The 230,686-nt window shown below is 73.2% G+C and carries 188 protein-coding genes and 6 pseudogenes (1 of these 194 cut by a window edge); 88 read left to right on the forward strand and 106 right to left on the reverse strand.

What is annotated here, in order from left to right:
- Positions 1–136 precede the first annotated feature (136 nt).
- Both ACFYNX_RS10530 and ACFYNX_RS10535 read left to right on the forward strand, forming a co-directional pair.
- Positions 137–2,668, forward strand: a complete 2,532-nt coding sequence (locus ACFYNX_RS10530; protein ID WP_388659822.1) for a Helicase associated domain protein — start codon at positions 137–139, stop codon at positions 2,666–2,668.
- Positions 2,669–2,873: 205 nt separating this feature from the next.
- Positions 2,874–3,185, forward strand: coding sequence for a hypothetical protein (locus ACFYNX_RS10535; RefSeq protein WP_388659825.1), 312 nt, complete (start codon positions 2,874–2,876; stop codon positions 3,183–3,185).
- Between the two features lie 614 nt (positions 3,186–3,799).
- Here the strand turns inward: ACFYNX_RS10535 and ACFYNX_RS10540 are convergent.
- Both ACFYNX_RS10540 and ACFYNX_RS10545 read right to left on the reverse strand, forming a co-directional pair.
- Entirely contained in the window at positions 3,800–3,994 is a 195-nt protein-coding gene (locus ACFYNX_RS10540) for a hypothetical protein (RefSeq protein ID WP_388659828.1), read from the reverse strand.
- A gap of 75 nt (positions 3,995–4,069) precedes the next feature.
- Positions 4,070–10,351, reverse strand: a complete 6,282-nt coding sequence (locus ACFYNX_RS10545) for a DNRLRE domain-containing protein (protein ID WP_388659830.1) — start codon at positions 10,349–10,351, stop codon at positions 4,070–4,072.
- 769 nt (positions 10,352–11,120) lie between these two features.
- On the opposite strand from ACFYNX_RS10545, the gene ACFYNX_RS10550 reads away from it, so the two are divergent.
- The 3 genes from ACFYNX_RS10550 (at position 11,121) to ACFYNX_RS10560 (ending at position 13,024) form a co-directional block, all read left to right on the forward strand.
- Complete coding sequence (locus ACFYNX_RS10550) at positions 11,121–11,438, forward strand: hypothetical protein (RefSeq protein ID WP_388659833.1); 318 nt, start codon at positions 11,121–11,123, stop codon at positions 11,436–11,438.
- A gap of 164 nt (positions 11,439–11,602) precedes the next feature.
- On the forward strand, positions 11,603–12,232 hold the full coding sequence (locus tag ACFYNX_RS10555) for a competence protein CoiA family protein (protein WP_388659836.1): 630 nt from the start codon (positions 11,603–11,605) through the stop codon (positions 12,230–12,232).
- Between the two features lie 147 nt (positions 12,233–12,379).
- On the forward strand, positions 12,380–13,024 hold the full coding sequence (locus ACFYNX_RS10560) for a hypothetical protein (RefSeq protein ID WP_388659838.1): 645 nt from the start codon (positions 12,380–12,382) through the stop codon (positions 13,022–13,024).
- 461 nt (positions 13,025–13,485) lie between these two features.
- Here the strand turns inward: ACFYNX_RS10560 and ACFYNX_RS10565 are convergent, their stop codons facing one another.
- Positions 13,486–13,881, reverse strand: a complete 396-nt coding sequence (locus ACFYNX_RS10565) for a hypothetical protein (protein WP_388659841.1) — start codon at positions 13,879–13,881, stop codon at positions 13,486–13,488.
- Positions 13,882–14,031: 150 nt separating this feature from the next.
- Entirely contained in the window at positions 14,032–14,274 is a 243-nt protein-coding gene (locus ACFYNX_RS10570) for a hypothetical protein (protein ID WP_388659843.1), read from the reverse strand.
- Positions 14,275–14,396: 122 nt separating this feature from the next.
- Between ACFYNX_RS10570 and ACFYNX_RS10575 the strand changes: the two genes are divergently transcribed.
- Positions 14,397–16,091 (forward strand): helix-turn-helix domain-containing protein, encoded by a 1,695-nt coding sequence (locus tag ACFYNX_RS10575; RefSeq protein ID WP_388659846.1) that lies wholly within the window; start codon positions 14,397–14,399, stop codon positions 16,089–16,091.
- A 237-nt stretch (positions 16,092–16,328) separates the two neighbouring features.
- Here ACFYNX_RS10575 and ACFYNX_RS10580 read toward each other — a convergent pair.
- The 3 genes and pseudogenes from ACFYNX_RS10580 to ACFYNX_RS10590 all read right to left on the reverse strand — a co-directional run.
- A pseudogene (locus ACFYNX_RS10580) lies at positions 16,329–16,676 on the reverse strand (IS5 family transposase); the annotation flags it as partial.
- A 41-nt stretch (positions 16,677–16,717) separates the two neighbouring features.
- A protein-coding gene (locus ACFYNX_RS10585; protein WP_388659849.1) for an IS5 family transposase occupies positions 16,718–17,583 on the reverse strand; the annotation gives its coding sequence in 2 pieces (ribosomal slippage) (positions 16,718–17,232 and positions 17,232–17,583; 867 coding nt in all).
- Positions 17,584–17,614: 31 nt separating this feature from the next.
- On the reverse strand, positions 17,615–18,124 hold the full coding sequence (locus tag ACFYNX_RS10590; protein ID WP_388659852.1) for a DUF6924 domain-containing protein: 510 nt from the start codon (positions 18,122–18,124) through the stop codon (positions 17,615–17,617).
- 255 nt (positions 18,125–18,379) lie between these two features.
- Between ACFYNX_RS10590 and ACFYNX_RS10595 the strand changes: the two genes are divergently transcribed.
- The 5 genes from ACFYNX_RS10595 to ACFYNX_RS10615 all read left to right on the forward strand — a co-directional run bounded on the left by ACFYNX_RS10595 (position 18,380) and on the right by ACFYNX_RS10615 (position 21,777).
- Positions 18,380–18,766 carry a hypothetical protein gene (locus ACFYNX_RS10595; protein WP_388659854.1) on the forward strand — a complete coding sequence of 129 codons (387 nt, stop codon included), beginning with the start codon at positions 18,380–18,382 and terminating at the stop codon, positions 18,764–18,766.
- Positions 18,763–19,725 carry a SpoIIE family protein phosphatase gene (locus tag ACFYNX_RS10600; RefSeq protein WP_388659857.1) on the forward strand — a complete coding sequence of 321 codons (963 nt, stop codon included), beginning with the start codon at positions 18,763–18,765 and terminating at the stop codon, positions 19,723–19,725. The genes ACFYNX_RS10595 and ACFYNX_RS10600 overlap by 4 nt, the downstream gene beginning before the upstream one ends.
- Before the next feature lie 43 nt (positions 19,726–19,768).
- Positions 19,769–20,116, forward strand: coding sequence for an STAS domain-containing protein (locus ACFYNX_RS10605; RefSeq protein ID WP_388659860.1), 348 nt, complete (start codon positions 19,769–19,771; stop codon positions 20,114–20,116).
- Positions 20,117–20,372: 256 nt separating this feature from the next.
- Complete coding sequence (locus ACFYNX_RS10610; protein ID WP_388659862.1) at positions 20,373–21,191, forward strand: hypothetical protein; 819 nt, start codon at positions 20,373–20,375, stop codon at positions 21,189–21,191.
- A gap of 217 nt (positions 21,192–21,408) precedes the next feature.
- Complete coding sequence (locus ACFYNX_RS10615; RefSeq protein ID WP_388659865.1) at positions 21,409–21,777, forward strand: STAS domain-containing protein; 369 nt, start codon at positions 21,409–21,411, stop codon at positions 21,775–21,777.
- A 183-nt stretch (positions 21,778–21,960) separates the two neighbouring features.
- Here ACFYNX_RS10615 and ACFYNX_RS10620 read toward each other — a convergent pair whose 3' ends face one another.
- The 4 genes and pseudogenes from ACFYNX_RS10620 to ACFYNX_RS10635 form a co-directional block, all read right to left on the reverse strand.
- Entirely contained in the window at positions 21,961–23,112 is a 1,152-nt protein-coding gene (locus ACFYNX_RS10620; protein ID WP_388659868.1) for a hypothetical protein, read from the reverse strand.
- 322 nt (positions 23,113–23,434) lie between these two features.
- Complete coding sequence (locus tag ACFYNX_RS10625) at positions 23,435–23,743, reverse strand: hypothetical protein (protein ID WP_388659871.1); 309 nt, start codon at positions 23,741–23,743, stop codon at positions 23,435–23,437.
- A 383-nt stretch (positions 23,744–24,126) separates the two neighbouring features.
- Positions 24,127–24,437 (reverse strand): annotated as a pseudogene (locus ACFYNX_RS10630) (hypothetical protein).
- A gap of 262 nt (positions 24,438–24,699) precedes the next feature.
- Entirely contained in the window at positions 24,700–25,965 is a 1,266-nt protein-coding gene (locus ACFYNX_RS10635; RefSeq protein WP_388659874.1) for a replication-relaxation family protein, read from the reverse strand.
- 484 nt (positions 25,966–26,449) lie between these two features.
- Between ACFYNX_RS10635 and ACFYNX_RS10640 the strand changes: the two genes are divergently transcribed.
- Entirely contained in the window at positions 26,450–26,800 is a 351-nt protein-coding gene (locus ACFYNX_RS10640; protein WP_388659877.1) for a hypothetical protein, read from the forward strand.
- Between the two features lie 74 nt (positions 26,801–26,874).
- On the opposite strand, the gene ACFYNX_RS10645 is transcribed toward ACFYNX_RS10640, so the two are convergent.
- Positions 26,875–27,825: a DUF5996 family protein gene (locus tag ACFYNX_RS10645; RefSeq protein WP_388659880.1), complete on the reverse strand. Its 951-nt coding sequence runs from the start codon at positions 27,823–27,825 to the stop codon at positions 26,875–26,877.
- Between the two features lie 185 nt (positions 27,826–28,010).
- Between ACFYNX_RS10645 and ACFYNX_RS10650 the strand changes: the two genes are divergently transcribed.
- Together ACFYNX_RS10650 and ACFYNX_RS10655 are read left to right on the forward strand one after the other, a co-directional pair.
- The gene (locus ACFYNX_RS10650) at positions 28,011–28,733 is read left to right on the forward strand and encodes a flavodoxin family protein (protein ID WP_388659883.1); all 723 of its coding nucleotides are present in this window, start codon (positions 28,011–28,013) and stop codon (positions 28,731–28,733) included.
- Between the two features lie 163 nt (positions 28,734–28,896).
- Complete coding sequence (locus ACFYNX_RS10655; RefSeq protein WP_388659886.1) at positions 28,897–29,256, forward strand: UBP-type zinc finger domain-containing protein; 360 nt, start codon at positions 28,897–28,899, stop codon at positions 29,254–29,256.
- Between the two features lie 387 nt (positions 29,257–29,643).
- Here ACFYNX_RS10655 and ACFYNX_RS10660 read toward each other — a convergent pair whose 3' ends face one another.
- The 5 genes and pseudogenes from ACFYNX_RS10660 to ACFYNX_RS10680 form a co-directional block, all read right to left on the reverse strand.
- Entirely contained in the window at positions 29,644–30,117 is a 474-nt protein-coding gene (locus ACFYNX_RS10660; RefSeq protein WP_388659889.1) for a hypothetical protein, read from the reverse strand.
- 128 nt (positions 30,118–30,245) lie between these two features.
- Positions 30,246–30,833 (reverse strand): annotated as a pseudogene (locus ACFYNX_RS10665) (transposase); the annotation flags it as partial.
- 249 nt (positions 30,834–31,082) lie between these two features.
- Entirely contained in the window at positions 31,083–32,036 is a 954-nt protein-coding gene (locus ACFYNX_RS10670) for a nitrilase-related carbon-nitrogen hydrolase (protein WP_388659892.1), read from the reverse strand.
- A 195-nt stretch (positions 32,037–32,231) separates the two neighbouring features.
- On the reverse strand, positions 32,232–33,167 hold the full coding sequence (locus ACFYNX_RS10675; RefSeq protein WP_388659895.1) for a cupin domain-containing protein: 936 nt from the start codon (positions 33,165–33,167) through the stop codon (positions 32,232–32,234).
- Positions 33,168–33,169: 2 nt separating this feature from the next.
- Positions 33,170–34,021 (reverse strand): adenosylhomocysteinase, encoded by an 852-nt coding sequence (locus ACFYNX_RS10680; RefSeq protein ID WP_388659897.1) that lies wholly within the window; start codon positions 34,019–34,021, stop codon positions 33,170–33,172.
- A gap of 164 nt (positions 34,022–34,185) precedes the next feature.
- On the opposite strand from ACFYNX_RS10680, the gene ACFYNX_RS10685 reads away from it, so the two are divergent.
- Positions 34,186–35,196: a flavin monoamine oxidase family protein gene (locus tag ACFYNX_RS10685; protein ID WP_388659900.1), complete on the forward strand. Its 1,011-nt coding sequence runs from the start codon at positions 34,186–34,188 to the stop codon at positions 35,194–35,196.
- A gap of 8 nt (positions 35,197–35,204) precedes the next feature.
- Positions 35,205–36,497 (forward strand): amidohydrolase family protein, encoded by a 1,293-nt coding sequence (locus ACFYNX_RS10690; protein WP_388659903.1) that lies wholly within the window; start codon positions 35,205–35,207, stop codon positions 36,495–36,497.
- A 95-nt stretch (positions 36,498–36,592) separates the two neighbouring features.
- On the opposite strand, the gene ACFYNX_RS10695 is transcribed toward ACFYNX_RS10690, so the two are convergent.
- Positions 36,593–36,844 carry a hypothetical protein gene (locus tag ACFYNX_RS10695; RefSeq protein WP_388659906.1) on the reverse strand — a complete coding sequence of 84 codons (252 nt, stop codon included), beginning with the start codon at positions 36,842–36,844 and terminating at the stop codon, positions 36,593–36,595.
- Positions 36,845–37,093: 249 nt separating this feature from the next.
- Between ACFYNX_RS10695 and ACFYNX_RS10700 the strand changes: the two genes are divergently transcribed.
- Complete coding sequence (locus ACFYNX_RS10700; protein ID WP_365541996.1) at positions 37,094–37,363, forward strand: GlsB/YeaQ/YmgE family stress response membrane protein; 270 nt, start codon at positions 37,094–37,096, stop codon at positions 37,361–37,363.
- Between the two features lie 394 nt (positions 37,364–37,757).
- A complete protein-coding gene (locus tag ACFYNX_RS10705) occupies positions 37,758–37,931 on the forward strand; it encodes a CsbD family protein (RefSeq protein ID WP_388659908.1) in 174 nt (57 codons plus the stop codon).
- A gap of 160 nt (positions 37,932–38,091) precedes the next feature.
- Here the strand turns inward: ACFYNX_RS10705 and ACFYNX_RS10710 are convergent, their stop codons facing one another.
- Positions 38,092–38,556 carry an ATP-binding protein gene (locus ACFYNX_RS10710; protein ID WP_388659911.1) on the reverse strand — a complete coding sequence of 155 codons (465 nt, stop codon included), beginning with the start codon at positions 38,554–38,556 and terminating at the stop codon, positions 38,092–38,094.
- Positions 38,557–38,725: 169 nt separating this feature from the next.
- Here ACFYNX_RS10710 and ACFYNX_RS10715 point away from each other — a divergent pair, with 169 nt between their 5' ends.
- Positions 38,726–39,094 carry an STAS domain-containing protein gene (locus tag ACFYNX_RS10715; RefSeq protein ID WP_388659914.1) on the forward strand — a complete coding sequence of 123 codons (369 nt, stop codon included), beginning with the start codon at positions 38,726–38,728 and terminating at the stop codon, positions 39,092–39,094.
- A 315-nt stretch (positions 39,095–39,409) separates the two neighbouring features.
- Here ACFYNX_RS10715 and ACFYNX_RS10720 read toward each other — a convergent pair whose 3' ends face one another.
- Both ACFYNX_RS10720 and ACFYNX_RS10725 read right to left on the reverse strand, forming a co-directional pair.
- On the reverse strand, positions 39,410–39,820 hold the full coding sequence (locus tag ACFYNX_RS10720; RefSeq protein ID WP_388659916.1) for a nucleoside 2-deoxyribosyltransferase domain-containing protein: 411 nt from the start codon (positions 39,818–39,820) through the stop codon (positions 39,410–39,412).
- Positions 39,817–40,290, reverse strand: coding sequence for an HIT family protein (locus tag ACFYNX_RS10725; RefSeq protein ID WP_388659919.1), 474 nt, complete (start codon positions 40,288–40,290; stop codon positions 39,817–39,819). Before ACFYNX_RS10725 ends, ACFYNX_RS10720 begins: the two co-directional genes overlap by 4 nt.
- 1,707 nt (positions 40,291–41,997) lie before the next feature.
- On the opposite strand from ACFYNX_RS10725, the gene ACFYNX_RS10730 reads away from it, so the two are divergent.
- From ACFYNX_RS10730 to ACFYNX_RS10740, 3 genes are all read left to right on the forward strand, one after another.
- Positions 41,998–42,645, forward strand: a complete 648-nt coding sequence (locus ACFYNX_RS10730) for a hypothetical protein (protein WP_388659922.1) — start codon at positions 41,998–42,000, stop codon at positions 42,643–42,645.
- A 450-nt stretch (positions 42,646–43,095) separates the two neighbouring features.
- A complete protein-coding gene (locus ACFYNX_RS10735; protein WP_388659925.1) occupies positions 43,096–43,320 on the forward strand; it encodes a hypothetical protein in 225 nt (74 codons plus the stop codon).
- 465 nt (positions 43,321–43,785) lie between these two features.
- Complete coding sequence (locus ACFYNX_RS10740; protein WP_388659928.1) at positions 43,786–44,364, forward strand: hypothetical protein; 579 nt, start codon at positions 43,786–43,788, stop codon at positions 44,362–44,364.
- A gap of 516 nt (positions 44,365–44,880) precedes the next feature.
- Here the strand turns inward: ACFYNX_RS10740 and ACFYNX_RS10745 are convergent.
- The 3 genes from ACFYNX_RS10745 to ACFYNX_RS10755 form a co-directional block, all read right to left on the reverse strand.
- On the reverse strand, positions 44,881–45,846 hold the full coding sequence (locus ACFYNX_RS10745) for a polyprenyl synthetase family protein (protein ID WP_388659930.1): 966 nt from the start codon (positions 45,844–45,846) through the stop codon (positions 44,881–44,883).
- 146 nt (positions 45,847–45,992) lie between these two features.
- The gene (locus ACFYNX_RS10750; RefSeq protein WP_388659933.1) at positions 45,993–47,144 is read right to left on the reverse strand and encodes a tetratricopeptide repeat protein; all 1,152 of its coding nucleotides are present in this window, start codon (positions 47,142–47,144) and stop codon (positions 45,993–45,995) included.
- A 301-nt stretch (positions 47,145–47,445) separates the two neighbouring features.
- A complete protein-coding gene (locus ACFYNX_RS10755) occupies positions 47,446–47,817 on the reverse strand; it encodes a winged helix-turn-helix transcriptional regulator (RefSeq protein ID WP_388659936.1) in 372 nt (123 codons plus the stop codon).
- A 75-nt stretch (positions 47,818–47,892) separates the two neighbouring features.
- On the opposite strand from ACFYNX_RS10755, the gene ACFYNX_RS10760 reads away from it, so the two are divergent.
- Positions 47,893–48,303: a Rid family hydrolase gene (locus ACFYNX_RS10760; RefSeq protein ID WP_365542012.1), complete on the forward strand. Its 411-nt coding sequence runs from the start codon at positions 47,893–47,895 to the stop codon at positions 48,301–48,303.
- A 75-nt stretch (positions 48,304–48,378) separates the two neighbouring features.
- Here ACFYNX_RS10760 and ACFYNX_RS10765 read toward each other — a convergent pair whose 3' ends face one another.
- Together ACFYNX_RS10765 and ACFYNX_RS10770 are read right to left on the reverse strand one after the other, a co-directional pair.
- Positions 48,379–48,975, reverse strand: a complete 597-nt coding sequence (locus ACFYNX_RS10765; RefSeq protein ID WP_388659939.1) for an NADPH-dependent F420 reductase — start codon at positions 48,973–48,975, stop codon at positions 48,379–48,381.
- A gap of 69 nt (positions 48,976–49,044) precedes the next feature.
- Entirely contained in the window at positions 49,045–49,905 is an 861-nt protein-coding gene (locus ACFYNX_RS10770) for an inositol monophosphatase family protein (RefSeq protein ID WP_388659942.1), read from the reverse strand.
- Positions 49,906–50,051: 146 nt separating this feature from the next.
- Between ACFYNX_RS10770 and ACFYNX_RS10775 the strand changes: the two genes are divergently transcribed.
- Positions 50,052–50,951 carry a LysR family transcriptional regulator gene (locus ACFYNX_RS10775; protein WP_388659945.1) on the forward strand — a complete coding sequence of 300 codons (900 nt, stop codon included), beginning with the start codon at positions 50,052–50,054 and terminating at the stop codon, positions 50,949–50,951.
- Between the two features lie 97 nt (positions 50,952–51,048).
- Here the strand turns inward: ACFYNX_RS10775 and ACFYNX_RS10780 are convergent, their stop codons facing one another.
- Positions 51,049–52,044 (reverse strand): NADP-dependent oxidoreductase, encoded by a 996-nt coding sequence (locus ACFYNX_RS10780; RefSeq protein ID WP_388661508.1) that lies wholly within the window; start codon positions 52,042–52,044, stop codon positions 51,049–51,051.
- A gap of 126 nt (positions 52,045–52,170) precedes the next feature.
- Here ACFYNX_RS10780 and ACFYNX_RS10785 point away from each other — a divergent pair, with 126 nt between their 5' ends.
- On the forward strand, positions 52,171–52,749 hold the full coding sequence (locus tag ACFYNX_RS10785; RefSeq protein ID WP_388659948.1) for a TetR/AcrR family transcriptional regulator: 579 nt from the start codon (positions 52,171–52,173) through the stop codon (positions 52,747–52,749).
- A 325-nt stretch (positions 52,750–53,074) separates the two neighbouring features.
- The gene (locus ACFYNX_RS10790) at positions 53,075–53,407 is read left to right on the forward strand and encodes a hypothetical protein (protein WP_365542021.1); all 333 of its coding nucleotides are present in this window, start codon (positions 53,075–53,077) and stop codon (positions 53,405–53,407) included.
- Between the two features lie 187 nt (positions 53,408–53,594).
- Here the strand turns inward: ACFYNX_RS10790 and ACFYNX_RS10795 are convergent, their stop codons facing one another.
- On the reverse strand, positions 53,595–54,260 hold the full coding sequence (locus ACFYNX_RS10795; protein WP_388659951.1) for an NAD(P)H oxidoreductase: 666 nt from the start codon (positions 54,258–54,260) through the stop codon (positions 53,595–53,597).
- 104 nt (positions 54,261–54,364) lie between these two features.
- Here ACFYNX_RS10795 and ACFYNX_RS10800 point away from each other — a divergent pair, with 104 nt between their 5' ends.
- Complete coding sequence (locus ACFYNX_RS10800; protein ID WP_388659955.1) at positions 54,365–55,303, forward strand: AraC family transcriptional regulator; 939 nt, start codon at positions 54,365–54,367, stop codon at positions 55,301–55,303.
- A gap of 856 nt (positions 55,304–56,159) precedes the next feature.
- On the opposite strand, the gene ACFYNX_RS10805 is transcribed toward ACFYNX_RS10800, so the two are convergent.
- Positions 56,160–56,798 carry a maleylpyruvate isomerase family mycothiol-dependent enzyme gene (locus ACFYNX_RS10805; RefSeq protein WP_388659958.1) on the reverse strand — a complete coding sequence of 213 codons (639 nt, stop codon included), beginning with the start codon at positions 56,796–56,798 and terminating at the stop codon, positions 56,160–56,162.
- 283 nt (positions 56,799–57,081) lie between these two features.
- Here ACFYNX_RS10805 and ACFYNX_RS10810 point away from each other — a divergent pair, with 283 nt between their 5' ends.
- The 5 genes from ACFYNX_RS10810 (at position 57,082) to ACFYNX_RS10830 (ending at position 62,989) form a co-directional block, all read left to right on the forward strand.
- A complete protein-coding gene (locus ACFYNX_RS10810; protein ID WP_388661511.1) occupies positions 57,082–57,924 on the forward strand; it encodes an RNA polymerase sigma factor SigF in 843 nt (280 codons plus the stop codon).
- Between the two features lie 95 nt (positions 57,925–58,019).
- Positions 58,020–58,433 carry a hypothetical protein gene (locus tag ACFYNX_RS10815; protein ID WP_388659961.1) on the forward strand — a complete coding sequence of 138 codons (414 nt, stop codon included), beginning with the start codon at positions 58,020–58,022 and terminating at the stop codon, positions 58,431–58,433.
- A 110-nt stretch (positions 58,434–58,543) separates the two neighbouring features.
- Complete coding sequence (locus ACFYNX_RS10820; RefSeq protein WP_388659964.1) at positions 58,544–59,275, forward strand: hypothetical protein; 732 nt, start codon at positions 58,544–58,546, stop codon at positions 59,273–59,275.
- A gap of 547 nt (positions 59,276–59,822) precedes the next feature.
- On the forward strand, positions 59,823–60,656 hold the full coding sequence (locus tag ACFYNX_RS10825) for a hypothetical protein (RefSeq protein WP_388659967.1): 834 nt from the start codon (positions 59,823–59,825) through the stop codon (positions 60,654–60,656).
- A gap of 218 nt (positions 60,657–60,874) precedes the next feature.
- On the forward strand, positions 60,875–62,989 hold the full coding sequence (locus ACFYNX_RS10830; RefSeq protein WP_388659970.1) for a serine/threonine-protein kinase: 2,115 nt from the start codon (positions 60,875–60,877) through the stop codon (positions 62,987–62,989).
- Positions 62,990–63,049: 60 nt separating this feature from the next.
- Here the strand turns inward: ACFYNX_RS10830 and ACFYNX_RS10835 are convergent, their stop codons facing one another.
- The 6 genes from ACFYNX_RS10835 to ACFYNX_RS10860 form a co-directional block, all read right to left on the reverse strand.
- Entirely contained in the window at positions 63,050–64,834 is a 1,785-nt protein-coding gene (locus ACFYNX_RS10835) for a SpoIIE family protein phosphatase (RefSeq protein WP_388659973.1), read from the reverse strand.
- Between the two features lie 234 nt (positions 64,835–65,068).
- The gene (locus ACFYNX_RS10840; RefSeq protein ID WP_388659976.1) at positions 65,069–65,497 is read right to left on the reverse strand and encodes a hypothetical protein; all 429 of its coding nucleotides are present in this window, start codon (positions 65,495–65,497) and stop codon (positions 65,069–65,071) included.
- A 617-nt stretch (positions 65,498–66,114) separates the two neighbouring features.
- Positions 66,115–66,723, reverse strand: coding sequence for a hypothetical protein (locus ACFYNX_RS10845; RefSeq protein WP_388659979.1), 609 nt, complete (start codon positions 66,721–66,723; stop codon positions 66,115–66,117).
- Positions 66,724–66,891: 168 nt separating this feature from the next.
- A complete protein-coding gene (locus tag ACFYNX_RS10850) occupies positions 66,892–67,677 on the reverse strand; it encodes a TIGR04222 domain-containing membrane protein (protein WP_388659982.1) in 786 nt (261 codons plus the stop codon).
- A 699-nt stretch (positions 67,678–68,376) separates the two neighbouring features.
- The gene (locus ACFYNX_RS10855) at positions 68,377–70,041 is read right to left on the reverse strand and encodes an amidohydrolase (protein ID WP_388659985.1); all 1,665 of its coding nucleotides are present in this window, start codon (positions 70,039–70,041) and stop codon (positions 68,377–68,379) included.
- 74 nt (positions 70,042–70,115) lie between these two features.
- Positions 70,116–71,600 carry an APC family permease gene (locus tag ACFYNX_RS10860; protein ID WP_388659987.1) on the reverse strand — a complete coding sequence of 495 codons (1,485 nt, stop codon included), beginning with the start codon at positions 71,598–71,600 and terminating at the stop codon, positions 70,116–70,118.
- Between the two features lie 135 nt (positions 71,601–71,735).
- Here ACFYNX_RS10860 and ACFYNX_RS10865 point away from each other — a divergent pair, with 135 nt between their 5' ends.
- Entirely contained in the window at positions 71,736–72,479 is a 744-nt protein-coding gene (locus ACFYNX_RS10865; RefSeq protein WP_388659990.1) for a TetR family transcriptional regulator, read from the forward strand.
- 152 nt (positions 72,480–72,631) lie between these two features.
- Positions 72,632–74,641, forward strand: coding sequence for an ATP-binding protein (locus ACFYNX_RS10870; RefSeq protein WP_388659993.1), 2,010 nt, complete (start codon positions 72,632–72,634; stop codon positions 74,639–74,641).
- A 698-nt stretch (positions 74,642–75,339) separates the two neighbouring features.
- Here ACFYNX_RS10870 and ACFYNX_RS10875 read toward each other — a convergent pair.
- A complete protein-coding gene (locus ACFYNX_RS10875) occupies positions 75,340–76,626 on the reverse strand; it encodes a phytase (protein WP_388659995.1) in 1,287 nt (428 codons plus the stop codon).
- Positions 76,627–76,837: 211 nt separating this feature from the next.
- Positions 76,838–79,009 (reverse strand): M4 family metallopeptidase, encoded by a 2,172-nt coding sequence (locus ACFYNX_RS10880; protein ID WP_388661512.1) that lies wholly within the window; start codon positions 79,007–79,009, stop codon positions 76,838–76,840.
- A 178-nt stretch (positions 79,010–79,187) separates the two neighbouring features.
- On the opposite strand from ACFYNX_RS10880, the gene ACFYNX_RS10885 reads away from it, so the two are divergent.
- Together ACFYNX_RS10885 and ACFYNX_RS10890 are read left to right on the forward strand one after the other, a co-directional pair.
- Positions 79,188–81,947, forward strand: a complete 2,760-nt coding sequence (locus ACFYNX_RS10885) for a LuxR C-terminal-related transcriptional regulator (RefSeq protein WP_388659998.1) — start codon at positions 79,188–79,190, stop codon at positions 81,945–81,947.
- A 332-nt stretch (positions 81,948–82,279) separates the two neighbouring features.
- Entirely contained in the window at positions 82,280–82,876 is a 597-nt protein-coding gene (locus ACFYNX_RS10890) for a DUF1349 domain-containing protein (RefSeq protein ID WP_365542055.1), read from the forward strand.
- A gap of 50 nt (positions 82,877–82,926) precedes the next feature.
- Here ACFYNX_RS10890 and ACFYNX_RS10895 read toward each other — a convergent pair whose 3' ends face one another.
- Both ACFYNX_RS10895 and ACFYNX_RS10900 read right to left on the reverse strand, forming a co-directional pair.
- Entirely contained in the window at positions 82,927–83,790 is an 864-nt protein-coding gene (locus ACFYNX_RS10895; RefSeq protein WP_388660001.1) for an SDR family oxidoreductase, read from the reverse strand.
- 272 nt (positions 83,791–84,062) lie between these two features.
- Complete coding sequence (locus tag ACFYNX_RS10900) at positions 84,063–85,019, reverse strand: LysR family transcriptional regulator (protein ID WP_388660004.1); 957 nt, start codon at positions 85,017–85,019, stop codon at positions 84,063–84,065.
- A gap of 710 nt (positions 85,020–85,729) precedes the next feature.
- Here ACFYNX_RS10900 and ACFYNX_RS10905 point away from each other — a divergent pair.
- Positions 85,730–86,527 (forward strand): serine/threonine protein kinase, encoded by a 798-nt coding sequence (locus ACFYNX_RS10905; RefSeq protein WP_388660007.1) that lies wholly within the window; start codon positions 85,730–85,732, stop codon positions 86,525–86,527.
- Positions 86,524–88,044 (forward strand): serine/threonine-protein kinase, encoded by a 1,521-nt coding sequence (locus ACFYNX_RS10910; protein ID WP_388660010.1) that lies wholly within the window; start codon positions 86,524–86,526, stop codon positions 88,042–88,044. The genes ACFYNX_RS10905 and ACFYNX_RS10910 overlap by 4 nt, the downstream gene beginning before the upstream one ends.
- A gap of 5 nt (positions 88,045–88,049) precedes the next feature.
- On the opposite strand, the gene ACFYNX_RS10915 is transcribed toward ACFYNX_RS10910, so the two are convergent.
- The 8 genes from ACFYNX_RS10915 to ACFYNX_RS10950 all read right to left on the reverse strand — a co-directional run bounded on the left by ACFYNX_RS10915 (position 88,050) and on the right by ACFYNX_RS10950 (position 96,028).
- Positions 88,050–88,979 (reverse strand): M23 family metallopeptidase, encoded by a 930-nt coding sequence (locus ACFYNX_RS10915; RefSeq protein ID WP_388660013.1) that lies wholly within the window; start codon positions 88,977–88,979, stop codon positions 88,050–88,052.
- Positions 88,980–89,064: 85 nt separating this feature from the next.
- Positions 89,065–90,213: an SH3 domain-containing protein gene (locus tag ACFYNX_RS10920; RefSeq protein WP_388660016.1), complete on the reverse strand. Its 1,149-nt coding sequence runs from the start codon at positions 90,211–90,213 to the stop codon at positions 89,065–89,067.
- A gap of 263 nt (positions 90,214–90,476) precedes the next feature.
- On the reverse strand, positions 90,477–90,896 hold the full coding sequence (locus ACFYNX_RS10925) for a peptidase inhibitor family I36 protein (protein ID WP_365542068.1): 420 nt from the start codon (positions 90,894–90,896) through the stop codon (positions 90,477–90,479).
- 115 nt (positions 90,897–91,011) lie between these two features.
- Positions 91,012–91,959 carry a hypothetical protein gene (locus ACFYNX_RS10930; RefSeq protein WP_388660019.1) on the reverse strand — a complete coding sequence of 316 codons (948 nt, stop codon included), beginning with the start codon at positions 91,957–91,959 and terminating at the stop codon, positions 91,012–91,014.
- Between the two features lie 203 nt (positions 91,960–92,162).
- A complete protein-coding gene (locus tag ACFYNX_RS10935) occupies positions 92,163–92,963 on the reverse strand; it encodes a peptidoglycan DD-metalloendopeptidase family protein (protein WP_388660022.1) in 801 nt (266 codons plus the stop codon).
- 633 nt (positions 92,964–93,596) lie between these two features.
- Complete coding sequence (locus ACFYNX_RS10940; RefSeq protein ID WP_388660025.1) at positions 93,597–94,625, reverse strand: adenylate cyclase regulatory domain-containing protein; 1,029 nt, start codon at positions 94,623–94,625, stop codon at positions 93,597–93,599.
- 74 nt (positions 94,626–94,699) lie between these two features.
- Positions 94,700–95,149, reverse strand: coding sequence for a universal stress protein (locus tag ACFYNX_RS10945; RefSeq protein ID WP_388660028.1), 450 nt, complete (start codon positions 95,147–95,149; stop codon positions 94,700–94,702).
- Between the two features lie 273 nt (positions 95,150–95,422).
- Positions 95,423–96,028, reverse strand: coding sequence for a dihydrofolate reductase family protein (locus ACFYNX_RS10950; RefSeq protein ID WP_388660031.1), 606 nt, complete (start codon positions 96,026–96,028; stop codon positions 95,423–95,425).
- A 770-nt stretch (positions 96,029–96,798) separates the two neighbouring features.
- Here ACFYNX_RS10950 and ACFYNX_RS10955 point away from each other — a divergent pair.
- The gene (locus ACFYNX_RS10955; RefSeq protein ID WP_388660034.1) at positions 96,799–98,592 is read left to right on the forward strand and encodes a choice-of-anchor P family protein; all 1,794 of its coding nucleotides are present in this window, start codon (positions 96,799–96,801) and stop codon (positions 98,590–98,592) included.
- A 220-nt stretch (positions 98,593–98,812) separates the two neighbouring features.
- Here the strand turns inward: ACFYNX_RS10955 and ACFYNX_RS10960 are convergent.
- A pseudogene (locus ACFYNX_RS10960) lies at positions 98,813–99,109 on the reverse strand (DUF6357 family protein); the annotation flags it as partial.
- A 109-nt stretch (positions 99,110–99,218) separates the two neighbouring features.
- Entirely contained in the window at positions 99,219–99,659 is a 441-nt protein-coding gene (locus ACFYNX_RS10965) for a VOC family protein (protein ID WP_388660037.1), read from the reverse strand.
- A gap of 396 nt (positions 99,660–100,055) precedes the next feature.
- On the opposite strand from ACFYNX_RS10965, the gene ACFYNX_RS10970 reads away from it, so the two are divergent.
- Positions 100,056–100,418, forward strand: coding sequence for an STAS domain-containing protein (locus ACFYNX_RS10970; RefSeq protein ID WP_388660040.1), 363 nt, complete (start codon positions 100,056–100,058; stop codon positions 100,416–100,418).
- Positions 100,419–100,651: 233 nt separating this feature from the next.
- Here the strand turns inward: ACFYNX_RS10970 and ACFYNX_RS10975 are convergent, their stop codons facing one another.
- The 6 genes from ACFYNX_RS10975 to ACFYNX_RS11000 form a co-directional block, all read right to left on the reverse strand.
- The gene (locus ACFYNX_RS10975; protein WP_388660043.1) at positions 100,652–101,194 is read right to left on the reverse strand and encodes a DapH/DapD/GlmU-related protein; all 543 of its coding nucleotides are present in this window, start codon (positions 101,192–101,194) and stop codon (positions 100,652–100,654) included.
- A 235-nt stretch (positions 101,195–101,429) separates the two neighbouring features.
- Complete coding sequence (locus ACFYNX_RS10980) at positions 101,430–102,329, reverse strand: GNAT family N-acetyltransferase (protein WP_388660047.1); 900 nt, start codon at positions 102,327–102,329, stop codon at positions 101,430–101,432.
- A gap of 596 nt (positions 102,330–102,925) precedes the next feature.
- Complete coding sequence (locus tag ACFYNX_RS10985) at positions 102,926–103,273, reverse strand: STAS domain-containing protein (RefSeq protein WP_388660050.1); 348 nt, start codon at positions 103,271–103,273, stop codon at positions 102,926–102,928.
- A gap of 302 nt (positions 103,274–103,575) precedes the next feature.
- Positions 103,576–104,124 carry a PP2C family protein-serine/threonine phosphatase gene (locus ACFYNX_RS10990; protein ID WP_388660052.1) on the reverse strand — a complete coding sequence of 183 codons (549 nt, stop codon included), beginning with the start codon at positions 104,122–104,124 and terminating at the stop codon, positions 103,576–103,578.
- Positions 104,108–104,248, reverse strand: a complete 141-nt coding sequence (locus ACFYNX_RS10995) for a hypothetical protein (protein ID WP_388660055.1) — start codon at positions 104,246–104,248, stop codon at positions 104,108–104,110. Before ACFYNX_RS10995 ends, ACFYNX_RS10990 begins: the two co-directional genes overlap by 17 nt.
- Positions 104,249–104,618: 370 nt before the next feature.
- Positions 104,619–106,346: a protein kinase gene (locus ACFYNX_RS11000; protein WP_388660057.1), complete on the reverse strand. Its 1,728-nt coding sequence runs from the start codon at positions 106,344–106,346 to the stop codon at positions 104,619–104,621.
- 330 nt (positions 106,347–106,676) lie between these two features.
- Here ACFYNX_RS11000 and ACFYNX_RS11005 point away from each other — a divergent pair, with 330 nt between their 5' ends.
- The 4 genes from ACFYNX_RS11005 (at position 106,677) to ACFYNX_RS11020 (ending at position 108,871) form a co-directional block, all read left to right on the forward strand.
- Complete coding sequence (locus ACFYNX_RS11005) at positions 106,677–107,363, forward strand: deoxynucleoside kinase (protein WP_388660060.1); 687 nt, start codon at positions 106,677–106,679, stop codon at positions 107,361–107,363.
- Positions 107,364–107,446: 83 nt separating this feature from the next.
- Entirely contained in the window at positions 107,447–107,821 is a 375-nt protein-coding gene (locus tag ACFYNX_RS11010) for a hypothetical protein (RefSeq protein WP_388660063.1), read from the forward strand.
- Between the two features lie 194 nt (positions 107,822–108,015).
- A complete protein-coding gene (locus ACFYNX_RS11015) occupies positions 108,016–108,303 on the forward strand; it encodes a hypothetical protein (protein WP_365542102.1) in 288 nt (95 codons plus the stop codon).
- A 196-nt stretch (positions 108,304–108,499) separates the two neighbouring features.
- Complete coding sequence (locus ACFYNX_RS11020; protein WP_388660066.1) at positions 108,500–108,871, forward strand: ClpX C4-type zinc finger protein; 372 nt, start codon at positions 108,500–108,502, stop codon at positions 108,869–108,871.
- Between the two features lie 412 nt (positions 108,872–109,283).
- Here ACFYNX_RS11020 and ACFYNX_RS11025 read toward each other — a convergent pair whose 3' ends face one another.
- Positions 109,284–109,589, reverse strand: coding sequence for a hypothetical protein (locus ACFYNX_RS11025; RefSeq protein WP_388660069.1), 306 nt, complete (start codon positions 109,587–109,589; stop codon positions 109,284–109,286).
- A gap of 113 nt (positions 109,590–109,702) precedes the next feature.
- Here ACFYNX_RS11025 and ACFYNX_RS11030 point away from each other — a divergent pair, with 113 nt between their 5' ends.
- From ACFYNX_RS11030 to ACFYNX_RS11040, 3 genes are all read left to right on the forward strand, one after another.
- The gene (locus ACFYNX_RS11030; protein WP_388660072.1) at positions 109,703–110,344 is read left to right on the forward strand and encodes a glyoxalase; all 642 of its coding nucleotides are present in this window, start codon (positions 109,703–109,705) and stop codon (positions 110,342–110,344) included.
- A 53-nt stretch (positions 110,345–110,397) separates the two neighbouring features.
- Complete coding sequence (locus tag ACFYNX_RS11035) at positions 110,398–110,778, forward strand: thiol-disulfide oxidoreductase DCC family protein (protein WP_388660075.1); 381 nt, start codon at positions 110,398–110,400, stop codon at positions 110,776–110,778.
- A 156-nt stretch (positions 110,779–110,934) separates the two neighbouring features.
- Positions 110,935–112,266 carry a PP2C family protein-serine/threonine phosphatase gene (locus ACFYNX_RS11040; protein WP_388660078.1) on the forward strand — a complete coding sequence of 444 codons (1,332 nt, stop codon included), beginning with the start codon at positions 110,935–110,937 and terminating at the stop codon, positions 112,264–112,266.
- 60 nt (positions 112,267–112,326) lie between these two features.
- On the opposite strand, the gene ACFYNX_RS11045 is transcribed toward ACFYNX_RS11040, so the two are convergent.
- Positions 112,327–112,785: an ATP-binding protein gene (locus ACFYNX_RS11045; RefSeq protein ID WP_388660081.1), complete on the reverse strand. Its 459-nt coding sequence runs from the start codon at positions 112,783–112,785 to the stop codon at positions 112,327–112,329.
- Positions 112,786–112,957: 172 nt separating this feature from the next.
- On the opposite strand from ACFYNX_RS11045, the gene ACFYNX_RS11050 reads away from it, so the two are divergent.
- Positions 112,958–113,326, forward strand: coding sequence for an STAS domain-containing protein (locus ACFYNX_RS11050; RefSeq protein ID WP_388660084.1), 369 nt, complete (start codon positions 112,958–112,960; stop codon positions 113,324–113,326).
- A gap of 185 nt (positions 113,327–113,511) precedes the next feature.
- Here ACFYNX_RS11050 and ACFYNX_RS11055 read toward each other — a convergent pair whose 3' ends face one another.
- Positions 113,512–114,684, reverse strand: a complete 1,173-nt coding sequence (locus tag ACFYNX_RS11055; protein WP_365542114.1) for a PP2C family protein-serine/threonine phosphatase — start codon at positions 114,682–114,684, stop codon at positions 113,512–113,514.
- Between the two features lie 111 nt (positions 114,685–114,795).
- On the opposite strand from ACFYNX_RS11055, the gene ACFYNX_RS11060 reads away from it, so the two are divergent.
- Positions 114,796–115,242 (forward strand): MarR family transcriptional regulator, encoded by a 447-nt coding sequence (locus ACFYNX_RS11060; protein WP_365542115.1) that lies wholly within the window; start codon positions 114,796–114,798, stop codon positions 115,240–115,242.
- A 207-nt stretch (positions 115,243–115,449) separates the two neighbouring features.
- Here ACFYNX_RS11060 and ACFYNX_RS11065 read toward each other — a convergent pair whose 3' ends face one another.
- A complete protein-coding gene (locus ACFYNX_RS11065; protein ID WP_388660088.1) occupies positions 115,450–115,902 on the reverse strand; it encodes a MarR family transcriptional regulator in 453 nt (150 codons plus the stop codon).
- Between the two features lie 244 nt (positions 115,903–116,146).
- Here ACFYNX_RS11065 and ACFYNX_RS11070 point away from each other — a divergent pair, with 244 nt between their 5' ends.
- Positions 116,147–117,895: a PP2C family protein-serine/threonine phosphatase gene (locus ACFYNX_RS11070; RefSeq protein WP_388660091.1), complete on the forward strand. Its 1,749-nt coding sequence runs from the start codon at positions 116,147–116,149 to the stop codon at positions 117,893–117,895.
- Positions 117,896–117,979: 84 nt separating this feature from the next.
- Here ACFYNX_RS11070 and ACFYNX_RS11075 read toward each other — a convergent pair whose 3' ends face one another.
- From ACFYNX_RS11075 to ACFYNX_RS11095, 5 genes are all read right to left on the reverse strand, one after another.
- Positions 117,980–118,531 carry a hypothetical protein gene (locus ACFYNX_RS11075; RefSeq protein ID WP_388660094.1) on the reverse strand — a complete coding sequence of 184 codons (552 nt, stop codon included), beginning with the start codon at positions 118,529–118,531 and terminating at the stop codon, positions 117,980–117,982.
- Positions 118,532–118,716: 185 nt separating this feature from the next.
- Positions 118,717–121,185 (reverse strand): excinuclease ABC subunit UvrA, encoded by a 2,469-nt coding sequence (gene uvrA / locus ACFYNX_RS11080; protein ID WP_388660097.1) that lies wholly within the window; start codon positions 121,183–121,185, stop codon positions 118,717–118,719.
- A 74-nt stretch (positions 121,186–121,259) separates the two neighbouring features.
- Positions 121,260–121,817 carry a telomere-protecting terminal protein Tpg gene (gene tpg / locus ACFYNX_RS11085; RefSeq protein ID WP_388660100.1) on the reverse strand — a complete coding sequence of 186 codons (558 nt, stop codon included), beginning with the start codon at positions 121,815–121,817 and terminating at the stop codon, positions 121,260–121,262.
- Positions 121,818–121,829: 12 nt separating this feature from the next.
- Positions 121,830–124,010 carry a telomere-associated protein Tap gene (gene tap / locus ACFYNX_RS11090; RefSeq protein ID WP_388660103.1) on the reverse strand — a complete coding sequence of 727 codons (2,181 nt, stop codon included), beginning with the start codon at positions 124,008–124,010 and terminating at the stop codon, positions 121,830–121,832.
- A gap of 252 nt (positions 124,011–124,262) precedes the next feature.
- A complete protein-coding gene (locus ACFYNX_RS11095; protein ID WP_388660106.1) occupies positions 124,263–125,006 on the reverse strand; it encodes an SDR family oxidoreductase in 744 nt (247 codons plus the stop codon).
- A 104-nt stretch (positions 125,007–125,110) separates the two neighbouring features.
- Here ACFYNX_RS11095 and ACFYNX_RS11100 point away from each other — a divergent pair, with 104 nt between their 5' ends.
- A complete protein-coding gene (locus ACFYNX_RS11100) occupies positions 125,111–125,959 on the forward strand; it encodes a LysR family transcriptional regulator (RefSeq protein WP_388660109.1) in 849 nt (282 codons plus the stop codon).
- A 65-nt stretch (positions 125,960–126,024) separates the two neighbouring features.
- On the opposite strand, the gene ACFYNX_RS11105 is transcribed toward ACFYNX_RS11100, so the two are convergent.
- The 3 genes from ACFYNX_RS11105 to uppS all read right to left on the reverse strand — a co-directional run bounded on the left by ACFYNX_RS11105 (position 126,025) and on the right by uppS (position 129,214).
- Positions 126,025–126,672, reverse strand: a complete 648-nt coding sequence (locus ACFYNX_RS11105; RefSeq protein WP_388660112.1) for a TMEM175 family protein — start codon at positions 126,670–126,672, stop codon at positions 126,025–126,027.
- A 329-nt stretch (positions 126,673–127,001) separates the two neighbouring features.
- Entirely contained in the window at positions 127,002–128,504 is a 1,503-nt protein-coding gene (locus tag ACFYNX_RS11110) for an oxygenase MpaB family protein (protein WP_388660115.1), read from the reverse strand.
- On the reverse strand, positions 128,501–129,214 hold the full coding sequence (gene uppS / locus ACFYNX_RS11115) for a polyprenyl diphosphate synthase (protein ID WP_365542133.1): 714 nt from the start codon (positions 129,212–129,214) through the stop codon (positions 128,501–128,503). Before uppS ends, ACFYNX_RS11110 begins: the two co-directional genes overlap by 4 nt.
- Positions 129,215–129,603: 389 nt before the next feature.
- On the opposite strand from uppS, the gene lanKC reads away from it, so the two are divergent.
- The gene (gene lanKC / locus ACFYNX_RS11120; protein WP_388660119.1) at positions 129,604–132,204 is read left to right on the forward strand and encodes a class III lanthionine synthetase LanKC; all 2,601 of its coding nucleotides are present in this window, start codon (positions 129,604–129,606) and stop codon (positions 132,202–132,204) included.
- A 315-nt stretch (positions 132,205–132,519) separates the two neighbouring features.
- On the opposite strand, the gene ACFYNX_RS11125 is transcribed toward lanKC, so the two are convergent.
- On the reverse strand, positions 132,520–132,708 hold the full coding sequence (locus ACFYNX_RS11125; protein WP_388660122.1) for a CBS domain-containing protein: 189 nt from the start codon (positions 132,706–132,708) through the stop codon (positions 132,520–132,522).
- Positions 132,709–132,971: 263 nt separating this feature from the next.
- Positions 132,972–133,907 (reverse strand): ion transporter, encoded by a 936-nt coding sequence (locus tag ACFYNX_RS11130; RefSeq protein WP_388660125.1) that lies wholly within the window; start codon positions 133,905–133,907, stop codon positions 132,972–132,974.
- Positions 133,908–134,205: 298 nt separating this feature from the next.
- On the opposite strand from ACFYNX_RS11130, the gene ACFYNX_RS11135 reads away from it, so the two are divergent.
- Complete coding sequence (locus tag ACFYNX_RS11135; RefSeq protein WP_388660128.1) at positions 134,206–134,697, forward strand: GNAT family N-acetyltransferase; 492 nt, start codon at positions 134,206–134,208, stop codon at positions 134,695–134,697.
- 54 nt (positions 134,698–134,751) lie between these two features.
- Here ACFYNX_RS11135 and ACFYNX_RS11140 read toward each other — a convergent pair whose 3' ends face one another.
- Both ACFYNX_RS11140 and ACFYNX_RS11145 read right to left on the reverse strand, forming a co-directional pair.
- Positions 134,752–135,930: a GDSL-type esterase/lipase family protein gene (locus ACFYNX_RS11140; RefSeq protein ID WP_388661515.1), complete on the reverse strand. Its 1,179-nt coding sequence runs from the start codon at positions 135,928–135,930 to the stop codon at positions 134,752–134,754.
- A gap of 72 nt (positions 135,931–136,002) precedes the next feature.
- Positions 136,003–136,572, reverse strand: a complete 570-nt coding sequence (locus ACFYNX_RS11145) for a TetR/AcrR family transcriptional regulator (protein WP_388660131.1) — start codon at positions 136,570–136,572, stop codon at positions 136,003–136,005.
- A gap of 165 nt (positions 136,573–136,737) precedes the next feature.
- On the opposite strand from ACFYNX_RS11145, the gene ACFYNX_RS11150 reads away from it, so the two are divergent.
- Complete coding sequence (locus ACFYNX_RS11150) at positions 136,738–137,169, forward strand: DUF6003 family protein (protein WP_388660134.1); 432 nt, start codon at positions 136,738–136,740, stop codon at positions 137,167–137,169.
- A gap of 102 nt (positions 137,170–137,271) precedes the next feature.
- Complete coding sequence (locus ACFYNX_RS11155; RefSeq protein ID WP_388660137.1) at positions 137,272–137,754, forward strand: DUF427 domain-containing protein; 483 nt, start codon at positions 137,272–137,274, stop codon at positions 137,752–137,754.
- Positions 137,755–137,819: 65 nt separating this feature from the next.
- Here ACFYNX_RS11155 and xdhC read toward each other — a convergent pair whose 3' ends face one another.
- The 5 genes from xdhC to ACFYNX_RS11180 all read right to left on the reverse strand — a co-directional run bounded on the left by xdhC (position 137,820) and on the right by ACFYNX_RS11180 (position 143,417).
- Positions 137,820–138,629, reverse strand: coding sequence for a xanthine dehydrogenase accessory protein XdhC (xdhC, locus tag ACFYNX_RS11160; RefSeq protein ID WP_388660140.1), 810 nt, complete (start codon positions 138,627–138,629; stop codon positions 137,820–137,822).
- A 1-nt stretch (position 138,630) separates the two neighbouring features.
- The gene (gene xdhB, locus ACFYNX_RS11165; RefSeq protein ID WP_388660143.1) at positions 138,631–141,006 is read right to left on the reverse strand and encodes a xanthine dehydrogenase molybdopterin binding subunit; all 2,376 of its coding nucleotides are present in this window, start codon (positions 141,004–141,006) and stop codon (positions 138,631–138,633) included.
- Positions 141,003–142,466 carry a xanthine dehydrogenase small subunit gene (locus ACFYNX_RS11170; protein WP_388661518.1) on the reverse strand — a complete coding sequence of 488 codons (1,464 nt, stop codon included), beginning with the start codon at positions 142,464–142,466 and terminating at the stop codon, positions 141,003–141,005. The genes xdhB and ACFYNX_RS11170 overlap by 4 nt, the downstream gene beginning before the upstream one ends.
- A 445-nt stretch (positions 142,467–142,911) precedes the next feature.
- On the reverse strand, positions 142,912–143,181 hold the full coding sequence (locus ACFYNX_RS11175; RefSeq protein ID WP_388660146.1) for a hypothetical protein: 270 nt from the start codon (positions 143,179–143,181) through the stop codon (positions 142,912–142,914).
- The gene (locus ACFYNX_RS11180) at positions 143,181–143,417 is read right to left on the reverse strand and encodes a hypothetical protein (RefSeq protein ID WP_388660149.1); all 237 of its coding nucleotides are present in this window, start codon (positions 143,415–143,417) and stop codon (positions 143,181–143,183) included. Before ACFYNX_RS11180 ends, ACFYNX_RS11175 begins: the two co-directional genes overlap by 1 nt.
- Positions 143,418–143,729: 312 nt before the next feature.
- On the opposite strand from ACFYNX_RS11180, the gene ACFYNX_RS11185 reads away from it, so the two are divergent.
- The 4 genes from ACFYNX_RS11185 to ACFYNX_RS11200 all read left to right on the forward strand — a co-directional run bounded on the left by ACFYNX_RS11185 (position 143,730) and on the right by ACFYNX_RS11200 (position 146,617).
- Positions 143,730–144,464, forward strand: a complete 735-nt coding sequence (locus ACFYNX_RS11185) for an alpha/beta hydrolase (protein WP_365542153.1) — start codon at positions 143,730–143,732, stop codon at positions 144,462–144,464.
- 210 nt (positions 144,465–144,674) lie between these two features.
- On the forward strand, positions 144,675–144,989 hold the full coding sequence (locus tag ACFYNX_RS11190) for a hypothetical protein (protein ID WP_388660153.1): 315 nt from the start codon (positions 144,675–144,677) through the stop codon (positions 144,987–144,989).
- Positions 144,990–145,307: 318 nt separating this feature from the next.
- Positions 145,308–145,484, forward strand: a complete 177-nt coding sequence (locus ACFYNX_RS11195) for a hypothetical protein (RefSeq protein WP_365542157.1) — start codon at positions 145,308–145,310, stop codon at positions 145,482–145,484.
- A gap of 374 nt (positions 145,485–145,858) precedes the next feature.
- Entirely contained in the window at positions 145,859–146,617 is a 759-nt protein-coding gene (locus ACFYNX_RS11200; protein WP_388660156.1) for a BTAD domain-containing putative transcriptional regulator, read from the forward strand.
- A gap of 31 nt (positions 146,618–146,648) precedes the next feature.
- Here ACFYNX_RS11200 and ACFYNX_RS11205 read toward each other — a convergent pair whose 3' ends face one another.
- Genes ACFYNX_RS11205 through ACFYNX_RS11235 form a run of 7 tightly spaced genes read right to left on the reverse strand, consistent with a single transcriptional unit; the run spans position 146,649 to position 154,475 of the window.
- Positions 146,649–147,857 carry an endonuclease/exonuclease/phosphatase family protein gene (locus ACFYNX_RS11205; protein WP_365542159.1) on the reverse strand — a complete coding sequence of 403 codons (1,209 nt, stop codon included), beginning with the start codon at positions 147,855–147,857 and terminating at the stop codon, positions 146,649–146,651.
- Complete coding sequence (locus tag ACFYNX_RS11210) at positions 147,854–148,864, reverse strand: glycosyltransferase family 2 protein (protein ID WP_388660159.1); 1,011 nt, start codon at positions 148,862–148,864, stop codon at positions 147,854–147,856. Before ACFYNX_RS11210 ends, ACFYNX_RS11205 begins: the two co-directional genes overlap by 4 nt.
- 54 nt (positions 148,865–148,918) lie before the next feature.
- Positions 148,919–149,956: a UbiA prenyltransferase family protein gene (locus ACFYNX_RS11215; RefSeq protein ID WP_388660162.1), complete on the reverse strand. Its 1,038-nt coding sequence runs from the start codon at positions 149,954–149,956 to the stop codon at positions 148,919–148,921.
- A gap of 11 nt (positions 149,957–149,967) precedes the next feature.
- Complete coding sequence (locus ACFYNX_RS11220) at positions 149,968–150,990, reverse strand: NAD-dependent epimerase/dehydratase family protein (RefSeq protein ID WP_388660165.1); 1,023 nt, start codon at positions 150,988–150,990, stop codon at positions 149,968–149,970.
- Positions 150,984–152,384: an aminotransferase class III-fold pyridoxal phosphate-dependent enzyme gene (locus tag ACFYNX_RS11225; protein WP_365542167.1), complete on the reverse strand. Its 1,401-nt coding sequence runs from the start codon at positions 152,382–152,384 to the stop codon at positions 150,984–150,986. The genes ACFYNX_RS11220 and ACFYNX_RS11225 overlap by 7 nt, the downstream gene beginning before the upstream one ends.
- A complete protein-coding gene (locus ACFYNX_RS11230; RefSeq protein WP_388660168.1) occupies positions 152,371–153,411 on the reverse strand; it encodes a lysylphosphatidylglycerol synthase domain-containing protein in 1,041 nt (346 codons plus the stop codon). Before ACFYNX_RS11230 ends, ACFYNX_RS11225 begins: the two co-directional genes overlap by 14 nt.
- Positions 153,408–154,475, reverse strand: a complete 1,068-nt coding sequence (locus ACFYNX_RS11235; RefSeq protein ID WP_388660171.1) for a glycosyltransferase family 2 protein — start codon at positions 154,473–154,475, stop codon at positions 153,408–153,410. Before ACFYNX_RS11235 ends, ACFYNX_RS11230 begins: the two co-directional genes overlap by 4 nt.
- A gap of 150 nt (positions 154,476–154,625) precedes the next feature.
- Between ACFYNX_RS11235 and ACFYNX_RS11240 the strand changes: the two genes are divergently transcribed.
- Positions 154,626–155,681 carry an endonuclease/exonuclease/phosphatase family protein gene (locus tag ACFYNX_RS11240; RefSeq protein ID WP_388660174.1) on the forward strand — a complete coding sequence of 352 codons (1,056 nt, stop codon included), beginning with the start codon at positions 154,626–154,628 and terminating at the stop codon, positions 155,679–155,681.
- Positions 155,682–155,684: 3 nt separating this feature from the next.
- Here the strand turns inward: ACFYNX_RS11240 and ACFYNX_RS11245 are convergent, their stop codons facing one another.
- A complete protein-coding gene (locus ACFYNX_RS11245) occupies positions 155,685–156,611 on the reverse strand; it encodes an aldo/keto reductase (protein ID WP_388660177.1) in 927 nt (308 codons plus the stop codon).
- 233 nt (positions 156,612–156,844) lie between these two features.
- Between ACFYNX_RS11245 and ACFYNX_RS11250 the strand changes: the two genes are divergently transcribed.
- Positions 156,845–157,828 (forward strand): helix-turn-helix transcriptional regulator, encoded by a 984-nt coding sequence (locus tag ACFYNX_RS11250; RefSeq protein ID WP_365542175.1) that lies wholly within the window; start codon positions 156,845–156,847, stop codon positions 157,826–157,828.
- A 67-nt stretch (positions 157,829–157,895) separates the two neighbouring features.
- On the opposite strand, the gene ACFYNX_RS11255 is transcribed toward ACFYNX_RS11250, so the two are convergent.
- The 5 genes from ACFYNX_RS11255 to ACFYNX_RS11275 all read right to left on the reverse strand — a co-directional run bounded on the left by ACFYNX_RS11255 (position 157,896) and on the right by ACFYNX_RS11275 (position 162,464).
- A complete protein-coding gene (locus ACFYNX_RS11255) occupies positions 157,896–158,213 on the reverse strand; it encodes a hypothetical protein (protein WP_388660181.1) in 318 nt (105 codons plus the stop codon).
- Positions 158,203–158,835, reverse strand: coding sequence for an RNA polymerase sigma factor (locus tag ACFYNX_RS11260; RefSeq protein WP_388660184.1), 633 nt, complete (start codon positions 158,833–158,835; stop codon positions 158,203–158,205). The genes ACFYNX_RS11255 and ACFYNX_RS11260 overlap by 11 nt, the downstream gene beginning before the upstream one ends.
- Before the next feature lie 223 nt (positions 158,836–159,058).
- Complete coding sequence (locus ACFYNX_RS11265; RefSeq protein ID WP_365542181.1) at positions 159,059–159,631, reverse strand: antibiotic biosynthesis monooxygenase; 573 nt, start codon at positions 159,629–159,631, stop codon at positions 159,059–159,061.
- Positions 159,632–159,786: 155 nt separating this feature from the next.
- Entirely contained in the window at positions 159,787–160,668 is an 882-nt protein-coding gene (locus ACFYNX_RS11270; protein ID WP_365542183.1) for a YegS/Rv2252/BmrU family lipid kinase, read from the reverse strand.
- Between the two features lie 200 nt (positions 160,669–160,868).
- Complete coding sequence (locus ACFYNX_RS11275) at positions 160,869–162,464, reverse strand: FAD-binding oxidoreductase (RefSeq protein ID WP_388660187.1); 1,596 nt, start codon at positions 162,462–162,464, stop codon at positions 160,869–160,871.
- A gap of 74 nt (positions 162,465–162,538) precedes the next feature.
- On the opposite strand from ACFYNX_RS11275, the gene ACFYNX_RS11280 reads away from it, so the two are divergent.
- The 3 genes from ACFYNX_RS11280 (at position 162,539) to ACFYNX_RS11290 (ending at position 165,555) form a co-directional block, all read left to right on the forward strand.
- A complete protein-coding gene (locus ACFYNX_RS11280) occupies positions 162,539–163,177 on the forward strand; it encodes a TetR/AcrR family transcriptional regulator (RefSeq protein ID WP_125666928.1) in 639 nt (212 codons plus the stop codon).
- Positions 163,174–164,751 (forward strand): glycerol-3-phosphate dehydrogenase/oxidase, encoded by a 1,578-nt coding sequence (locus ACFYNX_RS11285; RefSeq protein ID WP_388660190.1) that lies wholly within the window; start codon positions 163,174–163,176, stop codon positions 164,749–164,751. Before ACFYNX_RS11280 ends, ACFYNX_RS11285 begins: the two co-directional genes overlap by 4 nt.
- A gap of 75 nt (positions 164,752–164,826) precedes the next feature.
- Positions 164,827–165,555 carry a hypothetical protein gene (locus ACFYNX_RS11290; protein ID WP_388660193.1) on the forward strand — a complete coding sequence of 243 codons (729 nt, stop codon included), beginning with the start codon at positions 164,827–164,829 and terminating at the stop codon, positions 165,553–165,555.
- Between the two features lie 28 nt (positions 165,556–165,583).
- On the opposite strand, the pseudogene ACFYNX_RS11295 reads toward ACFYNX_RS11290, so the two are convergent.
- The 3 genes and pseudogenes from ACFYNX_RS11295 to mscL all read right to left on the reverse strand — a co-directional run bounded on the left by ACFYNX_RS11295 (position 165,584) and on the right by mscL (position 167,566).
- Positions 165,584–166,427: pseudogene (locus ACFYNX_RS11295) on the reverse strand (alpha/beta fold hydrolase).
- A 4-nt stretch (positions 166,428–166,431) separates the two neighbouring features.
- Positions 166,432–167,049, reverse strand: coding sequence for a dihydrofolate reductase family protein (locus ACFYNX_RS11300; RefSeq protein ID WP_365542191.1), 618 nt, complete (start codon positions 167,047–167,049; stop codon positions 166,432–166,434).
- Positions 167,050–167,122: 73 nt separating this feature from the next.
- On the reverse strand, positions 167,123–167,566 hold the full coding sequence (mscL, locus tag ACFYNX_RS11305; RefSeq protein WP_365542192.1) for a large conductance mechanosensitive channel protein MscL: 444 nt from the start codon (positions 167,564–167,566) through the stop codon (positions 167,123–167,125).
- Positions 167,567–167,754: 188 nt separating this feature from the next.
- Here mscL and ACFYNX_RS11310 point away from each other — a divergent pair, with 188 nt between their 5' ends.
- Positions 167,755–168,504: a ZIP family metal transporter gene (locus tag ACFYNX_RS11310; protein WP_388660198.1), complete on the forward strand. Its 750-nt coding sequence runs from the start codon at positions 167,755–167,757 to the stop codon at positions 168,502–168,504.
- Positions 168,505–168,553: 49 nt separating this feature from the next.
- Here ACFYNX_RS11310 and ACFYNX_RS11315 read toward each other — a convergent pair whose 3' ends face one another.
- Together ACFYNX_RS11315 and ACFYNX_RS11320 are read right to left on the reverse strand one after the other, a co-directional pair.
- Entirely contained in the window at positions 168,554–169,456 is a 903-nt protein-coding gene (locus ACFYNX_RS11315) for a serine hydrolase (protein WP_388660201.1), read from the reverse strand.
- Positions 169,438–170,427 (reverse strand): LysR family transcriptional regulator, encoded by a 990-nt coding sequence (locus tag ACFYNX_RS11320; protein ID WP_388660204.1) that lies wholly within the window; start codon positions 170,425–170,427, stop codon positions 169,438–169,440. The genes ACFYNX_RS11315 and ACFYNX_RS11320 overlap by 19 nt, the downstream gene beginning before the upstream one ends.
- Positions 170,428–170,609: 182 nt before the next feature.
- Between ACFYNX_RS11320 and bla the strand changes: the two genes are divergently transcribed.
- Positions 170,610–171,533 (forward strand): class A beta-lactamase, encoded by a 924-nt coding sequence (gene bla / locus ACFYNX_RS11325; protein WP_388660207.1) that lies wholly within the window; start codon positions 170,610–170,612, stop codon positions 171,531–171,533.
- Between the two features lie 39 nt (positions 171,534–171,572).
- Here bla and ACFYNX_RS11330 read toward each other — a convergent pair whose 3' ends face one another.
- On the reverse strand, positions 171,573–171,968 hold the full coding sequence (locus ACFYNX_RS11330) for a VOC family protein (RefSeq protein WP_365542201.1): 396 nt from the start codon (positions 171,966–171,968) through the stop codon (positions 171,573–171,575).
- Between the two features lie 96 nt (positions 171,969–172,064).
- Here ACFYNX_RS11330 and ACFYNX_RS11335 point away from each other — a divergent pair, with 96 nt between their 5' ends.
- A complete protein-coding gene (locus ACFYNX_RS11335) occupies positions 172,065–172,448 on the forward strand; it encodes a winged helix-turn-helix transcriptional regulator (protein WP_388660210.1) in 384 nt (127 codons plus the stop codon).
- A 7-nt stretch (positions 172,449–172,455) separates the two neighbouring features.
- Here the strand turns inward: ACFYNX_RS11335 and ACFYNX_RS11340 are convergent, their stop codons facing one another.
- From ACFYNX_RS11340 to ACFYNX_RS11350, 3 genes are all read right to left on the reverse strand, one after another.
- Entirely contained in the window at positions 172,456–172,956 is a 501-nt protein-coding gene (locus ACFYNX_RS11340) for a cupin domain-containing protein (protein WP_388660213.1), read from the reverse strand.
- Positions 172,957–173,168: 212 nt separating this feature from the next.
- Positions 173,169–174,932, reverse strand: a complete 1,764-nt coding sequence (locus ACFYNX_RS11345; RefSeq protein WP_388660216.1) for a ThuA domain-containing protein — start codon at positions 174,930–174,932, stop codon at positions 173,169–173,171.
- A gap of 59 nt (positions 174,933–174,991) precedes the next feature.
- Complete coding sequence (locus ACFYNX_RS11350) at positions 174,992–177,850, reverse strand: PQQ-dependent sugar dehydrogenase (RefSeq protein WP_388660219.1); 2,859 nt, start codon at positions 177,848–177,850, stop codon at positions 174,992–174,994.
- Between the two features lie 561 nt (positions 177,851–178,411).
- Here ACFYNX_RS11350 and ACFYNX_RS11355 point away from each other — a divergent pair.
- The 15 genes and pseudogenes from ACFYNX_RS11355 to ACFYNX_RS11425 all read left to right on the forward strand — a co-directional run bounded on the left by ACFYNX_RS11355 (position 178,412) and on the right by ACFYNX_RS11425 (position 196,538).
- The gene (locus ACFYNX_RS11355; RefSeq protein ID WP_388660222.1) at positions 178,412–180,742 is read left to right on the forward strand and encodes a ricin-type beta-trefoil lectin domain protein; all 2,331 of its coding nucleotides are present in this window, start codon (positions 178,412–178,414) and stop codon (positions 180,740–180,742) included.
- Between the two features lie 205 nt (positions 180,743–180,947).
- Positions 180,948–182,129, forward strand: a complete 1,182-nt coding sequence (locus ACFYNX_RS11360) for an ROK family protein (protein ID WP_388661521.1) — start codon at positions 180,948–180,950, stop codon at positions 182,127–182,129.
- Positions 182,130–182,498: 369 nt separating this feature from the next.
- Positions 182,499–184,022: a sugar ABC transporter ATP-binding protein gene (locus tag ACFYNX_RS11365; RefSeq protein ID WP_388660225.1), complete on the forward strand. Its 1,524-nt coding sequence runs from the start codon at positions 182,499–182,501 to the stop codon at positions 184,020–184,022.
- Positions 184,019–185,050 (forward strand): ABC transporter permease, encoded by a 1,032-nt coding sequence (locus ACFYNX_RS11370; RefSeq protein WP_388660228.1) that lies wholly within the window; start codon positions 184,019–184,021, stop codon positions 185,048–185,050. Before ACFYNX_RS11365 ends, ACFYNX_RS11370 begins: the two co-directional genes overlap by 4 nt.
- A gap of 42 nt (positions 185,051–185,092) precedes the next feature.
- Positions 185,093–186,130, forward strand: coding sequence for a substrate-binding domain-containing protein (locus ACFYNX_RS11375; RefSeq protein ID WP_388660230.1), 1,038 nt, complete (start codon positions 185,093–185,095; stop codon positions 186,128–186,130).
- Between the two features lie 135 nt (positions 186,131–186,265).
- Entirely contained in the window at positions 186,266–187,516 is a 1,251-nt protein-coding gene (locus ACFYNX_RS11380; RefSeq protein ID WP_388660233.1) for a Gfo/Idh/MocA family protein, read from the forward strand.
- 12 nt (positions 187,517–187,528) lie between these two features.
- The gene (locus tag ACFYNX_RS11385) at positions 187,529–188,530 is read left to right on the forward strand and encodes a sugar phosphate isomerase/epimerase family protein (protein WP_365542218.1); all 1,002 of its coding nucleotides are present in this window, start codon (positions 187,529–187,531) and stop codon (positions 188,528–188,530) included.
- A 189-nt stretch (positions 188,531–188,719) separates the two neighbouring features.
- A complete protein-coding gene (locus ACFYNX_RS11390; RefSeq protein WP_388660236.1) occupies positions 188,720–189,868 on the forward strand; it encodes an inositol-3-phosphate synthase in 1,149 nt (382 codons plus the stop codon).
- Positions 189,865–190,914 carry an SCO3242 family prenyltransferase gene (locus ACFYNX_RS11395; RefSeq protein ID WP_388660239.1) on the forward strand — a complete coding sequence of 350 codons (1,050 nt, stop codon included), beginning with the start codon at positions 189,865–189,867 and terminating at the stop codon, positions 190,912–190,914. Before ACFYNX_RS11390 ends, ACFYNX_RS11395 begins: the two co-directional genes overlap by 4 nt.
- Positions 190,911–191,834 carry a sugar phosphate isomerase/epimerase family protein gene (locus ACFYNX_RS11400; RefSeq protein WP_388660242.1) on the forward strand — a complete coding sequence of 308 codons (924 nt, stop codon included), beginning with the start codon at positions 190,911–190,913 and terminating at the stop codon, positions 191,832–191,834. Before ACFYNX_RS11395 ends, ACFYNX_RS11400 begins: the two co-directional genes overlap by 4 nt.
- Positions 191,831–192,478, forward strand: coding sequence for an EboA domain-containing protein (locus tag ACFYNX_RS11405; protein ID WP_388660245.1), 648 nt, complete (start codon positions 191,831–191,833; stop codon positions 192,476–192,478). The genes ACFYNX_RS11400 and ACFYNX_RS11405 overlap by 4 nt, the downstream gene beginning before the upstream one ends.
- An 84-nt stretch (positions 192,479–192,562) precedes the next feature.
- Positions 192,563–193,411: a TatD family hydrolase gene (locus ACFYNX_RS11410; RefSeq protein WP_365542227.1), complete on the forward strand. Its 849-nt coding sequence runs from the start codon at positions 192,563–192,565 to the stop codon at positions 193,409–193,411.
- An 8-nt stretch (positions 193,412–193,419) separates the two neighbouring features.
- Positions 193,420–194,575 (forward strand): annotated as a pseudogene (eboE, locus tag ACFYNX_RS11415) (metabolite traffic protein EboE).
- Positions 194,572–196,014, forward strand: coding sequence for an alkaline phosphatase family protein (locus ACFYNX_RS11420; RefSeq protein ID WP_388660249.1), 1,443 nt, complete (start codon positions 194,572–194,574; stop codon positions 196,012–196,014). The pseudogene eboE and the gene ACFYNX_RS11420 overlap by 4 nt, the downstream one beginning before the upstream one ends.
- A 161-nt stretch (positions 196,015–196,175) precedes the next feature.
- Positions 196,176–196,538 carry an STAS domain-containing protein gene (locus tag ACFYNX_RS11425; protein ID WP_125662071.1) on the forward strand — a complete coding sequence of 121 codons (363 nt, stop codon included), beginning with the start codon at positions 196,176–196,178 and terminating at the stop codon, positions 196,536–196,538.
- Positions 196,539–196,578: 40 nt separating this feature from the next.
- Here ACFYNX_RS11425 and ACFYNX_RS11430 read toward each other — a convergent pair whose 3' ends face one another.
- Positions 196,579–197,043, reverse strand: coding sequence for an ATP-binding protein (locus ACFYNX_RS11430; protein WP_388660253.1), 465 nt, complete (start codon positions 197,041–197,043; stop codon positions 196,579–196,581).
- 221 nt (positions 197,044–197,264) lie between these two features.
- Here ACFYNX_RS11430 and ACFYNX_RS11435 point away from each other — a divergent pair, with 221 nt between their 5' ends.
- The 5 genes from ACFYNX_RS11435 (at position 197,265) to ACFYNX_RS11455 (ending at position 218,124) form a co-directional block, all read left to right on the forward strand.
- Positions 197,265–205,151: an amino acid adenylation domain-containing protein gene (locus ACFYNX_RS11435; protein ID WP_388660256.1), complete on the forward strand. Its 7,887-nt coding sequence runs from the start codon at positions 197,265–197,267 to the stop codon at positions 205,149–205,151.
- The gene (locus ACFYNX_RS11440; protein ID WP_388660259.1) at positions 205,148–215,689 is read left to right on the forward strand and encodes an amino acid adenylation domain-containing protein; all 10,542 of its coding nucleotides are present in this window, start codon (positions 205,148–205,150) and stop codon (positions 215,687–215,689) included. The genes ACFYNX_RS11435 and ACFYNX_RS11440 overlap by 4 nt, the downstream gene beginning before the upstream one ends.
- Positions 215,690–216,132: 443 nt before the next feature.
- A complete protein-coding gene (locus ACFYNX_RS11445) occupies positions 216,133–216,333 on the forward strand; it encodes an MbtH family protein (RefSeq protein WP_388660262.1) in 201 nt (66 codons plus the stop codon).
- 96 nt (positions 216,334–216,429) lie between these two features.
- Positions 216,430–217,749, forward strand: coding sequence for an MFS transporter (locus ACFYNX_RS11450; protein WP_388660264.1), 1,320 nt, complete (start codon positions 216,430–216,432; stop codon positions 217,747–217,749).
- Positions 217,750–217,887: 138 nt separating this feature from the next.
- A complete protein-coding gene (locus ACFYNX_RS11455; RefSeq protein ID WP_365542241.1) occupies positions 217,888–218,124 on the forward strand; it encodes a hypothetical protein in 237 nt (78 codons plus the stop codon).
- Between the two features lie 105 nt (positions 218,125–218,229).
- Here the strand turns inward: ACFYNX_RS11455 and ACFYNX_RS11460 are convergent, their stop codons facing one another.
- Entirely contained in the window at positions 218,230–218,643 is a 414-nt protein-coding gene (locus tag ACFYNX_RS11460; RefSeq protein ID WP_388660267.1) for a hypothetical protein, read from the reverse strand.
- A gap of 333 nt (positions 218,644–218,976) precedes the next feature.
- Positions 218,977–220,050, reverse strand: coding sequence for a LuxR C-terminal-related transcriptional regulator (locus ACFYNX_RS11465; protein ID WP_388660270.1), 1,074 nt, complete (start codon positions 220,048–220,050; stop codon positions 218,977–218,979).
- A gap of 275 nt (positions 220,051–220,325) precedes the next feature.
- Between ACFYNX_RS11465 and ACFYNX_RS11470 the strand changes: the two genes are divergently transcribed.
- Positions 220,326–220,550, forward strand: a complete 225-nt coding sequence (locus tag ACFYNX_RS11470; RefSeq protein ID WP_388660273.1) for a response regulator transcription factor — start codon at positions 220,326–220,328, stop codon at positions 220,548–220,550.
- On the opposite strand, the gene ACFYNX_RS11475 is transcribed toward ACFYNX_RS11470, so the two are convergent.
- The 5 genes in view from ACFYNX_RS11475 to ACFYNX_RS11495 are tightly spaced (at most 53 nt apart) and all read right to left on the reverse strand, a layout consistent with a single transcriptional unit that may run on beyond the window.
- Positions 220,544–221,887, reverse strand: coding sequence for an MFS transporter (locus ACFYNX_RS11475; protein WP_388660276.1), 1,344 nt, complete (start codon positions 221,885–221,887; stop codon positions 220,544–220,546). The two genes, ACFYNX_RS11470 and ACFYNX_RS11475, sit on opposite strands and share 7 nt — an antisense overlap.
- 53 nt (positions 221,888–221,940) lie before the next feature.
- Positions 221,941–223,539: an amino acid adenylation domain-containing protein gene (locus tag ACFYNX_RS11480; RefSeq protein ID WP_388660279.1), complete on the reverse strand. Its 1,599-nt coding sequence runs from the start codon at positions 223,537–223,539 to the stop codon at positions 221,941–221,943.
- Positions 223,540–223,576: 37 nt separating this feature from the next.
- On the reverse strand, positions 223,577–226,849 hold the full coding sequence (locus ACFYNX_RS11485; protein WP_388660282.1) for an amino acid adenylation domain-containing protein: 3,273 nt from the start codon (positions 226,847–226,849) through the stop codon (positions 223,577–223,579).
- Positions 226,850–226,894: 45 nt separating this feature from the next.
- Positions 226,895–230,086, reverse strand: coding sequence for an amino acid adenylation domain-containing protein (locus ACFYNX_RS11490; protein WP_388660285.1), 3,192 nt, complete (start codon positions 230,084–230,086; stop codon positions 226,895–226,897).
- Positions 230,083–230,686: the final stretch of a condensation domain-containing protein gene (locus ACFYNX_RS11495; protein WP_388660288.1), read on the reverse strand. 1,256 nt of this gene lie beyond the right edge of the window; only the last 604 of its 1,860 coding nucleotides appear in the window; its start codon lies off the right edge, out of view — the gene reads right to left on this strand; the stop codon is at positions 230,083–230,085. The genes ACFYNX_RS11490 and ACFYNX_RS11495 overlap by 4 nt, the downstream gene beginning before the upstream one ends.

Genomic DNA, 230,686 nt, shown 5'->3' on the forward strand with positions numbered 1-230,686 from the left:
AGGCTCTCTCCTCGGTGTGGGGCTTCGCCGAGTCCGGGTTGCATCACAGTAGCTGGCCTCGTGCCGTTGACGTGGGACTTTCCGATGAAAGCATGCCTACGGCAGCCCCAGCAGGTCTGAAGGAGAGGGCATCTGTATGACGGCTAGGGAACTTCGTCCTCATCAGCGAGAGGCCGTGGAGGCGGTACAACGTGCCCTTGAATTGTCTGCACGCTCGACCGTGCCGGAGCGGGGACTCCGCACGCAGGTGATCATGGCGACCGGGTCAGGCAAGACCCTCGTAGCCGCCCGCAGCGCGGCTGAGCTCCACGCGGGCCGGGTGCTTGTACTCGTGCCTTCGCTCGACCTGCTCGCGCAGACCGAGGCCGCCTGGCACGCGGCCGGGCGCCGGGGCCCGATGATCGGAGTCTCGTCGCTGCGGGGCGAGGAGGCGAGCTTCCCCAACACCACCAGCGTGAACGAACTCGTCGACTGGGTAAGGCCGTTGGAGAAGGTGACCGTGTTCGCCACGTACGCCTCACTCGGGATGGGCATCCTGGAGCGCGCGCACGCCGCGGGCCTTCCGGGGTGGAGCCTGATCGTGGTGGACGAGGCCCACCGGGTTTCGGGCCGGATCGGGAAGCCCTGGGCCGTCGTCCACGACAACGCCCGCATTCCGTCCCTGCGGCGTCTCTACATGACCGCCACGCCCCGTCTGTGGCAGCTCGGCGACGACGAGGCCGGCGCACCCGGCGAGCTCGTCGCGAGCATGGACGACCACCCGGACTCGCCCTTCGGCAGCAGGGCGTTCACACTGACGCTCTCGGAGGCGATCGATCGGGGAATCTGTGCCCCCTACCAGGTGGTGTGCGTGGACGTCACCGACACGCAGCTCCAGGCCGCCCAGCTCCTCGGGGCCCAGGCGCGGTCCGAAGAGGTGCGCGGAGCCCGGCTCGCCGCGCTCCAGACCGCGCTGATGAAGGCCTCGTCCGAGGAGAACCTGAAGCGCACGCTCGTGTTCCACGGGGTCATCAAGGAGGCCGAGGCGTTCGCCGCCGGTCTCCCCGGCATCGCCGGGCAGCTCCACGACGCCGACCCCGAGCTCTACCCGAAGACGATCTGGGCCGACTGGCTGTGCGGGGACCACAGGCCTCTCTACCGGCGCCGGGTGCTCGGGGAGTTCGAGGACGGCGTCGACGAGAACGGCACCGTGGTGGAGAAGGCGTTCCTCTCGTCGGTGAAGGTCCTCGGCGAAGGCATCGACACCCGCCGGTGCGACTCCGTGTACTGGGCCGACGTACGCGGCTCCATGCCCGACCTCGTCCAGGCCGTCGGCCGCGCCCTGCGGATGCAGCCCGGCGAGGGGAAGGTCGCCTCGCTCGTGGTGCCGGTGCTCCTGGGGCCCGGGGAGACGGCGGACAACATGCTGGCCTCCCGGGCGTTCGGCGGGCTCGCCAAGCTCCTGGAGGCCCTGCGCGCGCACGACGCGCGGGTGGTGGAGCAGTTGGCGGAGCAGCAGCGGCCGAGCCGCTACACGCCCGTCAGCAAAGACGAGACCGGGTCGGGCACGCGTAGGAGCGGGAAGGACTCCGGGGACGTCAGCGCCCCCGCCAAGGCGCTGCTGAAGTTCTCCACGCCCCGCGACCCGGCGCAGTTGGCGGCGTTTATCCGGCTGCGGGTGATCAACCCCGAGCACGAACACTGGCGGCGCGGCATCGAGGCCGCGTCCCTCTACCAGCGGCTCCACGGGGACCTGCGTGTGCCGTTCACCTTCCGGGTCCCGGCCAGGGAGGAGGGCCGGGAGGTGCAGGGTGAGGGGTGGCCGGCGGCGCTCGCGGGCTTTCCGCTGGGGCAGTGGATCGCCGACGCCCGGCGCTTCTACGCCCGCGGGGACATGGACCCGGATCGGGCCCGGGGGCTGGAGAAGCTCGGCATGGTCTGGTCCCACCACGACGTAGCCTGGGAAGAGGGCCTGACGGCGGCACGCGGGTGGGCCGCCGAGAACGGGCACCTCTTGGCCCCGCTCAATACCGTCTACCAGGGCGCGGCGGTGGGAATCTGGCTGAAGAACGCGCGGGCCGCCGCCCGGCGCGCGGCCGAGCTGGAACAGCGCCAGGCCGAAGGGCTCCCCGTGGCGTCGTGGGCCGGGGCGCTGTCGGAGGCGCGGCGCGAGCAGTTGGAGGAGATCGACCCGTCGTGGTGCCCGAGCTGGTCGGTGGAGTGGCAGAGGGCGTTCCACCTCGTCCGTCAGCACCTGGACGAGGGCGGGGCGCTGTCGGTGGCGGCTGGGGAGGTCGTGCGGCAGGGCGAGGATCTGGGGCGGTGGGTGCGGGCGCAGCGGCTCGGGTTCGACAAGCTCACAAGCGTGCAGCAGTGGATGTGCGAACACGTCCTCGGCATCACCCCCGCCACCCAGGAGGAGAAGCCGAAGGCCCGGGTGAGCCAGGCGAAGAAGTGGGCGATGCACTACGCCGCCGCCCGTCAGTTCTTCGAGCGCGAGGGCCATCTGACCGTGCCCAGGAAGCACGTCGAGACCCTCGTCCTCGCCGGAGCCGAGGACGAAGGCCGGGAACGGCGGGAGGTGACGCTCAAGCTCGGCACGTGGATCGGCAACCAACGCACCCGGGCCACATCGCTCTCCCCCGAGCGGATCGAACAACTCTCCCGAATCGGGATGAGATGGGCCTGACGGGCGTGAGGAACTGCGTCAGCGATTGAAGATCATGAACAGGATGACGGTCGCCGCTACGCTGATGAGCAGAGACCCTAGGCAGCCGACCCGGTTGCTGAAGAAGAACATGCCGCCCTCCTACCCGGGAGCTTCTTAATCACATCGAGCTTCGGATTATGGACCTTCGTTCCGGGGCTTGTGGACGGGCGGTACAGTCCGCGTCGTGGACATACCCGATTGGTTGGTCTGGGTCGCGCTGGGCATGATCGTCCTGCAGCTCCTGGGCCTCGTGCCTGTCACCCGTCGTATGCGTGCGCCCGATCCTGCGGTGCGTTCCAAGGGATACCTCGACCTGCTGGAGACTATCGGCTGCCTCCTGCTCTTCATCGGCTTGATGCTGAGCTTTGTGGTGGCGGGGTCCTGGTTCTGGATCACGCCCATCGGCTTCGTACTCATGACCGCCGCCTACGTACTGAAGGGCATCCGTCGGCTCCGTGCCCACCATTCCGCGCCTCGTCCGGAACACACCCCGTAGACGGCCGACCAGTCCCGGCTCACCAGGCCGCAGGTGCTCGGCGGCCAGGGTCGTCAGGCCGTCGTGATCCTGACCCGTCTCCCCACCGCGCCGCGCGCGAGCCGGCAGACCGCACGGGCCCCGGCCGTGAAGACGCCCCCGCAGGTGCCGGTGGCCGTGCCCATACGCGACCCGAAGTGGGCCGCACGGCGGGCCCGAGACGACGAAGGAGGAACGGCATGAGCACGAGGTCATACGCCGCGGCCGCCTACGGGTGGGAGCTGGCGCGGATCCACCTGCACCAGGACGAGGTGATGAACGCCCGTCTGGAGGTGTTCCGAGCCCTGGCAGCCACCAGGGCCTGGCCGAGCGCGCGGACGAACTCGTCGCGGCGCTGGAGGCCGGGGCGGTCGCCGGGGCACACACCTGGATCGCGGAGAGCGGCGCCCCCGACGAGGTCGAGGAGCGGATCGAGGACGGCTGGGACGCGGGCACACGGACAGTCGCTACAGACGTGCTGCGGCTGACCAACCAGGCCACCGCCCAGCGCCGCCGCCCACCAGCACTCCCCCGCCCAGCATCCCGGCGCCCCGGCCGGGGCGGGGCACGGGGCCGCTGTCCGGGCCCGCGCGTCGTCAGCGGCCGGAACCTTGGGAGCCGCCGGGCCGGCCCGTCCGCTTGCGGACGGCCACGGCGAGAACGGTGCCCGCGGCGGCTCCGGCGAGGGCCCAGGGAATGCTGGGGTGTCCGTCGTTCAGGTTGTAGCCGATGGCACAGCAGAGCAGGAACAGGGCGAAGCCGTACACGAGGGCCAGCTGCCTGTGGTTCATGGTGGTCCTTCCGGGGTCAGATGTGCCGAGAGGGCCGGACGACGGGTGTCGTCCGGCCCCGTCAGGGTGCGTTGGTTACCGCTTGAAGCGGAATCCGCAGTGCTTGTTGGTGCAACGTACGTTCCAGACCGCGGTGTTGCGGGCGGGAGCGTAACCGAACCATGCGGAGGTGTAGTAGTCCATCTGCATCTCGAAGCGCTCCTGGAAGCCACAGACCGGGAGGATCTTCAGCATGCACACCTGGCCCTTGCCGTTGGCCTTCCACTGGTGCCAGGCGTAGCGGTTTACACTGCGGTAGGCGCTGTGGAGGGACAGGTCCCAGCCGATCTTCGAGGCGGCGCCGCCCTCGTCGCCCCAGCTGGAACCGCTGGACCAGGTGATGCCGGCGTTCTTGGTACAGACTTCGACCCGCATGCCGACAGTGCCGATCTGGACCGGGACGCCGCCCTCGAAAACCTTGTAGCTGCGGGTGTAGGTGCGGCAGGCGGTACCGGTGGTGTCGCTCTTGTTGACCGGGTCGCCGCAGGAGTAGTCGTAGCCGTTGCAGCTGCCGCCGGGGACGGAGTCCTGGCTCAGGAAGCGGCCGGTGGCGGGCGAGTACAGGCGGGCGCCCATCAGGACGGTGCCGTCGGCGGTCTCGGTGGAGCGCTGACGGGAGCCGAGCCAGCCGTAGCGGGCCGTCTCGCCGGTGGCGTTGCCGTACTCGTCAGTGGACAGGACCCGTGGGGCGATCGCCGTGTCCAGCGGGTACTGCACGGCCACGTCACCGTGGAGGTCCGTCAGCTGCAGGGCGGTGCCGCCGCCGGCGATCGCGGCGAGGACGCCCTCACTGCTCTTGATGAAGCGGCTGGTCTGGCGGGGCGCGGCGCTCTCCAGGATCCAGTCGGGGCTGTCGGCCTCGGAGCCGTAGTGGTTGGTCCGGGTCGCGGTGGTCTCCCAGGCGCCTTCGGGAGACTTGGACTCGGCGGTCCAGGAACCGAGGCGGCCTGCGGCGTCCAGGCTCCAGTTCTGCCGGCGGTCGCCGGTGGTCTGGGAGCGGACCATGTCGTTGGCGAAGTAGGAGTAGTCGGTGCCCGCGGCCTTGGTGGTGCGGCCGAAGGCGTCGTATTCGGTGCCGGCGGCGATCAGCCGGTCGGCGCTGTCGTAGGAGTACGAGGTGGTGTTGCCCGCTCCGTCGGCGCACGGGGCGCCCTCGGTGCCGGTGGTGACGTTGAGGGAGGTGCGGTTGGCGTTGGCGTCGAAGCCGTAGGAGCGGCGGGTGCAGATCTCGTCCGACGAGGTGTCGTCGGTCCGGACGAGGGCTCCAGCTCCGTCGTAGGCGTAGCGGCGTTCCTGGGTACCGCCGCTGGTGCGGTCGCTGCGCAGCAGCTGGCCGTGGACGCTGAATTCTGCGGTCTCGGAGAGGATCACGGTGCCGTCGGAGTTCCGGCGGTAGGTGCGGGTGATCGGGTCGCCGGTCTGGTCGCGGGTGACGGTGAGCGTGATGTCACCGGGGAGCTGCTCCTGGGTGAGGTTGCCTTCCAGGTCGTAGGTGGGGGTGAAGGTGCCCGCGTCGGAGTCGGTGGTGGCGGTGGGCAGGCCGCCGGGCAGGGCGGTGTCGTATCGGTAGGTGCGGGTGGACGGGGCGGAGTCGGTCACCTTGACGGACCGGTCGGCGGTGTCGTACTCGGTGACGGTGGTGTTGCCCGCGCCGTCGCCGTAGGAGGTGAGGCGGCCGAGCTTGTCGTAGGCGCGGGTAACGGTGGCGTCGCCGGTGGTGGTGGTCAGCGGGTTCCCGGACTCGGGGCTGTAGGTGACCGTGGTGTCGGCGACGGTGCCGGCGGCTCCTCCGGTGACGGTGGCCTTCAGGGTGCGGCCCGCCGGGTCGGCGGTCACGGTGGTGGTGCGGGTCTGGCCGTTGGCGGTCTCGGTGAGGCGGGCGATGCCGCCCCAGCGGTCGTATTCCGTGGTCTTGACGGGGAGGGCCGTGGGGTTGTCACCGCCGCCCGTGATGGCTCCCGCGGGGCCGGTGCTGCAGGGCAGGCCCGCCCATTCGGGGTGGCCCTGGCAGGTTCCGGTGCCGCCGGCGTTCCAGTAGGTGGTGATCTCCGTGCCTGCGTCGGATCCGCCGGACTTGGGGGCGGTGCTCTTGGTAAGGCGTCCCTGGGCGTCGTACTCGGTCAGGCGGGTGATCTTGCGTCCGTCGGCGTCCTGGACGGTCTTGGTGCGCAGTCCGCTCTTCCAGTCGTAGCCGCTGGTGGTGGTGCGCCGGTCGGCGTCCTGCGGGTAGCCCTCGATCCAGGCACCGGTGGTGATGGTGGTGGGGCGGTCGGAGACGGGGCTGTCGGTGGGACGGCCTTCGTCGTAGACGGTGCGGGTGTGCTCGCGGGCGGCGACAACGGATCCTGCGGGCAGGGCGGGCAGGGGCCCGGCCGCGGCGACGGGCTCGACGAGCGTGACCCGGTGCAGCGGGCGGTGCAGGTCGGTCTCGCGGAGGCCGTCGGTGCTGTAGGTGGTGGTGGTGGAGAGGAGCTGGGCGCGGTCGGCGGTGGAGCGGTCGGCGATGCCGAGGGCGTCGAGTTCCGCCTGACGGGCGGGGGTGGCGCCGAGGGCGAGTTCGCGGTTGTTGGGCGACAGCTCGCGCACGGGGTTGCCGTGCCGGTCGTATTCGACGGTGCTCAGGCCACCGCCCGGCAGACCCTTGTTGACCTCACGGCCGGAGGGGTCGATGTAGCTGACGGTCGCGCGGGTGTAGGCATCGCCGGTGAGGGCGGCACCGTCGTGGCCGGCGGGTTCCGTGCCGGTGGGGAAGACCGCGGTGGCGTCGGAGGGCAGGCCGGTCTGGCCCCAGGCGGCGGCGTTCTGCGCGCCGAGGGCGTGCGGCGCCTTGTTGCCGGTCAGGGGAACGTCGTACACGATGCTGCTGGTCGTCTGTCCCTCGGTCTCGGAGGCTTCGCCCTGCTTGAGGGCGGGGCGGGAGACCTTCAGGAGCATGCCTTCACCAGCGGTGGCGGCGTTGCCGGCCTTGCCGTAGTGGAAGGTCCAGGGCAGTTCTCCGGCGGGGGTGAGCGTCGCGACGCGGCCCGCGGAGTCGTAGGTGTAGCTGGTCTTGAGAGCGGGGGTGATGCGCGGGTCCCATCCCTCGCGGAGGCGGCCCTGCTCGTCGTAGGCGTAGCGCGCCACGGCGGAGGGGGTGGAGGCGTTCTCGCCGGGTCCGGTCACCCAGATTCGGATCTCCTTCACCCGGCCGGTGTGGTCGCCGAAGGTGCCCGCGGTGGCGGTGGTCGCGTCGGCGTACACGTACTCCAGGACGCGACAGCCCGCAGTCGCCGGGGCGGCCTGGCAGGTGGCGACGGAGACCGCCGGGGTCGGGTTGACAACCCACTTGGGGCGGGCGAGGACCTTGCCGTCGACCGTGACCTTCTCGGCGATCACCTTGGTGGTGGAGTCATCGGTGGGCAAGGCGGTAGCGGAGACGTTCCAGACATCCAGGGTCGGGTCGACCTTGGTGAAAGTGGTGGTGATGCCGTCGGTGTTGCGCAGGGTGAAGGTGCTGGTCAGGGAGCCGGTGAGGGTGAACTGTTCGGATCCCGGCTCGGGGCGCCAGCTGCCGCCCGCGGCTGCCGTGAAGCCGACCTTGCCGCCGTCGACGTCCATGACGGCCACCGAGGTCGCGGAGGTCTTGCGCAGGTGCGTCCAGTCGGACTTGGTGAGTTCGGCGACGACGCCGGCGTTCCACTGCGGGCCGAAGATGGGTGCCTGGCCCTCCTGCTCGGCCGTGCTCCCGGCGCGGGAGGAGGCGGAGCGGGTGACGGTCAGGCCGAGGATGTTGGCGTCCGTGGAGGACAGGCTGTAGTCGCCGGTGAGGAGGTTGACGGAGCCAGGGCCCACGCCGGTGCTGGGTGCGGAGCCCGCGCGGCGGTCCACCGTGATGGTGTTGTGGGGAGAGGCGTCCGTGGCCGTGCCGTCGGTGAAGACGGCGCGAACGTCGACGGGACCGTCCTCGGCGAGGGTGTCCGTGATGTTCCAGACGAGCCCGGCGGGCGAGCCGCCGGTCACGGCGGTGGGCCAGGTGACGGTTCCCCCGGGGTTGGACGCGGGCCGCACGTCGGCGACCGGGATGTCGCGCCAGGAGTCCAGCTCGCCACGGCGGTACTGGTAGCGAACTCCGGTGTCGCTGTCCTTGCCCTGAGCGTTCAGGGTCAGTCGGCGGGCCGGACGGTCACCCTGCGTCGGGCTCAGCAACGCGGCTCCCGCGCCGGCGCTGAAGACGTGGGTGCGTTCGGCGGACAGGTTGCCCGCGGCGTCCTTGGTGCGAACTCCTACCGTGTGCTTGCCGGCTCGGAACGTGAGATTCCGGGAAACGGCGGAGCCCGTGGTGGCCACGGCGGTCCAGGCCCCGGCGTCGAGCCGGTACTCGATGGCCGCGACGTCGGTGGTGGGCGGAGTGAAGGTGAAGGACCCGGTGAAGTTGCCGGAGGCGTCCGGGGTTCCGCTCCACTGACCCGCCGGGAACTGCCCGGAGGAGACGGTGGGAACGGCGGGTGCCACGGTGTCCACGGTGAAGTTCTGCCAGGCCGACCAGGTGCCGTTCCAGATGGAGCCGTCGTAGACGGCGGCCCGCCACTTGTACGCGCCCGGGGCCAAGGCGGTGGTCGGGGTCCACGAGGCGTTCGTACCGGAGGTCACGAAGGCGGACTTGCCGGTCTGGACGGCCGCCGTTCCATTGGAGGCCCAGATCTCGAAGTTGAGCTGGACAGTGTTGCCGTCGGCGTCGCTCGCCTTGCCCGTCAGCGTGGGCGTCGAGTCGGAGGTGACGACACCGGAGAGCAGGGCGACCGCGGTGGCCGCGCCGGGCTTGGTGTTGTACGTGACCGACAGGTAAGGGGTGTTGGAGGTGGCGTTGCCGGAGTTGAAGCGCTTCCAGCCGTATTCGTCGGCCTCGTCCGTGGCCCGGATGCCGAGGGTATTGCTGCCGTTGCCGTTGGCGGCCCAGGCCGCTGCCAGGGTGGTGACATCAGCGTTGACCCAGCCGTCGGCGCAGCCGGTGCCGAAACCCTTGGTCTGTGTGGAAGAGGACCACTTCTTGTTCCAGCCGGGCTGCGCGGTCCAGCGCGAGGCGGTGGAGGCGGAGGCGGTGTCCCAGACCTCCCAGGACTTGGCGGTGCAGGACCAGGAGTGGAAGTTCCACAGGCTGAGCTTGGCGGCCTGGATCTGCTTCCCGGCAATCTTCGCCATGGGGAACTGCAAGAAGGACCGGGCAACCTGGCCGGAGCCGTTGTTGCCGAGCTTCAGCTCGGTGGCCGAGGACTGGTCGGTGCCGTAGCCCTGCTGCACGAAGGTGTCGAACCCGGCGCCGATGTTCACTGCGGGGTCGACGGTCACGGGGAAGGCCGTCTTCGGATCCGCGAGGAAGGCCGCGTCCGGGGTGAGGGTGAGGTCGATCCGGGCCCCCTTCTGGGAGACCTTCAGCCCGACCTTGGCCTTGCGGGTGTGTTCGCCGGTCCGCGGGTCGACGGTGGCGTCCCACATCACGGGGGCGGGCAGGACGCCCTGCTGGCGGCCCGTGCGAAGGTTCAGGAAGGAGACCGAACCATCGGCGTTCGCCCGGACCTTGAGCCCCTTGGCGGTCATGCTCAAGGTCACCGAACCGTTGGCCGCGACCGCCGAGCGGTCCTTGAGCTCTAGGAACTGTTCGAAACCGGTACGGGTCGCCTCGATGATCAGGTCGGTGGCGGGCAGCGCGTCCGCGTAGCGGGCGGTGTGGCCCTTCAGGCTGGGCTCGGGGAGAACGCCTCGCCATCCCAGGGTCACCGCGGTGCCCTTACCGTCGTCGAGGAGGGCCAGCGGGACCGAGGAGGTCTCCGGGCGGCCGGCCTTCGCGGCCTGCGCCTTGAAGGACTTGGCGTCGGTGCCCTTGGTGCGGCCCGCGAGCCGGAGCCCGAGCGGGTGCGCCTGCGCGGCCACCGACCCGTCGGCCCGGCGGATCAGGTCGGCGTCCACGGAACGCCATCGTCCCGCGGAGTCCTTGAAACGGACCGGCCCGGACGCGGCTTCCAGGGTGGTGGAACCGTTCGGGTTGACCCAGGTGGTGGCGGTCTCGGTGCGCTCGGACAGAACTTCGATCCGGCGGTTCTGCAGCCGGGCCATGAGCGCGGCCGAAGCGGCGTCGGCCGCTTCGGCGGGGCCGAGAGCCTCGGGCCGGTCGGTCCCCGCGGCCGGGGTCAGCGCCACCGCGGGCAGGGCCATCGCGCTGAGCGCGACGGTTTCGATGGCGAGTGCCATCACGACGAGCGCGGACACGCCCTTGTTCCGCCGCGCGCCCGAGGGCGTGCTCTGGTCCGCGGGCATGGCGGACCGCCTGAATGATCTGGACATCGTTGGCTTCCTCTTCGGGCCCGGTCACCGAGCCTGGGTCGGTTCGCGAGGAGTAGACCAACAAGATCAACTTTTTGTAAGAGGAGTTGAGGAGAATCTGAGCGAACGACAAAGAAGTAGGAGGCTGCATTCCGAATAAGGCCGAGAGAACCGATCCCGACGTTCAAACCCGCCCCCTGACCTGGACCGGAGCGGTGTCGCAGCGTGACACGCGCTCTGGCTGCTGCTGGGATCCCACCCAAACGCGCGGACGAGTCGGTCGCGACGATGAGCATCGAGTAAGTACGGACCGAGAGGCTGGTCCTGAGGACTGGCGCAAGTACTGAGAAACACAGCGCGTGGGCATCCGTGTGAGGCAGACTGAGTTCGCACAGCTCGTTCATTGATCAGCCCCGGGGATCTTCCGCCACTCCGGTGAGGCGCTGGACGAGGCCGCCACTGGTGACCCGCGTGCCCGGGACCACCAGGTCGCACCACAGTCTCACGACAAGCCGCACGCTGTGCTGTCTCCGAGGAGGTGGCAGACACGGCAGGGCACGCTCGCCATCCGTCCGCGCCACATATGACCACCCACCAAACACCCAGGGCAGTGAACGAGCCGACGGACGCTACTCTGGAAACGCCACCCTGGGCCCGGGCTCACGCCCTTCAGGGACGCTCTCAGGCAGAGAGCCGAAGGACCGCCTACCGCGAGGCATCCCCTACTCACGCGGACGACACCCCACAGGTGTCCGTTGTCCTCCCGCTTTCTGCCCGAAGGAGCAGCATCATGACCCGGGACAACGTTCCCGCCCCCGCACAGCCGTCCAGCCTGGCGCCCGTCCAGCCGTCGTCCGGCATCGTTCCCGCCGATCCGCCGAACACCGCGGGCGCCGAAGCGTCCGGTGCCGTACCGGTCCAACCCACGGGACCCGCGCCCGTCGTGCAGCAGGCGGCCAGCGGCACTGACGTGCCCGCCGCGATAGTCCAGGGTGCCGCTCAGGGTATGGCGAAGGCGTTCATGACCCGTCTGACGGAAAAGTTCCTGGCTGATCCGCCCGACTGGATCAGAGCCCTGGGGAGCGTCTTTAAGGGGCTGCGAGAGTAACCGTCGAGGCCGGGCAGGTTGATCCTGTCCGGCCTCCTTGGTGTGTGAGGACGTCGAGGTGCTGCCGGAGCAGGATGCCTGGAGAGCCGTTGTCAGTGGCCTCTGCATATCTGGTGCTGTGCCGGATTTACTGTCCCCATGCCGGACTGCCAGGAGATGCGCTCATGCCCTTCACCGCACTGCATCCTGACCTCGGCCGTCTCGACGCCACCCTCCCCGACCTGGGGCGCGGCATGGCCTGGGGCCAGGTACACAAGGTCCGTCCTCGTGTCCCGCTCGTCTGCCCCGAGTGCGCCTGGGGTGTGCACCCGAAGGTCTCGGGGTCCGGTGTGCGGTTCTTCTGCCACGATCCGAACCGGCCGGCGTCGTGCGAGCTGTCGAACGAGTCGTGGGAGCACCACATGCTCAAGCTGGAGATGGCGGGCGCGATCCGGGCGGCCGGGTGGTTCGCGGCCCTGGAGGTGCCGGCCGAGGACGGTTCCTGGCGCGCGGATGTGATGGCGTCGTCTTCGGACGGTGCGATGCGGATGGCGTGGGAGGCGCAGTTGTCGCCGATCACCCTGGAGGACATTGAGGCGCGCACCGGCCGGTACGCCGAGGAGGACATCCGGGTGTGCTGGGTGTATCCGGGGGTGCGGCCGCCGCGGTGGATCAGCGCGGTGCCAGCGATCCGGGTCCACCCTCCACAGGATCGGGAGGCGTCGTGGGTGGTGGACGACGGGCTCGCCGGGTTCGGGTACCGGGCCGGCCGGTGGGAGTTCCGCGAGGAGCCGCTGGAGCGGTTCGTGCGGTGAGCGCTGGAGGGCCAGGTCGTGTCTGCCGAGGTGTTGCCGAGGTACTGGAGGGTGTACCGGGTGGTGGACGGTGAGCAGCGGCGGTTCACGCGGGACCGGTGGTGGACGTCGCAGAGGTCGGTTGCCGATCAGGACAGGCACGAGGCGATGAGGCAGGGGCAGGAGGCCGCGCGGGCGGAGCGGGAGGTCCGTCGGCAGGAGCAGGAGGAAGCTGCGGCGCGGCGCCGGGAGGAACTGGCGGAGCAGGAGAGGGGGCGCAGGGCCGCGGAGGACGAGCGCCGCAGGGTTGAGCAGGAGGAGAAGCACCGCGTGCTCATGGAGCAGTTGAAGGCGCGCTGGGCGGAGCAGGACGCGCGACTGGATCGGGAACGGGTGGAGCATGAGGCGCGCCTTGCCCAGGAACGGGCCGAGAAGGAGGAGCGGGAGCGGCTGGCGTTGGAGACGGCTCGTGCGTGGTGGGGGCGGCTGTCGTCGAAGCAGCAGACCGAGTTGCTCCCGGCCGTCGCCGAGTACGCGTGGCGGACATCGAGCCTGCGGCTGGAGATCCTGGAAGAGCTGAAGATCTGGCCGCAGTACGCCTACGGGGTCCCGCTCTTCGAGAAAGGCCGCCGGCGAAACCTGTACGGGATCGTGCTTCCCTGCCCCGACCTCGCCGCTTCCTGCCCGGCCCTCAAGGGGGAGCTGATCCTGGCCCGCAGCGCCTCGGAAGAACGCGAACTCGCCCAGGTCCTTCCCGAGAACCGGATCGTGCACCTCGACCTGCCCGAGCACGAGCAGCTCACCATGATCTGAAGGTCTGAAGTCCTGCGCCCATCGCGGCCTCTCCAGCCGGCCTTCACCGACCCAGGGGGCGGTCACCCGCGAGTTCTGGGTGGCCGCCTCTTCTTGGTCTCCGGTCAGGTGATGCGGGCGATCAGGGCGGTGGCGTTGTCGGCGTACGGGTCCCGCCGTGCACGGGCGCGGCGTACGGCGTCGTCGACCAGGAGCTCGGCGGCCTCGCGCGGATCGCCGGACAAGTAGTCGCCCAGGTCGTGGTCGATGTCCTCGTGGGGTTCGTAGGCGCCGTCGGAGACCAGCAGCAGCCGTCCGGGGCGGGCCGGTCCGGACAGGGACTCGATCGCCGGGTGTCCCCAGTGTTGTTCGGTCTCCTCGTCGTCGCGGGTCCCGCCGAGGCAGGTGGTGATCAGGTTGCGGTCACCGAGACCATCGTAGGCGCGGCGGGCGTTGTGGTCCTCGGTGAGCTGTCGCAGGGGTCAGGGTCCGTCGAGGAGGTAGGCGCGGGCGTCGCCCGACCAGGCGACGGAGAACAGCCCGCCGGGGACGTGGACGGCGACGACGGCCGCGGCGGCGGGCAGGTCGTGGTCGGGGATGTGGCGGGCGGGGTCGGCGGCGTAGCGGTCGTACTCGGCGCGCAGGCCGGCTGCCGCGTCGCCGTGTCCGGCAGCCGCGCGGGCCAGACGGCGAGCGGCGGTGCGGGTCCAGGCGCGGACCGCGCGGGTGTCGCCGACGCCGTCGAGGAGGGCATGGGCGCGGGTCCCGCCCGGCACCCGGCACACCGCCGTCGCATCGCACTGGAACATCCGGTCCCCGGGCCGCCGGGCAACGGCGTGCGGCTTGACGACCAGGTCCTCGCCGGCGTCCTCACTCATGACAGAAGCCTTCCAGAACGCGAGTCGTCCCGGAGCGCTTCGCCAGGTCGCCGGAGCGCCCGGACAGGTGAATCCGCGCTCGCGTACGCGAGCGCGGCCTTAGCGGAGTACGCCCAACTCGCTCTGTACGGGTCGGGGGCTCGGCAGTGCTCACCACTGTGTGCCGATGAGTTGTTGGAAGAGGCCCAGAGCGCCGCCGGTCGCGGCGCCGCCGGCCAGTACGGCGTCCGGCCACGGGTGGCCGGCCATGCGCCAGAGGATTGTGGCCGCGATTCCGCACAGTGCGGACAGCAGCAGTACCAGTGCGGTGCGGCCGCGCAGCAACTCCGGTCCCGAGGGCGGCTGCTGTTCCGGTGAGTTGTCATGGTGATGGGGCGGGGTGGACCGGGACATGGTCTGCTCCTCGGTGGTCGAAGGGGATGCTTCAACCACCGTGCTCTACATGCCCGTTCGACCGTAATAGGGGGAGGTAAAGCCGAAGAAGGCCGTATCCCGGCTCGAACGACGCAGGTACGATGCCGAACGAAACCGAACGCCGAAGACACGGCAGGGGCGGGGGCATCGTGGAGGCTGAATCGGCACCGGATCCGGGGGCGGTCCGTACGAGGGAAGAGCTGGGCAGGGCTCTTGCCGCGCTGCAGACGCGCTCTGGCCTCTCCCAGGCCGCAGCGGCCAGGAACGCGGAAATCGGCGGGGCGACGGTCTCCGGCTGGCTCAAAGGGACGACGATCCCGCACGAGACGAATTTGACGAAATACCTCAAGGTGTTGGGGGTGCAAAAGGGACCGTGGCTCGGGGCGCGCGCGAGGGTCGTGGCGGCACGTTCCGTCCGATCTCCCGCAGGAGACCCGGCGCGTGCTGCCGGCAATCACCAGCGCGTGTCCATCGGGCTGGAGCCGTGGGTGAAGTACTACGACCAGGGCACGAATGCCGAGAAGATACTCGCCGGCACCCTGCCCTTGTCTCCGCCCGCGGGTCAGGAGCACATCGGCGGTCTGTTCGCGCTCGCCCGCGCCATTGTGGATCTGGTGGAGCAGGGCGCGATCGTCGAGGTTGTGACCTGTTACAAGAAGCTCGCCGTCCGGGTCGGGTCGGCGGAGGAGTTCTGGGCCCTGGTCTCGGCCGACTCCGTTCTGCGCGACGAGAAGGAACACTTCCCTTCCCGCAAGTGGCTGATCCAGGAGACGGAGAAGGCCGTCCGGGCCCGCGACGAGGCACGGCTTGAACGGGTCGGACGGGCCTGGCGTGCTGTCTTTCACCTGCTGCGCCGGGTCAGGAAACTGGAGCGGAGTGACTGGCCGCCGCGCGTTCTCGTCGAAGACATCGGCCGCAGGCTGAAGGGGTTCCTGCGTGCCCAAAGGGTCATGCGGTGGCTGTTGGAGGTGTTCGCCGACGACGCCGTGGCCAGCGAAGCCCTGGAGCAGGCCATGGACCGGTATGTCGCCGGCAGGTTCCCCGACTGGCGAAGAGCAGGGCAACGGTTCGACCCGCCTCTGGTCACCGTCGATGGAAGCGGCCTGTGCGGCTACTCCTTCCAGGCCATGCGGCTGCCCCTGACGGCCGCCGACATGGCGGCCTTATGGGCCCAGCGCGTCACAACCGGTGCCTCCGTGCTCGACCACCCCCCTTACGTCCTTGGCGCACACCGCGACGAACGCGGCGAGGCTCTCACGGACTTCCTGCGCAAACTGCTCGACCACTGCCGTGACATCACGGAAGCCGGCTCCGGCCATGGTTGGACCTGGGCCCTTCCCACCGCTCCCGAGTGGCTGGAGATGTCGGGATGCACCACCGACGAGCACCCCTACCCCTGGGGCGCAGAAGCCCCCACGCCCCGGCGCGCCAACCTCCGGTACAGAAACGAGCCACAGGAACTGCAGTCCTCGGGCATCCACACGAGCGGGAGATCACCTTCTGGCGCACTGGACTGCTGCGGGCACGTCCACGAGATCGTGATCTGGCGCTCGGGCGGCCTCACACGCGAAGCACACGGGAAACTCACGTCCGCTGACCTGCGCCTGGCGGGCGGCAGCTTCCGCAGCCGCGCCGAACACAGCTCCTGCCGTAAATTTCGCCCCCTGCGCCCCGCCCCGGGATCCTCCCGGCACAACGTCGGACTCCGCCTCATCAAGCACCGGACCGAAGACACCAGCCTGCGCCAGACAGCACTCCAGCAGTTCCACGCAAACCCGCACCACAACGGCGGGTGACCCGTCACCTGACACCACCCCTTGTGCCACCAGACCACCCGCATCCCAGACCACCGCAGGGCTACGGGCGGAAGAACCCGGCCGGCCTCATCTCCGCGAACACACTGCCCAGCCCCGAACAGGCCGCCGCCCGCCTGCGGATAAAAAGGGTGGAGCTCGACCAGAGGGACAAGCTGAAGTGGACCCGGGGTGCAGAGCGGGTCGAGGTGCAGTACGGCACCTCGCGGGCCGGGGCGGTCCAGGTCCCGCTCTGCCGCACCGCTGACGATGGGCCCGGTTGATCGTGGAGTCGACCGACACCGTCCACTCCACCACCCCAACCGAGTCGTCCCGGACCGGGACCTCCTCAAGCAGGCGGGCCCAGGTCCCGTTTGTCTCCCAGCGGGCGAACCGCTCATAGACCATCTGCCACGGCCCGTAACGTTCCGGCAGGTCACGCCACGGAGCACCGGTCCGCAACCGCCACAACACCCCGTTGATCACCTGCCTGTGATCCCGCCATGGCCGACCCCGCCCGTCAACACCCGGCAGCAGAGGCGCTATCCGCTCCCACGCCGCATCCGTCAGCTCACCACGACCCACCACAAGATCAATTATCAGACACGGCCTAGGCGGTTTCTTCTGGATCACCGCGCTGACCAGATGAAGATGCCTGCGAGGTGGAGGGCGGCGAGGTAGATGGTGGCGGTCTTGTCGTAGCGGGTGGCCAGACCGCGCCATTGCTTGATCTTGTTGATGCACCGTTCGACAGTGTTCCGCTGTTTGTATGCTTCGCGCTCGAAAGCTGGAGGGCGCCCGCCACGACGGCCGAGCCGTTTGCGGTTCGCTGTCTGATCGATGGGCTGGGGGATCACCGCCCGGATCCCACGACGCCGCAGGCAGGTGCGGATCGCGCGGGAGGAGTACGCCTTGTCCGCGAGGACCACATGAGGCGTCGTCCGTGGCCTGCCGACCAGACGGGGCACTCGGACCTTCGCCATCACCTCGGGGAATGCAGGGGCGTCACCAGCCTGGCCGGGCGTGATGACGAAGGCCAGAGGACGGCATCTGCTGTCTGCCGCCAGGTGGATCTTCGTCGTCAGCCCGCCGCGAGAACGCCCAAGCGCATGATGGTCCGACTCGCCGGCCAGCGCCCCCTTTTGCGGGCTCCGGCCGAGTGCTGGTGGGCCCGAACGACGGTGGAGTCGACCGCGACGACCCAGTCGAGATCGCCCTCGGCGTCGGCCTGGGCGAGCAACGCGGTGAAGACTCTCTTCCAGGTGCCGTCGACCGCCCATTTTCGCAGCCTGTTGTGGATGCCCTTCCACGAACCGAAGTGCTCGGGCAGGTCCGTCCAGGGGATCCCGGTGCGGTACTTGAACACGATCGCGTCGATCACCTGCCGGTGATCCCTCCAGCGCCCGCCCCACCTCGGCGTCCGATCCGGCAACAACGGCTCGATCCGCGCCCACTGCGCATTACTCAACGACACGCCCCGACGAACGACCCGCACCTTCCAAGGCAACGGCTGCCTGCCGCACCCGTCAGACAGGTCGCAGGACCCGATCAGGCTCTGCGGAAGCGGTCGTGGCGAACTCGGCGAAGCCCATGTTGCCGAGCGTCACGTTCACATGGACCGAGTGCACCGCGGCGGGCACGGTTCGGAACTCCCGGGGCTCCGGCGACTCGACGAGTTCCTGGTAGAAGACGGGATCAAGGTCGCCTTCGTCCTCCCAGACCGTCGACAGAGCCAGCAGCGACCGCGTCGGCGACTGCATCGTGTGGCGGTCGGCGAGGAAGGCGACGCTCAGGTCTTCGTCTTCGTCCACCGCGGCAAGAACCTCATCAGCTGTCGCTCCCGACCAAGCGGGGGCGTCGACCACGTGCACCCGTGCGAGAAACTCGCCATCCGGCCCCCACGGCCGGCGAAGCTCCCCGACCACCGCAGCCCACGACTCGTCGTCGCTGAAGTCGCTCCTGATGACGAGAGCGTCGAACATGTCGCGTCCGACGATCTCAGGCAGCACTCGCTCAAGGCCTTCCGGCATCGTCATGCCCAGGACTCTCCCACGCCGTACCGACAACCACCTTCCTCGGGAGTGATCCAGAGGAAACGGCCTAGTGGGGTCGAGCGTCTCCTGTGAAGGCGGCTGCCGGCATGCAGGGCGGTTGTAGGGTGAGCCGCCGGGCCCGGGCCGGTAGGGGCCGCATCGCTGTGGAGGAGCTGGTGGGGCGGCGTCTGGAGTATCCGGTGTGCTTCGCTTGTTGGTACGGATACCTCGGCGCATAGGGAAGGGACGGCTGGACAGGTGGCGAGCATGGATTTCCCCGGTGGGCTGCGGGCGGACGGCCTGCCGGCCGCGCTGTCGGATCCCGCGCGCCTGGCCGCGGTGCAGGCCACCGCTCTGCTGGACACCGGGTTCGAGGAGGTCTTCGAGGACTTGGCCGCGCTGGCGGCGAGGATCACCGGATCGGGGCGGGCGTTTGTGACCCTGGTCGACGATGAGCGTTCCTTCTGGAAGGCGTGCGTCGGCGTGGACGCCGTCGATCTGGCCGACCGGCAGAATCCGGTGGAGCAGAGCTTCTGCTACTTCCTGGTCGGACTGGACGGTGAGCCGTTCATCGTCGACGACGCCGCCACCGACCCGAGCACCGAGCACCGAGCACCGAGCACCATCCTTCGGTGGGTCCGATGAGCATCGGCGCCTGGGCCGGCTACCCCCTGCTCGACCCCGACGGACGGGTCCTGGGCAGTTTCTGCGTGATCGACGACTCCTCGCGCGCCTGGTCCCGGGCTGACCTGGCGACGCTGGAGACCCTGACCCGGTCGGTGGCGGCGGAGATACACCTGCGTCAGATCTTGAGCGCGGCGCGGGCCGCCCAGCAGCGCTCGGCCGATCTCGCCCACAGCCTGCAGGCAGGCCTCCTGCCCCCGCATCTGAGCAAGATCTCCGGTGTGGAGGCCGCGGCCTCCTACCTGCCGGCCTCCAACCGCTACTACTCCGACATCGAGGTCGGCGGCGACTTCTACGACCTGTTCCACACCCACGGCCAGAACTACGCCGCCGTCCTGGGGGATGTGTGCGGCAAGGGCGTGCAGGCCGCGCAGGTCAGCTCGATGACCCGCTACACCGTGCGCGCGGACGCCGGTGAGACCGGCTCGCCGGCCGAGCTGCTCGACCGCCTCAACACCGCCCTGCTCGCGCAGAACACCTCCCGCTTCCTCACCGCCGTCTACACCGCCTTCCACCTCACCGCCTGCGGCCTGTCCGGGACCATCGCCCTGGCCGGACACGCACCGGCCCTGATCCGCCGCGCGGGCGGAACCGTCGAATCCCTCGGCACCAAGGGCACCCTGCTGGGCGTCATGGACACCGTCCACCTGACCGACGTGCCCTTCCACCTCGCCCCGGGCGACCTGCTCCTGCTCTACACCGACGGCGCCACCGAAGCCCGCCCCCGCCCCGGCACCGCTCCCGAGGAAGCCCGGGCGATCTTCGACGAGGCCGACCTCGCCACCGCCCTGGCCGCCAGCCACACCATGGACGCCGCCGGAACCATCACCCACCTCACCGGCATCCTCGACGCCCACCACGGCGGGTGGGCCAGCGACGACACCGCCCTGCTCGCCCTGCGCGTCCCCCCGCCGCCCTGAGCCCGCCCGCTCCGACGAGGCGAAAGCCTGAGAGGCTGGTGCGATGGACGACCCGGCAGGACCCTCATCCCGTGACCTGCGCATCGTCCACCCCGCCCATCCCGGCGCCCATGTCCTGGCGCTGCACGGTAGGGCCGACGCCTCCACCACCGACGGCCTGGAGGACGACTTCCTCTACGCGACCGCGTACGGACCGCGCCTCGTCGTCGACCTCTCCGGCCTGCTCTACGGCGACGAGACACTCCTGGGCCTGCTCGTCCAGGCTCAGAAATTCCACGACGTCGAACTCGTCGGCCCTCTCGCCCCCAGCTTCCAGCGCCGCCTGGACATCACCGGCGTCGCCGCCTGGTTCACTGTCCACCCCACCCTCACCGCCGCCCTCAACCACTGATCGCGACAGAAGGACGCCAAAGCTCCCGGACCGCATCTCAAGACCGAACAGCCAGGGCGGTCCTTCGCCGTGGACGAGCGGCCGGTCAGAAGCCACCAGGGATGCCGCGGCCAGGCAGGAACGGGCAACCGCAGCATGCTCTTTTGTGGTTTTCTACTGATCGTCACCTCTCACCCCTAGGGTGGGGTTTCGGTTTCCTTCCCGGCGCTGTCGAGGGGTCTCGGCGGGCGCCGTGGCGCCGTCACAGAAAGACGACATGATGGACGAGCTGCGCTTCGAGCCGCCGGTCGGAGCCATCCCCGTCAGCCACCGGGCCGAAAGCCTGGCGCTCCTCAAAGGCCTCGGTGCGCACGCGCTGCGCCTGGAGCTGGAGGTACGCCTCCCGGCCGTCGCCGAGGCGGGCCGGGTCCTGACCCTGGAGAGCGACCTGTACGCCCCCACCGGCACCGGTTCACTGCTGTGGCTGGGATCGGCGGCCGTGACCGTGCCCTTCGAACCGGGCGCCGTCGAGCAGCCACGCCTGCAGTACGTCCTTCCCAACACCCTCGTCAGGGCCCTGGAGGAACGCCGCCGCGGCAGTCTGCACCTGGAACTGCACATACGGGCCGTACTGCCCCAGGCATCCGTCCACCCCGGCTGCCCCGACCTACGGCTGCGCCTCGACGTCGCCGAGGGCCACTGGCTCGAGCAGCTCGAAGGGCTGGGCCGCTCCCTCGGCGTGGAGATGCTCCTTCCCTTCCCCGCCCCCGGCCGGCCCGGACACAAAGCGGCCGATCACCTGCTGGAAGCACAACGCCGACTACGGCAGGACGACATCGACGGCGCCCTGTCCCACGCCCGCCACGCCCTGGACCACATCGACCGCAACAGCGGCTGGGGACGGCCGGGGAAGAAACCCAAACGCGAACGCGACGTGAGCGAGCGCTGGAGCGTGATCCGCAAAGCGATCCAGGAACAGACCACCGTCCTCGGTCCACAGCGCGAGAGTGCGGACGAAGCCTTCACCCACACCCGCGCGGACGTCGAGACGGTCATCACCCTGACCGCCGCCCTGGCACATCTGATCGGCCACTAGCCCCTCACCACAGACGGGCCAGGCGAGATACATGGTGTTGCGCTGGGTCCGTCCTCCTTCACGTTCACGCGGCGCGGCTACCCGCCCGGCTGGCCCTTACCCGGCTCGGCCGGGTTTGTCCGTGCGGCCATCCGGGTGGGTCGGGTCTGGCCGGGTGGGGCACAATCACCCGGGTACGCCCCGGTAGGGGTAAGGCGGAACGCAGCCGAGGAGATGCATGACCAGCAACGAGAAAATGGGCCACGCCGAACGGCTGTCCGTAGCGCACCGCGTGGTCGACGGCATCCGGGTCGTGACCCTGCGAGGCGAGATCGACCACACCGCCAAGGACACCCTGGCCCGCGTTCTGACACCCCAGGACGACACGGCGTCGCCTCCGCGGGTCGTGGCGGACCTGGAGAGTGTGAGCTTCATGGACTCCAGCGGCATCAACGCCTTCCTCCTCGCCCACCAGCACCTGACCGCCCAGCAGGGCTGGCTGCGGATCGCCGGCGCCCAGGAAGCCGTCCAGCGCGTCCTGCACCTGATCGGCGTCGACACCGTCGTCGACTGCCACCCCACCGTCGAACAAGCCCTCAACGCTTGACACAGCAGCACACCGCGAAGAAACCAGACAGGGGCGGTCACCCGGGACATCGGGGCGGCCGCCCCTCTTGGTACGCCGTATGGGCCAGATGGGCCGAAGAAGATCAAAGCCCGGGCACCGCCCATATCGGTCGCCGACCCGCCCCGATGGTCCTCGTCCAAGATCCCCGACAGCGTCGGGTGCTCAGCGCCAGTCGATGATGAACGCCTGCTTGCCCAGGGTGGCGAACTCACCGGTCTCATCAGCCATGCGGGGCGTGGAGCCGGGCGTGGTGGCGCTGACGTAGTAGTGGGAGAGGGAGCCGTTTATGGAGAGGAATACGAAGCTGCGGCCGTCGGGGGCGACGACCATCGGTTGGTTGTTGTGGTCGTTGTCGGGGAGGAGTGAGGGTCCGGGTGTCGACTTGGGTGCGGTGCCAGCAGTGGTGATCGGGCTAGATCCGGTGGTGCTGCCGCACAGGACGGTCTCGTTGGTGGCCCAGAGGAGGGGTTCTTCCTCACAGGCCCGCCGGTGTGGTTCCCCGGTCTTGTCAGCATCGATCACGGAGGCGTCAGCGGGCACGTCGAGGAAGCGCCCGTCGGCGATCAGGTGCTTCCCGTCGGGCGAGAGAGCCGCACTGCGGGCGAGAACTACCACGCCGGGTGCCTTTCCGGCAGTGATCACGTGCTGTTCATTGTCACCATCGGTCCTCAGCCGCTCGACGGGCCGGTGATCTCCGCTCAGGGAGCGGCTGACGAGGGACGTACCGGTTTTGTTCGTGCGCAGGAACCACAGTGTTTGGCCGTCGCGGGACAGGGAGGCGGTGTGCTCGTGGGGCGTGTTGCCGAAGCCCTCGTCGCCGGTGAGATCGGTGAACTTTCCCGTACGGTCGACATAGCCGACGTGGGTGGCCTGGGTCTCGCGGTCGAGGGTGGTGACGGCGATCTTCGTGAAGTCCTGGTCGAACAGGGAACGGATCGCGGCAACGTCGACGGCGCTGACCTCATCCGGGTCATCGGGTTCGAGGTCGCACAGCGTGGTCAGCCCCGAGCCGTCTGAGGCGTCCTCGAAGCGTATGGCCGTGGCCGCGGGGAGTGGGAACTGGACACGGGCGAGGTGTTTCCAGCTCTTGGGGTCCCACCCGTCCACCTGGACCGTGCCCCCGCCCGAGGAAGAGGGCGTGCACACCACCGACACAAGCGCGTCGCGGGCGGGGAAGTCCGCGTCCGGAGCCTTCGCCGCCGAAGACCGGCTGCCGCGGGACGCCGGATCGGCAGGAGATCCCCAGCCGCATCCAGCCAGCCCTCCTGCCAGCACTATGGACACTGCCGCCACCGCCGTAACCCTGCGGATCATCCCCGCTCCCCCTGCCCGGCCCGGACACCGCCCTGGCCTTCGACATCTGACACGTGCCGCGGCAAATTACCGTGCCCGCCTGTACACGGCCAGGGACCACCCGGCCAAAGTCCCGAGACCGTCATGCGCCCACGCCCCGGACTGGCCTGGTGCAAGTGTGAGAACGCATGTCAGTGCTCTCATGCCGACCGAACCCTGATCGTTCTCGCCTGGCACCGCTGTACCGGGTCCAGGGGCCGTCCCTCATCCGTACCCTGCCCCCGGGGCGAGGAACTCCCGCACGACAAGCCACGGATGAGGGACCCGTTCATGGGCAGAGTTCTCAGCAGACCGCGGTGCGGTCATATCGCCCGCCGAGGGTACGGAAGTACGCGCTGTGCCTGTTCGGGATCGTCTTACAGGACGTGTCCCGCCAGGACTTGACCACGACCTTGACACGCATGGACTTGCCGCACTTGTTGTACAGCCACGCCTGCATGCCGCCGTCGGGGTTGTTGACCACTTGGCGCTCGATGCAGGCGGGCGCGGTGCCCCCCGCGGCCTGCGCCGGACCCGCCCCTGCCGCGAGACTCATCGTCATGGCCACGGCAGTGGTACCAATCATGATCGCGCGGTTGCTCTTCAGCATCATCCGTCCCTTCCTGCCCCGCGCCTCGTGCGCGGGATCCGTCTCGCGCCGAAGCTACGGATGTTCCGGCCCGCAGGCATCAACCCTGGGTTTGCCTTCCGCTGTAAACCGGGGCTGTAGGGCGCTACGACGCCGGTTGCAGTTGGGGAGGCTGTCACGAGCCGGGACTGTGCTTCAGTGCAGGCGAAGCCGTCGTCACCCCGGCCGGTCAGCGGATGTTCCGGCGGCCGGAATCAAGGTAGGGGCCGTCTGCGAAGAGGCCGAGGGCGCCGTCATGACGGACGCCGATTGAGGAGATGACAGCGGTAACCAGGCCGCGCCCAGGCATGTGTGGTCCGCATGTCCCCTTCCCTCAACACCCCGGGAGCGTCGTCCGGTACGGGCGCTCAGGGGGTGTCGCCGGTGTAGAGAAGCGGCAGGCGACACCCGGGCCCGGCTTACGCGCCTCACCGGGGCGCGGGGCGTACAGGGCGCGGCCGCCGGGCCACCGGACGAGCTCGGTGATCAGGGCGACCCCGTCGTCAACCTCTACGGTCCGCCACTCATGGATATCCACCAGCAGGCCGTCCAGCAGGCCGTCCAGCGGGCCGCCGACGAGTTCGGCATAGGTCCGGCCCGGCTTCGGTCCCGGGTCGGGGTCATCGTGCTCCGCGCCGTAGACCCGGCCGCGCAGCAACTGCTCGTCACCCTCGTTCATCCGACTAGCCTCCCAGCCGCCGCCGAGAGCGGAAGGCCGACGGCGGCCGATTGTTCGGCCTCTCCCGCCTCGCGGGAGGGCACTCGATGACGGTCATGGTGACGTGTCCTTTCCGTCCGGCCGCGCCGGTCTCCCGGGTGGAGACGCGGTCGCAGGACCGAGCAGGCGGGAACGTAGAGCACCGACCGCATTAGCGTCGCGGCGCCCGGGCGGGGGCAAGCACGACGTGGGGTAAGGCCGGACCCGCGCACACCCTGCCGCGCTACCGGCGCCGCCCGAACAGGCCGCGGCCCTTCTTCACCTCCGCTTCGGCCGCCTCCCGCTCTGCGGCTTCCTCCGCCTCACGGCGCGCGGCACGCTCGGCCTCGAGCCGTGCGAAGTGCTCGTCCCGGCACGGCCCGCACAGCTCGTCGGTGCGGTCGCCCCAGGACCTTCCCCGCCCGAGCAGGTACTCCCAGCGCTCGTCGGTGAACTTCGCCCCGCACCGCGTACACACCGGCCGCCGCGCCTCCCGCTCGGCGGCCTCGCGCTCCTCCCGCCGGCGCTTGGCCTCCCTCCACTGCGTGAGGTACAGCCGGTCACCGTCCGGGTTGTCCAGAGCCTCGGCAAGCGTCTGCCACTCCTCACGCCCGAGCCGCCGCCACACCTTCCCCGCAGCCCCGGCCGGGTCGGCGGTGATGCGCTCCAGCTCGGTGACGACCACGGGCACCGCCTGGTTGTAGTCGACGGCCGTAATCCCCTCGCCCTGGCCCGGATACGGCTCCCCGGCGAAGTAGCGGCGGCCGACCTGCTCCAAGCGCCGCATGCGGCTCTCACGCTGTTCGGCGGTCTTCCCGGTGAACACGAAGACCACCGGTACGTAGCCCTCCCGGTTGGATGCCGGATAGAGGCGCGGCCACAGCCTGAATTGCTGCACCTTCGAACCCAGTTGCTCATAGCGGGCCGCCATCTCCTTGTTCGGGTCGGCCTTCGGCGCCAGGAGCTCGAACCAGTCGTTGTAGCGGCGCAGCTTGTCCACCAGGTCGTCGACGGGCTCGTTGACGCGGTCGACCTCCAGGAGCATCGCGGGCACCCCGGCGCCGGGGGCGCGCATCGTCAGGTCGGCGTACTGGGTGTACCCGTAGGGGAGCTTGTGGGCGATCCCCGTCTGCCAGGACAGCGGGGTGCCGTACCCGGCCCCGGTGAGCACAGCGGCGGTCGAGGTGACGGCGGCGGCGTGCTCGTCGTAGCCCTGTCCCGGAACTGGTCTGCCCTTGGTGTCGTACTTCTGCTTGCACAGCGCGGAGATCCGCACGTTCCTCGGCAGCAGCCCCTTGGCTCCCCTATGGCCCTGCTCGGTGAGCACCCACAACTGGTGTCCCGACTTCAGCCGCCTCTCCACCCGGACCAGGCCCGTCTCCTTCAACGCGTTCAGGGTGTCCCTGGTACACCGGTCGTGCCGGTCTCCGGGCCGCAGCATCCGCCACAGGTGTTCAGCAGTAGCCCGCTGGAAGATCCCCAGAGCCCTCAGCACTCCCCTGCGCCGCACCCCGGTCGGCTTCCAGACCTGTGTCGACCCAGGAGGGTTTTCGAACGCATCAGCGGACCTTGAAGTCCCGGTCTGGCCTGCGGAGATAAGCCCGGCGGGTGAAGCGGCCGTGGAGGGGCCTGCAAGACCTGGTCGACGTCCTCGGAAGGCCCGCAGTCGCGGGCGGCGTGGTGGTCGTGGGCGGGCACGGTGTCCTCGGCTTCTCCGGCCTGCGAGCCGGGTCGGCAATCGTCCGGCCCATACGCGGATGTGCGTACGGGCCGGGGCTACCAGGACGGCAGCAGACCTGAACAAGGGGATGACGACTGGACATGCCGCCGAGTCGATCTAGGCAGCCGAAGGAACGTTTTAGCCCTTGCTGACCTGTTCACCCCACTGTAGTGGGTGGAAAGAAATCTCCGGCCACTGTCCACAGGCCCACGATTTGAGACTCGTTCTGAGGCCGCCACGATCAGCGGGGCGGCCCGGAACCGAGGAGCCATACGTGCCCGAGAACACCACCACGCCACTCGCCCCGATGACCCCGGACGCGGTGATGGACGCCTTCAACCACCTGCGGGCGGTCAGCGTCGACAACACCCAGTACGCCGGCGAGCTCGCGGCCGCCGAACCACGGATGCCCGAGCTGATCGTGGACGCCGTCGAGCAGATCGTCGTCCCCGTCACCATGGTCGGCGAACGCGTGCCGGAACTGTGCGATGACTCCTTCGCCCTCGACGCCCTCGCCAGCGTCTTCGTGACCACCCTGCGCACCTGGGCCCAGGCCGGCCCGCACACCGCCGAACCCCTCGCCCGCGCAGCCCTGCACCTCATCACGCGTCATCTTGCACCGTAGGAGGGCACGCACGGCTGAGGAGGTCACTGAGGGCGGATCCCTCGAGCGTCGGTCGGGCCGACGCCGATGTCCGCTCACAGAGCCTTAGAGGTGTCTCGGACCTGGGGGTCGGTCACTCCATCCGGGCAAAGGCGGTCGGTGGGCCATCCCGCCAGGTGCGCACCGGCTGCGTATGCACTGTCGTAGAACCGTAGAATCTCGGCCCGGGCGTCCGGTGCGGTGCGCACGTCGTCGTAGGGCAGCAGGGCGAGGTGCGAGCCGTTGTTCGGCATCCACCGCGCGGCAGCCGGTTCCAGCAGGCGCTGTGCCAGCCCTTCGGGCTCCGGCGCCGTGTACGAGTAGAAGGCGGGTTCGGGGTAGGAGCGCTCGTCGCCGAACCAGAAGCCGCTGCTGATCACCTCGCGCGAGTACGCCTCACGGGTGACCGGGTCGATGGAAGATCCCTGTGTCACGTGGCGGTCGGAGAAGCGGGTCACGGCGATGTCGAAGGTGTGCCAGAAATGGTGGACGGGGCTGGTCTTCCCGGAGTACCCGGCCGCGTACTTCTCCAGAACCAGCATGACCTGGGTCAGGATCCTCCAGTAACGGTTCACGGCGGCCGGGTCGTACGTGGCGTGCTCCTCGTCCTCGGCGAACGGCCTGGCGGCGTCGGGCAGGTCGAAGGGATAGGGGTGTTCCGGAAGGATGCCGATGCCCAGGTGGGCCAGAGCGGCGGTGAACTTGTGGTAGAAACCGGCGACCGAGAGGCCCGTCAGGGGGAACGACACCCGACGTCCGTCGAGCACGAGGACCTGGAGGCGGTGGGTGGTGAAGTCGAAGTCGACGGTGAAGACGATCCCATCGGCGATCGGGCCGGTGGGTCGGGTGGTGATGCCGCTCCCAGTCAGATGGAAAGGAACGTTCCACCAGTGGTTGCGCCGGACGCTGGCCGCCAGCCGCACCTTGCCGACGATCTGGAGGAACCGGTGCAGCGTCTCCTTCGTCGCCGCCCAGGACTCCCTAGGCAGTGCGGGGAACAAGTCCATCAGGGATCCCTCCCACAAGCCCGCCCCAGCCCTGCCGACCGGGGACACCTGGCTTCACTCTCGTCCCCGGCACGCACGGCCGCATCCACAGAGCTGACGGGTACCACGTTCGCCGCGCCCGCGGTGCCGTCCTGGCCCTGGTGTTCCAGGCTTGCGGCATCGACCGCCGCGAAGGGAACCCGGCCATGCCCTCCAGCAACCCGCCCCGCTACGACGGCCTTGGCGCCCTCTACCTCAACTGCACCCTGAAGGCGTCGCCGGAGACCAGCAATACCGAGGGGCTGATCGACCGCAGCGCTGCGGTGATGCGCACGGCAGGTGTGCGCACAGAGGTAGTCCGCCCTGTCGACTGGGATCTCGCGATCGGTGTTCAGCCCGACATGACCGAGCACGGCGCCGCCACCGACGCCTGGCCCGAGCTGTACGCCAAGGTGATGGCCGCCGACATCCTGGTGCTCTGCGGCCCGATCTGGCTCGGCGACAACAGCTCCGTGATGAAGCACGTCATCGAACGGCTCTACTCCAACTCGGCCGACCTCAACGACGAGGGCCAGTCCGCCTACTACGGGCGGGTCGGCGGCTGCCTGATCACCGGCAACGAGGACGGCCTCAAGCACTGCGCCATGAACGTTCTCTACAGCCTCCAGCACATCGGCTTCGCCATCCCCCCGCAGGCGGACGCGGGCTGGATCGGCGAGGCCGGTCCGGGCCCCAGCTACCTCGACCCCGGTTCCGGCGGCCCCGAGAACGACTTCACCAACCGGAACACGACCTTCGCCGCCTGGAACCTCATGCACCTCGCCGCTCTCCTCAAACGAGCCGGAGGCATTCCCGCGTACGGCAACCGGCGCCCCCAGTGGGACGCCGGCTGTCGCTTCGACGCGCCCAACCCGGAACACCGCAGCTGACGCGCGGCCCCTACCAGGAACGGGGCGGCGTTCCGCTCGGGAGCCGGCCGGGCCACCGCTCTTCCTCCCCGCTGGCAGCTCTCGCCGGTCGAGGGCAGTCTGGTGAGGGGCTGCCCACTTCTGTGCCGTGCGGCCCTGCCCCGATCGAGCAAGGAGTGCACCGATGGCTGACCGACCAGTTCACGGCATCGACCCTCAGGCCGCCCCGAGCGGCCCGGGCTGCGCAGACTGCCAGGCGGGGGACGGTCCCGGCTGGTGGTTCCACCTGCGCCGCTGCGCCGCCTGCGGCCACATCGGCTGCTGCGACTCCTCGCCCTCCCAGCACGCCACCAAGCACTTCCGGATGGCCGGCCATCCCTTCATCACCAGTTACGAGCCGGGCGAGGACTGGTTCTACAACAACGAGACCCAGCAGTTCTATGAGGGCCCACAGCTCGCCCCGCCCACCTCCCACCCGGCCGACCAGCCCGTACCGGGCCCGGCGGGAGCAGTACCCGAGGACTGGGAACAGAAGCTGAACTAAGCGTATGACGGAGCCGGTTGGCCCCGCGCCGGCAGACTCTCGTCCCGTTCCCCCTTCCAGCACCTGCCAGCCCCGGGGGCGGCAAGCGCCCGGACAGCGGAGAACCCGCTCCAGCGGTTCCCACCACCAGCACACCGGCGACGGGAACGAGCATGGTGACGGGAGGCGGGGCCACCGAAGACACCCCGGTCGTCTCCAGGGCCCGTCCGATGCCCGCCGCGTTCGGAAGTCCTCCGCCTCGGCGACGCAAAGGACATGCCGGATTCCAGGACCCCATCAGCCATCGGGTAAGGGCGTGTCCCGGACGGGCACGCGCTGGACGGCCAGGAGGTAGCACCCGTTCCGGCAGTACTGTCGTCGCGCGGTCTACGCTCCGTCCTGGGATCGTTACGCCGGCGCCGAAAGGGCAAGGGCCCCGTAGACCGTCCCGGATGCCAGTAGCGTCAGTGCTCCCAGCCGCACCCGCCGGTCGGGGACGAAGAGGGCTGCGGCGAGAGTGTACGGCGCTCCTGTCAGAGCGATCCGTGTATTGGTGCTTCCCAGGCTAATGCCCTGGCTGTAGACGGCCAGTCCCGCCAGTACCCCGATGGTGCCGAGGATGAAGACGAGCGCCGCCCAGCCCAACCGTTGCGGTAAGGAGCCGCACATCGGCACTATGGTCCGTACCGGAAGGGCTGTGATGGCCAGCAGGCCCAACATCACAGGAACTCCCACGGCGAAGACGGGAACGGTCGCACCGAGCCCGCCGCCCCAGCTGCTCGCCAGCAATGCGAAACCGAAGAACGGCGTCAAACCCGCAGTCGTCGCCCAGACCAGTAAGAGGTGCAGGGCCGTCAGCGTTCCTCTGTCACCCGTCATCATGGTCCCGCAGCGTGCCAGCGTATGTTCCGGTCTGCATGAGTACGCGTACTCATGCTCTCAGATGCCATGGCGCTGAACGCCATCGTTTTTGGGCCGCGTCCGATCCCGCTGATTCCTAATGTCGCCTGTCAAGCCGCGAGAGTCGTCGGTGGCGTGAGCTGGTAGCACCGTCCGTCGCGGAGGGCCCAGAGGACGTTGACCCGGCGGCGGGCGAGGGCAAGGACGGCTTGGGTGTGGCGCTTGCCTTCGGCTCGTTTGCGATCGTAGAACCGACGTGACTCGTCGCTCCGTCGAATGCTGAACAGCGCGGAGGTGTAGAGGACGCGTTGGAGCCGTCGGTTGTAGCGTTGCGGGCGTCGCAGGTTGCCGCTGATCTTTCCGGAGTCGCGGGGGACCGGTGCGACGCCGCCGAAGCCGGCAAGGCGGTCGGGGGTCCCGAAGGCGGACATGTCGCCGCCGGTGGCGGCTAGGAACTCGGCGCCGAGGATGATGCCGAGGCCGGGCATGCTGGTGATCACCTCGAAGTGCCGGTGGTCGCGAAACCGGGCCTCGATGAGCTTGTCCAACTCGGTGACCTGCTCGCTGAGGGCCAGCACTTCCTTCGCAAGCGTGTGCACCATCTGCGCGGTCAGCTTCTCACCGGGCAGGCTGGTGTGCTGGCGTTCAGCCGCCTCTGCCGCAGCCTGGGCGAGCTGGTCGGCCCGGAGGACCTTGCGGTGGAGACGCCCACTCTGTTGTACGAGCCGATGCCGGCGTCCAGGTACATGAGGGCCTGGGCGCGCAGCTCCCATGGGTGGGTGCCGGTTCCGCTGGTCAGGAACATCCGCTGGGGTACGAGCGGGCTGGGTTCGAAGGCGGTCGTGAACGTCTCCTGAGCGTGTTCGGCTGCGGGGCGCGGCCAGTGGCGTACCGGGATCTTCAGGTGATGCGAAGTTTTCTCTGCGTGTTTCTGTGCCGTGGGGCGTTCACGAATTGTCGGTGAGACGCAGGTAGGGGTGGAGGGAGAGACGGTTGTCCCGGAGGTGGTCTCCTTCCGGGCTGAAGGGGGTGGCTGTTCCGGGCAGACAGTCGGCGATGATTAGGCAGTCGTGGTTCTGTTCGGCGGGGGTGGCGGTGACCAGTGCGTGTCCGCCGGGTGCCCAGATGCCTGAGTTGGCGCGGTAGAGACGCGAAGGCCCGGGATCGGGGTGTTCCCAGCCTCGACGGTTGGCGTAGGCGATGAACAGGCGCCAGATGGATGCCATGGCGGGGATGATGTGGAGGGTGGCGTCCGGGTACGGGATGATGGAAAGTCGTCCGTCCGGCATGCGGTAGTGGTGTTCGGCGGCGGTCGGGCCGATGATCACCTGTGCGCCCCGTTCCGCGAGGTACTGGTACAGGGACGGAAATTCGCATTCGTAGCAGTTGAGCAAACCGATGCGGATGCCGTTCAGTTCTACAAGCGGAGGGAGTTCTGTTCCTACGCTAAAATTGCTCCGCTCGGCCGCCCCGTACAAGTGGGTCTTGCGGTAATTCGCCAGCGGGGTTCCGTCCGGCGCGACGACGGTGATGCTGTCGTAGATTTTTTCTCCGTCGCGTTCGATGTAGGGAAGGACCACGGCTGTGGCGTGCTCGCGGGCCGATCGGGCGGCCCGGGCGAGGATTGGATCGTCCTGGTGTTGGGCCAGTTCTCGGATCAGGGAGCTTCCCAGGGCGTAGCCGGTGGGGTAGCACTCGGGGAAGACGCACACCTGGGCGCCGTGATCGGAGGCCAGTGTTACCGCTTCGTCGAGTCGTTCCATGTTGGCTTCGACTGCCTCTCGGCTGCCCGCCGGTCCTTCTCCCTGGTAGAGAGCGACGCGTAGTCCCTGGCCGGCCTTGGGAGGGGTGGGCTGCAACCCGCCGGCGAGGATGTGGAGGGGGGTAGCGGCCGGAGTCATAGGAGCTTCCTTCGTCCAGGGCACGTCCGACGAAGGACATCATCACCGGTATGAATCATCTTGGCGATGCTTTATTCAGTCTTTCTGATTTTTCTTGAAGAATTGTCAGGTGCGGTGCGCAGGGGGGCGTGAGGTGCTGCCGTGATTTCCACTGCTCGAGTTACGGTTGAGGCTGTACTTGTCTCGCCTCTGTTCTCAGGTTTCTTTCGTCTGTCGGCCGGTAGGTTCTGTGGAGCTTTCGAGGGCGTGGAGTCCGGGATGGAAGATGTCGTTTTCGAACATGGCGCGCTCGGCATCTCCGTCGCCCTCCGTGGGGTGGAAGCGGGCCGACCAGTGGACTTCGCAGCGGTCGGGGCCAAGGGCTTGTACTTCGATGCGTGCCCGGTAGTCGGTGACGGGGAAGGGGTGGTGGACGAAGGTGTACTCCTGCACCTTCTGGTGACGGTCGCTGAGCAGGAGTTCCTCGGTGATGTCCTGGCCGTCGGCGGTGAGGAGCTTTCTTGTGCGTGGCCCGGTGGGGCCGGGGGCGCTGTGGGTGATGGCGGGGTGCCAGGAGGCGATGGCGGTGAAGGCTTCGATGTCCTCCCACACCGCTTCAGCGGGGCGGTTGACAATGCGGTGGACGCGGGCTTCCACGTGAGCCGCTCCGGGGCGCAGGAGGGTGTAGTCGCGGGTGTCGAATCCGGGAGCGACCACGCACAGGAACAGGGCGTAGGCCGAGGAGAGCAGACGAGTGCTCTGCCAGAGGCCGGCGGGCACGAGATGGTGCGTGTCCTGTCGGGAAGGCGGAATGCCGGCACCGTCCTCCGACGGGTCCGGGGGGCCGAGCAGGTGGGCGGTGGGGCGGTGGTCGGGCGCGTCGGGTGGGAAGGGGGCGGTCAGCAGGTGGGCCGGTCCGCCGTTCTGCCAGATCCACAGTTCGTCGGAACCGACTTGGTGCCATTCGGCTTTCTCACCGGGTTCCAGCAGGTACTGGATGGCGGTGGCGGCCGGGCGGGCGGAGCGTCCGTCGAGGGGGGTCACGGACTGTTCGGATGTCCAGATCTGCCGGAACCGGCCTCCTTCGGGATGGGGTTCCATGGGCTCCCGCAGAGGGCCGGGGGCACGGTGTGCGGGTTCGGAGGCGTCCATGTCTACTCCTGGGAGGCGTCGAGGGCGGCGAGTTCGGGTTCGCCGGTGAGGTAGTCGCTGTAGACGGCGTGCCCGGGGGACGGTGGGTCCAGTGGTACGCCTCTTGCGGCGAGGGCCAGTCGGGCCACTTCCTGCTGGATCTCCGTGCTGAGTTCGTGCAGGCCGGGCCCGGGCCGTCGGGTGACGAGGCTGGTGACGGCGAGGGCCTGGGCGGCGAAGGACAGGTCCATGGCCGCCGCGGCGTGGCCGGAGCCGCCGGCGGTGTTGACCGGGTTGCCGCCGGCCAGCAGGAGGATGCGGCGTCCGGATGCGGTGATGTGCTCCTCGACCCCTGGCAGGACGCGTCGACGCTCGTCACTCGCCGCGGCAAGGGCGGGGAGGTCGATCTCCGCAGTACCGTGTCCGGCGTTGGCGAGGACGGCGCCGTCGGGCAGCAGGGCGAGGTGCTCGGCGCGGACGACCCGGCGGCTTCCGGTGGCGGTGATCAGCATGGTCGCCTCCCGGGCCGCTTCGGTGAGGGACAGCACGCGGTAGCCGAGTGCGTGGGCTTCGAGCGCGCGGAGCGGGTCGACCTCCGTCACCAGCACCTGGGCTCCAAGTCCCCTGGCCCGTTCGGCGATTCCGCGCCCCACGTGGCCGAATCCCGTCACCACCAGTACCGATCCGGCGATGGACACGTTGGTCAGGCCGACCACCGCGTCCAGGGCGCTGGCGCCGGTGCCGTGCCGGTTGTCGAACGTGCTCTTCAGCTCGGAGCCGTCGACCACCATGACCGGCAGTGTCAGGCCGCGGCGCCGGTGGAAGCTGCGCAGTCGCTTCACGCCGGCGAGCGTGTGGACACACGCACCCGTCAACTCGGATAGTTGCCAGGAGCGTTGGAGAGATCGTCCACCGTCTGGAGCCGTGGACCTTCCGCCGGTTCCTCACCGATCCCGAAGGGGCCGGTCTGACCGGTGACCAGGCGCGGCTGCTGGGCACCGCCGGCATCGGCCCCGCCGCCTGGGACTGCTTCTGGGGCATGGGGGTGGTGGAGCTGCTGCGTCTGCTCCTGGCGGCGGAGGGCGCGGAGTTCCGCCAGCCGCAGGAGGGCATCAGCGCCCTCGCGGAGGGGTTCTGGTCCCGGCGCGTCACCGGACCGGACGGACGCGAAACGAGCCTGGAGGAGGTCAACGCCGGTGTGCTGCGGCCGGCGGTCACCGCGCTCGAGGTGTCCGACGATCCGCAGAACGGAGTGACGGTCCACAGTGCCGACGGACATCGCGAGACCTTCGCCGCGGTGATCTTCACCCCTCAGCTCCAGCTCCTCGAGACGTCCGTCCGCCTGCTCCCCGCCCGTACGGGCGGACCGAGTCCCCTGGGCCCGCGGCTGTGGCGCGCCGTGCGCGGCATCACGTACTGGTCCTCCGCGAAGACCGCGCTGGTAGTGCCCGAGCCGTTCTGGAAGGGCACGAGCCTGGACGGCGTCACCCTCACCGACCGGCTGCCCCGGGCGACGTACACCGCCGACTACGGCCCGCCCCGCGCGCCGGGGGGACGGACGGCGGTGCTGGAGCTGAGCTTCACCTGGTCCTTCGACGCCCTGAAGGTCTCCGCCTCCTCCCTGTCCGAGCGGGTCGACGCCTTCGTCCGGGAGCTCGCCGCCATCCACCCGCAGGCCGCCCCCCTGCTGTACGAGGCGGCGGCCCATGCCCCGGCGGCGACCGTCTCCTGGGGCAACGAACCGAACTTCCGCGGCATCGCCCGCCTCTCACAGCCCGGCGAGTACGACTACCAGTACGACCTCTTCCACCAGAGCCTCAAGGACCGGCACGGCCGGTCACGGGTGCCCGGGGAGCCGGCCGGCGCCCTCTTCCTGGCGGGAGACGACACCTCCTTCTCCCCCGGCTGGCTCGAACACGCCCTGGCCTCCGGGATCAACGCTGCCTGGGGCGTGATGACCCTGCTCGGCGGCAGCAGCGAACCGGACAACCCCGGCCCCGGCGACGTCCTGTCCGACCCCGACTACCGCCCCCTGCCTCCCCCGGCCTGAGGAACCCCATGCCCGAACACCGCCCACACCGCACGGTACTGCGCCCCGAACGCCTGTGGACCGGCCTGCACGACCGTCCTCACCACGGGGGCCAGGTGGTCGTCGAGAACGGCCGGATCGTCTCCGTCGACACCACGACGACCGACCCCTCCGACACGGACGCCGTCGTCGACCTGCCCGGCTGCACGCTCCTGCCGGGCCTGATCGACTGCCACGTCCACCTCGCCGACGAGAACGCCGACGGCGACTCCGCCCCTTACCAGGTCCTCACCGCCCTGCCCGCCATGCGCGCCCTCCTGGACAACGGCTTCACCACCGTGCGCGACCTGGGCAGCGCCCACCAGCCCCTCAACGTCGCCCTGCGCAACGCCGTGGAAGAGGGACTGATCACGGGTCCCCGAATCGTGGCCGCGCCGAACATCATCTCGCCGCGCGGGGGACACGAGGACAAGGCACCGGGTCTCGCCCAGCGCTACGGCGCCCAGATCGGCACGGTGGCGGACGGACCGGACGAGATCCGCCGGGCGGTTCGCCGCCAGGCCAGGGACGGCGCCGACTGGATCAAGTACGCCGGAAGCGGCGGTTTCTCCTCCCCCGCCGACAGTCCCGATAGCGTCTCCTACGCGCAGGAAGAAGTCGACGTCCTCGTCGCCACCGCCCGCGACCTGCGTCTTTCCTGCGCCGTGCACGCCTTCGCCGACGAAGCCGTGCGACGCGCGGTACGGGCGGGGGTGCGGAGCGTCGAGCACGGAACGTTCGCCACCCCCGCCACGTACGCAATGATGAAGCGCGAAGGTGTCTTCCTGGTGCCCACCCAGTACTGCCAGCGCCTCTTCCTCGACCACCTCGACGACGAGGACTTCTGGCGGGACAAGCCTGCCCACCTGCCGCGCTCCTACCGGTCCTTCGCAGGCCTCCTGCGCGAAGGACTGCACCAGCAGGCCACCGCTGACGTACGCATCGCCTTCGGCACGGACGCCGGCATGTTCCCCCACCGCGACAACTGGCGCGAGTTCCTCACCCTGGTCGACCACGGCCTTACCCCGCTGCGCGCCCTGCGGGCCGCCACCATCACCGCGGCCGCCCTCCTCGACCGCCCCGACCTGGGGCAGATCACCCCGGAAGCAGTCGCCGACCTGGTGGCGGTGGAAGGCAACCCCCTGACAGACATCGAAGCCATGGGACGGGTGCGGCTCGTCATGAGCGGCGGCCACGCAGTCGCAAATCCCGGACACTTCGCGACCGATCACCACACGCACCACCGGCAACTCCCGTCAGAGGTCCTCGACCGACAGGCCTGACCCATCGTTTCAGGATGAGGTTCAAAGCCATCTCGAACAGATGAGGCCTGGGCGAGCTGGAACAGGCCGAGGCGGAGACCAGGACGAGGGCAACCTCAATAGCGCACCCCACCTTCACCCGCTGACTTCCGACCGGAACGCACGAAGCATCGGCCCCATAGGGCCGGGGGCCGGATCAGACCAAAAGGGCTGTTACGCGGACTGAAGGCGGCGCCCAGAGCGATGCGGGCAGCGATGCGTTTGCTGACCAGTTCCTGCTCGCCGAACAGCTCCTCGGTGACGGCCCTGACAATCTCCATGCCGTGCCGCCCGACCCGGCCCGGATCGGCGGCCCGGATCGCGGGCACGGTGGGATCGTTGTCCTACGCCGCAACGTCCATGGCCTCGGCAGTGAGACGCAGCTCCATCAGCACCGGGCCGGCTGGAACCGGCGCACCGGAATGGACGGAGGGTTCACTTCGCCACGAACCGGCTCGTGTCCCTTGATGTCTACGAGCGCGGTCCGTTCATGCGGAGGGCGGGAGGGTTTGAAGATGGCCGAAGTGCGTATACGCCGTGTTGACGCAGGCTTTATATCAGCAGGTTGGAGACGCATCATGGGCATCATCGCGTGGATTCTCATCGGCCTCATCGCCGGTTTCATCGCCAAGGCGATCATGCCGGGCAAGGACCCGGGCGGTGTCATCATCACCATTCTGATCGGCATCGCCGGCGGCCTGCTGGGCGGCTTCCTCGGCAAGGTGATCTTCGGCGTCGACTCCGTCGACGGCTTCTTCGAGATCTCCACCTGGATCGCGGCCATCATCGGCTCCGTCATCCTCCTGGCCCTCTACCGCCTCGTCACCGGCAACCGGCGACACGCCTGAGCACGCCCCTTCCCGGTACGTACCGCGCGAACGGCCCCGTCCTTTTCGAAGGGCGGGGCCGTTCGCCGTACCCCAGCCTCCTTCCCCTCCGAGCATGAGAGGGACCGGATCACCACCTCGGGCAGCACTCCGGACGTGACTCGCGAAGAAGCGGTGGCCGCCCCGCCTGCGGGCCATCGCCCCGTCGAGCGCGACCCGTGCCGGTGGTGTCGGCTTTTGCCTGTTCCCCTGTCTTGGCGGGTCGGCACCGCGAACGTCTGCTGGAGCAGGGAAGGCGCCGGCCTCCACTCGTACAGGTGGTGCGGTCGCCGTTGCACCCCGGGGGTTTGCCGGAGGCGTGGGCGGTAAGGCGGGGTGGCGGGAAGAGGATTTCGCGAAGCGAAGGGTGGTTGTCATGGCCGGGGACGAGAAGGTTCAGGCGAAGGCCGAGCAGGCCAAGGGCAAGGTCGAGGAGGCGGCGGGCAGGGCGGTCGGCAACGAGCGGCTGACCGCGGAGGGCCGTGCCGACCAGGCCAAGGGCGATGCCCGCGATGCCAAGGAGAAGATCAAGGACGTGCTCACCGACTGAGCGCTACGCAAGACCGGGCCCCCACCCTCTCCCCGGGTGGGGGCCTTTCGCATGCCTGGTGAGACCTGCACCGGAACCGTTCCGCGCCGCACCGCACGTACCCAACGGCCCCGCGCCGGAGTCGTAGAACACCAATCGCGCGGGGCCGGCTTCTACGCCGCTATGCCGCGCCGGGGGCGTCGGTCAGGGCGAGGCGGGCGGTGACGCGTTTGCCGACCGGCTCCCGCTCGACGGACAGCTTCTCGGCGACCTTCTTGATGATCTCCAGACCGTGATGGCCCGCTCTGCCAGGATCCGCGGCACGCGCCACCGGAACGGCCGGGTCGCTGTCCCACACCACGACGTCCACACCACTGGCGCCGATGCGCAGCTGCATCAGGACCGGCCCCACAGCGTACTTGTGGGCGTTGGTGACCAGTTCGCTGACGACCAGCTCGGTCGACTCCCGCAGCCGCCGCGAGATCGGCAGACCGTACTCGGTGCGGATCTTCTCCAGAAAAGCCACGGCGTGGCGACGAGCGGCCGCGATGCGGCTGCCGCCACCCTCCAGCGTGTAATCGGACCGCGCCAGATGGCCTTCCGGCCAAGGCTGGGCACCGCTGTCATAACCGGCATCGAGTTCCACGTGATCCGTCCTCCCTCTCGCTCACGCAGCGCGGCTACCCGACCGAATGATCCTTAAATCGGCGCAGAGCGATCATGCCCCGTCCGGGTGTATTCCGTGTTGGCCGGTAGGGCAGAATCGCCCGTGCACGCCCGGATTCGGGCAAGCCGGAGCGCAGTCGAGGAGATACATGACCAGCAACGACAAGACGGGCCAGGTCGAACGGCTGTCCGTAGCGCACCGCGTGGTCGACGGCATCCGGGTCGTGACCCTGCGAGGAGAGATCGACCACACCGCCAAGGACACCCTGGCCCGCGTCCTGACACCCCAGGACGATACGGCGGTGTCACCCCGGGTCGTGGCGGACCTGACAGGCGTGAGCTTCATGGACTCCAGCGGCATCAATGCCTTCATCCTCGCCCACCAGCACCTGACCGCCCAGCAGGGCTGGCTGCGGATCGCCGGCGCCCAGGAAGCCGTCCGGCGCGTCCTGCACCTGATCGGCGTCGACACCGTCATCGACTGCCACCCCACCGTCGAACAAGCCCTGCATGCCTGACACAGCAGCACACCGTGAAACACCAGGTAGGGGCGGCCACCCGGGGGCATCCCGGTAGCCGCCCCTGCTGGATGCGCCAGGCAGATCAAACAAGAGCGGAGCAGGTCAGAACCTGGCGGCCGATGAGATGGTGCTCGATGTCGACACCGTACGCCCCGTCCCACGCCTCCCAGACGAGCCGGCCGACAGTCTCGGCCGCCGCGACACTCCTTTACGGGACTACCAGGGCGCCTCAGCGACGGTGGCCAGGGCGAGGGCTTCCGCGACGGTGTCGGCCGGGGTGGTGCGCACCGGGACGCCGAAGCGGCCCGCCACTTAGATCAGGTATCGGTTGCGCTCCGGGCTGGGGCAGTCGTCCGGCGCTCCGAGGACGGCCCGGCCACTGGGGGCGTCGAGGCCGGACTCGACGTTGGTGGTGAAGCCCGGCAGAACCTTCACGTCGCGGGGGATCCAGAACAGGATCGCGCTCGCACCCTCGCGGGCCCTGGTCTCCCAGTCGACCTGGTGCTCGTAGCGCTCGGCGCGCTCACCGTGCCGGGATTCGGGGCTCAGGGCGGTCAGCAGCTTCGGCCCGGTCCGCTGCCCGGTCAGGAGCCGGACGGCCTCGGGCCGCCAGGACGGTACCGGTGTCCGCTTGTCGAGGGTGGGCCCGGCGAGGAACACCGACGGGCCGCCCGCGGGAAGGGGTTCGCGGGCCATGACGAGGGTGACGGCACTGGTGTTCATGCGGTGGCTCCGTTCCGCGCGGTAGCGCGGGCAGCGTGCTGCGGGGTCCAAGGCAGGGGCAGACCGTCGCCCTCGGCGCGGGGCACGATGTGGACGTGGAGGTGGAAGACGCTCTGCGTCGCCTCGGTGCCCTTGGAGGTGATCAGGTTCGCGGCGCCGTGCTCGGCCATCAGCTCGGCGGCCCGGCGCATCACCACAACGGTCACCTCCGGGTCGGTGCCGGCGTCCTCGACGTGGACGCGGGGCAGGACGAAGACGTGCCCGCTGTTCACGCCGCCGCTGCGCGGCCGGACCGCGAGCGCGTCCGGCCACTCGCGGACGACGAGCGCCGGGGCCCGCCCGGCGGCGATGGCACAGAAAATGCAGCGCTCGACGAGATCGCCGAGGGCGGGAGCGTCGTGACGGACATCGGCCGAGTAGGGACGAGTGGCGGCGACGGGGTCAGCCCCGTTCAGGAGTGTGGTCTGCATGTCTCCACCCTCCCGGCCCGATGAAGGTCTGGAAAGGAGTTGCCCGTTGCCTCCGAGAACACGCAACAGGAAACGAGACGCGGCGTATCAGGGTGTGCGCGCGGGAGGCGGGTCAGCCGTGGGCGGGGCCGACCGGGCCAACGGGATCCTGGCTCCAGTCCAGTCCTCACCCCCTTCAGGTCCGGTCGTCGTTCTCGCCGCGGTCGGCGGGTGAGCGGGGCGCGGCCAGTGCGGGTGGCTTCGGGACGGGTAGGAGAGGCGGCTTTCGTCCCGCCTCCGCGAGCAGGGCAAGGACGGCGGCAAAGCAGGCGGTTCGCCACCTGGCCCGCGCTTCCTTCGACAGATCCGGCGGGACGAGCAGGCGGCACAGAAGCCGCCTGGACGCCAGGCCCCGGGCGTCGGCCCGGCGAAACGCGTCAGGGCGTGGGCGCTGTCCTCCGTCGGATGGCGGCGACGGCCAGTACGGCACCGGCGATGCCCCACGCCACGCTGGGGTGCGAGTCGTTCAGCTTGTATCCCACCGCACTGAAGAGCAGGAACAGCGATAACCCGTAGACCGAGGCAAATCTTCTGGCCCTCATGAGAGCAACCCCCGAAGTTCTCGTCGTGGTATGGGGGCGGGGGCCGGACAGCCTGTGACCGCCCGGCAGGGTGAAGAAAGCGGCCCGGCGGTACTGCGTCCCGGAAAGTGCCCCGGGCGCCGGGCCTGACCCGTGCACGCCATATCGGCACGGGCTGACACGGACCCCCATGTGCCCCAGACCTCAGCCATGGTTCCGGAACCCGGGACCGGAACATGCCGAACGGCCCGCACCACCCCCCAATGATGCAAGCCGCCCGACAACCCGAGAACCTGCCCGCAGGGGGTACAGGCAGGCCCCTCTCTTCACAGCGCTCCCGTACGCTCCACCCCCGCATGCCCCTGAACCCGCATCCCACACCCCGGGCTCCCCGGGGAAGTCGCTCAAGGCGTGTCGCCGGTGGGGTAGAAGCGGCAGGCGACACCCGGACCGGGCCTGCAGGCCTCGCTGGGGCGCGGGGCGTACAGCGCGCGACCGACAGCTCGGCCCTTTCCGCCTCGCGGAGGGACGCGGAGGCGCCCTCCCGCGAGGCGGGCATAAGGCGCAGGGCAGACGATCGGAGACGGGCCAGTCGATGTGCACCCTCCGGCGGATCAGCGCGGTGATGCTGTCGACCCGGCACGTAAGCGGCTGTTCTCGAGTGAGGTGGCGCAGCGCCCGGTACACGCCGTCGCGCAGTCGGCCGTCGGTCATCGCGGTCGCCGGCTCCTGCAGTTCGTCGAGAAGCTGCCCAGCGCTGGACAGCGCGGCGTCGGCGAGCGGTCCTTCGGCGAAGCCGTCGCGGACGTACGGGCCAGGTTCGATGAAGGTCGTGGTGACGGTCTTCTCCGCCCGGCCTCGCCGGTCTCCCGGGTGGAGACGCGGTCGCGGGACCGAGCGGGCGGGAACACGGGGCACCGACCTCGTTAGCGTCGCGGCGCAGCGGCCGAGCGGGGACAGACGCGGCGTGGATCGAGCCGAATCATCGTCATGGTCCGGCCCCATGGGGTCTGGCCCTGCGTGAAGCGGAGTCTCCGGTCCATGGTCGGGGCACCGTGCGTGTTCCGATCAATGGCACGCCCCCCTCTAGGCTGTGCTCCGGTCGGGCCCGGGTGCGGGGCCCCGGGGGGTGGAGAACAGGGTGTCCGTGGAACGTCACATAGCGGGGGTACTCCAGCAGATCGCCCGTCAGCAGGGCATCGTTGAGATCGCCCCTCAGGGCTCCGCGCCGAAGGCGGCCGCTCTGGCGCATGTGGCGGAGCAGTACGGCTACATGTACGGCACGGCGTACAGGACCGGGTTCAAGAACTCACTGGTCCAGGTCAGGATGTACCGGGACCCGCGGCCCGACGCGCGCGTCCGTGAGGCGGCAACCATCACTGCCCATCCGCGGGCGGGCAACGGCGGGACAGTGCCGGGGCTGAAGCAGGGCTCGTTGAAGCCGCTGCCCGAAGCGGCCGGTGACGTGGCGGTGCTGAGGGATCTCATCACTTTCGACGTCATGGCCCTGTACGTCGCCGACCGGAGCCAGAAGCTCCTGGTCTACCTCGCCTGCGCGGTCCTGGCCGTCCTGATGTTCATCGACAACAGGTCGCCGGTCGAAGCGGTCGCCTCCGGCGGGGCGGTCGCACTGCTGTGCACCGTGGCGTTCAAAGTGGGCACGGTCCGCCGCAGGATGATCGCACGGCGGCTGACGGACGCCGGGTTCCTCACGGTGCGCGACGAACAGGGCAGCCGGCGGTTCCTGCGCTCGGAGCAGCAGTTGCCCGACCACACCGACCGGTTCACCACCTGAAGGCCCCGCCCCCCGTCATCGCGAAGTTGCCTGCGCTCTCCACCGTGCCCGAGCAGGCACTCCGCGCGCGGGTGATCACGGCGATCGGGTCGGGCGAAACCCTCGCGGCCGCCCGCAGCGCAGAGGAGCTCCACGCGAACCGGATGCTCGTGCTCGGACTCTGGCGCGGGGTCCGTCACGAAATGGCTCAGCCGGTAGGTGGTCGGATCCGCCAGGCGCCCGCACGCGTGTCCATCCGGATCATCGCCCCGCTGACTCCGGCCTCCCGGAGACGGTCCCACCTCGTACGCGTCTTCGCCGGTCCGAAGTCTCAACGACCGCTTTCCACTGTCCCGCCTCCGAGGACGGTCGGTGACGGTCCGTCTGGACGGAAGGCACGCTACTGGGCTTGATCCGCTTTGACGGGCATCAGTCATCAGGGGCTTCGGTCCCGGAAGGATGATGTCCGTCATGGGGAGCATGAGGAAGAAGCCCCGCCCTCGCCGCTCGTTCGCGTCGGAGTTCAAGGCCGAGACAGTCGAGCTGTGCCGACGCGGGGACCGCTCGGTCGGTCAGGTCGCCGAGGACTTCGACCCGACCGAGACCGCGGTGCGGGACCGGGTGAAGCGGGCCGAGGTCGACGCGGGCGAACGCGACGGCCTGACCGGTGGCGAACGCGAGGAACTGGCCGCGTAGCGGCGGGAGAACCTCAGGCTGAGAGGTCGTTTGCGCAGGGGCAGGTGTTCTGCTCCCCTGCGCCGGGAAGGCAGGCTTGCACCGGCTGTCCGACCTCGGTGCACAGCCCGCACCAGTCCTCGTTCCTCCGCACGCCGCCCGTCACCGCGCGCCACAGCGCATCGGCTGTGGTCGCCAGGCTCTCGGCCCGCTGCGTGAAGCAGCGCGCGGGCCAGTGTGCGTATGCGTCCGGCGGGCATCCCGGGGCTGCGTCGTGCCCGCGTCAGGAGAGCTGCGACGCGGGGCGACACGCAGGGGTCGTCGAGGATGCGCACGTCCATGCGCCGGCGGGCCGGCTCGGCCGTCACGCCGACTGCCGGTCATCTCGTCCTCTCACGGCTCACTCCGACGAAACCCGCCGAGCCCGCCTAGTAGTTGGCGTGAGGGGCCAGGGGTGTTGTCAGTGGCGGCCGGTACGTTGCGTCCATGGGTGTCTATCTGGTGAGTGTCACCGCACAGGACTGGTCGCAGCCCGGGGAGGACGGGTACGGGGACGTCGCCGCCGCGCTGAACACCGAGCTACAGCGGCACGGGCTGCCCCCTTACGAGCTGCCGCACGCCGCGCAAGGAGTGCCGGGCCAGTTCGAGGAGAAGGTCGGTCCGTCCATGGACGGCTTCGTGGCACTGTGCGGAACACTGCTGACCGAGGCGGAGCTGTCGGCCCTCCTCGACTGGAGCGTGCTGGTACCCCTCGCGCTGGAAGAGACAATCGTCCTGCCCGTCGGTACCGCGTGCTCCGGTGAGGAGACCGTGGTCACTGGAGCTCAGCGGGTGCTCGCCCTGGCCGAGCGGCTCGCCGGCGCCGTCGAACTGCCCGTGGGCGCACTGCCGTCGGGCAAGGTCCTCGCGCTGAGCCGGTGGTTCATGGACGGCGGGGCGGAACGAACCGCCCGGACACAGCCGGGACCGTGGGCCGAGGACCGGGACGCAGCCTTCTACGTAGCGCTCTACCTGCGCGCCGCGCAACACTCCGTCCGACACGGCTGCCCCATGACCTACTCCTGAGTACCGATGCTCATCCTCTTCACCGAATCGCAGGGTGCGGAGGGCTGATGGCATGCCGGTTCTGTCGCCCGGGGCGGGAGGTCATCGTGGCCACTTCATCGCCGGGCATGCCACGACCGGGCAGCTCGTCTCCACCGTCCTGCGCCGTGCGCTTGCCGAGTCCGGAGGCGTGGGTCGAGGAAGTGCTGCGGCGCGAGCCGCCCGTCGTCTCGTGGCGCCGGGTCACCGCACGCCCGCCGGAGCTGGGCGGCGGTGTGGAACTCCCCGCCGGTGTCGAGCTGCTGCTGATGCTCGTGGGCAGCGGTTCGGCTCCGGTCGTCTTCGACTCCTCCTGGGCAGATGGTTCCCAGCCGCGCGAACCTTCTCCACCGCCTCGCCTTCGCCGTGGGCAGCCCGCCGCCTGCCCGTCCGGCTCGGGCCCTATGCGGCGGTGGCGCCCGCGCTCGGTCCGCTGTCCTTCCGCGCTCCACTGCGGGCCCCGTCGTCGACGAGGTGATCACAAAGGCGGAACGTCGATCACTCGGTCCGGTCGAGCACGTACGTGAACAGCCCGTCCAATTGCTGTACGGCGGTGTGCGTGAGGGACGCGTCGTGCAGCGCGCGGCGGGCGGTGTCCAGGTGCCGGCGCGCTTCGTCACGGGTCGCGGTCCGCCCGCCCAGCTCCTCCACGAGTGCCGCGACGTGTGCGGCGGCCTCGTGGTCGAGCATCCGGGGAGGGTCGAGCAGCGCCGCCAGTTCGTGCGCGGCCCTGCCTCCGCCGGCCAGTGCGGCGAGCATCGGGAAGGTCTTCTTGCCCCTGCGCAGGTCGGCGTGGACGGGTTTGCCGGTCACGGCGGGGTCGCCCCAGATGCCGAGGATGTCGTCCACCGCCTGGAAGGCGAGGCCGAGATGGCGGCCCGCCCGTTCGAGCGCGGTCGCGGTCCGGTCGGGGGCGCCGCCGAGGATCGCGCCGAGCGCGACGGCGCAGCCCAGCAGGGCGCCCGTCTTGTGTTCGGCCATCGACCGGTACTGCTCCGGTCCGACCGCGCCGGGGCCGTACCACGGACGGTGTTCGAAGCGCAGGTCCTGCGCCTGGCCGGACACCAGCGTGTTCAGGGTCCGGCAGAGGCAGCGGACCGCAGCCGCCGCGTGCCGGCCCGGGGCCTCGGCCAGGGTGGTCACGGCCTGGGCGAGAAGCGCGTCGCCGGCGAGGACGGCCGGGCCGGTCCCGTACGCCTTCCACACGGCGGGCCGCCGCCGGCGCAGGGCGTCGCCGTCCATGATGTCGTCGTGGAGGAGCGAGAAGGTGTGCACGAGTTCGACGGCCACGGCGCCGGGGACGGCCTCCGCGCCATCGGCCCCGACCGCCTCCGCCCCGAGTACGACGAGCGCCTGGCGCACTCCCTTGCCCTCGGATCCCCCGGCATCCGGAGTACCGGTCGTGTCGGACCAGCCCAGCGCGTACGCCGCCATCTCACCGGTCCACGGATGGAGGCTGCCCACCGCCTCCACCAGCGCAGGCCGGACGAGTGCACGACAGCGCTCCAGGACACGAGCCGGCTCTGCGTCGTGATCACGAGAGGAAGGCACCGTGGCCACGACTGCAGCGCCCGGCGAGTACAGGGGCGAGAGCCGTGTCGGGACGGCGCTCACCGCAGGCCCTCCACATCGGCGGCCCGGAGCGCCTCGGCCCCGGCCGTTGGCAACACGGGCCTCGCGGCGCCCCGCTCGTGGCCGCCGGGGTCCGGCAGCGGCCCGACCTCCAGTTCGGCCGCTGCCTTGTCCACCATGTCCCGGGCGTGCCGCAGCCCGATGCGGTCCAGTGTCGAGCGCAGTTCGGCCAGGTCCGCGGCAGTGTGCGCGGCGTCGCGGCCCAGATGGGCGGAGGCCTTGACCAGCCCCAGTCGTGACAGCGCCGTCCCGCGAGGCTCGTCCATCTCCTGGAACTCCTCGAGGGCCAGCGCGTACATCTCACGGGCCTGCTCGTAGCGGCCCGCCCGGTACAGCACGTTGCCGCGCATCTTGTGGTTGTAGGCGAGCGCGCTGGACAGCCGCATCTCCCGGCAGGCCTCCTCCGCTCGGGACAGCAGCGACAGGGCGCGTTCCACGTCGGCGTCGCGCACGGACACCACGTCCGCGATGCCGCGCAGCGCCCATGCCCACCCGCGCCGGTCCTCGGCTCGGGACGCCGTGTCGGCCGCCTCCTCGAACAAGGCGAGGGCCTCGTCGTATTCGCCGGTGTTGCGGTGCATCTGCGCGATGCCCTCCAGCGCCCACACCGTGTGCCGAGCCTCGCCCCGGCGGCGGGCCTCGGCAAGGAGTTGCTCGTGCAGCCTCCTCACCGCCGCGTAATCGCCCTGGATGCGCCCGGTCTCGGCGAGCCCCGCCAGCGAGTAGCCGCGTACGACGACGTCACCGCCCCGCTCGCCCGTCTCGGCGGCCAGCCTCAGCAACCGGTACGCCAGCCTGAACGCACCCCGCTGTCGGGCCAGCGTGCCGCCGCTCCACAGGGCCCACGCCATGGCCCCCTCGTGGCCGGCCGAACGCGCCGCCCGGTAGCTCGCCTTCCACGCCCGGTCGGCCTCCTCTATGCGCCCGAGCCTGCGGCAGGCCTCCGCCACGGCCAGCCCGCAGCGCGCCTCCTCCCGGCGGTCCCCGGCCTGTTCCGCCGCCCGCAGCTCCTCCATGCCCCGGGCCAGTACCTCGGGCAGTGAGGCGTTCACCGACAACGATTCGAGAGCCCCCTGGTACTCCGGCGCCGATGCCTTCGCCCGCCTCGTCTCGCGCACCTGACCTGCCATCACGCTCCTCCTCGTGTCGACCCGACGATCAAGCCGACGCGAGAACCAAGACGGCGACCGCGGGCCGGGGTTCCCTCTCGGTCGAGAAGTCCGCCTCCGTACGGACGCGGGGTCGTCCTCAAGTGCTACGCGGCTGTCGGCGACTCGTCAGCGAGACGTACGCCGAGGCCCCCGGGCCAGTCGGTTTCGCCTGCTCCTCCATGCGCCTTCGGGTGCCGGGCTCACCACCGATGTCGGCCTGCAGACCCTGCGCCGTGCCCGGTTGCTGCCTGCTGTCGCTCCGGCAGGAGACAGCAGGGCATCAGGGCCGGGCTTCGTCGCGGTCGTCGAAGTCTTCGCGGGCGCGCTGGATGGCGGGCATGTTCCGAGAGGTCCAGGCCAGCAGTACGTCGATGGGATGCCGGAGGGTCTTGCCGAGGGGCGTGATGCGGTACCTGACTGCCACGGGGCGGGTGGAGACGACCTCGCGGTCGATCACGCCATTGCGTTCGAGGCGTCGTAGCGTCGCGGTCAGCGACTTCTGGGTGACCCGGGGAATGGCTCGGCGCAGTTCGTTGAAGCGGCACGGCCGCTCGCAGAGCTCGCTGAGGACGGCGAGCGACCACTTGTCGAGGATCTGGTCGAGCAGCTCGCGGTGCGGGGCATCGATGCGGACTTCGTCGGCGGTATCCATGGCGAAACCTGGTCTCGTTGAAGTGTCTTTCTGACATTAGGTAGCTTCGCGATACCCAGCACGGAAGAGGGACCCATGGCTGTTCACCACTTCACTCCGCACGGCATGCTCCGGCAGGTTCCTTATCACCACGTCGCCGTGGGCACCGGAACCAAGCACGTACACGTCAGCGGCCAGATCGCGCGCCGGCCCGACGGCACCCCTGTCGCACCCGGTGATCTGGCCGGGCAGGTCGCTCAGGCACTGCGCAATACCGCCATCGGGTTGGCCGGCGCGGACGCGACCTTCTCGGACGTACTGCGTCTGACGTTCTACGTGACCCGATGGGCTCCGGAGAAGATCGGCGAGTTCATGGCCGGCGTGGAGGCCGTAGCCGCCGAGATCGGTCTCCCCACGCCCTTGCCTCCGGCTTCGCTCATCGGCGTCGACCACCTCTTCGAGCCGGATGTGCTCGTCGAGGTCGAGGCGACCGCACTCCTGGACTGACATCTTGTGTCGGCCTGCTCGGCCCGCGACGACCGTCCCGGGCGGTCAGCCCGGCGGGGGTGTGCCGTGTGCCGATCAGCGGGCGATCGATATCGCGAAGGGGACGAACCCGGTGGCCCGCATCACGTGCGGTACGAACAGGATCGCGGCCTCGGTGGCGCGGGCGGTCTCGATCCCGCCGAGGTCCGTGATCCATTCCCGCTGCCAGCCGAGGTCGCCGAGCAGTCGGCTCACCGTCTGCTTGGCCTCCGCGTCTTCGCCGGAGAGGAAGGCGGTCGGTGCCTGGCCGAGTGCGGCGGGTGCGGTCATCACCGTGTAGAGCATGGTGTTGAGCGTCTTGACGACGTGGGTACGAGGGAGGGCGTCCTGGAGCCGCTCGGCGAGGCTGGAGCCGGGGTGGATCAGGGCGGTCGGCAGTCCGTCCGGCCCGTCGACGGTGGCATTGGAGACGTCCACGAGGATGCGGCCCTCCAGCTCCTGGCGCAGCGCGGTGAGCCGTTCGAGCGATCCGGCGCCCGGGGTGGCGTTGATGACGATCTCCGCTGCCTGTGCGGCGGCGGATGCGGCGCCCGGCGCGCGGTCCGCCACGGTCACCTCGTGGCCGGCCTGGGTGAGGGCCTTCGCGAGGCTGCCGCCGACGCGGCCGTTTCCGAGAACGGCGATCCTGGTCATGGTGATGTGGTCCTTCCGGTGGGTGCAACGGCCCTGAGGATTGGTGCTGGTACTGCTGGGAGGTGGGGGTCAGCGGGAGAGCGTGGTGACGGCCTGGGCGTGCACGCCGGGCGCCGCGGCCAGGAAGCTCTCGCTCTCCGGGGTCCAGGGACGCCCCTCGGTGTCGGAGACGCGTCCTCCGGCCTCGCTGACGAGCAGCGCCCCGGGGAGCAGGTCCGCGCGGGCGCCGGAGAACTGCCAGAAGGCGTCGATCCGGCCGGCGGCCACGTTCAGCAGGTGCAGGGTGGCGGGCACGGAGGTCCGCACCACGAGCGCGTCGAACAGCATCGCGGTGATGGAGGAGCCGGTGCGCCGTACGACCTCGTCGGCCTCGTCCGGCCTGGCCTGGCTCGTGGCCACCAGGCTGAGACCGAGGTCGTCGGCTCCGGACACGCGCAGCGGGCGGCCGTCGAGTTCGGCGCCGGCCCCGGCGAGAGCGGTGTAGGTCTCACCGGTCGACGGCACGTGCACCGCGGTGAACACCGGCTGGTTGTCGCGCACGAGCGTGGCGGTCACCGCCCACTCCGGCAGGGCGTGCAGATGATTGACGTTGCCCTCGGCCGGATCCAGGACCCACCACTCGCCCGGCGGCAGAGCCCCGCCCGCGAGTTCGTCCTCCACGAAGCGGGCGTCCGGACGCAGGAGGGTGAGGCGGGGGCGCAGAACGCCGAGAGCCGCCTCGTCGTTGACGGCCAGCGCCCGCATCAGTTCCTCGCGGGTCCGGTGGGGGACCACGTCGCCGAACCGCTCCCGCAGAACTGCGGCGGCGGCGCGTACGGCGTCCACGGTCCCGGCGAGCAACTCGGCGTCGGACACGGAACCGGCGGCGGTCCCGGCCGCGGTGAGGGTTTTGTTGGTGGCGGTCCCGGCGGTCTGCGTCGATTCGGGCATGGCGATTCTCCTATACGAGAGGGCACAGGGGGAGGTGGCCGGGCGAGAGCGGCGTATCGCCCTTCGCGGCCGTGTTCGGTACCTCGACGATAGGAAGGCGGACGATTAACGACAAGTGCATGTCAGGAACGTCTAGCATGACTCCCATGCAATTGGATTTGAATCTGCTCGCCGCACTCGACGCGCTCCTGGAGGAGGGCAGTGTGGCCGGGGCCGCCGAGCGTCTGCACGTCACCGCCCCCGCGATGAGCCGGAGCCTCGGCCGGATCCGGCGCGCGACGGGAGATCAGATCCTGGTGCGCACCGGGCGCACGATGACACCGACGCCGTACGCCGTCGCCGTCCGGGCGCAGGTGCACGAGTTGCACCAGCAGGTCCGGGGCGTCCTGGCGCCGAGCCGCGAACTCGACCTCGCGACACTCGATCGCACCTTCACGCTCCGCTGGCACGACGGACTCGTCGCCCTCGGCGGCCCCGCCCTCCTCGCGGCCGTCCGCGAGGAGGCGCCGGGCGTGCGGCTGCGGTTCGTCGCGGAATCGAGCGGTGACACACCCGAGTTGCGTCGCGGAGAGGTCGACCTGGAGGCGAACGCGAACCGACCGGCCGCACCCGGGATCCGCGCCGAACGGGTGGCGGAGACGCGGCACGTCGTCGTCGTGCGGAAGGGGCACCCGCTCGCCCTGGCCGAGACCGTCACCGCCGCGCGGTATGCCGAGGCCGAGCACATCACCGTCTCGCGGCGCGGAAACCTCGGCAACGCCCTCGACGACGCCCTGGCGCGGCTGGGCCTCACCCGCCGGGTCGTGGCGACCGTGCCCACGGAAGCGACGGCCTTCGAGTTCGTGCGCGGTTCCGACCTCCTCGTCACCGCCCCCGCCTCGACATCACGCGCGACGGCCGGGGCGCTCGGCCTGACCCTGCTTCCACTGCCCCTCGAACTGCCCCCGGCCGCCGTGTACGTGTCGTGGCATCAGCGCTACGACACCGACCCCGCGCACACCTGGCTGCGCGGTCTGGCCCGGACCGCCCTGGCGTCCTCGGTGTGACCCGAAGCCTTCGCGGCACCGAGGGGGCGACGCGGCCGCCTCCATGGCGCCCGTGCGCCCCGGAGACTCGGCGGCAGGGCGGTCGCTCCCGACCCGTTCAGGCGATCGTCAGGACGATCTTGCCCTGGAGGTGCCCCTCGGCGGCCCGTTCGTGCGCCGCGCGGGCCTGCGCGAGCGGGTGGACGCTGTCCACGGCCACGCGAAGAACGCCGGTGTCCACCAGGGCGGCCAGTTCCGCCAGTTGGGCCCCGTTGGCCCGCACCTGGGTCCCGGTGACGGTGATGCCGAGCCGTGCGTTCTCCTCCTCGTCGAACTCCCCGACGTACACCGGGAACAGTGACCCGCCGCGCTTGAGGGTGGGGAGGAGGCGGCGGCTCGTGGGCCCTCCGACCGCGTCCAGCACCACGTCCACGTCCCGGACGACGTCCTCGGGACGCCGCTTGGTGTAGTCGATGTACACGTCGGCCCCCAGGTCGCGCAGGAACCGCTCGTGGACGCCGGAGGCGACGGCGATGGTGCGGGCTCCCTTCCAGGCGGCCAGTTGCAGGGCGAGGTGGCCGACTCCGCCGCCGGCGCCGTTGACGAGCACGGTCGTGCCGTCGAGGCCTACGGGCCGGTGCCCGGCGTCCTGGAACGGGGACGGGTGGTCGTGACCGACGTCGATCAGGTACTGCCAGGCCGTCAGGCCCGACATCGGCAGTGCGGCGGCGTGGACGTGGTCCACGCCGGCCGGCTTGAGCGCGAGGTCGCCGGCCGGTGCGGTGACGTACTCGGCGTACGTGCCGCTCTGCATCAGGTCGGGGAAGCGCAGCAGGCCCATCACCTCGTCCCCGGGCGCGAACGCCCGGACGCCGTCGGCGACGGCTTCCACGACTCCCGAGACGTCCGTCCCCGGGATCAGCGGCAGGTCGAAGGAGGGTCTGAACGCGTCGGGAACGCCGGGCATGCCCTCGCGCACGTACCAGTCGGGCGGGTTGAGGCCCGCCGCCGCCACGCGTACCAGCACCTCGCCCGGTGCCGGTACGGGGACGGGGACCTCCTCGTACCGCAGCACATGCGGGCCACCGAACGCATGCAGCCGGATCGCATTCATCCTGGTGGGAGTCATCGTCGTCCTCCGCTCACAGCGCGGTTACGCTTATCCGGATCACTGAACCAGGTAAGTGGTTCAGTGATCCGAATATATGGATCACTGAATCGTTCGGCAAGGAGGGGTGCGGTGCGTGCCGACGCCCGGAGGAATCGGGATCACCTGCTCACCGTCGCGCGTCCCGCCGTCGTCGAGCACGGCATCGACGTGTCGATGCGGGACGTCGCACGCAGGGCCGGGGTCGGTCTGGCGACGTTGCTCCGGCACTTCCCCACGCGCGAGGCCCTCATGGAGGCGCTGCTGCGCGAGAGCTTCGAGGAGCTGACCGCCCGCGCACACGATTCAGCGGCGTCCCGGGCACCCGCCGACGCGCTCGTGACATGGGTGCGCGAGTGCGTCGCGTGGACGACCGAGTACCGGGGTGTGACCGTGTTGATGGCGGCCGCCATCGAGGACCCCGACTCCGCGCTGCACACCTCGTGCGTCGCCCTGCGCGCGGCCGGGGCCGGGCTTCTCCTCCGCGCGCAGGAGGCGGGAGCGGCCCGTGACGACCTCGACGGCGAGGACCTCTTCGCCCTGATCGCCATGTTGGCGTGGACCGGTGACCAGCCCGCGCTCGCGTCCCGCGCCGATCGTCTGCTCCACGTCGTCGTGCGGTCCCTGCTGACGGACCGGGGCGTTCTTCCCGGTATCGGCGAACCGGCGTAGACGACCGGCGGCAGGCCCCTCGGGCGCCGAGGTGGCCGCGTTCGCCGCCGGCGTTCGGGATGACCAGTGCCTCGGCGGGGCCACGATCGCAGCGGATGGCGTGAGAGGTCGTCGCCGAGAGGTAAGCCGTCCGGTCCGTTTCGATCCGGATGACGCGTTCGCCGGGGTCGCCGGTCCCCTCTTCCTCGGCGCCCTGGTCACGGCCCTGCTCCACCGAACCCGCAGCACTCCGCCGATGACGATCGCGAAGCACCGACGGCCACTTCGGCGAGGCCGATGCGACGTCTGGCCGACACCGGCCTCTTCGCCGGGCTAGGTTGAGGCGATGAGCACTTACCTCGTCACCATCCCGGTCGGTTTCGAAGAGGAGCCGGACAGCAACTTCATCAGCGACCTCAGCGAGGCCCTCGGGAAGTACGCCCCGGCCGGCAGTACGTTCGCCCCGCAGGTGGGACAGTTCGAGTTCTACCGGCGCGGCACCGACGGAATCCACACCTTCAACCTCCTCGTCGAAGCAGACGATCAGGCCGGCGCGGTGAACGAGGGCCGCAAGGTCCTCAACTCCGCTCTTCTCGACATCGGTCAGACGGTGGAGACCGCTCGGGTGGACACGCGCACCCTCCATGCCGAGCCCTGGAACGCCGCGACCGGCGACTGACCGGCTCCCTGGCGAGTCGAGAAGCCCCTCCGCACCGAGGGGCTTCTGCCGTGCCCGGCCGAACGGCTCGGCAGCCCGCACGCGTCGGATCTCGGCCGACTACGGCCGCGTCAAAGGAGGAACGACGTGCGGAGGGCCGAAGGGCACGCCGTCAGGATCCCGCCGACAACGGGTGTCGGTGGCGGAATCACCGTGAGGTGATCGATGTGAGGAACTCCTGGGCACGCCGGTCGAGATCGGCGTACTGCGCCTCACGATCGGCGCCCGCGACCGCTTCGCCGACCAGGAGGTTGCCCTCGGCGTCGACGCTCTGCGGGCGCTCCTCCGCGTCGGTGAGCAGGCCGACGGTGGAGTGGGAGAAGCCGCAGTAGTAGGCGATGCCTTCGTTCAGACTGTTCTCGAGGACGGTCCGCATCCCCTTCACCAGGGGATCGTCACTGGTCGCGCCGGCCAGGCCCAGCCAGAGGATGCGCTTGCCGGCGAGACGGGGCTCGCTGCGGCCGTAGGCGAACCCGTAGTTCCACACGCGGTCGATCCAGCCCTTGAGGATGGCGGGCACGCTCTGCCAGTACACCGGGAAGACGGCGACGACGACGTCGGCGTCGAGGAGGCGCCGCATGTGGGCGCGCACCTCGTCCGAGTACGGCTTGTCCCTGTTGCCCCAGTCCGGCTGGTCCGAGCTGTTCATCCGGGGGTCGAAGCCCTCGGCGTGCAGGTCGAGCACGTCGATGCGGTATCCGGCGGCTTCGAGCCGGGTGGCGGCACGGCGGGCCGTGTGCGCGGTGAGGGAGTCGGCACGGTGGTGTGCGACGACCACGAGGGCTGTCCTGGTACGGCTGTCCTGCTGCGGCACGGTGTCTCCCGGCTGGTCTCGGTCGATTCGGTGAGTCCAGTACAGCCGTGGCGGTGTGGATGATCCATGGGAGGAACGCTCCGGAACATAGGAGATCGTCTACGGTGTCCTGTGTGGATCCTTTGAGTTCGCTGCTGAGCGGCATCCGGGCCGAGGGCTCGGCCGTCAGCCACGCCGTACTGACGGCGCCCTGGGCCATCCGCTTCGCCGACGACGCTCCGCTCACCATGATCAGCGTGCTGCGCGGCGGGGGCACCCTGGTGCTGTCCGACGGCGCCGAGCGGGTGATCGGCGCGGGCGACACGGCCGTCGTGAGCGGGACCGCGCCGTTCCACCTCGCGGACCGTCCCGCCACCGTCCACGGCCCCCACGCCGCGTACGAGATCGCCTGCTTCGGCACGGACGCCGAGTGCTCCGGCCAGGACCTCGGCGGTATCCACTGGGGTGCCGACTCGGCGGAGGCGACCGCGTTGGTCGTGGGTGCCTACCGCGCCTCGGGCCACCGCCACGAGCGGCTCCTGCATTCCCTGCCGCCCGTCCTGGTCGTCCGGGAGGACGCCGAGGTCTGTGCCTGGCTGGAGACGGCCGCCGCCGACGCCGCCCGTCTCCCGGCGGGTTCGCAGGCGCTGATGGACCGGCTCCTGGACTGGGCGCTGGTGTGCACGCTGCGCAGTTGGTTCGACCGGGCCGGGGACGGCGCCCCCGGCTGGTACCGGGGGCTGGCCGACCCGGTCCTCTCCCCCGCCCTCCGGGCCTTCCACGACCGACCCGCCGAAACGTGGACGGTGGCGTCACTGGCCGCCCGGGCCGGTGTGTCCAGGGCTCTGTTCGCCAAGCGTTTCACCACGCTGATGGGCCAGCCACCCCTCGCCTACCTCACCCGGTGCCGCATGGACGAGGCCGAGGCGCTCCTGACCGGCACCGACCTCAGCATCGCCCAGGTCGGAAGGTCGGTCGGCTACGCCGACGCCTTCGGGTTCAGCGCCGCGTTCAAACGCCACAGAGGCGTGAGTCCCCGCGCGTTCCGCGCCGCGGCGGCCTGAGCTCCGGGTCCGGCGTCAGGCCTCCCCCTCTGCCGGGTGCGCGGAACCGGTGGCGTGTCCGTCGGCGTCGCGCCCCCGGGCAGTTCGAGCACGGGACCGACGAGGACGGCGCAGTGGCGGGAAAGGTGTTCCCGGCGTCGGTGAAGGCGTCGGGCGAAGGGGTCGACACCTGTCGGCGCGACTCCGCGTACCGGGCCGACGTAGACGGCTCACTGCCCGGCCCCGTCCAAGCCGAGGAGCGCGGGCTGCGGACGCAGCCCGGTGGGGAGGGGAGGAAGTTCACCCGCGGGGGCGCGGGACGGAGCAGCGCGGACAGTCGGAGCGGGCAGCCGGAGAAGGCCGGGCCCTCCGGGTGCCCGGTGCGGCCCGTCACCTGACAGCGGGCGTTCCACTTCGTCCGCCGGCACCGGGCGAAAGCGGGAGACTGCGCGACCGGGGGCGCGCATCCGGAGCGCGGTCTCGCCACCGAGGTGGGCGAGCAGGCCGTGCGGGCGGGCGGCCCGGACCCGACGAGCACCTGGTCACCGGCCGGCGTCGTCCCGTACGTCCCCCGTGATGTACGGCATCGCTGCCCGTCCTCGTCCGGCACGCGGCATCGACCGCGTCCCGGCTCACGCGCCCATGGTGGAGCCGCCCGAAGCGGCGGACCATGCCCGTGCGGGGGGGCGCGTGGACGCACAAAAGGAGCACGACCGGCGCGTCCGGGCCTCGGGAGTGCCCCGGCTCTCTTCCGAGGGGGCCCGTGCGCGGGGCCGTCCTCGGGGTCGGACGTGATCACCGGTGTCCCGTCGCGGGCCGTGACGGCCCGGGGGCAGATGCCGACCGTCCCGTTTTGTTTCCGCCGGGTCGGTCGGCTTCAGGCCAGGGCCCGCAGTCCGGGGCCGGTGAGGTCGGCCAGGGCGGTTCGGCGGCCGCTGACGGCCAGGAGCAGACGGAGCGCGGGGCCCGTCACGGCCGGGCCGGTGCCGGCCGTGAATCCGGTGTCCGTCGCGGTGAGCCGCACCCCGGTCAGCAGCTCCCGGGCGCCGCCGAACGCGGCGGGGGTACGGGCCTGGAGCCGGAGCGCCCGCACGACGGCCTCGTGCGGGTAGGCGCGGGCGAGCCCCAGCGGCCCGCGGATGTCCTCGCCGTGGACGATCTCCTCCACCAGACGGCTGTCGAGGGGGCCGGGCGGGCCCGAGGTGCGCGACGCCGCCCGCTCCAGACGGCGCAGCGTCTCTTCCGGGGTCGTCCCGCGCCCGCGTTCGACGCCCGCCGCGTTGTGGCGGTCGAAGTCGAACCCCGCCCGCGCGAGATCCTTCAGGAAGCCCAGGCGGGTCGTCCTGGCGTTGTCGACGAGGTGGGCGGCCACGTCGTGGACCGTCCATCCCTCGCAGAGGGACGCCGTCCGCCACTGCGCGTCGCCGAGGACTGCGAGATCGTCGATCAGCGCGGCGCGTTCGGCATGGACCATCGCCCAGACGTACCTCTTCGGGATCTTCCTCTTCATGTTCATGGTCTTCTCTCGTTCCGCCGGCCACGGGTGGCTGGGAGAAGAGACTCCGCGACCGTCCCGGACTCATCGCCGGGTACGGGCTCGGGACGGTGAAGGCGCGCCGTACACCGTCCCGACCGGGTTCGTGCGCGGCAGGGGCCGATGTGGAGTCCAGTCCTCAGGAATCGCTCGTCCGCTCATGGAGTGCGCGCTTCATGTGCATGCTCGGCGCTGTCCGGGGTAAGCGGGGCTCGTCGCCCCCGAGGGCGAGGGTCGGCGAGTTCGGCAGGGGGCGGAGAGCATGATGACGGTGGCGGAGACCGGCACGAGGGTTCGGGACGTCGAGCTGCCGGTGGTGCCCGATCCGGCGAAGGTGGCGCCGAAGGACGCGCGCTCGCTGTCGAAGCGGTTCCTGGAGCGGCTGGCGGTGCTGGAAGAGGGCACGCCCGAGCACCAGTACGCGCGGAACACGTTGATCGAGATGAACGCTTCTCTCGTCCGTTACGCGGCAGGCCGGTTCCGCAGCCGTGGGGCCGACGAGATGGAGGACATCGTCCAGGTCGGCACGATCGGTCTGATCAAGGCGATCGACCGCTTCGAGCTGTCGCGCGAGGTGGAGTTCACGACCTTCGCGATTCCGTACATCGTCGGTGAGATCAAGCGGTTCTTCCGTGACACCTCCTGGGCCGTGCACGTGCCGCGTCGTCTCCAGGAAGCCCGCATCGAGCTGGCCCGCGCCACGGAGGAGCTGCGCTCCCGCCTGGACCGCAGTCCGACGGTCGGGGAACTCGCCGAGCTGATGAACCTGTCCGAGGAGGAGGTCATCGAAGCGAGGATCGCCTCCAACGGCTACCACTCCGCCTCGCTGGACGCCACCCTCTCCGGCGACGAGGACGGCGAGGCGGTCCTGGCGGACTTCATCGGCGCGCAGGACCCCGCCATGGAACTGGTCGAGGACTTCCACGCCCTGGCGCCCCTCATCGCGGAACTGGACGAGCGGTCGCGGCAGATCATCCACTGGCGGTTCGTCGACGAACTCACCCAGGCCCAGATCGGAGAGCGGCTGGGCCGCTCGCAGATGCAGGTCTCACGGCTGCTGGCGCGCACCTTGAACCGTCTGCGCGAAGGCATGCTCACCGCCGACTGAAGGCCCCGCCCACGCACCGGCGAGGCCCGAGCACCAAGGGCCCGAAGACCCGTCGACCGCTGTGCGACACCGCATGCGGCAAGCAAGGAGAATCCGTGTTGACCGAACACCGGCACCAGCCCGTCGACGAGACGCCCGTCCCCGCGGTCGACACGCACCTGGAGATCCTGCTCCGCATGGTCGAAGCACAGCCCGCGGCCAGGATGGCGATCTGCCTGACCACACGGGGCGGTGTCGTCGCCGGCCATCTGGTGGCCGCGCAGACATGGGCGGAACGCTGGGAAGAGACTGTGCGCCAGGCCGACGAACAGCGACAGACCGAGGTGATCGCGCATCTGCCGCAGATGATCCAGTCGACACAACGGCACGGCGAGGCCTCCGAGAACGGCCTGCACCCGTTCCTGCACCTGGTGGACGTCACTTTCATGTCCGTTCCCGGTCCCCTCACCTCCCCGGTATGGCGCGGACGAGTCAGCGATGTCTGCGGATGGTCGCTCGGCACCGTCTGACCGGGCGTCCGTCGGCAGGCCGAGCAGTACGTGGTCGCTCGTCGCTGTCGAGACCCAGGACAGGCGTTTAATCGGATGTGCGTACGACGCGGAGTTGTTAGGTTCGCCGTGTGCCGAAGCTGAATCAGATCATCGCAGTCGAAAAGGGCGTCAAGTCCAAGGCTCTTCAAGAGCTCACCCAGGCCCACCAGGACGTGCAGAAGCCCGCCCTGCTGGCCGGGATCTCCCGGACCTACCAGCCCAAGGACGAGGAGGGCGAGCAGTTGCCGCCCGAGTCGACGCGGGTGCAGGTCAAGGCCGAGGACGTTCTGCGGGCGACCGCCGGGACACTGACGCGGCTCTTCGACGTGACCGCGACGAAGGACTGGGCGAACCGGTCCGCGGTCGCGGACGTGGCGGTCGACGGGACGGTGCTGCTGCCCCAGGTGCCCGTGCCGTACCTGTTGTTCCTGGAGAAGCAGCTCACCGACCTGCACACCTTCGTGCGCAAGCTGCCGGTGCTCGACGCCTCCGAGTCGTGGAACCTGGACCCCTCGACGGACTCATGGAAGACGGACCCGGTGCGGACCATCCGCACGAAGAAGGTTCCGCGCAACCACGTGAAGGCCGAGGCCACGGAGAAGCACCCGGCGCAGGTCGAGGTGTACTACGAGGACGTTCCGGTCGGTTACTGGACCACGGTGAAGTTCTCCGGCGCGCTGCCCGCCCGGCGGGTCAACGAGCTCCTCGACCGCGTCGAGAAGCTCCAGCAGGCCGTCAAGTTCGCCCGTGAGGAGGCGAACAGCACCGAGGTCACCGACCAGCGGGTCGGCGACGCGGTGTTCGGCTACCTCTTCCGGTAGCCCCCACACACGCCCTCCGTCGCGAGCGGAGGGTGCGCGATGAGCGCAAGCTGAAACTGATGTCGAAGCTGATGGAGGGGTGTCAGTCGGGGGTTCGAATCCCTCCCCCCGCACCACGTGCGGGGGTGGCCCAAGCCTGGCAGAGGCGGCCCCGTGAAACTCAGATTCTCGCTCCAGTCTCAGTATTCGCCGCCGAACACCGGATCGACCGAACGTGGGCGAACATCGACGGATGGGGGTTCAAGTCCCCTCGGCGCCTCTTCCGTGGCGCTGTAGTTCAAAGGCAGAACACGCCGATCTCAACGTGACCCGCGGTTCTTAAACGCCGCCGGTGTGCGCAAATGGGTGGCAAGCTGGAGCCCGGGAGCTGGACATGCTCCCGGGCTCCGTCACGTTCCGGCGGCCGGGACGCCGGGGGTGGGGTGCGGGATCCTGCGGTGACCGACCGCCCCGTCCGACAGGGCGAGTGATGTGCGGTCGGCTCGTCATTCCCTCGCCGTGGCGGGGCCGGCGCATGAGGGCTCGGCCGAACGGGAATCATGGCCGGATGAGAAACAGGGGGTACGGCACCGGTTGGTACCGCGGGCGGCTGCCCTACTGGTTACGGGGGCTGCTCGTCCTCGCGGTCGGATGGGGGGCCTTCCTGTGCGGTCAGCAGGTCGCCGAAGGCTACGGCGCGACCATGGAATACCGGGACGCACCGGTGTGCCGGGGCGGGGCCCGGAGCGGAGACGGGGACGGCGAGGGGCCGTGCGTGCGGCGCGAGGCGGGCACGGTGCTCGACCGGCGGACGGGTGAGCACTGCACGTCCAACGGCACGAGCGGCGGCACGACAGGGGGCATCACCACCGGAGGCGTCACGGCCGGAGGCGGTATGAACACCGCCGGTGGCAGCATGGGCGGCGTGACGGCCGGTGGGGTGACCACCGCAGGCGGCGGGGGCGGCGGTACGACCTGTACGACGTACTACGACCTGAGGGTGCAGTGGCCAGGGGGTGCAGCCTGGCTGGGCGTCGGGTCGGAGACGTACGACGACGCCGGGAAGGGTGACCGCGCCGAGGTCCGGCTGTGGCAGGGGGACGCCGTGGAGCTGAGGGTTCGCGGCCACGTCGATTCCTACGCGCCGTCTTCGCAGCACGCGGTCCTCCCGTGGTTCGCGCTGGGCTGTCTGCTCCTGGCGGGCGGTGCGTGGGCGTTGCTGAGCGGGCGGCTCTCCGGCCTCTTCGCCTTCCCCAACTTCGGCTTGCTCTTCGTGGCCTTCGGGGTGAGCTGGCTCGGCACCATGGCGCTGTTCGGCGGCCACCCCGCGGTCTGGGCGTTCGCCGTCCTGTGGACGGGCTTCGCGGTCTTCTGGACCGTGGGTGCCTGGCGGGACGGGTAGCAGACCGTTCGAGCCGCCGGCGGCGGGCGTTGCAGCGGGTCGGCCGGCCGGAGACCGTCCTTCTGCGGGTGGCGGCGCCCCGTAGTCGCTCACTGCGGAGGGTCTCGCGCTTCATGGAGCGGCAGAAGGGGCGGCACGGTTCACCCTCTCTCGCCCGCGCTTCCGGCCACCACCGTGCGGAGTCCGTTGTTCGCCGGCGCCGTGCCTCATCGTGCTGTGTGCGGTTCGGACCGAGCATCTACTGTGGTTCGAATCCAGGTTTCGAGGGGGGGCTCATGCAAGGCGAAGACAGGGCTGAAACGGGTGGTGGCTCCGACGGTCCATGGGCGGACGGCACAGCTCGGCAAGCGGGCCCCGGGGCGACTCAGCAGTGGCCCGCTGCCTCGTCCCAGGGAGCCTCGTCAACGCCTGATCACCCGCAGATGGTCATCGAGGGCCGCTACGCGCTGCTGGAACCGATCGGCAGCGGCGGCATGGGCGAGGTGTGGAAGGCCTACGACCAGCGGCTGCGCCGGTTCGTCGCCATAAAAGGCCTGCTCGACCGCAACGCGGTGGCCGCCGGCTCGCAGGCTGCGGCCATGCGGCGGGCGCGCCGGGAGGCGGAGGCCCTGGCCAAGATCGAGCACCCGAACGTGGTGACGGTCCACGACCAGGTCGAGACCGATGACCAGGTCTGGATCGTGATGAAGCTGCTCGACGGCAGGTCCTTGGCGGATCTGCTGCGCGAGCGGAGGAGGCTCGCGGTACCGAAAGCGGCGGACATCAGCCGTCAGGTTCTCCAGGGGTTGCGAGCGGTGCACGCCGCATCGGTCCTCCACCGCGATGTGAAGCCGGGCAATGTGCTGGTCCGGGAGGACGGGCACGTCATCCTGGTGGACTTCGGGATCGCGACGTTCGAGGGAGCAACCCCGCTGACCCGGTCCGGAAGCATCATCGGCACGCCTCCGTACCAGGCGCCCGAGCTCTTCTCCCGCGGTCCCAGCCCTGCCTCGGACCTGTGGGCCCTGGGGGTCACGCTGTACGAGATGGTCGAGGGCGGTCTTCCCTTCGAAGGCAGGGAGCCCTGGGAGGTCCAGGCGAGCATCCAGCGGTCTCCGCACCCGGCTCCGCGGCACGCGGGGCTCCTCGCTCCGGTGATCCAGGGGCTCCTGCGCGCGAACCCCGACGAACGCCTGGACACGTCCACGGCGGACGGCATGTTGCGCGGGGTGCTGAGCACTCCGTCGAACGCCGTTCCCACCGGGGACGCGATGCGGCCGCCGGGGAACCGGCCGGAGCTCGCGTCCGAGTACGCGTCGCAGCACGCGCCCGCTCCGGCTCTCGCGGGAGTCCCCGCTCCCCCGCCCGCACCGGAGAAGAACTCCGGACCCCGGTCCTGGAAGGGCGTGAAGAGGGCGATGGCGGCGGCTCTCGCCGTGGCGTTGCTGACCACCGTCGGCTGGTTGGTGGCGAACCACGTCGGCTCGGGTCCTGAATCGGGCGAGAAGGACGAGGCCGGTAACACCGTCGGCCCGGACGGCCGGAGCGGCGACGCCGGGGAACAGGCGTGGACGGAGTGGAAGAAGAACCATTCCCATCTGAAGATCGGCGTCAAGGCCGATCAGCCGGGGCTGAGCCAGAGGAAGGGAAAGGACGCCGAAGGGAACTACACCTACGCGGGCCTCGACGTCGACATGGCCTACGCGGTCGCCCGGAAGCTGGGATACGAGGACAGGGACGTCGAGTTCGTCGAGGTCACATCAGGAAACCGGGAAAGCCACCTGGAAAGGAAGGCCGTGGATCTCGTCATCGCCTCCTACACCATGCGGGAAAGCACCACGTTGGATTTCGTCGGCCCTTACTACACCGCGGGCCGAGGGTTCCTGGTGCGCAAGAACTCGGTGAGACACGGCGAGATCAAGGACTCCAGTTATCTGAGGGCGAAGAAGGTCGAGGTGTGCACCGCCAAGGGTTCGACCTATGCGAAGGACCTGCCCTCGCTCGGTTTCACCCTGATGAAGTCCCTGCCGGCCACGTACCAGTACTGCCTGGAACAGTTGCTGAGCAACGAGACGAACGTCTACGCCGTGGCCTCCGACGATGCCGTTCTCGCGGGCTACGCCCAGTCGGACAAGGTCCGGATGCTGGATCCGATCGAGGGCACGGAGGAATACGGGGTGGCCATGCTCTCCGGGACGCCGCCTCTGAAGAAGAAGGTGTGCTCGGCGGTGGCGGAGATCCTCAAGGACACGTCGGGGTGGGATTCCATGTACCAGAGGAATCTGGCCCTCCTGCTCAAGAAGCCCACGCCCGGCGTGCCCGACCTGGACCCGGAGGCGTGCCCGGAGGACTGAACGGGTCCGGCTCCGGCGAATCCATCGCGACGGGTGACCGCCGGCCCCCTGCGGGGGAGGTCACGGTCCGGTCGAATCGTTCTCGTCCAGTTCGAACCAGACGGTCTTGCCGTCCGGTTCGGGGCGGACGTTCCAGCGGTGAGCCAGCAGATCGAGCAGGACGAGGCCACGGCCGGACGAGGACAGTTCGCCGGGGGCTCGGCGATGCGGGACTTCGTCGCTGCGGTCGGTGACCTCGATGCGCAGGTGACGCCGTTCCTCGACACCGCTGATGTGGGCTCGCAGGACAGCCGAATGCTCGGTATGGATCAAGACGTTTCCCAGAAGCTCGGAAGCGAGGAGCAGCGCGGTGTCCACGTGCTCGGAGTACGCCCAGTCGTGGAGCAGCCCCCGGAGCTCGATCCGCGCATCGGCGAGCCCGTGGGCCTGGTCTTGTTCCAGGGTCAGCCGAAGGCTGCGTCCCGCGGGGTCCACGGAGGAGCCCGCCGGATCGCGTCGTAGAAGGAGCAGGGCGATGTCGTCCTCCGTGAAGGAGGACGGTCCGCTGCCGTCCTGTGGGGGATGCGGGGCGACGACGGCGTTCATGAGCCGGTCCGCCAAGCCGTCGATGTCACCGGCGGTGCCCGGTTCCAGGGCGCCGCGGACACGGAGCCAGCCGGAGTACATGTCATGACCACCGGACTCGATCAATCCGTCGGTGCACAGCATGAGGATCTCGTTCTCGCGCAGGGTCATGACGCTGACCGGATAGTCGTCCTCGCCGAGTTCGAGTCCGAGGGGCAGACCGCCGCGCACGTGCTTGAGCAGGCAGGTTCCGTCCGGGAGGCGCAGCACTGGGTGCGGGTGGCCGGCGCGGGCGATGCGCAGCGTGCCGCTCGCGGGATCGGCTTCGAGGTAGATGCAGGTGGCGAAGCGGTTCTCGCCCAGCGATGCCAGGAAGCGGGACGCACGGGCCAGTACGGCATCGGGCCCGTGTCCCTCGGCGGCGTAGGCGTGAATGGCGGTGCGCAACTGGGACATCAGGCCGGCGGCTTGGACGTCATGGCCTTGGACGTCTCCGATCACCACTCCCAGGCGTCCGCTGGGCAGGACGATGCTGTCGAACCAGTCGCCGCCGACCATGAGCCCTCCGCCGGTGGGCACGTACCGCGCCGCGACGGTCAATCCCGGGAGCCCGGGACCGACGCGGTCCATGCTGCTCCGCAGGCCCTGTGACAGCGCGTGGTCCGCCTGGCCGTCGTAGGCGCGCTCGATGCTCTGGCCGAGCAGGCGGGCCACGGTCATCAAGAACGCGCCCACGTCGTTGATCCTCGGGAGGGGGGCGTCGAACACGGCGAGCCAGACGCCGGTCAGTCGGCCGTACGTCACCAGAGGGAGAAAGGCCCAGGCCTCGGTGCCCGGCCGGTCGGCGAGCGCCCAGGCGGACGGGAATCGTTCCCTGTACTCCTGCGGGGAGGTCAGGAGCACGGGGCGGCCGGTCCGGATCACCTGGATGGCGGGGTGGTCGCCGTCCAGTGGCAGACGGAACGCTTCGCCCTCGTTGTCGCACAGTCCGATCTGGCAGACGCAGTGCAGGAACTCGCGATCGGTCCGGAACATCGCCTGCCCGCACAGGGGCAGCTCGCCGTCCGCCAGCCGGGAGATCAGGACGAGGGCTTCACCGAGAGATTCCGTCCGCGCCAGCTCGTGTCCCACGACGAGCAGATCGGCTTCCTTGCGGGTACCATGCCTCACCGCCTCGCCGGAGCTGTAGGCGGGCACGCTTGCCAGCCGGTTGAGTGCGTCGACCTGGCGTATCTCGGCATCCTGGTCCTCGAAGCCGCTGTGCTCGTCTCCACCGGCCACCCGCGGCACTCCCCTCTGCTCGGATCGTTCCGTGCCACACCGCCTGGTCCCCATACTCCGGCAACCGGCCGCGCCTCGCCTGCTCGGCGGGTACGACGCGTCCGTGGCCACGGCCTGGACGGGTCCGGTGCCCTGCGGCAGCAGCGGCTCGGCCCGGGCCCAGGCGGTTCGCCGGATCCCCCGTACCGCGAGACGCGATCCCGAGCGGAGGGGACCTGCTTCTGCAACGGGTTCTCAGCCCTGCGCCGGATCCGGTCGACCCGGTCCTCGAAGGCGGTTCCCGGAGCGCTGTCCACGGATGTGACGCGCGTACGAGACCGTCACCGCCACCGGAAGGCCGGCCAGGAAGAGGGAGAGTCCCACGGGGAGCACTCCCGCCCCCACCGAGGGTGAGACGTATGCGGTTCCGGAGGCTCCGTCCACCAGCCGCGCGCGAACCGGCGGCGAGCCGGTGTCGCCCTCGACGAGGACCCCGGACGGCGAACCGCCGCCGTCCGGGGCGAAGGTGCCCCGGCAGGACTCCGATGTTCCCGCGTTGGCCGCGGTGGCGTCGTACGTCCGGCAGTCGATCTCGCTCACGGTGCCCGGCGCGCCCCACAGGGCCGCCCGCAGCTCCCCCGTGAAGTTCGCCAGCACGGCACACGCCAGTACGAGTCCGACCACGCAGGCCAGGGCAAGCCACGGCGCCGGCCCCACCCGCTCCTGTCGCCCGTCCAGAACGCCCCCTCGTTCGACCCTTACCCGCAGCCCCCGGCGGTCCTCCATCGTGACCGATCCGGAACCCCCCGGGAAGAGGTCCCGGCGACCGTCGTGCGGGTGTGTGCGACGTGCCCGCCGAACTCGCCGCGCCGGCCGCCGCCGAGTGGCACCGGAGCGACCGGCCAGGTGCGTTCCCCGACGAGACGCTACGGCGGGGCGGCCCGTGCTCCCCGCGCGAGGGGGATCCCGGTGCGGGCGGGGAACCCGCCCCTTTCGAGGGCGGCGACGGCGCTCGTACGCAGGAGGCCGGTCGCATCCGGCCCAAGGCAGGCCCACCACCGTGTCCGTCCCGAACGGGCGGGGCAGCACCCCGCCCCGGTCCGCCGGGGCGACACGTCGGTGTCCCCGGGAGGGACCGTCCGCGGTCGGAGCACCGGCAGGTGTCGTGCGGAGGGCACGGGTGCGGGTGCCGGGAGGGCGGTCCGCACTTCACGCCCCTTCCGGGCACTGCTCCCTGGTGGTCGTCGAGGACCTCCGACGCACGGGACGGTTACCGGACAGCGCCCCGGTTCACCGCCGGGTCAGACCCTGCCCTCGGGTTCTGACAGGTGTGCCCGTAGCCGCGCCTCGGCCTGATCGGCCTCCAGGTGCGGGGTGATGGTGACGTACACCTCGGTGGGGTCGGGTGTGGTCACCGCCGCCCACAGCAACACGCCCCAGAGCAGCACCGCGGCGCCGTCCTGGCGCCGGATCCCGATCCCGACCGGAACGGCGGCACCGATCCTCGACGGCGGTGCGGTTCCGAAGTCCGGCGGCGCGTAGGAGGCCGGGCCCTCGCCGGCCAGGACCACCGGATCGGCCAGTACCTTCAGCCACTCCACGGTGACACCCGGCACGATCCGTCGCAGGGCCGCCTCCGTCCAGGTGCGTACGGTGGCGGGCGGGTCGTCGAACATGTGCAACGGGCAGTTCGGGGCAGCGAGCCGCTCGAAGTCGTCCCTCGGCGTGCCGTAGCGCGGGTTGTCGAAGGTCTCGCCCGTCTTGCGGCCCCGGTGGTCCACCTTCCAGCCCCGGCGGATCGTCTCGTTGGGGGTCCAGCCGTCGTCGCCGGCGTACTCCCCGGAGATCTCGTAGATCCAACTGCCGTCGCCGACCTCCGGCCTGCGCCTGCGTAATCCGAACAACCCCATCCGTGTTCCCGCCCCTCGTGGTTTCGATACGCCCCGCCCCGGGTCGGCGCTCCGGCCGCCCGATGCTTCCGGATCCTGCCCATTCCCCCGGCCCGGCAGTCGTGAACGCCCGCCCTTCGGACCGCGTCCTGGGTGACGAGCCGGACGGGGTGTCGAACGGGGCGACCTCTAGAAGCCCGCTCCGCCGAGGCCCGGCGGGTCGTTGTTCTCCGCGTACGACGGCTCGGGGCGCCGCAGGGCACGGCGGAGATCCTCCGGCACGGCCGTTCCGGTGCCCCCGGTGGCGACGTCGTACAGGGCCCGGTCGGTGCCGGACGCACCGGTCGGGAGGTTCCTCACGAGGCGGTCACCCGCTTCGGTGAGGCGCTCGGGACGGAAGCGGGCGAGGCGGCGCGACAGCAGGGAGAACAGCCCGAAGGCCGGTGACACGGACGCCACCCAGCCGGCGTCGGGATGGCCTCCTGACGCCCACGCCGCCAGAGCCGTCAGACAGAGCGGAACGGTCGCGAAGCCCGCCGATGCCGCCGCCACCTCCCAGCCCTCCCGCCGGGCAGCCCGCCCCGGGTGGGCGAGCAGGCCCTCCTCCGCCAGGGAGGCTCCGAGTCGGCGTACGGCCCGGCTCCTCGCCACGCGGTCCTCCGTCCTCGGCCCGGGGGCGCCGCGACCGGGTCGGCACGAGGCCCGGGCGGCGGCCTCGACGGGATCGAGCGCGCGGCCGCCGCCACCGTGGTCGACGGACGGCACGGGCACGTCCACGCGGACGATCCGGTTCCCCACCGCAGTGATCAGGCCCGCTCGGTGCAGTGCCGTCAGCGTCGTCAGCGCCGTGCGCCCGGGTCCCCCGGTGAGATACGCGTACGCGTACGGCCCCGGGGCGTCGCCGTCCCGTACGGGCCGTGACGGACGATGGGCACGGACCAGGTGGTGGCACACCAGGAAGCCGAGTGTCGTCACACCCGTCGCCGCCCACACGACCGCGCCCGCCCACATCCACATGAGTCCGCCCCCCGACGCCCTCGACGCTCCGGATTCCGCAGGAGCTCCGAACACATTGTCCGCGAGCCGGAGGTTCCTGAACAGAACGCCTTTGCACGGCGGTCCGGTCGCCGCCACCCGGCGGTTCCCCGCGGCTCCGGCCGCGAAGTCCCGGCTCGGGGCGTGACGGGTTCGTCGCGGACGGCGACCTCCTCCCGGAAGGCGTTTCCCGTGAGGTCCCGGGCACGTCCCGTGCCACGGGCACGTGTCCGGTCCGCGCCCGGGGCGCCCTGGTGGGGAAGGGGACGAGCCGGGCCCGCGACCAAGGAGCACCTCGCTTCCACCCGCGCGGAAGGCTCCCACCGGGTGCCCGGACGGCCGGTCCGGATCCCGGCCCGCCTCCGTCTGCGCGGGGCCCTCCGGTCCTCCTCCGGACGACCCGTGCGCCGGGCCGTCCCAGGACCGGGGTGTGTTCACCGACGTCTCCTCGTGGACCGTGACGGCCCGAGAGGGCGGATGCCGGCCACCCTGCTCTCTTTCGGCCGGGTCGACCGGGTCGGTCGGCTTCGGGCCGGGGCTTGCAGTCCAGGGCCGGTGAGGCCGGCCAGGACGGTCCGGCGGCCGCTGACGGTCGAGACGCGTCGGAAGAAGCCGCCGCCGGTCGTCCCCGCGGTCCGTTCAGTGCGCGTCCGCGTCGTGGACCCGCACGCCGCCCACGTACGTCTGGACCGCGCGGACCGCGTGGAGGTCGGTGGGGGCCACGGTGAACGGGTCGCGGTCCAGGACCGCGAGGTCGGCGAGACGGCCGAGCGCGATCACACCGGCGTCGTCCTGATGGTTGACCCACGCGGAACCGGCCGTGTACGCGGCGAGGGCGTCGGCGAGAGCCAGGCGCTGTTCGGGCAGGAACGGGGGGCGCAGGTCCGGTTCGCCCAGCTCCTCCGCCCACACCTGACGGTTGACGGCGACGTGGATGCCGTGCCAGGGGTCGGGGCTGGAGACGAACCAGTCGCTGCCCGCCGCGAGGACGGCACCGGCCGCGTGCAGGGCCCCGAAGGGGTACTGGCGCCGTCCGCGTTCCTCGCCGAGGAAGGGCAGCGTCAGTTCGTCCATCGCCGGTTCGTGCGCGGCCCACAGCGGCTGCATGTTCGCGGCGGCGCGCAGGGTGCGGAACCGCGGGATGTCGTCGGGGTGCACCACCTGGAGGTGGGCGAGGTGGTGGCGCAGGCCGGTGTGGCCGTGCGCGGCCACGGCCGCTTCGAGCGAGTTCAGCGCCTCGCGGACCGCCCGGTCGCCCAGGGCGTGGAAGTGGATCTGGAACCCGTGGCCGTCGAGGGCGATCACGGCGTCGCGGAGCACGGCCGGGTCGACCATGGAGATCCCGGCGTTGTCGCCCGGACAGCCGCAGGGGTCCAGGTAGGGCTCCAGCATGGCGGCGGAGAAGTTCTCCACGACCCCGTCCTGCATGATCTTGACGCTGCCGGCGGTGAAGCGCCGGCCTCCAGCCGCCCGTTCGCGGCGGGCGAGCAGCGAGTCGATCTGTCCGAGGTCCTGGTCGCGCTCCCACCAGAGCGCTCCCCGCACCCTCGCGGTCAACGAGCCGTCGGCGTCGCAGGCGAGGTAGGTGTCGAGGGGATCGGGGAAGCCCGCGTACGTGCCGACGAGGGCGTCCTGCCAGCCGGTGATCCCGAGCGAGTGCAGCAGTTCCTGGGCGGCGAGGAGCCCGGCTCGGGCCTCGGTCGCCGAGGCGGGGGGCACGAGGGCGCCGACGAGGGTCATGGCGCCCTCGTGCAGCACGCCGGTGGGTTCGCCCGTGGCGTCGCGCTCGACGCGGCCGTCCGCGGGGTCGGGCGTGTGCCGGTCGATCCCGGCCAGGGCGAGGGCCCGGGAGTTCACCCATGCCGAGTGTCCGTCGCGGACGGGGAGGTAGGCGGGTCGGTCGGGGAGGATGTCGTCGAGCTGGTCGCGGTGGGGCAGGCCCCCCGGAAAGGCGTCGAAGGACCAGCCGCTGCCCCGGATCCAGGCGGCCCTCGGGTGGGCGGCGGCGTGGGCGGCGATCGTGGCCCGGTAGTCGCGTGCGGTGCGGTCCGCGCTCAGGTCGCATCCGAGCATGCCGATCCCGGCGATCACCGGGTGGACGTGGGCGTCGGTGAAGCCGGGTTGTACGAACCGGCCGCCGAGGTCGGTCACCTCGGTGCGCGGCCCGACGTGTTCGCGGACTTCCCGGTCGGTGCCGAGGGCGGTGATCCGACCGCCGGTGACGGCCAGCGCCGATGTCCGGTGGCGTACGGGGGACGCCGTCCAGATGGTGCCGTTGAGGAGGACGAGGTCTGCGTGGCGCATGTGTGGGCTCCGTTGGGTGGGAGGGTGGGAGAACGGCCGGAGCGGGCGTGCCGGCGCCCGCGTCCGGGCCGTGGTCAGCCCCCGGCGGCCGGGGTCGGCGCGAGGGGGGTCGGCGGCTGGGTGAAGTAGGCGGCCCTGCGCCGGTAACGGGTCCACAGGGCGGCGGGCACGCCGAGGGCGATGACGGTGAGCGGCAGGACCGTGAGGAAGCGCCCGTTCTCGGCGTCGAAGGCCAGGTGGTCCGCCGAGTTCCACTGCTGGTGGGCCACGAGGCCGCCGAGCAGCAGGAGCGCGATGCCGCCGAGCAGCGGCAGCAGGGCCGCGACGAGCGCGTCCCGTGCCCGACCCCTCAGTTCGTGGCGGAAGGTGACGGCGCAGGCGATGCCGCCGATCCCGTACATCAGCGAGACCAGGATGCCGACGGAGTTGACGACGGCGACGACCACCTCGGACAGCGACCCGGCGGCCAGCCCCGCGAGCGACACCCCGACGGCGAGGGCCGCGATGCGCACGGTGGAGGTGACGGGCGTGCCCCAGGCGGGATGCAGCCGGGTCCAGCTCGGGCCGAGGACCCCGTCCCGGCCCATGGCGAGCGTGAGCCGGGCCCCCGCGATGACGCTCGACTGCATGCAGGCGACGGTGGCGAAGAGCATCGCGGCGAGGGCTGCGGTCGCACCCGCGGTGCCGTAGAAGGTGCGGGCCAGTTCGGTGATGCCGGACAGCGGGTCCGCGAGCTGTCCGGGCGTGAGGGCGTGCAGGAAGCCGGTGGCCGAGAAGAGGAAGAACCCGGTCGTGACGAGGATCGCGATGATTCCGGCCCGGCCCGGCGAGCGGACCGAGGTCGACTCCTCGACCACGGAGAAGGCGCTCTCCCAGCCCCAGAACATGTACGCAGCCATCACGGTCGCTCCGAGCAGCGTGAGCGTGTCGGGGAAGGCGAACGGCGAGAACCACGAGGCGGAGACGGGGGCCGCGTCGCCCCGGACGAAGGCGGTGGCCACGAGGACGGTGACCACGACCGCGGAGAAGCCGAGCAGCACGCTCTGCACCGCGGTGGCGCCCCGCACCCCCCGCAGCGCGCTCACGACGATCAGGCCGCTCCACACCAGGCCGGTGACGGTGACCGTGGGGGCGTCGTCCGGGGAGAGCGCCGTCACGCCCGCCTCCGCGAGCAGCCCGAGGGTGAACTGGCCGGCGAGCTGTCCCGCGTACGACAGGAACAGGATGTTGGTGGCCACCGAGGTCCATCCGGTGAGGTAACCGGTCCAGGGACCCAGCGCCCGGCGCACCCAGACGTACGCCGTCCCGCAGTTGGGATCGCGGGCGGCGAGCCGGGCGTAGCCCCCGGAGACGGCCAGGATCGGCAGGGCCGCCAGCAGGAAGGCCGCGGGCATCGCGGTGCCGGCGAGCGCGGCGAGGAAGGCGAGGCCGATGCCGACGCTGACGGTGGGGCTGATGTTGGCCAGCGCGATGACCACGCCGTGCCGGGTGCCGAGGGTCTTGCGGAACGTGGCGGCGGGTGGCGGCGCCTCGCCGGAAACGGGGCTTGCGTGGTCCATGAGCAGCGCTCCTCGGTTCGGGGTGCCCCGCAGACAACCGCTCGCCGCACTATTTTGTCAACGGTGTGGGTAAAAAGATTTCGCACCGTGCGACGGGGCTTGCGGAGGCCATGCCCGGCCTGGTCTGATCACCCCATGGCAGTACGAGGCAGAGGCCGTCCCCCCAAGGTCGAGCTGGACCTGCGGATCATCGTGGACGCCGCACTCGCGCTGACCGACGACGAGGGCGCGGCGGCCCTCAGCGTGCGGCGGCTGGCCGCGAGACTGGGCGTCGACCCTTCCGCCCTGTACCGGCACGTCCGGGACAAGGACGAACTCCACCTGGCCCTGGCGGACCGCTTGTTCGAGGAGACGCTGGCCGGATTCGAGCCTTCGGAGGGCTGGCGCGACACACTGCGCGACCTCGCGCTGCGCACGCGCGCAACGGCTCTGCGCCACCCCGGCGCGGCGGTCGTGGCCACCTACCGCACCACTCGGCGGCCGGCCGAGATGCGGATCGTGGAGCACATCCTGGCGGCCTTCGGCCGGGCCGGCTGCTCCCCCGCGCTGGCCGCCGTGCTGCATCGGGTCTACGGGGACTTCTCCCTGGCCTGGGCGGGCATGGACGCGGCGTTCGAGACGCTCGACGGGGCGGCCCGTGCGGGCGACGAACAGGCATGGACCCGCGACTACCCCGCGGCCGACCCGGTGGCCTTCCCCGCGATCGCGCGGAGCGTGGCCCACATGGCGCGGCTGGACGGGACCACGGTGTTCCTCGCCGCGCTGGACACCCTCCTGGACGGGCTCGCGGTGCGGATCGCGGCGGAGGCCGCGAGTCGGCGCCCGGACGCGCCCGGCGAACCGGCGGATCGGACGCCGGCCGCACAGCCGCCCCCGTGACCGGCACCGGGGCGTCCCGGCGGGCGACGGTGTCGCCCCGTGCGCCGTCCTGAACGCCCGCGGCCCTGCATCGGGCGGTGGGGAACGGCGGGACGATCACGCTTCGCCGGACCGGTGCATCCGGATCCCCTCCCTGTCGGAGAATGCAGGGAATGGAGAGCTGGAAGCCAACGCAGAGCGGTCCGTTCGTCGGACGGGCCGAGGAAGTCGGGGAGCTCGCCTCCCTGGTGGGCGAGCAGCGGCTCGTCACGCTGGTGGGAACAGGTGGGACGGGGAAGTCCCGGCTCGCGTCACGCGTCGCCGAAGACCGCGGGCCCGAGGCCTTCACGAGCGTCCACTGGGCTCCCCTGTGGTCGTTGACCAACGCCGCCCTGCTGGTACCCCTGGTCGCCGACGCCTGCGGACTGTCGGACCATTCGCCCGGCGAACCCGTCGGCGCGCTGGCCGACTGGATCGGCGGGCGCCGCGTCCTCCTGGTCCTGGACTCCTGCGAACACCTCGTGACCGCGTGCGCGGCGTTGGTGGCGGATCTCCTCGCGCGCTGTCCACGGCTCGTCGTGCTGGCGACCAGTCGCGAACCACTGGGTACGGAAACCGAGTTCCTGTTCCCCGTCGGCCCCCTGCCGGTCGACTCCGATGCGATGGAACTGTTCGCCGAACGGGCCGGCGCCGTCGGTGTCCGCTGGACGCGGCCCGAGGACTTCGTCGTCGCCGCCGAGGTGTGTCGCCGGCTGGAAGGCCTGCCCCTGGCACTGGAACTCGCCGCCGCGCAACTGCGGGAAAGACCGTTGTCCGCGATGGCACGGCTCCTGCGCGACGGGCTGTCCCTCGCCGGTGCCCCCGGAAGCCGGATCCAGCCGTCGCGCCACCGGGCGCTGCGCACCACGATCGGGTGGAGCCACGAGCTGTGCGAACCGCACGAGCGGCTGGTGTGGGCCCGCCTGTCGGTGTTCCGTTCGACCGTCACGGTGGCCGACGCGGTACGGGTGTGCCGCGGCGGGCCCTTGACCGAAGACGCCGTGGAGCGGGCCCTCGAGGGACTGGTCCGCAAGAGCGTCGTGACCCTGTCGGACGGGCGTCTGCGCCTCTACGACTCCGTGCGCGAGTACGGCGCGCTGTGGCTCGCGGAACTCGGCGAGACCCGGACGACGGCCGACAGGCACGCGCGGCGCTTCCACGAGGTGGCGCTCGCCGCCGAGGACTCCTGGTGGGGGCCCGGGCAGGTGGCGTCCTCTGCGCGGCTGACCGCCTGCCACGGCGACCTGTGTGCCGCGCTGGAGCACCTGCTGGCCACCGATCCCGCAGCGGCCGCCGAGTTGACGGGGGCGCTCGGCTTCTTCTGGGCGTGTTCCGGGCGTCTGCACGAGGCCGCCCACTACCTGGAGGAGTGCGCACGGTCGGTCTCCGGGCCCGGGGCCGTCGTGGGGAAGCTGGCCTGGGGGCTCGGGGTGGTGCGCTGTCTGCGGGGCGACCACGACACCGCGGCGGAGCTGGCGGACCGCGCCGAGAAGTGCGCGGTGCGGGTGCGGGACGCGACGCTGCTTGCCGACGTCGGCTACCTGCGCGGCCTGGTGATGCTGCTGCGCGGCGACCCACCGGGCGCACTGGCCGTCGCGGAGCGCGCTCTGGCGGCGGACGAGGGCGCGGCCATGCCCGCGGTGGCGCGGTGCCGACTGGTGAGGGTCTTCGCGTTGACGGCGTCCGGTCTCCTCGAGGAGGCCCGGGTCGGGGCCGAGGAGCTGCGGCTCGACTCGATGTCGGCGGGCGAACAGTGGACCCGGTCCTACGCCGAGTACCAGCTCGCGGTGATGGCGCTGCGGGAGCGGCGACCGGCCGACGCCGCCGACCACGCCCGGGCCATGCTGCGGGGCAAGCGCCTGATGGGCGACGTCTTCGGCCTCGGCCTGGGGCTCGACCTGCTCGTGGTGGCCCTGTCGGCGCTGGCCAGGGGCGAGGAGGCGGCATCGGCGTACGGGACCAGCCAGGTGTTCTGGCAGATGGTCGGGCATCCGCAACGGGGCACTCCCGAGCTGCAGCCGCTGCGGCGGAGCGCGGAGCTCTCGGCCCGGAAGCAGATCGGGGACGACGCGTACGACCGTGCGTACCGCCTGGCCACGCTGACGGATCCGTTCGCCGCGCTGATGGACATCCTGGCGGAGTGAAGGCGAGAGCCCGCCTGGAGGAGAAGGCGCCCCACGTGCCGGTGGCAGCGGCCGGTTGCGCCGTCGTCGCGGCCGCCGCCCTCCCGGTGGTCGAGGCGGACGGCGAGTGGGTGCGCCTTCGGGCGGGCGACGAGCCGGGCTCGGTGACCACGACGACGTGGGGGTGCCGCCCGCGGCCTCCCGGTCCCGCCGCACCGCCTCGCGACCGGCCTCCCGGCGGCGAGCACGGCACGGGCGTGCGGCGGCAGGGCCGTGCCGACACCGGTGAGGGAGACGCCCTGGCGGTCGCGGTCGAAGAGGGGTGCGCCGAGTCGGCGCTCCAGGGACCGTATCTGTTCGCCCGGGACACGAGGCTGTCCCGACCTGCCGACCCTCTCGGACGTGCTCGCCCCCGGGCGGGTCGCCGGTGACAGATCGGGAGGGCCGGTCACCGGTCGAGGCGCGTCCGGCGATCCGCCGGAACCGGCGTCCGGTCGGTGCGCGGACCGGGTGTCGCGAAAACCGGGACGTCCGGAGCCGCCTTCGTCCCGATGCCGTTCGGCAGGCCGGGACGCCGACGGGCCCGTCCCTGCGCCCGAGGGAGCATCCGTCGTGCGCCTCCGTCCACGACGCCCGCACGGGACCGCCTCCGCGTGCACGGGTCCGACGGCCACGACGGGCGCAGGGTGTGGTCACCGTGCGCCCGTGGCGTTCGCCGATCAGTCGACGGCGTCGAGGACCTTGCCGAGGTCGACGAACTTGAAGCCGGTGGCCTCGCGGTCGCCGTCGCCGGGGGTCTCCTCGCCGTCCTGGACGACGAGCAGGCCGTTGGGGTAACGCCTGCCGAGCGGGGCGTTGAGGGCCGCGGCGCCGTCGCAGACCTCGGAGCCGTCGAGGCGGGCGGAGGCCGCGGTGACGCGGAAGGCGTTCTCGTACTCGTTGTCCTCGTCGCGCTCGCGGTCGTAGGCGACGAAGGTGTCGTCGCCCTGGCTGGAGGCGAGCAGGTAGCCGTCGCCGTCCGGTTCGGTGACCAGGGTCAGGCCCTCGACGTCGGCCGTCAGGTGCTTGCCGCCGAAGCCGGGGTCGGCGCCGGGCGTGCACTCCTCGGTCCGCTCGTCGTACGCGCCCGGCACGCCGTACTCGCGGACCTTGTCGATCAGGGTCGGCGTGCCGGTCAGTCCGGCGTCGATGCGCCAGATGCCGACGTCCTCCTGTCCCGCGTACAGGGTGCCGTCCGCGGGGTCGACGACCATGCCCTCGACCTGCGGCAGTTCGTCCGGCTCGGCGCACGGAGTCCAGGAGGTGCCGTCGGGCAGGCGGAAGGAGGAGGGCAGGTCCAGGGTGCGGACCTGCCGGTAGTCGACGGTGCCGGCCGGGGTGGCGATCAGTTCCAGCAGGGCGATCCGGGTGCGGTTGCGCCGGCTGACCAGGGCGTAGGAGCGGCCGGTGGTGCGGTCGGTCCAGGTGGCGAGGCCGTATGCGGTCTTCTGCTCGTCGATCTCGGCCTGGTCGGCGGAGAACACGGGCCGCGCCGCCGGGTCGGTGACGTCGGTGAGCGGGCCGCCGGGCTTGTTCCGGTCGATGCGGTAGATCCGCAGCCGGTCGTTGCCGCGGTCGCTGACCACCGCGACGTCCGCACGCGCACCGCCCAGGCGCAGGCCCTGCACCAGGTCGACGTTGTTGAAGCGGCCGGGCTTGTCGTCGGCGTCCGGGCCGGCCGGAGCGGGGATCGACTGCACCTGGCGCGCGTCCAGGTCATAGACCCGCAGACCACCCTGCTTGGCGGTCGCGATCACCAGGCTGCGGTCCGGGTCGGCCGCGTCGCGCCAGATCGCCGGATCGTCCGCGTTGGCGTTGCCACCGGCCTCGTCATCGAACAGGGGCGCGGTCTCGGCCTTCGGGAGGACGCCGTCGATCCCGGCGGCCTGCGCCGGGAGGGCGAGCGAGGCCGCCAGTGTCGTGCAGAGAACGAGCGCGGAGACGCGAACGGCCAGACGTATCGTCATGTTTCTTCCTTGTATGAGGGTTTTCTCCCTGTCGGCAAGACCTTCGCGATCACGTCCATCATGTACACGACAGGAATGTGGACGGCAGTTGAACACACTGCGAAACCGCGGAGTGAGAACCGGGCCCGCCCCGTGCGTGCGCCGGCTCCCGTGGCCGGAGCATCCCGAAGGGGGCTCCGGCCACAGGAGTGCCGGTGACGAGCGGGTTCGGTCAGCCGATGGCGATGCCGTCGAGGAGGAAGACGGTCGACAGGTAGGTGTCTTCGGTGCCGGCGAAGTCCAGCTTCACCGTCCGGCCCTTGTAGGCGGAGAGGTCGACGGTCTTCTGGACGTACCCGGAGCCGGCGTTGGCGTTGGAGTAGGTGGCCAGTGTGGTGCCGTTGACGTTGACCTTGAGGGTGTCGTAGGCGGTGGAGCCGGATTCCTGGGTGGAGACCTTCAGCCAGAAGGTGAGCTTGGGGGTGCCGGTGGAGGGCACCGCGACGCTCGACTGGGACAGGGACTCCACGGCGTCGGCGCCGTAGCCCATCATCCAGGCGTACCAGGACCCGTCACGGGCGGTCTGCAGGGACGAGTTGGTGATGATGCTGTCGCTCTGGGTCCAGCCGCTGGTGCCCTGCTCGAAGCCGCCGTTGGCCAGTGCGTTCCCGCCGGGAGGCGTGGTCGGGGAGGGGGTGGGGGCGGTCGGCGAGGGGGTGGGGGTGCCGGTGCCGGGGTCGGGCAGTGCGGTGCCGACACTGACGGCGGCCCAGGCCTTTGAGACGAGGTACCGCTCCTGGGAGTCGGTGCCGTACAGGTCGGCGGCGGCCTGCAGGGTGGCGGTGCGGGCGCCCGCGTAGTTGGTGGTGGAGGTCATGTAGGTGGACAGCGCGCGGTACCAGACGGCGGCGGCCTTGTCCTTGCCGATGCCGGTGAAGGTGTCGTTGTTGCAGGTGGTGCCGGTGTGCGAGCGTCCGCCGATGGTCTTCGCGCCGGTTCCCTCGGCGGCCAGGTAGAAGAAGTGGTTGCCTATGCCGGAGGAGTAGTGGACGTCCGCCGAACCGGCGCCGGAGTTCCAGCAGGACAACGAGCTGCCGTCGGCGGCGGGGTTGTCCATCCGGCGCATGTAGCCGCCCGACATGTTGAGCTTCTCGCCGATGTAATAGTCGCCCGGGTCGCCGGTGTTGCCGGCGGAGAACTCGACCATGGTGCCGAAAATGTCGCTGGTGGCCTCGTTCAGGCCGCCGGACTCGCCCGAGTAGGTGAGGTTCGCGGTGGCGGCGGTGACGCCGTGGCTCATCTCGTGACCGGCCACGTCGAGCGCGGTGACCGGGGTGTTGCCGTTCTGCGAGGAGCCGTCGCCGAAGAACATGCAGAAGCAGTCGTCGTCGTAGAAGGCGTTGAGCAGGCCGGTGTCCACGTGCACGTACGCCGGGGCGCCGCGGCCGTCGTTGCGGATGCCGGAGCGGTTGAAGGAGTTCTTGTAGTAGTCCCAGGTCTTCGCCAGGCCGTAGGAGGCGTCCACCGCGGCACTCTCCCGGCTGGAGTTGGTGCCGTTGCCCCAGGAGTTGGTGGTCCTGGAGAAGGTCCGGGCGTTCTGCTTCGGGTTCGACTGGGGGCTGTTGTACGAGTCGTAGACGACCGTGCTGCCGTGCGCGGCGTCGGTGAGGGTGTAGCCGCTGCCGGCCTGGGCGGTCTCGATGGAGACCTGGCCGACGGTGACGCCGTTGCCGGTGCCCGTGGCGCTCTGGTGCAGCTCGTACTGGTCCAGCGGCACGCCGCTGGTCGCGTCGACGATCACCGCCTGACGGGAGGCCGGGCCGGTCTCGCCCTCGCCGGTGACGGTCGAGCGGTAGGCGAGGACGGGAATCTTGCCGACCGCGTACACCACCAGGGCGCTGTCCTTGCTGTCGGCCTTCGCCTTCTTCACGTGCCTGGCGTGCTTCACGGCCCTGGCCGAGGCGTCGGCCGCCGTCAGCTTCGGGATGGTGACGGCGATCCGGATCGCGCCCTGGTGCGCCAGGTCCGAGCCGGTGATCCCGCCGTCCCCGGCGAGGTGCACCACCAGGTCACCGCCGATCACCGGCAGGCCTCTGTAGGTACGGTTGTAGCGCACGTGCCGGGAGCCGTCGGCATCGATCAGCACGTCCTTGACCACCAGGCGCTCGTCGGGGCCCAGACCGAGCGCACGGGCGGTCGCGGCCGCGTTCCGGCCGGCCGTGCGTATCGCCTCACTGCGCACGTCGGCCGACATCGCCCGGAACCCGGCACCGGGTCGGGCGACGGAGGTACCGGCGGTCGCGGCGGGCCGGGGGGCGGCGGCGGACTGGGTGGCCACCATGCTCACGGCGCCCAGGGCGAGGGTTGCCGCGACACCGGTAGCCAAAGCGTTCTTGCGGTTCATCATGGTCCTTCCGCCGGGCCTCGTCGGGGATACGCCGCAGAACGTCATCTGGGGTGCGGGGGTGTTCGGCAGCGGTTGGCCCGGCTGTGGCCATGAGGCTAGGGACGCGGGGGACGGCCGACATCAGGGCGACCCCTTGACCTGGACCGGGGGGACCCGCAAGGCGCACCATGATCCGATGCCAGACTCTGCGATGTGGGTGAGCACGTCGTCCGAGGGCGCTCCCGTGCTGCCGGTGCTGCCGGTGCTGCCGGAAGACGTGCACGGCGCCCGTCGGGTGGTCCTGTTCGGGCCGCCCGGAAGCGGCAAGACCACGGCGGCCGGGGTCCTGGGGCAGCGGTGGGGCCTGCCCGTCCTGCGACTGGCCCCGGGCCCGCAGGACGCCGGGGTCCCGTATGCCGGCCTGCTCGAACTCGCCCTGGCACTCCCGGCGCTCCCCGCCGCACGGGAGCTGGCGGCGAGCCTGGACGAGGCCGCCGACCGGCAGGGTTCCCCGGAAGACGCCGGTCGGGCCCTGCGGCTGCGCCGGCAGACCGCCGCTCTGCTGCGGGACGCACCACCCATGACGTTGGTGGCGGACAACGCCCAGTGGCTGGACCCGGCCAGCGCGGCCGTCCTGGGCTGGGCGCTGCGTCTGACCCCGGACCTTCCCGTCATCGCGGCCGAACGCACCTGGCGCCCGGGGGCCGCAGGGCACTGGTGCGGGGAGGAAGCGTACGCGGTGCGCATCCCGCACCTGACCGCTCCTCAGGTCGGAACTCTGCTGTCCCCGCACCGGCTCGTTCCCCATGAGGTCATGCGCATCCACGCCCACAGCGGAGGGAACCCGGCCCTGGCACTGGCCCTCGCCCAGGTCCGCGCCCACACCGCCGCCGTACCGATCGACGCGGACGCAGAGGACGACCCGGCCCTCCCGTCCACGGCCCGCAGGTTGGTGAGCGAATGGCTGGGCACCGTATCGGGAGAGGTCCAGGAACTACTGACGTGCGCCGCACTCGACGACCGGCCCCGCCCGGACCTGTTGAGCGCCCTCGCCGGCCCGGCGGCCGAAACCCTCCTGGCCGAGGCCGAGGCAGCCGGACTCGTCCACCTCGGACAGCCCGACGGGACGATCCGGTTCACCGCCTCCGCGATCGGCGCCGAACTCGTGGCCCGGCTGCCGGGCCACGCGCGCAGACGCCTGCACGCCCGCCTGGCCGAGGCCGGCCGTGACGACGTCCGTCGCGACCGGCACGCGGCGCTGGCGGCCGATCCCGCCGACCCTCGGTCGGCCCTCCACGCCGCCCGCGCTGCCGCACGCGCCCGGCAGCGCGGCGAACACGCGCTCGCGGCCGAACTCTCCCTCCTCGCCGCCCGGCGCACCCCGTACGAGGACGGCGACCTGCTCACCGAGCGGGCCCTGACCGCCGTACGCGACGCCGCCCACTACGGCGACCTCCCCCGCGGTCGGGTCGCCGCACGCCTGCTCCTGGACCACGACACCACCCCCGCTCAACGCGTCGACGCCCTCATCGCCCTGATCGACGCGAGCGGCCAGCACCTGCACAGCGCGGACGAACTGTTCGCCGACGCACTCCACTCGGCAGCCGGACGCCCCGACCTCACCGCTCAGATCCTCATACGCCAGTCCGTCTGGGCCAACGTCAACGAAGGCGACCCCCATCGGGCGTGTGCCCTGGCCGGCCGGGCCGCCGACCTCGCCGAGGCCGGCGGCGACATCGCCACCACCGTCATGGCCCTCACGATGCAGGCCCGCATCCGACGCGTCCTCGGCCGCCCCGACGCCGAGACCACGCTCGGCCGCGCCGTGTCCCTGCCGCGCGCCGCCTCCGTCCCGGTCAACGGCACGCCCCAGCACCTCGCCGCCCGGCACGCCCTCTTCGACGACCGCCCCGAGGAGGCCCGTACCGCGCTGCTCCCCCTGCTGGTCGAAGCCGAACGGACGGGAGACGCCGAGGCGACCGTGGACATCCGGCGCAGCCTCGCCGAGGCCGAACTCCGTGCCGGCCGGTGCGCCAGGGCGCTCGACCACGCCCACCGCTCCCAGGCGTTGACCGACGAGACCTCCCTGTCACCCGCACCGGCGTGCTACACCTCCGCCCTCGTCGAAGGCACCGCCGGACGCACCGACCTCGCCCTCGTCCACGCGCGCCGCGGAGTCGACGCCGCCCGGCACGAGGGCAACAAGGTCTTCCTCTCCCGCAACCTCTTCGCCCTCGGACACCTCCTCCTGACCACAGGCCGTCCCGAAGAGGCACTGGACGCACTGGAGGAAGTCCGCGACCTGGAAGGACTCCAACAGGTCCGCGACCCCTCCGTCCTGCGCTGGCACCCCGAGCTCGCCGAGGCCCTCGTCGCCCTCGGCCGTCTCGACCGGGCGCAGAGCCTGCTGGACGACACGTGCCGCACCGCGACCGACCTGGGCAGGGACAGCGTCCTGCCCTCCCTCGAACGCTCCCGGGCCCTTCTGGACGCCACCCGCGGCGACTACGACACCGCGGCCCGGCGCCTCACCGGCGCAGCCGACCGCCTCCGCCACCTCCCCCTCGAACGCGGCAGGACCCTGCTGGCGCTCAGCCACACCGAACGGCGCGGACGCCGACGCGCCAGCGCCCGCACCGCCGCGCGAAGCGCCGCCGACCTCTTCACCGCCCACCAGGCACACCCCTGGATCCGCGTCGCCACGCACGCCCTCGACCGACTGGGGACCGTCCCCGCGGGCGACAGCGCCCACCCCCGCCTCACCTCCGCCGAACAGCGCTGCGCCGAACTCGCCGCCGCCGGGGCGAGCAACCGCGACATCGCCATCGCCCTCACCGTCAGCGTCAAGACGGTCGAGGCGACCCTCACCCGCGTCTACCGGAAACTCGGTCTGCACTCGCGCTTCCAGCTCGCACGCACCGTCACACCGGCACGCGAGGGGGGCTTCCCCACCTGATGGCGCCGACCGCGCGGGACGAACGGCCGCTGTCCGTCACGACGCGACCGGACCGGGGCCCGTCGGGTCCCGGTGCTCGGTTCGGGCGGAACGGGAGCGGACGACCGGCCCAGGCCGGTGGTCGAGACCGCGGAAGAGCAACCGGACCACAGGACCGGTGCCCGGTGCGACCGGAACGACGCCCCCCACGTGTCGGTCCGCCGCCTCCGCCGCCTGCCGTTGCTCCCGCACCGGACGGACGCGCGTTCCCGGCGCTTGGACTCTCCGACGACTCCTTGGATTCCCGGGGGTCTCCCCTGGCCACCGGGCCGTCCGCTTGCGAAGGTGACCGCATGACCGCCTCTCCCCCGCCCTTCCCCGGCGCCGTCTGGGCCGTGGCGCCCGCTTCCTGGTCGGTGGCCGACGACACCCTGACCGTCGTGGCCGCGGCCCGTACCGACGTCTTCACCGATCCGCTGACCGGTGTCTCGACCCGTGACGCCGCCCGCGCCCTCGCCGTTCCGCCGGTCGGCGACTGGCAGTTCTCGGCCCGGGTGCGGGTCGCCTTCCGGGCGAGCTGGGACGCCGGCGCGCTGATCGTCTGGTCCGACGACGACCACTGGGCGAAGCTCAACCTCGAGCGGGCGCCGAACGGCACGCCGACCGTGTTCTCCGTCGTCACCCGCGGCCGCTCGGACGACGCCGTCGGCGTCCCCGTGGACTCCGCCGCCCTCTGGTTGCGGATCAGCCGACTCGACGGCGGCTTCGCCTTCCACACCTCGGTCGACGGTGTCACGTGGTGCCTGGTACGGCAGTTCGCCCTGGACTCGCCGTCGGCTCCGCGGGTCGGCGTGGAGGTCCAATCGCCCGTGGGCGAGGGGTGCCGGGTCACCTTCGACGCCCTCCGCCTGACTCCCACGCGCCTCGGTCACCTCTCCGACGGCACGTGACCCCGCGCCCGGCCGGGTGGCAACGGTTCGACGGGGGTCCTGCGCGGGTGTCACGCCGGGTCGCGGGTGACGCCCTCCAACGCCGGGGACGGCGCCGCGTCCGTGAGGAGGCGGGCTGCGGCCAGTTCGTCACGGGCCGCCCGTTCCACGGCCTCCAGGTAGAGGAAGGCGTCCTCGCCGACCGGGACCCGCAGCGGCGTGGCGTCCGGTGAGGCGACGAGGGCCAGGACCCGGGCCGCGAAGTCCTCCGGGCGGCCCATCGCCGCGTCGTCGGCCATGCCGCGCAGTCCGTCCAGCATCCCGGCGGTCGCCGCGGCGTACTCGGGCATCCGCCGCGCGGAGCGGGCGAGCGAGGTTCCGTAGCGTGTGGCGAAGCCGCCCGGTTCGACCACGGTGACCCGGATGCCGAGGGCGGCGACCTCGGCGGCGAGCACCTGGCTCATGCCCTCCAGCGCGAACTTTCCGGCGACGTAGGCGCCGAGGCCGGGGAAGGCCATGCGGCCGGCGAGCGAGGAGACGTTGACGATGTGGCCGTGGCCCTGGGCGCGCATGCCCGGCAGGACGAGACGGACCAGCCGCCAGGGGCCGATCAGCAGGGTCTCCATCTGATCGCGGATCTCGGCGTCGGAGACCTCCTCGGCGGCACCGAACAGCCCGGATCCGGCGTTGTTGACCAGGACGTCGATCCCGCCGAGCCGTGCGGCGGCGTGACGGACGGCCTCCTCGCACTGGGCCGCGTCGCGCAGCTCCAGCGGGATCGGCACGATCCGCCCCGGATGACGGGCGGCCGTCTCCTCCAGCGCCGCGGTGTTCCGGGCGGTGACCGCGACCCGGTGTCCGGAGGCGGCCGCCGCCTCCGCCAGCGCCCGGCCCAGACCCGACGAGCACCCCGTCACCAGCCAGCGTCGTCCCATGCGTCCCCCCGTGATGTGCGGCGTCTCCGCCCGTCCTCGTCCGGCACCCGGCATCGACCGCGTCCCGGCCCACGCGCCCATGGTGGAGCCGCCCGAAGCGGCGGACCATGCCCGTGCGGGGGCGCGCGGACGCACAAAAGGAGCACGCCCGGCGCGTCCGGGCGACAGGGGACGTACCTGGTGTCCCACGTGTTCCTCGTCCCCCTCCGATCCCCCGGCCCAGTCGCTCGGCCGCCCGCGACGCCCCGGCGGTGCCGGGGAGGGCGGCCCGCTCATCGGGAGGACGGGCGCGGGCCCCGGTCTCCCTCCTGGCGGTCTCGGAGGACCGTTCGGGCCGCCTCTCGTACGGCGCCGACGGTCGGCTCGTCGCGCCTCTCTGCGAGCCAGGCCAGGGCGGCGGTGCAGGGAGTGAGGTCGATGACGTCGACGTAGCGGATGCCGGGGCGGGGAAACAGGTCACGTGCGGCCGCCGGGAGGAAGCACATCGCCTCTCCACCCGCCACGGCGTGCAGCAGGGACTCCATGTCGGTGACGACCGGCCCGTACCGGACGGGACTGCCGTCGGGGCGCGGGTTGACCGTCCAGAAGTCCCACCACACCCGCGGCACCTTCTCGGGCACGGCGACCACGGGCCGGTCGGCGAGCTGCGCCAGGGTGACGGCGGGCAGGGCGGCCAGCGGGTCGTCGGCGGAAAGACAGGCCAGGCGGGGCTCGGTGGCGAGATGGCACACCTCCACGCCGGCGGGGACGGGAGGCCTCAGGAACATCACGTCGACCTCCTGCCGGACGAGGGCGGTGAGGTGGTCGGCGATGTTGAGACTGACCACCTGCAGCACCATCCGCGGGTGCCGGTCCGTCAGCGCGCGCAGGACGGCGCGGGTGTGCGGCATGGCGGCCTCGGCCCCGACGCTGCCCACGACGAGCCGGCCCGACACCTGACGTGCCTGGGCACCGGCGATCCTCCGCATCCTGGCCACGGCGTCGACGGCCGCTCGCGCCTCGGGGAGCAGGGCACGTCCGGCGGCGGTGGGGGCGACCGTACGGCTGGTGCGCTCGAAGAGCCTCACTCCCAGGCGTCGTTCCAGGTCCCGGATCTGCTGGCTCAGCGCCGACTGCGTGATGAACAGGCGTGCGGCGGCGCGGCTGAAGTGGAGTTCCTCGCCCAGCACGACGAACAGACGCAATTGGTGAAGGCTCGGTACCGGTCCCTCGGCTCCGCCGCCGACCATGGCAGTCGCCCGCTTTCCTCGTGGATGAGGATCACCTTATCGATCCGTTGGGGTTCCGCACGCCCGTATCCCATGACAACGACGGCACCGTTGTGTGAGTGTTCTGAGCGCCGCCCCGGCCGCCGGACCGACCCTCCGGCTCGGGGCCGGGCGTCGTCACGCTCGCGCGTGGCGGGGAACCGGACGGGGGACGACTTTGACCGTGAACAGGACACCGCCGCCGGAACACGGCCGGTCCGCAGGCCCGATTCCCGCTTGCGAGGGTGTGCGGCGCACCCCCCGGGCGGGCGCGGTCTGAAGGGCCGTCCCGCTGCGCGTCGCGCTTCCGGTCCGGTGCCCGCTTCCGGCGCGGAAGCGCGGCGCGCAGCGGGACCGTCCGGGCGGAACCCGTCGTTCCCGTGGCCGGCGCGGCACGCCCGCGCCCGCTCGCGGAGCGCGTCGGCGGCACCTCGGCGACGACCCCCGGAGGAGGCGGTTCACTCCTTCGAGGCGATTCGACGGACGGCATCCGCGGTCGGGAACCGTTGCCGCTGCCGCCACCTCTTCCATGGGGAGCGGGCCGAACGCCCTCGGCCGTCGCGGAACTCCGGACGACCGGGCGCCTCGCCCCCACCCAGCCCCGTATCCCCTGACCCGACCCCGTGGCTCCGGAGCGCTGCGTCCCGGCGGAGCCGACGGGCACCAGGATCTCGATGATGGAGAAGGAGACCATGAGCGGTGTACTGGTTCACCTGTCGTCGGACGGGAGGACGGACACCACGTCCGCCCCGGAGCCGGTGAGCCTTCGGCTCGGCCCGGGGGACGTGGCCCGTTTCGGGCGCGGTTCCGCGTCCGTCCCCGTCGACCTGCCGTTGGCGAACCCGGCGGTTTCCCGGCTCGCGGGCGAGATCCGGGTGACGGAGGACCACTGGCAGCTGAGCAACCTCAGCGCGACCCAGACCTATCTGGTGGAGAACCCGGAAGGGGCGGGAGAGTACTTCAGGGTCCCGCCCCGCAGGGCCGGGGCGCCCGTGCCCTTCGAGTTCGCCCGCGTCATCCTGCCGACCCGGGGATCCGCCGTGGGTTTCCAGGTGTTCGCCCCCGACCACGTGTACCTCGGGGCGACCGGCACGACGGGCCTGGCGGGCACCGGAACGCTCGCCGGCTTCTCCCTGGACGAGACCTCCACCTACTTCCTCGTCCTGGTGGCGCTGTGCGAGCCGCGCCTGCGCGACGAGTCCACGGTGGCGGTGGCGACCACCCCCCGGATCGTCGAGCGGCTGCGGAGCCGGCCGGGCTGTGAGCGGCTGACCGCCCGGGCGGTCAACTCCCACATCGACTACCTGGCGGACGAGAAGCTGCGGATCGCCACCCCGGCGACCGGGCCGGGCCGGGCCGCGAGGCACGACGGCAAGCGGGAGGCGGTGGCCGGCCTCGCCCTGCGTTTCGGACTCGTGCGCGAGGAGCATCTGGGTCTCCTGCCGCCGAGGGCGACCGCCCTTCACCGGGCGGGGGTGGCGGGAGGATGAGCGGCGGATCCCTGGAAGTGCTCCCGTCGGGTTACCGGGTCGGCGCATGGGAGGTCACCGGTCTGATCGGGGCCGGCGGATGGGGGACGGTGTACGCGGCCAGGCGCGCCGACGCCCCGGACGGCGACGGAGGCGCGTACGGGAACGCGGCGGGGCCGAGCGCCGACGGGGAGGGGGCTCCGGCGGAGGTCGCCCTCAAGTTCCTGCCCACGGCCGGGCTCTCCCCACGCCAGGCGCGGAGCCTCGTGGAGACCGCGCGGCGCGAGACCGAACTCAGTCGGCGCGTCCGGCACCCGCGGCTGATCAGGCTGTTCGACTCCCTCACGCTCGACGAGTCCGCCGGTCCGGCCTTCGACGGGACCGTGGTGCTCGTGATGGAGCGGGCCGAACGGAGTCTGCGCGAACGGCTGGTGGCGCCGCCTCCCCCCGGCCGGGACCCCGCTCCGTCGTCCGGTGCGCGCTCCTCCGCCCCGGCCGGAGGGGAACCGCTGGCGGTGGACGAGGGGGCACGGTTGCTCACCGAGGTCTGCGAAGGGATGGCGCACCTGCACGGGCTCGGCTGGGTGCACGGGGACCTCAAACCCGACAACGTCCTGATCATGGCGGACGGGTCGGTACGGCTGGCGGACTTCGGCCTTTCGGTGGAGCTGACCGGCACCCACGCCTACGCCCCTCCCCTCGGCACCCCCGACTACCTGCCGCCGGAACGCTGGCGGGCGCCGCTGGGCGAACAGGGCGTACAGGTGCGGCAGAGCGCCGACGTCTGGGCATGGGGCGTGATGATCCACCAGGTCTTCACCAGGGGCGCCTCGCCGTTCCCCGGAGCCACGCCGGCGGCCCGTGCGGCCGCCGCCCAGGAGTACGCCGACGGCCGCGCGCCGTTGCGGATGGACCTGCGCGTTCCGCCCTTCTGGCGCGACCTGGCGGCCGACTGCCTCGGCCCGACCCACGACGACCGTGCCGTCCACACGGCGGAGAGCCTGTTGGACCGTGTCCGGGCGGAGCAGGAGCGGCCCCGGCCGTGCTCGGCAGGACGGCGCGGGCGCACGGTCGTGGCGGTCGCCGCGCTGGCGGTGGCGGTGGGCGGAGCGGGGGCCGCCGGGTGGCTCCAGTCCGGTGACGGTCGGCCACCGGGCGGCGGCGTGCCCCGGACGGGCGGGGCGTCCGCGGCCACCGTGCCGCACGCGCGCATCGAGGTGTACAACGCCGAGCGGTCGTGCCACGGGCTCGGCGCGCGGGACAACCTGTGCAGCCTCGGACTCGCCGTCGACCCCTCGTTGCCGTACGACATCGACAACGTCGTGCGGACCAGGGTGTGGGACGGCGACGTGCTGACCGCCGACTGCCGGTTCCCCCAGGGAATGCCGGTCGCCGACGAGGCGGGCACGCGCTCGGTGCAGTGGTACAGGGTGCGTCTCGGGGCGGAGAAGGGCCGGACCACGGCCTGGCTGCCGGCCGTGCGGACGAAGGACCGGCCCGCGCTCGCGGAGTGTCCGGCCCGGCCCTCTCCGGACTGACCCGGTCAGCACGACCGGATGTCGCGTCCCTCGTTGTCCTTCGCCTCGTCGTTCCCCCAGCGCTGGAGGAAGTACGCGGAGACGTACGCGCGTCCCGAGCCGCCCGGTGACACCTCGTCGAGGTCGGTGAGCAGCCACCAGTGGTTGGAGGAGCTCCCCACGCGCACCTCGTCGCCCCACTTCTTGCACAGGACGTAGTTGGTGCCCTTGAACAGCTTCCCCTGGACCGCGCAGCGGGGGGTGGCGTCGCCGACGCAGTCGACCGCCGCGTAGCCGGGGGCGTCGGCGAAGGTGTCCACCCAGAACCGCTCCGTAGGTGTGCCCCCGCCACAGGCGTTGGTGCTGGTGACTCGGGGGAACGGCCCGGAGGGCGAGAGCCGGTGTTCGGTGCCCTGGATCACCGGGTGCACCATCTCGTCCGTCTCACCGTCGTTGTCGCCGTTGGTGTCGTAGAGCTGCTCGTAGTGCAGGTGCGCCGAGGTGGTGCCGACCAGTCCGAGCCTGCCGAGCGGCGTGCCCGAGGGGACCTGCTGCCCCAGGCGCACGTCGATGCGGTCCATGTGCAGGTAGACCGAGAACCAGCCGCCTCCGTGGTTGATCTCCAGGCCGCCGGGCTCGAAGAACTCGGTGACGGTGCCGGCGGCCGAGGCGACGACCGAAGCGCCGAGGGTGGGCCCGCCGACGCGGTACATGTCGAGCTTCTTGTCGTCGGGCGCGTGTCCCGCGTAGGTCTGCAACTGCCAGGTCTCGCCGCAGGCGAAGGGCAGGCGGAAGTCGGGCCGGGCACCTGTGGGCGCCCGTGTCGGCGCGGCGGCCGCCGGCACCGTGCCGGAGACCGCCCACAGGCCGAACACCGCGAGGACGGCCACGAGGACGAGGACGAACGGTTCGGGCAGCAGCGATCCGGAGGCGCGCCTGCCGCGGGATGTGTGCATGGGGATCCTCCCTGCCCGGTCGGTACCGGGCGGTCTTCTCGTACGGTGTCGCGGGACGGACCGGTCCGCCCCGCGGGACCCGGGGTCAGCACTGCCGTGTGACGCCGCCGGTCGCGTCTCCCTTGAGGTAGATGCCGCTGACGTAGCCGACTCCGCCGGCTTTGAGGGGCAGTTGGACCCACTTGTCGCTCGTGTATCCCTCGGCCGTGACCTTCTGGCCGATCGTCCAGCAGTTCGCCGGGTAGGACTCGCCGGCGCGGACCGTGCTGGCCCTGTCGCATTCGGTCGACGCGCAGGAGCGCACGTTCGCGTCCGCCCAGGCCGTCACCGTGGTCCGCCCTCCACCGTCGTCCTCGGGCTGGAAGGTGACGTCCACCCAGTCGTTGCCGGTCATGCCCAGGCCGTCCCAGAAGGTCCCGTCGGCGACGTCGATGCCCGCGGGATTGGCGACCCTGCGACCGAACTCGTCCAGGCCGCCGTTGTAGCCGTTCTGGAAGGCGGCCTGTGCCTCGGGCCGGCCCTGGGGCAGGTCGCGCCACGTCTCGCGCTGGGCGGGCGGGTTCCAGTAGTCGTCCCTGGTGTTCCACGGACCGACGTCCCACACCGGTGCCGTCTCGCAACGGCCCTTGTAGCACAGCCGCACGCGGTACTCCCGGCCGCCGTCGCTCGCCAGCATGCGGCGCGAGGGCAGGGCGACGAAGTGGTCGCGTTCCCGGATGACGTGACCGTTGGCCGTGGTGCCGCCCACCAGCCCCTCACGCGTGGCGAACAAGCGGTAGGTGGGGCCCGACGCCGCCGCGACGCCGGCTTGGGGCGACGGGGCCGGCTGCCGGGGGGCGGCCCGGACCACGAGGTCCGACACCGTGGGGGCGCCGCCGCCCGGGGTTCCCAGGAAGGTCAGACGGACCTGGACGACCGAGACCTCGCGGGACAGCCGCACCGCGTCCGCGCCCTTCGCCTCGCGCCATTCGGTCCAGGTGTCCGGATGGTCGCTGCCGCGCAGTTCGACCAGGAGACGCGACCCCGCGGGAATCCGGGCCACCGCCCGTACGGTGAACGAGCTCAGCGGGCGTCCGAGGCGTACGACCGGGGCGGTGTAGACGGCGAACGACCGGCCGTCGGCGGAGGGGGTGCGCAGCGCGGGGTCCTCGACCGTGACCGTCCCGCCGGAACCGTGCGCGACGTTGCGCTGGTCGCCGTGGGTGCTGGTCAGGTCGACGTGCCAGTCGCTCACCGGCCGTGTCCCGGCGGCTGCCGGAGAGGGGGCGACGAGCGTGCAGGCCAGGAGGGCCAGGAGGAACGGCAGGGCTGCTCGGCGTTGTCCGGGGAGGCCGCGGGGCCGGATCGTCGTTGCGCCGGGCCACCGGCGGACGGGGGACGGGTGCACGTGTTCTTCTCCGGAGGACGAGGACGGAAGGGGACGGGAAGGACGACGTGGGCGCGGGGCCCGGTGCGCGCCGGCCGGGGCCGGCGCGCACCACGGCGTCCGTCGGCGGATCAGCAGCCGTTGACCCAGCGGTTGGCCTCGCCCTGGTCGTTGGCGACGCTGTCCCAGGTGTTGCCCCAGCCCTTGTCGAGGCAGAAGGACCGCCCTCCGTACCCGTTGTCGTGGTAGACGACCACGGAGCTGTACGAGGTGCCGGTGCCGTTGTTGTACCAGGAGGAGTCCTCGTGGGCGATGTAGGCGTTGGCGGTGTCCGACCAGATGGGGTTGTCGTACTTGAACCGGGCGATGCCCACGCCCGCCTGGTCGTAGTTGATGCCCTTGTACACGCACAGGTAGCCGGAGTCGCAGTTCCCCGGGTTCCGGGTGGAGTAGGTGGGGTTGGTGCCGTCCGCGTGCGCGGTTGCTGCGGCGAGGGGAAGCATCACGGAAGCGAGGGCCAGGCCCAGGGTGACGCGTGTCGACTTGCGCATGGTGTCCGATCCTTGTCTGCGGGGTGCCGGCCTCCGGGGTGCCGGAGGCTCCGTGCGGGACCGTGCCGCGGTCGCGGCACGGGGTCTGTGGAGGGCGAGGCCGCCGGAGCGGGCCTCACCGGTGTCGGGTCAGGGCTCGCGCCTCGGCCAGCGCGGCGGTGACCGCGTCGGTGAAGTGCTGTGCCTGCCGGGCGAAACGGGTCTTCGCGGCGGCACGGATCCGTTCGCCCTGCAGACGGGCGCCGGTCCGGGCGAGTCCGGCGTCACGGTTGCACTCGGCGTCGGCGACGGCCGTGCGCCTCTCGCGCTCGCGTACGGTCCCCGCGGGTCCGGCGCGCTCGCGGGTGGCGACGTCGCCGATGGCCTCGGAGGAGTCGGCGTAGGCGAACCCCTTGTCGGCCATGCAGGTGCGCCAGGATTCCAGGGCCGCCGTGTACTCCGGGGCGGAGACCACCTGCTCCCAGGTGAGGTAGCCGAGGTTGACGACGACCGCCTTGGCCTCGGTCCACGCCCGCAGGTCTCCGTACAGCCTGCGGCGGGCGTCGGCCTGGCATCCGTCGGCGCTGGTGAAGACCTGGCCGCGTCCCGGAACCTCCACGGTGATCGCCGCCCGGTCCGTGCCGTCCAGCGCCCGGCCGAAGGCGCGTCTGCGTTCGGGCGTGAGGGAGGCGAGGTAGCGCTCCTGCGTGCTCACCCGGGCGACGGCCCTGCCGTCGTCCCTCGGCCCGCCGGTGTCGAGTCCGTACCCGTGACGGCGCGCCCAGTCGACGTCGTCGAGACCGAAGGGGCGGTCGGGCGCCCGGTCGGGGTCCTCGGGCAGGACGTCGACCGTGTAGGCGAAACCCCTCTCCTTCATGCATCCGGTGATCAGGCGTCGCTCGGCGTCCGCGAGGAGGGCGTTCTCCGGTTCGGACAGCTCGGTGCGCACGCCCGTGGCCGGGGCCGGCGCGTCGGGCGTGGTGGCCCGGGCCGGCGCGTCGGGCGTGGTGGCCGGGGCCGAGCAGGCCGCGACGAACACCAGGAGCAGTGTGGCGAGGGCGGGCCGCGGGTCCTTCCCGGGCATGGGGACTCCCTTGCTGTGAAAACGATGTGACGGGCCGGCGGATCGGCGGAGCGGAGCGGACGGGGGATCCGTCCGGCGGCCGGACGCCGGCCAGCCGGTGGCGTCGGTGACGCCGCAGGCCGTGCCCGCCCGGGCCGCCGTCGGACGAGCCGGGACGAACACGCGGTCCCCGGTGTCAGAGGAGAAGCGGAACGCGGCCTGCCCTAGCAGGCGTTGGGCACGTTGCCCTTGTCGTCGCCCTTGAGGTAGATGGCGCTGACGTAGCCCACGCCGCCCGCGTTGAGGCGCAGTTGGACCCAGTTGTCGTTGCGGTAGCCCTCGGCCTCGACGAGCTGGCCCTTGACCCAGCAGTTCGCCGGATAGCTCTGGCCGGCGTAGACGTCACTGATGTCCTCACACGTGGTGGAGGCGCACTTGCGGACGTTGGCGTCGGCCCAGGCGGTGACGGTGGAGCCGCCTCCTCCCCCGCCGCCCGGTGTGCAGGGCAGGCCGATCCCCCGGTCGCGCAGGTAGGGAACGGGGTCGATGCCCCGGACGCCGGTGGAGGTGCCGACACGGATCCGCAGGTGCAGGTGGTTGCCCGTGGAGTCGCCTTCGCTTCCCATGAGCGCGATGCGCTGGCCGGCCACGACGGTGTCCCCCACGGCGACGTCACGTTGGTACATGTGGCCGTATTCGCTGACGGTCCCGTCGGGGTGCTCGATGCGGATCCACTGACCGTAGCCCTGCGCCGGGCCCGAGTTGATCACCCGGCCGGGACCCACCGCGTGGATCGGGGTACCGCGGTCGTTGGCGATGTCCACGCCGTCGTGGCCCGAGTGGTACCACTGCGAGACGACGCCCGCGGCCGGGCACGCCCCGGAGTAGGCCGTCGGCGAGGCGGCCGACGCGGGGGCCGTCACAGGGGCGGCGTTGCCGGGAGCCGCCGCCGCGAGCAGCAAGAACGCCGTGGAGGCGAGAGGAAGGCCGCCGCGCAGGACGCGGCCGAGCGGGCGTGGGCGCACAGGTGTTCCCCCTGGATGTTCCGAGCGCGTTCGCGCCCCGTGAGGTCGTCGGCACCGGTCCCTCGTCGTCGCGACCGGACCGGTGCCTGAAAGGTATTCGCGGGAACGCGGAGGGCGGCACCTGGAAGATTCCGGAGTGACGCCGGCCCGGGGGCGGGGCGCCCGACGGAAGAGCACCGGTCGGGTCGGAGGCCTCCGGAGTTCCTCTCCGGCGCGCCGCCAGGAGGAACCGGCCGCGCCGCCGACCGCGGATCCCGCGTCCGGGCCGCACTCCCACGGTCCGGACGGGCCCGGGTCCTGGCACCGACGCCGGTGCCGGCACCGGCGATGGCCGGCGGAACCCGACCTGCCGATCGAGCTCACCGGAAGTCGCGGACCGACGACTGCCAGGACCTGTCCGGCTTCGAGGTGGCACTGGGCTTCCGGGTGGAGTCCGTCGACGCCGGCCGGGTCGTCGCGGCACCGAGCACCCTTCGGCAGGACGCACGAGAGAGCGGCACGATCCGGTGTCGGCTCGATTCTTCCGCCGGCGGGCCCTCACGTGCCGTCGATGGGGGAACAGGCCGACCCGAGCCCCCTCCCCCGCCCCGTGCCGGTCCCGCGACCCGCGATCCCAGGTGGGGGAAGGCTCGTTCACCGCATCGGTTCTCTCTTCGTCCTCCCCCCTTCCTGAGGGTGAGGACGCTTCGCTGCCGGCGGTTCGCCGGGGCGCGCCGGCCGTAGCAGGACGGGACGCAGGCGGCTGTACCCCCTCACCGACACCGGGCGCAGCACTTTCAGGTCGTACGTCGTCGTGCCCGCCAGCTCGCCGGCGAACGCCGTGTCGACCAGGACGGTGTCGGGACGCGCCACCGCGGTGAGTCGTGCCGCGATGTTGACCGCCGCCCCGTACACGTCACCGTAGCGGATGAGAACCGGACCGTGAGCGAGCCCCGTCCGCAACTGCGGCAGTCTCCGGTCGTGCGCGGCTCGGGCGGTCAGTTCCCACGCGATGCCGGCCGCCGCGGACGCCGACTCGCCCACGAAGAGCACCTCGTCACCGATGGTCTTCACCACCCGGCCCCCTCCTTCGGCGACCGCGCCACCGACCAGGCTCTCGAACCGGTCGAGGACGCGGGAGAGTTCGGCGCTGTCCAGTCCTCGGGTCATCCGCGTGTAGGCGACCATGTCGGTGAAGCCGACCGCCAGGTGACGGATGTCGGCACCGTCGTGGAACGGTTCCGGTTCTCCGTCGGCGGCAAGCATCCGTCCGGCATGGGCGGCCAGGTGCCTGCGCCACACATGTCTCTGCAGTAGCTCCATCTCCGGCAACAGCCGGGCGACGTGCTCCACCGGTGCCGTTCCGTCTCGGCCGCCGTCTTCGCCGAGGGCACGGCCGAGCCAGCTCCACAGCGTCTGCACCTGCCACTCGGCGAGCCGGGAAAGATGGTGCCCCAGGGCGCGCGCCATGGCCACCTCGCTCTCCTCGGTGATGATCCCGGCCTCGATGAGCCGTTCGCCCGACCGCAGCGCCTCGACATCGGCTTCGGTGAACACCCTCGCGCGGTCGTCGGCCACCGGGAACCCGAGTGCTCGCCATATCCGCGCCGAGCGCTCCGGTTCCACCCCGGACCGCTCGGCGACGTCCTTCCTGGTCCAAAGACGGTCGCCGTCGAGCAGCATCTCCTCGATGGCCCGGTGCGGTTCATCGTTCCGCGTCGGGCCGTCCGCCGCCTTCCGTCCGGGCTCCGCCACGCTCACGTGGTGTGCACGATCAGCACGTCGAGCCCGGCTTTCCTTGCGATGCCGGCGGGGACCGAGCCGAGGATGCGCCCGGCGAGCGAACGTAATCCCCGGTTTCCGACGACGATCAGATCCGCCGCGTGTTCCCGCGCGATCCGTTCCAGGGCCGCGACGGGTTTGTCCTCCAGCGCGACCGATCGGACGTCTTTCACGCCCTCGTTCCGGGCTCTGTCCCTGGCGATGCGCAGGGTGTCCTCGGCCGGCGCCGAGCCCACCACCTGGTACGCCTCGGCCCCCAACCGGTCCTTCGCCACATCCAGGTCGGGCCCGCGCATCGGAGAGTAGGCGCAGGCGATCACGAGCCTGGCTCCACAGGCGACAGCGAGGCGTGCCGCACTCGTGACCGCCGCGAACGACGACTCGGAACCGTCTGTGCCGACCAGCACGGTCTGATAGGCGTTCAAGGTCAACCTCCTTGCACCACAATGAACTTACTTGCAAGTAAGGTAGAGCGTGGTCATTGCGGCAGACAAGGTGTCGCGAAGCGGCGACCCCTCCGTCACCCCGAGAACGCGGGCCCGGCCGCGAGCAGGACGAGCGACACCCGCGCCTGCCGAGGCCCTGGGCACGACCGAGAAGGCCGCTGCTCACCTCCTGTGCCGCGAGTACCCCAACGGCTCACCGGCCGGTGAGGGCGTCCGGCCCGGCGGCCTGTCCGACCGGCTGAGAGGGCGATGTCACGCAGGGGCGCCGAGTGGCGGGTGCTCGAGCACGCGGGGCTTGTACTCGACCATCTGGATGCGGCCGTCGAAGGTGCGGTGTTCGGTCATCTCGAGGGCGACGTCCGGGTAGCCGTCGTAGATGCGCTCTTCGCCCGTGGCTCCGGTGATCACCGGGAACATCACGACCCGGAAGCGGTCGACGAGCCCCGCGCGCAGCAGGGACCGGCACAGGCTGAGGCTGCCGATCGTGCTCAGGAGCCCCGCGCCGCTCGCCTTCATGGTGCGGACCGTCCCGACGGCGTCGTCGCGGACGAGCGTGGAGTTGGCCCACGTCAGCGGTTCCTCGATCGAGGAGGAGAACACCACTTTGGAGGCTTGCGTGAGCTCGTCGACGGACGCCTCTTCCTCGGGCCTGAACTCGTCCTGGCCCTTCGGGACCTCGCCTGCGGCGAAGCCCGACATCAGACGGTAGGTGTTCGCTCCCATCAGGTAGGTGGGCTCGGGCTGCTTGCCGAGCCACGCGAGGTACTCCGGGCCCTCCAGGCCCCAGAAACCGGGCCATCCCTCTCCCGACGCGTAGCCGTCGAGGGAGGTGATGAAGTCGACGAGAAGCTCCGACATGGCGGTGTCCTTTCCGAGGTGTCACGAGCTTGGACCGGCGGGGGGCCACGAACTCATCGGCCGCGCCGTGGAACGACGAGAAAACCCGTGTCGCCGCGGAGCACGGACGAACGGCAGGTCGGCCACGAGGCCGAGCCACGCCTACCGGCCATCGGGGCCGGCGCCGAACCCGGGCAGGGGCGGAGACGTCGTCCACAGCAACGTCGGGGAAGGCCTCCGGGGAGTCGCCGGCGCTCCTGCCGGCCTTGCCGAAGGCCCGGGTGGTACGGCGGTTCAGAAGCTGTGGTGCGGGAGGATGGCGGGAGTGCCGGGGACCGGGCGGGATACTTCGCTCGAGGCCGGTGCGCGGGTCGGCGGCCGGCGGCCCGAGCGGCGTCACTGACGCCGGAGCGGATCGAACGGCTCTCCGGGACCGGGGTGGGGTGGGCGTGGTCGTCGCCGTGGTCGCGACGTTCGCGGCCGGTTGTCTCCTCGGCCGGGTCCGTCCGTGTCTCGAACGCCGAGGAGTGCCGTCGATACGCCGGTGGCGCCCCCTCGGCGCGGCCGGAGAGGATCGGACGGCGCATGCGCCCGGCGTGCGCCGCCCTGCCCTCCTGCGTGCGCCGCTGCCGGGTCCGGGCGCGACGGCCAGACTGGTCAGCGTTTCGCGGCCGGGCACCGCCCGTCGGGTCCGGACGCGGCCGTCGGGCTGCCCGCGCCGCCCGACGACGGGCCTTCCGCAGGCCGCAGTCACGGTCACGGTCTGCGGGACGAGTCGAGGAGGGGAAGACGTGCACAGACACTTACCGGGTCGGCCGCGCCGGACCGTACCGTTCCTGCGCGCCGCCGCAGCATCCGGTCTGGCGTGCGCGGCGGCACTGACCGCCGTGCTGCCCGCGGCCGCCGCACCGGGCGCTCCCGCGCCCGCCGGAACCACCACCGTGTCCGCACTCGCGCCAGGCGTCGGAGCGCGGTGGGCCGTGGCGGTCGCCGCGCCGGTACCCCGCGCGGCGACCGTGCTCTTCGAGGAGGGGTTCGAGAACGCCCCCGGAGCTCCCCGCCTGCTGACCTCGTACACCGGGGCTCCGCCGCTCTCCGAGACGTACACCGCCGACCCGGCCTGGCTGACCGCCTGCAACGGCTGGCTGGTCTCGGCGGCCGACCCCGCCACCGCCCCGTCCGGCAGCGGCTGCGGGACGTCCTGGCCCTCTCAGCAGGCCATGGCGTCGGCGCTGGCCGAATGGGCCGGCGGCGACCCGGCCGCCAACCACGCCGTCACCGCGTACACCGCGGGAAACCCGGGAGCCGGAAAGACGCAGTTGGAGACGGTGCAGCCGGTGCCGGTGGCGGCGACCGACCGCTTCCTGACCTTCTCGGTGGACGCGGCGGCCGTCAACTGCTTCGCCGCGCACCCGCTCCTGGAGTTCTCCCTGCTCGACGGAGAGCGGGCCGTCCCGGCGTTCACCGACCCCATCGACACGTGCGCCGACGCCGATGAGGTCACCGCGAACGGCACGTACGTCGGCACCTACGCGGGCGACGACGCCGTGCTCTTCTCCGGCCCCTCGGCCGGTGTCCGCATGGTCAACGCGCAGGCCAGCGGGACCGGCAACGACGGCGCGATCGACAACCTCCGGATCCTGGACGCCACCCCGCAGCTCAGTACGGCCTTCGCCCCCGACCCGGTGGGCGTCGGCGACCCGACCACGCTGACCTTCACCGTCACCAACACCACCGAGAAGGCGGCGAAGCGCGGCTGGTCCTTCACCGAGCAGCTACCGCCCGGGCTCGTCGCCGACCCCGGCTCCGCCACCACCGACTGTCCTTCCGGCACGGTCACCGTCGACCCCGGTGGGCACGGTCTCACCTCCGGCGGCGACCTCGCCGCCGGGCAGGAGTCCTGCACGATCACGATCCGGGTGACCTCGGCCCGCAGCGGCACGTACACCCTGTGCGCCGCGGCGACCACCGCCCGGCGCGGCATCGACCCGCCCGGCTGCACCTCGGTGACGTTCGTGGCCCTGCTCATGGACGCGCACGCCCAGGCCGTCACGGCCGCCCCGGCCCCGCCACTGGCCCCTTCGGACGTCACCTGCACCGAGGACCCGGCCACCGACGACGCCCGACTCGGCAACACCCACGTCGGCTCCTCCACCGGCTCGTTCAGCTCCGCCACGACCCACGCGGCGGGCACCGCGGGCGCCGGCAGTGCCCGTACGGCCACCTCGACCGCCACCGTCAACGGACTGCATCTCCTCGGTGGCCTGGTCAGCGCGGGCACGGCGACCGCCACGGCCACCGCGACCGCACCCACGGCACTGGGCACGGTCACCGTCACCGGTGCGACCACCCTGACCGGGGCCCGGGTGGGCAACACCACGCTCGCCGCCCACCCGGCGCCGAACACCGTCATCACCCTCCCGCAGCTCGGCTCGGTCACCCTCAACGAGCAGCGGGCCTACGGCGACGGGCGCGGTCTCGTCGTCAACGCCCTGCACGTCCGGCTGTCCGACGGCACCGACATCGTCGTCGGCGGCACCCGCGCCTCCCTCACCCGGACCCCGGGTCCCTGCCCCTCGCCCTGACGCCGGATCCCCCGGACCGGCTCCCGCCGGATCCGGCGATTCCGGGCACCGATCCCGGGCCTCCGGCCCGCGCGGCCCCCTCCCGAACGCGCCGACGGGCAGGGGGTCGCGCCGTGACCGGCCCATGCCCGGCCGCGCACCCCGATTCCCGATCGAGGACGCGGTCGGGGCGGAGAAGGGGCCCGTCGGCGTCGGCGGACTCCTTCTCCGCCCCGACATCGTCGACGTCCGCGGGCGGGGAGAGGAGGACCGGGTCCAGGAGTGCGACGGCGGCGTTCTCGTCGAGCCGTCCCGCGGTTCCGGCGGCGTCGCAGAGGGGGAGGACCGCGCTCCACAGCAGCAGGTGTCCGGGCAGGTCCCGCCGGATCACCGCGAGGTGGGCCTCCTCCACGGGGAAGGTGAACGTGCGGGGCTCGTGGTTGGCGTCGGCCCCCGCGGCGAGCATCAGCCTCAGTTCGCCGTCCTCGCTGATCACGCTCGGGATCCATCCGCCGCGGGTGAACACGATGTCCCTCATGGGCTCAGAACCCCTCCGGAACGGCACCGGCCGGGCGCGGGACGAACAGCACGGGGATGCCTCGGAATCCCGGCGGTCCCGTCCGGCCGCCCGTTCCGGCCTTCCCTCCTCAGCACAGTCGCTCGGCCAGGCCGACGATGATGCCCTCCGGACCGCGGAGGTAGCAGAGCAGGAAGCTGTCCTCGAACCGGGCGATTCCGCCCACGAGTCCGGCGCCGTGGGGACGCAGGCGGGCGACGGTGTCCTCGATGTCGTCGACGGCGAACATGACCCGGTGCGTGCCCAGAATGTTGTGCGGCCGGTCACGGGGTCCGGCGCCGATCGCCGCGGGACTGTGGTATTTCGCCAGTTCGAGCCGACTGTGGCCGTCCGGGGTACGGAGCATGGCGATGGTGCAGCGGACGCCGTCGAGTCCGGTGCACCGGTCGGCGAAGGGGCCCTCGACCTCCCCCCTGCCCTCCAGCTCCATGCCGAGTTCGACGAAGAACGCGACGGCGGCGTCCATGTCCTCGACGACGATGCCGACGTTGTCCATCCGCTGGATCGTCATGCCGGTCCCTCCTTCTCGTCCGTACGGCCGGTGGCGGCCGTCGATGCCCCTGGGACGGAGCCGACGGTACGGTCTCGACATCCGCGGATCCTCGAAGCGGCGGACGTTCCGTCTCCCGCCCGGCGCCGGCCCCGGCTCGCCGCGTTGCGGCTGCTCGACGAGGGCCTCGGAGCCGACCGGGTGCGTGACCGTCGCGCATCGGGAACGCCCGGAGAGGGCTGCGCACCGACCTCGTTTCCGTTCCCGTGCGCACGATGCGACTGTCCGCCGGTCCGATCCTCATGCGGCACAGGCCACCCCGCACCGAAGGGCGAGTGCCTCTGGCATAGTCAGACGGGACAGGATCATCCGCGCACGCTCCCCACCAAAGGGAGCCGAAGTGTCCTCGAGGAGACCATGACTAGCAAGGACGAAGCCGACCGGACCGCTCGGCTGTCCGCGTCGCATCGCGTGGTCGACGGCGTTCGGATCGCCACCCTGCACGGCGAGATCGACCACGAAGAAGGGGACGTCCTGCGCGGGGCGCTGCTGCCCGAGAGCGAACCGGTGCTGCCGGTCGTGGCCGACATGAGCGGCGTGACCTTCCTCGACTCCAGCGGCATCAACGTCCTGATCGCCATCCACCAGCGGGTGAGCGACGCCCGGGGGCGGCTCCGCATCGCCGCTCCCACGGACGGCGTGCGGCGCGTCCTGGCCCTGGTCGGCATCGATGCCGTCATCCCGTGTCACTCCACCGTCGAGGACGCCTTGAACGCCTGACGCGGAGACCACGGCGGAGGAGGGGCGCCCGGGGAGGCGCGTTCCCCTCCTCTGCCAGGATTCCGGTCGGGACCACGACGAGGGACCGCGAGGGAGAGGTCAGTGCCGCCCGGCCGCACCGGTCGTACGCCACGGCGTCAAGATCTGCGGCGAGCCGAAGGCGGTCGTCGCCGGCCGGGTCGAGCCCGGCACGGCCGCCTGTGCGGAGGTGCGGCGTGGAACGGACGGGGTCGTCACCATGTCCGGTGCACGGTCGCCTTGCCGCCGGTCACCAGACTCGCCGGCGGGACGTCATCGGCCACGACCGCGCCGGCCGCGATCACGGCGTCACGGCCGATGCTGACGCCGGGCAGGATCGTCGCACCGGCTCCGATCCACACGTTCTCCGCCACGTCGATAGGGGCGCCGGTGAGGTACAGCCGCCGCTCCTCGGGGTCGACCGGGTGGCCGCTGGTGATGAACGTGACCTTCGGTCCGATCATCACGCGTTCGCCGATGCGGATGCCGGCGTAGTCCAGGAACGTGCAGTTCTGGTTAACGAAGACGCGTTCGGCGAGGTCGAGGTTCAGGCCGTGGTCCGTGTAGAAGGGCGGATAGATCGTGACTCTGGACGGCAGCGGCCTGCCGAGGATCCGCTCGAACAGTTCCGCCTTTCCCTTCTCGTCCGCGAAGGGCAGGACGTTCAGACGGGAGGTGAGCTCGGTGACTTCCAGGACCCTCTCGGCCATGGCCCGGAACTCGGCACTGTGGATCTTCATGAGACGGTCGCCGGTCATGCCTCGATTCTTTCCGCGTACCGGTGGCCGGGCAAGACCGGACGGACGGTCGAAGCCCGGAGGCGCCGGTGCCGGGGTCGGCGTTCCGGTCGGCGCGGCGCGCCCCGTACGACCGCACACGGACCACCGGGACGGCGTCGTCGGTGGCCGCGTCGAAGGACAGCGGTCCGGCCGGACGCGAGCGGTCCGGGCCTGCCCGGACCGGACCGGACCGCTCGCCCCGTGCCGCTCCTCGTCAGGCCGCCGTGCCCGTCGGGTGGAAGTTCAGGCGCTCACGGACGACGGGGAAGCCGGCCTTGGCGAAGTTCGCCGCCATGGGGAAGTTGGCCTGGTCCGTGGCTCCTCCGATGAACTCCGCGCCCTGCTCGACGAGGAAATGGGTGCACTCCGCCAGGAGGTCGTAGGCATAGCCGCGACCGCGCTGCTCGGGGACGACTCCGACGAAGCCGATGGTCGGGCCGGAGGGGTTGTGGGCCGGAATGTGGATGCCGGCCAGGTCGCCCTCCGGTGTGCGCGCGACCTGCCACCATTCCCGTGGGGAGGGACACCACCGGAAGAAGTCGAGTTCCTGCTGGGCGGCCCGGTCGGGGCCGCCCTCCTCCACGGCCTGGAGCGCGTGGGCGTCCAGGGTGACGGAGTGGATGCGGCGCAACGCGTCGAAGAACACGCCGTCGTCGGGTTCGGCGCCGAAGCGCAGGCGTCCGGGGCGTTCGGGCAGGCCTCGCTCCGGGGTCCAGCGGTACAGGAAGCGTTCCACCAGGAGTTCGTACCCCGCGGCCCGTGCGGCGGCGAAGCGCGCTTCGGCGGCGGCGCGCAGGCCGGGATCGTCCCGCCAGCCTCCCGGCAGGTTGATCTCCAGTTCGACCTGCCAGGGAGCGGAGCGCAGGAGTTCGGCCCCGGCCTCCTCCTGGCCCTCGGCCACGTCGAACCAGTTGATGTTGACGGGCTCGGGGTCGTCGGGGCCGCCCCACCACGCGCCGCGTGCGACGACCTCGCCGTCGCGCAGGGCGACACGCTTCCAGTCGGGGCGGTAGCGGGTGAGCCGATGTGCTTCACGGGCTCCCAGGGGGTCGGGGAGCGCGAGGAAGAGAGGGGCGTCGCTCGTGGAGAGCGCGCGGATGACCGGATCGGTCACGGGTTCCTCCGGAATACGGGCTGTTGGGGCGCTCCCGGTCAGAACCCGCGCAACACGCCGGGACAGCGGGAGAGGGAGCGCTGGAAAGGTCTGAACCGCACGGCACTCGCCTCCTTCCGTTCGTCCCAGGGCGTGAAGTCGGACGGTAGGCGATCCGCCACGGGTCCGTCCACGGATTTTCGCGTCTCCCGGAGAAGGATCTTCCCGGTGATGCCCGGACAGCTTGTCGGCGAGGTGCGGTCGACGGGAAACCGCCGTCGGCTCCCGGGACGGGCCCGGTGGGAGCCGCAAGAACGCCCGGCCCACGCCGCCTCACCGGCCCGGACGCCGAAGCGGCCCGCACCTCACGGTGCGGGCCGCTTCACCACCCGAACTGCCGGAGGGGGAATCCGGCAGGCCTTTCCTGTCCGGAGCGAATCCCTTCGCTCAGACCCCCGCATGCCCCTGATCCCGCCATCCACACACCTGGTCTTCCGGGAATCGGCTGGGATCGGCCGGGATCGTTGCGGCAGGAGACGTACGCAGAGGACGAAGTGGCGGTCGGTGCGCCACGGACACGGGCCGTCCTGACGCGGAGGTGCCGGTTCCGGAACGGCTCAGAGCCTGCGAGCCACAAGGCCGGCGGGAGTGTCGGGAATCAGCCGGAAGACGTCGTAGGCCGCGGGGAACAGGTCGGCGGCAAGGAGCAGGAGTTGCAGGGGCTGCTCGTGCAGACCTGTCACCGTCACCCTGCGGTACGGGTCGCCCTGCGGGGCGGGACCGAAGAACAGACGCAGGCCGGCGACGTCGGTGAAGGAGAGGTGCTCCAGGTCCCACAGCAGGCCGTCGACGTGTGCCGGCAGCCGTTCCACGGCCATGCGCAACGGGGACAGGGTGTGGAAGTCGATCTCCCCGTACGGGGTGATGCGGGCGGTCGTGCCGACGATCGTGGTGGTGATGTCCATGCTGGGCGCGCCCCCTTCCGGGGGGTTGATGAGCCCACAGACGAGACGCCCCCGATCCGAGGAAGAGGGGGCGGACGACGATGGCGGGATCCGAGTGCCCGGAGTGGGGGCAACTCCCGCATCCCAAAGGCCGCAGTCCATCGCGGCGGCCGGTCTCACGTTCCTTCAGCGTCCCACACCCACGCTCGAACGCGAAACAGGGCAAGTCACACGGACGCCGGCCAGGAGCGGCGCTCTCCCGCTCGTCCGCCCCGCCGCCCCGAGGACCGCGGCGGCGTCCCCTACGCCTCCCCCGCCCCCAATCACCCGGCCGGGGGGAGCCGTTCGACGGCGACCAGGGCCGCGTCGTCGCCCAGGCGGTCTCCCGCGTGCGCGTGGAGATCGTCCTGCAGGAGGTCGAGCAGGGCCTGCGGACCGGCTCCGGCCCACGCGGTGAGCCGCTCGGTCAGTGGGTGGAAGGGGCGTGAACGGTCGCGGGCCTCGAGGACACCGTCCGTGTGGAGAAGGAGGACGTCGCCGGTTTCGAAGGCGAAGCTGTCCGCCGTCACCTCCGGAGACAGCACGTCCGACAGCTCCAGGGGCGGATACGCATTGTCCGCGCCGAGGGGAACGACTCGTCCCCGGCTCAGGAGCAGCGGTGGCGGGTATCCGCAGTTCACGAGGCGTACGACGGGTTCGTGATCGGGAACGTCGAGCACCAGCGCGGTGACGAAGGCCTCGTGCGTCTCGTCGGAGGCCTCCTCGCTCTCCGCTCCGGCTTCCTCCGCCTGCTCGGGCTCCTCCGCCGAGCCCACCGCCGCCTCCAGGTGCCCGACGAGTCCGGGCAGCTCCTGTTCACGGCCGGACGGCAACCGCGCCCACGAGGGCCGTCACGCGCGGTCCCGCGAACGACGCCGTCACCGCGGGCGCGGCGATCAGGAAGGGCCCCAGATGGACCTCGGGCGGCAGGAGGACGTCCGCGACGGTGACCGCCACGATCAACGCGAAAGGGACGGCGAGCAGCGACCGCCTACCGCGCCGGGCGGAAAGGGAGGTGAATGCTCGCCAGCGGAGGCCCATGCCCCGGGCATACCGCAGACGAGTGGACGTGTCCTGCCACCGGCCGGGGCACATGCCCGTACCGCCGGTCTTGGAGCGCGCGCGTCGGCGTACGTTCCGAGACCGGCCGGGAGGAACCGCGCCGGGTCGGGGGGCCGACGCCGACCGCTCCGTGCCCCGGCCGATGGACCGTACGCGTCTCGGCCGCGAAGACGCCGACACCGGCGCTCGACGACCTGCTCGGGCAGGACCGCCGGCTCTCCCCGCCGTCCGGTCGCAGCGCTGTCCGGACCGCGGGAGCGGCCGGTCAGCGCGGTGCGGTCTCGCGCAGGTCCCACCACCGGTCGTCCCACCGCCACCACCCGGCGGAGTCGCGCATGGCCCAGGTGTGCACCAGCCGGCCCTCGTCGTCGCCGAGGACGAGTTCGATGTGTCCGTTCCAGCGCGAGGTGCCGTCGAGCCGGGTGTACCGGCCCGGCGGCGGCACGGGGAAGGGGCCGGAGGCCAGGCCGCCGGGGTGGAGGACGCAGTGGCCGCCGCCGAGGACGACCAGGGCCTCGTCGGGCAGCGGCACCGCGGCGCTCACCGGGGCGTGTTCGTCGTCCAGGACGCGGCGCCAGCGGCCGGCGGCGGGGCCCGGGCTGTACAGGAGGGTGCCCGACCGGTCGACGGCCGCGAGGGTGCCGCAGGCCACCCCGGGGCGTACGGACACCAGGCCGGCGGGGGCGCCGGGCAGCGGCGACCAGGACGTCCACCGTCCGTCGTCCTCCTGGCCGCGCTGCCAGCCGCCGCCGTCCCGGTCGACGGCGTACAGCCGGTGCGGGGTCCACGGGGCTCCGGTGGCGGCGACGTCGGTCAGCGGGGCCGTGCCGGGCGTCGGCCCGTCGTCCTCCCATCCCGACCAGTCCCCGATCGGCACGCAGGTCTTCGGGTCCACGGTCAGGGTCCGTCGCCACAGTCGCCCGTCGTGGCCCAGGAGCCACAGGTGCTGCCGGTACGGCACGGGGGATCCCGCCGCCAGGGCGCGGGCGGGAGCGGGGGCGTTCAGGCCGTGCCAGCCGCTCCAGCCGTCGCCCACGTTCCAGCCGTGGCACAGGCCCCGGGGATCGGCGGCGAAGACCTCCAGGTGCGGATCGCCGTAGGAGGCCACCGCGAACGTCGCGTGCGGAAGCGGGAGGGTGGGGGCGAGCGGTTCCGCCGTCGCCAGGTCACGCAGCCGCCGCGCGGCCTGCCGGGCGGTCGGCCGGCTCCCGGGATCGGGTGACAGCAACTCCCCCACGAGGGAAGCCGTCACCGGGTCGGCGCCGGTGGCCGCGAGCGCTTCCACGACCTCGCCCGCCAGCCGCAGCGCCCCCTCCTCGCTCGGTACGGCGAGACGCGAGGGAAGCCTTCCGAGGACGCACTGTCCGAGGACCACGCCGAGGGACCACATGTCGTCGGCGGGCCGCACCTCACGCGGTCCCGAGCCGGGTGCACGGAGACGCTGGGGCGACATGTAGGAGGGCGTGCCGCCCAGGTCCCACGCCACGGTCTCCCGCAGGGCCGTGGCCACGTTGAAGTCGGCGATCTTCCACAGACCGCGACAGCGCACGATGTTGCCCGGCTTCAGGTCCGCGTGCACCAGTCCCCGGCCGTGCACGTGTTCCAGGGCCTCGGCCACACCGGCGAGAACCGCGGCGGCCTCGTGCGGCGGCAGCGGACCGGCCGCGTCCAGGTGGTCACCGAGCGCGCGGTCGCCCAGCTCCATCACCTGCACCAGACAGCCGGCGAACGGCCCCTCCGGCGCGAGGAAGGCGTCGACGTACGCCACCGCGTGCGGGCATCCCATCAGCCGTTCCTGGATCCGGATCTCCTCCAGCGCGCGCCGGCGCTGCTCCGCGTCTCCCCGGACGTGGTAGATCTTCACCGCCCGGTGCTCGACGTGCCCGTCCAGACCCGGCCGCACCCGCCGAGCGGGAAGCACCCGCGCGAACTGTCCGCTTCCCAGCGGAGCGGCCTCGTCGACCAGCCATTCCCCCACCCGAGTCTCGCTCACGGCGGGACAGTACACCCGGGAAAGGCCGACGGGGTTCCTTCGAGCGGCACCAAGGCGCGGTCGGGCCGCCGCCGGCCGATGGCGGCGAGCCGGACCGGGCCGCGCGCCACGCGCTCGACGGCGCCGCCGTCACGCCGGGGGCGGCCGAAGGGGCCGGCCCGGTCGCGTCATCGTCCGGACCCTTGCCCGGATGACGTCCCGGATGCTCCACCCACCCCCACATCTGGGGTGGCGAGAGTATCGCCTGCCCAGATGTAGTGTTGGCGAGGCCGGTGATGTACCGGCCGCTCGTGCGCCCGCGGGGTGCGGGAGGCCAGGGAGAAGTGAGGAATGGCAGTGATCTGCGTCGGCGGCATGATCGGTATCGGCAAGACGAGCGTCGCCGAGCTGCTCGCCAGGGAACTGGGGAGCGAGGTCTTCTACGAGAGCGTGGACGACAACCCGATCCTCCCGCTCTTCTACACGGCGACGCCCGAGGAGATCCGGGCGAAGCGCTACCCGTTCCTGCTCCAGCTCTACTTCCTGCAGACGCGGTTCGCCTCGATCAAGCAGGCGTACAAGCAGGGGAACAACGTCCTGGACCGCTCGATCTACGAGGACTGGTACTTCGCCAAGGTCAACCACGACCTCGGCCGCATCAGCGCCCTGGAGATGCGGGTGTACGAGGGGCTGCTCGACGAGATGATGCGCGAGATCGACGGCCTGCCCTACCGCAAGGCGCCCGACCTGATGGTCTACCTCCGGGCCGACTTCGAGACGGTGCTGCGCCGCATCGGGCTCAGGGGCCGCGACTTCGAGCAGGACGCGGGCCTCGTCGAGTACTACCGGACGCTGTGGTCCGGCTACGACGACTGGGTCCACCTCCACTACTCGGCCAGTGACGTCCTCGTCGTCGACATGAACCGTACGGACGTGGTGAACGACCCCGCGGACGCGGCCCGCGTCGTACGCGAGGTGAAGGACGCCCTGGCGGCGGCCGGCCACCACCGGGTCGAAGCCGGCCTGGAACCTGCCTGAAGCCACCTCGCGGGGAATCAAAGGGAGTTGGGGCGGGGCGGACGGTCCGGGAGATGCCGGCCCGCCGCGAGACGGTCGCTGCCATGTCCTTTGCATGCGGTCGCCCTTCACCCTCCGGTTCCCGCCTCCGGCCGCGTACGGGTACGCCGGGTCGCCGTCGGCCCGGCGGCCCCGCCCGGGTCCTCGCCGCGCTGCTCACCGTCGTCGGACTGCTCGTCGCCGCGCCCGCGCCCCGGGCGACCGCCGCGCCCGTCGAGCCGGTCGTCAACGGGCCCGTCTTCAACGACCCGCTCGGCTCCCCCGCCCGGCAGAAGGCGGTCTTCACCCAGCTCGTCGACCTCGTCAACGCGACGCCCGCCGGGCAGACGATCCGCGGCTCGATGCTCGAGTTCGCCCACCGCGGCCACTTCTTCCCGCGCGGCGACTCCTCCAAGATCCGGTCCGCCTGCGGCGGCTGACCCCGGCCGACGGCCGGGGCCCCGGCAGCGGCCTGGGAACTTCGGTGATCGTCAAACCACCGGCGCCCCGAAAATCATATGAGCGGCGTCTGAGCTGCGGTCATGCGGGTAGGCAGGGAGAATCGCCGCCCTTTCCACGCACGGGTGCGAGGACCCATGGTCTCGCACCCGTACCGTACGAGGAGATGCCCGTCATGAGCTCCACCACGGTCCTGCCCCTCCCCCACCGGCCGGTGCGCACGGTCACCCCCGCTCCCGCCGCTCTTCCGTCTTCGGCGTTCGACGCGATGCTGGACGCCACCTACGAGACGCACCGCAGGTTCCAGCACGGCGCTTTCGCCGAGCCCTGCCCGACGTGCCACGTCTCGGCGGGCGAGTTCTGTCTGACGCGTCGCAGCGTGCACGCCGCCCGCCGACTGGCACACCGCGTTCGAGGGGCGCAGACCGATCCGTTCTCCCGTATGGCCAGGAAGGCCTGCTGAGCGCACGGACCGGTGGCGTCGGAGAACCCGGAAGCGGTTTCACCGATCCGACAGTGCCGAGTTCAACGGTGAGGAGACCGGGAAGGGGCGGTTCGGCTCGACGGCAACGACCCTTCCTTGTCAGGCTGCCCCTGACACTCCTACCCTGCGTGTCAGGATCGGCCTGACGGACGGGCCGCCAGTGAGGGAGTGCGCGATGCTCGCCGAAACGACGGACCGCGACGGCCGGGCGTGCTCGTTCTGCGCCAGGCCCGAGGCCGAGGTGACCAAGCTGGTCGCCGGCCCCGGGGTGAACATCTGCACCGACTGCGTGGACCTGGCCGCCTCGATCGTCGCCGAGTACCGCCCGGGCCCGACCGAGCTGCGGATGCCGATGTGGGGCGAGCTGACCGACGCCGAGATGCTGGAGCGGCTGCCCCGCGTCGCGGCACTGGCCGACCAGGTCGAGGACGATCTGCGCATGTGGGTCACGGAGCTCCGGCGCCGCGGCGTGACCTGGGCCAGGGTCGGACAGGCGCTGGGCATCACCCGCCAGTCGGCCTGGGAGCGCTTCTCCGGGGAAGAGTGACCGGAAGGGATCCCTCGGAGGGTTCACCGGGTCACCGGCGGGGCTGAGGGGCTGGACCACGCCTTGCGCCGCCTCGGTCAAACGGGCGCCGCGTTCCACTTCCGTGGGAAGAGGACGTGGGAACCGCGAACGGTCGGGGCTCTTCTCCGGTCGAGTCCTTCCGCCCGCTCCCACCGGCTCCGTCTGCCACGCGGCCTCCGGTTCGTCACGAACAGGGGCCGCGGCCGTTCTGATCGTCCGCGCCCTTGACGGCCCTCACGTCGGCGCACTCCTCGGCCAGGCACTCCACCCTGTCGAGCACCTCCGCCCGGGCCACCGTGACCTTTCCGCCGAGCTCACCGCGCCGGTCGCCGGGGAGTCACGGAGCCGCCTACGGGGCGCGTCCGCCGGCGAGAGGGCCGTGGCCGGACCGTCAGTGACGTGTGTCGTCCTCCGTGCCACCGGAGGGCACGCCGGCCGGATGTACGCGCCTCGTTCCTTCGCCGGGACGATCGTCGGCGGCGGGCTCCACCGTTCGGCGGTTCCCGCGTGTGCGTGAGGACAGGCCCTGTGTCATCTCGGCGAACCACCAGGTGCCCGCCACCACGCACGCCATCAGGAACCCGCTCACCACGGATGTGCGCCAGGGCGCCTGTTCCACCCGCCATTCCACGAAAGTCAGCGCCACCCATCCGACCAGCAGCACGCACGCGACCCGTACACGTCGATGTTTGAACATGTCCACCCGCTACCCGAGACGGTGCCGATCACACCGGTGGCCCCTCCCGCCGGGCCGGGATCGGTCAGGAACGGAGAAGCCCCGGCGAGCACGCCGGGCCTGGCGTGGGCGGCATGACCTCCCTCACATCCGTCACCCTCGAGGTGGCCGACCCCGCGACCGCCGCCCGGTTCTACGACGACGCCTTCGGACTCGGCCCCGCCGCACTGCGCCTGCGGGCCTGCGAGACCCCGACCGAGGGTTTCCGCGGGTTCACCCTGGCCCTGACCGTCTCCCGGCCGGCCGACGTCGACAGCCTCGTCGAGTCCGCGCTCGCCGCGGGGGCCACCGCGCTCAAGCCCGCCGACAGGTCCCTGTGGGGCTACGGCGGCGTCCTGCGGGCCCCGGACGGGACCATCTGGAAGATCGCCACCTCCGCCAGGAAGGACGACGGGCCCGCCACCCGGAGGATCGACGAGACCGTGCTCCTCCTGGGCGTCGAGGACGTGAAGGCGAGCAAGCGGTTCTACGTCGAGAGGGGCCTGGGCGTGGGCAGGAGCTTCGGCGGCAAGTACGCCGAGTTCACCGCCGACGCCTCCAGCCCCGTCAAGCTCGCCCTCTACAAGCGGCGCGGTCTGGCCCGGGACCTCGGCGTCCCCGCCGACGGCTCCGGTTCGCACCGCGTGGTCCTCGGCGGCGCCACCGGCCCCTTCACCGACCCCGACGGCTTCTCCTGGGAGACCGCGGTCCCCGTCACCGCGTCCACCGGCATCTGATCCCGTCCGCTTCCGGCTTCGGCCGGCGGGGCACGGCGCGGGATGATGGGGGCATGCGTTCTCGGCCTGTGCTCGTCTATGACGGAGACTGCGGCTTCTGTACGACGGCGGCGCGTTTCACCGAACGGCGCGTACGACCTCGCTGCGACGTCGTCCCGTGGCAGTTCGCGGACCTCGACGCCCTGGGCGTCACCCGGGAGCGTGCCGCGTACGAGGTGGTGTGGGTGACGCCGGCGGGAGAGGTGGACGGTGGCTCGCGAGCCGTCGCGAAGGCGCTCGTGAGCGCGGGGGGAATCTGGGCGCTGTCGGGGCGGACGCTCTTGTTGCCCGGTGTGCGGTGGGTCGCCCGGCGGATCTACCGGGTCGTGGCGGCCCATCGCCACCGGCTGCCGGGTGGGACGCCGACCTGCGCCGTGCCTCGCCGGCCCCGGTGATCCTGAGCGGAAGCCCGCCGCCTTCCCTCCGCTCCCTCGCTCCCTCCGGGGTTTCCGGGCGGTTGTGGAGGATCGGTGGGGCGGGTCAGGAGTATCCGGTGTGCTTCGCTTGTTGGTACGGATGCCCCGGTGCGCGAGGAAAGGACGGCTGGACGGATGGCGAGCATGGACTTCCCCGGTGGGCTGCGGGCGGACGGCCTGCCGGCCGCGCTGTCGGATCCCGCGCGCCTGGCCGCGGTGGAGGCCACCGCCCTGCTGGACACCGGGCCCGAGGAGGTCTTCGAGGACCTCGCCTCGCTCGCGTCCCGGATCACCGGGTCCGGGCGGGTGTTCGTGACCCTGGTCGACGCGGAGCGCTCGTTCTGGAAGGCGTGCGTCGGTGTGGACGCCGACGCGCTCGAGGACCGGCAGAACCCGGTGGAGCAGAGCTTCTGCTACTTCCTGGTGGGTCTGGAGGGGCAGCCGTTCATCGTCGACGACGCCGCCGCCGACCCGCGCACGGAAGGTCACCCCTCGGTGGGCTCGATGAGCATCGGCGCCTGGGCCGGTTACCCCCTGCTCGACCCCAAGGGGCACGTGCTGGGCAGCTTCTGCGTGATCGACGACTCCCCGCGTGCCTGGTCCGCGGCCGACCTGGCGACGCTGGAGACCCTGGCCCGGTCGGTCGCGGCGGAGATACACCTGCGCCAGAGCCTGACCTCGGCGCGGGCCGCCCACCAGCGCTCGGCCGACCTCGCCCACAGCCTGCAGGCCGCGCTGCTTCCTCCGCGACTGCGGGAGGTTCCCGGTGTGGAGGCCGCGGCCTCCTACCTTCCGGCCTCGAACCGGCACCGCACCGACATCGAGGTCGGCGGTGACTTCTACGACCTCTTCCACACCCGTGGTACGCGCTACGCCGCCGTCCTGGGCGACGTGTGCGGCAAGGGCGTCCAGGCCGCGCAGGTCAGCTCCATGGCCCGCTACACCGTACGCGCGGACGCGGGCGAGGCGGACTCGCCGGCCGATCTGCTGGGCCGTCTCAACACCGCCCTGCTCGCCCAGAGCGCCTCCCGCTTCCTCACCGCCGTCTGCACCGTCTTCCAGCCCTTCCCCGGCGGGCTGTCGGGCGTCATCGCGCTGGCCGGACATCCGCCGGCGCTGGTCCGCCGCGCCGACGGGCGCGTCGAGCCCCTCGGCACGCCGGGCACCCTGCTGGGCGTGATGGACACGGTCCGCCTGACCGATGTGCCCTTCGAGCTCGCTCCCGGTGACCTGCTGCTGCTCTACACCGACGGCGCCACCGAAGCCCGCTCCCGCCCCGGCACCGCTCCCGAGGAAGCCCGGGCGATCTTCGACGAGGCCGACCTCGCCACCGCCCTGGCCGCCAGCCACGCCCTGGACGCCGCCGCGACCATCACCCACCTCACCACCGTTCTCGACGCCCACCACGGCGGCTGGGCCAGCGACGACACCGCCCTGCTCGCCCTGCGCGTTCCCCCACCGTCCTGACCGCGTCGATTCCGAAGGGGCCGGGGTTCGAGAGGGCGGGGTCCGGCCCGGAGCGGCGTTCTACGCCGGGCTGAGGGTGTCGGCCAGAGCGATACGGGCGGTGATGCGCTTGCCGGCCGCCTCCTGCTCGATGAACAGCTCCTCGGCGACCGCCTTGATGATCTCCAGACCGTGCTGGCCCACCCGTCCCGGATCCGCGGTACGGACCGCGGGGATGCCGCGTTCGCCGTCCCGTATGACCACGTCCACCATGTCGGCGGTGACGCGCAGCTCCATCAGGACCGGCCCCGGGGCGTATTTGACGGCGTTGGTGACGAGCTCGCTGACGACCAGCTCGGTCAGGTCCCTGGCGCGTGCGGAGACGGGCAGGTGGTGCTCGGTGCGGGCCGTTTCCAGGAAGGCGGTGGCGTGGCGCCGGGCCTCGGCGATGCAGGAGCCGTCGCCGTCCAGAGTGAAGCCCACGCGCATCAGAAACGCCTCGGTTCCGTTGTCGGCGTGATCATCGGCATGGGCTTCCACTGTCGTCGTCCTCGTTCCCGTTCACGCGGCGCGGCTACCCGCCCGGATGATCCTTACCCGGCCGGGGCGGGCCGGGTCACCGCCCGGGGCACCCGGTCCCGGACGAGTGGGGCACAATCGTTCGCACCTGCCCCCGTCCCGGGGGGTAAGCGTAGACGCAGGCGAGGAGACGATGAGCGGCAACAAGGAAGTGGACCAGCCCGGCCGGCTGTCCGCGACGGTCCGCACGGTCGACGGGGTCCGCGTCGTCACCCTGCGGGGCGAGATCGACCACACCGCCCGGGAAGTTCTCGGCCGGGCCCTGGCCCCCGAAGGAACGGCACCGGCACCACGGGTCGTGGCCGACCTCACGGGGGTGAGCTTCATGGACTCCAGCGGCATCAACGTCTTCATCACCGCCCACCGCCGGATCGGGGAGAGCGGCGGTCGGCTGCGTCTCGCCGGCGCCGGCGAGGCCGTCCGGCGCGTTCTGGCCCTCGTCGGCGTCGACACCGTCATCCCGTGCCACCCCACCCTCGAACAGGCCCTTCTGGACGCCTGACCCCCGGCGCACCACGAAGGACGGGAAGGGGCGGGCATCCGGTTCCCGCCTCCCCATCCGGGGACGGAGGGGAACGGTGCCCCTTTCCCCGCCGGGTGACGAGCGGGCGGGGCGGGCAGCGTCCACCGTTCCCGACGTCCCGGGCGTGGCCGTGTCGCGCGGGCCGCCCGCCCGTCTCCCGGCCCTCAGTCCGACGGCCGTCCGCGCCAGTCGAGGCAGACGACCATGGCGTCGTCGTCGGGGTCGATCACACCGCGGTGACCGGCGAGCTCCTGGAGGACGGCGCGGGGGACCTGAGAGGCGGGCAGGAGCCGGGTGCTGGTCAGGGCCCGGGCCAGGGCCCGTTCGCTGTACCGTTCCCCCGACGGGGAGGCGACGTCGTAGACGCCGTCGCTGACGAAGACGAGGCGGTCGCCCGGTTCGGTCCGGAAGTGTTCGGCCGTGTAGACGGTGTCCTCGAACATGCCCAGGGGAAGCTGGGCGTTCAGCTCGATCTGCTCGACCTTGCCGCGCCTCACGCGCCACATCTTCGGTGATCCGGCGTCCACGATCTCCGTCGCCCCGGTGGCGAGGTCGAAGCGCAGCAACAGGACCGCCAGGTGCTGGGCCCCCCGGTGCTGGCCGTAGACCGCCTGGTCGGCGAGGTAGGCCTGGTCGGCCAGGGACAGGCCGGCCCGCCGGGCGTTGCGCAGGGCGTTGACCGCGAGGTTGGTCAGCAGGGCCGCGTCGATGCCCTCGCCCATTCCGTTGGTCACGGTCAGGGTGAGGTCGTGGGTCGACGTCGACCAGTCGAAGTTGTCCCCGTAGATCGCGTAGGCGGGTTCGAGCTGCGCACCGATGTCGTACTCCGGGCGGGCGCACGAACGCCCGGGAAGGAGCTGCCACTGCATCTCGGCGGCGAGGGTGAGGCGGTCGGCCCGCCGGGCCTGGAGGTAGAGGTCGGTGTCGCGTTCGCCGACGACGATCTCGTGTCCGAGCACCTCGGCGATCTCCGTCAGCTCCCGGGCGGTGCCGGAGCCCTCCTGCCAGTCGGGCAGGCGCAGGCTCAGGACCCCGATGCGGTCTCCGCGCACGCTCACCGGCAGGTGCACGGTGACCGGGCCGTCTCCCCCGGCGCCCTCGACGTGGGGCGACTGCCAGTTGAAGGCCCGGCCCGGGGCGCTGTCGTGGACGGGGACGGGTTCCCTCGTATAGGGGAGAGCCGTGACCGGTTGCAGTATGGTCGTCGCGTAGTCGGCCATGAGCAGGGTGACGTCCGTGGCGCCGTAATGGGCCACCAGCCCTTCCTCCAGGGATCGGAGGAGGGCGTCGGGCGTGGCGGCGCGCAGGGCGCGCTCGACCGCGATGAATCTGTCCATTGTCCGGTTACCGCCTAGTCTCAGAACGCATGCGAAAGGGGGGCTCTCCTCATGTCTCGGCGACCGGAGGAAGCATCGCGGCGGAACGGTGCGGAGGTCTCCGCCGCCGGCGTGGCGCTCGAGGTCCTGGAACTGCTCGAAGTGCTGTGGTCCCAGGGGGAGACGGTGTCGACGGCTCCGCTGTCCTCCTCCCAGGTGCGCGTGCTGTACGTGCTGGAGCGCGAGGGAGTGGTGAACCTGCGCACCCTGGCCGAGAAGCTGGACTCCATGCCGTCGTCGGTCAGCCGGATGTGCGACCGCCTGCAGGCGGTGGGCTTCATCGATCGCGGCCACAACCCGTCCGACCGCCGCGAGCTGGAGCTGCGTCTGTCACGCAGGGGCGCGAGCTACCTCAGTGCGTTCCGTGCCCGTCGCGAGCAGGTCCTGCGCGAATTGCTGGGGAAGATGACCCCGACCGAGCAGACCATGCTCGTGCGGGGACTGTCCGGGATCCGGACCGTCGCCGGTGCCGGGTCGCCCCGCGAGGAGACGGACGCCAGCGTCACGGAATCGGCCTGAGGCCGGCGACTGCGCCGATCGGTGCACGGTTCCTCCCTTCCGAGGAAATGCCGGAGGCCGTCTGCGCGCCTCGTGATGCTGCGACAGATTCGTTCCTCGGGCAGATACTTGTCAAATGACAAGTATTGCGGCCGTGTAACCCGCGCCGGGCCGGTGGGCGTGCGGCGAGGGGGCCGCGGGGAGGGTGGAAGCCCGGCTCCTACGGGGTCAGCGGTCCCCGTCGCGGTCGCGCAGCGAACTCTGCAGGGCGGCGAGCAGGCCGACGAGTCCGGCCCGTACGGCTTCGTCCTCGGCATGGTCCGGCAGGAGGAGGGACGGCTCGGTCAGCCGTTCGGCCCGCATCTCGGCGAGCAACCGCCGACCGGCACGTGTGGCGGTGACGATCCTGCCCCGTCCGTCGCCCGGCGTCGGAGCGCTGGCCACCAGCCCGGTCTGTGCGAGCTTGGCGGTCACGCGGCTCAGCGAAGTGGTCGGCACGGAGAGCAGGTGCGCCAGCCTCCCGGGGGTCAGCCGTCCGAAGTGGTCCAGCAGGACCAGTATCCGGTACGCGAGGCCCGCGGGCTCCCGGCGCCGTTCCAGGTCCTCCCACAGTTCCAGCATCGCGGCGGCCGCCTCTTCGTCGGCCGAAGGGGAAGAGGCCTGGTCCGGGTCGTCATTCATAGGCAGGTGCGGGATCGAGGACGATTCCCCTCCGCTTTCCCCGTGCGGCCCCCTTCATGCCTGCCGGGAACCACCTCGCTCGCCGCGGCCCCCGCGCGGCCGGTTCCGGTCACGAAGGACGGTGCGGATCCGGGGAAGCGGACGAACACCCCCCTTTTCCGCCCCACTTCGCTCCGCACCGTGAAATACTTGTCGCACGACAACTATTGCTCGGCGGTCCGCGGGCCAGAAGAGGGGCGAAAGCGTGACGACGGCAGTGCCGGGAGCCGAGGACGGCCGTGCGGACGCTTCTGAGGACGGGCCCACCGACGGCCTCCTGGCCGGGGCGTTCGAGCTCCTGCCGGACGCCGTCTCGATCTCGGTGGCGGTACGGGACGCCGACGGCCGGGCCGTCGACCTCTGTCTCGAGTACGCGAACGCGGCCGCCCGCTCCGGCCGCACGGCCGGAGCGGCGCCCGCCGGGGGCCCGCGCGGCGATCTGTGGTCCCGGACGGCCGACGACGGTGTCCTCGCGGCCTGCCTGGACGTACTGAACACGGACCGGCCGGAGGGGCACGGAGTGTTCACCCCGGCCGGGGAAGGAGCCCACCGCACGGCGGATCGCGAGTACCGGGCCTTCCGGCTGGGAAAGGACCGCCTGCTGCTCGTGCTGTGCGCCGACCGGCGGACACGGGCCGAGGAGCGCACGGGGGCGCGGCCCGGCGGAGACGCGAGCAGCGGCGGGGACGACCGGGAGCGGCTCCGGATCCTGGCGGACGCGGGTGCCGTGCTGGGGAGCTCGCTCGACCGCGGGGCGACCATGGACGCGGTCGCGGACTCCGTCGTACCGGATGTCGCCGACGGCTGTCTCCTCTACCTCGTCGACGACACCGGCCTGCCGGCCCTGGCCGCCCTGGCCCACCGCGACCCGCTCCGGCGGCGGGAACTGCGCGACCTGGCCGAGGCGTCTCCCCCGCACCCGGACTCCGAGGGCGGAGTCGGCGCCGTCATCCGCACCGGACGCCACGAACGGGGTGCCGACGTCGCCCGCGCCCTGGTCCCGTCCCCGCACGCCGGCGAGGACCGCCGGGTGCCGCACCGCCCGGCACCCGCGGATTCCTGGCTGGCCGTCCCCGTGGGCCGGTCCGGCACCGTGATCGGGGCCATGGTCCTGGTGAGGGCCGCTTCCGGGTCCTCCCCCTTCACCGAGGAGGACGTCGCCCTCGCCCGGGAGCTCTCCCACCGCGCGGCCCCGGCGATCCGGAACGCCCACCGCCACGCCGAGCAGGCGGAGGTGGCGCGCAGGCTCCAGGAGAGCCTGCTGCCCCGCGCCCTGCCCGACGTGCCGGGCCTCGAACTGTCCGCCCGTCACCGTCCCGGCGAGAAGGGCACCCTGATGGGCGGGGACTTCTACGACGTGTTCCCCAGCGGTCCCCGGGACTGGACGGTGACCGTCGGCGACGTCGCCGGCAAGGGGCCGGGGGCCGCGGCGCTCACCGGCCTCGTACGTCACACCGTCCGCGCGGTGGGGCGGAGCGCCGCCGACCCCGCCGACCTCCTGCGCGCCGTCAACACCGCCCTCCTCGACGAGCCGGCGCCCGCTCGCCGCTTCTGCACGACGGCCTGCGCGACCCTGCGCCCGGACGGCTCCGGTATGCGCCTCGCCCTGGCCCTGGGGGGCCATCCGCACCCGCTGTTGCGCCGGAGCGACGGCACCGTCGTCCCGGTCGGCCACCCGGGCACCCTCCTCGGAGTGGTGGACGAGCCCCGCCTGCGGACCGTCCACCACACGCTGGGCCCCGGCGACCTGCTGCTCTTCTACACCGACGGCGTCACCGAGCACCGCTCGGACGACGGCGTCATGCTCGGCGAGGCGGGCTTGCACGCGGTCCTCACGCGCACCGCGGGCGCCTCGGCCGAGGCGACCGTACGCCTCCTGGAGGAGGAGATCGCCGCGCACGACCCCAGGGCGCCCACCGACGACTTCGCCGTCCTCGCCGTCCTCGTGCGCTGACACCGGATCACGCGCCCCCGAAGTCGGGCCTGCCGCTCGTACGGCCGACCCGGTCGGTCTCGGATCCGTCCCTGCGGGGGCGCGTCAGCCCTGACGGGGCCGGCGGTGCGGCTTGCGCGGGCGCCGGATCGTGTCCGCGCCCGCCCCGGCGGCGCCGGCGGAGGAGAACAGGCTGGGCACGCTCGGGCGCGGAAGCGTCCGGGCCTGGGCGGCCGGCTTGGCGGCGGTACGGCCGGTGGGGGCCGCGGCGCGGGCCAGGATCCGGGCGTGGGGGATGTGGGGCGCGCACATCGCGCAGACCTCCTCGACGATCCACACCTGGCCGACGACCGGGTCGTGGCGCAGGATCATCACCACCTCGCCCGCGCACGGCGTCTTGTCTCCGGGGTGCGCCTCGCAGCGCCCGGCGCGGCAGTGGCAGGCGGCGTCGGGACGGACGGTGGCCACCCTGGCGTGGGCGGCGGCGTGCCGGGCGGCGAAGGCGCGCAGGGAGGCCAGGTCGCGGGAGCGGGCGGGCATCGTGCACGACGAGGTGCAGGTGACGCTCGCGGTGCGGTCGCTGTGGCCGGTGAGGCGGACGGTCCAAGCCCGTCCGGGCACGCGCGTGGTCGGGGATTCGAGGGGAGCGGTCGTCACGCGAGGAGGTCCGTTCGATAGGGAGTCGATCACGGGCCGGGTCCGCTGTGCGATGTCCGCGGGCTGCCCGGGGCCACGGTTTTCCTTCCCCCGTGACGCGCTTCGTAAGCAGGGTGGTCCTCTCCCGCCACGGCGACCTGCGGCAGCCGGACCGGCCGTCCGGTCCTCGGCCTCTCGTCCCGTCGTCAGGAGCGCGCGAGCCGGGCCGCGAGGTAGGGCGCGGTGACGCTGCGGCGGGCTTTCGCCACCTCGGCCGGCGGGCCCGCCGCGATCACCCGTCCGCCCGCTTCGCCGCCGCCCGGCCCGAGGTCGACGACCCAGTCGGCGGTGGCGATCGTGTCCAGGTCGTGCTCGACGAGGACGACCGTGTTGCCGGCGTCGACGAGCCGGTGCAGTTGTCGCAGCAGCAGGGCGATGTCCGAGGGGTGCAGGCCGGCCGTCGGCTCGTCGAGCAGGTAGAGCGCGTGCCCGCGGCGGGCCCGCTGCAGTTCGGTCGCCAGTTTGATGCGCTGCGCCTCACCGCCGCTGAGTTCCGTCGCGGGCTGGCCGAGGCGCAGGTATCCCAGTCCCACCTCGCGCAACGTCTCCAGGCTGCGGGAGGCGGCCGGGACGGCGGACAGGAACTCGGCGGCCGCGTCGACGGACAGCGCCAGGACGTCCGCGATGTTCTTGCCCCGGTAGGTGACTTCCAGCGTTTCGGGGTTGTACCGGGCGCCCCGGCAGGCCGGGCACGGCGCGTAGGTGCCGGGGAGGAACAGCAGTTCCACCGTGACGAAGCCTTCGCCCCGGCAGGTTTCGCACCGCCCTTCGGGCACGTTGAAGGAGAACCGCCCGGCCGTGTAGCCGCGCTTCCCGGCCTCGTCCGTCGCCGCGTACAGCCTGCGCACCGCGTCGAACATTCCCGTGTACGTGGCCAGGTTGGACCGGGGTGTGCGGCCGATGGGCCGTTGGTCGACCCGTACCAGCCGGTCGAACGACTCGGCTCCCGAGGCGTCCTGGACCTCGACCTCCCCCTGCGCCTCGTCGGCCTCCTCGGGTACGAGCCCGAGGTGGCCGCGGACGACCTCGGCGAGGACCTGTGTCACCAGAGTCGACTTTCCGGAACCGGACACGCCCGTCACCGCAGTCAGTACGCGGAGCGGGACGTCGACGGACACGTCGTGCAGATTGTGGCGGGAGACGCCGCGCAGGTGCAGCCAGCCGTGCGGTGTGCGCGGACGGTGGGCGGGGCGTCGGGCGCGCCCGAACAGGTACTGGCCCGTGGCCGACCCGCCGACCCGTTCCAGGCCGGCGACCGGCCCGCTGTACAGCACGCGGCCGCCGTTCTCGCCCGCGCCCGGGCCGATGTCGACCACCCAGTCCGCCCGCCGTACGACGTCCATGTCGTGCTCCACGACGAACAGGGAGTTGCCCGCCGCCTTGAGCCGGTCCAACACCTCCAGCAGTGGTTCCGCGTCGGCCGGATGCAGGCCCGCGGAGGGTTCGTCGAGGACGTAGACGACGCCGAACAGCCCCGAGCGCAACTGGGTGGCGATCCGCAGGCGCTGCGCCTCACCGGGCGACAGGGTCGTCGAGCGGCGCCCGAGGCTGAGGTATCCGAGGCCCAGGTCGAGCAGGACGTCGATCCGCGCGACCAGGTCGCCGCAGATCCGGAGCGCGGCCTCGGTCGTCTCCCCGGTTCGCGCGGTCGACGTGGTGGCGTCGGCCCCGGTCCTCTTCGCGACGGGGCGCAGCAGGGCCACGACCCGGGTGAGCGGCATCGTGTTGATCTCGGCGAGGGAACGTCCGGCGAAGGTCACGGCGAGCGCCTCGGGCCGCAGTCCGCTGCCGTGGCACGCGGGGCAGGGCACGCTCCTGACGAACCGGAGCGCCCGTTCGCGCGTCCTCTCGCTCTTGGAGTCGGCGAGGACGTGCATGACGTGCTTGCGGGCGCTCCAGAATCTTCCCTGGTAGCCGTGGTCGACGCGGCCCTCCTCCGGCTCGACGTGGACGGAGGGCTGCTCGTCCGTGTACAGCAGCCAGTCCCGGTCCTTCTTCCTGAGCCTGCGCCACGGCCGGTCGATGTCGATTCCCAGGCCTTTCACGACACTGCGCAGGTTGGCGCCCTGCCAGGCTCCCGGCCAGGCGGCGATCGCCCCCTCGCGGATGCTCAGCGAGGGGTCCGGGACGAGGAGGTCCTCGGCGACGTCGTGCACGACGCCCAGTCCGTGGCACTCCGGACAGGCGCCGGCCGCGGTGTTGGGCGAGAAGGACTCGGCTTCGAGCCTCGCGGCTCCGGGCGGATAGGTACCGGCGCGGGAGTAGAGGACGCGCAGGAGGTTGGACAGCGTGGTGAGGGTGCCGACCGTCGAGCGCGAGCTGGGCGACCCGCGTCGCTGCTGCAGGGCCACGGCGGGCGGCAGTCCGGTGATCTCCCGCACGTGCGGCGCGCCGGCCTGTTGCAACAGCCTTCGGGCGTACGGTGCCACGGACTCGAAGTAGCGCCGCTGGGCTTCCGCGTAGAGCGTGCCGAAGGCGAGCGAGGACTTGCCCGAACCCGAGACGCCGGTGAAGGCGACCATCGCGTTCCGCGGAACGTCGACGTCGATGTTCCGCAGGTTGTTCTCCCTGGCGCCCCGGACGTGCACGAAGGGGTCACTCGCGTCCTTGTTCACCGTTCCTGATTACCCGACCGGGCCGGAAACCGCGCGACGGGCGTCGTCGCCGGGCCCGCCCGGCCTGCCTGTTCCTACAGCTCGAACTCCAGGTGTTCCACGTCCGTGAAGTGGACCTCTTCCAGCGATCCGGCGCGGCGACCGCCGTCCTGGAAGTAGACCTCCCTGAGGGCTTCGGCCGTGATCTGCCGGAGTTGGGCGTCGCCGGCGCCGCCGTCCTGGGCGTCGAAGAGGCGGGCGGCGTAGACGGGGGGCAGGGCGATGGTCAGGTGGCGGACGCGGTCCTGGTCGGTGGAGCCGATCGGCGCGGTGTAGCCCATGCGGGCGCGGGTGTCGATGACGATGCCGTCCGTGGAGGCGGCCCTCTGCCGGGCCCTGGCCCGGATCTGCGGCTGCCACCGCTTCTTCACCTCGCGTTCGAGGCGGGCGGCGAGGACGGGGCGGGGCCTTCTGGCCCTGCCCGCCACGTACCGCTCCACCTGCCGCTGGGACATCCCCAGCAGGTCGGCGGCCGCCTTCGTACCACCGAGCTTCCTGACCAGGTAACGCATCTGCGCGCCCGCGGTCTTGGGCGCCGGACGCGTGAACGCCTTCTGCACCGCCTTGTCGAGACCGTCGCCGAACAGGCTCATCGTGGGCCTCTCCTACTCGCCGTTGTCCGTGCCGGTGACCGTGCCGTCCTTGATGTACCGGGCCAGGTTCAGCTCCGGGGCGTCGAAACGCTCGCGGACCTCCTCGCCCCACAGCACCGACTGGGTGCCCTCGTGCTTGACCAGGCCGGGGTTGACGCCGAGCTTGAATCCGCCCGGGAGCGGTCTGCCCTGCCGGTAGGGCAGGAAGTCCAGCGGCGAGGGACCGCCGGCGGCGTAGACGACGCAGTCGGACAGGACGGCGATCGGGTACTGCCCGGTGAACGCGGCATGCTTGACGATCTTGCGGTGCAGGTTGATCCGGGTACGGGAGATGACGGCCGCGCGGATGTCCGGGCGCCACGTCGGGCGGGACAGGGCGCGCCACGGCTCACCCGGCCGCCAGCCCTCGGCCCGGGGCCGCTCGCGGAGTTTGCCCAGACCACCCTTGACGGTCGCCTTGACCGCCGCGACGACGGTCGCGAGATGGGGGTCGCGGTCCTTCCAGCCCTCCATCGCCGCCAGGAAGACCTCCGGGGCGGTGTCGGCGTGGACGCCGAGGTCGGCCATGGTGGCGAGGTAGGCGTCGCGCAGCCGGGTGTACCAGCCGTCCAGGTAGCGGCCGTTGTCGTACCGGACGTGGGCCTCGGACGGGCGCACCTCGTAGCCGAGCTCGACGGCGTAGGCGACGGTCGGGGTCGCGTACCAGGCCGGGCCCGCCGGGCGGTCGCCCTTCGGCGTGAACGGGGAGGGCAGCAGGTCGCCGTCCAGCTCGGCCCACCTGTCCTTGCCGACCTTCACCTTCGACAGGTCGACGTGGGAGAGGTCGACCAGCCAGGAGCCGGGCAGCTTCGGGTCGAACACCGGGTTCTTCACGTGCGTGGGCGCGCCCAGGCCGACGATCAGGCCGTTGGCGCCGGCGCCGAAGGCGAGGTTGACGTCGATGCCGACGAGGTGGCGCAGGGTGCACTCGGCGTCCGTCATCGGCCGGGCCCAGTCGTACGCCTCCTCGAAGAGCTGCTCGCCGGGGCCGCGGACGTGGAAGCGCGGCAGGTCCTTGAGGACGGGGTGGCCGTCGGGTGCCTCGCACGGCGCGGGGTGGACGGGGTCCTTGCCCAGGGAGCCGGGGTTGTGCTCGGAGTGCCGCCTGCCGTTCTCGTCCGGCTCGGAGGCGCGGGTCGGCGGGTGCAGCGCGGTCATCAGCTCCAGGCCGGTCACCGCGGTCGATCCGCGCGGGGTCATCACGCGGGAGGCGTACAGGCCCAGGACGCGGGCGAGTTCCGCCGGCGGGAGGTGTCCCGCCCCGCCCCAGTGACGGGTGTCGAGCGCGTTCCACGACGGGACGCAGAGCTGGACGCAGGCCCGCTCCGAACCGGTGGCGGGGCGGTAGATCCGCGCCCACGGGCCGAAGCCGCGCTTGGTCAGCTTCCACTCCGCGCGCACCAACTGCTTGACGGCCTTGTGGCCCTCCGGCAGGCGCCCGGCGGTCCGCTCCTCGTCGGTGAGGGTGGCCGGGAGGCCGTAGCGCTCGCACGCGGCTCCGGTGAGGACGAGCAGCGGGTCGGCGTCCTTGCCGGGCCCGGACAGCCTCGGCTGACCGAGCCCGGCCTCCTTCAGCGTCCAGTCCACCAGCGACGGCAGGGACTTGGCGGGCACGTCCAGGACCAGGCCGCCGGTGCAGTACGCCAGCACCCGTCCGTCCTCGTCGACGTCGACGACCGCCAGCGGACCGTTCGCGAACCGCGGATCGGTACCGGGTGCCGGAGTGTCGGACACCGTCACGGCCGCGGTCCCGGTCTCGGCCCGCTCTTCCGTCGGGGGGGCGGTGCCGGTGGGAGCCTCGGGGGCCGGAGCGGTCTCGGCGGGCGCCGGAGCGGTCTCGGCGGGTGCGGCTTCGGCCGAGGCGGGTGCAGGTGCGGCCGAGGCGGGTGCGGCTTCGGCCGAGGCGGGTGCGGGTGCGGGGTAGAGCTTGGCGAGCCCGTCGAGGAGCCGCGCGTACGCGTCGCGCTCCGGCGGACGCGGCTCGGTCCTACCGGCCTCCCAGCTCGTGACCGTGGCCCGGCGCACCTTCAGCGCGGACGCGACCTCGTCCACCGTCAGGGCGTGGGCCTGCCGCAGACGCTTGCGCTCCTCGGGCGGCGGCAGGACGGCGCGGGACGTGAGCAGCGCGTCGACCGCGTCGAACAACTCGGACATGAGGACACCTCCCGAGCACACCCTATCCCGCGAAGCGCATGTCCTGCGTATATCACGCGCACGAAGAGCGTCCAGGAACCGTACATGTCGCGGTAGGAGGAGGGCTCGGGAGGACGGCGTGACCTCGGTACCACGCCCCGGTGCCTGCGGAGCCGCCCCCCGGGAGGGGACGGATCCGCGTGGGGCGGGGCCCACGGCCCTCTTCCGCGGCCGGGCGCCTCGGTGCCGTCCGGCTTCGGCGGGAGCGTGCCCCTACCAGGGCACCTCGCCCTCGTCGCTGAAGAAGCGGCCCGTCGGTCCGTCGTCCGGCACGGTCGCCAGTCGGATGGCGGAGGCCGCGCCCTGCCGTGGGGTGCGCACTCCCCGGAAGTCGTTGAGGTCGGTCGCGGTGTAGCCGGGGCAGACCGCGTTGATCAGGATGTCGGTGTCGGCCAGTTCCTTGGCGTACTGCACGGTGACGGCGTTGAGGAACGTCTTCGACGGTGTGTAGGCGGCGGAGATCGGACCCGTTTCGACGCCCGGGGTGGTCTGGAGCGTGAGGGAGCCGACGCTGCTGGAGACGTTCACGATCCGGGGCGACGGCGAGCGGCGCAGGAGGGGCAGCAGGGCGTTGGTGACGCGGATGACCCCGATCACGTTGGTCTCCACGGCCGCCCGCACCCGGTTCACGTCGACGGTGGTGGGCTCCTGCGGTCCGCCGCCGGTGATGCCCGCGTTGTTGACGAGCACGTCGAGCCGCCCGGTCCGTTCCTCCAGCAGTCGGGCCGCCGCCGTCGCGCTCGCGTCGTCGGTCACGTCCAGCGGTACGCCGAACGCGTCGACTCCGGCCGCGCGCAGCTTCTCCACGGCGGCTTCGCGCCGCTCCTCGTCGCGCGCGCCGACCCCGACGGACCAGCCGAGTTCGCCGAGCCCGGCGGCGATCTCGTATCCGATGCCCTTGTTGGCCCCGGTCACCAGGGCGACTTTGGTTCGGTTCACGGTGTTGTTCTCGCTCATGACTCCGATGCTGCTCCCGCGCCCGGCGGGGCGTCCAAGACCGATCGGGTGGGTGGCGATACCGGCCGGGTATCGCCGCCGGTGGGGGCGGTTACGCTGGCGGGGTGGAGACACGTGAACTGCGGTACTTCGTCGCGGTCGCCGAGGAGTTGCACTTCGGCCGGGCCGCGCAACGGCTCGGGATCGCCCAGCCTCCGCTGTCGCGGGCGATCGGCGGGCTCGAACGGCGCCTGGACGCGCTCCTCCTGGAGCGCGGCGGCCGGGGCGTCACCCTGACCGAGGCCGGGGCGGTGCTGCTGCGGGAGGCGCGGGCGGCGCTGGACGCCGTCGAGGCCGCCGAGCGGCGCACCCGCCGGGCCGCCCTCGCCGCGGCCGGCCGGCCCTCCGTGGTCCTCGCCGCGAAGGCGGGCGCCTCCGGCGAACTGCTGGCCAAGCTCCTCGACGCCTACGCCGCCGAGCCCGGTGCCGTCGCCGTGGACGTCGTGCTGTGCGGGCCGGGCGAGCAGGCGGAGGTGCTGCGCGACGGCCGGGCCGACGTGGCCCTGCTGCACCGGCCGTTCGACGACACGGCCGGCTTCGACACCGAGGACCTGCACACCGAGGGGCAGGTCGCGGTCCTCCCGGCGGGCCACCCCCTCGGCGTCCGTCCCCACCTGCTTCTCGCCGAGGTCACCGGCCTCCCCGATCTGCCCCTCCCCCGCTGGCCGCGCCCCGACGGAACCTTCCCGGACGGGCCGGGGCCGCGGGTGCGCGACCACACGCAGCTCACCCAGCTCATCGCCCTGGGCCGCGCCTGCGCGATCGTCCCGGAGGCGATCCGCACCGGCCTCCCCGAGGGCCTCGTCGCCGTCCCCGTCCCCGACGCCCCGCGCGTCACCACGGTCATCGCCTGGCCCCCGCACAGCCGCTCGACGGCGGTCGCGGGGCTGGTCCGCGCCGCCACCGCCCTGTGACGGGCCTTCCCCGGCCCGCGCGACGTCGTCGCCGGACGCCTCGCTGACGACGGCGTCACCCCCGGTCATCCGCCCCGCCCGTCAGGGCCTTCGTCCTGGTGCGCGGCGACCGCCCTGCGCCGTTCGCGCCGCCCGAGGAACACCTTCACCGGGAAGAGCGCCAGCCAGAACCAGAGCGCCGCGTGCGGGGCGACGAAGGCGAGCGGCACGGAGAGCCCGAAGACGAGGATCGTCGCGCCGAGATCGACGGCGCTGTCCCCCCACTCCCCCACCGCCCGGACCCCGTGGCGCGTGCGCAGCGTGGCGAACATCGCGAACTGCAGCAGGTCGACCAGGCAGATGGTGGCGGCGTAGGCGGCGACGGCGACCGGTTCGCGGGCCCCGTACTCGGCCAGCATCGACGTCGGGAAGGGCACGACGGCGATGACGGCGAGGACCGCCAGCGCGAGGTACTGCGGGATGCCGCCGACGGTGGCGGCCATCGACAGGATCTGCCGCTGGTCCCGCCAGAAGACGCAGCAGATCAGGAAGGACAGTCCGTACGCGGCGAGCGACGGCAGGGAAGCGCGCAGCGCCTCGTGGAACCGCTCGGTGTCCAGGTCCGGCGGGACCCTCACGTCGAGGGCGAGGAGCGTCATCGCGATCGCGAAGATGCCGTCGGAGAGGGTGATCAGACGCTCCGTGCGCGGTGCCGGGGAGTTGGCGTGGTCCACCCCGACACCTTGGTCCCCGCCGGGACCGGGACGGTGGATTGGGCCGACCGGGGGCACGCCGTCCCGGCCGGACCGGCGCTCCACGGGGAACGGGGGACGCGCGGGGTGGGGCCGCGCGGGCACCCGCCCCCCCCCCCCCCCGGGGGGCGGGCCCCGCCCGCGCCCCGCCCGGCACGCGGGGGGGGGGGGGGGTGTGGGGGCCGGGGGGGGGCCCGCGGCGGCGGGGGGCGGGGCCCGGGGGGGGGGGGGGGGGGGGGGGGGGGGGGGCGCCGCCCCCCCGCCCCCCCCCCCCCGCCCGAGGGGGCCGTCCCCGGCCTGCGCCCGGACGGTCACGCGTCGGCGAGGAGGGGGTCGTAGGGGGTGGTGCGCCGGCGGCCGGACATGAAGGACAGGAAGTCGTTGACGAAGGCGCTGCGGCCGTAGGTTCCGTCGGCGCCGGCGGTGTCACGGCGGAAGGCGGTCCGGAACAGCGCCCGGTACTCGTCCGCGTCGATGGTGTGGTCGCCGTCCTTGTCGGTGACGTCGAAGAGGACCTCGGCGACCCTGATCAGCGCGGGCCCCGCCAGGGAGGGCACGGCGGCGGCGTACTCGTCGGCGCTGACGCGGCCGTCGCCGTCGGTGTCGAGGGCGCTCTGGAGTTCGCGCCACCAGTCGGCGTAGGCCGTGTAGAGCCTGGTCTCCTCGGGCTCGTCCAGGTCGAGGCGGCTGCAGAGTTCGCGCGCCATGGCGGCGAGGTCGGGCCAGTCCAGGTGTCCGTCGCCGGTCTGGTCGAGGACTTCGGCGAAGAACGTCCGCGCGCCGCGCCGCGTCTCGTCGGCGGGAGCGGGCTCGGGTTCCGTGGGCATGGGGGTGATGAGCCGGATGAGGGCGCCGGCCCGCTTCATCCGGTCGCGCAGGGCGTTGACCGTCCGGGCGCGGGGGTCGTCGGCGTCCGGGGAGAGCGTCAGCAGGTCGAGGATGTTGTCGGCCTTGATCCAGCCCTCGGGCAGGAACCGGGTCAGGCCGGCGGCCAGGTAGACGCCCTGCATCAGGGTCTGCACTCCCGCGATCTCGGGCAGGCCGGCCCGTCGGCGGAACGGTTCCGGCAGGGACGCCACGGTGATCGCTCCGACGACCGGCCCGGCGACGGCCCGGCCGGTCGCCCACAGGGCGGGAAAGCCGTTCAGCAGCGGCGGAGCGGGAAGGTGGTCGAAGAGCTTGTAGAGGATGATGCGCATCGCCTCGGTGTTCTCCAGCTCCTCGGCGACCACCCGGTCGTAGTAGGGCCAGAACTCGTCGAGGGTGCGCGGGAGGTGGTGGGCCGGATCCCCCAGGGCGGCCTGGAAGGCCTGGAACTCGGCGTACAGCCGCTCCATGGTCTTCTGTTCGAGGGGCTGTCCGCTGAGCCGGCACATGGTGACGGTGCTCTCGAACAGGGTCGCCACCACCCAGGCGCGCACCTCGGGGTCCATGGCGTCGTAAGGCCGGTCCTGCGGGTCGGTGCCGTGCAGCCGTGCGTGCATCCGGTTGAGGCGCGCCGCTTCCCTCTGCCGGGTGTGGTCGTCGGCCCCGAACATGCGCTGCAGGCTCGTGAGGGTGTTGCGGAGCCGGCGCCAGGGGTGGGTGACGAAGGTGGAGTTGTCGATCAGGGCGGCGCCGACCTGGGGGTGCGCGGCCTCCAGTACGGTGGCCCGGATCACGGCCAGGGCCCAGCGCGGGTCGTTGAAGAAGCCGTGGAACTGCGAGCCGGGGCCGAAGAGGGATTCTTCTCCGGCGTCGCCGTTCCCGCCGCCGTGATCGGCGGCGTCGGCGCCGGGAGGCGTCGTGGAGGGGCGGTCGTCCGGGACGGTCACGATGGGGGTTCTCCGTTCTGGGGCGGCGGCACGGCGCCGAAGCGGCGTTCGCGCTGCCGGTAGGCGTGCAGGCACTGGAGGAAGTCGGGGGCGCGGAAGTCGGGCCACAGCGCGGGCGGGAAGACCCATTCGGCGTAGGCGACCTGCCAGAGCATGAAGTTGGAGATGCGCTGTTCGCCGGAGGTGCGGATGACCAGGTCCACGTCCGGGGTGTCGGGGAAGGGGAGGTGCGCGGCGAAGCTCTCCTCCGTCACGGATCCGGCCGGCGCGCCGCTGCGGATCAGTGACCGTGCGGCCTCGACGATGTCCCTGCGGCCGCCGTGGTCGAAGGCGACGGTCAGCGTCATCTGCCGGTTCCGGTCGGTCAGCGTCGTCAGGTCGGCGATGTCACGGGCCAGTCCGGGAGGGATGCGGGGGTCGGTCATGCCGAGGAAGCGGCAGCGGATGCCCCGTGCGTGGAGCAGAGGGGCGTGCTTGCGCACCACCCGGCGCACCAGGTGCATCAGGAAATCGATCTCGGTGTCCGGGCGGCGCCAGTTCTCGGTGGAGAACGCGAAGAGGCTCAACCAGCCCACCCCGGCCGCACGCGCCGCCTCGATGACGTCGATGACCGTCGTCTCCGCGGCGCGGTGTCCGGACGTACGCGGCAGGGACCGCCGGGCCGCCCACCGGCCGTTCCCGTCCATCACGCACGCGACGTGACGCGGCATCCCGCCGCGTTCCCCGGGTGGCCCGGCACTCCGGGGAGCGGCGAGGGGAAGAGCGGGCCCCTCGTTCATGGACTGTCCTGTCGTCACGCCCGTCCTTCCGGCGTCCGGGGCGGACGCCGTCCCGCGAGGGAGGAGGCCCCGTTCCACGGGGCCGCCGCCGTCCGAAGATCACCGACACAGACTGGCAGCGCTCGGCCCTGTGCGTGGCGCGCATCCTGCGTCTTCACCCCTGGCACTCGTGTCCGAGTCGGAGCGCCGGGGGGGGCCCGGCCCGTCCGCGGACGAAGCCGGCCGTGACCGCCGCCCGAACCGCCTCCCCGTCTGCCGGTCCCGGCGGCCGGCGCGCGGGACGGTGGTCGCGGCCCACCACCGTCTTGTGAGGAGATCCCGTGCTCGAAGGCTTCGGCGAGGCGCTCGCGGACGGGGAGTACTACCTCCCGCTGACCCGCGTGGCCGACCCAGGACCGCGCTTCACTCCCGGTGAGGTGCCGCCGGGCCTGCGCGGCTCCGCCCAGGGCATCTGGACGGTCTGGGGCGGCCAGCGGACCGGGCCCGCCGGGCAGGGCTGGAAGATCCACGTGTCGGCGCGGCTGGAGCGGGCGCAGCACGTGCTCGACACGGTCGCCGGGATCTGCTTCTCCGAAGGCGTGCCGTTCAAGCACCTGAGCGCCCGGCTCTTCTTCCTGTTCCTCCATCACAAGCACGCCGCGCGGGCGCAGTCGGGCAAGTTCTGCGCCGTCTACCCGCCGGACACGGCGACCGCCCGCCGGCTGCTGGAGCGCCTGCGCGACGCGCTCGACGGGGAGGAGGGCCCGTACGTCCTCACCGACCGGCGCTTCCGCGACTCGCGGACGGTCCACTACCGCTACGGCTCCTTCGACGGCGCCCGCAGCAGGCTCCGGGCCGACGGCACCCGGGAGGGGACGGTCCGCGACGGTTCCGGCCGCGAGGTCGCGGACTCGCGACTGCCCGCCTTCCACCTGCCCGACGGGATCACGGACCCCTTCGTCGAGCGGGAGGAGGAGCCGCACGCGGGTCCGATCCTGATCCGCGACTACGAGGTGACCGGTGCGGTGCGCCTGAGCAACGCCGGGGGCGCCTACCGGGCCCGCGACCGGCGGACCGGCCGCACCGTCTTCCTCAAGGAGGCCCGCGCCCACAACGGCCTGGTCTTCGACGGGACCGACGCGCGGCGACGGCTGCGGCACGAGTACGACGTGCTGCGCGCGCTGCACGCGGCGGCCCCCGGGGTGGCACCGGAGCCGCTGGAGCACTTCACGGAGTGGGAGCACGACTTCCTCGTCACCGAGTACGTCGCGGGGCAGCCGCTGACGGGCTGGCTGAGCCGGTCCACCCCGCTGGCCCGCGCCGACCGCACGGCCGGGTCCGTCGCCGCATACCACGAGGCGTGCCGGCGGCTGCTGGCCGGGCTGGACGCCTCGCTGGAGCGGCTGCACGCCGCCGGCTACCGGTTCGGTGACGTCAGCCCGGGGAACATCCTGGTCACGGCGTCGGGCGGGATCCGGCTCGTGGACTTCGAGGCGGCCTCGGCGCTGTCGGCGGCCCCGTCCGGGATGGGCACTCCGGGGTTCACGCCTCCGTCCGGCCTGCGCGGGAGCGGCACCGATCCGCTGCTGCCGGACCGGTACGGCGCGTCGGCGGTCGCGCTCGCCCTGCTGGCGCCGTGCCACGAGATCGCCGAGCACGCGCCCGCCAACCTCGCGCTGCTGCGGCGCGACCTGGCGGACGTGGCTCCGCCGCGGGACCTGTGGCGGCGGGCGACCGCGTTCCACCCGGCAGAGGACCGGGCACAGGACCGGGACGAGCCCGACCGCCCTCCTTCCCCCGCCGAGGTGGACGCCGATCCGCGCGGCTGTCTCGCCCGTCTGGCCGGGAAGGTGGCCGCGGGGCTGCTGGAGACGGCCGACGCCGACCGGCCGGAGTGGGTGTTCCCGCCCCCGCCCGAGGCGCTGCGGACCAACAACGTGTGCCTGGCCTACGGCACGGCCGGGGTGGTGCACGCCCTGCACCGCGCCGGGACGGCCGTGCCGGAGGAGATCCTCGAACGGCTGCGCCGCGACGCGCTGGCGCCGCGCGGCGCGCTGCCTCCCGGACTGCTCGTCGGCTCGGCCGGCGTCGCCCGGGTCCTCGCGGATCTCGGCCGCCCGGACGAGGCCGTCGACCTGCTCCGGGACGCCGACGGCCACCCGCTCACCGCCTCCTGTGCCACGCTGGCCGGCGGGCGGGCCGGGGTCGGTCTGGGCTGGCTCGCCCTGCACCGGCTGACCGGGGAGAACGGCCACCTGGAGCGGGCCGCCGCGGCGGGAGAGGGCCTGCTGCGCACCTCGGACCCGCGGGCCGTCCTCGGCGAGCACGACGCCCGCGGGCTGCTGCACGGCCGTTCGGGGCTCGCCCTCTTCCTCCACCGCCTGGCCCGTGCCACCGGCGAGGCCCGCTTCCTGGAGGCGGGCCGCCTGCTGCTCCACCAGGAACTGGACCGGACCTTTCCGCTGGATGACGGCGCCCTGTCCCTCTCCGACGACGCGCGGTTCACCCGTGCCATGCCGTACCTGGCCACGGGCGCGGCCGGTCTCGCGGCGGTGCTCACCCGCTACGTGGCCACCGCGCCGGACGAGCGCTGCGCCGCGGCGCTGCCGCGGCTGGTCACCGGCGTCCGGGTCTCCCGCGCCACGAAGGAGGCGGGCCTGTACCGGGGGCTGGCCGGACTGGTCTGGTTCCTGACCGGGCACGCCGAACTCACCGGCACGGACGCCGCCCGCGAGGACGCCGTGCGGGCCGCGACCGGCCTGCTGAAGTACGCCGTTCCGTACCGGCGCGGCGTCCGCTTCCTCGGGGCGGGCTCGCAGCGGTTCACCGCCGACCTGTCCAGTGGCGGGGCCGGTGTCCTGCTGGTCCTGCACCGCCTCCTCACCGGCCCGCTCCTGGCGGCGCCCCGTTCCTCGCGCCCCCGGCTCCCGGTGGCCGCCTGACGCCACCGTACGAGCCCCCCACGACCCCCTCGGTGCGGCGGCGAACGCCTCCGTGACCGGGGTGTGCAGTGATCCACCGGTACGACCCCGGCAGGAAACCCGACAGGAAAGAGGAGATCACCCATGAGCCAGATCCTCGCGCTCCAGGCCCTGGACACCGAGCAGGAGGCCCTCGACGCCCTCGTCCCCTGCTTCAGCGTCGCCTGGAGCATCAGCGACATCTTCCCCGAGCCGATGTGACGGACCGGTACCCGTGAGGGCCGGGACCGGTGGCGGCGCCATCGGCCCCGGCCCTCTGTGTCCACGGGGGGCCTCTCAGGCCGTCTGCGGGCCCATCAGCCGGGCCAGCAGGTCGTCGAGGCTGACGAGGCCGGTGAGGGCGTCCTGTCCGTCCCGTACGACGGCGAGGGAAGAACGGCGGCGGCGCAGTCGCTCGACGGCCTCGGCGACCGTGGTGCCGGCGGTCAGTACGAGGACGGCGAGCAGGCCGAGGGCGGCGTTCACCGGCTCCCGCCCCCCGGTACGTGGGGGCGGGTCGTTCCGACGGACAAGGAGGTGCTCCTTCGTGAGGCGGTGGTCGGGACCGGGGTGGCCGGGGCCGCGCGGCGGGGCGGGCCCGGCCCCGCCGGAAGGTTCGTCCGTCGCGGGTCGCTCGCTCCTTGTCGTGCTCCGGCGGAATCGACGGCCGGGGAAGCGCACGGGCTTCTGCATCACCGCGGAGGAAGAGCGAACGGGCGCCGGGAGCACCGCCGGGCGAAGGCGGTCGGTCAGGCGGTGGTCACCATCCGGTCCCGGTCGTGCGGGACCGGCGGATGTGGGGCGAGGGAATGTTCGAGGGTGTCCAGGGCCCGCCGCACGTCGGCGATGTGCGCGGCGAGCTCCGCGGGAGGCGCCTGCGGGGAGATCCGCGCGACCGGGGTGCCCGTCGTGGTCTCCTGCTCGTCGGGGGTGCGGCGGGCCGCGTCGAGTGCGGCCTTGTCGAGTTCGCGCGCCTCGTCCAGGCTGTTGAGGACGACGCCGATGAGGACGTTGACCAGGACGAACGAGGCGAGCAGGACGTAGGAGCCGTAGTAGAGCAGGCTCAGGCGCGAGACGGAGAGCCCGTTGTAGATGGCGTCCTGCAGGCCTTCCAGTGTCATCAGCAGGAACAGGGTGAGCAGAGCGCGTCCCAGGGATCCGAAGTGGGCCGGGTCGTGGGAGCCGAAGCAGACCCAGCCGACCATGGCGTAGACGTAGAGGACGACGGCTCCGACGAAGAGGAAGCTGATGGTGCCGGGGAGGCTGCGGGAGACGGCGATGAACAGGATGCGCAGTTGGGGCAGGAACCGGGCGGTGCGCAGCACCCTGACCATGCGCAGCAGCCGCAGGACGGTGGCGTTCTCCCGCACGAAGGGGATATAGGCGCAGGCGACGACGACCAGGTCGAAGACGTTCCAGCCGTCGCGCCAGAACTCTTTCGGCCGGTCGGCGTGGGCGGCCAGGCGCAGCAGCATCTCCAGGGTGAAGAAGGCGAGGCAGCCGTGCTCGGCCCGTCGGAGCCCGGCGGCGTGGGCGGCGGCGAAGCCCTGGTAGGTCTCGGCGCCGAGCAGGGCGGCGTTGAGCAGGATCGCGGCCAGGACGGCGAGGGAGAAGGAGGGGGTCTCGATCAGGGTGCGGCAGGGAGCCGCGAGGCGGGTCCGGGCGGGAGCCGGGGCGGTGGTCATGGGAATCTCCGTAACGGGGCACACGCCGAGCACCGCCCGGAGGGGACGCGGAGGCGACCGGGCGGGATCGATGGCTTGTTCTTTTCGCTCCTAACGCGCCGACGGGCCTTCGGGCTGCGGGTCACGGGGGAAGTGGGTAAACGATTCATCCGCTCCAGGGAAATGCCACGCGTTCGGCCCGCCGCGGGGCGGCCGGGCCGTGACCGATCCAGCACAAGATCGTTTACGTCGAACGCCACCGCGCCGCTCCTGCGGGAAGGACGAACGGCCTTCCCGCCCGTCCCGCTACCCTCGACGGATGTTCGACATCAGGATCGCGGGTCCGGACGACGCCGAGGCGCTCGGCGACGTGCACGCCGCCGGCTGGGAGGCGGCCTACGCGCCCTTCTTCTCGCCCGAGTTCGCGGCGCTGGGCGTCAGCGACCGGCGCACCCGGTGGCATGCGCGCATCGGTGGGGGAACCCTTCTCCTCGCCTCCTTCGAGGGGCGTCCGCTGGCCCTTTCCTGGTCCGGCGCCTCCCCCCGGCGGCCCGACTGGGCCGAGGTGTACGGCTTCTACGGGCACCCCGACGGTTGGGGGAGCGGCATCGCCCCCGCGCTCATGGCGCGGACCCTGGTCCACCTGCGCGCCGGGGGCCACGAGCGAGTCCACCTGTGGACCCTGCGGGACACGCCGCGCTCGCGCCGTTTCTACGAGAAGAGCGGGTACGTCCCGACCGGCGCCTCGCGGTCGCACGACTTCGGTGACGGCAATCCGCTGGCGCAGGTCGAGTACGCGCGGGAGTGCTGACCTCCCGGGCGGGCGCTCCGGCCCGGCGCTCCTCCGGTGCGCGGCCGTGGCGGGTCAGACGGTCCCGAGGGCGAACGGGCCCCCGTCGCCGAAGGCGAGGCGCGCGAAGTTCTCGGCGATGCGGTGGTGTCCCGCCGGGTCGGGGTGGATCCCGTCGGGCAGGGGGAACTCGGCGTAGTCCTTCTCCCCGTAGAGGTCGCGGCCGTCGAGGTAGTGCAGGTTCGGGTCCTCGGCCGCTCGCGCCGCGACGATCCGGGCGAGTTCTTCGCGGACGACGGTGAGCGTCAGGCGTCCCGCGGCGCGTTCGGCGGGGTCGCCCGTCGCCCTGAACTTCAGGGTGCCGTCGCTGAAGTCGGGCAGGAGGGGGCCGGGGGTGTCCTCCTGGACCGGGCACAGGACGGACGAGACGACCAGGAGCGGTGTGGCCGGGTGGCCTTCGCGGACGGTGTCGAGGAAGCCGTGGACGGCGGGGCCGAAGGCGCGCAGGCGCATCGCGTCGGTGTTGACCAGGTTGATGCCGATCTTCAGGCTGATCAGGTCCGCGGGGGTGTCCCGCAGGGCGCGGGCGGTGAACGGGTCGAGCAGCGCGCCGCCGCCGAAGCCCAGGTTGACCGGTTCCACGTCGCCCCGGGCCGCGGCCAGGGCCGGCCAGGTGGCGGTCGGGCGGGTGGCGTTGGAGCCGTGGCTGATGGAGCTGCCGTGGTGCAGCCACACCCTGCGGCCGCCGTCCGGTACGGGCGCGACGGGGGCGTCGGTGCGCAGGGCGACCAGTTCGGTGGTCTCGTTGTGCGGGAGCCAGATCTCGACGTCCTTCTCGTGCGCCGGCAGGCCGGTGAAGCGGGCGGTGCCGACGGGACCCTCGTGCAGTTCGGAGGTCTGGGCGACCATGTCGGTGACCGTGAGGACGTTGCCGCCGGGCACGGTGGCCCGGCCCGTGAGGCGGCCGTCGACCAGCAGGTCGTAGACGCCGTCGGCGGGGGGCGGGAAGCCCCGGTAGGCGCGCTTGGTGGGCAGGGTGTCCAGTTCGACGACGGTCGCCGCGGTGCGGAAGACGAGCCGTACGCCGGACGGCTGCGCCTCCGTCAGGGCGAGCTGTTCGTCGGGGATCTGCCGGCGTGCCGCCGCGGGCAGCCGGTGCGGGAGCAGGCCGCGCGGGGTCGGCTCCAGGTCGAGGAAGCCGCGCAGGATGTCCGGGGTGATGGGGGTGGTGGTCCGGGGGCGGTCGGCGTTCATGGTGTCCAGCCTGTCGATCAAGGTGTACGGGTCGTCCGGACGCGCCCACACGTGGGGGCGGCCCCCTTCGGTTCAGGGGGTGCCGTGCCGGCGCAGCAGCGCGTCGAGGGAGTCCAGCGTCCAGAGCCAGGACGCCTGCGAGTCGGGGGCGGTGTGGTCGAAGCCTCCGGCGAGTTCCAGGCTGATGTAGCCGTGGAAGACGCTGCCCAGCATCCGGACCGCGTGCGTCCGGTCCGGTTCCGCCAGGTGGTAGGCGCGCAGGAGGGCGCGCGTCATCCGGGCGTGGCGAACGCCGGCACTGGCGGCGGCCGTCCCGGAGTCGAGCCTGAGCCGGGTGGCGTCGTAGCGCCCGGGGTGCTCGCGCGCGTAGTCGCGGTAGGCGTCCGCGAAGGCGATCAGGGCGTCCTTGCCCGCCCGGCCGGCCAGGGCGTCGGAGGCCCGGTCGGCGAGTTCCTCCAGGGCGAACAGGGCGATCCGCGTCTTGAGGTCCCGCGAGCCCTCCACGTGCGAGTACAGGCTCGCGGTCTTCACGTCGAAGCGCCGGGCGAGCGCGGCGACGGTCACCCGGTCGAAGCCGACCTCGTCGGCGAGTTCCGCCCCCGCCCGGGTCAGGCGCTCCGGGGTCAGTCCTGCTCGGACCATGGCTTTCCTCCTCTCTCCCTACAGCCAGAATGAACCTGCCTAATATGATTAGGCAAATTCTGCTGTCGGTGAGGATTCCGCCGTACCGGGGATCATGGCGGCGCCGGAAACGGGTAGGCAGACACGCGACGACACCGCGGCACACCCCTTGGGAAGTGAATCGACATGACCGACGACGCCTACCTCTTCCTCGCCGACACCACCGCCGGCTCGGGCTGGCAGGGCACGCCCGTCTCCCTCGTCGGGGAGCTGGAATGCCTGGAGACCCCGGCCGTGCGGGCCTGGCTCGACGCCCACGAGACCGACGCGGCCTCCCCCGTGCTGCGCATCGTGCCGCCCGAGCAGACCGGGATGATCCCCGAGGACGCCGAGCGGCTGCCGGTGCCGCTGGACGGGGAGGAACTGGAGCGGGTGCGCCGGGCCGGTGCCACCGATCCGGTGGCGGCCGTCGAGGAGGAGCTGCTGGCCTACCGCGACAGCAAGGAGGGCCGCGACGACCTGCTGCACAAGGCCCTGGCCGCCGGCATCCCGGCGCACCGCATCGTGGAGCTGTCCGGGGTGGACCCCACCGCGCTGCCCACCCCGCCCCGCCCCTGAAGGACCGGACGCGGCGGACCGCGCCGGAAGCCCTCCGCATCCGGGAGCCGGGCGGAAGGCGAAGCGGGGAGTGAGGGGGACGCGTCCGGAAAGAGGGGTCCCGTGAACGACGTACCGGCTGTGCCGAAGGAGTCCGTGTGGGACTATCCGCGGCCTCCCGCGGTGGTGGCCGACGGCCGTCGGGTGACGGTCGCGGTGGGGTCCGAGGTGGTGGCGGACACCCGGGCGGGCCTGCGGGTCCTGGAGACGAGCCACCCCCCGGTCTTCTACGTGCCCCCGCACGACGTGCGCGCGGAGCTCCTGCGCCCCGGGGCGGGCCGGACCCACTGCGAGTGGAAGGGCGCGGCGTCGTACTGGGACGTCGTGGCCGGCGGGGTGGTGGTCCCCCGGGCCGCCTGGAGCTACGAGCGGCCCCTCGGCCCGTACGAAGTCCTCCGGGGGCACCTCGCCTTCTATCCGTCCCTCGTGCGCTGCGCGGTCGACGGCGAGGCGGTGACCGCGCAGGAGGGCGACTTCTACGGCGGGTGGATCACGCACGAGATCGAGGGGCCCTTCAAGGGCGGGCCGGGGACCTGGGGCTGGTGAAGGCCGCGGGCCCGGGTGCCGGCCCGGCTCCCTTCGCGCTCGAAGGCGGGGCGCGGGCCGGGGTGTCAGCTCCCCTCGGTCTCGAAAGCGCGCAGCAGGTCGGCGGCGACGCTCACGGCGATGGTCGCGGGTTCCTTTCCGGTGATGTCGGCCAGTCCGATCGGGGTCTTGATCCGGGCGACGGCGGCCTCGTCGTGACCGCCTTCCGTGAGGAGGCGCCTGCGGAAGCGGCCCCATTTGGCGGCCGAGCCGATCAGTCCGACGGAGCCCAGGTGGGGCGTGCGCAGGGCCGCGTCGCACAGGGCGGCGTCCTCGGCGTGGTCATGGGTCATGATCAGGACGTGGGTGCCGCGCGGCAACTGTTCGAGGACCTCCTCGGGCAGCAGGGGCGTGTGGTGCACCCGTACCGCCGCCACCGCGTCGGCGAGGACGGCGAGCCGGTCCTCGGCCAGGACGGCGGAGCGGCTGTCGATCAGGTGGAGGTCCAGGTCCTGGCGGGCCAGGACGCGCGCCAGTTCCATCCCGACGTGCCCGACGCCGAAGATCGCCACCGTCCGGACCACGGGGAGGGGTTCGAGCAGGATCGAGACCGTGCCCCCGCAGCACTGCACGCCGTGCCGGTTGGTCACCTTGTCGTTCAGGGCGAAGTCGATCAGCTCCGGTTCGGGCGCGGGCGCGGCGATCAGCTCCCGGGCCCGGTCGACGGCGACCGCCTCGACGTTGCCGCCGCCGATCGAGCCCCACGTCTCGGTCCGTCCCACGACGAGTTTCGCGCCGGCGTTGCGGGGGGCGTGGCCGCGCACGGTCGCGACGGTCACGAGCACGCCGGGCTCCCGGCGTGCCCGCAACCGCGCGACCGCGGTGACCCAGGTCATGTCAGGCACGGTGCGACGCTTCTGCGCCGGTCCGGGAGGCGTCGCCGGCCCGGCGGGCCGCTCGGACCGCCCAGTACACCGCCTCCGGCGTGGCGGGCGAGGCGAGTTCCACGGCGGTTCCGGCGGGGCCGAACGCCGCGGCGGCCTGCCGCAGCGCCTCGCGCACCGAGAAGGCCAGCATCAGCGGGGGTTCGCCCACGGCCTTGGACCCGTAGACCGCGCCCTCCTCGGTGGCGTTCTCCAGGAGGCGTACGTGGAACTCCTCGGGCATCTCGGAGAAGCTGGGCAGCTTGTACGTGCTGGCCGCCTGGGTCAGCAGCCGGCCGCGGTGGGGTCCGTCGCCGGTGTCCCAGCGCAGGTCTTCGAGCGTCAGCCAGCCCGCGCCCTGCACGAAGCCGCCCTCGACCTGGCCGACGTCGATCATCGGGGAGAGGCTGTCGCCGACGTCGTGCACGATGTCCACCCGCCGGACGCGGTACGCGCCGGTGAAGCCGTCCACCTCGACCTCGGCCGCTGCGGCGCCGTAGGAGAAGTACTTGAACGGCGAGCCCCGGAACGCCTTCGCGTCCCAGTGGAGGCCCTCGGTGCGGTAGAAGCCGGCCGCCGACAACTGGACCCGCTGGAGGTAGGCGGTGCGCACCAGGTCGTCCCAGGGCAGTTCCCCGTCGCCGCCGAGGGCGCGGGCGACGCCCTCGACGATGCGCACGTCCGAGGCGTTCGCCCCCAGTCGGGTGGCGGCCACCCGCGTCAGCCGTTCGCGCAACTGCTCGCAGGCGTTCTTCACCGCCCCGCCGTTGAGGTCCGCCCCGGCGCTGGCGGCGGTGGCGGAGGTGTTGGGCACCTTGTCGGTCCGCGTCGGGGCGAGGCGCACCTTGTGGAGCGGGATGCCCAGGGTGGTCGCGGCCACCTGCAGCATCTTGGTGTGCAGGCCCTGGCCCATCTCGGTGCCCCCGTGGTTGATCAGGACCGAGCCGTCCTTGTAGATCAGCACCAGCGCGCCGCCCTGGTTGAAGGCGGTGAGGTTGAAGGAGATGCCGAACTTGATGCCGGTGACGGCGAGTCCCCGCTTGGTGTGCGGGTGCGCGGCGTTGAACGCCGCGATCTCGCGCCGGCGGTGGGCGACGTCGCCGTCGGCCTGGACCTGCCGCCAGACGGTGGAGATCCGTTCGGCGTGGGTGACCGGCTGTCCGTACGGTGTCGTCTGGCCCTGTCCGGGCCGGTAGAAGTTGCGCTCCCGCAACTCCGCGGGGTCGAGGCCGAGCAGGGGCGCGCACCTGCCCATGATGTCCTCGATCACCAGCATGCCCTGGGGGCCGCCGAAGCCGCGGAAGGCGGTGTTGGAGACCTTGTGGGTCCTGGCGATGCGGCCGGCGACGCGCGCGTTCGGGATCCAGTAGGTGTTGTCGATGTGGCAGAGCGCGCGGGCGACCACCGGTTCGGAGAGGTCCAGGCTCCAGCCGCCGTCCGCGGTCAGGGTGGCGTCCAGGGCCTGGATGCGGCCGTCGGCGTCGAAGCCGATCCGCCACGCGGCGTGGAAGCCGTGGCGCTTGCCGGACATGGTCAGGTCCTGGGTCCTGTTGAGCCGGACCCGGACCGGCCGGCCGGTCAGTCTGGCGCCGAGCGCGGCGACGGCCGCGAACCCGTGCGGCTGCATCTCCTTGCCGCCGAAGCCGCCGCCCATGCGGAGGCACTGCACGGTCACCTCGTGACTGGGCAGTCCGAGCACGTGCGCGACGATCTCCTGCGTCTCCGAGGGGTGCTGGGTGCTGCTCTGGACGAACATCTGCCCGTTCTCGTCGACCAGGGCCAGCGCCGCGTGCGTCTCCAGGTAGAAGTGCTCCTGGTCGGAGAACTGGAACTCGCCCGCGAAGACGTGCGCGGAGTCGGCGAACCCGGCGTCGACGTCGCCGGTGAGCATCACGGGCCGGGCGCCGTGGAAGCTCCCGGCGGCGATCGCGTCCCGCAGCGAGATGAGGGAGGGCAGTTCGTCGAGTTCCACCTCGACGGCCGCGGCGCCGAGGCGCGCCGCCTCCGCGGTCTCGCCGAGCACCCAGGCGACCGCCTGGCCGTGGAACATGACCTCGTCGGGGAAGAGCGGTTCGTCGTGCTTCATCCCGGCGTCGTTGACCCCGGGCACGTCGGCCCCGGTCAGCACGCGGACCACGCCGGGCACGGCGAGCGCGGGCCCGGTGTGCAGCCCGGTGATGCGGCCGTGGGCCTTCATGACCTGGACCGGGTGGGCGTGCAGCACGTCCTTGGTGCGGTGCACCAGGTCGTCGGTGTAGAGGGCGGTGCCCGTGACGTGCAGGTAGGCGCTCTCGTGGGGCATCGAGACGCCGACGACGGGCTTCTCGGGACGCTCGGACAGGTGGCTCATGACGACACCGCCGCGGTGGTTCGCACGTACAGCTTCCTCAGGCTCTGGCCGAGCATCTCGGCACGGTAGGCGGCACTGGCCCGGTGGTCGTCCATGGGGGTGCCCTGGGCCCGCAGCACCCGGGCCGCGGCCTCGACGGTCTCCTCGGTCCACGGCCGGCCTTCGAGGGCCGCCTCGGTGGCGAGGGCGCGGATCGGGGTGGCCGCCACGCCGCCCAGGCCGATGCGCGCCGTGCGGACCGTCCCGTCCTCGATGTCGAGCGCGAAGGCGACCGCCACGCTGGAGATGTCGTCGAAGCGCCGCTTGGCGATCTTGTGGAAGGAGGTGACCGGTGCCAGGGGCAGCGGGACGCGGACCGCGCGGATCAGCTCGCCGGGGCGGCGCACGCTCTGCCGGTAGCCGGTGAAGTAGTCCGCCAGCGGGACCTCGCGCTCGCCGTCGGCGTCGGCGAGCAGCACCGACGCGCCGAGGGCGAGCAGGACCGGCGGGCTGTCCCCGATGGGGGATCCGGTGCCCAGGTTGCCGCCGAGGGTCGCTCCGTTGCGGATGAGGCGGGACGCGAACTGCGGGAAGAGCTCGGCGAGGAGGGGCACGGCGCCGTCGAGACGGCGTTCGATCTCGGTGAGCGTGAGCGCCGCCCCGATCTCGACGTGGCCGGACGTGGTCCGCAGCTCGCGCAGTTCGGGCAGCCGGTCGACGGCGACGACGCAGTCCGCCCGCCGGGAGCGGATGCTGACCTCCACGCCCCAGTCGGTGGAGCCGGCGACCACCACCGCGTCGGGGCGCTCGCGCAGCAGCCGCAGCGTCTCCTCCAGGGTGTTCCTCCGCAGGAAGGTGCTGTCGCCCCGGGTGTACTCGGTGGCCACCGGTTCCGGCGGGGACTGCTCGCGGCGCCGGGCCAGGGGGTCCTCCCCCGAGGGCGTGCCGACGGCGAACGCGGCGTCGCGGATGGGACGGTAGCCGGTGCAGCGGCACAGGTTGCCGCTCAGCGCGTGCAGGTCGAAGCCGTTCGGGCCGTGCTCGGGGTCGGGGCAGCGGGCCGGGTCCGCGGGCGCCCGGCGGTCGGGCCGGTAGTACTCGGCGGCCATGCTGCAGACGAATCCCGGTGTGCAGTAACCGCATTGGGAGCCGCCGCGGACCGCCAGCTCCTCCTGCACCGGGTGCAGGACGGCGGGCGTACCGGCCTCACCGGTGGTGGCGAGCCCCTCCGAGGTGACGACCTCCTGGCCGTCGAGCGCCGCGACCGGGAGCAGGCAGGCGTTGACCGCCACCCAGTCGGTGGGCTCGCGCGTCCCGGGCCGGGCGACCAGGACCGCGCAGGCCCCGCACTCGCCCTCGGCGCAGCCCTCCTTGGTGCCGGTGAGACCGCGCTCGCGCAGGAAGTCGAGGACCGTGGTGTGGGGCGCGGCCGGCGAGATGGGCGCTTCGTCGCCGTTGACGGTGATGCGCGCCGTCGTCACGACGGCCATGCGTTCCGGCGCGCGGTCGAACGGTTCGTCGTGTTCGTCCATGTTTCAGACAGCTTTCTGTACTCAGGACGCGGACGCACCGCGTGGAAGGCGCGCCGCACGCGAGGGGCGGGCGCGCGAAGGCGTGCGTCAGCGAGGTGCTGGCGAAGGGGAGGCGGGGACTACGGAACCCGCGACGTGCCGTGGACGGGCACGGGAGAAAGGGGGGCGTTCAGCAGCCGTGCGCGATCTGGCCCGGGACCCAGGCGGTGCACCCGGCGGGGCGACCGGGATCGGAGGGGGTGGACATCCGCGGGTCGCCTCCTTCCGGGAGCTGTGGGACGACGTTCACGGCAAAGTAGTGGTCGGCGTCCTGGAGGTCAAGAGGTGGATCTTCGCGTGGCGGGGGCGTCGCCTTCGCGACGGGGAAGGGATCGCGGGGCCCTGCCGGGGCGGGTCAGACCTCGATGTAGGCGACGACGACCACGGTCCTCAGGGCGGTGACGAAGTACAGGACGCGTATGCGTTCGAACTCGTCGGCGTACTGGAGGAGTTGGGGGCCGGTGGTGTCGCCGGGGATCGGTTCGCCGATGGCGGGGTCGACGGAGACGACGACCAGGGCGCGGTCCAGGGCGTGGAGTTCGGCCTCGTCGGTGAGGGATTCGAGCTGCTTGGCGGCGGCGTCGGAGAACGCGATCCGCGCGCGCCGGCGGTCGTGTCGCGGCATCAGGCGACGGCCGGGCGCCGGGCGGCGAGGCGGGCGAGGTGCTCCTCCCGCAGCTCTTCCCACGGGGTGCACTCGTCGACGTCCGGCAGGCCGTTGGCCGCGAGGTCCTCGAGGACGGCGGCGAACCGGTCGGCAGTGGCGCGGGTACGGGCGGCGTAGGCGCGGACCGCTTCGGCGGCCGCCGGGTCCAGGTGCTGCCGGGCGGAGGGGTCGGCGGTGGCCGGCTGCTCGCTCATCGGGGCCTCCGTGCAGGGGTGGACGGGTCTTTGCCCCCACGGTATCGCCGCGTGCGCGATCCCGGCGCCGGTCCGGGCGAACCCGCCCGCCGCGTACGGCGCCGCCCCCTCGGCGAACCGGCCGGGAAGCCCGGGGGGAAACCCGTTTGGCGGACCGCCCCGACCGCTGCTACGTTTCCGGAGGCCGTGCGAGAGAACGAGGAGGTGGTACCCGTGAACGCAGTATCGACATGGGTGCTCCCCTCCGGGGTCACGGTCGGGCGATAGGTCGTCCGGGAGCGCCGTTCCAGCGCACTCCCGAAAGGCACGACCGTGCACTTCACTTCCGAACAGCGTCTCGACGGCGACGTCCTCGAACGCGCCTTCACCCTCGGCGACGTCCCGGGCCTCCTGTGGACGCCCGCGTCGCCCTCCGCACCGGTACCGCTGATCCTGCTCGGCCACCCGCCGCTCGGGCTGTCCCGGATGTATCCCCGGCTGGTGGAACGGGCCCGGCAGGCCGTGGCGGACGGCTTCGCCGCGGCCACCATCGAACTCCCCGGGAGCGGTGACCGGCCCCGTTGGCCCGAGATCGAGCGGGCCCGCGCCGACCTGCGCCGGGCCCTGGAGGCCGGGGGTCCGGTCGACGGCGGGATCGTCGACGCCCTCGTCCTCCCGCTCGTCGAGAAGTCGGTCCCCGAGTGGCGGGCCGCCCTGGACGCCCTCCTGTCGCTGCCCGGGATCGGCGGTCCGGTCGGGTACTCGGGAGGGGTGATCTCCATCGGCGTCCGGCTCGCGGTGGTCGAACCGCGCGTCTCGGCGGCCGTTCTGTTCGCCGGGAGCCTGGTGCCCGCCGTCATGTTCGAGGAGGCGCGCCGGGTCACCATCCCGCTGCACGTCCTGCTCCAGTGGGACGACGAGGGGAACGACCGGCAGGCGGCCCTGGACCTGTTCGACGCCTTCGGCTCCGAGGAGAAGACGCTGCACGCCAACACGGGCGGGCACACCGGCGTCCCCCGGTTCGCGGGAGACGCCGCGGCCGGGTTCTTCACCCGGCACCTGAAGTAGGGCCGGGGCCGGGGCCTCCCGGCGGGCCCCCGCCCGCCGGGAGGCACCGGCCCGCGCCCGGGCGTCACGCCGCCGGGGCCCCGGTTCGGGGGCGGGCCATGCGAGTGCATCGCGGCGCCCGGCGGCCCGAGCGGAGTACCCCGGCATGCGGGCGGGGGCGAGCGCTGGTGAAGTCTGTGGTGTCCCTGACCTCCACTTCCCGGAGAGATCATGCTGTCCTTCCGCAAGACCTTCGCGTCCGTCGCCCTCGCCGCCGCCGCGGTGCTGGCCGGTGCCGGCGTCGCCTCGGCCGACCACCACCTCGAACGGGGCGACGAGTCGGCGCCCTACGGGCTGTGCAACGACTTCACCACGCAGCTCGGCGCGGTGAACGTCAACCAGGGCCCGGTCTGCATCGACTTCGGTCCCCTCGAGGAGGCGGGTGAGAGCAAGGGCGGCGACGACATGGTCTTCGCCTGCAACGCCGCCGTCACCCAGGTCGGCCTGATCAACGTCAACCAGGGTCCGGTCTGCATCGACTTCTGACCCGTACGCGCCTCACCGGCGCCGGTGGAGGGGCGGCCGTCCCGAAGGATCCGGACGGCCGCCCCTTCGCCGTGCCGGTCCCGGTCGCCTTGCACCTTCCGTCCGGCAGGAACGTGACACCACCCGTGAAGCCGCAGGTCGGAGCCGTACGGAAGCGGTAGGACGGGGCTGGCGCCAACCGCCCGGACGGTTGGTGCCAGCCCGGAGGCGCTGACAGGCCCGGCGCGGTCGAGCAAGCTTGGACTCGTCGAAAGGGCCCCGCCGAGGGGCGATGCGACACGAATCCCACGAACCGCTCCCACCGGAGGTCTCCCCGCCATGCGCTCTTCCGCCCGCCGCGCCCTGGTCGTCGCCCTCGCCCCGCTCGCCCTCGCCGGCGCCCTCCTCGTCGCCCCGCCCGCCGCCGCCGACGCCGACACCACTCCCCCGGCCCCGGCCGCCGTCGCCCCCACGCCCACCCCCACCGCCTCCACCGACGGCTTCTCCTGGGGCTGACCGGCCCGCACCACCCGGACCCGGTCATCTACCTCATCGGCATCTCGCTGTCCGCATCCGCCGCGGCGGACACCACACGCCCCACCTCCAGCGGCGTCCTGCGCGCCCTGCGCCGGGCCGTACATCCCACGGACCCCGTCGAGACCGCCCGTGCCCTCGTCACCGGCGGCTCCGTCCGGATCGCGCTCTGCGTCGACTGCCCGGACGAACTCGACGCCATCGGGCGGGCCCTCGGCATCTGCCGGCGGATGCTCGCCGCCGACCCGCCCGAACTCCGCGGTTACGCGGTGGCCGACTGCCGCCGCCTCTGAGCGCAGGCCGCCCCACCACCCCCTCCCATCACCCCTCCGAGAAGCGAACGGGGAGACTCCGCCGTGTTCCTCCATGTCCTCGGCCCGCTGCGGGCCACCGTCGACGCCCGACCGGTGCCCCTCGGCGGCCGGCGGGCCCGGACCGTCCTGGCCGCCCTCGCGCTGGAACCCGACTGGGCCGTCTCCGTCGAGAGCCTGGTGGAGGCCGTCTGGGGACCGCACTCCCCGGCCAGTGCCCGCACCCAGATCCGCATCTGCGTCTCCGCGCTGCGCCGCGCCTTCGCCTCGGCCGGGGCGCCCGAGGTGATCGAGACCCTGTCGTACGGCTACCGCCTGCGGATCGGCCCCGACCAGCTCGACTCCGCCGTCTTCGAGTCCCACGTCCACCGCGCCCGCGAACTCGCCGAGCACGGCCGCCAGGCCGAGGCCGTCCTGGAGCTGCGCAGCGCGCTCGCCCTGTGGACCGGCCCCGCCTTCGCCGGCGAGAACGGCCCCGCCCTCGAACCGGGCGTGCTGCGCCTGGAGGAGCTGCGGATGCGGGCCACCGAGGAGAAGCTCCGCCTGGAGCTGGCGCTCGGCCGGCACTCCGACGTCATCGGGGAGCTGATGGCGCTGACCGCCGCCCACCCCTTCCGCGAGCAGCTCCACGGCCAGCTCATGCTCGCCCTGCACCGGGCCGGGCGGACCGCCGAGGCGCTGGCCGCCTACCGGCGGATCCGTCTGACGCTCGTCGACGAACTGGGCATCGAGCCGGGCCCGGGGCTCAGCGGCCTGGAGCGGTCGATCCTGCTGGGCGAGCGGCTGGAGCCCCTCTCGGCATGACCCCGGGCGCCCGGCCCCCGGCCCGTACCCCTCACAGGGTGAGGCGCAGCTCCTGCATCCGGTGCTCCGAGATCCCGTCGGTGGGCAGGAAGTCGTAGCGGTGCACGGTCGCGTCGCCCTTGGTGAAGGCCCAGTCCATCCGGAAGAACGGCAGGTCCCGGTTGAACAGGGCGTCCTCACCGAACTCCCCGAGGGAGGCGAACTTCCAGCTCAGCGGCAGGAAGGCGGGGTTCGCCGGGGTGGCGTCCTCGGCCACGTCCCGCAGCCCGTCGAGCGAGCGCATGGAGGCCGTGGCGTTGAAGTCCCCGGCGATCAGCACCGGGTGGTCGTTGGCGGCCACGTCCTTCTCCAGGCCGGCGAACTCCGCCTGCCGCCACGCGTGCTTGCGCCGCAGGTAGCGGTCGTGGTCGAAGTCCGAGAGCAGGTTGAGGTTGTCGAGCGCGAGCGGCACGGTGATGTGGACGTTGTACGTGCTCAGCACCCGGCCGCCGACCTCGAGGTCGGTGCGGAGCACCTTCTCCCGCGCGAACTCCTGCCCGAAGTCGGGCTTCTCGCCGAAGGTGAGCGCCGGTCCCGGTCCCACCGGGTACTGGGCGACGATCGGGAAGCGGGAGACCGTGAGCAGCTCGCCCCGGCGGGCGAGGTGGTAGCCGGGGAAGGCGCGTCGCAGCGCGGCGTCGTCGTCGAGCCTCCAGTAGCCGTCCTCGCCGAGGCCGGGGGTCCAGCCGACGTGCTCCTGGAGCAGGTAGACGTCGGCGTCGCGGGCCTGGAGGAGGGCGAGGAGCCGGTCGGAGTCGGTCGCCATCGCCCAGTACTGGGTGTTGAGGGAGACCACCCGCAGGGCGCCGGCCGGCACCGGGCCCGGCTCGCGCCAGAGCGCGGGCCAGTTGAGCCCGGAGCCGGTGGCGAGGGCCAGCGCGAGGGCCGCGCCGGCGAGCGCGGCGGCGGCCGGCCGGCGGCGGCCGCAGGCGGCGGCGGAGGCCACGAGCAGCAGGAGCGGGGCGCCGAGGAGGAAGAGCGGCGGTACGACGTCGAGGATGAGCGACCAGTGCCAGCGTCCGCTGACCAGCCACCGCACCACGGCGTAGACCAGCCACAGCGCGGCGGCGGCCACGAGGGCACGCCCGTACTGGAGCCGCAGACCGCGGGCGATCCGCCGGGCCCGGCCGGGGGCGGGTGCCCCCGGCGGGGCCGGGGCCGGTTCGGAGGACGTACGGACCGGGGTGGGGGCGATGCTCATGCCAGCGCCTCCCCCGGCTGGTACATGCGGCGGAAGCGGCCGCTGGCGGCGTACTGGGCGAGGCCGGTGGCCAGTCCGGCGACCACGGCGGTGTTCACCAGCAGGTGGGCGCCGGTGAAGAAGGCGGTGAAGGCGAGGCCGCGCTCCCTCCGGACGAAGCGGTACTGCCCGAAGTCGGCCAGTACGGAGCCCGCGAGGGCCAGGGCCGAGACCGGCAGGGCGGCGGCGGGCAGGACGGCCGCGAACGGCAGGGCGGCGACGGCGAGCCCGCCGAGGGCGGAGGCGGCGGCCCGGCCGCCGGTCTCCATGCCCTGCATGGCCCGGCCGCGGTCGAAGTAGAACGGCACCCGCAACCGGCTGCGGACGAACGCCTTGCGCAGCAGCGGGCGCATCCGGCTCTCGTCGGAGAGCCGCCCCCGTATCCGCGAGGTCAGGAGCATGGGCCACCGGGCGGCGAGCCGCTCCGCGTGGTCGATCTCCTCGGTCTGGCGCAGGGCCGTGTTGAACCAGCCGGCCTCCAGGAACGCCGCTCTGCGGACCGCGCCGAGCGCGTAGAAGCCGCCGCTGACGTCGCCCTCGGCGCTCTTGCGCCAGTAGTGGTACTGCAGGATGCGGTACTGCCCGACGAGCGGCTCGGGGAAGAGCGGTTCCTTGTCGGGGACGCCGAACACCGCCCCGTACTCGGGATGTTCCCCGAAGAGCGCGACCGCCTCGGCGACCGCTTCCGGGTGCATGGTGAGGTCGGCGTCCAGGAAGAAGACGATCTCGCCGCGGGCCCGGCGGACGCCCTCGTTGCGGGAGGCGCCGGGGCCGCCGTTCTCGGTGACGCGGACGAGCTGGACGGGGTGGGCGGCGGCGACGTCGGCGCAGCCGTCGGTGCTGGCGTCGTCGACGACGATCACCTCGATGTTCGGGTGGGTCTGGGCGAGGACGGAGCGCAGGCAGAGGTCGACCGTGCGGCGGTCGTTGTACATGGGGACGACGACGGACACGAGGGGTGCGGACATCGGGGTTCCTCGACGGTTCGGTTCGGTGCGGACGGGGCGGGGAGGCCGCGGGGATCAGGCGGCGAGGTGCGGGAGGAGCAGCAGGCCCCAGACGGCCGAGTTGGCGAGCATGACGCGGTCCCGCAGCAGGGTCTTCACCGGCTCGCCCCCTCCCCCGTCGACGACCACGACCTGGAGGTAGCGGAAGAGGGCGAGCAGGGCGCAGACGACGGTGAGCAGGGCGTAGGGGCCGAAGCCGGACTCGGTGCGCAGGTAGAGCAGGTAGCCGACGACGGCGAGTGCGGAGCACAGGACCAGGACGAGGTCGAGGAAGTGCGCCGAGTAGCCGACGAGGGCGGGGCGGTGGCCGGTGCCGGAGACGCTCAGCTCGTGGCGGCGTTTGCCGAGGATGAGGACCAGGCAGAAGGCGAGGACGGTGAGGACCAGCCACATCTCGGCGGGCCGGCCGGTGGCCTCGTAGCCGCCGAGCAGACGGAGCACGAAGCCGGTGGCGACGACGAAGACGTCGACGAGCGGCAGGTGCTTCAGCTTCCAACTGTAGGCGGCGTTCACGGCGAGGTAGAGGCCGACGACGAGCGCGCCGCCGGGGCCGAGGGCGAGGAGGGCGGGCCCGAGCAGGGCGCCGAGGGCGGCGGCCGTCGCCCAGGCCGCCGGGATGCCCATCCGGCCGGAGGCGAGCGGCCGGTGCCGTTTGACGGGGTGCCGCTTGTCCCGGTCGACGTCCGCGATGTCGTTGAGGACGTAGACGAGCGAGGAGGCGAGGACGAAGGCGCCGAGGGCCAGGGCGACGCGGGCCGCGCCGCTCCCGCTCCAGCCGCCGTCGAGCAGCGCGAGCGGGACGACCAGCAGGTTCTTGGGCCACTGGCCGGGGCGGAGCAGGGCGAGCGGGGCCGGGAGGCCGCGCCGTCCGCGGCCGGCCGGATCGGGCGGGGCGGGCGCGGTCTTCGGCGCCTCGGCCTCCGGAGGGGCGGGGGCCTCGGGGGCCGGTGCGGTCGGCGTAGTTGTCGTGGTCGGCGTGGTCGTGGTCGGTGTGGACGGTGTGATCGGCGCGGTTGTCGCGGTCGTCGTCGTGTCGTGGGTGAGTTGGGTCATGGCACAGCCCCTCAGAAGAAGATCTTCGCGGTGGACAGCAGGCCCTGCTTCCACGGGTCCCGGCTGGTGCGTCCGGTCGTGCCCGCGGCCGGGGTGGCGTGCCGGGCGGTCCGCCACCACGCGTAGGTGCGCAGGACCGCTTCGGCGTTGGACAGGCGCGGGGCGAAGCCGAGGCGGGCCTTGGCCTTGTCGGTGCTGACGTAGGAGTCGTCCATCAGCTTGTGCAGCAGGCGCCCGTACACCGGGGAGAGCTTGAGCCGCTGGAGGACGCTGAGCAGGGCGAGGGCGGGCCGGGCGGGCAGGCCGACGACCCGCTTGCCGTGGCCGGCGGCGTCGAGGACGGCCTGGAAGTCCTCGCGCAGGGTGCCGAACTCGGTGGCGGCGAGGTTGTAGGTGTCGTTGGCGACGTCGTCCTCGGCGTGGATGACGGTGGTGACGGCGTCGACGAGGTCGTCGACGGCGAACATCTGGATCCTGACGTTCCCCTTGCCGAGGACGGGGAAGTTGCGGCCCTCCTCGGCCCATTCGAAGAGCATGGAGAAGAGGCCCATGCGGCCGGGACCGACGAAGGTCTTGGGGCGGAGGATCGGCACGCACATGCCCTCGGCGCGGTACCGCTCGGCGATCTCCTCGGCGGCGGCCTTGGCGCGGCTGTAGGTGTCGACCGGCTCGCGCGGGTACTCCTCGGGGGTCGGCACGACGGTCGGCAGGCCGTAGACGGCGGTCGAGGAGATGTGGACGACCCGGGGGGTGCCGGCGGCCGCGGCGGCGGCGAAGACGTTGCGGGTGCCGCCGACGATGATCGAGCGGATCTGCTCGTCGGGGTAGCTGGGCAGGGCGGCGGCCGCGTGGACGAGGACGTCGGCGCCGTCGAGGGCCTTGTCCACCAGGGCGCGGTCGCGGATGTCGCCGGTGAGGACGACGCCGGGGCCGGGGCGCAGGTCGACCCCGCGGACCTCGTGGCCTTCGGCGAGGAGCCGTTCGGCGAGGCGGGAGCCGAGCATGCCGGCCGCGCCGGTGATCGTGATCACCACTGGGAGCTCACCTTCTGCTTGATGAAACGGGCGACGAGGCCGGTGAGGCCGCGGGAGAGGACGTCGTCGAGGGCGTCGATCACGCGCTCGGCCTCCTCGGGTTCGGTGACGAGGGAGGGGCCGATGATCAGCGGGTTGTTCCCGTTGAGCGTGTAGTAGGTGTAGATGTCGTGGTCCTGGTAGAGCGCGTTGATGACGGCGCAGGTCACGAGCTTGGTCTTGAAGCGGGGGTCGCGGGCCATGCCGCCGGGGGCGAGCTTGGCGACCAGGTCGAGGATCCTGGGGCCGCCCTCGATGAAGACGCCCCAGAGCGCGCCGGCGCCGGCGATCCGGCCGATCTCGTCGGGGTACTGCTTGGCGAGCCGTTCCAGGCCGGGCTGGAGGACGGCGCCGAGGGCGCGGGCGCGGGCCGGGTAGTCGTCCTCGACGGCGATGTTGACGGCTTCGAGGGCGGTGGCGCACTCCTCGCCGAAGCCGTAGTAGGTGGTGGAGGTGGAGTTCATCAGGGCGTCGCCGAGGTTGTCGTACGCCTTGCGGAAGACCGGCTCGCGGGCGACGTAGGCGGAGATGGAGGACTTGCCGCCGCCGAAGGACTTGGACGTGGTGAGGACGTCCGGGATCAGGCCGGGGTAGCGCATGAAGTGGAAGAGGGAGCCGGTCTTGCCCCAGCCGGTGTAGATCTCGTCGAAGATCAGGACGATCTTCTCCCGGTCGCAGATCTCGCGCAGGCCGCGCAGGAACTCCTCGGAGCACTCCTGGATGGTGGAGGCGCTGAACGGCTCGATGAGCAGGGCGTAGACGTCGCCCTTGTGGGCGGCGACGGCCCGGCGGACGGATTCGAGGTCGTCGTAGCGGAAGGTGTCGACGCCGGGGATGGTGGGGAAGCCGAACTGGGCCTGGCCGGTGAGTCCGCCGGAGCCGAGGAGCTTGCCGTGGAAGGCGCAGTCGGCGCGCAGGACGGTGTTCCGCTTGCCGTTGTGGAACTTGTACGCGAGCTTGACCGCGCCTTCGACGGCCTCGGCGCCGGAGTTGGGCAGGAAGGCCATGTTCAGGTCGCCGGGGAGGATCTCGGCGAGGTTGTGGCCGAGGGCGGCGAGGTAGGGCGAGAAGTAGGTCTTGTGCACCTCCATGCGCTTGTCGCGGGCGAAGCGCTCGCGGGCGGCGAGGATGCGGGGGTGGTTGTGGCCGTGGTTGAGGACGCCGACGCCGCCGGTGAGGTCCAGGACGCGGCGGCCGTCGGTGAGGGTGAGGTGGGCCCCCTCCGCGCTCCTGACCAGCTCGCGGCCGAAGCCGAAGGAGGTCATGAGGGAGACCTGGCTCTTGTTCACGTAGCGGCGGTAGAGGTCGTGGACCTGGTCGACGTCGAACCGTTCGGCTTCGTCAAGGGTGTACACGGGCGTTCTCTCCGATCGGGAGGATGAGGGCGTGCGGGTGGGCGTGGGGGACGCCGGCGAATTCGTGGACGGGGGTGCCGGGCGTTCCGGCGGTCGCGGTGGTTCCGTTCGTGCGGACCGGCGGCGTGCCGTCGCGGGCGTCGCGGATCCGGGACCAGGTCAGGACCGCCGCCGAGCTGCCGAGTTCGGCGAGGACGCAGACCAGGCGGCTGGCGAGGGCGGCCGCGGCGGCGAGTCCGCCGGGCAGGACGGTGGCGAGGGCCGCGGTGAGGGTGAGCTCCCGTACGCCCCAGCCGTCGGGCACGATCACGGCGAGGCTGCTGACCACGGTGGCCAGGGCGAAGCCGCCGACCGCCGCGCCGAGGCCGGACCACGGGGGCGCGCCGATCGCGAGCAGCAGGAACCACAGGTGCAGTCCGGAGGCGGCCCAGGAGGCGAGCGCGAGGAGGACGGCCCGGCGGACGGCGGTGTCCGGCGGCGGGTCGACGGGCCTGCGGGCCAGTGCGGTGAGCCAGGTGACCGGCCGGGTGATGATCGCGGGCCGGACGACCCCGGCGAGGAAGACCAGGACCGGGGGGCAGAGCCAGTACCAGTGGCCGGGCAGGGCGGCGGGGGCGGCGGCGAGGCCGACGGCGGCGCCGGTGAGCAGGGTGAGGGCGAGGCTGAGCACGTACGCGGAGGTCATCCGGGCCCCGGGCACGCCGGCCGCGCGGCCGTGGGCGATGTGGGTGAGGACGCCCCAGACGCGGCCGGGCACGTACTTGCTGAGCTGGCCGAGGAAGTAGATCTTCGCGGCGAGCAGGCCCCGGACGGGGTGGTCGCCGGGAATGAGGACCCGCCAGGCGTGGACGGCGAGGACGAGGCCGGCGACGTTGGCGAGGACGGAGGCGGCGAGCAGCGGGACGGCGTCGGCGCGGGCGAAGGCGCGGGCGGCCTCGGCCCCCTGGTCCCGGACGAGGAGGAAGACGCCGACGAGGGCGGCGGCCACCACGACGGGGGTGAGCCAGCGGCGGAGTCGGTCCGTCATCGGGCGCCCGCCTTCGCGGGGGCGGGCGGCTCCGGGGTCTTCGTGCGCTGCCCCTGGGCCGGGATCTTCGTGCGTCGTCCCGGGGGCAGGGTCCTCAGGGCTCCCACCGCCGCCCCGGCCAGCAGGGCCGCGTGGCAGGCGAGGTGGACGGCGGTGAAGAAGGGCGCGAAGGCGGCGCCCCGGCGGCGGGCGGCGAAGCCGATGAGACCGGCGTTGGCGAGGCAGAAGGCGAGCAGGCCGGCGGCGGCAGGCAGGGCGGCCCACGCACCGGGCGCGCCGAGGAGCGGGAGCAGTACGGCGAGGACCGGGGAGCCGAGGAGGAGGAAGGCGGCGGCCAGGACGGAGGCGGGGGTGTTGGCGGTGAGGTGGGAGCGGCCGCCGGCCCGCGCGGAGCGCAGGGCGGGGACGAGGAGGAGGGCGCGCCGGTAGGTCTCGGCGAGGAGCGGGCCGAGCCGGTGCTCCTCGTCGTGGTGGGCCGCCACCCGCTCGGTGAGGACGATCCGGTAGTGGGGGGCGAGCCGGTCGCTGAGCTCCAGGTCCTCGGAGTCCCGCAGCGACTCGTCGAAGCCCCCGATCCGGGCGAAGACCTCGCGGGGCACGGCCGCCTGGGCGAAGAGGGCGGTCTGGACGACTCCGGCGCCGCGGGCCCGCCACCAGTGGGCGTGGAGGGTCTTGTACCACTCGACGGGACCGTCGTCGACGAGCGGCTCGGGGGCGATGACGCCGTGCACGCAGCCGCAGGCCGGGTCGGCGCGGAGGATCTCCAGGGCGGCCTCGACGGAGCCGGGGGTGAGGGCCTCGTCGGAGTCGAGGAAGAAGAGGACGTCCCCGGTCGCGGCGGCGATGCCGGTGTTGCGGGCGGCGGAGACGCCCCGGTTGACGCCGTCGCCGAGGAGGGTGCAGGGGTGGCGGCGGGCGATCTCGGCGGTGGCGTCGGTGGAGCCGTCGTCGACGACGATGACCTCGTGGACGGGGTGGGTCTGGGCGTACACGGATCTGAGGCAGGCGTCGAGGGTGCGTGCGGAGTTGTGGGCCGGTATGACGACCGACACGGTTTGCGTCATGGGAAGAGCACACCGGGTCGGCGTATGGGACGCGTATCGTTCCCGTATCGCCCGTTCTCGCAGTTCGAGACGGTCAACTCGCTTGAGCGAAAGAGGACTTGGGCCCTGCTAGCGTTCCCGGTCGTGAACCTTCGGACGACCTTTCCGCGCATGCTCGCGTGGGCCGTGGCGGGGTGGGCGCTGTTCGCCCTGCCGGGCCTGTTCCTCAGTGGGACGTGGTGGCCGTGGCTGCTGCCCGACCTCGTTCCCCCGCTCGCCTTCCTCGCGGTGCCGCTGGTGCTGCTCGCGCTCTGCGCGGCCGTGGGGGACCGGGCGCGCCGCCGGTGGCTGGCCGGGGCGCTGGTGGTGCTGCTGCTCGCCGGGGCCGGGCGGGCGGGGGTGCACTGGGGCGCCCTGGTGCCGGGGGGCGGACCGGGGCCGGCCCCGGCGGGCGCGCTGCGGGTCTTCTCCTGGAACACCCTGTACTGGGACACCACCGACGACCCGGCCGCCTTCCACCGCTTCCTGCGCGCGCGGGACGCCGACGTGTACCTGCTCCAGGAGTACCTGGCCTGGGAGGACGGAACGCACACGGAGATCGACCGGCTGGCCGCGCTGCGCGCCGCCTTCCCCGGCTACCGGGTGGTGGTGCGGGGCGAGCTGGTGACGCTCTCGCGCTTCCCGGTGGTGGCCACTCCCCCGGTCGGCCCGGGGCAGGCGACGGACGACCGGTCGGTGCCGTGGCGGGAGCGGTTCGAGCGGAACAAGGTGCTGCGCACCGACGTCGACGTGGCGGGCCGGGTGGTGTCGTTCTACAACGTGCACGTCCCGGTGCAGGTGGACATCGAGCGGTCGCCGCTGAGCCGGGGCTTCTACCGGGTGGTGCGGGACACCGACGCCGTGCGCAAGCGGCACTACGCGGCGCTGCTCGCGGACGCCCGCGCGAACCCGCATCCTCTGCTGATCTCGGGGGACTTCAACACGACCCCGGCGATGGGCGATCTCGACGGGTTGCGGGGCGCGTTCGCGGACGCGGCGACGGCGTCCTCCTCGGCGCTGCCGGTGAGCTGGGGCGCCGGGCCGCTGCCGCTGTGGCGGCTGGACTGGACGTTCACGGGCGGGGGCCTTCGCGTGCACCGGTACGCGCTGACCGATCCCGGGGACCTGTCCGACCACCGGGGCCAGGAGCTGCTGGTCTCTCCGGCCCCGGCGGCGGGTGGAACCTGAGCGTCAGGCGCCGGCCTCGTCGAGGCGGCGGCGCTGCTCGGGGTCGAGGGTCAGCGTCAGCGCGCCCATGACCTCCTCGATCTGCTCGACGCGGCTGGCGCCGACGATCGGCAGGATCCGCTGCTCGCCGCCGAGCAGCCAGGCCAGCACGACCTGGTTGACGGTGGCGCCGAGTTCGCGGGCGGTCTCGTCGAGCGCGGCGAGCCGGGGCGGGGTGCCGGGGTGGTCGTACGCGTCGGGGATGCCGATCTCGGGCCGGGTGTAGCCGCCGGAGAGCAGGGAGCTGTAGGCCCAGACGGGAAGCTGCTCGGAGCGGGCGTAGTCGAGGTGTTCGCGGGTGACGTGGACGTGCGCCGTGGAGGGCAGTGCCTTGTCGAAGCGGGGCAGCAGGTAGGAGTGGCGGTTCTGCAGGTGGGTGTAGCGGGGGCGCTCGCCGGCCAGGGCGCGGGCGCGCTCGACGCGCCAGGCGGCGTGGTTGCTGGCGCCGAGTTCTCCGGCCTTGCCGTCCTCGACGAGGTCGGCGAGGGCGCCGACGGTCTCCTCCAGCGGGACGGCGCGGTCCTCGACGTGGGCCCAGAAGACGTCGACGCGATCGGTGCCGAGGCGGGTGAGGCTGTCGTCGAGGGCGGTCTTGACGACCTTCTCGGAGAGGCCCTCCCACTCGTCCGTGCCGGGGCGGGGGCGGGCGCCGCACTTGGTGGACAGGACGACGGAGTCGCGGTTGCCGCGGGCGGCGAGCCAGCGGCCGACGGTGACCTCGGACTCGTCGCCGGTGGCGCCGTCGAGCCAGTACGCGTAGTTGTTGGCGGTGTCGACGACGGTGCCGCCGAGTTCGGTGAAGCGGTCGAGGACCGCGAAGGAGGTGGCCTCGTCGACGCCGGTGCCGAAGGGGAGGGCACCGAGGACGACGGTGCGCTGCGGGATCGCCATGGGGGTGTGGTCCTTTTCGATGGAGCGTGGAAGACGGCGAGCGGGTTGGTCTAGTCCAACCCGCCTTCATCCTGGAGCACGAACTCCCGTCCCGCAGCGCTTTCTTGATCCCGTGTCCGTCGACCTGACGAACTTCGGTCACATCTTGATTGGTCCAGACCTACGGCTCGGTAGCGGCATATGATCACCGCGCACGCGCTACGGACACATGGCCTTACCTGGGGGGATACGCCTTGTTGGAGGCGCTGGGAATTCAGCAGTCGGCAGAGATCGTCTACAGACTCATGCTCGACCATCCCGAGGAGGGCGTGGCCGAGCTGGCCGCCCGCCTCGACTGGCCGCAGGAGCGGGTCCGCGAAGCCCTCGGCCGGCTCACCGAGGCCCGTCTCGTCGCCATGGAGGACGGCTCCGGCGACCCCGTCCCGTTCAATCCCGAGGTCAGCTTCTCGTTCCTGCTCGCCCGCGCCGAGGCCGAGTTGAACCGCCGCCGCCGGGACGTCGAGCAGGCCGAGCGGGCGGTGGCCGACATCCTCGCCCGGTACGCCACCGGCCCCGGCTCCGGTCCCGCCCACGACGTCGTGGAGCGGGTGGTGGGCCTGGACGCCGTGCGCCGGCGGCTCGAAGCGCTCGCCGTGGGGGCCCGCGAGGAGTGCCTCTCCCTCCTGGTGGGCGGGGCCCAACTGCCCGACACCATGGACGCCAGCCAGCCCCTCGACCAGCTCGCCCTGGAACGCGGCGTCAAGATCCGCTCCATCTACCAGGAGAGCTTCCGCAACGACCAGCCCACCGTCGACTACGTCCGCTGGTACTGCGAACTCGGCGGCGAGGCGCGGACCGTGCCCGTCGTCCCGCTCCTCATGGTCGTCGTCGACCGGGAGGCCGCCCTCGTCCCCGTCGATCCCCTCGACGGCCGCGCCGGCGCCCTCGAAGTGCGCAGCCCCGGCCTGGTCCACGCGCTCACCGTCCTCTTCGAACGACTCTGGGAGTCGGGCACCCCCTTCGGCGAGGCGCCCCGGCGCGACGCCCACGACCTCTCCCCCCAGGAGCGCGAACTCGTCATGCTCCTGGGCATCGGCTGCACGGACGACATCGCCGCCCGCCGGCTCGGCGTCTCGCTGCGCACGGTCCGCCGGATGAGCTCGGAGCTGATGTCCCGGCTCGGCGCCCGCAGCCGTTTCGAGGCGGGCGTCCGAGCGGTGAAGGAGGGCTGGCTCTGACCGGACCCGGACCGGGCCCGGCCGGAGCGGCGGTGACCGCGCGGTCGTGTCCGCGCGGCGACCACCGTCAGGTGCGTCGCAGGGTGCAGCTCCCCCCTGTGCAGGAACGGCGCAACCGCCCGGCCGAGACGGTCTCCACGAGGCCGATCGTCCAGCACATCGGGCAGCCGCGCAGGGCGATCAGGCCGATCGGGGCGAGCAGGAGGCTCGCGGGACCGACGGCCGGCAGCAGGGCGAGCGACGCGACGAGCGCTCCGAACCCGATCGCACCGCGGGCCAGGTGACGCGGGACGGTGGAGCTTGCGAAGCCGCCGGGCCCCGGCGTGCCGACACCGGCGGGAGCACCGGACGGGGCGGCGCCCGTCGTGGTGGGGTCAGGTGCCATCGCCTTCTCCTTCCGCCCGTACCGGCTCCTCGCGCAGTGCCTCGCGCACCGCCGTACGGGCGCGGTGCAGACGGGACTTCATCGCGGCGGTGCTCAGTCCGAGACGGCTCGCGACGGTGCGGCCGGGCAGGCCCTGGACGTCCCGCATGACCAGCACCCGCCTCTGGTCGGCGGGCAGGGCGGCGACCGCGGCGGCGACGCGCTCGGCTTCCAGCCGCAGCAGGACGTCCTCCTCGGCGGACCGCGCGGCGGCGCCGGACGCGTGGTCCCCGCCCGCCGGCTCGTGCCGCCCCGGGTCGCCGTGGCGCCGGGACGGCCCACGGCCCGGGACGGCCGGGCCGTGGGAGATCAGGCCCCGGGTGCGGCGCAGGCACTCGTTGCGGACGATCCGGAACATCCAGGACGCCAGCGCCCCGGAGGCCCGCAGCATGCCGACCTTGCGGTAGAGGATGATCAGGGCTTCCTGAGCGGCGTCCTCGGCGTCCTGCGGGGTGGCGCACAGCGTGCGGGCGAACCGGTGCACGTGGGGATACGAACCGTGCACCAGATCGGTGAGCGCCTCCGTGTCGCCGCGCTGCGCTGCGGCGACCAGGGCCTCGCCGGGCCAGGTGTGATCAGCCACGCCGGCGCCTCCGGCGGCGCAGCACCGTGACGGTACACGCGCACAGCAGCAGCGCGGCGGCCGCGGCGATGACGACGGGGGTCATGGGGTCCTCCTGGTGGGTCGCGGGGCGGACGGGGTCGTCCGCACACCCATAAGAGCCGGGACGGGCACGAAAGGATTCGCCCCGTGCCGGGATGCGTACGCGTCCGCGCCCGGGCCGCCGTACCGGGCGCGGCGGTGCCTACGGGGTGAGCCAGTCGCGCAGGAGCCTGCTGACGGCCGGCATCGCCACGTACGTCATGAGCACGTTGAAGACGCAGGCCGTGACGGCGTTGCCGAGGAGGAGGGGGAGCGCGGTCAGGTGGGGCAGGAGGAAGAGGCTGCCGAGGACGGAGATCGGGTAGACGGCGAGGGTCGCGCTCACCGCCATCTTCCACCGGGGCGGCGCGGGCCGGGTGGAGCCCGGCTCGGCGAACCAGGTCTCCATGCCGGTGAGTTCCCGCCGGGCGATCTCCGTGTGGTGGTGTCCGTCGCAGTCCGCGAACCAGGCCGCGCGTTCGGGAGAGTCCTGCCAGGTCCGGCACGCCCCGGCGTCCCGGAAGCGATGGACGAGGAACCACGGGGCGTCACCGCCGGAGGAACGGAAGAACCCGTACCCGAGGTGGCCGGGGAAGGCGGCCGCGGCGTCGAGGATGCCCTTCGCCCACCGCTCGAAGGCCGCTTCGTGGCCGGGGTCGACCCGGCGGGCTATCAGGAGGGTGACCTCGCCGGTGTCGGCGGGGACGGTGGCGTGTTCAGGACTCGTCGCGGTCAAGACGGACTCCTCGTGTATCTCGCCGCGCCACCCGTACTGTACGCGCCGCACGGGGCGGACGTCGGCGTCCGGGCCCGGGCGCCACCGGTCGTGACCGGGCCCGGCCGTGCGGCCGGGGCGGCCGCGAATGCTCCCGGCGCACCGCTCCGGGCGGATCAGGCCAGGACCCGGAGGGCCTTCGGCTGCACCCGGACGGTCACCGGCAGGACCGAGTCGACCTCGCCGTCGGCGCCGTAGGGGAGGGCCCGGTCCGCCTCGATGCGGATCTCCTTCCCGCGCAGGATCTCCACCTGGGGGCGCCGCACGTGCGCGCCGGTCTTCAGCTCGTTCATCACCGCGAAGAAGTGGCGCTTCGAGGTGTGGGTGATGACGACGACGTCCAGGAGGCCGTCGTCGAGCCTGGCGTCGGGGGCGATGTTCCTGCCGAAGCCGTAGAAGCCGGAGTTCGCGGCCACGACCGTGTAGCCGGTGCGCTCGTGCACGACCCCGTCGACGGTGACGCGGTAGGCCGCGGGCTTCCAGGCGAGGACGGCCCGCAGGCCGCCCGCGTAGTACGAGGCCGCTCCCCGCAGGAGTCGCGACGCGTTCGCGTGGCGGTTGGCGATCGCGTCGATGCCCGCGTACACGCTGCCCAGGACGGAGGTGCGCGCGTGCGCGGCGGACTCCACCTCGATCGTGTCCACCGCGCGCGGCTCGCCGTCGAGCAGTGTCCGCGCGAGGGAGGGGGCGTCGGCGGGCAGGCCGAGCGCACGGGCGAAGTCGTTGCCCCGGCCTGCGGGGACCAGGCCGAAGAGCGTGTCCGTACCGCTGAGCGCGCCGCCGACGCAGCCGGCCATTCCGTCACCGCCGACCGCGAGCACGACGTCTCCTCGTTCGCCCGCCCGGTGGGCGAGTTCGCGCGCGTGCTCCAGGCTCCGGCTGTAGACGGTGTCGAGCCGCGCGCCCTCCTGCCGCAGCGACCGGGCCAGGGGGATCAGGGCCGCCACGCCGCTGGAACCGCCTGCGGTGGGGTTGACGACGGCGGTGAACTGTCGCATGGGTGGGGCCTCCGGAGGGGAGAGAGGGAGCGGCGGGCGGGGGTGGGGAGCGGTTGGTTCCGGCGAACGGTTCCGGCGGCCGGGGTGGTGTACCGGTGCGGGAGCGGTGACGGCCGGGATCCGGTGGCCCGTGGGGGCCGGCGGCCTGCCCGCCGGCCCGCGGAGGGGGGTGGGACCCGCGGACCGGCGGGGGCTCGGGTTCAGCGGACGGGGACGAGGACCCCGGGGTTGAGGACGCCGGACGGGTCCACCTCGGCCTTGACGGCCTGGAGGAGCCGGACGCCCAGGGGGCCGATCTCCCGGACGTACCAGTCGCGGTGGTCCGTGCCGACGCCGTGGTGGTGGCTGATCGTGCCGCCCGCCGCGAGGATCGCGTCGTTCGCGGCGCGCTTCGCGGGCTCCCAGTGGGCGACCGGGTCCTCGCCCTGCGCGGAGACGACGGTGAAGTAGAGCGAGGCGCCGTTCTCGTAGACGTGGGAGACGTGGCACATGACCAGCGGCGGAGTGCCGGCCTCGGTCAGGGCCGTCGTCAGCGCCTCGCGCACGTCGGCGTACAACCGGGGCAGCGCGGACCAGAACGCCGCGGTCTCCAGGGTCTCGGCGAAGGCGCCGGCGTCGAGCAGCGCGTCGCGCAGGTACGGCGCGTTGTAGCGGCCGTGCGCCCACCGGTCGCCGGGTTCCTCGCCGATGTACTCGCCGCCGGCGTCGAGCAGGACCTCGCGGGCGGCGGCGCGGCGGGTCGCGGTGTCGATCTCGGTCCCCTCGTATCCGGCGACGGCCACGCAGCCCCCGCCCGACGGAGCGTCGGAACCGCCGATCGCGTCCGGCTGCGCGAGCCCGACGAAGGTCTCCGTCTCGTCGGAGAGGCGCAGCACCGTGGGGCGCGGGCCGTCCTGGGCGAGCCGGCGGAGGGCCGCGGTGCCCGCCTCGAAGGAGGAGAAGCGCCAGCCCTCGTAGACGCGGCGGCGGGGCAGCGGGCGGACGCGCACGGTCACGGCCGTGATGACGCCGAGGGCGCCTTCGGAGCCGAGGACCAGTTGGCGCAGGTCGGGGCCGGCGGCCGAGCGGGGCGCGCGGCCCGTGTCGAGGGTGCCCTCGGGGGTGGCGAGGGTGAGCGCGAGGACCATCTCGTCGAAGCGGCCGTACCCGGCCGAGGCCTGGCCGCTGGAGCGGGCGGCGGCGAAGCCGCCGACGGACGCCCACTCGAAGGACTGCGGGAAGTGGCCGAGGGTCCAGCCCTTGTCGTTCAGGAGCGCCTCGACGCGCGGGCCGCGCAGTCCGGGTTCGAGGGTGGCGGTGCGGGAGACCTCGTCGATCGCCACCAGCCGGTCGAGGCGGCGCAGGTCGAGGGCGACGAACGGCCGCTTCGTCTCGGGCGCCAGGCCGCCGACGACGGAGGTGCCGCCGCCGAACGGGACGGCCGACAGGCCGTGTTCGGCGCAGGCGCGCAGGACGGCCACCACTTCGTCGTGGCTGCCCGGCAGGACGACGGCGGCCGGCACGTCGGCGACCTCGCCCGCGCGGATGCGCAGGAGGTCGGGGGTGGACTTGCCCCGGGTGTGCCGGATGCGGCTCTCGGCGTCGTCGCGCAGGGCGTCCTCGGCGGCGAGCACCCCGGCAAGCGCGGCGCGCGCCCCGCCGGTCAGGGGCGAGGGCGGTACGTCGACGGCGTCGAGGGTCGCCGGTCCGCTCGGGCGGGGGGTGACGCCGAGCAGGTCGCGCAGCAGACCGATGACCGCGTCGGGCAGGGGGGCCGCCTTGGCCGGGTCTCCCCAGCCGCTCCACAACATGTCCACTTCGAGGCGTTCCTCTCGGTCTGTTCCACGGTCGGTGCTGCCGTTCGGCCCGCACTGGCATTACACTGTGACAGATGACGCCCATTCGTCACAACCATTCCGACCGGACGGAACCGGACCGGTCCGATCGCAACCGCTCGGACACCGACCTCCTCCTGGACGCGGCGCGCGACTGCGTGCTCGCCGTCGGCGTACGCCGGACGACGCTGACCGACGTCGCCCGGCGCGCGGGCGTGTCCCGGATGACGCTGTACCGCCGGTGGCCCGACGTCCGCAGCCTGGTCGGCGACCTGATGACCCGTGAGTGGATCGCGGCCGCCGCGGGTGCCATGCCGGCCGGTGCGGACGGCCGGCCCGTCCGGACGCGGCTCGTGGACGGGCTCGTCGCGGCCGCCACGGCGCTCAGGTCCCACCCGCTCTTCCACAAGATCCTCGACGTGGATCCCGAGCTGCTCCTGCCGTACGTCCTCGACCGCAGGGGGGCCAGCCAGGAGGCCTTCCTGGAGCTCCTCGTCACCGCGATCGGCGCGGGCCACGAGGACGGGTCCGTGCGCCGGGCACCGGTGGACCTCCAGGCCCGGTCCCTGCTGCTCGTCGTGCAGTCCTTCACGCTCTCGCTGCGCACCATGGCCGACGAGACCGATCCCGACCTGAGCGAAGCCGCCTTCCTGGGCGAGCTGCGCACCCTGCTGGAGAGGACCCTCACCCCGTGACCCCCACGAGCAGCCCCTTCCCGTCCGCCTCCTCGCTGAACGCCGCGCGCCGCGCGCGCGAACTCGCCCGGCTCGCCGACGGCGAGGAGGTCGACGTCCTCGTCGTGGGCCTCGGCGCGACCGGCGCCGGCGTGGCGCTGGACGCGGCCACGCGCGGACTGCGCGTGGCCGCGATCGACGCCCACGACCTCGCGTTCGGAACGTCGCGGTGGAGCTCGAAGCTGGTCCACGGCGGACTGCGCTACCTCGCCACCGGGCAGCTCGACGTGGCCCACGAGAGCGCCGTCGAACGCGGGATCCTGATGGAGCGGACGGCGCCCCACCTGGTCCGCGCCCAGCCGTTCGTCCTCCCCCTCACCCCGCTCGTCGGCCGCGGCCAGGCCGCGCTGGCGCGGGCCGGCTTCCTCGCCGGCGACGCCCTCCGGGTCTCCGCCCGTACGTCGCGCCGCACGCTGCCCGCGCCGCGCACCCTGTCCGCCGTCGAGACGCGCCACCTCGCCCCCGTCCTGCGGTCCACCGGGCTGCGCGGCGGTCTGCTCTCCTGGGACGGCCGGCTCACCGACGACGCGCGCCTGGTCACCGCGATCGCCCGCACCGCGGCGGCGCACGGCGCGCGGATCCTCACCCGCACCCGCGCGCTCGCACTCGACGGCGGCGGCGCGCGGGTGCGCGACGAGACGACCGGCGAGGAGCTGCGCATCCGCGCCCGCGCGGTCGTCAACGCGGCCGGGGTGTGGGCGGGCGGCCTCGTCGGCGACGTCCGGCTGCGCCCCTCCCGCGGCACCCACCTGGTCCTGCGCGACCGGAACCTCGGCGGGCTCGCCACGGGGCTGCACATCCCGATCCCGGGCGAGGCCAACCGCTTCGTCCTGGTCCTCCCCCAGGGCGACGGCCGGGTGTACGTCGGGCTCACCGACGAACCCGTCGACGGCGAGGTCCCCGACGTCCCGGACGTGCCCGAGACCGACATCGGCTTCCTCCTCGACGTCCTCGGCTCCGCCCTCGACGTCACCCTCCGGCGCGGGGACGTCGTCGGGGCCTTCGCGGGGCTGCGCCCCCTCCTGGACACGCGCGGCGAAGAGGGCCGCACCGCCGACATCTCGCGCAAGCACGCGGTCCTCCACTCCCCCGACGGCGTCGTGACCGTGGTCGGCGGCAAACTGACGACCTACCGGCGGATGGCGCAGGACGCCCTGGACGCCGCCGTGACCGCCCGCGCCCTGGACGCCGGTCCCTGCCGCACCGCTTCGGTGCCCCTCGTGGGCGCGGCCGCGCCGCGGACCCTGGCCGGTCTCGACGCCCCGTCGCACCTCGTACGCCGCTACGGAACCGAAGCCGTCGCCGTGCACGAGATGGGCCTCGAACGACCGGAGCTCGCGCTCCCCGTCGTACCCGGGCATCCCGTCACGCGCGCCGAACTGCTGTGGGCGGTCCGTCACGAGGGCGCCCTGGACGCCTCCGACCTCCTCGACCGCCGCACCCGGATCGGGCTCGTCGCCGAGGACCGGGCCGTGGCGGAGGCCGAGGCGGCCGGGGTGCTGGCGGAGGCGGTCGGGGGTCACGGGGGCAGGTGAGGTCGGGTCGGGCCGGATCGGGTCGGGGCAGGCCGGGACCGGTCCGGTCGGGTCCGGTCGGGCAGACTGTGCGGGATGGACGACTATCGACCGGTGGACCGGTATCCCGCTCCGGAGCGGTACGGACGCCTGCGCGTGGAGACGGCCGGTCTCGGCCCGGCCCGTTGGCTCACCGAGCGCGCCCCGGGGGACGGCGGCCTCGGGACGGTGGCGGGCGTCGCCGCGCCCGGGTTCGCCGCCTACGCCCGGATCCTGCATCCGGCGTCCCTGGACGAGCGGCCGGTGCGCTGGGCGGCGGTGGCCGCCGCCCACGGGCGCGCGATGACACCCGCCACGGACTGGCACGAACTGATCGGGGCGGATCCCTCCTACCACAACGCCTCCGAGTACGGTCTGCCCGGCGTGTGGGACGAGCACCCGGCGGAGGGTCCGACCCCGCCGGACGTCGCCCGGGCCCTGATCCCCGTCCTGGCCCGGCACACCCGGACCCCCGAACAGTGCTGGTTCGGTCTGTGGAACGGCTACGGGCGGTGGGACTTCGACCGGTTCCCCTCCTTCGAGACGCCCGGACGGGACGAGGTGCTGCTCGCCGGGACGCTGGCCGATGCCGTCTCGCCGGTGTCCCTGGACGAGTTCGCCGAACTGCCCGACCTGTGGTGGCCGCAGGACCGCGCCTGGTGCCTGGGCGGTGACGTGGACCTGGTCAGCACCTACATCGGCGGGTCGCGGGAGCTCGTCGCCGACCTGCTGGCCGCTCCGGAACTGGAGGCGCGTCCGACGGCGCCCGGGGAGAAGGTCGGCTGAACCACGCCGCGAGCGGCCCCCGGTTCCCCTACCCGAGGGCGAGCATCGCCGCGGCGACCTCGCCGACCGCCGCGTCGGGGATCGCGGTGGCGGCCTCCTCCAGGACGAGGAGCCGTGCCCCGGGGATCTCGCGGGCGAGCGCCTCGCCGTTGCCGAGGGGGAAGAACCGGTCGTGGCGGCCGTGGACGACGAGCGTGGGGACCCCGATCCCGGGCAGGCGCTCGCGCCAGCGGGGCGCGCAGTCGAGTGCGGAGAACACCGTGCCCATCTGGTTGGCCGTCTGGACCGGGGGCGCGGTGCCGGGCGTGCGGTCCCAGACGCGTGCGGCGACCGCGCGCGCGGCGGCGGGGTCGTCGCCGAGGATCTCCGCGCCGGCGGCGGCGAACTCCGCGACCGCCTCGCGGTCGGTCCAGTCGGGCGCCGGGAGCGCGAACAGCCGGGTCATCGCCGCCCGGTCGTGGTCGGGGAGGTCGTCGTCGGGGGGGGCCGGGGGCGACCGCGCGGGTGCCCACCAGGGTGAGCGCCGAGAACGCGCCCGGGTGGTCGAGCGCGGCCACCTGGGCGACCATCCCGCCGACGCCGATGCCCGCGAGGTGCGCGGGTCCCCCGCCGAGCGCGTCGACGAGGGCCGCCGCGTCGGCGGCGAGGTCCCTCAGCGTGTAGGCGGGCGCTCCCGGGTCCGTCGTCGTCGACTCCCCGCTGTCGCGCAGGTCGTGGCGCACCGCGCGCCGGCCGCCGGCGGCGAGGCGCTCGCACAGCGCGCCGGGCCAGGAGAGCATCGTCGTCCCGCCCGCGAGCAGGACGAGCGGCGCGCTGTCGGCACCGAACGACTCGACGCCCAGGGCGACCCCGTTGACGTGGACCGTGGTCATCGGATCACCTCGTGACGTCATAGGTCAGGTGCGTCGCGGTCGACGTCGGGAGCACGCCGGTCCGTACGAGCGCGTACGGCGCTCCCCCGGTGAACAGCGGGGTCCCGGCGCCCAGCACGACGGGCGCGAGGTGCAGCGTCAGGACGTCGACGAGCCCGGCTTCGAGTGCCGAGCCGATCGTGGCGCCGCCGCCCATGAGGACGACGTCGAGGTCTTCGCCGGTGCGTGCCGACGCCGCCTCGGCACGCGCGCGGGCGGCGGCGACGGCGTCGGGCAGACCGGTGGTGACGAACGTCCAGTCGAGGTCGGCGAGCCGTACCGACTCCGGCACCGAGCCCGTCACGACGACGAAGGCGGGCCTGCCCGCCTCGTCGGCGCCGTAGCCGACCTCGTCGTCCCACCCGCCGGGTCCGTCGACGAGGTCGAAGAGGCGGCGTCCGAGGACGACGGCGCCCGAGCGGGCGGTCCCCTCCCGCAGGAGGCGGCGGTCCTCGGGATCGTCGGAGAACGCCCAGGTGTGCAGCGCCTCGCCTCCGGTGCCCAGGCCCTTGCCCGGGCCGGGGTCGGGGCCCGTGACGAAGCCGTCGAGGGAGACCGAGATGTCGGCGATGATGCGCGTCATACCAGGGTGGACCGGATCCGTCCCCGGAACTCATCGCTCGCCCGTGGAGGACGTCGCGGCAGCGCGACCCCGGTCAGTCGACGCGCTGGGTCCTGTCCTCCGGCTGGACGGGTACGGCGGGCAGGGGGGCGGTGCACGACGCGCAGCGGCGGGCCCGGGCGGGGACGGGGCTGAGGCATTCGGGGCAGTCACGCTTGGGAGCCTGGACGTCCTGGTGCGGCGCGAGGCGCTCGTGCAGCTTGTTGATCGGCAGCACCACGAGGAAGTACAGGGCGCCGGCGAGGAGCAGGAAGCTGATCACCGCGGTGATGAAGGCGCCGTAGGGGAACTGGGTGGCGCCCACGGCGAAGGTCTTGCGGTTCATGTCGCCGGTGGCGCCGGCGGCCAGGCCGACCAGGGGCGTCAGGAAGGCGCTCACGAAACCGTTGACGACGGCGGTGAACGCCGCCCCGATGACGATGCCCACGGCCAGGTCGACCACGTTTCCGCGCAGGATGAAGCTGCGGAATCCTTTCACCTTCTCGCTCCTCGGAGTTCTTCGACGTCGACGGGCGGCCCGGGAGTGCGGCCGGTTCCTTCCCCGGATGCCCGGTCGCGTCCCGCCCATACCTGCCGGGTGCCGGCCGGAATCGTTTCGGTGTTCGTTTTTCGTTCCCCGGGGGGTAGGAGGGGCGGGTCTGTCGACGATGGTGAGAGGGGCCGGTTGTGGCGGGAGCGTTGGTTGCGGGCGCGTGGGGCCTGTTCGCGGGGACGGCCCTGCTGGTGGGGGCGGCCGTCGGCACGTTGGTGCGGGTTCCGCCCCGGCTGATCGCCCTGGTCATGGCCTTCGGCAGTGGTGTCCTGATGGCCGCGGTGTCGTTCGAACTCATCGCCGAGGCGTACGAGCGCTCCGGCATGGTGCCCGTGGTCACCGGCGCCGTCGGCGGTGCCGTCGTGTACTCGGGGGCCAATGCCCTCCTGGCGCGGCGCGGGGCGCGGCACCGGAAGCGCTCCGGGGAGCAGCAGCCCTCCGAGGGCGAGGCGCCGGGGTCGGGCAACGCCATAGCCCTGGGGGCGCTGCTGGACGGGGTCCCGGAATCCGTCGTCATCGGCACCAGCCTGCTGGGAGGCGGGCACCTGGGAGTGGCGACGGTGGGGGCGGTCTTCATCAGCAACCTGCCCGAGGGGCTCGCGAGCGCCGCCGGGATGCGTGCCGCCGGACGCGGTCGCGGCTACGTGTTCGCCCTGTGGGGAGGCATCGCGGTGGTCAGCGGTCTGGCGGCGCTGGCCGGGTACGCCCTGCTGGGCGGCGCGTCCGCGGCGGTGATGGCGACGATCACGGCGGTGGCGGGCGGGGCGATCCTGGCGATGGTCGCGGACACGATGATCCCCGAGGCGTACGGCAGGGTGCACCTGATGACGGGCCCGGTCACCGTGGTCGGCTTCCTGTCGGCGTTCGCCCTGGCCCACCTCTAGGACGGGACCGGGACCAGAGCCGGCGCCTCTTCCGACCGCGGCCGGGGCGTCAGACGTGGCGGAGGTGGTCGCGCAGGGTGCGGGCCGCCTGGCCCATCAGGGCGTCCGCGCCGGGCTGGACGGCGGCCGGCACCAGGGATTCGGTGAGCACCGCCACGGCGTAGGCGTCGCCGTCGGCGTGCTCCACCACGCCGATCTCGTGCCGGAGGTTGAGCAGGGTGCCGGTCTTGGACCACCAGGTGGTCGCGTCCGAGGCGAAGTCGGGGGTGAGGCGATGGCGGAGCACGTTGTGCAGCATCAGTCCGCGCACCGCCTCCGCGACCCGCGGGTGGAGGGCCGTGGGCGCCCAGAGTTCCTGGAGCAGGTCGGCCCAGGCCCTGGCGCTGCCGGTGTTGGCGCGCGTCGTGTCGAGCTGCGGCACCCGGTGGCCGCGGCCGCCGGTGCCGGCGTCGATGGCCAGCGCGTGCGCGAGGTGCGCCTGGGCGGGGTCGAAGCGTTCGACGGGGGTGTCGCCGAGCTCGTCGACGGTGTGGCGCACGGAGATGCCGTGGATGCCGAACTCCCGCAGGAGCGAGGTGACGTGTGCGGGCGGGGTGAGGCCGAAGAGGGTGTCGGCGGCCCGCTCGTCGCTCAGGCAGGTGCTCAGGTAGAGCAGGTCCTCGACGGCGATCCGCGCGGGGTGGCGGAAGCGGGTCAGACCGGTGGGTCCGGGGGCGGTGCTGCGTCCCGGGGCGACGTCGAGCGGGGCGGCGCCGTCGAGTTCGCCGCGCCGGACGCGCTCGAAGGTCGCCACCGCCAGGGGGATCTTGACCAGGGAGGCCGAGGGCAGGACGGTGTCCGGGTCGACGCCGACCTCCTCGCCGGTGCGCAGGTTCCGCACCAGAAGGGAGCCTCGTAGTCCACCGTCCGTCAGCCGCCGCCGCACCTCGTCGGTCAGCGTGTCGGTGCGCACGTGCCGGTCTCCCGTCCCTCGTCCGTGGTTCCGTCCGTGTTCCGCGCCGCGGTTCCGTCCTCGTCCGTGGTTCCGTCCGTGTTCCGCGCCGCGGTTCCGTCCTCGTCCGCGCCCAGGCAGCGGGCGAGGGCGCGGCCCAGGCGGCTGACCGTCCCGGCCGGGTCCCCGGCGTCCGCCGCGCGGAGCGCGAACCCCCGGACCGGGGTGAGTCCGCCCGTCGGCCGCCAGTGCAGGCCGAGCCCGGCGGCCTGCCCCGGTGAGCAGAGCAGCAGGTCGTCCCCGTACAGCACCTCGGCCACCGCGTCCGTCAGGTCGGTCGCCGCGGCGAACTGCGCGGGGCGCAGTCCGACCGCGTCCCGCAGGCGTGCCAGGGGATCGCGGACGTGCGGCACGTCGTCCTCGGGCTGGATCCACAGCTTCCGTGCCGGGCCCCGGTCGGTCCGGCCGACCCGCAGGGTCTCCAGCCAGACGCGGCGTACGCCGGGATCGGCGGCCGTGGCGACGCCCAGCGGCACCGACCAGACCGCCTCGTCGGGCGGCACCGCCAGCACCGCGGCCCGCACCTGCCGGGCACGTACCAGGTCCCGGCGTTCGGCGGGCGGCGCGATCCGCAGGTCGAGGGCGATGCCGAGGGCGCGGGCGTCGGCGACGAGGCGCGCCAGCGCCACCGTGCCGCAGACGGCGGGCACCGCGATCCGCCACGGTCTGCGCCGTGCCGTCTCGGCCTCGTGGAGCAGGACGTCGGCGGCGCGCACCAGGGCCCGCGCCGACGGCAGCAGGTCCCGGCCGAACGGGGTGAGCACCGCGCGGCGCGAGGTGCGTTCGAAGAGCTGTTCGCCCACGTGCTCCTCCAGCGCGGCGACGCGGCGGCTGGCCACCGGCTGGGACATGCCGGCCGCGGCCGCCCCGGCGGTGAAACCGCCGTGTTCGCTCACGCTGACGAAGGCTCGACTCGCTGCCACCAGATCCACGCCCCGCACCCTACGCGCCGCCGCGTTCCATGCCGATTCCGCATGGAACGGCACGTGGCGGCATTGGACCGCATGGCGACGGCGGGCGAATGTGGTCGGGTACTCATGACACGCACCGGGCCGGTGCCGTGCGGGCCCGGCCCCTACGCGCCCCTGCCCGGGGCGCACCGGAGGTCCGGACCATGCAGCCCACCCGCGTCAGGCGCGTCCTCACGGGATTCGCCGCCGCGCTCGTCCTCGTCCCGCTGACCGCCTGCGCCGAACAGAGGGCGCAGGCCTCCCCGCCCGTCCCCGTCTCCCCCGCCTCCCCCTCCGCCGACACCTCCCACCGGCGTGAGTTCCGCGCCCTGGAGGAGGCGTTCGACGCCCGCCTCGGCGTCTACGCGATCGACACCGGCACCGGCCGCGAGATCACCCACCGGGACGGCGAACGGTTCCCCTACGCGTCCACCTTCAAGGCCCTGGCCGCCGGCGCCGTGCTGCGCGAGGAGGGGCTGGGCGGCATGGAGCGCGTCGTGCGGTACACGAAGGACGAGCTGGTCGACCCGTCGCCGGTCACCGAGAAGCACGTCGACACGGGGATGACGCTGGACGCCCTCGCCGACGCCGCCGTCCGGTACAGCGACAACACGGCGGGCAACCTGCTCTTCGAGGAGCTGGGCGGTCCGAAGGGCCTCCAGGCCGTGCTGCGGTCGATCGGCGACGGCGTGACGCGGATGGACCGGATCGAGCCGGGGCTCGGGGACTGGAGGCCGGGCGAGGTCCGGGACACCAGTTCGCCGCGGGCGCTCGCCGGTGACCTGCGCGCCTTCGTCCTCGGCGACGTGCTGCGTGCTCCCGAGCGGAAGCGGCTCACGACGTGGCTGAGGACCAATCTGACGGGTGACGGGACCATCCGTGCCGGAGTGCCCGACACGTGGGTGGTCGGGGACAAGACGGGGACGGCGACGACGTACGGCGGACGCAACGACATGGCCGTGGTCTGGCCCCCGGACGGGGCGCCGATCGTGATGGCGATCCTGTCGACCCGTTCCGACCGGGAGGCGGAGCCCGACGACCGGCTGATCGCCCGGGCCGCCTCCGTGGTCGCCGGGGCGCTGCGCTGAGCGGGCGCGCCCGGAGTCGTGGCGCTTGCCGGGAGGAGGTCACTCCGCCGGGGGCTCCGACGCGCGGGTGAGTTCGCGGAGCAGTTCCGCGTTCCACTCGACGTACTCGACGCCCGCTCCGTCCGCGTGGCGGGCGTAGAGGAACCGTCCGGTCGGGCCGTCGGTCGCGGGGGTGGTGAGGGTGGCTCCGGCGGCCTTCAAGGTCTCCTGGAGGGCGTCGAGGTCGTCGACGACGACGGTGGCGGAGGCGTGCTCGTACTTCGCGCGTTCCCCGGCCGGCCCCGCGATGACCAGGAAGTCGCCGATGGCCCCGAGGGCGACCTCGTGGAACGTCAGCCGCAGGTGGGGCCGCTCGCCCGTGAGGCGCTCCAGGAGCGGCAGGGCGCGGTCGAGGTCGTCGACCCACAGGCGCGCGTAGGTCTTCAGGATGGTCATGTGCTCGCTCCCCCAGGTCGCTTCCGGTTGTTCGGCAACGGTAGGGGAGTCTGTTCCGACGGGGGAGAACGCACTTTTCCGTGAGAGGGGCACCTGATGGAAACCGAGCAGGACGGGGACGCGACGCGCGCCGATTCCCTGGCACGCGAGATCTTCTCGGGGGTGGCCAACAAATGGGCCCCGCTGATCATCGACGTCCTGGGAGCGCGGACGCTGCGGTTCACCGAGCTGAGGGCCGAGGTGGAGGGCATCAGCCACAAGATGCTCACGCAGACCCTGCGCGGGCTGGAACGGGACGGGGTGGTGCACAGGACCGTGTACGCGACGGTTCCGCCGCGCGTGGACTACCGGCTCACCGAGGCGGGCGCGGCGTTGCGCGACACGGTCAACGGCATGTGTGCCTGGGCCCGCCGCCACCTGGGCGAGATCGAGGCCGCGCGGCGCCGCTTCGCCGAACGGGAACACGGCGCCGCGCGGTGAGCCGCGGTCACGCCGAGGCCTCCAGGGCGGCCCGCCAGACGGGGCTGTCGACGTAGTGGTTGTCGAACCGCTCGGCCGAGGCGGCGATCTCCCCGGCGTCCGCCTCGCCGCGCATCACCCGGCCGAGCAGGCGCAGGTAGTCGAACCGGCCCGCGCCCGGCGTGAACACGAACAGCACGTCCGCCTCGCGGCCCGGCGCCGCGGCGAAGGCGTGCGGGGTGCCGGGCGGCACGGCCAGGAAGTCGCCCGCCTCCAGGACGGTGACCTCCTCCCCCACCAGCACCCGGAGGGATCCGCCGATCACGAAGAAGAGCTCCGTCGCCCTGGTGTGGAAGTGGGCGGGCGCTCCCACCGCTCCCTGCGCGAAGGTGGAGCGGTAGCCGGTGAACCCGCCGGCGGTGCCGTCCGAGTCGGCGAGCAGCGTCATCACGCTGCTGGGGTCGGCACAGGTCTCGGCCTCGGTGTGGCGGGTGAGCACCGGTCGTCCGCCGGTCGGGGAGCTGCTCATGGTGGTTCCTCCGTCATGGTCGGTCAGCGTCTTCACCGCTCTGACGGACCGGACCGCACGGATGTGACCGACGGCCCGGAACTCTTCCCGTTTCCCCCGCGACGCTGAGGCCGCACGCACTCGCGTGCGTCGGTGCGGCGGGCCGCGGCCCCCGGTGACGTGGAAGGTTCCACGTCACCGGGGGCCGCGCTCACGTCAGGGCCCATGTCCCGTCAGGGCAGGGTCCACTTCTGGTTGGTTCCGGTGTGGCAGGTCCACAGGTGGACGGCCGTGCCGTCGTTCCACACGCCGCCCGAGGCGTCCAGGCACTTGGCCGACTGCGGGTTGCGGACCGTGCCGTCGGTCTGGGGCGTCCACTTCTGCGCGCCCGTGCCGTTGCAGGTCCACAGTTGCACCTTCGTGCCGTCCGCGCTGCCGCCGCCCGAGACGTCCAGGCACTTGCCGAGCGCCTTCACGGTGCCGTCGGCCGCGACCGTCCACTTCTGGGCGGCCGTGCCGTTGCAGGTCCAGAGCTGGATCTTCGTACCGTCCGCGGTCAGGGAGTTGTCGACGTCCAGGCACTTGCCGTTGACGCCCTTGACCTCGCCCGTGCGGGAGCCGGGCTGTCCGCCGCTCTGCTTGATCCGGATGTCGCGGAAGGACACGTCGTCGCCGGTCCCGTGGTTCTGGAGGCCGATGTGCCCCTGGCGCAGGCTCCGGACCGGGTCGGTGTTGGTGAAGTCGTTGATCTTCGCGCCGTTCAGGAAGATCTCCAGGCGCTCGCCGGTGACCCGGAGTTCGTACGTGTTCCACTCGCCGGGCGGGTTCAGCGCGGCGTCGCGCGCGGCGATGTCGGCGGACTTGAAGCCGTAGACGGATCCGGTGGTGCGGTCGGCCGCGTCGGTGGCGTCGATCTGGATCTCGTAGCCGTTGTTCACCGCGGTCCACGGGTCGTCGGAGGCCGGGAACCCGATGAAGACGCCGGAGTTGTCGTCGCCCGCGGCCCTCCAGTCGAGCTTGAGGGAGTAGTCGCCGGTGAACTCCTCGGCGGAGTGCCACAGCAGGCCCATTCCGCCCTGGGAGGTGAGCGTGCCGTCCGCGAGGGCGAATCCGCCCGGACCGGCCTGCTTCCAGCCGGTGGTGGACGAGCCGTCGAAGAGGGACGTGTAGCCGGTCTCCGGGCGGCAGTCGGCCTCGGTCATGCCGGCGGCCCAGCGGATCCCGCCCAACAGGTGGCGGCGGAAGGCGGGTTCGGCGTACGACTCGTCGGTGTGGCCGCCTCCGGTGTAGAAGGCCCGGCCGCCCTCGTATCCCTTGCACCAGGCGATCGGATGGTCGCCGGACATGTTCCCGCCCGTGTAGCTGCTCTCGTCGAGGGAGGCCAGGACGTGGGCGGTGGAGCGCGGGTTGGCGCGGTAGTTGTACCACTCGTCGGTGCGCTGCCAGGTGGTGCCCAGGTGGGCGGTGGCGTCGTGCGCCCGGTCCTCCACCTTGACGGTGGCGGACTGGACGGCCGGGTGCGAGTGGAAGAGGGCTCCGGCCAGGCCTTCGTAGAAGGGCCAGTCGTACTCGGTGTCGGCGGCGGCGTGGATGCCGACGTATCCGCCGCCGCCCCGTACGTACTGCTCGAACGCGGTCTGCTGGGTGGCGTTCAGGACGTCACCGGTGGTCGACAGGAAGACGACCGCCTCGTACTGGCCGAGGTTGCCGGTCGTGAAGGCCTGGGCGTCCTCGGTGGCGTCGACGGTGAAGTTGTTCGCCGTGCCCAGGTCGCGCAGGGCCGCGATGCCGGGGGCGATCGAGGAGTGCCGGAAGCCGGCCGTCCTGGAGAAGACGAGGACCTTGTAGGCCGGGTCCGCGGCGGCGCGCGCCCCGGCGGCCTCGCCGGTCGCGGTCGTGGAGTGTCCCGGCGGTGCGGCCTGGGCCGCCGCCTGGGGGGTCAGGCAGAGCGCGGCGCCGGCCAGCAGGCCGAGAACCGCCTTCAGGGGGGTACGCATGGAACGGTCGCCTCCTTGTCCGGGCGGCCGCGGGGCCGTGGGGCCCCGCGGCCGGAGAGCTACGGCAGGGTCCACTTCTGGTTGGTTCCGGTGTGGCAGGTCCACAGGTGGACGGCCGTCCCGTCGTTCCACACGCCGCCCGAGGCGTCCAGGCACTTGGCCGACTGCGGGTTGCGGACCGTGCCGTCGGCCTGGGCCGCCCAGTTCTGGGCGGCGGTGCCGTTGCAGGTCCAGAGCTGGATCCTCGTCCCGTCGGCCGTGCCGCCGCCCGAGACGTCCAGGCACTTGCCGAGGGCCCGCAGGGTGCCGTCGCCGGGGAGCGTCCAGTTCTGGGCGGTGCTGCCGTTGCAGGTCCAGAGCTGGATCTTCGTGCCGTCCGCGGTGCCGGCGTCGTCGACGTCCAGGCACTTGGCGTTCACGCCCTTCACCGGGCCGGAGCGCGCGCCGCCGCCGGAGGTCGTGAAGGAGAACTCGTCCACGTCGAACAGCGAACCGGCGGCACCCTTGAAGACGAGGTACAGGGTCGTGGAGCCGGACGGGCGGTTGCCGAGCGTGGTGGTCACGTCCTGGAAGGTCTCCCAGCCGCCGGTGACCGGTGCGGCGACCGTGCCGAGCAGGGTGCCGGTCGGGGAACCGGCGCGCACCTCGATCGTGCCGCCCGTTCCCGCCGAGGAGATCCGGGCGGTGAACCGGTCCGCGTTCGCCAGGGCGTACGGCCGGAAGGCGATCCAGTCGCCGTTCTCGATGTACCCGACGGTCTTGCCGCCGTGCGCGGGGGCGTGGCTGACGACCTCGACCCCGGAGGACTCGCCGTAGTGCTCGGCCTGGCGGTGGCTGGGCTGGGTGACGTGCTGGTCGTGCGCGGTCAGCGCGGGCAGGCCGTTCGCGCCCTTGTCGGTGTACTCGGCGTCGACGACGCCGAAGACGTTGGCGTTGGGGTCGTGCTCCCCGTCGGCGAGGGTCCGCAGGGTGCCCGCGCAGCCGGTGGCCGAGGTCTGCGGGTGTCCGTGGCTGTCGTGCCCGACGATGAAGGTGACCTTCACCCTGGAGCAGTCGATCGTGCCGTCCTCGGGGTCGGTCACCGTCACCTTGAAGGGGATCGCCGCGCCGAAGTCGTAGACGCTCCCGTCGGCGGGCAGGTCGAGGCGGACCGTGGGGGCCGTGTTCCCGACCGTGATCAGGACTGAGGCGGTCGCCGACTTTCCGGTGGAGTCGGCGACCTTGAGCGTGGCCGTGTACCGGCCGTCGGCCGTGTACGTGTGGGAGGGGGCGGCGGTGGTGGCGGTGGCGCCGTCGCCGAAGGTCCAGGCGTGGGAGAGGGCGTCGCCGTCGGGGTCGGAACTGCCGGTCGACGAGAAGGAGACGGTGAGCGGCGCCCTGCCGGAGGTGACGTTCGCGCGGGCCTGGGCGATCGGGGCGCGGCCGCCCGTGACGTGTTCGATCCGGTACAGGGCGGAGTTCTCGTCGCCGTTGAAGTACCCGGTGCCGTAGTCGAGGACGTACAGGGCGCCGTCCGGTCCGAAGGCCGAGTCCATCACCTGGGTGCCGGTCCAGGGGAAGGCGTTGATCGACTGCACGGTGCCGTCGGCGGCGGCCTCGATCCGCTTGATCCAGCGGCGGCCGAACTCACCGGCGAAGAAGTCCCCGTCGTACTCCTGGGGGAACTTCACCTCGGAGGTCGAGGCGGCGTCGTAGCGGTAGACCGGGCCGGCCATGGGCGACTCCGAGCCGCCGCCGAACTCGGGGACGGAGGAGCCGTTGTACGGGATCCAGGCGGGCTGGGCGGGCGGCAGGTCGGTGAGGCCGGTGTTGCGCGGGGAGGTGTTCTTCGGGGCGGCGCAGGTGAAGACCGCTCCCGAGGTGCCGGTGGCGAAGTCGTAGTCCGTGTAGGCGTCGTTCTTGCCCGTGCAGTAGGGCCAGCCGAAGTTGCCCGCCTTGGTGATCCGGTTGAACTCGACCTGGCCCTCCGGTCCCCGGGCGGGGGACGCGGTGCCCGAGTCGGGGCCGTAGTCGCCCAGGTAGACGGTGCCGGTGGCCTTGTCGACGCTCATCCGGAAGGGGTTGCGGAAGCCCATCGCGTAGATCTCGGGACGGGTCTTCGCCGTGCCGGGCGCGAAGAGGTTGCCGCTGGGGACCGTGTAGGAGCCGTCGGCGTTCACCTTGATCCGCAGGACCTTGCCGCGCAGGTCGTTGGTGTTGCCGGCCGAGCGCTGGGCGTCGTAGGCGGGGTTGCGGCCGGCCCGTTCGTCGATCGGGGTGAAGCCGTCCGAGGCGAAGGGGTTGCTGTCGTCGCCGGTCGACAGGTAGAGGTTGCCGGCCGCGTCGAAGTCGATGTCGCCGCCGACGTGGCAGCACAGGCCGCGGGAGGCGGGCACGTCCAGGATCTTCTTCTCGCTGGCGGGGTCCAGGGTGCCGTCGGCCCTCAGGACGAACCGGGAGAGCCGGTTGACCCCGTCGTACGGGGTGAAGTCGGCGGCCGTGCCGTCCGCGGGGGCGTCGCCGCCCGGGGTGGTGAGCTTGGGGGCGTAGTAGAGGTAGATCTGCCGGTTGGACGAGAAGCCCGGGTCCGCCGCGACGCCCTGCAGGCCCTCCTCGTCGTGGCTGTAGACGTCGAGCCGGCCCGCCACGGTGGTGGTGCCCGCGGCGTCGGTGCGCCGGAGCGTGCCGTCGCGGGAGGTGTGCAGGACCGAGCGGTCCGGGAGGACGGCCAGGGTCATGGGCTCGCCGGTCTCGGCCACGCCCTTGGCCAGCGTGACCTGCTGGAACTCCGGGGCGGCCGCGGCCGCTGCTCCGGCCGTGGTGCCGTGGTCCCGGTGCGCGGGCGCGGAGGTGGCCGGGGACACCGGCAGGAGACAGCCGAGGGTGCAGGCCACGGCGGTCAGCAAGAAGCGGGCGCGTCCGCGCCCGGGCGTTCTCATGCGCACAGAGGTCTCCCGACGGAAGTGGGGGTGGTGGTGGCCTCAGCGTGCTGCCGAGGGGCTACGGGCGTGCGCCGTCACGCCGTAGGGGCCGGTCCGCAGCTCATGACCGGTTCATTTCAAGGAAGTTAGCGGGCTTTGTCGAAGTCCGTAACCCGGTGCGCGCGAGTTTTCGTCACTTTATTCACACCGGGGACAAAGCATGGACGGTGCCGGGAGAAGTCCCTACTGTGTCCGACGCGACGGTGCGGACCCGCTCCCTCCCGCCCGCAGCGCCTCCGTACCCGGGACGACGGCGCGTCCCGGCGGCGGTGGATCCCCCACTTGCCCGATCGGAGCCCTTCGCGTCCCGAAGGGCCGTCAGGAGGTCACGTGCGTCCACGGCTGTACTCCCCCCGATCGGCCGGCCGACCGGCCGGCACGCTCATCGCTTCGTTACTGACCGCCGCCCTGTCTGTCTCCCCGGCCTCTCCGGCCGCTCCCCCCTCCCCCACCGCGCCGGCCGCCCCGGCCTCCCGGGGCCCCGCGCACGATCCCGCCGACGCGAACGGGCTCGCCCGCGTGAAGGGCTCCGCCGTCCCGGCCGGTTCGACCCTCGAGGGCCGGGCCGCCGCCGCACTCCCCCCGCAGACGCCCGGGGTCACGCTCCGCGTCTTCGACGTGCAGATCCCGCTGAACAACCTCTGCGTGCTGAAACCGGGTCAGACCCCCAACATCGACAAGCTGATGCCGGTGGTCGACTGGTCCACGTCCACCGACTTCGGCCTGGAGACCCACTTCGTCACCCACGTCGTCGGCAACCTCGTCGTCCCGCAGGCGGGCGGCTACACCCTCCGCCTCGCCAGCGACGACGGCTCCCGCCTCCTGATCGACGACCGGGTGGTGATCGACCACGACGGCCTGCACGGTCCGGACCCCAAGGACGCGACCGTGAACCTGACGGCGGGCGCCCACGCGCTGCGCATCGAGCACTTCGAGCGCGACGGCGGCCAGCAGATCACGCTGTCCTGGAAGCCGCCGGGCGCCGCCGGCTTCGCCGTCGTGCCGAACTCGGCCCTGAGCACGGACGCCGACGTCGTCCGCGTGACCGCGCCGGGCCGCAAGGAGTGCGAGGGCATCGCGGACACGCCCGGCGACGGCCTGCCGCTCACCGGCGTGCACCCGAACTACACCCTCACCGACCTCCGGCCCAAGGGCTTCGAGCCGCAGGTCTCCGCGATGGACTGGCTGCCCGACGGCCGACTGGCCGTCACCACCTGGGGCGGCAGCAACACCACCACGGGCGAGGTCTACCTGCTCGGCAACGTCACGGGGAACACCGGCCCCGACAAGGTGACGGTGAAGAAGGTGGCCTCGGGCCTGAAGGAGCCCATGGGGATCACGTACGTCGACGGCAAGCTCTACGTCTCCCAGAAGCACGAGCTGACCGAGCTGAACGACACCGACGGGGACGAGGTCACCGACCGGTACCGGCGGGTCGCGACCTGGCCCTTCGGCGGCAACTTCCACGAGTTCGCCTTCGGCCTCCTCCACAAGGACGGGTTCTTCTACCTGAACCTGTCGGTCTCCATCAACTACGGCGGGGCGACCACGAACCCGCAGCCGGCACCGAACCGCGGCACCACGATCAAGGTGAACCGGCAGACCGGCGAGGTCTCGTACGTGGCCGGAGGCCTGCGCACCCCGAACGGCATCGGATGGGGCCCCGAGGGCGGCATCTTCGTCACCGACAACCAGGGTGGCTGGCTGCCCTCGTCGAAGCTGGTGCACATCAAGCAGGACCGGTTCTTCCACCACTACACGAACCCGGCCGGCCCCTTCGACTCCCGGCCGGTGACCAGGCCGGTGCTCTGGCTGCCGCAGAACGAGATAGCCAACTCGCCCAGTACGCCCCTCCAGTTGACCGGCGGCCCGTTCGCCGGCCAGATGCTGTTCGGCGACGTGACGTACGGCGGCGTGCAGCGCGGCTTCCTGGAGAAGGTGGGCGGCGAGTACCAGGGCGCGGTCTTCCGGCTCACCCAGGGCCTGGAGGCGGGCGTGACCCGGATCAGCGTCGGCCCGGACGGCGCGCTGTACGCGGGCGGGCTCGGCGCGGGCGGCAACTGGGGTCAGGAGGGCAAGCTCGCCTTCGGCCTCCAGAAGCTGGCGCCGAACGGCGCCGACGCCTTCGACATCCGCGCCATGCGCGCCGTTCCCGGCGGCTTCGCCCTGGAGTACACCCAGCCGCTGTCGGCGCAGACGGCCACCGACCTGGCCAAGCGCTACAGGATCAAGCAGTGGCGTTACGCGCCGACCGCCGACTACGGCGGCCCGAAGATCGGAGAGGAGACGCTCACCGCGGGGTCGGCCACCCTCTCCGCCGACCGCAGGACGGTCACCCTGGCCATCCCCGGCCTCAAGGCCGACCGGGTGGTGCACGTCCGCTCGCCGCGCCCCTTCAGCTCGTCCACCGGCGAGTCCCTGTGGAGCACCGAGGCCTGGTACACGCTCAACCGGCTGCCCGGCGGGGTGCCCACGGGAGAGGTGCGGGGCCTCGGCAACAAGTGCCTGGACGTCGACGACTCCCAGACCGCGGACGGCACGAAGATCCAGGTGTGGGGGTGCAACAGCACCGCCGCCCAGCAGTGGACCGTGGCCGGCGACGGCGCCCTGAAGGTGCTCGGCAAGTGCCTGGACGTCGCGGGCGGCGGCTCGGCGGACGGCACGAAGGTGCAGTTGTGGACCTGCAACGGATCGGGCGCCCAGACCTGGCAGGCGCAGGCCGACGGCAGTCTGCGCAACCCGCAGTCCGCCAAGTGCCTGGACGTCGCGGGCGGCACCACGGCGGACGGCACGAAGGTCCAGTTGTGGACGTGCAACGGGACGAGCGCCCAGAAGTGGGCCCTTCCCTGAGGCGAGTCGACGTGAGGACGGGGGTGGTGCGGGCCGTACGCCGTGGCGTACGGCCCGCACGCGCTCCCCCTTTGTCCTGTGCGTGGAAGAAGTCGAAGCGGAACTGTGCGCAAGTCCTTCCCCTCCGGGTGAAGCGCTGCTACGTTCCCCTCGAAAGCGAAGAACGGACGAAGCACGGAAGAGGAGAGGAGGGGACATGCGACGCATGACGGCCAGGCCCGCGAACGCCCATCAGGCCCGCCTGCTCCGGCTGTTGCGCGACGGCGGCCCCAACTCGCGCGCCCAGCTCGGCGATCAGGTCGACCTCTCCCGCTCCAAGCTCGCGGTCGAGGTGGACCGGCTCCTGGAGACCGGCCTCGTCGTCGCGGACGGGCTCGCCGCCTCCCGGGGCGGACGCCGCTCGCACAACATCCGGCTCGCGCCCGGCCTCCGCTTCCTCGGCGTCGACATCGGCGCGACCTCGATCGACGTCGCGGTGACCAACGCCGAACTGGAGGTCCTGGGGCACCTCAACCACTCCATGGACGTGCGCGATGGCCCCGTCGCGGTCTTCGAGCAGGTCCTGTCGATGGTCGGGAAGCTCAAGGCGTCGGGGCTCACGGACGGACTCGACGGCGCGGGCATCGGCGTGCCGGGCCCCGTCCGCTTCCCCGAGGGCGTCCCGGTGGCCCCGCCGATCATGCCCGGCTGGGACGGGTTCCCCGTCCGGGAGGCGCTCAGCCAGGACCTGGGGTGCCCGGTGATGGTCGACAACGACGCCAACCTGATGGCCATGGGCGAGCAGCACGCGGGCGTCGCCCGGTCCGTGAACGACTTCCTGTACGTCAAGATCGGCACCGGCATCGGCTGCGGCATCGTCGTCGGCGGAGAGGTCCACCGCGGTACGACGGGCAGCGCCGGCGACATCGGGCACATCCAGGTCGATCCGGAGGGCCGGGCCTGCGGCTGCGGCAACCGGGGATGCCTGGAGGCCCACTTCGGCGGCGCCGCGCTCGCCCGCGACGCCGAGGACGCGGCGCGCGAGGGGCGCTCGGTCGCCCTCGCCGCCCGGCTCGAGGCCGCCGGCGCGCTGACCGCGGCGGACGTCTCCGCCGCCGCCGCGGCGGGGGACGCCACGGCCCTGGACCTGATCCGGGCGGGCGGTGACCGGGTCGGCCAGGTCGTCGCCGGGCTCGTGAGCTTCTTCAACCCCGGGATGGTCGTGATCGGAGGCGGGGTGACGGGCCTCGGGCACACGCTCCTCGCGAGCGTGCGGACCCAGGTGTACCGGCGCTCCCTCCCCCTCGCGACCAGGAACCTGCCCATCGTCCTGGGCGAGCTCGGCTCGACCGCCGGCGTGACCGGCGCGGCCCGGCTCATCAGCGACCACCTGTTCTCGCCGGCCTGACACGGACCGGCGGGCACCGCGAGGTGCCACGCACACCGGCACCGCGAGGTGCCACGCACACCGGCGCCGTGAGGCGCCCAGCACGTGAGCACCGCGCGGTGCCCCGCACGCGAACACCGCGCGGCCTCCCGTGCGCGAGCACCGCGAGGTGCCGCGCACCGGGCCCACCCGTACGACCTGCCGCACGCACGTCCCGTACCGCTCGCACCACCCGCACCCCGTACCCCGTACGCCCGTACGTCCCCCGCCTCCGGGGCCGTGCCGTCCGCGCGAAGCCGCGGTGCCGCACCGCCGCCGGAGCACCCCGCCACGCCCCCGTTCTCGCGTCCGCCCTGTCCGCTCACGGCCCGCACCAGCCGAGGAATTGCCATGGCACCAGAACCGCCCCTGCTCACCATGTCCGGCATCACGAAGTCGTTTCCCGGAGTCCGCGCCCTCGACGGCGTCGACCTGGAGGTCCGGGCCGGAGAGGTCCACTGCGTCCTCGGCCAGAACGGTGCCGGCAAGTCCACCCTGATCAAGGTGCTCGCCGGCGCCCACCGGCCGGACGGGGGCACCGTCACCTGGTGCGGACGGGAGGTGGCGCCGGGCTCCCCGATCGCGGCCATGCGCCTCGGCATCGCCACCCTCTACCAGGAGCTCGACCTGGTCGGGGGACTGTCCGTCGCCGAGAACGTCTTCCTCGGCCACGAGCCCACCTCCGCGGGCTTCGTCGTCCGCGCCCGCGCCGCCCGCACCGCCGCCGCGCGGTTGCTGGAGCGTCTCGGGCACGGCGAGATCGACCCCGCGCGCCCGGCCGGCGAACTCTCCGCCGCCCAGCGGCAGATCGTCTCCATGGCCCGCGCGCTCTCCCACGACGTCCGCCTCATCGTCATGGACGAGCCGTCCGCCGCCCTCGACCCGGAGGAGGTCGACAACCTGTTCCGGACCGTCGGCGAGCTGACCGCCGCCGGGGTCGCCGTCGTGTACATCTCCCACCGCCTGGAGGAGATCCGCAGGATCGGCGACCGGGTCACCGTCATCAAGGACGGCCGGACCGTCGCGGGCGGGCTGCCCGCGAAGACCACCTCGACCGACGAGGTCATCACGCTGATGACCGGCCGCAGCGTCGCGTACGTCTTCCCGGAACGCCCCCCGCGGCCGGCCCCCTCCGCGGCCGAACCCGTCCTGCGCGTCGAAGGGCTCGCCCGGAAGGGGGAGTTCGCCCCGCTCGACCTGGAGCTCCGCCCCGGCGAGATCGTCGGGCTCGCCGGGCTCGTCGGCTCGGGACGTTCCGAGATCCTGGAGACGGTCTACGGCGCGCGCAGGCCGACCGGCGGACGCGTCCTCGTCGACGGGGTCCCGCTGCGGCCGGGCAGCGTCCCCTCGGCCGTCCGCGCCGGCATCGGCCTCGCCCCCGAGGAGCGCAAGGCACAGGCGCTGCTGCCGATGGAGTCCGTCACCCGCAACGTCACCCTCTCCACCCTCTCCCGCTTCGCCCGCGCCGGCCGGCTCGACCGGCGGCGGGAACGGGAGGCCGCCCGGCGGGTCACCCGCGACCTGTCCCTGCGGCCCGACGACCCCGACGCCCGGATCCGGACCCTGTCCGGCGGCAACCAGCAGAAGGCGGTGCTCGCCCGCTGGCTCCTGCGCGGCTGCAAGGTCCTGCTCCTCGACGAGCCGACCCGGGGGGTCGACGTCGGCGCCCGCGCCGAGCTGTACGCGGTCGTGCGGCGGCTCGCCGACGAGGGCCTCGCCGTCCTCCTCGTCTCCAGCGAACTGCCCGAGGTCCTCGGCCTCGCGGACCGCGTCCTGGTGCTGCGCGAAGGAGACGTCGTCCACACCGCGGACGCCCGGGAGCTCGACGAGCACCGCGTGCTCGACCTCGTGATGAAAGGAAGCCCGACGGCATGACGCAGTCGACCACCCCGGCGGGACACGACGCGCCGGTCACCCCCCTCGCTCCCCCGCCGGGCGGGAAGACCGCCGCGCGCCGGCCCCTGGGCCTGCGCCCGGACGTGCGCAACCTGTCCCTGCTCGGCGTCCTGGCCGCCCTGGTGGTCGTCGGCGGCCTCACCCGGCCCGACGAGTTCCTGGCCGCGAGCAACCTGCAACTCGTCCTGACCCAGGCCTCGGTCATCGGCGTCGTCACCGTCGGCATGACCTTCGTCATCACCGGCGGCGGCATCGACCTGTCGGTCGGCGCCATCGTGGCCCTGGCGTCCGTGTGGGCCACGACGGTGGCGACCCAGGAGTTCGGCTTCGCCGGCATCCTCTTCACGGCGGTGGTCGTCGGCCTCGGCTGCGGCCTGGTGAACGGCCTCCTCGTCGCGTACGGCGGGATGGTGCCCTTCATCGCCACCCTCGCGATGTTCGCCTCCGCCCGCGGCCTCGCCCTCCAGATCACCGAGGGCAGGACCCAGATGGTGACCGTCGAGTCCGTGCTCGACCTGGGCGTCAAGGACGCCTACGTCCTCGGGATCCCGCCGCTCGTCCTGGTCTTCGCGGCCGTCACCCTCGCGGGCTGGTTCCTGTTCGACCGCACCACCTTCGGCCGCCGGACGGTGGCCGTGGGCGGCAACGCGGAGGCCGCCCGGCTCGCCGGCATCGACGTGCGCCGCCAGCGCCTCCTGCTCTACCTGCTCTCCGGACTGTGCTGCGGGATCGCGGCCTTCCTCCTGATCGTGCTCGCCGGTTCCGGCCAGAACACCAACGGCAACCTGTACGAGCTCGACGCCATCGCCGCCGCCATCATCGGCGGCACCCTCCTCAGTGGCGGCCGGGGCACCATCGTCGGCTCCGTCCTCGGCGTCCTCGTCTTCACCACGATCACCAACATCTTCGCCCTCAACAACCTGGAGAGCGCGGTCCAGCAGATCGCCAAGGGCGCGATCATCGTCGTCGCCGTCCTCGTCCAGCGCCGCGCCGTCCACGACTCCTGACGCTCCGGCGCCCCCGCGCCCCGTCCGAAGGGATCCACCGCCATGCCCGAAACCAGCCGCAGACACCTCCTCCTCGGCGGCGCCGCCGTCTCCGCGGGGGCCCTGCTCACCGCCTGCACCAGCAACGAGCCCGAGGAGCGGGTCCCCGCCGGGAGCGCCGCCCCCGCTGCCGACGACAAGCCCGGCGCCCCCGTCACCATCGGCTTCGCCGGTCCGCAGGCCGACCACGGCTGGCTCAACGCCATCAACGAGAACGCCGAGCGGCGCGCCGCGACGTACTCCGACGTCACCCTGGAGATCACCGAGGGCTCCAACGACACCGCCGCCCAGATCGGCCAGGTCCAGACCCTCATCAACAAGAAGGTCGACGTCCTCGTCGTCCTCCCCGCCGACGGCAAGGCCCTCACCCGGGTCGGTCTCCAGGCCATGCGGGCCGGTATCCCCGTCGTCAACCTCGACCGGGTCTTCGCCTCCCCGCAGGCCTACCGGTGCTGGATCGGCGGCGACAACTACGGCATGGGCCTCAACGCCGGCCGCTTCATCGGCGAGAAGCTCAAGGACAAGCCGAACGCCACCGTCGTCGAACTCGCCGGCATGGACAGCCTGGAGCTCACCAAGCAGCGCACCCAGGGCTTCGACGACGCCCTGAAGAACTACCCGAACATCCGCAAGGTCGCCCGCCAGGCCGCCGACTTCACCGTCGAGTCCGGCCAGGCCAAGATGGCCCAACTGCTCCAGGCGCAGCAGAAGTTCGACGCCCTCTGGAACCACGACGACGACCAGGGGGTCGGGGCCCTGCGCGCCATCGCCCAGGCCGGCCGCAAGGACTTCCTCATGGTCGGCGGCGCCGGGGCCAAGTCCGCCATGGACGCCATCAAGGCCGACGCGGGCGTCCTCAAGGCCACCGTCCTCTACCCGCCGACCATGGCCGCCTCCGCGATCGACCTGGCGCGCGCCCTCGGCCAGAAGAAGGGCATCGGCGGCATGTCCGAGCTGGAGATCCCCGCCTCGATCACCCTCTACTCGGCCGTCGTCACCAAGGAGAACGTCGACGAGTACCTGCCCACCGGCTTCAACTGACCGGCACGGGCGCCGCCCGGGAGGACCCCGGCGGTCCGTCGGCCCTTCGCTCCCGTCCGGGCGGGGCCCCGTTTCCGGCGCGCCGCGGAACCGACGTCTCCACCGGCCGTGGCCGGTGCCTGCGAGAGGACACCAATGGAACAGAGCGAGAGGGTCCCGCCGACGCTCGGCATCGGCCTGATCGGTTACGCCTTCATGGGCGCCGCCCACTCCCAGGGCTGGCGCACGGTCGGCCGCGCCTTCGACCTGCCGCTGCGGCCGGTGCTCGCCGCGGTGGCCGGCCGGGACCCCGGGGCCGTCCGCGCGGCGGCCGGGAGGCACGGCTGGGCCGCCGCCGAGACGGACTGGCGCGCCCTGATCGCCCGCGACGACGTGCAGCTCGTCGACGTCTGCACCCCGGGCGACAGCCACGCGGAGATCGCCGTCGCCGCCCTGGAGGCCGGCAAGCACGTGCTGTGCGAGAAGCCGCTCGCCAACTCGGTGGCCGAGGCCGAGGCGATGGCGGCGGCGGCGGACCGGGCGGCGGAACGCGGCCAGATCGCCATGGTCGGCTTCAACTACCGCCGGGTGCCGGCCCTCGCGCACGCCCGCCGGCTCGTCGCGGAGGGCCGGCTCGGCGCCCTGCGGCACGTGCGCGTCACCTACCTCCAGGACTGGCTCGTCGACCCCGACTTCCCGCTGACCTGGCGCCTGGAGCGCGAGCGCGCCGGGTCGGGGGCGCTCGGGGACCTGGGGGCGCACATCGTGGACCTCGCCCAGCACCTGGCGGGAGAGCCGCTGGTCGGCGTCTCGGCCCAGTTGGAGACGTTCGTCAGGAAGCGTCCCCTCCTCGCCGGGGCGTCGGCCGGGCTTCGCGCGTCCGGCGCCCCGGGGCACGGGGCCGTCACGGTCGACGACGCGGCCGTCTTCACCGGGCGGCTCGCCTCCGGGGCGCTCGCGACGTTCGAGGCGAGCCGGATGGCGCCCGGCCGCAAGAACGCGCTGCGCCTGGAGATCGACGGGGAGCGGGGCTCCCTCGCCTTCGACCTGGAGCGGCTCAACGAACTGTCCTTCCACGACCACACCGAGCCCGCCGTCACGGCCGGCTTCCGCCGCATCCTCGTCACCGAGCCCGGTCACCCCTACCTGGAGGGCTGGTGGCCGCCCGGCCACACGCTCGGCTACGAGCACACCTTCGCCCACCAGGCCCGCGACCTGGTCCACGCCGTCGCGACCGGCACCGCCCCCGCGCCCTCCTTCGCCGACGGCCTCCAGGTCCAGCGGGTCCTGGCCGCGGTCGAGGAGAGCGCCCGGAACGACGCCGTCTACACCCCCGTGCTCCCCCTTTCCGTATCTCCCGCATCTCCCGTATCTCCCACATCTCCCGTATCCCGTGTGTCCCGCTAGGAGGCCCGGACCGTGCCACGACCCTTCACGCTCTTCACCGGCCAGTGGGCCGACCTGCCGCTGGAGGAGGTCTGCCGGCTCGCCCGCGACTTCGGCTACGACGGCCTCGAACTCGCCTGCTGGGGCGACCACTTCGAGGTGGACAGGGCCCTCGCCGACCCGGCGTACGTCAAGGGCAGGCGCGAGCTGCTCGACGCGTACGGCCTGAAGTGCTGGGCGGTCTCCAACCACCTGGTGGGGCAGGCCGTCTGCGACGACCCGATCGACGAGCGCCACCGGGCGATCGTGCCCGCCCGGATCTGGGGCGACGGCGACGCCGAAGGGGTGCGGCGGCGGGCGGCCCGCGAGCTGGCGGACACCGCGCGGGCCGCGGCGGCGCTCGGCGTCGACACCGTCGTCGGCTTCACCGGCTCCTCCATCTGGCACCTGGTGGCGATGTTCCCGCCGGTCCCCGAGCGCATGGTCGAGCGCGGCTTCGAGGACTTCGCGGAGCGCTGGAACCCGATCCTCGACGTCTTCGACGCCGAGGGCGTGCGCTTCGCCCACGAGGTGCACCCCGGCGAGATCGCCTACGACTACTGGACCACCCAGCGGGCCCTGGAGGCGATCGGCCGCCGTCCCGCCTTCGGCCTGAACTTCGACCCGAGCCACTTCGTGTGGCAGGACCTCGACCCGGTCGGCTTCCTGTGGGACTTCCGCGACCGGATCTACCACGTGGACTGCAAGGAGGCCCGCAAGCGGCTCGACGGGCGCAACGGACGGCTCGGCTCCCACCTGCCCTGGGGCGATCCCCGGCGCGGCTGGGACTTCGTCTCCGCGGGGCACGGCGACGTCCCCTGGGAGGACGTCTTCCGGATGCTCCGCTCGATCGGCTACGCCGGTCCGGTCTCCGTGGAGTGGGAGGACGCGGGCATGGACCGGCTCACCGGCGCCCCCGAGGCGCTCTCCTTCCTCAAGCGGTACGACTTCGATCCCCCGGCCGCCTCCTTCGACGCCGCCTTCTCCGGGCCGTGAACCGCGCGCGGCGTCCGGGGCCGAGGGGCGTGCCCGCGTGGAGGGGCCGTCCATGAGCCGGCGGCGGGCGGGGAGGCGTCGTACCCCCCGCCCGCCGTCTTCCCGACCCACACCCACACCCACACCCGCACCACCGACACGGCAGGGAGGCAGTCAGTGCGCCACGGGAACGCGACGGGGAGGCAGCCAGTGCGGCACGGGAACACGAGAGGGAGAGGGGCCCACGACCCGGGAGCGCGCACCGGGGTCTGGTTCGTGGGGGCGCGCGGATCGGTGGCGACCACCGCCGTCGCCGGGTGCGCGGCCGTCAGCGCGGGGCTGTACCCGCCGACCGGCATGGTCACCGAGACGCCGCCGTTCGCGGGGGCGGGGCTGCCTCCGCTGGCCTCGCTGGTCTTCGGCGGGCACGACGTCGCCGACTGTCCCCTGCCGAAACGCGCCGAGGACCTCACCGGGGCCGGTGTGCTGCCCGCCGGTCTCGCCCGGGCCGTCCACGCCGAGCTGGCCGCGGCCGACGGGGAGATACGTCCGGGCGGCCCGCTCCCCGGGGACACCCGCGACGACGAGGAGCTGATCGCCGGTTTCGCCGGCGACCTGACCGCCTTCCGCACGCGCCACGCGCTGGCGCGGGTCGTCGTCGTCAACGTCTCCTCCACCGAGCCGCTGCCGGAGCCGGACGCCACGCGTCTGCCGCCCAGCTCCCTGTACGCCGCCGCCGCGCTGCGCGCCGGCTGCCCCCACGTCAACTTCACGCCCTCGACCGGGCTGCGCGCCCCCGCGCTCGCGGCCGCCGCCGAGGCGAGCGGCCTCCCCCACGCGGGCCGCGACGGCAAGACCGGCCAGACGCTCCTGCGGTCCGTCCTCGCCCCGATGTTCGTCCAGCGGGCCCTGGCCGTGCGGGCGTGGTCCGGCACCAACCTGCTGGGAGGCGGGGACGGGGCGGCCCTGGCCGATCCGGCGGCTGCCGCGGCCAAGAACGCCGGGAAGGAGCGCGTCCTCGCCGAGACGCTCGGCCCCGGCGTCGAGGGCGGCGTCCACATCGACGACGTCCCCGCGCTCGGCGAGTGGAAGACCGCCTGGGACCACATCGCCTTCGACGGCTTCCTCGGCTCCCGGACGGTCCTCCAGACGATCTGGCAGGGGTGCGACTCGGCGCTCGCCGCCCCCCTGGTCCTGGACCTGGCGCGACTCGTCGCCCGCGCCCACGAGGCGGGCCTCGCCGGGCCCCGCCCCGAACTCGGCTTCTACTTCAAGGATCCCGACGGCGGCCCGGCGGGCCTGTCCGAGCAGTTCGGCGCGCTCCTCTCCTTCGCCGACCGTCTCCGGGAGACCGGATGATCCGCCCCCCGTTCCTCCGGTGTGCTTCCGCGGACGCCCCCGCGCGCGGGGGCGCGTCCGCCCGGGAGGGGCTGCGGGCGTGGAGCGAGCTGCTGCGCGTCTCGGCCCTGCCCAGCGTCCCCGGCGACGCCCTCGCCGGGGCCGCGGCCGCGGGGGCGCGGCCCGGCAGGGGCACCGCCTGGGCCGTCGGCTCCTCGCTGTGCCTCTACGAGGCGGGCATGGCGCTCAACGACTGGGCGGACCGGCACGAGGACGCCGCCGAGCGCCCCCACCGCCCCGTCCCCTCCGGCCGGGTGAGCCCCGGGGCGGCCCTGGGCGCGGCCGGGGTGCTCACCGCCGCCGGCCTCGCGCTCGCGGCCCGTGCGGGGCGGCCCCCTCTGGCGGTCGCCACGGTCCTGGCCGCGACGGTCTGGGCGTACGACCTCCGTCTGAAGCACACGGCCGCCGGTCCGGCGGCCATGGCAGCGGCGCGCGGCCTCGACCTCCTCCTCGGCGCCACGGCGACGGCGTCGGCCGTCCGGAGGGGGGCGGGGGAAGGTTTCCGCCGTACGGCCGCCCCGCCGCCCACCGCCTTCCCGGTCGCCGCCCTCCCCCCGGCCGCGGTGCTCGCGGCGCACACCTACGCCGTCACCGCGGTGTCCCGGCACGAGGTGCACGGCGGTTCCACGAGCGCGCCCCTGGGCGCGCTCGCCGCCGCCGCGGTCCTCGGCGCCCTCACCGCCTCGCCCCGCCCCGATCCGTACCGTCCCGGTGCGCGGGGGAGGCCGGCGGTCGCACCGCGCCGTTTCCCGGACCGTTCTCCGGCGGAGCGCGTCGCCCCGGTCCTGGCCGCCGTCTACGTCCGCACCGCCGCCCGCCCCCTCCTCGACGCGGCCCTGAACCCGTCCCCGCACCTCACCCGGCACGCCGTGGGGGGCGGCATCCGGGCGATGGTCCCCCTGCAGGCCGCCCTCACCGCCCGCTCCGGGGCGCCCGCCGGGGGTCTCGCCCTCCTGGGCCTCGCCCCCCTGGCCCGCCGTCTCGCGCGAAAGGTCAGCCCCACGTGAACGGACCCCCCACGGCACCCGCCCCGGCCCCCCTCCGCTACGGATACGGCACCAACGGGCTGACCGACCTCCGGCTCGACGACGCCCTCGCGCTCCTCGCCGACCTCGGCTACGACGGCGTCGGGCTCACCCTCGACCACATGCACCTCGATCCCCTCGCCCCCGGCCTGGCCGCCCGCACCGCGCGCGTGGCGCGCCGGCTCGGTGCACTCGGCCTCGCCGTCACCGTGGAGACCGGCGCCCGCTACGTCCTCGACCCCCGCCGCAAACACGGTCCTTCCCTGCTCGACCCCGACCCGGACGACCGTGCCGTCCGCGTCGGGCTGCTCGTCACCGCGGTGCGCGTCGCCGCGGACCTCGGCGCCCACGCCGTGCACTGCTTCAGCGGCACCGCTCCGCCCGGCACCGACCCCGACACGGCCTGGAAGCGCCTCGCGGAAGCGCTCGGGCCGGTCGTCGGGGCCGCCGGGGCCGCGGGCGTCCCCCTCGCGATCGAACCCGAACCGGGCCACCTCCTCGCCACGCTCGACGACTTCCACCGCCTGCGGGCCGCCACGGGGGACCCCGCGTCCCTCGGCCTCACCCTCGACATCGGCCACTGCCAGTGCCTGGAACCGCTGCCGCCCGCGGCCTGCGTCCGCGCCGCCGCGCCCTGGCTGCGCCACGTCCAGATCGAGGACATGCGGCGCGGCGTCCACGAGCACCTGCCGTTCGGCGACGGCGAGATCGACTTCCCGCCGGTCCTCGACGCCCTCGCCGCCACCGGCTACCGGGGGCTCACCGTGGTCGAGCTTCCGCGCCACTCCCACGCGGGGCCCGAACTCGCCCGCGCCTCCCTCGCGTTCCTCCGCTCCCGGATGCCGGGAGGCCCCCGGGCCCCGGAAGGATCCCCGCCCCCGGAAGGAGACCCGACCGCATGACCGCCACCCCCTCCCCCGGCCCCCCGGCCGTCTCGCGCGCCGCCCTCGACGCACGCCTCAGCGCCGCCGCCCGCGCGTGGCTGGACGACGCGCTGGCCGAAATCGCCGGTACGGACACGGGCGCGGACCACGTCCGTGAGGACCCCGGCACCGGTCCCGTCTGGGAGCCGCGCTTCGCCGCCGCGGGCCGCCACTGCGGCCACGAGCACGCCGACGCCGTCCGCGTCCTGCTCCTCACCGCGGCCCGCCCCGGCCCGGAGACCCTCGCCCTCCTCTACCACCGGGGCAGCGCCGCCGAGCGCCGCGCCGTGCTCCACTCCCTGCCCCACCTGGTCGGCGGTCCCGAGGCGCTCCCCCTCGTCGCCGACGCGCTGCGCACCCACGACACCACGCTCGTCGCCGCGGCCGTCGGCCCCTACGCGGCCGCCCACCTCGACCGGCCGGCCTGGCGGCACGCCGTCCTCAAGTGCCTCTTCACCGGGGTTCCCGTCGACGCGGTCGCGGGGCTGCGGCGCCGCGCCCGCGGCGACGCCGTGCTCGCCCGCATGCTCGCCGACCACGCCGCCGAGCGCACCGCCGCCGGCCGCGACGTCCCCCACGACCTGCGCCGCGTCCTCGCCCTGACGGCCGGGGCGCGTCCGTAGGGCCCGTCCTGCCGATCACGGCCGCGGCCCGCCCGACCCCGATCCACCGGACGGGCCCCGGCCCCCGCAGCCCGAGGAGTCCCGATGCGCATCTTCGACCCGCACGTGCACATGACCTCCCGCACCACCGACGACTACGAGGCCATGGCCGCCGCCGGCGTCCGCGCCCTCGTCGAGCCGTCCTTCTGGCTCGGCCAGCCGCGGACCTCCCCGGCCAGTTTCCTCGACTACTTCGACGCCCTCCTGGGCTGGGAGCCCCACCGGGCCGCCCAGTACGGCATCGCCCACCACTGCGCCCTGGCGCTCAACCCCAAGGAGGCCAACGACCCCCGCTGCGTCCCCGTGCTCGACGTCCTGCCCCGCTACCTCGCCAAGGACGGCGTCGTCGCCGTCGGCGAGATCGGCTACGACTCCATGACGCCCGCCGAGGACACCGCCCTGGCCGCGCAGCTCCAGCTCGCCGCCGACCACGGCCTTCCGGCGCTGGTCCACACGCCCCACCGGGACAAGCTCGCCGGGCTGCGCCGCACGATCGACGTGGTGCGCGAGTCCGCCCTCCCTCCCGAGCGCGTCCTGCTCGACCACCTCAACGAGACGACGGTCCGGGAGGCCCGGGAGAGCGGCTGCTGGCTCGGCTTCTCCGTCTATCCGGACACCAAGATGGACGAGGACCGGACGGTCGCGGTCCTGAGGGCCCACGGCACCGAGAAGGTCCTGGTCAACTCGGCGGCGGACTGGGGGAAGAGCGATCCGCTGAAGACCCGCCGGGTCGGCGAGGCGATGCTCGCCGCCGGGTTCGACGAGGACGACGTCGACCGGGTGCTGTGGCGCAATCCGGTCGCCTTCTACGGGCTCGGCGGCCGCCTCCGGCTCGACGTACCGGCGCCGCGGGGACCGCACGAGGGGAACTCCGTCCTCCGCGGCGGGGAGTGAGGGGCCCGATGCGCTTCCGCCACCCCGACGGGTCCCTCGTCCACCTGTCCTACTGCACCAACGTCCACCCCGCCGAGACCCTCGACGGCGTCCTCGCCCAGCTCCGCGACCACTGCGAGCCCGTCCGCCGGCGGCTGGGGCGCGACCGGCTCGGCATCGGCCTGTGGCTGGCGAGGGCGGCGTCCCGCACCCTGACGAACGACCCGGCGGCGCTGCGCGGCCTGCGGGCCGAGCTGGACCGCCGGGGCCTGGAGGTCGTCACCCTCAACGGCTTCCCCTACGAGGGCTTCGGCCTGGACGAGGTCAAGTACCGGGTGTACCGGCCGGACTGGACCGAGCCCGAGCGCCTGGCGTACACGACCGATCTCGCCCGGCTCCTCGCCGTCCTGCTGCCCGCCGACGTCGACGAGGGGACGATCTCCACCCTGCCCCTGGCGTGGCGCCGGGGGTTCGGTCCGTCCGGGAGCTCCGCCGCGCGGGAGGCGCTCGCGGTCCTCGCCGAACGCCTGGACGTCCTGGAGGAGCTGACGGGCAAGTCGATCCGGGTGGCCCTCGAACCCGAGCCCGGCTGCGCCGTCGAGACCACCGCCGACGCCATCGGTCCCCTGACCGCCGTCGGCGCCCCGCACCGCGTCGGCGTCTGCGTCGACACCTGCCACCTCGCGACCTCCTTCGAGGACCCGGCCGGCGCGCTGGCCGCCCTGGACGCGGCGGGCGTCACCGTCCCCAAGGTCCAGCTCTCCGCCGCCCTGCACGCCGACCATCCGCACCTGCCCGCCGTGCGCGAGGCGCTGGCCGCCTTCGCCGAGCCGCGCTTCCTCCACCAGACCCGTACCGTCGCGGCCGGCGGGCTGCGCGGCACCGACGACCTCGACGAGGCCCTCGCGGGAGGGGCCCTGGCGCTCCCACTTCCACGTCCCCCTGCACGCGCGGCCCGCGCCGCCGCTGGCCTCCACGCTCCCGGTGGTCGAGGACGCCCTGGCCCTGCTCGTGGGCGGTCCCGTCCCCCGTACGCGCCACCTGGAGGTGGAGACGTACACCTGGCAGGCGCTGCCGCCCGAGCTGCGGCCCGTCACCCGCGCCCGGCTCGCCGACGGCATCGCCGCCGAACTCTCCCTGGCACGCGACCTCCTGACCGACCTCGGCCTCAAGGAACTGCCATGACCGACCCGACCGGTGCCTCCGCCGCCCCCGTCCCTCCGCGCCCCACTCCGCTCCTCGTCCTGGACGTCGTCGGCCTCACCCCGCGGCTCCTGGAGCACATGCCGCACCTGAGGGCGCTCGCCGCCGCCGGTTCCCGGGCGCCCCTCGCCACCGTCCTGCCCGCCGTCACCTGCGCCGCCCAGACGACCTTCCTGACCGGCACCCTCCCGTCGGAGCACGGCGTCGTCGGCAACGGCTGGTACTTCCGGGACCTCGGCGAGGTCCTGCTGTGGCGCCAGCACAACGGGCTCGTCTCCGGCGACCGGATCTGGGACGCCGCCCGCCGGGTCCACCCCGGCTACACCGTCGCGAACATCTGCTGGTGGTACGCCATGGGCGCCGACACCGACGTCGTCGTCACGCCCCGCCCCGTCTACTACGCCGACGGCCGCAAGGAGCCCGACTGCTACACCCGCCCGCCGGCCCTGCACGACGAGCTCACCGAGAGGTTCGGCACCTTCCCCCTCTTCCGCTTCTGGGGTCCGGGGGCCGACCTCACCTCCAGCCGGTGGATCGCCGGGGCCACCCGGCACGTCCTGCGCACCCGCCGCCCCGACCTGGCCCTCTGCTACCTGCCGCACCTCGACTACGACCTCCAGCGCTACGGCCCCGACGACCCGCGGTCCCACCGGGCCGCCGCCGAGCTCGACGGCGTCCTCGGCCCGCTGCTCGCGGACGCCCGCGCGGAGGGCCGCACGGTCGTGGCCCTCTCCGAGTACGGCATCACCCGGGTGGAGCGGCCCGTCGACGTCAACCGCGCCCTGCGCCGGGCCGGTCTCCTGGAGGTCCACACCCAGGACGGCATGGAGTACCTGGACCCCATGGCCTCCCGGGCCTTCGCCGTGGCCGACCACCAGATCGCGCACGTCTACGTCCGGCGCCCCGCCGACCTCCCGGCCGTCCGGGAGGCGCTGGCGGACCTCCCCGGACTCGCGCGGCTCCTCGACGACGAGGGCAAGAAGGAGTACGGCCTCGACCACCCGCGCTCGGGGGAGCTGGTCGCCCTCGCGGAACCCGACGCCTGGTTCACGTACTACTACTGGCTCGACGACGCCCGCGCCCCCGACTTCGCGCGGCTCGTCGAGATCCACCGCAAGCCCGGCTACGACCCCGCCGAACTGCTCATGGACCCGTTCGACCCGTACGTGAGGATCAGGGCGGCCAGGGAGGTCGCCCGCAAGAAGCTCGGCATGCGCTACCGGCTCGCGGTCGTCCCCCTCGACCCCTCTCCCCTCCGCGGGAGCCACGGCCTCCTCCCGGCGGACGAGGAGGAGGGGCCGCTCCTCGTGTGCTCCGTCCCCGGCGCCGTGGACGGCCGGGTCGAGGCCACCGACGTGAAGGCGCTGCTCCTGCGCCTGGCCGGGGTGGAGGCGGGCGCGGGCGTTCCGCCGCCGCGCTGAACCGGGGCGGGGGCGGCCGTACGGGGAGGCCGTACGCACCGCACCGTGCGGAGGGGGCCGCCCGGTACCGCCGGGCGGGCGGGCCCGGCATGATGGTGCGGGGGCGGGGCCGCCCCCGCCCGTCCCGGCCAGGGACGGGTCCACGTGCCGATGAGGAGACCATGAGCGACCACGACAACACCGCCCGCCCCGGCCGGCTGTCCGTCACGCACCGCACCGTCGAGGGCGTGCGGATCGTCAGCCTGCGGGGCGAGATCGACCACACCTCCAGGGACGTCCTCGGCGAAGCCCTGCTGTCCGGGGACGCGGCGGTGACGCGGGTCGTGGCGGACCTCGGGGGCGTGAGCTTCATGGACTCCAGCGGCATCAACGTCCTCATCACCGCCCACCGGCAGATCGACGCCGCCGGCGGCAAGCTGCACATCGCCGCCGCCAACGAGGCCGTCCTGCGGGTCCTGACCCTCGTCGGCGTCGACACCTTCATCCCCTGCCACCCCACCACCCGGCAGGCGCTGAGCGCCTGATCCCCGTCCCTCCCCGGGAGGAGGGACGGGGGCCCTCCTCCTACACCGCGCCGACGACGTCGGCCAGGGGAACGCGGGCCGTGACGCACTTGCCGGCCGTCCCCCGCTCGACGAACAGGTCCTGGGTGACGGCCTCGATGATCTCCACCCCGTGGTGGCCGATCCGGCCCGGATCGGCGGCCCCGATCGTGGGGACGGCCGGGTCGCTGTCCCACACCACGACGTCGACGCTGCCCGAGGTGACGCGCACCTCCACCAGGACCATGCCGGGGGCGTACTTGTAGGCGTTGGTGACCAGTTCGCTGACCACCAGCTCGGTCAGGTCCCTCGCGCGCTCGGAGACCGGCACGCGGTGCTCGGTGCGCGCCTCCTCCAGGAAGACGGCGGCGCGGCGGCGGGCGTCCGCGATGCAACTGCCGTCCCTGTCGAGCCCGTAACCGGCGCACATCAGCAGTCCGTCCGGTACGACCCGGGTCCCGTCACGGCCTTCGGCATGGGTTTCCACTGTGTCCGTCCTCTCTCCCGTCCGGACGACACGGCTACCCGCCCCGCCGGTTCCGACGCAGGGTGCGGTTCACGCGGTGTCACGGATTCGCGTGACCGGGAACGGACGCGACCCTCGGGAGGCCTGTCAAGAGGCGGTTTCCTGGGACTTTCAGGGCGGTCGATCCTCACGGAAGGTGGTCCTCGCGTCGTCGTCGAACGAAACCGAGGAGACCCCGCCCCATGTCCACTGATGACCACGGGTCGCTGCCCCTGACCTCGGCGCAGGCCGGTGTCTGGTTCGCCCAGCGGCTGGACCCCCTGCGCCGTGACTTCGCCATCGGCGAGTACCTGGAGATCCATGGGGCCGTGGACCCCGGCCTCTTCCAGGAGGCGCTGCGCCGGATGCTGGCGGAGACCGAGGTGCTCGGCATGCGCTTCGAGGAGGCGGACGGGACGGTGCGGCAGCGGCCGGCCGGCCGGCGGCCGTTCGTGCTCGAGACCGTCGACGTGAGCGGCGAGGCCGACCCCCTCGCCGCGGCCGAGGCGCGCATGCGGGCCGAGCTGGACAGGCCGATGGACCCGGCCACCGGTGACGTGCACCGGCAGTTGCTGGTGCGCACGGGGCCCGCGTCCTCCTGCTGGATGCAGGGCTACCACCACATCGTCGCCGACGGCGTGAGCGGTCTCCTCCTCGCCCGCCGGGTCGCCGCGCACTACTCGGCGCTGGCCGCCGGGGAGACCGCGCCGCCGTCGGACGCGGCGCCGTGGCGGGAGGTCGTGGCGGAGGAGGAGGCGTACCTCGCCTCCGGGGCCCGGGAGGCCGACCGGGCGTTCTGGCGGGACGCGCTCGCGGACGCGCCCGACCCGGTCGGCTTCGCCGGACGGCCCGCCGAGGGCGGCCCCGCCGCGCCGACGAGCGGGGTCGTACGGGTGCGGGGCGACCTGCCCGCCGGTGACGCGCGGTTGCTGCGCGAGGCGGCCCGGGCGTACGGGACGCGCTGGTCGGCGCTCGTCATGGCGGCGGCGGCCGCCTATCTGCACCGGGTGAACGGCACGGAGGACGTCGTGCTCGGGCTGCCGGTGACCGGGCGGGCCACGGCCGCGGCCCGCCGCACGCCCGGCATGTTCTCGCGGGTCCTGCCGCTGCGCCTGGCCGTGACCGGGGCGACGCCGCTCGGCGACCTGGTGCGCCGCACCTCGGCGGGCATCAAGGAGGTGCTGCGTCACCAGCGGTACCGCATCGAGGAGGCGCACGCGGGGGCGCCGCTGTGGGGCGCCACGGTCAACCTGATGTCCTTCGACTACGGCCTGGACTTCGCCGGGGCCCCGGCCACCGCGCACAACCTGTCGGTCGGCCCGGTGGACCACCTCACCGTCAACGTCTACGACCGGGGCGGCGACAGCCCGCTGACCGTGCAGGTCGAGGGGGACGCGGCCGAGGTGGACGAGGCGGAGGCGCACCGCCACCGGGCCCGGTTCACGCGGTTCCTCGCCGCCCTGGCCGCGGCCGGGCCGGAGGCCCGCGTCGACTCCCTGGGGATCCTCACCCCCGACGACGAGCGGCGCCTGGCCGCCTTCGCGGACGGCGGGTCCGCCGACGTGCCCGCGGACCGCTGTCTGCACGAGCTGTTCGAGGAGCGGGCCGCGCGGACCCCCGACGCCGTCGCCGTCGTCTGCGACGGCGAGGAGGTGACCTACGGCGCCCTCGACGCCTGGGCCGAGGACGTGGCGCGGCGACTGCGGCCGCTGACGGAGCCGGGCCGCCCGGTCGGCGTGCGGGTGCGCCGCTCGCCCGCGATGGTCGCCGCGCTGCTCGGCGTCCTCAAGGCGGGCGGCTGCTACGTGCCCCTGGACCCGGCGCTGCCCGCGGCGCGCGTGGCGCACGTGGTGGACAGGGCCGGGATCGGCGCGGTCGTCGCCGGTGCGGACACCGCCGGGGTGCTGCCGGAGCACGTCGCCGTGGTGCCGGTGCGCGAGGCGGCGGTACGGGAGGCGGACGCCCCGCACGGGCCGGGCCGGACCGTGGTGCCGGCGCTCTCCGCCGCGTACCTGCTGTTCACCTCGGGCAGCACCGGCGAGCCGAAGGGCGTCGTCGTGCCGCACGCGGCCGCGGTCGACTTCGTGCACGCCCACCTCGCCGTGGCCGGCGTCCGCGCCGGGCAGGGGGCGGGCGAGCGGTTCCTGGGCTTCGCGGCGCTGTCCTTCGACGTGTCCGTGCTCGACGTGTTCGGCGCGCTGCTGAGCGGCGGCATGCTCGTGCTCGCCACCGACGCGGAGCGGACGGACCTGGACCGGCTGCAGGCGCTGATGGCCGACCGGGGGGTGACCGTCGCCGACCTGCCGTCCGCCCTGCTGCCGCTGCTGGACCCCGGCGCGGTGCCTTCGCTGCGCTTCCTGTCCACCGGCGGCGAGGCGCCGTCGGCCGACGCGGTGGCGCGGTGGGCGGCCGGGGGCCGTGAGGTGTGGAACGGCTACGGTCCGACCGAGGCCACCGTCGAGGTGACGATGCACCGGTGCGCGCCCGGTTCCGGCGGCCGGGTGCCGCCGATCGGGCGGCCGATGGCCAACCACCGCGCCTACGTCGTGGACTCCCGGCTGCGGCTGCTGCCGCCCGGCGCGGCGGGCGAGCTGTGCGTGGCGGGTCCCGGTCTGGCGCACGGGTACTTCGGACGTCCCGGCCTCACCGCCGGGAGCTTCGTGCCCGACCCGTTCTCGGACGTCCCCGGGACCCGGATGTACCGCACGGGCGACCTGGTGCGCTGGTCGGAGGAGGGCGACCTGGAGTACCTGGGCCGCATCGACCGGCAGGTCAAGGTGAACGGCTACCGCGTGGAGCTCGGCGAGATCGAGGCCGTCCTCGGCCGCCACCCCTCGGTGCGGCAGGCGGCCGTCGACGTGCGGCCCGCGCCGGGCGGCGGGCGGCGCCTGGTCGCCTTCGTCGCGCCGGAGCCCGGCGGCGCGGTCGCCGCCCCGGCGGAACTCACCGCCCACCTGGGGCGGTTCCTGCCGCCCTACATGGTGCCGCACACCTTCGTCGCCCTGGCGGCCCTGCCCCTGACGGCCGGCGGGAAGGTCGACCGCAGGGCGCTGCCCGCGCCGGACCCGGAGCAGGAGACGGCGCGGGCGGGAGCGGCACGGGAGGCGGCCGACGGGCCCGAAGGGGTGCTGTGCGGGCTGTTCGCCGAGGTGCTGGGCCGGGCGGTCGCGCCCGACGACAACTTCTTCTCCCTCGGCGGCGACAGCATCGCCGCCCTCGCCCTGGTCAGCCGTGCCCGGGGGAAGGGTTTCGCCTTCACCCTGGGCGACGTCTTCCGGCACAAGACCCCGGCCGCCCTCGCCCCCCTCACCGGGTCCGGAGCGCCGGTCGCCGCGCCGGAGCCGGCCGAGGCCTGCGGGGAGTCGGCGGCGACGCCCGTGATGCGGTGGCTGCTCGACGGGCCGGGGCCGATCGGCCGGTTCGGCCAGTCGATGACCTTCACCCTGCCCGCCGGAGCGGACGACGCCCGGCTGGTCCGCGCCCTGCGGACGCTCCTCGACCGCCACGCGGCGCTGCGGACGCGGGTGGTGGAGGGCTCCGACGGCCGGCCCGCCCTGGTGGTCGGCGAACCCGGTTCGGTCGACGCCGCGCAGGTGCTGCGCCGGGGCGCCGGGCCCTACGACGCGCGGACCGCGGGCGAGGACGCGGCGGCGGAGCTGGACCCGTCGCGGGGCGTGCTGGTGCGGGCCGTGCGGTGGGAGGGACACGACGGGGCGCCGGACCTGCTGCTGCTGTGCGTCCACCACCTGGCCGTGGACGGCGTGTCCTGGCGCGTCCTGATCGAGGACCTCGCCGCCGCCTGGGACGCGGCGGCCGACGGCCGGGACCCGGCGCCGCTCCCGTACGACACGGGCACCTCGTTCCGCGCCTGGGCCGCCCACCTGGAGGAGCTGGCCGTCTCCCCCGGGGTGCTGGCCGAACTGCCGCACTGGCGTCGGACCCTGGCCCCGGAGGACGGGCCCACCGCGTCCGGAGCCGATGACACGGCGCCCGGGGACGAGGCCCCGCGGGCGGAACGCGCCGGGGTGCCCGCGCCCTGGGACCGGGTGCCCGACCCGGTGCGGGACACCGTCGGCACCACCCGCACCCGCACGCTGACCCTTCCGGCGGAGACGGCCGGGCCGCTCCTGACGTCGGTGCCGGCGGCCCTGGGCACCGGACCCGCCGAGGTGCTCCTCACGGCACTCGCCCTGGCCATCCACCACCCCCGCGTCGCCCCGCCCCGAGCTCCGGACTCGCTGCTCCTGGACCTGGAGGGCCACGGCCGGGCCGACCGCACGGGACGGCACGACCTGTCGCGCACGGTGGGCTGGTTCACCACCCAGTACCCGGTACGGCTCGACCTGCGCGGCCTCGACGCGGCCGCGGCCCGGGAGGGCGACGGGGACGCGCTGGCCGCCCTCGCGGCGCGGGTGCACGGCTGTCTGGCCGCGGTCCCCGACCACGGCACCGGGTACGGCCTGCTGAGCCGGCTGAACCCGGCGGCCGCGGGCGAGCTGGCCGGACTTCCCCAGCCCCGCGTGCTCTTCAACTACCTGGGCCGGTTCGACGGGGCGGGCGACGCGCCCTGGACCCCGGCGCCCGGCACCGGCGGACTGGCCGCCCACGCCGACCCGGCCATGCCCGTCGACCACTGCCTCCAGATCGACGCGCTGGCCGTGGAGGGGCCCGCCGGTCCGGCGCTCACCGCCGTGCTGACCTGGCCGGAGGGCCTGCTGGCGCGGGACGAGGCCGACGCGCTGGCGGACGCCTGGCGGGAGGCCCTGTGCCTGCTGGCCGCGTCCCGCGTCCGCGCGTCCGCTCCCGTCCGGACGGACCTCGCGCCGGCCGGTCTGTCCCGCGCGGACGTGGACGCCCTCGCCGGCCGCCACCCGGGGCTGAGCGACGTGCTGCCCCTGTCGCCGCTCCAGGAGGGCCTGTTCTTCCACGCGGCCTTCGACGCCGAGGGCACGGACGCGTACACCGGGCAGCTCGTGCTCACCCTGGACGGTCCGCTCGACGCGGACGCCCTGCGGCGGGCCTGCGGCGCCCTCCTCGACCGGCACGACGCCCTGCGGGCGGCCTTCACCGACCGGGGGCTCGACCGGCCCGTGCAGGTGGTCGCCGGTGCCGTCGAGGTCCCGTGGACCCCGGTCGACCTCACCGCGTGCCCGGCGGGGGAACGCGACGCCGCCTTCGACCGGCTCCTCGCCGACGACCGGGCCCGCCGCTTCGACCTGGAGCGGCCGCCGCTGGTGCGCTTCACCCTGGTCCGCACGGACGAGGACCGGCACCGGCTCCTGATGACCAACCACCACATCCTGTGGGACGGCTGGTCCTCCGCCGTCCTGCTGCGCGAACTCCTCGCCGGGTACGCGGAGCTGACGGGCGCCGCGCCCCGCGCGGCCATCGCGCCGGCGGTGCCCTACCGGGACCACCTGGCCTGGCTGGCCGGGCAGGACCGCGCAGCGGCGACGGCGGCCTGGCGGGAGGCGCTGGCGGGCCTGGACGAGCCCACGCTGCTGGGCTCGGCGGACCCGAACAAGCTCGGCGCGCTGCCCGAGCGGACCACGGTGGAGCTGTCCCCGGAGGCGACGGCCCGGCTCACCGGGCGGGCCCGCTCGGCGGGCATCACGCTCAACAGCGTCGTCCAGGGCCTGTGGGCGATCCTGCTCGCCCGCCTGACCGCCCGTACGGACGTGGTCTTCGGCGGCACGGTCTCCGGGCGCACCGCGCCGGTCGCGGGGATCGAGCACATGGTGGGGCTGCTGATCAACACGCTGCCGGTGCGCTTCCGGGTGCGGGCCGAGGAGACCCTGCTCGACGCCCTGGCCCGCTTCCAGGACGAGCAGGCGCCGCTGATGGACCACCAGCACCTGGGGCTCGCGGACATCCAGCACGCGGCCGGGCTCGGCACCCTGTTCGACACGGCGGTCGTCGTCGAGAACTACCCCCTGGACCTGGAGCGGATGCGCGACCTGGCGGGAGGGGTGCGGCTCACCGGCGTGGACGGCACGGACGCGACGCACTACACCCTCAACCTCCTCGTCCTGCCGGGCGAGCGACTGCGGCTGCACCTCGACCACCGGCCGGACGTCCTCGACGCGCGCGCCGCGCGGAGCGTCGCGGAGGGCCTGGAACGGCTCCTGACGGCGGTGGCCGAGGAGCCGGACACGCCGGTCGGCGCGGTCGACGTCGTCTCCGCCGCGCAGCACGAGCTGATCGCCGGAGGGAACGACACCGCCGTGCCGGTGCCGCGCACCACGCTCACGGAGCTGTTCGCGCGGCAGGCCGCCCGCACCCCGGACGCCCTCGCGACCGTGTTCGCGGACGAGCGGCTGACCTACGCCGAGCTCGACGCCCGCGCGGAGGCGCTGGCCGCCGCGCTGCGGGGCCGGGGCGCGCGCCCGGAGGAGATCGTCGCGGTCGCGCTGCACCGGTCGACCGAGCTGGTCGTGGCACTGCTCGCCGTCCTGAAGTCGGGCGCGGCCTACCTGCCGGTCGACCCGTCCCTGCCGGCGGAGCGGATCGCCTTCATGCTGTCCGACGCGGCGCCGGTGCTGCTGCTCACCACCTCCGGCGTCGACGCGGACCTCCCGGCCGGGACGCCGGTGCCCCGGCTGCTCCTGGACGCGGAGCACGCCGAAACGGCCGCCCCGGTGGCGTACGCCGGTTCGGGTCCGCTGCCCTCGCACCCCGCCTACGTCATCTACACCTCCGGTTCCACCGGGCGTCCCAAGGCCGTCGTCGTCGAGCACGGCGCGATCGTCAACCGGCTGCTGTGGATGCAGGACCGGTACGGCCTCGGGCCCGACGACCGGGTGCTGCAGAAGACGCCGTTCGGGTTCGACGTGTCGGTGTGGGAGTTCTTCTGGCCGCTCCTGACCGGTGCCGCGCTCGTCGTCGCCGCGCCCGGCGGCCACAAGGACCCCGCCTACCTCGCGCGGCTGATCCAGGAGGAGGCGGTCACCACCGCGCACTTCGTGCCGTCCATGCTCGCCGTGTTCACGGCCGAGCCCGCCGCCGCCGGCTGCCGTTCGCTGCGCCGGGTGGTGTGCAGCGGCGAGGCGCTGCCCGAGGAGCTGAAGAACCGCTTCCTCGACGTGCTCGACGTACCGCTGCACAACCTGTACGGGCCCACCGAGGCGGCCGTCGACGTCACCCACTGGGAGTGCCGCCGCGAGGACGGGGGCCCGGTGCCCATCGGGCGGCCTATCTGGAACACCGCGCTGTACGTGCTCGATCCGGAGGGCCGGCCCGTGCCGGTCGGGTTCCCGGGCGAGCTGTTCCTGGCCGGGGCCGGTCTGGCCCGCGGTTATCTGCGGCGGCCCGCCCTGACCGCGGAGCGCTTCCCGCTCGACCCGTTCGGGCCGGCGGGGTCGCGGATGTACCGCACCGGCGACATCGCGCGGCTGCGGGCGGACGGCGCGGTGGAGTACCTCGGCCGCACCGACGACCAGGTGAAGATCCACGGCTTCCGGATCGAACTCGGCGAGATCGAGACCGCGCTGACCCGGCAGCCCGGAGTGGGGCGGGCGGCGGTCGTCGTCCGCGAGGACGTCCCGGGCGAGCGCAGGCTCGTCGGCTACGCCGTGCCGGAGCCGGGGGCCGCCCCGGACCCGGCGGCGCTGCGCGACGGCCTGGCGCGGGCCCTGCCCGAGTACATGGTGCCGCTGGTCGTCGTCGTGGACGGCCTGCCCGTCACGCCGAACGGCAAGCTCGACCGCAGGGCCCTGCCGGCGCCGGCCGCCGCGCCCGCCGGACACGAACCGCCGGACGGCGAGATCGAGGAGCTGGTCGCGGCCGTGTGGTGCGCGGTCCTCGGGGTCGGGGGCGTCGGACGCCACGACGACTTCTTCGCCCTCGGCGGCCACTCGCTGAGCGCCACCCGGGTCGCGGCGCGGCTGCGCCAGGCGCTGGCGCTGGAACTGCCGCTGCACACGCTGTTCGAACAGCGGACCGTCGCCGCGCTGGCCGCGGCGGTGGAGACCGCCCTCCTCGCCGACATCGCCGCCTCGACGGCGGACGACGCACTGACCCCCTCGTCCACCACCGCAAGCACGTCCCCCACGTCCTTCGTGGCCCACGCACCGCAGGGAGAGACCTCGTGACCATCCAGGAGAGCACACCGGGCGCCGCCGACCGGTCGGCCGCCGCCCGCGAGCTGATGCGCCGCCGGGTGCGGTCCGCCCTGGCGCGGACGACGGCCGGCGCGGACGGGACGCCCGCGCCCGCCGCGGACGCGCCGCGGACGACCGGGGCCGGTCCGGCCGCCGGGCCCGTCGCCTCGTTCGCACAGGAGCGCATGTGGCTGGTGGACCGGATGCGGGGCGGCGCGCCCGGCTACGCGATACCGGAGGTCGTACGGCTGCGCGGCCCGCTGCGCCGGGATCTGCTGCGGCGGAGCCTGACCGGGGTCGTGGAGCGGCACGCGCCGCTGCGGACGGTGTTCGAGGAGCGGGACGGGCAGCCGGTGCCGGTCGTGCTGCCGGCCCCGGACGAGGTGCCGCTGGCCCTGCTCGACCTGGGCACGGCCGGTGACGGCGCCGGGGCGCCGGACGCCGTGGCACGGGCCCTGGACCTGGCGCGGGAGGAGGCGCGCCGCCCGTTCGACCTGTCCGCCGGGCCGCTGCTGCGCGCCCTGCTGATCCGCCTCGGGGCGGAGGACCACGTGCTGGTGCTCGTGGTCCACCACGTCGCGACCGACGGCTGGTCCATGTCGCTGCTGTGGAAGGAGCTGTCCGAGGGCTACACGGCCCTGCTGCGGGACGTGCCCGCGCACCGGCCCGCCCTGCCGGTCACCTACCAGGACCACGCCCGCGACCAGCGGGAGCGCCTGGCGAGCGGCGCCCTGGACGCCGGCCTCCGGCACTGGGAGGAGCGGCTGGCCGGTCTGGAGCCGCTGGAGCTGCCCGCCGACCGGCCGCGGCCGACCCGGCGGAGCGGCGCCGGGCACACCCTGGAGTTCACGCTCGACCAGGAGCTCACCGACCGGCTGCGGCGCCTGGCCGAGGCGCGCGGGGTCACCCTCTTCATGACGCTGCTCGCCGCCTTCCAGGCGGTCCTGGCCCGGGTCTCGGGCCGTACGGACATCGCGGTCGGCACGCCGGTCGCGGGCCGGGACCGCGTCGAACTGGAGCCGCTGATCGGCTTCTTCGTGAACACGCTGGTGCTGCGCACCGACCTGTCGGGCGACATCGGCTTCCGCGAGCTGCTGGGCCGGGTCCGCCGGGTGTCGCTGGACGCCTACGACCGCCAGGAGGTGCCGTTCGACCGGTTGGTGGAGCACCTGAACCCCGAGCGGTCCGGCGACATGAACCCGCTGGTGCAGGTGATGTTCGCCGCCGCGAGCGAGGAGACGGCGGCGCTGCGGCTGCCGGGGGTGTCGGTCGAGCGGGTGCCGTGCGACTTCGGCGCGTCCCTGTTCGACCTGAGCGTGTTCGTCTCCGAGGGGGTCGACCGCTGCACCGGCTCGCTCGTGGCCGACACCGACCTGTTCGACCCGGCCACCGCCGAACTCCTGCTCGGGCACTACCTGGAGCTGCTGGTCTCGGCGGTGGAGGACCCCGACCGGCCGCTCGCGGAGCTGCTGCCGGACGCCGGGGCCGCCGCCCGGATCGTCGCCGGCGGCCACGGCCCCGTACGGACCGACCTGGCCCCGGCCACGCCCGTCGGCCTGTTCGCCGACCGGGCCCGCCGCTCCCCCGGCGCGACGGCCGTGGTCTGCGGCGCCGACCTGCTCAGCTACGCCGAGCTCGACGCCCGCTCGGACGCGCTGGCGGCGCGGCTGCGGGCCGGCGGGGTGGGCCCGGAGACGCCGGTGGCGCTGCTCATGGAGCGCTCCGTGCACGTCCCGGTCGCGATGCTGGCGGTGCTGAAGGCGGGCGGGGCCTACGTGCCGCTCAACCCGGCCTTCCCCGTGCGGCGCCTGCACTGGATGCTGGAGAGCACCGGCGCCCGCCTGCTGCTCACCGATCCGTCCCTGGCCGGGCACGAGGCCGCCACGGGCTCCCCCGTACCGGTGCTCGACGCGACCGAGGACCGGCGCGGCGGGGCGGTCCCCCCGGGCGGCGCGGTGCCGTGCGCGCCCGACCGGCTCGCCTACGTCATGTACACCTCCGGGTCGACGGGCGAGCCCAAGGGCATCGGCGTCACCGGGGCCAACATCGCGGCCCTCGCCCGCGACTCCGCGTTCGGCACGGCCCACCGCCGGGTCCTCGCCCACTCCCCGCTCGCCTTCGACGCCTCCACCTACGAGGTGTGGACGCCGCTCCTGACCGGCGGCACGGTGGTGATGGCGCCGCCCGGCCGGATCGGCGCCGACGCCCTCGCCCGGCTGGTGCGCGAGCACCGGATCACCGCGCTGTTCCTGACGGCGGCCCTGTTCGACCTGGTCGTCGAGGAGCGGGTGGAACTGCTCACCGAGCTGCGGGAGGTGTGGACCGGCGGCGAGGCCGCGAGCGCCGCGTCCTTCCGCCGGGCCCTGGCGGCGGCTCCGGACACCGTCCTGGTCAACGCCTACGGCCCCACCGAGACGACGACGTTCGCCACCGCCCACCGGGTGGACCCCCGGGACGGCGGGACGGTCGGGGGCCGGGTGCCGATCGGCTCGGCCCTGGACGACACCCGGCTGTACGTGCTCGACGGGCGCGGACGTCCGGTGCCGGAGGGCGCGGTCGGCGAACTGTGCGTCGGCGGCAGCGGTGTCGCCCGCGGCTACCTGGGCCGGCCGGGGCTGACCGCGGAGCGGTTCGCCGTCGACCCCTACGGGCCGCCCGGGGCGCGCATGTACCGCACCGGGGACCTGGCCCGGCGGCGCCCCGACGGCACCGTCGACTACCTGGGCCGCGCCGACCAGCAGGTGAAGATCCGCGGCTTCCGCATCGAGCCGGGCGAGGTCGAGGCGGAGCTGACCCGGTGCCCGGGCGTGGGCCGCGCCGCCGTCGTCGTCCGCGAGGACACCCCGGGCGAGCCGCGCCTGGTCGCGTACGTGGTGGCCGCCCCCGGCGCCGACGCCGCCCCGGACGCGCTGCACCGCGCCCTCGCGGAGCGGCTGCCGGCCTACATGCTGCCCGCCGCGATCGTGCCGGTGCCCGGCCTGCCGACGACGCCGAACGGCAAGCTCGACCGGCGCGCCCTCCCCGCCCCCGACGGGCCGGCGGTGAGCCGGGCGCGGTTCGAGGAGCCGGAGGGCGCCACCGAGCGGCTCGTCTCCGAGGTGTGGGGCGAGGTGCTCGGCGCCGAACGCGTCGGCCGCCACGACGACTTCTTCGCCCTGGGCGGCCACTCCCTGCGCGCCACCCGGGCGGTGTCCCGCCTCGGCGTGCGGCTCGGCACCGAGGTGCCGCTGCGGCTGCTGTTCGAGCACCCGGTGCTCGAACGGTTCGCGACCGTCCTGGACGCGCTGCGCGCCGACGCGCCGGGCGCCGCCGCCGACCGGGTCGTCCCGCGTCCCGCCGGCTCCACGGCGCCGCTGTCCTTCGCCCAGCAGCGCCTGTGGTTCCTCGACCAGCTCCAGCCGGGCCGCCCCGACTACAACATCCCCGTCGCCGTCCGCCTGGAGGGCGCGCTCGACGCCGACGCGCTGCTCGACGCCCTGCGCGGCGTGGTCGTCCGGCACGAGGTCCTGCGCTCGCGGCTGACCGAGGGCCCGGACGGGCCCGTCCAGCACGTGGAGCCGGCCGGGGTGTTCGTGCCGGTCGTGACCGATCTCGACGGGCTGCCGCGGGAGGAGGCGCGCTCCCGGGCCCTCGGCCTGGCCCACGGCGACGCCGCCGCCCCGTTCGACCTGACCCGGGCGCCCCTGCTGCGGGCCCGCCTGGTCCGCGTGGCCGCCGAGGAGCACCTGCTCGTCCTGGTCCTGCACCACACGGTGGGCGACGGCTGGTCGATGCCGGTGCTGTGGCGGGAGCTGTCGGACGCCTACGCAGCCCTGCGGCGCGGCGAGCGGCCCGTACCGCCCGCGCTGCCCGTCCAGTACGGCGACTACGCCCACTGGCAGCAGCGCCGGCTGGCCGAGGGGGCGGCCGACCGCGGCATCGCCCACTGGCGCGAGCGGCTCGCGGACCTGCCCTCCCTCGAGCTGCCCACGGACCGGCCGCGGCCGCACGTCCGGACCGGCGCGGGCGGGTCGCTCGCCTTCGAACTGCCGGCCGAACTCGCCGAGCGGCTCGGCGTCCTCGCCCGCGAGCGCGGGGCGACGCTGTTCATGGTGCTGCTCGCCGGTTTCCAGTCCCTGCTGATCCGGTGGACCGGGCAGTACGACCTCGCCGTCGGCTCCCCCGTCGCGGGCCGGGACCGCACCGAGCTGGAGCCGCTCGTCGGCTTCTTCGTCAACACGCTGGTGCTGCGCACCGACCTGTCCGGCGACCCGGCGTTCGGCGAGGCCGTGCGGCGGGTGCGGGAGACGGCGCTGGCCGCCTTCGAGCACCAGGACGTGCCCTTCGACCGGCTGGTGGAGGAGCTGCGCCCGGAGCGCGACCTGAGCCGCAACCCGCTCTTCGACGTCCTCTTCCAGCTCCACCCCGACCAGTTGGACGCGCTGCCCCTGGACGGGATCCGCACCACCTCCCTCGACACGGCGAACGGCACGGCCAAGTTCGACCTGAGCCTCGCCCTCACCGAGCACCCGAACGGTCTCACCGGCACCCTGAGCTACGCGTCCGACCTGTTCGACCACGCCACGATGGAGCGCTTCGCCGGGCACTACGCGCGGCTGCTGCGCTCCGCGGCGGCCGACCCGGACGCCCCCCTGTCCCGCCTGGAGGTGCTGCCGCCGGAGGAGCGCGCCGCGCTGCTCGGCGCGGACGCGCCCGGCGCGCGGAAGTTCCCCGCCCGGGCGGCGACCCTGCACGCCCTGGTCGAGGAGCAGGCCCGGCGCCGGCCCGGCGCGGTCGCCGTGACCTGCGGGGGGCACGACACCACGTACGCGGAGCTGGACGCCGCCGCCAACCGGCTCGCCCGGCGGCTGCGGGAGCTGGGCGCCGCCCCGGGGGCGACGGTCGCCGTGGCGACCGGGCGCGGCACCCGTACGGTCGTCGCCGTCCTGGCCGCCCTGAAGGCGGGCGCGGCGTACGTACCGGTGAACCCCGACCAGCCGGCCGAACGCGTCCGTACGGTGCTCACCGACAGCGCGGCGCGGGTGGTGGTGACGGACGGTTCTCCCGGCCCCGTCGCGGACGGCCCTTCCGGTTCCGTCGCGGACGGTCCGTCGGGCCCCGTCCCGGACGGCGTGGCGGTGCTGGACCTGGAGCGGGACCGGGCGCTGATCGACGCGCTGCCGGACACGCCCCTGCCCGCCGCGGCCGGTCCCGGGGACCTCGCCTATCTGCTGTACACCTCGGGCTCCACCGGGCGTCCGAAGGGCGTCGCGGTGCCGCACGCCGCGATCACCGGCTACCTGGCCGCGCTGACCGGCACGTTCGGCCTGGGCGAGGAGGACACCGTCCTCGCGCGGACCGCGCTCACCTTCGACCCGTCGGTGCGCGACCTGTTCGCCCCGCTGTCGACGGGCGGCCGCGTCGTGCTGGCCACCGGCGACGAGGCGGACGACCCGGACGCGCTGGCGCGTCTGCTGCGTGCCGAGCGGGTCACGGCGGTGCTGTCCGTCGTCCCGTCGATGCTCGCCCTGGTCGTGGCCGCGTCCCCCGGACCGTCCGCCGACCTGCGGCTGGTGCTGACCACCGGCGAGGCGCTCACCGCGCCGCTCGCCGACGCGGCCCGGGCGCTCGGCGCCCCGGGACGACTGCGGCTCGTCAACCAGTACGGGCCCACCGAGTGCACCAACACCACGACGTACCACGTCGTCACGGACGAGGACGTGGCGCGCGGACGGGTCCCGATCGGCAGGCCGCTGCCCGGCGCCCGGGTGCGCGTCCTCGGTCCGCGCCTGGAGCTGCTCCCGGCCGGGGCGATCGGCGAGCTGTTCATCGCCGGGCGGGGCGTGGCCCGCGGCTATCTCGGCGACCCCGGCCGCACCGCCGCCGCCTACGTCCCCGACCCGTACGGTCCGCCCGGCAGCCGCATGTACCGGACGGGCGACCTGGCCCGGCTGCGGGCCGACGGGGTGCTGGAGTTCCACGGCCGGCGCGACAACCAGGTGAAGGTGCGCGGGCACCGCGTGGAGCTGGGCGAGGTGGAGGCCGCCGTGCTGCGGCATCCGGCCGTGGCCCGCACGGCGGTGGCCGCGCACGGCGAGGGCGCCGACCGCGCCCTGGTCGCCTACGTGGAGTGGCACGCGGACGGCGCCCCGTCCGGCGGTACGGCGGAGGTGTCGGACACGGTGCGCGCGACGCTGCCGGCCGCGCTGGTGCCGTCGTCGGTCGTGGTGCTCGACGCGCTGCCGCTGACGCCCAACGGCAAGACGGACCGCAGGGCGCTGCCCGCGCCCGCGCCGGGCGCGGACGGCACCGGACGCGCGTACGCCGCACCGCGCACGGCGCTGGAGCGGACGGTCGCGGAGGTCTGGGAGGAGGTCCTCGGTGACGGCCCGGTCGGCGTGCGGGACCACTTCTTCGAGCGGGGCGGCCACTCCCTGAAGGCCACCCGGGTGGTGTCCCGGCTGCGCGGGCTGCTCGGCCTGGACGTCCCGATGCGGTCCCTGTTCCGCCATCCGGTCGCCGAGGACTTCGCGCGGGCCCTGGCCTCGCTCGGCGCGGACGAGCAGCCCGCCATTCCCCTTCTGCCGCCGGGTCCTTCGCCGCTCTCCTTCGGCCAGCAGCGGCTGTGGCTCCTCGACCGGCTCCAGCCGGGGCGCCCCGACTACAACATGCCCGGTGCGCTGCGCCTGTCCGGGGCGCTCGACGCGCGGGCCGTCCTGGACGCCCTGCGGGACGTGGTCGTCCGGCACGGGGTGCTGCGCTCCCGCGTCGAGGAGGACGGGCCCGAGGGGGCCGCGGTCCTGGTGACCGAGCCGGCCGACGTGTTCGAGCCGGTCTTCACGGACCTGTCCGGCGATCCGGCGACGGCCGACGGGCGGGCGCGGGAGCTGGCGGAGGCGGACGCCGCCCTGCCCTTCGACCTGTCCCGCGCCCCCCTGGTGCGCGCCCGGCTGGTCCGGACCGCGCCGCGCGAGCACCTGCTCGTGGTGGTCGCCCACCACGCCGCCTTCGACGGGTGGTCGGCCGGGGTGTTCTGGCGGGACTTCTTCGCCTGCTACCGGGCGCGGACCGAGGACGGCGCCGAGCCGCTCGCCGAACTCGCCGTCTCCTACCGCGACTTCGCCGCCTGGCAGCGCGAGCGGCTGACCGGCGAAACGCTGGAGCGGCAGCTCGGTCACTGGCGCGACCGCCTGGCGGGGCTCGCCCCGCTCGACCTGCCCACGGACCGCCCGCGCCCCGCCCCCCCTTCCGGGCGCGGTGACCGGCACTCGTTCACGGTGCCCGCGCCGCTGGTCGAGCGGCTGCGCGCGCTCGGCCGGGACCGTGAGGCGACCCTGTTCATGGTGCTGCTGGCCGGTGTCCAGGCGCTGCTCGGCCGCTGGGCCGGTACGGACGACGTCGCCGTCGGCTCGCCCGTGGCGGGCCGGGACCGGGACGAACTGGAGCCGCTGGTGGGCTTCTTCGTCAACAACCTCGTCCTGCGCGCCGACCTCTCCGACGACCCCGCCTTCGCCGATCTGGTGTCCCGGGCCCGGGACACGGCGCTGGAGGCCTACGCCCACCAGGAGGTGCCGTTCGAGCGGCTGGTGGAGGAGCTGCGCCCGGAGCGCGACCTCAGCCGCAACCCGCTGTTCCAGGTGATGCTGGTCCTCAACGAGGAGCCGGTGTCGCCGCGCCTCCCGGCGGGGCTCGACGCCGAGGCCCTCGAACTGGACAGCTCAGCCTCGAAGTTCGACCTGTCGCTGTACTTCACGGAGGAGGCGGGCGAGCTGCGCGGCGAGGCCGTGTTCGCCACCGACCTCTTCGAACGGCCGAGCGTCGCCCGGCTGGCGGCGGCCCTGCTCGAACTGTTGTCGGCGGCCGTCACGGCGCCCGGCACCCGCGTCGGCGCGCTGCCGCTGCTGCCGGCCGGACGGGAGGCGGAGGCCGCCGCCCGCTGGAACGACACCGCCGAGCCGGTGCCCGACGCGCCGCTGCACGTACGGATCGGGGAGCAGGCCGTGCGCACCCCGCACGCGACGGCCGTCGACGACGGGCGCCGCAGGCTCGACTACGCCGGTCTGTGGGAGCTTTCGGGCCGGGTGGCCGGCCGACTGGCCGCGCTCGGCGCGGGCCCCGGCACGGCGGTCGCCGTGGGCGTGGACCGGTCGGTGCTGCTGCCGGTCGCCCTGCTCGGCGTCCTGCGCAGCGGCGCCCGGTACGTGCCGGTCGACCCCGCCTACCCGGCCGAGCGGATCGGCCACATGCTGGCGGACAGCGGCGCGCACCTGCTCATCGCCTCCGGCGGCGCGGAGGACACGCCCGGGGCCGACGGCCCGGTGCGGGTCCTGGACGTCGCCGCGCTGGTCGACGACCGTCCGCCGGCCGGCGTCCCGGAGCCGGTCGCGGTCCACCCGGAGGACCTGGCCTACGTCCTGTACACGTCCGGCTCGACCGGACGCCCCAAGGGCGTCATGGTGCCGCACCGGGCCCTCGCCAACTTCTCCCACGACATGGTGGCCCGGCTGGGGACGGGTCCCGGCGACGTCGTCGCCGCCGTCACCACCGCCTCCTTCGACATCGCCGTACTGGAGCTGCTGGTGCCGCTGACCTGCGGGGCGGGCGTACGGGTCGTCGACCGCGAGACGGCCAGGGACGGCAGGCTCCTCGCCAAGGAGCTGGACTCGGCCGGGGCCACCGTCGTCCAGGCCACGCCCGCCACCTGGCACCTGCTCATGGAGGCCGGCTGGGAGAGCCCCGGGGTGCGCGCCCTGTGCGGCGGCGAGGCGCTGCCGACGGCCCTGGCCGCCCGGATGCGGTCCGCCCTGGGCACCGTCTGGAACGTGTACGGGCCGACCGAGACGACCGTCTGGTCGACCGCGCACCACCTGCGCACCGGGGACCCCGACGGGCCGGTGCCGATCGGCGGGGCGCTCGCCAACACCCGGCTGCACGTGCTCGACGGACGGCTGCGGCCGCTGCCTGTGGGCGTGTTCGGCGAGCTGTACATCGGCGGCGACGGGGTGGCCCGCGGCTACCACGGGCGGCCCGCCCTGACCGCCGAGCGGTTCGTCGCCGACCCGTTCGACGCGGGCGGCCGGCTGTACCGGACCGGCGACCTGGTGCGCAGGCTGCCCGACGGCGGCCTGGAGTACCGGGGCCGGGCGGACAGCCAGGTGAAGGTGCGCGGCCACCGCATCGAGCCGGGCGAGATCGAGGCGGCGCTCGTCCGCCGCCCCGAGGTCGCGGCGGCCGCCGTCGCCGTGCGGGGGCGGGGGGTGGACGCCTTCCTCGTCGGCTACGTGGTCTGGCGCGACGGGGACGGCGATCCCGCGGCCCTGCGCGACTTCCTGCGCGAGGAGCTGCCGGCCCCGATGGTGCCCGGCGTCCTGGTCCCGCTGGAGCGGCTGCCGCTCACCCCGAACGGCAAGCTCGACCGCCGGGCCCTGCCCGCGGTGGCGCCGGGCGCCGCCCGCCCGGGCGACGCGCCGCCGGTGGCCCCGCGCGACGCGGCCGAACTGCGGATGGCCCGCCTCTGGGAAGGGGTGCTCGGCACCGGACCGGTGGGCGTCCGGGACGACTTCTTCGCCCTGGGCGGCCACTCGCTGAAGGCGCTCGAACTGATGGCGTCCGTGCGCGCCGAGTTCGGGGTGGACCTCCCGCTGAGCCTGGTCTTCCGCAGGCCGACGGTGGAGCTGCTGTGCGAGGCGCTGCCGGAGGCGGCCGCCGCGTCCGGACGGCTCGTGGTGCCGCTCTCCGACGGCGGCGACGACCGTCCCCCGCTGATCCTGTTCCACCCGCGCGGTGGCGATGTCGTCTGCTACCTGAACCTGGTCCGGGAGCTGGCGGCGACCTCCGACGGCCCCCGGCGGGTGCTCGGCGTGACGGCGGTGGGCTGCGACACCGACGAGACGCCGCTCGAGGAGGTGTCCGCCATGGCGGAGCGGTACCTCGCGGAGATCCGCGCGGAGGTGCCCTCCGGCCCGTACCTGCTGGCGGGCTGGTCGTTCGGCGGGACCGTGGCCTTCGAGGTCGCGGCCCGGCTGGAGGCCGCCGGCGAGCGGGTCGCCTTCCTCGGCCTGATCGACTCGGCCGCTCCCGGCCCGCGTGCCGGGGCCGTGCCGGACGCCGGGGACGACGACCTGCTGCGCCACGGGCTCGCGGCCGGCCTCGACGCCGACCAGGCCCGCGCGCTCGACGAGGAGGCCCTGCTCGACGCCCTGGTCCGCAAGGGCCGCGAGAACGGCAGCCTCCCGAGGCACGGCGCCCCGCAGGCGCTGCGCCGGATGCTGCGGGTCGCCTCGGCCAACGGCGTCGCGGCCGCCGCGTACCGCACCGGGGCGGTCCTGGACGCGCCGGTCCACCTGTTCACGGTGGACGAGGTGCACGCCGACCTCGCCACCGCGCTGGTGGACCCGGGCCCCTGGCGGGCGCGGGCGAGCGCCGTGCACGGGATCCGGATCCCCGGCAACCACCACACGCTGGTGGACCCGCCGCACAGCGCGGTCCTCGCGGACCGGCTCGCGCGGGCGCTCGCCGACGCGGCGGGCCCTGCCGGATCCGGCGGATGACCCGCTGACCGGCCGGGGGGGGGGGGGGGCGGGCGGGGGGGGCCCCCCCCCCCCCCCCCCCCCCCCCCCCCCCCCCCCCCCCCCCCCCCCCCCCCCCCCGCCCGCCCCCCCCCCCCCCCCCCCCCCCCGCCCCCCCCCCCCCCACGTACGNNNCGGGGGGGGGGGCCCGGGGGGGGGGGCGGGGGGGGGCGCCGGGGGGGGGGGGGGGCCCGGCGGGGGGGGGGGGGGCCCCGGGGCCGGGGGGGGGGGGGGGGCGGCCGGGGGGGGCCCCCCCACCGCCCACCACACACCGGCACCGGCACCGGCACCGGCACCGGCACCGGCCGGTGATCCCGGAACCCGGCTCACCCGACCCGGCTTGACCGACCCGACCCGACCCGACCCGACCCGACCGACCCGACCCGACCGGTGAACCGAACCGGTGGACGACGAGGAGAGACACCGTGAACGACGAGACGAAGCGCCAGTACCTGGTCGTGGCCAACGACGAGGAGCAGTACTCCCTCTGGGAGGCGGCCCGGCCCGTTCCGGCCGGCTGGCACCCGCGGGGCGTGCGGGGCTCCCGCGAGGAGTGCCTGGCCCACATCGAGCGGGTGTGGACCGACATGCGCCCGCTCAGCCTGCGGCTGAGCACGGCCGGCTGACCCGACGACCGACGGACGCGCGCCGCCCGGCGCTCCGCTGCCGTGGAGCGCCGGGCGGCGCGCGTCTCCTCCCGAGGACCCGAGGAAGGGACCGCAATGAACCCACGAACGTTCTCGCCCTCCTGGCACAAGGCACCGCTGGCGGCCCTCGTCGCCGTCGCCGGCGTGTCCGCGCTGGGGATGGCGGCGACCCTGGTCGCCGTGCCCTGGTTCGTCCTGCACCGCACCGGCAGCGGCACCTGGACCGGCCTGGTCGCTGCCGCCGAGACCGCGGGCCTGCTCTGCTCGGCCGTGCTGGCGGGCCCGGTGGTCGACCGGTTGCAGGCCAGGGCCGTCAGCGCGGGCGCGGACCTGCTGACCGCGGCGGCGCTCGCCCTGATCCCGCTGCTGCACGCCCTGGACGCGCTGGCGCTGCCGGTGCTCGTCGTCCTGGCCTTCGTCGTGGGGGCCGCCCGCGGCCCCGCGGAGACCGCGCGCCAGGTGCTGCTGCCCGCCGCCGTGGAGCGGGCCTCGGTCACGATGGAGGCGGGCACCGGCGCGGTCGAGGCGGCCCGCAGGATCGGCCTGATGACCGGAGCGCCGCTCGCGGGCCTGCTCATCGCCGTCATGGGCCCGGTGCGCACCCTGTGCACCGACGTGGGCGCCGCCCTGCTGTGCTGTGTGCTGGTGGTGGCGCTGCTGCCGTCCGGGCCGCGACCGGCCGGGCAGGACGGCCGGGACGGTCCGGGCGGGGCCGTCGCCTCGTACCTGGCGGACCTGCGGGCGGGCTGGGCGTACCTGGGCGGCGACCGGCCGGTGCGGGCGGTGGCGGCGGTGCTGCTGGTGACCAACGCGCTGGACGGCGCGCTCAACGGGGTGCTCTATCCGGCGTACGGGACCCAGGTGCTGCGCAGCAGCGGGCTGTTCGGGGCGATGGTCACCGCGATCGGGGCGGGTGCCCTGCTCGGGGCGGCCGTGTACGGCCGGATCGGGCGCCGGCTTCCGCGCCGGACGCTGTTCGTCGGCGGGTTCCTCCTGGTCGGCGCGGTGCGCTGCGCGACGCTGGCCGTCGGGCCACCGCCCTGGGCGCTGCTGCCGCTGCTCGCCCTGACGGGTCTGGGGTCGGGGGTGCTCGCTCCGCTGATGATGTCCGTCGCCTACGAGCGGGTGCCGGAGGCGGTGCGCGGGCGGGTCTTCGGCATGCTCACGGCCTGCGCCCTGGCGGCCACTCCGCTGGGCATGCTGGCGGCGGGCCCGGTGCTGGACGGCTGGGGGGTGACCCGGGCGCTGGTGGCGACCGGTGTGGTCTACCTCGGGGTCACGGTGGCGCCCCTGGTGTTCCCCGTGTGGCGGGAGTTGGACGCGCCGCCCTCTCCCCGGGCTCCGCATGACGACCGTTATGCACGGGATAGGGAGGTTTGCCACCCCTCACTTTAGGGACAGGCAGCTTGATGAGCGGCCGAACGGATCGCCGTGGGGTGGCCGTGGCGGCAGGGTTGGTCCTGCACGACAACGACCGAAGGCCCGGTACGACACAACCGGGCCCGCACACCACCGACTTGCTGGGGGAACAGCATGACGAAGCGTCTCGTACTGACCGTGGCCACCGCGACCGCCGCCTTCGCCGCCGCCCTGACGGGCACCGCGGCGAACGCCCTGCCCGACGGGGCCGGCACCCGGGTCACGGCGGGCGACCGCCCCGCGGTGGTCGTCCCGGTGACGACCACCACGACGACGAGCGGCTCGGGTCGGCCGAAGCCCCCGACGGACACCTCCTGGGGCGGCGGCCCGGGGCAGCGAGAGGTCCAGTAGGACGAACGGACCGGCCAGACGAACGGACCGGTGAAACGCACGGAACGAGGCGCCCTGGTGGACGCCTCGTTCCGTGCGTGAGGGGCAGGACAGGAAGGCCTCCCCTCAGTCCGTCGCCGACCGCTCCGGTCCCTCCGGCCCGTCCGGGTGGAGCACGACGGCCGTCCAGCGGGCGACGGGGGTGGGCTCGGCGGCGCGCGACCAGCCGTCGGGGACGTACAGCACCTCGCCCGCGCGCAGGCGGTAGCGGAGCGAGGCGTCCCGGCCGTCCTCGCCGGATCCGACGACGCTCCAGGTGGTCGCGCCCGCCATCTGGTGGACCAGCAGGTGCCCGTGCGGGACGCCGGCCGGGGCCGGGCGGGCGCCGAGGCCCGTCGCCGCGGCGATCTGGGCGGCGAGCAGCTCCACGTCAGGATCCGCTACACCGCTCTCCGCCCCGTCCCCGACGAGCGGATGGTCGTGTTCCGGCCACAGGACGCCGGGGGCGCGTCCGAGGTGGAGCGCGACGAAGAGGGCCACCTCCCGCAGGTGGTCCCCGGCCGGGCCGGCGGGTCCGCCGGCCGGCCGGACCCCGGGATCCCCTTGCGGAAGCCCCGCCGCTGGCCCGTCGACCGGCATGTTCATCCTGCGCCCCTCAATCCGTGCACGGCTCGCCGACGCACCGCGTCCGCCGTGCGTGCCGGATCGCGTGTGCCGCGATCCCGTCGGGGAAGCATCGTTCATCGCACCCGATGCATACCAGCCACGGAAACGCGTTCCCCGAAACCCGTGACACACGCGGTCGCCCCGGCCGGCGCGGGCGACGGGAGCGACGGGACGCCGACGGATCGCGCCGGCGCGGGGCGCGGCGGATCAGTCCGCGGCGGTCTCCCCGGCCGGCCCCGCGCCCCCGGGGTCGTCGAGGAGTCCTCGCGTCGCCGCGGCGACCCCCGCCTGGAAGCGGCTTCCGGCGCCGAGTTCCTCCATGATGTCGGCGATGTGCCGGCGCGCGGTGCGCAGGGACATGCCGAGCCGCCGCGCGATGGCCTCGTCCTTCAGTCCGGCCGCGAGGAGCCGGATGATCGTCTCGTGGATCTCGCGGGCGACCTCCTCCAGGCCCTGGCCGACGGCGTTGGAGAAGGGGGTGGCGTGGTCCCAGGCCTGCTCGAAGATGTCGCAGAGGTAGGCGACGGTGGCGGGCTCGCGGATCACCACGGCGCCCCAACTGCCGTCGGGCACCGGGATGAAGGCGAGTTCGCGGTCGAACGCGATGAGCCGGCCGAAGAGTTCGTGCGCGGTGCGGTACTGCGCGCCGAGCGCGGAGGCGGCGGCGACGTACGCCTGGCTGGGGCCGTTGAAGCGGGCGGTGTGGTGGTAGAGGCTGCGGATGGAGATGCCCCGCCTCAGCATGGCCTCGTCCCGCCGCAGCGCCTCCTGCATCGCCTCGGGCACCCTGCTGCCGCCGCCGGGCTGGCTGGTGAGGACCTCCAGGCGGCACCGGTCCGAGGCGCGGTTGAGCGCGCCGCGCACGTCCTCGACGTTCTCCAGCACTTCCAGCGCCTCGCCCACGGAGCGGCGCTGGAGGTAGCGGGGCATGAAGCGCCCCAACTCCTCGCGGATGCCGCTGATCTCCCGCTGACGCGTGCGGATCTCCTCCTCCAGCGGCGCGGCGAGCCTGGACGCGGCGGTGTCCGGCGCCACCGCGAAGGCCACGGAGTCGTCCTCCGGGCTGCGGTGCAGCAACTGGGCGCCGAGCAGGCGCTCCACGCTGAGCCGGACCTCCTGCGCGGTGCGGCCGGTCCCCGCGGCGACGGCGTCCGCCTCGATCGTGCGGTGCTGGAGCACCCAGCCGTAGACGTCGAGATCTACGTCGTCATCCGTGCCGTCGCCCGTGCCGTCGCCCGTGTCGTCGTCCGCACCGTCGTCCGCGCCATCGAGATCGGACAACACCTTTGCCCCATTTTGCATGCCTTCACCCCGGGTCGCTTTGCTGCCAGGCACCTTGGTGAGGCGCCCGCCCCCTGGCGTCAGCATAAGCAAGCGGAAAGGCTGCTCATGAGCAGCCTCGGCGGCGCGTCGGCTCGCGGAACGCCGCCATGAACATCCGAAGGAGCACAGTGGATACCGGACTTTCCTCGAAGGAAACCCTGTCGAGAACGTTTTCAGCCGTAACGGTTCCCGTCGCCGTCCGGGAGTCCGCGCCCGTCCCGCCGGAGTCCGTCATGTCCGGCGACACCCTGTCGGACCTCGCGCTCTCGCCCCGCGAGCAGGAGGTCCTGGTCCACCTCGCGCAGGGGTGCACGTACCGGATCATCGCCCGTCGCATGGGGCTCAGCCCGCACACGGTCGACACCTACGTGCGCCGGCTGCGCGGCAAGACCGGCCTGGTCAACCGCATCCAACTGGCGCACCTGGCGTTCCGGCTGGGGTACGGCCCCGGCTACTGAACCGGGGCCCCGGGCCCGGCTCCGTCCTCGGTCCCGGCCCCGGCCCCGTCGAAGGTTCGCATGCGCCGCAGGGGCGAGCACAGCAGGATCAGCGGGGTGGCCGTCAGCCCGGCCGTCAGGATCCACAACGCGTCGCGCACGCCCACCAGTTCGCCGAGGGCACCGGCCAGCAGGCCGCTCACCGGCAGCACTCCCCACACCAGGAACCGCATGGTGGCGGTCATCCGGCCGAGCAGGTGCGGCGGGCAGACGGTCTGCCGGTAGGCGACCTGGCAGATGTTGTACGTGGTCACGCCCGCCGACTGCACGAGGGCGCCCAGGACGAACAGGCCCGTCCGCCAGCCCTGTTCGGCCAGCGGCAGCAGCAGGCCGAAGGGCATGGCGGCGAGCAGGGACAGCCAGGTCAGGCGGGCCGCGCCCAGCCACCGGGAGAGGCGCCGCGTGACGAGCGCGGCGAGGACGGAGCCGAGCGCGGCCGTGGCGAGGAGCCAGCCGACCGCCGCGGGCGGCAGGCCCACGGTGCGGGTCAGGAACAGCGTCTCCAGGGCGAAGATCCCGCTGAGGAAGAGGTTGACCGAGGCCGTACCGAGCGCGATCACCCGCAGCACGCGGTGGCGCAGGACGTGGTGCAGCCCCTCCCTGATCTCCGGCAGGAGGCCGCCGTGCCCGGAGGGTCGCGGGGCGGGCCGTTCCTCCCGCGCCTCGATGCGGCCCAGGAGGGCCGCGGAGGCGAGGGAGGTGACGGCCTGTCCGGCCAGGGTGCCGACCGGGCCCAGGAGCTGTACGAGGAAGCCCGCCGCGCCCGGGCCGGCCAGTTCCGTGCCCGACCGCACGGTCTCCAGGCGCGAGTTGCCCTCGATGAGGCTCGACCGGCCGACCAGGGAGGGGAGATAGCTCTGGTCGGCCACGTCGCCGAACAGGCGCGCGCAGCCGAGGAGCAGGGCGACGGCGTACAGCAGCGTCATGGAGCCGGCGTCCAGCAGCCAGGCCACGGGCACGGCGGTGAGCAGCACGGCCCGCGCCAGGTCGGCGGCGATCATGACGTCGCGGCGGCGCATCCGGTCGACCCAGGCGCCGGCGGGCAGTCCGAGCAGCAGGAACGCCGCGCTCTCGGCGGCGACGAGCGCGCCGGCCTGCCACGCCGAGGCGTTCAGGGTGAGCACGGCCGTCAGGGGCAGGGCCACGTACGTGATGCTGCCGCCCAGTTCGTTGCAGACGTGCGAGGCCATGAAGCGGCGGAAGTCGCGCCGCTGCCGCGGGGTGGGCGCGGCGCCGTCCGGCGGGGAGGGGGCGACCGCGTCGGCGGCGGGATCGGGGGCGGCGGTGGGCTGGGACACGGGGTTCCTTGTCTGCTGGGCGGGCGGCGGCGGGTCCGGCGGGGCGGATCCGCTCAGGGGGCGGGGGGCAGGGCGGGCCCGGCCGTGAACGGGTCGGGCAGGGCGCGCACGTCGAGCTTGCCGCCCGGGGTGCGCGGCAGTGCGGGCAGGACGCACGTCCGGGCCGGGACGAGGTGGCCGGGCACCCGCGCGGCCACGTGCCGCCGCAGCGCCTCGCCGTCCAGGGCCCGCCCGAGGGCGGCGGCGACGTAGGCCACCACGCGCGGCTCGCCCCGGTGCGGCACGGCGCGGGCGACGACGTCCACCACGTCCGGGTGGGCGGCGACGGCCGTCTCGACCTCCTTGAGCTCCACGCGGTGCCCGCGGATCTTGACCTGGTCGTCGGTGCGGCCGAGGAAGCGCAGGGTGCCGTCGGACGCCCGCCGGACCCGGTCCCCCGTGCGGTACATGCGTTCGCCGGGGGCGGCGAACGGGTCGGCGACGAACCGTTCGGCGGTCAGGGCGGGCCGGCCGTGGTAGCCGCGGGCCAGGCAGGGCCCGGCGAGGTACAGCTCGCCCGCCTCGTCGTCCGCAGCGGGTTCCATCGCCCCGTCCAGGACGTAGGCCCGTACGCCGTCGAGGGGCAGCCCGAGCGGGATGACCTCGTCGGTGGAGCCGGTGGAACCGGCGGGGCCGGTGGAGCCAGTGGAATCGGTGGAGCCGGTGGGCGGTCCCGGGCGGGTCTCGTGGCAGGTGGCCGTGATCGTCGACTCGGTGAGGCCGTAGGCGCTGGTCACGGGCGGTCCGCCGGCCGCGTACCAGCGGTCCAGGTCCGCGGTGCGGCCCGCGTCGCTGCCGATCACCACGTGGCGCAGGGCGGGCGGCAGCGGCCGGGGGCGGCGTGCGAGGTCCTTGGCCCACTGGGCCCAGTAGGGGGTGGGCAGGTTGACGAGGGTGACGTGCCGCCGGGCGAGGAAGGGCTCCAGTTCGGCGGGCGGGGCCAGGTTGTCGTCGACGAACACGGCCGTGCCGCCCGTGCACCAGGTCGGCAGGGCCTCCTCCAGCGACACGTCGAAGGCGGGCGCGGCGAACTGGAGCACGCGGTCGGCGGCGGTCAGGCCGTAGCGCGCGGCGAGCGCGGCGGTCTGCCGGGCCAGGCCGGCGTGGCCGACGGCGACCGGTTTGGGCCTGCCGGTCGAGCCGGAGGTGAACAGGACGTAGGCGAGCGAGCCCGGTGCGACGGCGGCCGGTTCCGCGGCGGTGTCCGGGGCGTCGCCCCGGGTGCCGGCCCAGAAGAGCTCCCCGCCGGACCGGCGGCGCAGCGCGGCCGCGGCCGTATGTCCGGTGACGACCGCGTACCGGGTGCCGGCGGCGTCGAGGAGCGTCCGCAGCCGCTCCTCGGGGGCGGCCGGGTCGACGAGCAGCGGCGCGGCGCCGGCGTACCAGGCGCCCAGGACGGCCACCGCCCAGTCGGCGCCCCGGTCCGTGCCGACGAGCACGGTGTCCTCCGGGCCCGCGCCGGCCGCGCGCAGTTCCCCGGCCACGGCCCGGGCCCGGCGGTCGAACGTGCGGTAGGTCAGCTCGCCCTCGGGGGCGCTGACGGCGGTGGCGTCGGGTGTCCGGGCGGCCTGCCGGGCGATGCGCAGGGGGACCGGGGTGTCGTCGGGGGTCACGGGGTTCTGCCTCCGGGTCGGTGCGGTCGGGCGGGGGTCAGGCACGGTCGCGGGCGCGCGGGCGCAGCGCCGGGCGGGCCGGGGCGGGGGCGGTCGCCGCCGCGAGGCGGGCGGCGACGCCGGCCGGGGTGGGGGTCTCGAAGAGGTCGCGGATGGTCAGGTGGGCGCCGAGTTCGGCGCGCAGCCGTCCGGTGAGCCGGGTGGCGAGCAGGGAGTGGCCGCCGTGGGCGAAGAAGTCGTCGTCGGGTCCGGCGGCGGCGATGCCGAGGACCGCGGCGAAGACGGCGCAGACCGCCTCCTCGGCGGCGTTCGCCGCGGTGCGTCCGGCGGGGCGCGCGAGGTCCGCGGGGTCGGGCAGCGCCTTGCGGTCGATCTTGCCGTTGGTGGTCAGCGGCAGGACGGGCAGCGCGAACAGCAGCGAGGGCACCATGTGGTTCGGCAGGGCCTGGACGAGCGCGGCGCGGACGTCGTCGGCACCGGTCCCGCCGGTGAACCAGCCGACGAGCCGCTGCTGTCCGGCGCCGTCGCGGTCCACGGTGACCACCGCGTCCCCGACGCCCGGCACGGCCCGCAGCGCGGTCTCGACCTCGCCGAGTTCGATGCGGTTGCCGCGGACCTTGACCTGGTGGTCCTGGCGTCCGAGGAAGTCCAGTTGGCCGTCCGCCCGCAGCCGGGCCAGGTCGCCGGTGCGGTACATCCGGGCGCCGGGCTCGTCCGCGAACGGGTCGGGGACGTAGCGCTCGCTGCTGCGGCGGGGCTCGTTGAGGTAGCCGGGCCCCACGCCGGTGCCGGCGATGAAGAGTTCGCCGGGCACGCCGGGCGGTACGGGCGCCAGGGAGGGGTCGAGGACGTAGAGCCGGTTGTTGCGCAGCGGCCGGCCGACCGGCAGGCGGCCCTGTTCCAGGAGGCCGTGCACGTCCCGGCCGACGGCGGCGTGGGTGCTGTCGTCCGAGCACTCGGTGAGTCCGTAGGCGTTGACGATCGCCGCGTCCGGGTGGCGGTCGTACCAGCGGACGCACAGGTCGGGCGGCAGAACCTCGCCGTTGACGACGAACCGGCGCAGCGCCGGGAGCGCGGGCCGCCGCACGCCGGAGTCCCACAGGTCGAGGGCGGCGCGCACGAAGGAGGGGACGGTCTCCATGACGGTGGTGCCGTGCCGGGCGACGGCGGCGAAGAGGGCGTCGGGGTCGCGGGCGGTGTCGCGGGAGACCAGGTGGACGCGGCCGCCGGTGATCAGCGGGGCGAGCATCTGCCACACGGAGATGTCGAAGGTGAGCGGCGCGTTCATCACCACGCGGTCGTCGGCGGTGAGCCCCAGGTCCTCGATCTTGGCGAGCAGGTGGTTGTTCATGCCGCGCCGGTGGACCATGGCGCCCTTGGGGCGGCCGGTGGATCCGGAGGTGAAGCACACGTAGGCCAGGGCGTCGCGTCCGCCGCCGTCCCGGGGCGGCCGTCCGGACGGGCGGTCCGCGCCGTCGTCGTCGAGCACCAGGACGCGCACGGGGTGCCCGGTGGCCGCGGCGATCTCCCGGGCGCGCTCGCGCTGTTCGGGGGCGGTCAGGAGCCACGGCACTCCCCCGGCGGTGAGCAGCGCGGCGGTGCGCGGGACCGGTCCGTCGGGGTCGAGCGGTACGTAGGCGGCTCCGGCGCCGAGGGCGGCGAGGAACGCGACCGGGGTGCGGGCCGTCGGCTCGCCGAGGACCGCGACGAGGTCGCCGTCCGCCACGCCCTCCGTCCGCAGCCGTCCGGCCAGGGCGTCGGCGCGGGCGACGAGGGCGGCGTAGGTGAGCGCGCGGCCCTCCTCGTCGGTCACCGCGACGGCGTCCGGCCGCAGTGCGGCCCGGTGCCGCACGCGGTCCACGACCTCGGCGTACTCCTCGTCGCGGGCGGTGTCGTTGAACTCCACCAGGACGCGGCGCCGTTCGGCCGGTGACAGCAGGTCCACGGCTCCGGCCGGGCGGGACGGGTCGTCGGCCACGGCTTCGAGGAGGCGGACGAGGCGGTCGAGCAGGGCCTGCGCGTCGGCGGTGTCGAAGGCGTCCGGGCGGTGGTCGATCTGGAGGCGCAGCCGGTCGCCGGGGATCGCGGTCAGGGTGAGGGGGTAGTGGGCGGCGTCGTGCGGGTCGACGGCGGTGACGCGCAGGTCGCCGGCCGACAGGGCGGCGAGGCCGGCGGCGTCCACGGGATAGTTCTGGAAGGCCACGCAGGAGTCGAACAGCTCGCCGGCGCCGGCGGTGCGCTGGATCTCGGTCAGTCCGAGGTGGTGGTGCTCGATCAGCCGGGCCTGCTCGTCCTGGAGCCGGGTGAACAGCCCGGTCAGGGGCTCGGTGCGGTCGACGCGGACGCGTACCGGCACGGTGTTGATGCACAGGCCCACGATGTCGGCGACGCCCGGCAGTTCGGCGGGGCGTCCGCTGACGACGGCGCCGAAGACCACGTCGTCGGAGCGGAGCCGGTTGGCGAGCAGCAGCGCCCACGAGCCCTGGAGGAGGGTGCCCGGGGTGATCCGGTGGGCGCGGGCGAGGGCGGTCAGCCGGTCGGTGAGCTCGGGGGTGAGGACGGTCTCCACGCGATGCGGCAGCAGCGCGGAGGGGCCGGAGACCGGTGCGGTGCGGCTGCCGCCGGCCAGCCCCGCCAGGGCCTGTCCCCAGGCGTCGCGGGCCGCGTCCGCGTCACGGGCGCCGAGCCAGTCGAGGAACGAGGCGTACGGGGTGACCGGGGGCAGCGCGGCGCCCTCGGGGCCGGCGTCGTGCAGGGCGAGCAGCTCGCGCACGAGCACCGGCCAGGACCAGCCGTCGAGGACGATGTGGTGGTACGTCAGGAGCAGCCGGTGGCCGAGCGGTCCGGTGCGCAGCAGGGTGAGGCGGAGCAGCGGCGGCCGCGTCAGGTCGAAGCGCCGGGCCCGGTCCTCGGCGAGCAGCGTCCGTACGGCGTCGGCCTGTCCTTCCTCGTCCAGTGCGGACAGGTCCCGCTCCTCCCACGGCACCCGCGCGTCGCGCCGGACGACCTGGGCGGGCTCGCCGGAGGCGCGGCGCAGGAATCCGGCGCGCAGGACGGCGTGGCGGGCCAGTACGGCGTCGGCGGCAGCGCGCAGCCGTTCGGCGTTCAGCGGGCCGGACAGGTCGAGCAGGAGCTGCGCCACGTAGACGTCGCGCTCGCGCTCGTCGAACAGGGCGTGGAAGAGGATGCCCTCCTGGAGGGGCGAGAGCGGCAGGACGTCCTCGACCTTGGAGGCGGTCGCGGTTCCGGAGGGCGGGGGAACGGCCGGGGCGGGGTGGACGGGCGAGGGGGCGGACGGGGTACGGCTCACGGTGTTTCCCTGGGATCGGTGGGACGGGTGGTGGTGGCGGTCCGGTCAGGCGCGGGCGGCGCGGCGGGCCCGGCGTACGACCGGGGGTTCGTCGGCGGGAGCGGTCCCGGCGGCCGTCACGGACTGGGCGAGGCCGGCCACCGTGGGTCCCGCGAAGAACGCCCGCACGGTGACGGCGGCGCCGAGCAGGGAGCGCACCTCCGCGAGGAGGCGGGTGGCGAGCAGGGAGTGCCCGCCGAGGGCGAAGAAGTCGTCGTGGACGCCGACGCGTTCCACGCCGAGCAGTCGTTCCCACAGGGCGGCGAGCGCGCGTTCGGTGGCGTCGCGCGGCGCCTGGTGGGACCGTTCCCCGGCGGCGGGGCCGGGGGCGGGCAGGGCGGCCGTGTCGATCTTGCCGTTGGGGGTGACCGGGAAGCGGTCGAGCACGGTGACCGTGAGGGGGACCGTCCAGTCGGGCAGTTCGCCCCGCAGGTGGGCGCGCAGCGCGGCGGGGTCGGGGCGTCGGCCCTCGGCGGGCACCGCGTAGCCGGCGAGCACGGGCCCCGCGGGGGTCGGCACGACGGTGACCGCGGCCCGGCCGACGTCCGGGTGGCCCGCCAGGACGTTCTCGACCTCGCCCGGTTCGATGCGCATCCCGCGGATCTTGATCTGCCGGTCGGCGCGTCCCAGGTACTCGACGCGGCCGTCCCGCGCCCAGCGGGCGAGGTCGCCGGTGCGGTACATCCGGGTGCCCGGCGGTCCGTACGGGCAGGCGGTGAAGCGTTCGGCGGTGAGTCCGGGCCGTCCCAGGTAGCCCCGGGCCAGTCCGGCGCCGGCGACGTACAGCTCGCCGGTGACGCCGGGCGGGACGGGGGCGAGGCGGTCGTCGAGGACGTGCAGCCGGGTGCCGTCCAGGGGGCGTCCGACGGGCACCTGTCCGGCCGGGTCGTCGTCCCCGGGGGCCAGCGGGAAGAGGGCGGCGAAGGTGGTGGTCTCGGTGGGGCCGTACGCGTTGGTCACGGTGGTGTCGGGGCAGTGCGCCCGGACCCGGCGGACGGCGGCCGGGGAGGCGGCCTCGCCGCCGGTCATCACCTCGCGCAGGGTACCGAGCCGCTCCGGGCAGCGGTCGGCCAGTTCGTTGAAGAGCGTGGCCGTGAGGAAGGTGCCGGTGACCCGCCGGTCGCCGATGAGCCGGGCGAGGCCGGGGACGTCCAGGTCGCCGGGCGGGGCCACGACCACGAGGCCGCCGGTGAGCAGGGGCACCCACAGCTCGTAGGTGGAGGCGTCGAAGGCGTGCGGGGAGCGGAACAGGACGCGGTCGTGGGCCCCGCCGCGCCAGTGTCCGTCCAGGGCGAGGGCGACGACCTCGCGGTGGGCCACGGCGACGCCCTTGGGCGTGCCGGTGGAGCCGGAGGTGTACATCACGTAGGCGAGGCCGTCGGGGTGCCCGGGGGCGAGGGCCGCGGTCCCGTCGTGGGCGGTGGTGCCGGCGGTTCCCTCCGCGCCGAAACGGAGGACGTGGCGGACGCCGAGGCCGTCGGTGTCCGTGCCCGGGTCGGTGACGAGGACCGTCGCCCCCGCGCCGGACACGACCGCCGCCGAGCGGGCGCGCGGTGCGCGGGCGTCGAGCGGCAGGTAGGCCGCCCCGGCCTTCAGTACGCCGAGGCAGGCGGCGATCAGCTCGACGGAGCGGTCCATGAGGAGGGCGACGGTGTCGCCGGGCCGCACCCCCGCGGCGGCGAGGCGGGCGGCCGTCCGGTCGGCGAGGGCGTCGAGGGCGCCGTAGCTCGTCTCCCGGTCGCCGCAGACGGCGGCGGTGCGCTCGGGGTGGGCGGCGGCCCGCTGTGCGAACAGGGCGTGCACGGTGGTGTCGTGGGGCGCGGCCGGCGCGCCCTGCCAGTCCTCGGCGACGGCGGCGCGCTCGTCGGGCGTCAGCAGGTCGTGCGCGGCGACCGGGGCGGCGGGGTCGGCGGCGACCGCGTCGAGGAGGAGGACGAGGCGGTCCAGGAGCCGCCGGGCGGTGTCGGCGTCGAACAGGTCGGTGGCGTATTCGAGGGTGAGCCCGATGCCGGCCGGCCGGTCGGCGGCGTCGGAGCGTTCGTCGACCTCGAGGGTGAGGTCGAACTTGGCCGTGGGGGTGCGCACGGCGTCCGTCCGCGTCCGCAGGCCCGGCAGGACGGGCTCGCCGCCCGTGTCCCGGCGGCCGGCGACCGCGATCTGGAAGAGGGGGTGGCGGCCGGGTGCGCGGGGCGGGTTGAGCCGCTCCACCAGGGCGTCGAAGGGCACGTCCCGGTGGGCGTGGGCGTCCAGGGCGGCGTCGCGGACCCGGTCGAGCAGGTCGGTGAACGCGGGGTCGCCCGAGGTGTCGGCCCGTACCACGACGGTGTCGACGAAGAGGCCCACGAGGTGTTCGAGCGCCTCGTCGTCGCGGCCGTCGACCGGGCAGCCGAGGGCGAGGTCCGTGCCCGCGCCCAGGCGGGTGAGCAGGGCGGCGAACGCGGCCTGGACGGTCATGAAGACGGTGGCGCGCCGGTCGCGGGCGAGGCCGGCGAGGCGGGCGTGCGCGGGGGCGCCGGTCCCGGCGGTGACGACCGCGCCGCGGTGGGAGGCCGTGGCGGGCCGCGGCCGGTCGGTGGGGAGGGTGTGCTCCTCGGGCAGGCCGGCCAGGGCGCGGGCCCGGTGGTCGAGCTGCCGGGCGTGCTCGGAGTCCGGGTCGTCGGGGTCGCCGAGGACGTCGTGCCGCCACAGGGCGTAGTCGGGGTACTGGACGGGGAGTTCGGGCCAGTCCGGTTCCCGGCCGGTGAGCCGGGCGGTGTAGGCGGCGGACAGGTCGCTCAGGAGGACGTCCAGGGAGGCGCCGTCGCCCGCGATGTGGTGCAGGACGAGCAGCAGGTGGTGGTCCCGGTCGCCGTCGGTGAACAGGTGGGCGCGCAGCGGTGGTTCGGCCGCGAGGTCGAAGGGCCGTGCCGCGGCCTCCCGGGCGCGGTCCGGGTGCTCGTCGGCGGGGGCGTCGGTGACGGCCGGGGCCCGGGCGGTGCCGGGGTCGAGGACGTGCTGGCGGGGGACGCCGTCCTCGTGGGGGAAGACGGTGCGCAGGGCCTCGTGCCGGTCAGTCACGTCCGCGAGGGCGGCGGTGAGGGCCGCGCGGTCGAGGTCGCCGCGCAGGCGCAGGCCCACCGGGATGTTGTGCAGGCCGCCGGGGTCGCCGTCGCGGCAGAGGAACCACAGGCGGCGCTGGGCGTGGGACAGGGGGATCACGGCAGTTCTCCGAACTGTGCTTCGAAGGCGTCGAGGTCGGCCTGGCCGAGGCCGGGCAGGGACACGTCGGACGGGGTGAGTCCGGCGGCGCCGGGCAGCGCCGCGTACCGCACGAGGGCGCGCAGCGCGGCGAACCACTCGTGGGCCAGGGCGTGGGCGCGGTCGTCGGGGCAGGCGTTGCCCGCCCAGGTCCAGGTGGCGCTGAGGGCGGGGCCGTCGGGGCCGTCGTGGGCGGCGGCGTTGACCTCGATCGCGTGGGCCATGGCCAGGCCGTCGTCGGACTCGTCCAGGGCGAGGTCGTGTCCGGGCGCGGCGGCCCAGTCGGCGTCGTCGCCCGTCGGGAAGCGGCCGAGGTAGTTGAAGCCGATCTCGGGGACGCCGAGGGCCGCGAGGGCGGGGCGGGTGCGGCTGTTGCCGTGGCGCAGCAGTCCGTGGCCGATGCCGTGGTCGGGGACCGCCCGCAGGGCCTCCTTGACCGTGCGCAGCACCTCCCCGGCGGCGGGGCCGCCCGACCGGGCGTCGTCGAGGTCGGGCCGGCCGAGGTCGAGGCGGACGGGGTGGACGATGGTGAACCAGCCGACGGTCCGGGACAGGTCGGGG

This window comes from Streptomyces sp. NPDC007872, assembly GCF_042868165.1.
Lineage (GTDB): Bacteria > Actinomycetota > Actinomycetes > Streptomycetales > Streptomycetaceae > Streptomyces.

Coding starts and splice junctions, on each gene's coding strand:
- ACFYNX_RS11350 (WP_388660219.1), bottom strand. CDS start 177,850: ATGAGAACGCCCGGGCGCGGACGCGCCCGCTTCTTGCTGACCGCCGTG.
- ACFYNX_RS10765 (WP_388659939.1), bottom strand. CDS start 48,975: ATGACCAGGATCGCCGTTCTCGGAAACGGCCGCGTCGGCGGCAGCCTC.
- ACFYNX_RS10965 (WP_388660037.1), bottom strand. CDS start 99,659: ATGACGATCCAGCGGATGGACAACGTCGGCATCGTCGTCGAGGACATG.
- xdhC (WP_388660140.1), bottom strand. CDS start 138,629: ATGACCTGGGTCACCGCGGTCGCGCGGTTGCGGGCACGCCGGGAGCCC.
- ACFYNX_RS10625 (WP_388659871.1), bottom strand. CDS start 23,743: ATGATGCTGAAGAGCAACCGCGCGATCATGATTGGTACCACTGCCGTG.
- ACFYNX_RS11030 (WP_388660072.1), top strand. CDS start 109,703: ATGACCTCCCTCACATCCGTCACCCTCGAGGTGGCCGACCCCGCGACC.
- tpg (WP_388660100.1), bottom strand. CDS start 121,817: ATGAGCCTGTTCGGCGACGGTCTCGACAAGGCGGTGCAGAAGGCGTTC.
- ACFYNX_RS11380 (WP_388660233.1), top strand. CDS start 186,266: ATGGAACAGAGCGAGAGGGTCCCGCCGACGCTCGGCATCGGCCTGATC.
- ACFYNX_RS10590 (WP_388659852.1), bottom strand. CDS start 18,124: ATGACGATGCCGGAAGGCCTTGAGCGAGTGCTGCCTGAGATCGTCGGA.
- ACFYNX_RS11330 (WP_365542201.1), bottom strand. CDS start 171,968: ATGACCATCCTGAAGACCTACGCGCGCCTGTGGGTCGACGACCTCGAC.
- ACFYNX_RS10880 (WP_388661512.1), bottom strand. CDS start 79,009: ATGAACCGCAAGAACGCTTTGGCTACCGGTGTCGCGGCAACCCTCGCC.
- ACFYNX_RS10870 (WP_388659993.1), top strand. CDS start 72,632: ATGGAGAGCTGGAAGCCAACGCAGAGCGGTCCGTTCGTCGGACGGGCC.
- ACFYNX_RS10670 (WP_388659892.1), bottom strand. CDS start 32,036: ATGACTCCGGCCGCTACCCCCCTCCACATCCTCGCCGGCGGGTTGCAG.
- ACFYNX_RS10770 (WP_388659942.1), bottom strand. CDS start 49,905: ATGCCCGAATCGACGCAGACCGCCGGGACCGCCACCAACAAAACCCTC.
- tap (WP_388660103.1), bottom strand. CDS start 124,010: ATGTCCGAGTTGTTCGACGCGGTCGACGCGCTGCTCACGTCCCGCGCC.
- ACFYNX_RS10855 (WP_388659985.1), bottom strand. CDS start 70,041: ATGCGCCACGCAGACCTCGTCCTCCTCAACGGCACCATCTGGACGGCG.
- ACFYNX_RS11040 (WP_388660078.1), top strand. CDS start 110,935: ATGGCGAGCATGGACTTCCCCGGTGGGCTGCGGGCGGACGGCCTGCCG.
- ACFYNX_RS10755 (WP_388659936.1), bottom strand. CDS start 47,817: ATGGATACCGCCGACGAAGTCCGCATCGATGCCCCGCACCGCGAGCTG.
- ACFYNX_RS11455 (WP_365542241.1), top strand. CDS start 217,888: ATGACGAAGCGTCTCGTACTGACCGTGGCCACCGCGACCGCCGCCTTC.
- ACFYNX_RS10720 (WP_388659916.1), bottom strand. CDS start 39,820: ATGAACACCAGTGCCGTCACCCTCGTCATGGCCCGCGAACCCCTTCCC.
- ACFYNX_RS10775 (WP_388659945.1), top strand. CDS start 50,052: ATGCAATTGGATTTGAATCTGCTCGCCGCACTCGACGCGCTCCTGGAG.
- ACFYNX_RS10790 (WP_365542021.1), top strand. CDS start 53,075: ATGAGCACTTACCTCGTCACCATCCCGGTCGGTTTCGAAGAGGAGCCG.
- ACFYNX_RS11190 (WP_388660153.1), top strand. CDS start 144,675: ATGCTGTCCTTCCGCAAGACCTTCGCGTCCGTCGCCCTCGCCGCCGCC.
- ACFYNX_RS10645 (WP_388659880.1), bottom strand. CDS start 27,825: ATGGACTTGTTCCCCGCACTGCCTAGGGAGTCCTGGGCGGCGACGAAG.
- ACFYNX_RS10570 (WP_388659843.1), bottom strand. CDS start 14,274: ATGTCCCGGTCCACCCCGCCCCATCACCATGACAACTCACCGGAACAG.
- ACFYNX_RS11395 (WP_388660239.1), top strand. CDS start 189,865: ATGATCCGCCCCCCGTTCCTCCGGTGTGCTTCCGCGGACGCCCCCGCG.
- ACFYNX_RS10605 (WP_388659860.1), top strand. CDS start 19,769: ATGGACGACCCGGCAGGACCCTCATCCCGTGACCTGCGCATCGTCCAC.
- ACFYNX_RS10540 (WP_388659828.1), bottom strand. CDS start 3,994: ATGAACCACAGGCAGCTGGCCCTCGTGTACGGCTTCGCCCTGTTCCTG.
- ACFYNX_RS11290 (WP_388660193.1), top strand. CDS start 164,827: ATGGACGACTATCGACCGGTGGACCGGTATCCCGCTCCGGAGCGGTAC.
- ACFYNX_RS11065 (WP_388660088.1), bottom strand. CDS start 115,902: ATGAATGACGACCCGGACCAGGCCTCTTCCCCTTCGGCCGACGAAGAG.
- ACFYNX_RS10610 (WP_388659862.1), top strand. CDS start 20,373: ATGATGGACGAGCTGCGCTTCGAGCCGCCGGTCGGAGCCATCCCCGTC.
- ACFYNX_RS10900 (WP_388660004.1), bottom strand. CDS start 85,019: ATGGTCGGCGGCGGAGCCGAGGGACCGGTACCGAGCCTTCACCAATTG.
- ACFYNX_RS10930 (WP_388660019.1), bottom strand. CDS start 91,959: ATGCCCGGGAAGGACCCGCGGCCCGCCCTCGCCACACTGCTCCTGGTG.
- ACFYNX_RS10810 (WP_388661511.1), top strand. CDS start 57,082: ATGACGGTGGCGGAGACCGGCACGAGGGTTCGGGACGTCGAGCTGCCG.
- ACFYNX_RS10860 (WP_388659987.1), bottom strand. CDS start 71,600: ATGGACCACGCAAGCCCCGTTTCCGGCGAGGCGCCGCCACCCGCCGCC.
- ACFYNX_RS11140 (WP_388661515.1), bottom strand. CDS start 135,930: ATGAACGCCGACCGCCCCCGGACCACCACCCCCATCACCCCGGACATC.
- ACFYNX_RS11050 (WP_388660084.1), top strand. CDS start 112,958: ATGAGCGGCAACAAGGAAGTGGACCAGCCCGGCCGGCTGTCCGCGACG.
- ACFYNX_RS10660 (WP_388659889.1), bottom strand. CDS start 30,117: ATGATGACGGGTGACAGAGGAACGCTGACGGCCCTGCACCTCTTACTG.
- ACFYNX_RS11195 (WP_365542157.1), top strand. CDS start 145,308: ATGCGCTCTTCCGCCCGCCGCGCCCTGGTCGTCGCCCTCGCCCCGCTC.
- ACFYNX_RS10780 (WP_388661508.1), bottom strand. CDS start 52,044: ATGAATGCGATCCGGCTGCATGCGTTCGGTGGCCCGCATGTGCTGCGG.
- ACFYNX_RS10560 (WP_388659838.1), top strand. CDS start 12,380: ATGAGGCAGGGGCAGGAGGCCGCGCGGGCGGAGCGGGAGGTCCGTCGG.
- ACFYNX_RS10975 (WP_388660043.1), bottom strand. CDS start 101,194: ATGACCGGCGACCGTCTCATGAAGATCCACAGTGCCGAGTTCCGGGCC.
- ACFYNX_RS11150 (WP_388660134.1), top strand. CDS start 136,738: ATGACCGACGACGCCTACCTCTTCCTCGCCGACACCACCGCCGGCTCG.
- ACFYNX_RS11450 (WP_388660264.1), top strand. CDS start 216,430: ATGAACCCACGAACGTTCTCGCCCTCCTGGCACAAGGCACCGCTGGCG.
- ACFYNX_RS10620 (WP_388659868.1), bottom strand. CDS start 23,112: ATGATCCGCAGGGTTACGGCGGTGGCGGCAGTGTCCATAGTGCTGGCA.
- ACFYNX_RS10985 (WP_388660050.1), bottom strand. CDS start 103,273: ATGGACATCACCACCACGATCGTCGGCACGACCGCCCGCATCACCCCG.
- ACFYNX_RS11180 (WP_388660149.1), bottom strand. CDS start 143,417: ATGAGCGAGCAGCCGGCCACCGCCGACCCCTCCGCCCGGCAGCACCTG.
- ACFYNX_RS10690 (WP_388659903.1), top strand. CDS start 35,205: ATGCCCGAACACCGCCCACACCGCACGGTACTGCGCCCCGAACGCCTG.
- ACFYNX_RS10565 (WP_388659841.1), bottom strand. CDS start 13,881: ATGAGTGAGGACGCCGGCGAGGACCTGGTCGTCAAGCCGCACGCCGTT.
- ACFYNX_RS11230 (WP_388660168.1), bottom strand. CDS start 153,411: ATGACGGACCGACTCCGCCGCTGGCTCACCCCCGTCGTGGTGGCCGCC.
- ACFYNX_RS10575 (WP_388659846.1), top strand. CDS start 14,397: ATGCCGAACGAAACCGAACGCCGAAGACACGGCAGGGGCGGGGGCATC.
- ACFYNX_RS11365 (WP_388660225.1), top strand. CDS start 182,499: ATGGCACCAGAACCGCCCCTGCTCACCATGTCCGGCATCACGAAGTCG.
- ACFYNX_RS10970 (WP_388660040.1), top strand. CDS start 100,056: ATGACTAGCAAGGACGAAGCCGACCGGACCGCTCGGCTGTCCGCGTCG.
- ACFYNX_RS10940 (WP_388660025.1), bottom strand. CDS start 94,625: ATGCTGCTCGACGGCGACCGTCTTTGGACCAGGAAGGACGTCGCCGAG.
- ACFYNX_RS10655 (WP_388659886.1), top strand. CDS start 28,897: ATGGCTGACCGACCAGTTCACGGCATCGACCCTCAGGCCGCCCCGAGC.
- ACFYNX_RS10805 (WP_388659958.1), bottom strand. CDS start 56,798: ATGAACATGAAGAGGAAGATCCCGAAGAGGTACGTCTGGGCGATGGTC.
- ACFYNX_RS10845 (WP_388659979.1), bottom strand. CDS start 66,723: ATGGGGTTGTTCGGATTACGCAGGCGCAGGCCGGAGGTCGGCGACGGC.
- ACFYNX_RS11280 (WP_125666928.1), top strand. CDS start 162,539: ATGACGCCCATTCGTCACAACCATTCCGACCGGACGGAACCGGACCGG.
- ACFYNX_RS11235 (WP_388660171.1), bottom strand. CDS start 154,475: ATGACGCAAACCGTGTCGGTCGTCATACCGGCCCACAACTCCGCACGC.
- ACFYNX_RS10885 (WP_388659998.1), top strand. CDS start 79,188: ATGCCAGACTCTGCGATGTGGGTGAGCACGTCGTCCGAGGGCGCTCCC.
- ACFYNX_RS11370 (WP_388660228.1), top strand. CDS start 184,019: ATGACGCAGTCGACCACCCCGGCGGGACACGACGCGCCGGTCACCCCC.
- ACFYNX_RS10740 (WP_388659928.1), top strand. CDS start 43,786: ATGGGTGTCTATCTGGTGAGTGTCACCGCACAGGACTGGTCGCAGCCC.
- ACFYNX_RS11425 (WP_125662071.1), top strand. CDS start 196,176: ATGAGCGACCACGACAACACCGCCCGCCCCGGCCGGCTGTCCGTCACG.
- ACFYNX_RS11245 (WP_388660177.1), bottom strand. CDS start 156,611: ATGGCGATCCCGCAGCGCACCGTCGTCCTCGGTGCCCTCCCCTTCGGC.
- ACFYNX_RS11015 (WP_365542102.1), top strand. CDS start 108,016: ATGAGCTCCACCACGGTCCTGCCCCTCCCCCACCGGCCGGTGCGCACG.
- ACFYNX_RS10735 (WP_388659925.1), top strand. CDS start 43,096: ATGGGGAGCATGAGGAAGAAGCCCCGCCCTCGCCGCTCGTTCGCGTCG.
- xdhB (WP_388660143.1), bottom strand. CDS start 141,006: ATGAGCCACCTGTCCGAGCGTCCCGAGAAGCCCGTCGTCGGCGTCTCG.
- ACFYNX_RS10915 (WP_388660013.1), bottom strand. CDS start 88,979: ATGCACACATCCCGCGGCAGGCGCGCCTCCGGATCGCTGCTGCCCGAA.
- ACFYNX_RS11340 (WP_388660213.1), bottom strand. CDS start 172,956: ATGAGCAGCTCCCCGACCGGCGGACGACCGGTGCTCACCCGCCACACC.
- ACFYNX_RS10760 (WP_365542012.1), top strand. CDS start 47,893: ATGGCTGTTCACCACTTCACTCCGCACGGCATGCTCCGGCAGGTTCCT.
- ACFYNX_RS11405 (WP_388660245.1), top strand. CDS start 191,831: ATGACCGCCACCCCCTCCCCCGGCCCCCCGGCCGTCTCGCGCGCCGCC.
- ACFYNX_RS10865 (WP_388659990.1), top strand. CDS start 71,736: ATGGCAGTACGAGGCAGAGGCCGTCCCCCCAAGGTCGAGCTGGACCTG.
- ACFYNX_RS11375 (WP_388660230.1), top strand. CDS start 185,093: ATGCCCGAAACCAGCCGCAGACACCTCCTCCTCGGCGGCGCCGCCGTC.
- ACFYNX_RS11005 (WP_388660060.1), top strand. CDS start 106,677: ATGGCAGTGATCTGCGTCGGCGGCATGATCGGTATCGGCAAGACGAGC.
- ACFYNX_RS11420 (WP_388660249.1), top strand. CDS start 194,572: ATGACCGACCCGACCGGTGCCTCCGCCGCCCCCGTCCCTCCGCGCCCC.
- ACFYNX_RS11410 (WP_365542227.1), top strand. CDS start 192,563: ATGCGCATCTTCGACCCGCACGTGCACATGACCTCCCGCACCACCGAC.
- ACFYNX_RS11055 (WP_365542114.1), bottom strand. CDS start 114,684: ATGGACAGATTCATCGCGGTCGAGCGCGCCCTGCGCGCCGCCACGCCC.
- ACFYNX_RS11270 (WP_365542183.1), bottom strand. CDS start 160,668: ATGCGACAGTTCACCGCCGTCGTCAACCCCACCGCAGGCGGTTCCAGC.
- ACFYNX_RS10725 (WP_388659919.1), bottom strand. CDS start 40,290: ATGCAGACCACACTCCTGAACGGGGCTGACCCCGTCGCCGCCACTCGT.
- ACFYNX_RS10910 (WP_388660010.1), top strand. CDS start 86,524: ATGAGCGGCGGATCCCTGGAAGTGCTCCCGTCGGGTTACCGGGTCGGC.
- ACFYNX_RS11020 (WP_388660066.1), top strand. CDS start 108,500: ATGCTCGCCGAAACGACGGACCGCGACGGCCGGGCGTGCTCGTTCTGC.
- ACFYNX_RS11255 (WP_388660181.1), bottom strand. CDS start 158,213: ATGGCACCTGACCCCACCACGACGGGCGCCGCCCCGTCCGGTGCTCCC.
- ACFYNX_RS11035 (WP_388660075.1), top strand. CDS start 110,398: ATGCGTTCTCGGCCTGTGCTCGTCTATGACGGAGACTGCGGCTTCTGT.
- ACFYNX_RS11470 (WP_388660273.1), top strand. CDS start 220,326: ATGTCCGGCGACACCCTGTCGGACCTCGCGCTCTCGCCCCGCGAGCAG.
- uppS (WP_365542133.1), bottom strand. CDS start 129,214: ATGCCGCGTCACGTCGCGTGCGTGATGGACGGGAACGGCCGGTGGGCG.
- ACFYNX_RS10700 (WP_365541996.1), top strand. CDS start 37,094: ATGGGCATCATCGCGTGGATTCTCATCGGCCTCATCGCCGGTTTCATC.
- ACFYNX_RS10650 (WP_388659883.1), top strand. CDS start 28,011: ATGCCCTCCAGCAACCCGCCCCGCTACGACGGCCTTGGCGCCCTCTAC.
- ACFYNX_RS10715 (WP_388659914.1), top strand. CDS start 38,726: ATGACCAGCAACGACAAGACGGGCCAGGTCGAACGGCTGTCCGTAGCG.
- ACFYNX_RS11345 (WP_388660216.1), bottom strand. CDS start 174,932: ATGCGTACCCCCCTGAAGGCGGTTCTCGGCCTGCTGGCCGGCGCCGCG.
- ACFYNX_RS11360 (WP_388661521.1), top strand. CDS start 180,948: ATGACGGCCAGGCCCGCGAACGCCCATCAGGCCCGCCTGCTCCGGCTG.
- ACFYNX_RS10600 (WP_388659857.1), top strand. CDS start 18,763: ATGAGCATCGGCGCCTGGGCCGGCTACCCCCTGCTCGACCCCGACGGA.
- ACFYNX_RS10895 (WP_388660001.1), bottom strand. CDS start 83,790: ATGGGACGACGCTGGCTGGTGACGGGGTGCTCGTCGGGTCTGGGCCGG.
- ACFYNX_RS10530 (WP_388659822.1), top strand. CDS start 137: ATGACGGCTAGGGAACTTCGTCCTCATCAGCGAGAGGCCGTGGAGGCG.
- ACFYNX_RS10615 (WP_388659865.1), top strand. CDS start 21,409: ATGACCAGCAACGAGAAAATGGGCCACGCCGAACGGCTGTCCGTAGCG.
- ACFYNX_RS11300 (WP_365542191.1), bottom strand. CDS start 167,049: ATGACGCGCATCATCGCCGACATCTCGGTCTCCCTCGACGGCTTCGTC.
- ACFYNX_RS10925 (WP_365542068.1), bottom strand. CDS start 90,896: ATGCGCAAGTCGACACGCGTCACCCTGGGCCTGGCCCTCGCTTCCGTG.
- ACFYNX_RS10555 (WP_388659836.1), top strand. CDS start 11,603: ATGCCCTTCACCGCACTGCATCCTGACCTCGGCCGTCTCGACGCCACC.
- ACFYNX_RS10890 (WP_365542055.1), top strand. CDS start 82,280: ATGACCGCCTCTCCCCCGCCCTTCCCCGGCGCCGTCTGGGCCGTGGCG.
- ACFYNX_RS11025 (WP_388660069.1), bottom strand. CDS start 109,589: ATGTTCAAACATCGACGTGTACGGGTCGCGTGCGTGCTGCTGGTCGGA.
- ACFYNX_RS11135 (WP_388660128.1), top strand. CDS start 134,206: ATGTTCGACATCAGGATCGCGGGTCCGGACGACGCCGAGGCGCTCGGC.
- ACFYNX_RS11145 (WP_388660131.1), bottom strand. CDS start 136,572: ATGGTCCGAGCAGGACTGACCCCGGAGCGCCTGACCCGGGCGGGGGCG.
- ACFYNX_RS10550 (WP_388659833.1), top strand. CDS start 11,121: ATGACCCGGGACAACGTTCCCGCCCCCGCACAGCCGTCCAGCCTGGCG.
- ACFYNX_RS11175 (WP_388660146.1), bottom strand. CDS start 143,181: ATGCCGCGACACGACCGCCGGCGCGCGCGGATCGCGTTCTCCGACGCC.
- ACFYNX_RS10675 (WP_388659895.1), bottom strand. CDS start 33,167: ATGGACGCCTCCGAACCCGCACACCGTGCCCCCGGCCCTCTGCGGGAG.
- ACFYNX_RS10545 (WP_388659830.1), bottom strand. CDS start 10,351: ATGTCCAGATCATTCAGGCGGTCCGCCATGCCCGCGGACCAGAGCACG.
- ACFYNX_RS11215 (WP_388660162.1), bottom strand. CDS start 149,956: ATGACCCAACTCACCCACGACACGACGACGACCGCGACAACCGCGCCG.
- ACFYNX_RS10875 (WP_388659995.1), bottom strand. CDS start 76,626: ATGACGATACGTCTGGCCGTTCGCGTCTCCGCGCTCGTTCTCTGCACG.
- ACFYNX_RS10750 (WP_388659933.1), bottom strand. CDS start 47,144: ATGGCAGGTCAGGTGCGCGAGACGAGGCGGGCGAAGGCATCGGCGCCG.
- ACFYNX_RS10705 (WP_388659908.1), top strand. CDS start 37,758: ATGGCCGGGGACGAGAAGGTTCAGGCGAAGGCCGAGCAGGCCAAGGGC.
- ACFYNX_RS11095 (WP_388660106.1), bottom strand. CDS start 125,006: ATGAGCGAGAACAACACCGTGAACCGAACCAAAGTCGCCCTGGTGACC.
- ACFYNX_RS11240 (WP_388660174.1), top strand. CDS start 154,626: ATGCTCGCGTGGGCCGTGGCGGGGTGGGCGCTGTTCGCCCTGCCGGGC.
- ACFYNX_RS11010 (WP_388660063.1), top strand. CDS start 107,447: ATGTCCTTTGCATGCGGTCGCCCTTCACCCTCCGGTTCCCGCCTCCGG.
- ACFYNX_RS11210 (WP_388660159.1), bottom strand. CDS start 148,864: ATGTCCGCACCCCTCGTGTCCGTCGTCGTCCCCATGTACAACGACCGC.
- ACFYNX_RS10950 (WP_388660031.1), bottom strand. CDS start 96,028: ATGTCGGAGCTTCTCGTCGACTTCATCACCTCCCTCGACGGCTACGCG.
- ACFYNX_RS10685 (WP_388659900.1), top strand. CDS start 34,186: ATGGGGGTGGTGGAGCTGCTGCGTCTGCTCCTGGCGGCGGAGGGCGCG.
- bla (WP_388660207.1), top strand. CDS start 170,610: ATGCAGCCCACCCGCGTCAGGCGCGTCCTCACGGGATTCGCCGCCGCG.
- ACFYNX_RS11335 (WP_388660210.1), top strand. CDS start 172,065: ATGGAAACCGAGCAGGACGGGGACGCGACGCGCGCCGATTCCCTGGCA.
- ACFYNX_RS10825 (WP_388659967.1), top strand. CDS start 59,823: ATGAGAAACAGGGGGTACGGCACCGGTTGGTACCGCGGGCGGCTGCCC.
- ACFYNX_RS11205 (WP_365542159.1), bottom strand. CDS start 147,857: ATGAGCATCGCCCCCACCCCGGTCCGTACGTCCTCCGAACCGGCCCCG.
- ACFYNX_RS10905 (WP_388660007.1), top strand. CDS start 85,730: ATGAGCGGTGTACTGGTTCACCTGTCGTCGGACGGGAGGACGGACACC.
- ACFYNX_RS11435 (WP_388660256.1), top strand. CDS start 197,265: ATGTCCACTGATGACCACGGGTCGCTGCCCCTGACCTCGGCGCAGGCC.
- ACFYNX_RS11130 (WP_388660125.1), bottom strand. CDS start 133,907: ATGACCACCGCCCCGGCTCCCGCCCGGACCCGCCTCGCGGCTCCCTGC.